This is a genomic window from Ottowia beijingensis (assembly GCF_042680925.1).
GTDB lineage: Bacteria > Pseudomonadota > Gammaproteobacteria > Burkholderiales > Burkholderiaceae_C > Ottowia > Ottowia beijingensis.
Genome location: NZ_JBHUEP010000007.1, coordinates 381,929 through 608,493, shown reverse-complemented (window position 1 = coordinate 608,493; position 226,565 = coordinate 381,929). Strand labels below are relative to the sequence as shown.

Sequence of the window (226,565 nt, the reverse complement as noted above, 5' to 3'; positions counted from 1 at the left end):
CCGCGCCGGCCGCCGTCGACACGGTGGACAGCAGCTACCTGCAAACCCTGGTCGGCTACAACGCGCGCATGGCAGCGCTGGCCGTCATCGGCCACATCCTGCCGGGCATGGCCAGGTTCGGGCTGCGCATCGTTGATTTTTCGATACTTTCGATCATTTTTCACAACCCGGGTATCACTTCGAAGCAGTTGTGCGGTGCCCTCAACCTGCTGCCGCCCAACCTGGTGGGCAAGATCGGCACGCTGGAAAAGCGCGGCCTGCTGGTGCGCCACCCGCACCCGCAGGACGGCCGCGCCCTGGGCCTGCAGCTCACCGCCGAGGGCCGGGCCCTGATGCAGCAGGCCGAACTGGCCGTGGCCGGGCTGGAAGCGCAGTCCACCCAGGCCCTGACCACCGCCGAGCGCCGCACGCTGATCCGCCTGCTGCAGAAGCTCTACCTTGGCTAGGGTTTTCCCGCCCCGCCAGAGGGGTGCGTAATTTTTGTAGCGCCAACCCCACGGCCTGCTGGCTTGAGGAGCTATGAAACTGCTAGCGTGCTACCAATTTGCGATATAGTCCGCCTGACGCACCTAGCGAACCTGAGGAGAAGCCTGACATGAGTTCCAAAGAAAACGCCGCCACAGGCCAGTTGCTGGCGCTGCTCGAAGCGCGCTACGCCATCCGCGTGCTGTGGGCGCTGCGCGATGGCCATCCCCAGACCTTCCGCCTGCTGCAGGACAGCGTGGGCGGCATCACCCCCAACACCCTGAACACCCGCCTGAAAGAGCTGCGCGCCGCCAACCTGGTCACGCACGGCTCCGACGGCTACAGCCTCACGCTCAGCGGCACCGACCTGGTCAAACGCCTGTCGGATCTGCAGGCTTTCGCCACCAAGTGGGTGGCGGCGCAATCGAAGAAGAAGTGATCGAACCCCAGGGGTGAATGCGCAGGCCTGGCCGGCGCCCTTCCCCCCTGTTTTCACAGGCGGCACATGGCCGCCTTTTCTTTCTCAATCAAATCCGGCTGCAACCGGCGCCCATCAAGCGCCAGCAGCTATCAACACAGAAGCAAAATCATGAGCAACACCGGCCTGCAGATCACCGACGTCAAGCCCGGCACCGGCGCCGAGGCCAGGAAAGGCGCCACGGTCACCGTCCACTACACCGGCTGGCTCTACAACGATGGCGAGCAAGGCGCCAAGTTCGACTCCAGCCGCGACCGGGGCGACCCGTTCCAGTTTCCGCTGGGCGCCGGCATGGTCATCAAGGGCTGGGACGAAGGCGTGGCCGGCATGAAGGTGGGCGGCCAGCGCACCCTCATCATCCCGCCCGAGATGGGCTATGGCGCGCGCGGCGCCGGCGGCGTGATTCCGCCGAACGCCACGCTCAAGTTCGACGTCGAGCTGCTCGGAGTCTCGGGCTGACGCGCCAGCTCGGTCCGCGCCAACCCATTCAGGCCGCCGTTTCGGGCGGCCTGTTGCTTTCTGCGGGGTGTTTTCCGGCGGTTTTCAGGCGCATTGGCAGCGCTTTTCGCCCCGAAAAAACACTTGAAAAGCCTTGGGCCGCATCCATCTGAGAACACGAGCCTTATCCTCCACCAGACCGTTTTTTCTGTTGCAGAGCATGTCAGACCCTCGGAACACGCCCCCCCAGCCCCCCTTTTTCGACCCCATGGACCCGCCCATGAGCCCTGAAGAGCTGGAGGCCGCAGCCGCCGCCAACGAGGCTGATGCGGCAGCCCAACTCGACAACGCCCTGGGCGAGGTCGAGACCCTGAAGACCAAGGTGGCCGAGCTGACCGACCAGGCGCTGCGCGCCCAGGCCGAAGCCCAGAACGCCCGCCGCCGCGCCGACGACGAGATCGCCAAGATCCGCAAGTTCGCCGTCGAATCCTTCGCCGAAAGCCTGCTGCCCGTGCTCGACAGCCTGGAGGCCGGCCTGAAGGTGGACAACGCCAGCGCCGAACAACTGCGCGAAGGCACCGAGGCCACGCTGCGCCAGTTGCTGGCCGCGCTGGAGCGCAACAAGGTGGTCGAGGTGAACCCCGCCGCCGGCGACCGTTTCGACCCCGCCAACCAGCAGGCCATCAGCATGGTGCCCGCCGACCAGGAAGCCAACACCGTGGTCAGCGTGCTGCAGAAGGGCTACACCATTGCCGACCGCGTGCTGCGCCCGGCGCTGGTCACGGTCACCGCGCCCAAATAAAGCCCTGCGCCCGGCTTGAAAAGCCCCCGCGCAACCGCAGTTTCAAAGCATTCAACCTTTTTTGAGCATTCACGGAGAACAACATGGGAAAGATCATCGGCATTGACCTGGGCACCACCAACAGTTGCGTGTCCATCATGGAAGGCAACTCGACCAAGGTGATCGAGAACGCCGAAGGCGCGCGCACCACGCCGTCCATCGTCGCCTACCAGGAAGACGGCGAGGTGCTGGTCGGCGCGCCGGCCAAGCGCCAGGCCGTCACCAACCCCAAGAACACCATCTACGCCGTCAAGCGCCTGATCGGCCGCAAGTTCAGCGAGAAAGAAGTGCAGAAGGACATCGACCTGATGCCCTACAGCATCGTGGCCGCCGACAACGGCGACGCCTGGGTGGAAGTGCGCGGCAAGAAGCTGTCGCCGCCCCAGATCAGCGCCGAGATCCTGCGCAAGATGAAGAAGACCGCCGAGGACTACCTGGGCGAGCCGGTCACCGAGGCCGTCATCACCGTTCCCGCCTACTTCAACGACAGCCAGCGCCAGGCCACCAAGGACGCCGGCCGCATCGCCGGGCTGGAAGTCAAGCGCATCATCAACGAGCCCACCGCCGCGGCGCTGGCGTTCGGCCTGGACAAGCAGGAAAAGGGCGACCGCAAGATCGTCGTCTATGACCTGGGCGGCGGCACCTTCGACGTCTCGATCATCGAGATCGCCGACGTCGACGGCGAGAAGCAGTTCGAGGTGCTGGCCACCAACGGCGACACCTTCCTGGGCGGCGAGGACTTCGACCAGCGCATCATCGACTACGTGATCGGCGAGTTCAAGAAAGACCAAGGCGTCGACCTGAGCAAGGACGTGCTGGCCCTGCAGCGCCTGAAGGAAGCCGCCGAGAAGGCCAAGATCGAGCTGTCGAGCACGGCCGCCACCGACATCAACCTGCCCTACATCACGGCCGATGCTTCGGGCCCCAAGCACCTGAACATCAAGCTGACCCGCGCCAAGCTGGAAAGCCTGGTCGAGGAACTGATCGAGCGCACCATCGCGCCCTGCCGCACCGCCATCAAGGACGCCGGCGTGGCCGTGGGCGACATCCATGACGTGATCCTGGTCGGCGGCATGACGCGCATGCCCAAGGTGCAGGACAAGGTCAAGGAGTTCTTCGGCAAGGAGCCGCGCAAGGACGTCAACCCCGACGAGGCCGTGGCCGTCGGTGCCGCCATCCAGGGCCAGGTGCTCAGCGGCGACCGCAAGGACGTGCTGCTGCTCGACGTCACCCCGCTCAGCCTGGGCATCGAAACCCTGGGCGGCGTGATGACGAAGATGATCACCAAGAACACCACCATCCCGACCAAGTTCGCCCAAACCTTCTCCACCGCCGACGACAACCAGCCGGCGGTGACGATCAAGGTGTTCCAGGGCGAGCGCGAGATGGCTAGCGGCAACAAGCTGCTGGGCGAGTTCAATCTGGAAGGCATTCCGCCGGCGCCGCGCGGCCTGCCGCAGATCGAGGTGACCTTCGACATCGACGCCAACGGCATCCTGCACGTGTCCGCCAAGGACAAGGGCACGGGCAAGGAAAACAAGATCACCATCAAGGCCAACTCGGGCCTGTCCGAGGCCGAGATCCAGCAGATGGTGAAGGACGCTGAGCTGAACGCGGCCGAGGACCACAAGAAGCTGGAACTGGTGCAGGCGCGCAACCAGGGCGACGCCATGGTGCACAGCGTGCGCAAGTCGCTCACCGAGCACGGCGACAAGCTGGAAGCCGGCGAGAAGGATGCCATCGAGGCCGCCATCAAGGACGTCGAGGAAGCCCTGAAGGGCGACGACAAGGCCGCCATCGACAGCAAGACCGAGGCGCTGATGACCGCCAGCCAGAAGCTGGGCGAGAAGATGTACGCCGACGCGGCCGCTGCCGCCCAGGCCGCCGGTGCGGGCGCTGCCCCTGGTGCCGGTGCACAGGCTTCCGCCGCGGCCGACGACAACGTGGTCGACGCCGAAGTGAAGGAAGTCAAGAAGGACTGAAGCCACGGCGTGCGCCGGTGACCACCGCCCGCGCACCGCCTTTGCCGCCGCGCAGAAGATTCCCCGGAATCGGCTGCGCGGCGTTTGTCTGAGCAGTTTCGAGAAACGTTGATGGCCACCAAGCGCGACTATTACGAAGTCCTGGGCGTTCCCAAGAATGCGTCCGACGACGAGATCAAGAAGGCCTATCGCAAGCTGGCGATGAAATACCACCCTGACCGCAACCAGGGTGAGGCGGCGGCCAGCGCCGAGGTCAAGTTCAAGGAGGCCAAGGAAGCCTACGAGATGCTGTCCGACCCGCAGAAGAAGGCCGCCTACGACCAGTACGGCCACGCGGGTGTCGACCCGAACATGCGCGGCGGGCCGGAAGGCTTCGGCGGCTTTGCCGAGGCCTTTGGCGACATCTTCGGCGACATCTTCGGCGGCGCCCGTGGCGGGCGCGGCGGCCATCAGATATACCGCGGCGCCGATCTCAGCTACGCCATGGAGATCACGCTGGAGGAAGCCGCCGCCGGCAAGGACGCGCAGATCCGCATCCCCAGCTGGGACGAATGCGACACCTGCCACGGCTCGGGCGCCAAGCCCGGCACCAGCGCCACCACCTGCGGCACCTGCCATGGCCAGGGCGTGGTGCAGATGCGGCAAGGCTTCTTCAGCGTGCAGCAGACCTGCCCGCACTGCCGCGGCACCGGCAAGCTGATCAAGGACCCCTGCGGCAACTGCCACGGCCAGGGCAAGGTGAAGAACCAGAAGACGCTGGAGGTGAAGATCCCCGCCGGCATCGACGACGGCATGCGCATCCGCTCGGCCGGCAACGGCGAGCCCGGCACCAACGGCGGCCCGCCGGGCGATCTGTTCATCGAGATCCGCACCAAGAAGCACGACATCTTCGAGCGCGACGGCGACGACCTGCACTGCGTGGTGCCGATCAGCTTCGCGCAGGCGGCGCTGGGCGGCGAGATCGAGGTGCCCACGCTGAACGGCAAGGCCGCCATCGACATCCCCGACGGCACGCAGGCCGGCAAGCAGTTCCGCCTGCGCGGCAAGGGCATCAAGGGCGTGCGCTCGTCCTACCCGGGCGACCTGTACTGCCACATCAGCATCGAAACGCCTGTCAAGCTCACCGAACACCAGCGCAAGCTGCTGAAGGAGTTCGACGAGTCGCTGAAAAAAGGCGGCGCCAAGCATTCGCCCAGCACCGAAAGCTGGACCGACCGGCTCAAGAGCTTCTTCGGGGCCTGACCACCACCCACCCCTGACCGGTCCCGACCGCCACGCCCGAACCGGCCGTGGCGGTTTTTTCTTGCTGATCGCCCGGGCCCGCTCACCGCTGAGGCCATGAACCGCCAGCGACGACGGATCGCTCGATAATGATTGCATATACAACACTTGCAGATACAATCTTTCGCATGCAGAACGCCGCCACGCCCCAAGGGTGCACGAACCTCAAGCTGCGCCAGCTCACGCGCATGGTGACGCGCCACTACGACCGCCATGTCGCCGAGACGGGCCTGAAGAACACCCAGTATGCGCTGCTGTCGCACGTGGTCGGGCTGGGGCCGGTGCGCCCGGGCGAACTGGCCAGGCGCATGCACATGGATGCCTCGACCCTGACCCGCAACCTGCAGCCCCTGGTGGCCCAGGGCTGGCTGAGCATCGGCGCGGGCAGCGATGCGCGCAGCCGCCTCGTCGAAGCCACCGAGGCCGGCCGCGCCAAGCGCGCCGAAGGGCAGCGCGCCTGGAAGGCGGCCCAGCTGGCGCTCAACCAGCGCCTTGGAACGCAGCGCGTGGCAGCGCTGCATGCCCTGCTGGACACCTGCATCGCCTGCCTTGACGAAGGCGCCGATGGCACCGCGGAAGACGCCGCTGCACCGGTTGACGAAAGTGGCCGCCACCGGCGCCGCCAGACACAACCGTCCACCTGAGCGCACGATGCAGGAGCGAACTCCTCTTATGCCAGCCGATGAGACGCGGCAGACGCCGGCCAGGCTGTCCCCGGAACAGCTGTTCCTGCTGGCCGGCCTGGCGGCGCTGGGCGCACTGGCCACCAACATCATCCTGCCGGCCTTTCCCGACATGGCGGCCGATCTTGGCACCTCGGTGCTCGACCTGAGCGCCACGCTCAGCAGTTTCTTCGTGGCCTTCGCGGTGGGCCAGCTTTTCGTCGGGCCGCTGTCGGACCGGTTCGGCCGCAAGTGGCTGGTGTTGTCCGGCCTCGCCATCTTCGTTGCCGGCAGCGCGATCTGCGCGCTCGCCACCACCTTGCCGCAGCTCATTGGCGGGCGCGTGGTGCAGGCGCTGGGCGTGTGCGCGACCTCCGTGCTGTCGCGCGCCATTGCGCGCGACCTGTTCGACGGGGAGGCGCTGGCGCGCACGCTCGCGCTCATCATGGTGGCGATGGCGGCCGCACCGGGTTTTTCGCCGCTGCTCGGCGGCGCATTGAACAGCGGGCTGGGCTGGCAATCCAGCTTCGGTTTCGTCGCCGTGCTGGCCGTGGTGCTGGCCATTCATTACCACGCCAGGCTGGGCGAAACGCATGCGGCCGACCGGCGCGCGGCCTTCTCCGTGGCCGCCATCCTGCGCACCTACGGCGGTCTGCTGGCCGACCGGCGCTTCATCACGCCGGCGCTGGCGGTGAGCCTCGTCATCGGGGCCTTGTACGCCTTTTTCGCGATGGCGCCGGCGATCCTGATGACCGGCTTCCACTTCTCGCCGTGGGGGCTGGGCATCTTCTTCGCGTCCACCGTGTTCGTGGTGTTCGGCGCCGGTTGGCTGGCGCCTCGCGTGGCCCGCCGCTGGGGCGCCGTGCGGGCGGCCCGCGCCGGCATCGGCATCGCGCTGCTCGGCGGCGTGGCGATCCTGCTCGGCCGGCAGGAGATCGTCTTTTTTTCAGCCGCGCTGACGGTGTTCCTGCTGGGCATGGGCATGATCAACCCGCTGGGCACCGCCATCGCGCTGCAGCCCTTCGGCCGCCAGGCGGGTGCCGCCTCGGCGCTGCTCGGCTTTCTGCAGATGGGTTGTGCGGCCGTGGCCATCAGCGCCGGTGCGGCGCTCGATGCGCCGGCCTATACGTTGTTCGGCATCATCCTGACCGCCAGCCTGACGCTGGCGTTCCTCGCGTTCCTTGCCCTGCGGTGAGCCGGCCTGTTTGCAGGCGCTGGCTCGGCAACGGTGCGCAGCAAGCACGGCGCGCAGCACACCAAGCTCACCCTCCACTCCAACACGCCCCCTCGACATGAAAGCCTTCGTCATCCATCGTTACGGCAAGAACGAAGTCGGCCAGATCGCCGACATGCCTGAGCCCGCACTGCGCGACGATGACGTTCTGGTGCAGATCCACGCGGCCAGCGTCAACGTGCTGGACATCCGGATCCGCTCCGGCGCGCTGAAGCCGATCCTCCGCTACCGCCTGCCCTTGATCCTCGGCAACGACATGGCCGGCACGGTCGTGCGCGTCGGCCCGCGCGTGCGCCGCTTCCATCCCGGCGACGCCGTGTATGCCCGCCCCGATCAGGAGCGCATCGGCACCTTCGCCCAGTTCATCGCCGTCCGCGAAGACGATGTGGCCCCCAAGCCGCGCAACCTGAGCATGGCGCAGGCCGCGTCGATTCCCCTGGTCGGCCTCACGGCCTGGCAGGCATTGGTCGAGATCGCGCAGCTGAAAGCCGGCCAGAAGGTCTTCATCCATGCCGGTTCCGGCGGGGTGGGCACCATCGCCATCCAGCTCGCCAGGCACCTGGGCGCCCATGTCGCCACCACCACCAGCACGGCCAACGTCGACGCGGTGAAGGCGCTGGGTGCGGACGTCGTCATCGACTACAAGCAGCAGGCGTTCGAAACCGTCTTGCGCGACTACGACGTCGTGCTGCACAGCCTGGGCAAGGACGAACTGGAGAAGTCGCTGCAGGTGCTCAAGCCCGGCGGCCAACTCATCTCCATCTCCGGCCCGCCCACCGCGGACATGGCGGACCAGCTGCGGCTGTCGTGGCCCATCAGGCAAGTCCTGCGCTTGCTCAGCCACGGCATCCGAACCAAGGCGCGGCAGCGCGGCATCCGCTACGCATTCCTCTTCATGACAGCAAACGGCGGCCAGTTGCGCGACATCACCGCGCTGATCGAGGCGGGCGCCATCAAGCCGGTGGTGGATCGCGTCTTCCCGCTGGACGTGGCGGCAGACGCCCTGGCCTACGTGGCAACCGGCAGGGCCAAGGGCAAGGTCGTCATCACGGTGCCATGAGGGGCGTCGCGCGCCACCTTAAGCCAAGCTTCAGCCAGCATCGCCACACTGCGCGGCCATGCTGGCCAATTCCGCATCCCCCACCTGGGCCGAGCCCGGCCCCCTGACACGCCCACCCCGCGGCGCCCTGCGGCCCGCCACCGCGATCATCTTGGCCGCGCTGTGGATCGCCAGCATCGCCAACCTGGCGCTGTGGCGCGCGCTGGCGGGGCTGCCGGAGCTGGCCAACGGCCGCGGGCTGGCCTTCGGCATCGCCTTCGGCGTCATGATTGCCGCCGTGCACGTGGCGCTGCTCAGCCTGCTGGCCTGGCGCTGGACGCTCAAGCCGGTGCTGGCGCTGGTGCTGCTGTCGGCCGCGGTCGGTGCGTATTTCATGCTGACCTACGGCGTGGTGATCGACCGCACCATGATGGTCAACGTGCTGCTGACCGACACGCGCGAGGCGCGCGAGCTGCTGAGCTGGCGCATGCTGGGCGCCTTGCTGCTGCTGGGTGCGCTGCCGCTGGCGCTGCTGTGGCGCACGCCGCTGCGCTGGGCCACGCCGCTGCGACAGACGGGTCAGAACGCTATTTTATTGATAGCTTCCTGCGCCGTACTGGCGGGCGCTGGAGGCATTTTCTTTCAGGATTTTTCAGCCACCATGCGCAACCACACGCAGCTGCGCTATCTGGTCAACCCGCTCAATTCGTTCTACGCGCTGGCCATCATGGGGCGCAAGCCGATCCAGCGCAGCGGCGTGGCCGTGGCGCCGCTGGGTGAAGACGCGCACCTGCCCGCGCTGGCAGCGGGCGCCAGGCCGCCGCTGTTGATCATGGTGCTGGGCGAGACGGCGCGCGCCGACCACATCGGCCTGAACGGCTACGCGCGCGACACCACGCCGCGCCTGGCGCAGGAGCGCGTGGTGAGCCTGCGCAACGTCTGGTCGTGCGGCACCAACACCGCCGCCTCGGTCCCGTGCATGTTCTCCAACCTGGGGCGCGAAGCCTTCGAGAACCGCCAGACCAACACCGAAGGCCTGGTGGACGTGCTGCAGCGCGCCGGCCTGGCGGTGCTGTGGCTCGACAACCAGCCCGGCGGCTGCAAGGGCGTGTGCGACCGCGTGCCCAAGGTGGACTACAAACAGCTGCAGGCCAACGGCGCCGACCTGTGCGCCGACGACGAGTGCTTCGACGAGGTGATGCTGCGCGGGCTGGACGAGCGCATTGCCCAGCTGCCGGCCGAGCGGCGCGCGCGCGGCGTGGTGGTGTTCATGCACCAGATGGGCAGCCACGGCCCGGCGTACTACAGGCGCACGCCGACCGGCTTCAAGCAGTTCATGGCCGAGTGCACCACCAATGCGCTGCAGCAGTGCCCGCGCGAGCAGGTGGTGAACGCGTACGACAACACCCTCCTCTACACCGACCACTTCCTGGCCTCGACCATCGGATGGCTGAAGCAGCACGAGGGCGCCTGGGCGCCGGCGATGGAATACCTGTCGGACCATGGCGAATCGCTGGGCGAGAACAACCTGTACCTGCACGGCCTGCCTTACCGCTTTGCGCCCGATGCGCAGAAGCACGTGCCGTGGATCTTCTGGCTCTCACCCACGTTCGAGCAGCAGCACCACATCACGCAGGGCTGCCTGGCGCGGCAGCGCGACGAGCAGCTGTCGCACGACCACTATTTCCATTCCACACTGGGGCTGCTGGGCGTGCAGACCCAGGTGCACGACGCGGGGCGCGATGTGTTCACCAGTTGCCACGCGGGCGCGGCCTGATACTGTTTCGCGATGACGAAATGACCTCGCTGCGCTTCGATGACGGCGGCTGCGCCGCCATGACGCCCGCCAGGTGCGAGGCATTCCGCGACTCACTGACGTCTTTTTCGTCATTTCATCATTTCGTCATCACGCCGCGCAGCGGCGGAGTCACCTCACATGCTGTAAATCAAGCGATAGACACTTGACGCCGATAGACGAAATGAAATTAATAGCTGCTTGCGCCCATCTATTGGGCGCCAGAGCATTTTTTCTTTGATCAAAAAATTCAGCAGGTCCCCCCCCTGCCCTGGCCACGCGCCTGCCGCGGCGGCCGTCAGAGGAAGCGGTCCAGCAGCTTGCGGCTGTGCTTGTCCATGCCCAGCAGGTCCTGGATCAGGTACTGCACGCCGTGCGCGTCGTTCACGATCAGCAGCCCTGGGCCCAGGCGGCGGATGTCTTCCTCGCCCTTCAGCACGAAGCTGGTCGGGCCGCGGTCGGTTTCCACGCTCCAGGTGCTGGGGGTGGCGAAGCTGCTGACGGCCGTCACGCGCAGCAGGCGCGGCATGAACTCGCGCTGCTCCAGCGCCTCGGTCAGCAGCGTGCGGCGGGCTTCGTCCAGCGCGTCCAGGCGCGGCACCCAGGCCAGTTCGTGGCCGTCGCCGTCGACCACGCTCACGCCCTCGTCGGGCGCTGAGATAGGGAAAGCGCGCACGGCAACGACGCCGACATGCTCGCGCCCCTCGGCGTCGGTAAGCACCAGGCGGCCGAAGGCATCGCGCCGCAGGTCGAACACGGTGAGAACGCTCATGGCCGCTCCTCCCTCGGGCCGGCGACAGACACGGCGGGTGGCGCCAGTTCCGCGTCGTCAACCACCAGCATGCGCTCGCGCTCGGCCTTCTCCTGCCGCGCCTGCGCTTCATAAAGCCGCCAGTAGGCGCCGCGCCGGGCCATCAGCGCCTCGTGCGTGCCCTCTTCCACCTTCAGGCCCTTGTCCATCACCACCAGCCGGTCGGCCTTGCGCAGGGTGGACAGGCGGTGCGCGATGGCGATGGTGGTGCGCCCGCGCACCAGATTGTCCAGCGCCTTCTGGATTTCGCGCTCGGTCTCGGTGTCGACCGAGGCCGTGGCCTCGTCGAGGATCAGGATGCGCGGGTCGATCAGCAGCGCGCGCGCGATGCTGATGCGCTGGCGCTCGCCGCCCGACAGGCCCTGCCCGCGCTCGCCCACCAGCGAGTCGTAGCCCTGCGGCAGCCGCAGGATGAACTCGTGCGCGTGGGCGGCGCGCGCGGCGGCGACGATCTCCTCGCGTGTCGCATCAGGTTTGCCGTAGGCGATGTTCTCGGCGATGGTGCCGAAGAACAGGAACGGCTCCTGCAGCACCAGGCCGATGTGGCGCCGGTAGTCGGCCACGCGCACCTGGCGCAGGTCCACGCCGTCCACTTCGATGGCGCCCTCGGTCACGTCGTAGAAGCGGCAGATCAGATTGACCATGGTGCTCTTGCCCGAGCCCGAATGGCCCACCAGGCCGATCATCTCGCCGGGCGCGATGCTCAGGTTGAGCCCGCGGATGACCGAGCGGTTGCCGTAGCGCAGCGCGGCGTTCCTGATCTCGATGCGGCCCTGCACGTGCTCTAGCGGCACGGGGTTCTTCGGCTCGGGCACGCTGGAGACGTGGTCCAGGATCTCGAAGATGCGCTTGGTGGCCGAGGCCGCTTTCTGCGTCACCGAGACGATGCGGCTCATCGAATCCAGCCGGCTGTAGAAGCGCCCGATGTAGGCGATGAAGGCCGTCAGCACACCCACCGTGATCTGCCCGCGGCTGACCAGCCAGATGCCCGCCGCCCACACCACCAGCAGGCCGATTTCAGTGAGCAGCGTGACGGTGGGCGAGAACAGCGACCAAAGCTTGTTGAGCTTGTCGTTGACGGCCAGGTTGTAGCGGTTGGCTTCGCGGAAGCGCCCGGCTTCGCGGTCTTCCTGCGCGAAGGCTTTCACCACGCGGATGCCGGGAATGGTGTCGGCCAGCACGTTGGTCACTTCCGACCAGACGCGGTCGATCTTCTCGAAGCCGGTGCGCAGGCGGTCGCGCACCACGTGGATCAGCCAGCCGATAATGGGCAGCGGCACCAGGGTGACCAGCGCCAGCGTGGGGTCGATGGAGAACAGGATGGCCGCCGTCATGGCGATCATCAACACGTCGGTGGCGAAGTCCAGCAGGTGCAGCGACAGGAACACGTTGATGCGGTCGGTCTCCGAGCCGATGCGCGCCATCAGGTCGCCCGTGCGCCGGCCGCCGAAGTACTCGAGTGAAAGCTTGAGCAAGTGTTCGTAAGTCGTTGTACGCAAATCGGCGCCGATGCGCTCCGATACCAGCGCCAGGATGTAGGTCTTGGCCCAGCCCAGGCCCCAGGCCAGCAGCGCCGCGCCAGCCAAGCCGGACAGCAGCAGCGCCACATAGCCGGTGTCGATCTGCTGGCCGTTCTGGAACGGGATCAGCACCTTGTCCATCAGCGGCATCGTCAGGTACGGCGGCACCAGGGTGGCGGCCGTGGCGGCCAGCGTCAGCAGAAAGCCGGCCAGCAGCTGCCACTGGTATGGCCGGGCGAAGCGCCACAGCCGAAACAGGGTCCACGTCGAGGGCGGCTTGTCTTCTGCGCCTTCGGCGCTGTCTTCGGTGTCGAAGGGCTCGGGGCGGGCTTCGGGCGCACCGATTTCGTGCGGCACCGGGCCGCCGGCAGACGCCAGCCCCGCCATCGCCTGCTCGAACTGGCCCAGAAAGCGCAGCGCCGCCGGGTTGCGGCCCAGGGTGTAGCGCCAGCCCGCCAGCCGGCCGGTGGCGTCGCGCAGTTCCAGCGTGCCCACACCGGCGTGGTCGTGGTGGCTCAGGGCCAGATCGGGGGCCAGTTCCCAGGCATTCCAGGCTGTTTCATCCGGAAACCTCGCCATCAGCCGCTGGGTTGTAATGACCAGTTCACCGCTGCCAAAGCGCAGCCGGTGGTTCAAGTCAACTTCCAGCGATCCCAACGCGTTTTCTGAGGATCGCAGCGGCATTCCCGCCCGATCTGCCGCCGGCCAGGCCGGTGCGGAGCCAACGGGATCGGGGATGGAACGAGACGACATGGAATTCAGCAACGGGGCCACGCAAGCGCAGGAAGTGGCCCCCTACAACGAATCAGACACTGAAAGCGAGCACAGCGCGATGCGGAGAATCGACCAGAACGAGCACGGCCCCTCGAGCGGTGGCGGATTGTATCCCTCGGCCCCCGGCGTCAGCGCTGCCGTGGCGCCGGCCTCGGCGGCAGCGCCGCAGCGCACTTTCGCCGACATCGTGATCCGCCGCATGGCGCACCTGCGCGGCCCCAACATCTGGACCTACCGCGCCGTCATCGAGGCCATCGTCGACATCGGCGAGCTGGAGGATTACCCCTCCAACGCCCTGCCCGGCTTCTACGAGCGGCTCACCGCCTGGCTGCCCGGCCTGATCGAGCACCGCTGCAGCGTCGGCCGGCGCGGCGGCTTTCTGATGCGCCTGCGCGACGGCACCTGGCCCGGCCACATCCTGGAGCACGTGGCGCTGGAGCTGCAGACCCAGGCCGGCATGAAGACCGGCTTTGGCAAGGCGCGCATGACGGGCGAACACGGCGTCTACAAGGTGGTCATCCGCACCCGCAACGAGGCGGTCGGCAAACTGGCCATCGAATCCGCCCGCGACCTGGTCATGGCGGCCATCAACGACCGCCCCTACGACGTCGCCGCCACCATCGCCCGGCTGACCGACCTGGTGGATCGCCAGTGCCTGGGCCCCAGCACCGCCTGCATCGTCGATGCCGCCACCGAACGCGGCATCCCGCACATCCGCCTGAACGACGGCAACCTGGTGCAGCTGGGCCACGGCGCCGCGCAGCGCCGCATCTGGACCGCCGAGACCGACCGCACCAGCGCCATCGCCGAAGGCATCTCGCGCGACAAGGACCTGACCAAGCAGCTGCTGGCCGCCGCCGGCGTGCCGGTACCCGAGGGGCGCACCGTGGAATCGGCCGAAGACGCCTGGGAAGCCGCCGAGGACATCGGCCTGCCCGTGGTCGTCAAGCCGTCCGACGGCAACCATGCGCGCGGCGTGTCGTTGAACCTGAAGACGCGCGAGGAAGTCATGCACGCCTTCGCCGCCGCCGAGGCCGAGGGCTCCGAGGTCATCGTCGAAAGCTTCATCCCCGGCCAGGAACACCGCCTGCTGGTGGTGGGCGGCAAGGTGGTGGCGGCCACGCGCGGCGAGATCATCCACGTCAGCGGCGATGGCAAATCGACCATCGGCCAGCTGATCGACACCCAGGTCAACACCGACCCGCGCCGCGGCGAAGAAGAACACCTGCCGCTGGAAACCCTGCGCGCGGGCGACGCCGTGCTGCTGCTGCTGCTGCAACGCCAAGGCCTGACCCCTGACAGCGTGCTGCCGCGCGGCGAAACCGCCGTGGTGCAGCGCACCGGCAACATGGCCATCGACGTCACCGGCCAGGTGCACCCCGACATCGCCGAGCAGATGGCGCTGGCCGCCCGCGTGGTGGGGCTGGACATCGCCGGCATCGACCTGGTGGTGGAAGACATCGCCAAGCCGCTTCGCGCCCAGGGCGGCGCCATCGTCGAGGTCAACGCCGGCCCCGGCCTGCTGATGCACCTGAAGCCGGCCGTGGGCCGCGCCCAGCCGGTGGGCGAGGCCATTGCCGAGCACCTGTTCCCCGGCAACGGCACCGGCCGCGTGCCCATCGTCGGCCTGATCGGCGACGGCGAAAGCGCGCTGGCCTCGCGGCTGATCGCAGCGCTGCTGCAACTGCAAGGCCAGCAGACCGCGCTGGCCTGCGGCGACGGCCTGTTCCTGGGCGCGCGCCAGCTGTCCAAGGCCAGCGCGCTGGGCTACGAGCCCGGCGAGCGCATGCTGATCAACCGCACCGTGCAGGCGGCGGTGTTCGAGACCTCGCCGCGCCACATCCTGGCCGAAGGCCTGCCCTACGACCGTTGCCAGGTCGGCGTGGTCATGGCCATGCCCGGCCCCGAGGGCCTGCAGGACCTGTATGTCACCGACGCCGAGCAGATGCCCAACATCGTGCGCACGCAGATCGACGTGGTGCTGCCGCAGGGCGCGGCCGTGCTGAACGCCGACGACGCCGAGGTGCTGGCGCTGGCCGACTACTCGGACGGCGAGGTCATCCTCTACAGCATCGACCCCGGCCAGGCCGACGTGGCCGCGCACCGTGCGCGCAAGGGCCGGGCCGTGCTGGCGCGTGGCGACGACATCGTGCTGGCCACCGGCGCCGATGAAACCAGCCTGGTCAAGCTGTCAGCACCTGTGTTCACCGAACTCACCACCCGCCTGCCGGGCGACGTGCGCCCGCACGTGCTGGCGGCGGTGGGCGCGGCCTGGGCGCTGGGCGTGCCGCCCGACCTGATCCGTGCCAGTTTGTTGCATTTTTGTGAGGTGCAGGCGGCGCCGGCTGTCCACTGAAACGCCTCCCAGCTCGTTTTCCCTAAGTCATCGTCATCAGGACATCCCATGGAAGTCACCCGCATTCGCGCGCTGCGCGGCCCCAACCTGTGGAGCCGCCACACGGCGATCGAAGCCGTCATCACCTGCGACGCGGCCGAGCGCGACCTGCACACCACCCCTGAATTCGAGCAGCGCCTGCGCGAGCTGTTTCCCAAGGTGGGCGCGCTGCACGCCAACAAGCCCAGCACGCCGATCTCGATGGCGCACGCGCTGGAGCTGACCACGCTGGCGCTGCAGGCGCAGGCCGGCTGCCCCGTCACCTTCAGCCGCACCACCCCCACCGAGATCGAAGGCACCTTCCAGGTCGCCGTGCAGTACACCGAGGAAGCCGTGGGCCGCCTGGCCTTCGAGAAGGCGCAGGCGCTGTGTCGCGCCGCCGCCGCAGGCGAGCCTTTCGACGTCGCCGCCGTGCTGGCCGAGCTGCACGAGCTGGACGAGGACGAGCGCCTGGGCCCGTCCACCGGCGCCATCGTCGACGCCGCCCTGCAGCGCGGCATCCCCATCAAGCGCCTGACGCGTGGCAGCTTGGTGCAGTTCGGCTGGGGCAGTAAGCAACGCCGCATCCAGGCCGCCGAGGTAGATGGCACCAGCGCCATCGCCGAATCCATCGCCCAGGACAAGGACCTGACCAAGAAGCTGCTGCACTCGGCCGGCGTGCCGGTGCCGCTGGGTCGCCCGGTCACCGACCTGGAAGACGCCTGGGCCGCCGCGCAGGACATCGGCCTGCCCGTGGTGGTGAAGCCGCAGGACGGCAACCAGGGCAAGGGCGTCACCGTCGGCATCGTCGACCGCGCCCATTTCGACATCGCCTACACCGAGGCCGCACGCTACGGCGCCGTGATGGTCGAGCGCTACCTGCCCGGCCACGACTTCCGCCTGCTGGTGGTGGGCAACCAACTGGTGGCCGCCGCCCGGCGCGATCCGCCGCTGGTCATCGGCGACGGCCAGCACACCGTGCGCGAGCTGGTGGCCGAGGTCAACAAGGACCCGCGCCGCGGCGAGGGCCACGGCACCTCGCTCACCAAGATCCGCATCGACGCCATCGCCGAGGCGCGCCTGGCGGCGCAGAACCTCACGCCGGATTCGGTGCCGATCCCCGGCCAGCGCGTCATCCTGCGCAACAACGCCAACCTCTCGACCGGCGGCACCGCCACCGACGTGACCGACAGCGTGCACCCCGAAGTGGCCGCGCGCGCCATCGAAGCCGCGCAAACCGTGGGCCTGGACATCTGCGGCGTCGACGTGGTGTGCGAAACCGTCATCAAGCCGCTGGAAGAGCAGAACGGCGGCATTGTCGAGGTCAACGCCGCGCCCGGCCTGCGCATGCACGTCAGCCCCTCGTTCGGCAAGGGCCGCGACGTGGGCAAGGCGGTGATCGACCACATGTACCCCGATGGCGGCAACGGCCGCGTGCCGGTAATCGCCGTCACCGGCACCAACGGCAAGACCACCACCGTGCGCCTGACGGCCCACCTGCTGAAAAGCCAGGGCCTGCGCGTGGGCATGACCAACACCGACGGCGTGTACGTCAACGGCCGCCAGATCGACAGCGGCGACTGCTCCGGCCCGCGCAGCGCGCGCAACGTGCTGGCGCACCCCGACGTCGACGCCGCCGTGCTGGAAACCGCGCGCGGCGGCCTGCTGCGCGAGGGCCTGGCCTTCGACCAGTGCGACGTCGCCATCGTCACCAACCTGGGCGGCGGCGACCACCTGGGCCTGAACTACATCACCACGCTGGAAGACCTGAAGGTGCTCAAGCGCGTAATCGTGCTCAACGTGGCGCCCACCGGCACCGCCGTGCTCAACGCCGCCGATCCGGCCGTGGTGGCCATGGCGCCGCACTGCCCCGGCAGCGTGACCTTCTTCGCGCAGGACGGACACCACCCCGTCATCGCCACGCACATGGCGCAGGGCAAGCGCGTGGTGTTCGTGGATCGGGGCGACGTGGTCTGCGTCGAGGGCGCCTTCATCAAGCGCCTGCCGCTGGCGCGCGTGCCGCTCACGCGCAAGGGGCAGATCGGCTTCCAGGTCGAGAACGTGATGGCCTCGGTGGCCGCGGCCTGGGCCGTGGGCACGCCGTGGGACGCGATCCAGAAAGGCCTGGCCAGCTTCATCAGCGACCTGCACGGCGTGCCCGGCCGCTTCAACGTGTTCGACTACCGCGGCGCCACCGTGATTGCCGACTACGGCCACAACCCGGATGCCATCGCGGCGCTGGTGGCGGGCGTCGAGAACATGCCGGCCAAGCGCCGCTCGGTGGTCATCAGCGGTGCTGGCGACCGGCGCGACGAGGACATCCGCGGACAGACGCGCATTCTGGGCGCGGCGTTCGACGACGTGATCCTATACCAGGATGCCTGCCAGCGCGGCCGCGCCGACGGCGAGGTGCTGCGCCTGCTGCGCGAAGGCCTGGAAGGCGCGCCGCGCACGTCGAAGGTGGAAGAGATCCACGGCGAGTTCACCGCCATCGACCGCGCCATGGACCGCCTCAAGCCCGGCGACCTGTGCCTGATCCTGATCGACCAGGTGGAAGAGGCGCTGGCCCACATCCAGCGCCGGGTGCAGACGGCCACGCCGGCGCCCGCGGCCAGGAAAACCGTTGCCCGCAAGGCAGCGCGGCCCCGCGCACCCAAGCGCAGCAAGATCGCCGAGGCGGCGGGCGCGCTGGCACTGCACCTGTGATGCGGCCCTGATCCGCCACCAATGAAAAGGCCTGCCGCGCGCAGGCTTTTTTTTGTGCCGAGGTCGGGTTCAACCCATTTTCAGATCGCGACGACATGGATTTCGTCGTTCCGGCGAACGCCGGAATCCAGACGACGCGCGTGGGCGGCAGGGATCCCGGCGTTCGCCGGGATGACGATCGTTCACGTTCAGAAGCCGCAATGGAATCAGGTGCAGCCAAGCCGTGCCAGCCGGCGGGCATGGCCATATACTCCAACACATACCATCCGTCAGCGCCCGTCTATCAAGCGCTGTAGGCATATACTCCCCATTATCTTGAGGGGTGATGATTGCGCTTGGTTGAGGCGCAGCGCCTGCCTTCGGTCCCGACGCGCGCCGCCTCACCTTTCACCCGCCCTGCCCGAACACCACCAGCAGCGCCAGCACGGCCAGTGCCAGCAGCGCCGCCAGGGCGATCTTCACCCAGCTGTACGGCCGCTCGCCGGCCACCTGGCCGGTGTAGCCGTTGGCCAGGATCTGGAAGTCGCGGCTGCCGTAGCGGTAGCGCACCAGCCACACCGGCACCAGCACGTGCTTGAAGCTGCGGCCCTGGTAGCGGCTGCGCACCTGCAGGTTGCGCTGCGTGTCGCCGGGCACCTGGGCGGCGCACAGGGCGCGGGTCTGGCGCTGCATGTCGGCCATGTTCAGCTCGGCAGCGCGGCGCAGGTCGATCTGGTAGCGCTCGACCGTCCAGCCGCGCACGAACTCGGGCGCGTAGGGGCGCAGGTCGGTGCGGGTGGGAAACGGCTCCACCTGCCGCAGCAGCGGCGCGTGCACGCCGGTGCTGCCGGGCACCAGTTCGTCGTCGAAGAAGTGGCGCAGGCTGCCCGCGGCCGGCACCCAGCGCACGCGCGGCACCTGGCGCGTGCGGTGCTGGCCGTTCTCCATGTAGCTTTCGCTGACGTAGTAGGTGTGCCCGGCCTCGGCCGTCCAGTCGGCCGCCACGTGGGCGTCGAAGGTCCAGTACGGCAGGTAGATGCCGTGCAGCGTGTCGGTCAGCGCGGCGCGCCTGAAGCGGTTGGGCGCGAACCAGCGCGTGCCGTACCAGCGGCGGATGGCGTCGCGCACCTGCGATTCGCCCACCTTGAAGGGCAGCACGCTCTGCGGCGTGATGGCGTCGCCCTGCGATTCGTGCGCCACGATGGCGGGCGAGCCGCAGAAGTCGCAGCGCTGCGCCACGCGCCCGTCGACGAAGACCGAGATGGCGTGGCAGCTCTGGCACATGACCTCGCGCCGCGCCGTGCCCCAGCCGCGACCGCTGGCGGGGTTGGCCAGCGCGGCGGCCAGGTCGTGCTCGACGATGGGCGCGGCGCCCTCGCCCGCCTGCGGTGCCGCCTGGGCCACGGTGCCGCAGTAGGGGCAGCGCAGCGCCTGCCGGGCGGCGTTCCACTCCAGGTCGCCGCCGCATTCGGGGCACGGGTGCTTGCCCAGCGCCAGGCCCACGGGCGCGGGTGCGGGGGCGCTCAGGCCGGTCGCGCCGCGCTCACTCACCGCGCAGGAAGGCTTGCAGCGCCTCGCGCGCGATGCGCGTGGCGCTGCCTATGCGGCGCGCCTTCAGCTCGCCGGCGTCGATGGCGGCCATGACGTCCTCCACCGCCACGCCCAGCGCCTGCGCGGCCTGCTCGGGCGTCAGCACTTCCAGGCCGGGCACGGCGGCGGCAGCCGTGGCCGCGGCAGGCTGGGCGGCCGCGGCGCCGGGCTGCATGTTCTTCATCATCTCCTGCGCGATGCCGAAGCCGATGGCCATCTGCGCCGGCACGGCCGCGGCCGCGGCACCTTCACCGCCCTGCGTCATGCCGGCGCCCATCTGGTACTTCACGTAGGCGTTCAGGTCGCCGATGGCGCCCATCGACGAGCGGGCGTCGATGGCCTTCTCCACCTCGGGCGGCACCGAGATGTTCTCGATCACGAAGGCGGTGATCTCCAGCCCGTACTTCTCGCCCATCGCCGGGTTGATGATGGGCAGCAGCGCCTGGCCCAGCTCGGCGTAGCGGCGTGCCACGTCGAGCGCGGGCACGTGGGCGGTGGCCAGCGCCTCGGTGAACACGCTGACGATGCGCGAGCGCATGGTGTCGGCAAACTCCTCCAGGCGGAAGTTGTGGTCGGTGCCGGCCACCTCCTTCAGGAACCGCGCCGGCTCGACGATGCGGAAGTCGTAGGTGCCGAAGGCGCGCAGGCGCACCATGCCGAAGTCGGGGTCGCGCATCATCACCGGGTTGGCGGTGCCCCACTTGTTGCCGGTGAACAGGCGCGTGTTGAGGTAGTAGACGTCGCACTTGAACGGCGCCTCGAAGCCGTACTTCCAGCCGTAGATGGTGGAGAGCACGGGGATGTTCTCGGTCGTCAGCCGGTGCCGGCCGGGGCCGAACAGGTCGGCGAACTGGCCGGCGGCCACGAACTGCGCCACCTGCGATTCGCGCACGATGAGCTGGGCGCCGTTCTTGATCTGCTTGTCGTCGTCGGGCCAGCGGTAGGCCAGCGTGTCGCGCGAGTCATCGGTCCACTCGATGATCTCGATGAGTTCTTTCTTGATGAAGTCCAGGATGCTCATGGCCTGCCCCTTGCTGAAGATGGGGCGATGTTACCGCCGGCCGTTGGCGGCCAGCGTGACGGCGCGCTGCGAGGGGTCGGGCGCCGTCTGAGGATGCGCGCAGAGGACCCGCGGACGGGCTTCGCTCGATGACGCGCGCCGATGCGCGGGCGTGGCCACTGCCGATGATGCGGGCGGGTGCCCGGTGCGCCACGCCATCATTGACGAGGGAGTATCTGTCTCATGCGCCCAATAAACAGGCGTTACAGGATGACGTACAGGGGAGTATGCACCCTTGCTCTGCATCTCGCCCGCATGCGCCGCCGTTGATGGCCCCCCTACCCTGTGGGAGCGGGCTTGCCCGCGATGGGGCGGTGATGCGGCGGACGCGCCCATCGCGGGCAAGCGCGCTCCCACACCACAGGGGCATTGCGCCGCCCTGCCAGGTCCTGCTGGCGCCGCGCGCGAGGTCACAGCATCACAGCGCCAGCCGCTGCCTTGCCTCGGCGTATTCGCGCTTGAAGCGGGCGATCAGCTCGGCCGCCGGCACCACCTGCTTGATGGCGCCGATGCCCTGGCCGCAGCCCCAGATGTCCTTCCAGGCCTTGGCGGCGCGCGCATCGCCGCTGGCGCTGCCGAAGTTCATCTTGCTCGGGTCGCTCTCGGGCAGGTTGTCCGGGTCCATGCCGGCGTTGCGGATGCTGCCCTTGAGGTAGTTGCCCAGCACGCCGGTGTAGAAATTGCTGTAGACGATGTCGTCGGAGTCGCTGTCGCAGATCATCTGCTTGTAGGCATCCACGGCGCGCGCTTCCTCGGTGGCGATGAAGGCCGAGCCGATGTAGGCGAAGTCGGCCCCGCACGCCTGCGCCGCCAGGATGGCGCCGCCCGAGGCGATGGCGCCCGACAGCGCCACCGGGCCGTCGAACCATTCGCGGATTTCCTGCACCATGGCGAACGGGCTCTTGGCGCTGGCGTGGCCGCCGGCGCCGGCCGCCACCGGGATCAGGCCGTCGGCGCCCTTCTCGATGGCCTTGTGCGCGAACACGTTGTTGATGACGTCGTGCAGCACCACGCCGCCCCAGCCATGCACGGCCTGGTTCACGTCCTCGCGCGCGCCCAGGCTGGTGATGACGATGGGCACCTTGTACTTGGCGCACAGTTGCATGTCGTGCTCCAGCCGGTCGTTGCTCTTGTGCACGATCTGGTTGATGGCGAAGGGCGCGGCGGGGTTGTCGGGGTTCGCCTTGTCCCAGGCCGCGAGTGCCTCGGTGATCTCGGCCAGCCATTCATCGAGTTGCGCCGCCGGCCGCGCGTTGAGCGCCGGCATGGAGCCGACCACGCCGGACGTGCACTGCGCGATCACCAGCTTGGGGTTGCTGATGATGAACAGCGGCGAGCCGATGACGGGAAACTTCAGTTGCTGCAGAACCGGGGGCAGGCGCGACATGGTGGCTTTCTCGCGGAGGGGTGGATGCGGGAGAACGGGCAGGTTGCGGCCTGTCCGTCATCTATTTTTCTTGATCGGCAACAAGGCTCAGCAGTGTTGTGGGAGCGGGCTTGCCCGCGATCAAGCGTTCGTGGCGACGAGGCGCCTCATCGCGGGCAAGCCCGCTCCCACAACGCTATCTGGGACTTCTTGATAGTCAAGCTATTTTGATAGCTGCTTGCGCTCGTCCATCAAGGATTTCAGCATCGAATCGACTTGAAAACCAATGGCAGAAGGCGCAAGCAGCTCCTGTTATCGAAGCAAGCGCTCGTTCAAGCGGCGCCGGCTGGCGCTCAGAACGCGTCCATCGGCAGCGCCATCACGCTGTCCGCGCCTTCCACGATGGCGTCGCGCGTGCCGGGGGCGCGGGTCAGGATGTGGTCGGCGTAGAAGCGCGCGGTGGCTATTTTGGCCTTCATGAAGCCGGCATCGTTGCTGCCGCCGGCCAGCGCCTTCTCGGCCACGAGCAGCGCGCGGCCCAGTTGCCAGCCAGCCACCAGGTTGCCGGCCAGCAGCATGTAGGGCACGCTGCCGGCGTAGGCGGCGTTGGGGTCGGCCTTGGCCTGCGCGGCGATGAAGTCGACCACGTCGATGAAGGCCTGGCGCGCGGCTTTCAGGCGGCGGGCGACGGCCTGTGCATCGGCGCTGCCGGCGGCCAGTTCCTTCTCGGTCGCCTCGATCTGCGCCGCAATGGCCTTGGCGGTCTGGCCGCCGTCGCGCGCCGTCTTGCGGCCGACCAGGTCGTTGGCCTGGATGGCGCTGGTGCCTTCGTAGATGGTCAGGATCTTGGCGTCGCGGTAATACTGCGCGGCGCCGGTTTCCTCAATGAAGCCCATGCCGCCGTGCACCTGCACGCCCAGGTCGGTGGCTTCCAGGCTCATCTCGGTGCTGTAGCCCTTGACCAGCGGCACCATGAATTCGTAGAAGGTCTGGTTCTGCTTGCGCACTTCCGCATCGGGGTGGTGGTGCGCGGCGTCGTAGGCGGCGGCGGCCACGCTGGACATGGCGCGGCAGCCTTCGGTGAGGGCGCGCATGGTCATCAGCATGCGGCGCACGTCGGGGTGGTGGATGATGGTGGCGGCGCCCTTCACGCTGCCGTCGACCGGGCGGCTCTGCACGCGCTCCTGCGCGTACTGCACGGCCTTCTGGTAGGCGCGCTCGGCAATGGCGATGCCCTGCACGCCCACGGCGTAGCGCGCGGCGTTCATCATGATGAACATGTATTCGAGGCCACGGTTCTCCTCGCCCACCAGGTAGCCGATGGCGCCGCCGTGGTCGCCGTACTGCAGCACGGCGGTGGGGCTGGCCTTGATGCCCATCTTGTGCTCGATGCTGACGCAGTAGACGTCGTTGCGATCGCCCAGCGAGCCGTCCTGGTTCACCATGAACTTCGGCACCACGAACAGGCTGATGCCCTTCACGCCCTCGGGCGCGCCCTGCACGCGGGCCAGCACCAGGTGCACGATGTTGTCGGCCATGTCGTGCTCGCCGTAGGTGATGAAGATCTTGGTGCCGAAGACCTTGTAGGTGCCGTCCGGCTGCGGCTCGGCGCGCGAGCGCACGGCGGCCAGGTCGCTGCCGGCCTGCGGCTCGGTCAGGTTCATGGTGCCGGTCCATTCGCCGGAGATCAGCTTCTCGAGATAGGTGGCCTTCAGCTCGTCGCCGCCGGCCGTCAGCAGCGCCTCGATGGCGCCGTCGGTCAGCAGCGGGCACAGCGCAAAGCTCAGGTTGGCCGAGTTCAGGATTTCGCCGCAGGCCGAGCCGATGGTCTTGGGCAGGCCCTGGCCGCCGAAATCGGCCGGGTGCTGCAGGCCCTGCCAGCCGCCTTCGGTGTATTGCTTGTAGGCTTCCTTGAAGCCCTTGCTGGTGGTGACGCTGGTGCCCGAATGGCTGGAGGGCGCCTTGTCGGCCTCGAAGTTGAGCGGCGCCACCACCTCCTCGTTGAAGCGCGCGCACTCTTCCAGCACGGCCTGCGCGGTCTCGAGGCCGGCATCCTCGAAGCCGGGCATCTGCGCGACCTGATCGATGCGCGCCAGATGCTCGATGTTGAACAGCATGTCCTTGACGGGGGCCTTGTAGCTCATTGCTCGCTCCTCAAACGGGTTCTTCCGGAAAAAACAAAAGGGCATCGCGCACGATGCCCTTGCAAGACAACAGGTGGCGCCCCGGCCAGCGGGGCGCGCCCCGGATCAAAGGGCCTTGACCAGCTCCGGCACCGCCGTGAACAGATCGGCCTCCAGCCCATAGTCGGCCACACTGAAGATCGGCGCCTCGGGGTCCTTGTTGATGGCCACGATGACCTTGCTGTCCTTCATGCCGGCCAGGTGCTGGATCGCGCCCGAGATGCCCGCGGCGATGTACAGCTGCGGCGCCACGATCTTGCCGGTCTGGCCGACCTGCAGGTCGTTGGGCGCGTAGCCCGCATCCACGGCGGCGCGGCTGGCGCCGATGGCGGCACCCAGCTTGTCGGCCAGCGGGGTCATCACTTCATTGAACTTCTCGGCGCTGCCCAGGGCGCGGCCGCCGGAGACGATGATCTTGGCCGCGGTCAGCTCGGGGCGGTCGCTCTTGGCGATTTCCTGGCCGACGAAGCTGCTCTTGCCGCTGTCGGCGGTGGCGCTGACGGTCTCGACCGCGGCACTGCCGCCCGAGGCGGCAGCGGCGTCGAAGCCGGTGGTGCGCACGGTGATGACCTTGGTGGCGTCGGCGCTCTGTACGGTGGCGATGGCGTTGCCGGCGTAGATCGGGCGCTCGAAGGTGTCGGGGCCGTCGACCTTGATGATGTCGGAGATCTGGGCCACGTCCAGCTTGGCGGCCACCCGCGGGGCGACGTTCTTGCCGCTGGCGGTGGCCGGGAACAGGATGTGGCTGTAGTTTCCGGCCACGGCCAGCACCTGGGCGGCCACGTTCTCGGCCAGGCCGTGGGCGAAGGCTTCGCTGTCGGCGTGCAGCACCTTGGCCACACCGGCGATCTTCGATGCGGCTTCGGCGGCGGCACCGGCGTTGTGGCCGGCGACCAGCACATGCACGTCGCCCCCGCAGGCTGCGGCGGCGGTGACGGTGTTGAGGGTGGCGCCCTTGATGCTGGCGTTGTCGTGTTCGGCGATGACGAGTGCGGTCATGTCTTGTCTACCCTCTTGTTCAGATCACTTTGGCTTCGTTCTTGAGCTTGTCGACCAGCGTGGCCACGTCGGGCACCTTGATGCCGGCGCCGCGCTTGGGCGGCTCGGAGACTTTCAGGGTCTTCAGGCGCGGCGTGACGTCGACGCCCAGGTCCTCGGGCTTCATCACGTCGAGCTGCTTCTTCTTGGCCTTCATGATGTTGGGCAGCGTGACGTAGCGCGGCTCGTTCAGGCGCAGGTCGGTGGTGATGACGGCCGGCAGGCCGATGGCGATGGTTTCCAGGCCGCCGTCGACTTCGCGCGTGACCTTGGCCTTGTCGCCTTCGATCTCGACCTTGCTGGCAAACGTCGCTTGCGGCAGGTCGGCCAGCGCGGCCAGCATCTGGCCGGTCTGGTTGGCGTCGTCGTCGATGGCCTGCTTGCCCAGGATGATGAGCTGGGCCTGCTCCTTGTCCTGCACGGCTTTCAGCAGCTTGGCGACGGCCAGGGGCTGCAGCTCTTCGCTGGTCTCGACCAGGATGCCGCGGTCGGCGCCAATGGCCATGGCGGTGCGCAGGGTTTCCTGGCTCTTGGCGTCGCCGCAGGAGACGGCGATGATTTCAGTGACGACACCCTTTTCCTTCAGGCGCACGGCTTCTTCGACGGCGATCTCGTCGAAGGGGTTCATGCTCATCTTGACGTTGGCAATGTCCACGCCGGTCTGGTCGGACTTCACGCGCACTTTGACGTTGTAGTCCACCACGCGCTTGACGGCGACGAGTGCTTTCATATCTGGAAATCTCCTGTGTTGATGTTTGTTCGCGTGCCGGGCGTTGCGCCGGGCCTGAAATCCATTCTAGTTCAGTGCCCGCCGCTGCGGCCCGCCAGCATCGCCCCGGCGACACTGCGCGCCGAATCGCACGACCGTGCTTTTTTGATTATAGGCAGCGTGCTCAACCCGCGGCCTGGCGCCAGGCCGGCGCGCGCTTGTCGATGAAGGCCTGAACGCCTTCCTGCGCCGCGTCGAACATCATGTTGCAGGCCATGGTCTGGCCGGCCAGCTGGTAGGCGGCCTCGATGCCGAGTTCGCGCTGCTGGTAGAACAACTGCTTGCCGGTGGCAATGGCCTCGCGCGGCTTGGCCAGGACGGCACCGACGAGTTCGTCCACCGTGGCGTCGAGCTGTTCGGCCGGCACCACGCGGTTGACCAGGCCGCGCGCCCTGGCCTCGGCGGCGTCGATGAAGCCGCCGGTGAGCAGCATCTCCATGGCCTGCTTGGGCTGCATGTTGCGCACCAGCGGCACGCTGGGGGTGGAGCAGAACAGGCCGACGTCGATGCCGTTGACGCCGAAGCGCGCCGAATCCACGGCCACCGCCAGGTCGCACTGGGCCACCAGCTGGCAGCCGGCCGCCGTGGCCAGGCCCTGCACGCGCGCGATGACTGGCACGGGCAGTTTCAGCAGCGACAGCATCATCTTGCTGCACTGGGCGAACAGGCGCTGGTAGTAGTCGAGCTGCGGGCTGGCCTTCATCTGCTTGAGATCGTGGCCGGCACAGAAGGCCTTGCCCTCGGCGGCGATGACCAGCACGCGCGCGCCCTCGTCGGCGGCGATCAGGTCAAGCTGGCGCTGCAGCTCGGTCAGCACCGCTTCGCTCAACACGTTGAAGGATTTCGGGGTGTTCAGCGTCAGCCGGTGCACGCCGCGCGCATCGCGCTCGTGGCGCACCGGGGTGTCGACTTCGGCAGCGGCATCGCTCATGTTCAAGGCCTCACGATCACTGTGTTTTCAATAGCTGCCTGCGCAGCATCCACGCCGGCTACAGGCCAATCTGGCTTGAAACTCAGACATCTGCCAGCACGCGCAGGTGTGCCTCCACACTGCGCGCCAGGGCCGACAGGTTGTAGCCGCCTTCCAGGCAGCTGACGATGCGGCCCTTGGCAAAGCGCTGCGCCACCGACTTGATGCGGTCGGTCATCCAGGCGTAGTCCTGCTCGGTCAGGCCGAGCTGGCCCATGTCGTCCTCGCGGTGGGCGTCAAAGCCGGCGCTGATGAAGATCATCTCGGGCTGGTGTTCTTCCAGGCGCGGCATCCACATCATCTCGACCAGCTCGCGCACGTCCATGCCCTTGGTGTAGGCCGGCACGGGGCAGTTGACGAGGTTGGCGTCGTTCTTCAGCGTGCCACCCTCGGGGTAGAACGGGTGCTGGAAGAAGCTGCACATCAGGATGCGCTCGTCGCCGGCCACGATGTCCTCGGTGCCGTTGCCGTGGTGCACGTCGAAGTCGATGATGGCCACGCGCTTCATGCCGTGGCGCTCGCAGGCGTACTTGGCGGCCACCGCCACGTTGCTGAAGAAGCAGAAGCCCATGGCCTGGTTGCGCGTGGCGTGGTGACCGGGCGGGCGCGTGGCGCAGAAGGCGTTTTCCAGCTCGCCGGTGACCACCGCGTCCACCGCGTCGATGGCGGCACCGGCCGACAGCAGCGCGGCGCGGTAGGTGTGGCGGTTCATCGAGGTGTCGGGGTCGAGCGAGTAGCGGTCGGGGCCGCCGGCGTCCATTTCCTCGATCAGGATGTCGTTCAGGCCGCGCAGCGCGGCCACGTGGCGCCGGCCGTGCGCCAGCAGCAATTCGCCCATGGCGGCGGGCGTGGCCTCGCGCCGGTCGAGTGCATCGCTGACGCCGGTGATCAGCAGCCGGTCTTCGATGGCGTCAAGCCGCTCAGGGCATTCGGGGTGCCCTGCACCCATTTCATGCTTGCGGCAATCGGGATGTGTGAAATACCCGGTTTTACCCACGATGGTCTCCTCTTTTCACGATACGGCATGGAATATCCGTTACCTTACTTGCATGGACGTGACACGAAAAATCCAGACCATTCTGGATCAGCTTAACACGGTGATGGTCGGCAAGCCGGGCCAGGTGCAGGACGGCGTGGCCTGCCTGCTGGCGGGTGGGCACCTGCTGATCGAGGACGTGCCGGGCGTGGGCAAGACCACGCTGGCGCACGCGCTGGCGCGCACCTTCGGGCTGCAGTTCTCGCGCGTGCAGTTCACGGCCGACCTGATGCCGAGCGACCTGTCGGGCGTGTCGGTGTACGACCGCGGGCAGGAGCGCTTCGTGTTCCACCCCGGCCCGGTGTTCGCGCAGGTGCTGCTGGCCGACGAGATCAACCGCGCCAGCCCCAAGACGCAGTCGGCGCTGCTGGAGGCGATGGAAGAAAAGCAGGTCAGCGTGGAGGGCGAGACGCGCGCCCTGCCCTGGCCGTTCTTCGTCATCGCCACGCAGAACCCGCACGACCAGTTGGGCACCTATGCGTTGCCCGAGTCGCAGCTGGATCGCTTCCTGATGCGCATCAGCCTGAGCTACCCCGAGCGCGCCGCCGAGCGCGAACTGCTGGCCGGCCACGGCCGCCGCGACATGCTGGAGACGCTGCCGGCGCTGCTGAACACCCAGGAGTTGGCCACCCTGCAGCAGGCCGTGGGCCGCGTGCACGTGGCCGAGCCGCTGCTGGACTACGTGCAAGACCTGGTCGCCGCCACGCGCAACGGCCGCTGGTTCTTGCAGGGCCTGTCGCCACGCGCCGGCATCGCGCTGATGCGCGCCGCACGGGCGCAGGCGCTGATCGCCGGGCGCGACTACGTGGCGCCGGACGACGTGCAGGCCATCCTGCCGCAGTGCGTGGCACACCGCATGATTCCCGTCAGCGATGCCGGGCGTGGCGCGGTGGAGCAGGTGCGGGCCATGATCGATGCGGTGCCGCTGCCCTGATGCTTTTATTTTCATAGTGGCTTGCGCTGATCACACCTTGATTTCAAGACAAAACCATCTGAAATCAAGGAATGACGAGCGCGAACAGCTATCTTTATTGAACTTCATTCGCCCGCGTTGAACCTCCGCGCCCGGTGCCGACTCCATCCCTGCCATGACCACTGCCCCCGCCACTGCCCTGCCCTGGTGGGCCCTGCGCGCCCGCGCCAGTGCGCGCGTGCGCCGGTGGTGGCACGACCGGCTGCCGCTGTCCGACAGCCTGCTGCTGACGCAGCGCAACGTCTACATCCTGCCCACCCGCGCCGGCTGGATGCTGGCCAGCACGCTGATCGTGCTGCTGATCGGCAGCATCAACTACCAACTCAACCTGGGCTACCTGCTCACCTTTTTGCTGGCCGGCAGCGCGGCGGCCGGCATGGTGGTGTGCCACGGCACGCTGCGCGGCCTGCGGCTGCACCTGCTGCCGCCGCAGCCGCTGTTCGCCGGCGGGCTGGCCACGCTGGATGTGAAGCTGGTCAACGCCCGCCGCACACCGCGCCATGCCATTGGCGTGGCGTTGCTCGACACCGACCACTGGTCGTGGGCCGACGTGCCGGCGCAGGGCGAGGCCACGGTCCAGGTCAGCTTCAAGCCCGCGCGGCGCGGCTTGCACCGCGTGCCCACGCTGACGGCCGAGACGCGCTTTCCGCTCGGCACCTTCCGCGTCTGGACGGTGTGGCGCCCGGCTGCGCAGGTGCTGGTGTGGCCGGCGCCAGAGCCCATGCCGCCGGCCCTGCCGCCCGGTGAGCCGCGCTCGGGCGCGGGCCTGGCCGGCGGTGCGCGCGCCTCGGGCGAGTTCGACGGCGTGCGCGCCTACCAGCGCGGCGACCCGATGAAGCTGATCGTGTGGAAGAAGTTCGCCAAGTCGGATGAACTGGTCAGCCGCGACACGCTGCACATGCAGCGGCAGGAGCTGTGGCTGGACTTCGCCCGCGTCGGTGGGCTGGACGTGGAAGGCCGCCTTTCGCGCCTGGCCGCCTGGGTGCTGCTGGCCGACGAGCAAGGGCTGGACTACGGCCTGCGCCTGCCCGGCATCGAGATCAAGCCGGCCAGCGGCCCGGCCCAGCGCCTGCGCTGCCTGGAGGCGTTGGCCACATGCTGAGCCCCGCTGCCGCCGCGCCGACACGGCCCTCGCTGCTGGGCCGCTTCGCCCACCTGCCACGCGAGACGCGCGACACGCTGTTCCTGCTGGTCGTGGTGGCCTGGGTCATCCTGCCGCAGGTCGCCCACCTGCCGGTGTGGGCCAGCGTGCTGGCGGCGGCGGTGCTGGTGTGGCGCGGCTGGCTGGCGCTGAACGGCCGGCCGCTGCCGGGCCGTTGGTGGCTGGTGGGGCTGCTGCTGGTCACGCTGGCCGCCACCTGGGCCACACACCGCACGCTGCTGGGGCGCGACGCCGGCGTGACGCTGGTGGTGATGCTGCTGGCGCTGAAGACGATGGAACTGCGCGCCCGGCGCGATGCGCTGGTCATCTTCTTCCTCGGCTTCTTCGCCATGCTGACCAACTTTTTCTACTCGCAGTCGCTGCCCGTGGCCGCCGCCATGCTGGTGGCGCTGCTGGGCCTGCTGACGGCGCTGGTCAATGCGCACCGGCCCGTGGGCCAGCCCAGCCTGCGTGAATCGGCCTGGGTGGCCGGCAAGATGGCGCTGGCGGGCGCGCCGGTGATGATTGCGCTGTTCGTGTTCTTCCCGCGCTTTGCGCCGCTGTGGGGCATTCCCAGCGATGCGCTCACCGGGCGCAGCGGGCTGTCGTCCAGCATGCAGGTAGGCAACGTCGCCGAGCTGGCGCTGGACGAAGGCATTGCCATGCGCATCAAGTTCGACGGCGCGCCTCCGCCGCAGCGCGAGCTGTACTTCCGCGGCCCGGTGCTGACCCGCTTTGACGGCCGCAACTGGACATCGCGTGGCGGCGGCGACGGCTTCGACGCCGCCTTGGCCCCCGGCCCGGCCGACCTGCAGGTGAGCGGCGAGCCGATCCGCTACGAGGTCACGCTGGAGCCCAGCAACCGCCCCTGGCTGCTGACGCTGGACGTGGCCGGCGCCCCGCTGCAACTGCCCGCCAACCGCCATGCCCGCATGACGGCCGACATGCAGTGGCTGACTTACCGCCCCATCACCGACCTGCTGCGCTACCGCGCCGAGAGCCACCCGCAGTTTCGCTACGGGCTGACAGGCTGGGACCAGCGCCCGCGGCGCGACTTTTCGGCCGATCTGCAGTTGCCCAACGGCTTCAACCCGCGCACCCTGGCGCTGGCCGACGAGCTGCGGCAAAGCACCGGCGGCGACCCCGACGCCGTGGTGCGCGCCTCACTGGAGCGCCTGCGCACCGGCGGCTACACCTACACGCTGGAGCCCGGCGTCTACGGCCAGCACACGGCCGACGAGTTCTGGTTCGACACAAAACAAGGCTTCTGCGAGCACATCAGTTCCGCCTTCGTGGTGTTGCTGCGCGCCGCCGGCGTGCCGGCACGCATCGTCACCGGCTTTCAGGGCGGCGAAATGAACAGCGTGGACGGCTACTGGACGGTGCGCAACGCCGACGCCCACGCCTGGACCGAGGTGTGGTTCGAAGGCCGCGGCTGGGTACGCATCGACCCGACGGGCTCGGTGATGCCGGGCCGCATCGGCCAGTACCAACGTCTGCGCGCGCCGGATGGCGCCATCGCTGGTGCCATCGGCACGCTCAGCCCCACGCTGCTGGCGCAGTTGCGCGCCACCTGGGAAGCCGTGAACAACCGCTGGAACCAGTCGGTGCTGAACTACACGCAAAGCCGCCAGTTCGACCTGCTCAAGAACCTGGGCTTCGAAAGCCCGAGCTGGCAGGACCTGGCCCGCATCATCGCCGGCCTGCTGGCGGCCGCCGCGCTGGGCGGCTTCGCCTGGGCGCGCTGGGAGCGCAGCCAGCACGACCCCTGGCTGCGCCTGCTGGCGCGCGCGCGCCGCCGGCTGGACGAAGCCGGCATCGACACACCGCCGCAGGCGCCGCCGCGCGCGCTGGTGCAGCGCGTATCGCAAAGCGCGCTGCCGCCCGAGCTGCGGCAGCAACTCACCGACTGGCTGCTTGCGCTGGAGCGCCTTCGTTACGCACCTGCCGCAGCGGGCAGTGCCAGCCTCGCTACACTGCAGCGCGACTTTCAACGCATGGCCTGGCCGCGCCAGCGCTAAAACTCTTCATGTCCGCTCCCCTTCCCCTGTTCGACCGTCGGCGCCTGCTTGCTACACTTTGTGCAGCTGCTAGCGCCGTATCCACGCCGTCCATCGCCCAAAATCGTGCAAGAAGGGCGCGCAGCGAGCCGGCTCCCGAGACCTACTACGCCGAGCGCGCGGATGCCATGCGCTTTGCCGACGACCTGGCGGCGCGGCGCGGCCTGCCGGCGGAGTGGGTGCGCGGCATGATCGGCCAGGCGGTGTTCCTGCCCAACGTACCGCGCCTGATGCTGCCGGCGCCGCGCGGCACGGCTAAGAACTGGCGCGTGTACCGCAGCCGCTTCATCGACCCGGTGCGCATCCGCGCTGGCGTGCGCTTCTGGGAGCGCAACCACACCACGCTGGCCCGCGCGCAGTCGCAGTTCGGTGTGCCGCCCGAGATCGTCGTCGGCATCGTCGGCGTCGAAACCATCTATGGCCAGGTGATGGGCAACTTCCGCGTGCTCGACGCGCTGGCCACGTTGACCTTCGACTTCCCGCCCCAGCACCCGCGCGCGCAGGCGCGCCAGGCCTTCTTCCAGGACGAGCTGGAGCAGTTCCTGTCCTTGAGCCACCGCACCGGCATGGACCCGCTCACCCCCCTGGGCAGCTACGCCGGCGCCATGGGCATGCCTCAGTTCATGCCGTCGAGCTGGGTCAGGTACGCCATCGACTACGACGGCGATGGCCGCATCGATCTGTGGAACAGCGAGGCCGACGTGATCGGCTCGGTGGCCAACTACTTCGTCGGCCACGGCTGGCAGCCCGGCCTGCGCACGCACTACCCGGTGCGGCTGGCACCCGAGGCGCAGATGGACGCCTTGCTGGCACCCGACATCCTGCCCTCCTTCAGCGCCGACAGCTTTGCCGCCAAGGGCGCGCTGCCGATGCACGGCGGCCTGTCGCACCCCGGCAAGTTCGCGCTGATCGAACTGCAGAACGGCGACCCCGCCCGCCCCGGCAACGAGCCCGAGTACGTGGCCGGCACCGAGAACTTCTACGTCATCACGCGCTACAACTGGAGCAGCTACTACGCCATGTCGGTGATCGACCTGGGGCAGGAGGTGATGCTGGCGATGCGGGGCTGAACTTCAAGAACGATAGCTGCGTGCGCACGCCCAGAAAGGATTTCAGATCATTTTCTTCTGAAATCAATATGCAGCAAGCGCAACCAGCTATCAAACAAGGAGTAGCCGGCCAACGCTGCGGAAACGCGCCTTACCCCAACGAAGGCACCAGGAAATCGCGGCTGATGTGCGCGCCCAGCTGGTTCACGCGGTCGAGGAACTGCGTCAGAAAGGCGTGCAGCCCGGTCGCCAGGATTTCGTCGATGTGGCCGTAGCGCAGGTCCGAGCGCAGGCGGCCGGCGTGGCGCATGGTTTCGCCCTGCGGCTCGGCGCCGACCAGGCGCAGGTTGTCCATCACGGCACTCATGCAGTGGTGCAGCGAGCGCGGCATGGCCTCGCGCAGCATCAGCAGTTCGGCCACGCGCTCGGGCACGATGACGTCGCGGTACACGCGGCGGTAGATCTCGAACGCGCTGACGCTGCGCAGGATGGCCGACCAGTGGTAGAAGTCGTACTCCAGATCGCGCTCGCTGGCGCTGCCGAAGAACTCGCTTTCCACGGCGTGGAACTTCACGTCCAGGATGCGCGCGGTGTTGTCGGCCCGCTCCAGAAAGGTGCCCATGCGCAGGAAGTGGAACGATTCGTCCTGCAGCATGGTGCCCAGCGTGACGCCGCGCGACAGGTTGGAGCGGAACTTGACCCATTCGAAGAACTCGGCCGGATCGCGCGCGAAGCGGCCCTCGCGCGCCAGGCGCTGGCCCTCCAGCCAGGTCTGGTTCAGGGTCTCCCACACCTCGGTCGTCAGCGTGCCGCGCACGGCGCGGGCGTTCTCGCGCGCGGCCTTCAGGCAGGCCAGGATGGAGGCGGGATTCTCCTCGTCCAGCACCATGAAGCGCATCACGCCCTCGGGCGTGACCTCGCCATGCCGCGCGGCATAGGCGGGCAGCAGCTCGCTGAGCGACAGCACGCCCAGCCAGCCGAGCTGCGACACCGCCGCCGACTGCGGCAGCAGCGAGGTGTCGTGGTGCACGCTGAGCATGCGGGCGGTGTTCTCGGCCCGCTCGGTGTAGCGGGACATCCAGAAGAGGTGGTCGGCGGTGCGGGACAGCATGGGTCAGTTCCAGTAAGGCCTCGAACCCCGGCGCGCTGGCGCGCGCGGCGGTGTTGTGGTGCTGCGCACCCTGTCCGCTGGCGCGGACAGAACAGCCCGCTCGGTGTAGCGGGACATCCAGAAGAGATGATCGGCGGTGCGGGACAGCATTTTTTTCTCCGCGGTGCTCAATAGCCTTGTGACTGGCTTTGCCATTGGGACTGCCCGGCTTGCGACTGGGTCTGATGCTGCGAACCTGCCGCCTCTTCCTCCAGCACCCAGGTGTCCTTCGTCCCCCCGCCTTGCGACGAGTTGACGACCAGCGAGCCTTCCTTCAGCGCCACGCGCGTCAGACCGCCCGGCACCATCTGCACCTCCTTGCCCGACAGCACAAAGGGCCGCAGGTCGATGTGGCGCGGGGCGATGCCGCTGTCGACATAGGTCGGGCAGCTCGACAGGCTGAGCGTGGGCTGGGCGATGTAGCCGTCGGGCCGGGCCTGCACGGCGCGGCGGAATTCGGCGATCTCGGCCGCGCTGGCGGCCGGGCCCACCAGCATGCCGTAGCCACCGGCGCCGTGCACCTCTTTCACCACCAGCTCGTGCATGTTGGCCATGACGTACTTCAGGTCGTCGGCGTCGCGGCACATGTAGGTGGGCACGTTGTGCAGGATCGGCTGCTCGCCCAGGTAGAACTCGATCATCTTCGGCACGTAGGGGTAGATCGACTTGTCGTCGGCCACGCCGGTGCCAATGGCGTTGCAGATGGTCACGTGGCCGGCGCGGTAGGCGTCCATCAAGCCGGCGCAGCCCAGCGTCGAATCGGGGCGGAACACCCGCGGGTCGATGAAGTCGTCGTCGACGCGGCGGTAGATCACGTCCACGCGCTGCGGGCCGGCGGTGGTGCGCATGTAGACGAAGCCATCCTTCACGAACAGGTCCTGCCCTTCCACCAGTTCCACACCCATCTGCTGCGCCAGGAAGGCGTGCTCGAAGTAGGCGCTGTTGTACATGCCGGGCGTCAGCACCACCACCGTGGGGTTGGCGGTGGCGGCGGGGCTGCTGTCGCGCAGGGTTTCCAGCAGCAGGTCGGGGTAGTGCGCCACGGGCGCCACGCGGTACTGGCTGAACAGGCCGGGAAACAGCCGCATCATCATCTTGCGGTCTTCCAGCATGTAGCTCACGCCGCTGGGCACGCGCAGGTTGTCCTCCAGCACGTAGTACTGGCCGCGCCCGCCCTCGCTGCCGGCGCGCACGATGTCGACCCCGGCGATGTGCGAATAGATCTGGTTGGGCACCGCCACGCCCTGCATCACGGCGCGGTACTGGCTGTTGCGCAGCACCTGCTCGGCCGAGATCAGGCCGGCCTTCAGGATCTCCTGCCCGTGGTAGACGTCATGGACGAAGCGGTTGAGCGCCGTCACGCGCTGCACCAGGCCGCGCTCCAACATGGCCCATTCGTCGGCCGGGATGATGCGCGGGATGAGGTCGAACGGAATCAGCCGCTCGGTGCCGGCGCCGTCCTCGTCCTTGGCGCCGTAGACGGCGAAGGTGATGCCGACGCGGCGGAAGATCATCTCGGCCTCGTCGCGGCGCGCGCGCATGGCGTCGTGGCTTTGCGCGCGCAGCCAGCCGGCATAGGCCTGGTAGTGCGGGCGGATGGGGCGGCCAGCCTCGTCGCCATGCCCAGCGGTCCCGGCCTCCGCCAGGGTTTCATACATCTCATCGAACGGGTGCATGACCACGACCTCCAATCCAGTCCCAACCGATCAAGGATAGCAAGGCGCGGGCCAGCGCGGCGTCAGCGCCCGCCGATGGGCGGCATCGGTTCGTGGTGCCAGTAGCGCCGGGCTTCGTCGCGCTGGCAGCGCACCACGTCGGGGCGCCCGCTGTGCCAGCGCATGGCACCACAACGGGGCGAATCGACCACCCGCGCCCCGCGCTCGGCATAGCGCGCCAGCACCGCCGGCGCCGGGTGGCCGAAGCGGTTGCGGTAGCCCGACTGCACCAGAGCCCAGCGCGGCTGCACGGCGTCGATGAACGGCGCCGACGACGAGGTGCGGCTGCCATGGTGCGGCACCAGCAGCACGTCGGCGCGCAGGTCGTCGTGGCGGGCCGCCAGCCGCAGCTCCTGCGCGGTCTCGATGTCGCCCACCAGCAGCGCCACCCGCGCGCCGGCGCGCACGCGCAGCACGCAGCTCAGCGCGTTGGACTTGGCTGCGGTGGCGTAGTCGGCGGCGTCGGGGTGCAGCACGCTGAACTCGACGCCGTCCCACGTCCATTGCTGCCCGGCCTGGCAGCGCATGGCAGGGCGCGTGCCCTGCAGCTCGTGGTCGTCCTCGATGGACGACAGCACGCTGGCCCCCGGCTGCGTGGCCAGGATGGCGCGGGCGCCGCCGACGTGGTCGCTGTCGCGGTGGCTCAGCAGCAGCATGTCCACCCGCTCGCCGAAAGCGCGCAGCAGCGGCACCAGCACGCGGTGGCCGGCATCGCTCTCCAGCGAATAGCGCGGGCCGGCGTCGTACAGCAGCGTGTGGCCGGCGGTGCGCACGACGACGGCGCTGCCCTGCCCCACGTCGGCCGCCAGCAGCTCGAACTGGCCCGCGGGCGGGCGCGCCGGCTGCCACAGCAGCAGCGGCAGCAGCAGGGGCACGCCGGCCAGACGCCAGGGCCACGGCCAGCGCAGCGCCAGCAGCACACCGCCGGCCACGGCGGCCACGCCCGGCAGCAGCGGCGCCGCCGCCATCTGCACGCTGGCCCACGGCCACGCGGCCAGGGCCTGCAGCACCCAGGCCAGCGGCGCCAGCGCCCAGCCCGCGGCTTGCCACAGCGGGGCCCACAGCACCCCCGCCAGCGCCAGCGGCGTGACCAGCAGCGTCACCCACGGAATCGCCAGCAGGTTGGCCAGCAGGCCCACCACCGAGGCCTGCCCGAACAGGATCAGCGACAGCGGCGTGAGCGCCAGTGTGACCACCCATTGCTCGCGCAGAAGTTTGATGAAAAATTGGCCTCCAGCGCCCGCCCCACGGGCGCCAGAAGCTCTTGAATCAGTAGCAAACAGGATCGCCACCGCGACGAAGCTGAGCCAGAACCCGGCCTGCAGCAGCGCCCACGGGTCCGCCGCCAGCACCACGGCGCAGGCCAGCAGCCAGGTCAGCCACCAGGGCCAGCGCAGGCCCGACAGCCGCAGCCCCGCGAAGGTTGCCAGCATCAGCACCGTGCGCTGCGCCGGCACGCCCCAGCCGCTGAACAGCGCGTAGCCCGCCGCCAGCGCCACGCCGCCGACCAGCGCCGCCGTGGGCGCCGGCAGCCACAGGCAGGGGTTCCAGCGCGCGCTGCCGGCCCAGCGCCCCAGCCGCCGCCACAACGCCCCCACCAGCGCCACAGCGAGCCACGAGAACATGGTGATGTGCAGGCCGGAGATGCTCATCAGGTGCGCCACGCCGGTGGCGCGGAACACGTCCCAGTCGGCGCGCTCGATCACGTTCTGGTCGCCCGTCACCAGCGCCGCCACGATGCCGGCAAAGCGCCGCGCGTCGGCGTCTTGCGCGTTGGCACCGCCCAGGATGCGGTCGCGCACCGACTGGCGCCAGCGCTCGACCGACCAGCCGCCCACCGCCAGCCGGCGCGGCGGCGTATCGCGCGGGCCGGTGCGCACGTAGCCGGTGGCGCGCAGGCCCTGCTCCCACAGCCACAGCTCGTAGTCGAAGCCGTGCGGGTTCTGGTTGCCGTGCGGCGCCTTCAGCCGCGCCGTGAGCTGCCAGCGGTCGCCCGCGCGCAGGTCGGCGGCCAGCGGCCGGGCGGCATCGGTTTCGTCGGCCGTGCTGACCGAGCCGTACCAGGCCAGCTGCACCCGCGGCGGCAGGCGCACCGCGGCGCCGTCGAGCCGCGCCTCGTCGACGTCGAAGCGAAAGCGCCAGCCCACCGCGCTGCGCTGCGGCATGCGGGCGATGGTGCCCACCAGCACCACGTCACGCCCCTCCAGCGCCGGCGCCAGCTGCTGCGCCAGCCGGTGCTGCGCGCGCCCGCCGGTGACGGCGAACGCGGCCAGCGCCGCCGCCAGCAGCCACAGCAACGCCGCGCCAGCCACCGGGCGGCGCGACCGATGCCACAGCGCCAGCACCACCACGGCGCCAGCGGCCATCGCCAGCGCCAGGTAGCGCCCGGCCGGCCACAGCGCGCCCTGCTGCAACTGCAGCGCCGTGCCCAGCACCCAGCCCGCCAGCGCCGCCGCCAGCGCCTGCCCGCGCCAGCGCAGGGTCGCTGCCCCGGTGCTGCCTTCATGCACGTCGAACGCCATCGTTCACTATTATTTCAGGAGCTGTCAGCGATTTCTGCAAGCGCTCTGGAAGCCTATTTCGTTCTGATAATGATTCGGGGCGATGGCCTACCCGCCGCTGGCCTGCCGCTTGCTAGGATGGTTTGTAACCCACGCCAAGGCAGAGCCCGGATGTCCATCCACGCCGCACTTCACCACGTCACCCACTACCGCTACGACCGGCCCGTTCAACTGGGCCCCCAGGTGGTGCGCCTGCGCCCGGCCCCGCACTGCCGCAGCAGGATCATCTCGTATTCGCTCAAGATCGAGCCCGCCCAGCACTTCATCAACTGGCAGCAGGATCCGTTCGCCAACTGGCAGGCGCGGCTGGTGTTTCCCGACAAGACCACCGAGTTCAAGGTCACGGTCGACCTGGTGGCCGAGATGGCGGTGTACAACCCGTTCGACTTCTTCCTCGAGCCGGGCGCCGAGCAGTTCCCGTTCGACTACGACCCGCTATTGAAAGAAGAGCTGGCACCGTACCTGGCGCGGGCGCCACAGGGCGATCTGTTCAACCACTACGTGGCCGGCATCGACCGCAGCCCGCAGCGCACCATCGACTTCCTGGTCGGGCTCAACCAGCGCCTGCAGCACGACATTGGCTACCTGATCCGTCTGGAGCCCGGCGTGCAGACGCCCGAGCAGACGTTGCACAAGGCCAGCGGCTCGTGCCGCGACTCGGGCTGGCTGCTGGTGCAGCTGCTGCGCCATTGCGGGCTGGCGGCGCGCTTCGTGTCGGGCTACTTGATCCAGTTGAAGGCCGACCAGAAATCGCTCGACGGCCCCAGCGGCACCGAGGTCGACTTCACCGATCTGCACGCCTGGGCCGAGGTGTACCTGCCCGGCGCCGGCTGGGTGGGGCTCGATCCCACATCGGGCCTGCTGGCGGGCGAAGGCCACATCCCGCTGGCCTGCACGCCGCAGCCCTCGGGCGCGGCGCCCATCGAGGGGCTGGTGGACGACGCACGGGTGGAGTTCCGCCACGACATGGCGGTCACCCGCATCCACGAATCGCCGCGCGTCACCCTGCCCTACAGCGACGCGCAATGGGCCGACATCCTGCAGCTGGGCGACGCGGTGGACCTGCAGCTGCAGGCCGACGACGTGCGCCTGACCATGGGGGGCGAGCCCACCTTCGTCGGCATCGACGACCGCGACGGGCCGGAGTGGAACACCGCCGCGCTGGGCCCCACCAAGCGCGTGTTCGCGCTCGACCTGCTGCACCGCCTGAAGGCGCGCTACGGCCCCAACGGCCTGCTGCACCTGGGCCAGGGCAAGTGGTACCCCGGCGAGCAGTTGCCGCGCTGGGCGCTCAGCCTGTTCTGGCGCCCCGACGGCCAGCCGCTGTGGCGCAACCCCGCGCTGCAGGCCGACGAGCGCCAGCCGCAGCAGGCCCGGCCCGAGGACGCCGAGCGCTTCATCCGCGCGCTCGCAGAACGGCTGGGCGTGGGCACGGCCGCCATCGCGCCCGCCTACGAAGACGCCTGGCACTACATCGCCGCCGAGCGTCGCCTGCCGATCAACGTCGACCCGTTCGACAGCCGCCTGGCCGACGAGGCCGAGCGCGCGCGCCTGCGCCGCGTGTTCACGCAGGGGCTGGACAAGGTGGTCGGCTGGCTGCTGCCGCTGCGCAGCACGTCCGAGCTGGCGCACGCGCCGGATCGGCCGGCCCAGCCCGCCGGGGCCGAACGCCCGCGCTGGCTCACCAGCCGCTGGTGGTTCCGCGACAACCGGCTGGTGCTGGTGCCGGGCGATTCGCCCATGGGCTTCAGGCTGCCGCTGAACAGCCTGCCCTGGGTGGCCGATGAGGACCTGCCCAAGGCCTTCCCCAAGGACCCGTATGCCGACGATGCCGACAATGACGCGCTGGCCGCTGCCGAAGACGAGCCTTCGGGGGCGCACGACCCCGAGGACCGCGAACCGCGCCGCCACGAGTCGGCCCGCTGGGTGCCGCGCACCGCGCTGTGCGTGGAAGTGCGCGACCCGGTGCGTTCGCACACCGCCGATGCCGAACTGCCCGAGATCGAAGGCGACGACGAGGCCGCCGACGCCAAACGCGCCGCGCGCAGCGCGCACCAGGCGGCGGTCGAGAAGTACGCGCTGAAGCCCGGCCAGTCGAGCATCGTCTACATCTTCATGCCGCCGCTGGACGAGGTGGACGACTACCTGGCACTGGTCACCGCCATCGAGGCCACGGCCGAGCAGCTGCAGCTACCGGTGGTGCTGGAGGGCTACCCGCCGCCGCGCGACAAGCGCCTGAAGATGCTACAGATCACGCCCGACCCCGGCGTGATCGAAGCCAACATCCAGCCCGTGCACCACTGGCGCGAGCTGGTGGACAACACCGAGTTCCTCTACCAGTCGGCGTTCGAATCGCGCCTGTCGGCCGAGAAGTTCATGGTCGACGGCCGCCACACCGGCACCGGCGGCGGCAACCACTTCGTGCTGGGCGGCGCCACGCCGGCCGACAGCCCGTTCCTGCGCCGGCCCGATCTGCTGGCCAGCCTGCTGCTCTACTGGCACAACCATCCGTCGCTCTCGTACCTGTTCAGCGGCCTGTTCATCGGCCCCACCAGCCAGGCGCCGCGCGTGGACGAGGCGCGCAACGACCAGCTCTACGAGCTGGAAATCGCGCTGCAGGAAATCCACCGGGCAAGTGAGGAACAGGGTGACGCGATGCCACCGTGGCTGGTGGACCGCACGCTGCGAAACATCCTGATCGACGTCACCGGCAACACGCACCGCAGCGAGTTCTGCATCGACAAGCTGTATTCGCCCGAAGGTCCCACCGGCCGCCTGGGCCTGCTGGAGCTGCGCGCCTTCGAGATGCCGCCGCACGCCCGCATGTCGATCGCCCAGAAGTTGCTGATGCGCGCGCTGGTGGCGCGCTTCTGGCGCCAGCCGTACCGCGCGCCCGCCACGCGCTGGGGAACGCAGCTGCACGACCGCTTCATGCTGCCCGCCTGGGTGCAGGCCGACTTCGCCGACGTGATGCGCGACATGCGCGAGGCCGGTTTCGCCTTCGACGACGCCTGGTTCGCGCCGCATTTCGAGTTCCGCTTTCCCTTCGTCGGCGACGTGCAGCTGCTGGGCATGCAGCTGGAGCTGCGCAACGCGCTGGAGCCCTGGCACGTGATGGGCGAGGAAAGCGCCGGCGGCGCCACGGCGCGCTATGTCGATTCATCGCTGGAGCGCCTGCAGCTGCGGGTGACGGGCTTCAACGACAGCCGCTACGCCCTCACCTGCAACGGCCAGGCCCTGCCGCTGCAGCCGCTCGGCACCGAGGGCGAATACGCCTGCGGCGTGCGCTTCAAGGCCTGGAACCCCTGGTCGGCGCTGCACCCCACCATCCAGCCGCACGGGCCGCTGGTGTTCGATGTGTTCGACACCTGGAACGGCCGCTCGGTGGGCGGTTGCCGCTACCACGTGGCGCACCCCGGCGGGCGCAGCTACGACAGCTTTCCCATCAATGCCTACGAGGCCGAAAGCCGGCGCCTGGCCCGCTTTGCGCCCATGGGGCACACGGCGGGGCGCGCGGCCGCGCCGCCTGCCGCGCTGGCCCTGCCCGGCAGCCGCGAATTTCCGTGCACGCTCGACCTGCGGCGCACCACGGCGGTGCGGATGCGACAATGACACGAGGTTGACTGCCTCCACCGAGGATGAACGCACCGGATCTGCCCGCCACGGCGCCCCTGTCTTCGGCCAGCCCCTTGTTTCCGCTGGCCGACACCCCCCACTTCGACGAGTTGCACGCCCGGCCTGCGCTGGCCGCCGACGCGGGTGCCGCGGTGCCGGCGCCCGGCGCGCTGCCGCTGACGCCGGCCTGGAAGGAGTTCTTCCGCCATTTCGACCTCGGCGACCCGCAGGAGCTGAACCGCCGCGCCACGCGCCTGGCGCGCCAGTTGCGCGACAACGGCGTCACCTACAACGTCTACGCCGACGAGGCCAACCTGCAGCGACCCTGGCCGCTGGATCTGTTCCCGCTGCTGATCCCGGCCGACGACTGGGCGCACATCGAGGCCGGTGTGCTGCAGCGCGTGCGCGTGCTCGAGGCTGTGATGGCCGACATCTACGGCCCGCGCCGCCTGCTGAAGGACGGCCTGCTGCCCGCCGCGCTGGTGCAGGGCCACCCCGACTACCTGCGCGCCATGCACGGCGTGCCGCCGGTGGGTGGCCAGCACCTGCACATGGTGGCGTTCGACCTGGCGCGCGGGCCCAGGGGCTTCTGGTGGGTGGTGTCGCAGCGCACGCAGGCGCCCTCGGGCCTGGGCTATCTGCTGGAAAACCGCTCGGCCGTGTCCACCCAGTTCCCCGACGCGTTCGAAGCCATGAACGTGCGCCGCCTGGCCGACACCTACCGCGGCTTCATCAAGACGCTGAAGGCCATGGCGCCCGGCGCCGATTCGCACATCGTGCTGCTGACGCCGGGGCCGTACAACGAAACCTACTTCGAGCATTCGTACCTGGCGCGTTACCTGGGCGTCACGCTGGTCGAAGGCGGCGACCTGACGGTGCGCAACCAGCGCCTGTACCTGAAGACGCTGCACGGCCTGCAGCCGGTGCACGGCGTCATCAAGCGGGTGGACGATGCCTTCCTCGACCCGCTGGAAATGCGCCCCGAATCGCGCCTGGGCGTGCCCGGCCTGCTGCAGGCGGTGCGCGCCGGCAACGTGATGGTGGCCAACGCACCGGGCGCGGGCTTTCTCGAATCCAGCGCGCTGCTGGGCTTTCTGCCGGCCCTGGGGCGCGAGCTGCTGGGCGAGGAACTGCTGCTGCCCGCCCTGCACACCTGGTGGTGCGGCGAGCCGGCCGCCCTGCGCGACGTGCTGCCGCAGCTGGGCCAGTGCGTCATCAAGCCCACCTACCCCTGGTCCACCAGCCGCGGCACCTTCCGGGCCGGGGTGGGCCCGCTGATGAGCGACGAGGTGCTGGCCTCCTGGGCCGACAGCATCCGCCGCCGGCCCGAAGAGCACACCGTGCAGGCCTACCTGCCGCCGTCGCAGATGCCGACCTGGCAGAGCGGCCCGCAGCCCGGCGTCGTGCCGCGCGCGGCCATCCTGCGCGTGTTCGCGCTGACCGACGGCGCCGGCGCCTGGCGCGTGCTGCCCGGCGGCATGACGCGCCTGGTGGGCGAAAGCGCCGGCCTGGCCACCATGGCGCTGGGCGGCAGCAGCGCCGACACCTGGGTGCTGGGCGAGGAGCCGGCGCAGGAAGCGCCCGACTTCGACCACAGCACGCTGGTCGGCATCACCCCCACCGACACCGCGCTGGTGCAGCGCGAGCGCCTGGTCACCAGCCGCGCGGCCGAGAACCTGTTCTGGCTCGGCCGCTACACCGAGCGCGCCGAGAACAGCGCCCGCCTGGCGCGCATCACGCTGGGCGCGCTGCATGGCGAGGAAGAACCCTCCATCGCCCAGCTGATGTGGCTGGGCCAGCTGGCCGAATCGGCCGGCCTGGTGCCCCAGTGCGCGCCCACGCCGCTGCAGGATTGCGCCGAGTTCGAGCGCCAACTGATCCAGCACCTGGCCGACCCCGACCTGCCGAGCGTGGGCCACGCCCTGCGCAAGCTGCGCCTGGCCGCCACGGCGCTGCGCGAGCGCCTGTCGCCCGAGCACTGGAGCTTCATCAAGCTGGCCGAGAACCGCTTTGCGCAGGAATGCGCCCCGCTGCGCGGCAGCGCCACCCTGGCCGAGGCCGACGCCCTGCACGCGCTGGGCCAGCTGTCGCGCACGCTGGCGGCCGTCACCGGCGCGCAGCAGGACCGCATGTGGCGCGACGACGGCTGGCGCCTGATGACCATCGGCCGCCAGATCGAGCGCCTGAGCTGGCTGTCGGAGGCGCTGTCGCGCGGCTTCTACACCAACGCCGTGCACGACGCGGCCGGCCACGGCGTGGTGCTGGACCTGTTCGATTCCACCATCTCCTTCCATGCGCGCCACCAGCGCAGCCGCTCGATGGCGGCGCTGATCGAGCACGTGGTGCTGAACCACCAGAACCCGCGCTCGCTCGGCTGGGTGGTGCAGCGCTTGCGCGGGCAGCTGGGGCGCCTGCACGCCAACGACCCGCACCCGCTGGAAGACCTGTCGCAACGCCTGCGCAACCCGGGGCCCGACGACCTGACCACGCTGTGCGAGTCCGACCACATTGGCGACTTCATCCATCTGCAGGCGCTACTGGCGCACTTCATGCAGGTCGGCGGCCAGCTCTCCAACGAGATCAGCCTGCGCCACTTCACCCACACCGCCGAGGTGGGCCGCAGCGTGGGCGCCTGAGCGGAGACCGACATGCGCCTGCGCATCACCCACGACACCCGCTACCGCTACGAGCCGCCCGTGCTCACCGCGGTGCACATGACGCACCTGACGCCGCCGCCCACGCGCTGCCAGGACCGGCTCGACGCCCGGCTCCAGGTGCACCCGCAGCCCGCCTCGATCACCGAATCGCTCGACATCTACCGCAACGTACGCACCTTCTTCGAGATCGCCAGCCCGCACGACGAGCTGCTGGTGCGCGCCAGCAGCCTGGTCGAGACCCACGCGCCCGATCCCGTCGGCAGCACCCTTGCCTGGGATGCCGTGCGCGACAGCTTCGTCTACCACGTGGGGGCCGAGTGGCATCCGGCGGCCGAATTCATCTACCCATCGCACTACGTGCACCCAGGCGAGGTGTTCGCCGACTACGCGCGCCCGTCCTTCCCGCCCGGCCGCCCGCTGATCGACGCCGCGCGCGAGCTGATGCAGCGCGTGCACCAGGACTTCACCTACGCCAGCCGCAGCACCGAGATCAACACCCCCGCCGCCGAGGCGCTGGCGCAGCGCCGCGGCGTGTGCCAGGACTTCAGCCACGTCATGCTGGCCTGCCTGCGCTCGCTGGGCCTGCCGGCGCGCTACGTGTCGGGCTACCTGCTCACCCAGCCGCCGCCCGGCCAGCCGCGCCTGGGGGGCAGCGATGCGTCGCACGCCTGGGTGGCCGTGTTCCTGCCCGACGTGGCCGCGCAGCACGGCGGCCACGGCTGGTACGACCTCGACCCGACCAACGACCGCCACGGCTGGGGCGCGCCGGGCGAGGACTTCGTGCGCCTGGCCGTGGGCCGCGACTACGCCGACATCTCGCCCATGCGCGGCGTCATCCACGGCGGCGCGGGCCACGAGCTGGATGTGGGCGTTACAGTGGAACCCTGCGACGCCGCCTCGCTGGCCGAGGCGCCCCCTCTTCCAACCGACCCCTTCCGCTGACCATGAGCCTCTACGACAAACTCCAGCAGCTCGGCATCCAGCTGCCGCCCGTCTCCACCCCCGCCGCCGCCTACGTGCCCTTCGTGCAGACGGGCAAGCTGGTGTTCCTGTCGGGCCACATCGCGCGCCACGAAGGCAAGCCCTGGGTGGGCAAGCTGGGCCACAACATCACCACCGAGGAGGGCGCCCAGGCCGCCCGCTCCGTGGCCATCGACCTGCTGGGCACGCTGCACGCCGCCGTGGGCGACCTGAACCGCGTCAAGCGCATCGTCAAGGTGATGAGCCTGGTCAACAGCACGCCCGACTACACCGAGCAGCACCTCGTCACCAACGGCTGCTCCGAACTGCTGGGCGAGGTGTTTGGCGAACGCGGCCAGCACGCCCGCAGTGCGTTCGGCGTGGCGCAGATCCCGATGGAGGCCTGCGTCGAGATCGAGCTGATCGCCGAAATCGAATAACTCCCCCGCCCCCTCCCTGCCTGTAGGAGCGGCGGTAGCCGCGAATGGGGCTTCCTCGATACCCGCCCCTTCGCGGCTTCCGCCGCTCCTACAAAACGCCCTGCACAGCCCATGCCCGCTCACGCCCATGCCTTGCGCCGGGGCCGCTTCAGCTATCCGGGCTACGTCTACCAGATCACCACCGTCACACGCAGGCGCGAGCAAGTTTTCGCCGATTTCTGACTGGCGCGCCTGACCATCGGTGAACTGCAGAAAAGCGATGCGCTGGGCCGATGCCAGACGCTGGCCTACGTGCTCATGCCCGACCACCTGCATTGGCTGCTGCGGCTGGAACACGGCACCCTGTCGCAGGCCGTGGGTCAGTTCAAGGCCAGTTCAGCGAGAGCGGTTCAGCAAGCCCGTGGATACGCGGGACAAGCCCTGTGGCAAGCCGGCTTTCACGACCACGCCCTGCGACGCGACGAGGATCTGCGCGCCGCCGCGCGCTATCTGGTCGCCAACCCGGTGCGCGCGGGTCTGGTGGCGCGGGCAGGCGACTACTCGCATTGGGATGCGATCTGGGTTTGAGATTCGCGGCTTCCGCCGCTCCTGCATCTCATGCGCCGTAGGAGCGGCGGAAGCCGCGAACAAGCGCCACCTCAGCACCACCGCCCCATTCACCCATCCGCCTCCTCTTCCCCCAACCCCGGTAGCAGCGCCTGCGATTCGCCATCCGGCAGCGCCTCCACCTTCTTCAGCGCGCGGTTCATCACGTTGGTGCGCGTCTGCGCCGCGTCCAGCGTGTTCAGCACGGTCTGGGTCTGGGTCTTCACGCGCGCCAGCACGTCGCCGAACTTGCCGAACTCGGTCTTCACCGCGCCCAGCACCTGCCACACCTCGCTGCTGCGCTTTTCCAGCGCCAGCGTGCGAAAGCCCATCTGCAGCGAATTGAGCATCGCCAGCAGCGTGGTCGGCCCGGCCAGCGTCACGCGGTGCTCGCGCTGCAGCGCCTCCATCAGGCCGGGGCGGCGCAGCACCTCGGCGTACAGGCCCTCGGTGGGCAGAAACAGGATGGCGAAGTCGGTGGTGTGCGGCGGCTCGACGTACTTCTCGGCCATGCCGCGCGCCTCCAGCCGGATGCGCGCCTCCAGCGCCTTGGCCGCCGACTCGGCGCCCGCCACGTCGGCGCGCTGCTGTGCGTCCAGCAGGCGCTCGTAGTCCTCGTTCGGGAACTTGGCATCGATCGGCAGCCAGACCGGCTCCGATGCGCCTGAAGCCGCAGCACCGCGGCCCGGCAGGCGGATGGCGAAATCGACCAAATGGCGGCTGCCCGGGCGCGTGCACACCTGCGCCGCGTACTGCTCGGGCGCGAACACGTGCTCCAGCAATGTCCCCAGCTGCGCCTCGCCAAAGGTGCCGCGGTTCTTCACGTTGCTCAGCAGGTGCTTCAGGTCGCCCACGCCCTGCGCCAGCGTCTGCATCTCGCCCAGGCCCTTGTGCACCTGCTCCAGCCGGTCGGCCACCTGCTTGAAGCTCTCGCCCAGGCGCGCCTCCAGCGTCGACTGCAGCTTCTCGTCCACGGTCTGGCGCATTTCGTCGAGCTTGGCGGTGTTGGTGGCCTGCAGCTGCGCCAGTTGCTGCTCCAGCGTGGCGCGCACCTCCGCCATGCGGCGGGCGTTGGTTTCGCTCAAGGATTGCAGCTGCTGCGTCAGCGTTTCACTCAAGGAGCCGCGCAGGTGCGCCAGCTGCTGCGCGAAGGCGTCGATCTGCGCGTTCTGTGTGCGCGTGGTTTCCTGCGCCTGCTGTGCCATCGACAAGCCCAGCGCCTGCAGCTGCGCCACCAGCGTGTCGCCCAGCGTGCCGCGCAGCTGCGTGAGCTGCGCCGCCAGCGCATCGACTTGCGCGTTCTGCGTGCGGTTGGCTTCGGCGCCCTGGCGCACCACCGCGTCCTGAAACGTGGCCAGCGAATGCGCCAGCTCCTGCCGGCCCTCGCGCGCGCTGCCGCCGATCTCCTGCCGCAGCTCGCGCTCGAGCCGCTCGCCGTGCTGGCCCACGGCCGCGCCGATGAGCTGCTGCACCTCGCCGCGAGACGCCACGTCGTCGGGCCGGCGCGGGCGGCGCAGCAGCAGCACCACCAGCAGCAGCGCGTTGATCAGCAGGCCGGCCAGCGCCAACCAGGGCAGCCATGCGGGGAGTTCGGAATTCATGAATGCTCTTGATTCAATAGCTGGCCGCGCGCTCTACACCAGCGCCGCAGCCTGAAAACGATCATGGATTGTGGGAGCGGGCTTGCCCGCGATGCTGCGTATCGCACCGCGCGGAGGCCGCATCGCGGGCAAGCCCGATCCTACAAAAAACATAGCTGCTCGCGCTTGTTGGACGGGCGCTGCCGGCCAAAACGACTTGAAACCCCGCTCATGCACCGATGACTTCAGGATTCAACGGCGTCACCGCCCTGCCCTGCGCCAGGTAGCCGATCAGGTTGTCCGCCGCCAGATTCGCCATCGCCTTGCGCGTGGGCACGGTGGCGCTGCCGATGTGCGGGGTGAGCACCACGTTGGGCACTGTCAAAAGATCAGGATGCACCTTGGGTTCGCCCTCGAACACGTCCAGCCCTGCCGCGGCGATGCGGCCTTCGCGCAGGGCCTGGGCCAGCGCGGCGTCGTCGACGATGCCGCCGCGGGCGATGTTGACCAGCGTGGCGGTAGGCTTCATCAGCGCCAGTTCTGCGGCGCCAATGGTGTGGTGCGATTCCGCGCTGTACGGCACGACGAGCACCACGTGGTCAGCGGTCCTGAGCAATTCTTCCTTGCTCACGTAGCGGGCCCCCACGGCGGCCTCGTCGGCGGCGGGCAGGCGCGAGCGGTTGTGATAGATCACCTTCATGCCGAAGCCCAACGCACCGCGCCGCGCAATCGCCTGGCCGATGCGGCCCATGCCGATGATGCCGAGCGTGCTGCCGTGCACGTCCTGGCCAATCAGCATGTCGTAGGCCCAGCGGTCCCACTTGCGGGCGCGCAGGTAGTGCTCGCCCTCGGCCACGCGGCGGGCGGCGGCCATCAGCAGCGCAAAGCCCATGTCGGCGGTGGTCTCGGTCAGCACGCCGGGGGCGTTGGTGGCCAGCACGCCGGCGGCCGTCATCGCGGGCACGTCGAAGTTGTTGTAGCCCACGGCCATGTTGGCGCAGATCTTCAGGCCCGGGCAGGCGGCCAGCAGTTCGGCGTCGATGCGCTCGCTGCCGGTGGTGAACACGCCCTGCTTGCCCTGCAGGCGGCGGATCAGCTCCTCGCGTGGCCAGATGTCGTCGGCCGCGTTGGCCTCGACTTCGAAATGCTGGCGGAGCTTGTCGACGACTTCGGGGAAGACGGCGCGGGCGATGAGAACGTGGGGGCGTGCGGCGGTGATCATGCGGGCATTCTAGGGAGCCCGCGCGTGCCTCACAGCGGCAGGCGCAGCGCCCGCGGGTCGTACAGCCAGCGGCGCAGCTTGGCCACGCGCAGCTTGCCGGCCTGCGGGTGCGCGGGGTTGATGAGCAGGTTGTGCTCTTCGGGGACGATGACCGAGGGCACCTGCGCCAGCAGGCTGCCGCCCTGCGCCGCCCAGGCCGTGCCCCAGGCGATGCTCACGCGGCCCGCCGGCAAGGCATCCCAGCCGACATGCTGGTCGGCATCGAACACGGTGCGCGCGGCCCACAGTGCGGCCGGAACGTCGATGCGCACCAGGTAACGGTTGAGCGGCAGCGCCACGCCGCCGCCCAGGTGCACCACCGTCTCCAGGCAGGCCAGCGCGCGCGAGGTGCTGGCGTACAGCAGGGGCGTGCCGCGCGCGTTCCAGCGGCCGCCGGTGATGCGCGCGCCGGCGCCGCTCAGGTCGTCGGCGGTGTAGTCGGGCGTGTCGGTGGCGATGCGCCAGACGCTGACGGTGCCGGATTCGGTGGCGGCGGTCATGGCCATTCAGGCGTTGCCAAGGCGGGCTTGATCACGCCACGCCAGCGGCCGCGGAGCAGGCCTTGCCAGCGAACGCCGTGCCCGGGCCGGCGCCGGGCACTGGCGTTGTCCCCCCTGGCGCCGCAGAGGGGGAAAGCGCGAAGCGACTCAGGGGGGTGTCATGCATACACGCCCGATTTCATCTGATAAAGCAGCGTGCTGATGGCCTCGCGGCCATCGGCGGTGTCGAGCAGTTCCTGCGGCGCCAGGCCGCCGAGCGCGGGCACCGGGTCGGCCATCCAGCGGGCGAACCAGTGCGCGGCGTCGAAGTCGTCGGGCGCTTCGCCGGCCTCGCGCACCATGGCGTCGACCTGGCCGATCAGGCGCTCGATGCCCACCATCTTTTCGCTCTCGTGCTGCGACAGCGGGCCGCGCTGGGCGATCTTGCGCTCCACGGTGGAGCGCGCCAGCCCCAGCACGCGCATGAGCTGGTCGCGCGGCACCGCCATGGCGTCGGCCAGCGCCACCACCTCGCGCGCCGGCACGCCCTGCTTCACCAGCTGCGAGCGCTCCATGGGCGACAGCCAGTAAGCCGCCGTGCCGCGGGCGGGCACGTGGTAACTGCCGAGGCGATCAGACACCTGAGGGGCATGGGCGGAAAGCGTGGCGGGCATGGCAGTCTCCATCAATAGAGACAATATATATACCCAACAAAGACAAATGACAAGCCCTGCCATGGCGCCCGGTCCGCGGGCTGCGGGCTGCAGAGCACGCCGACAGGCATCGGCTTGCAGGGCCGCGAACGATGGAATGGCTGGGCGTATGCTCTCAACTATAAGGGGAGTATTCGTTCCCAGCGCTTTCCCCATAAGCGCTCACAACGCACATGACGGGGAGTATCAAGAAAGTATCGCGCCCTGCCGATGCACACCGGCTTGCTGCCCCCGAACGGCAGGCGCCCTCAGCGCGCGCTGGTGAAAAACATAGGGAGTATCCATGCTAAGCGCTTATTTGACGGGCGCTGGCAGCCAGTATGCAAGGGAGTATGCAAAAAAAGCTGCTTGCCGGCAGCGGCCGTCGTGCCTGCCAGTGCCGGCATGCCCGCACGGGGGCGGCGGAGTCACCAGTGTCAGACAACGTTGTGGGAGCGGGCTTGCCCGCGATGAGGCGCCTCGTCGCCACGAACGCTTGATCGCGGGCAAGCCCGCTCCCACACAGCGGATGCGATCCGCGCGGCTTCGGAGGCTTCTTGATGTTCGAGCATTCTTTAAGCCCAATTCGCATCAACCGCCGTACAGCCAGGGTACATCCAGCACCCGCTCGCCCAGCAGCTTGATCGACGCATCGCGCCCAAAGCGCACCAGCCCGGTGGAATGGAAGATGCTGCCATTGCGGATCGACCTTGCCTGCACGCGCGCGCAGCGCTGCCAGCGCGCCAGGGCGTAGCGCTTCAGGCGCGTGGGCACGTCCACGGCGTCCATGGCGAGGGCGCGGGCCAGTTCGGCCGCGTCCTCTATCGCCATGCCGGCGCCCTGCGCCAGGTACGGCCGCATGGGGTGCGCGGCATCGCCCAGCAGCGCCACCAGGCCGCGCGCCATCTGCTCGGCGCCCTGCACCGGCGCGCGGTCGGCCAGCGCCCACAGGCGCCAGGCGTGGTCGTTCACCGTGGCCTCGGGCACGGCGGCGATCAGCTCGCGCAGCGGCGCGCAGGTGGCGCCCAGCGCGTGCTGCAAATCGGCATGGTTGGCGCCGTGGTCCCACCCCTGCGCGTCGGCCGGCGGCTGGCCGTGCACGATGGCCACCACGTTCATCCACTCGCCCCGGCGCACCGGGTACTGCACCACGTGCAGGCGCGGGCCCAGCCAAGCCGTGACCTGCGCCGTGCGCAGCGCCGCCGGCAGCGCCGACTGGCGCAGCATGGTGCGGTAGGCCAGGTGCCCGGTCACGCGCGGCGGGCCGTCGTTCAGCAGCTGCTGGCGCACGTGGCTCCACACGCCATCGGCGCCCAGCAGCGCATCGCCTTCGATCTGCTGGCCCGCCACGGTGGTCAGCGTCACCGCCCGGCCGTCGTCGTGCAGGCCGGCCACCCAGTGGTCCAGGTTCAGGTGCACGCCGTGCTGCTGCAAGGCGGCGCGGCACAGCAGGCGGTGCAGATCGGCGCGGTGGATGGTGGCGTACGGCGCGCCATAGCGCTCCACGGCGCGTGCGCCCAGCGCCAGCGTGCCCAGGTCGGCGCCACTGGTGGCGTTGCGCACCTGCAGCCGGTCGGGGAAGGCGGCGACGGCGTGCAGCTCGTCCTCCAGGCCCCAGGCGCGCAGGATGCGCGTCACATTCGGGCCAAGTTGCACGCCGGCGCCCACCTCGGTGAATTCAGGCGCGCGCTCGAACAGGCGAACTTCCCAGCCGGCGCGCGCCACGGCCAGCGCGGCCGCCAGCCCGCCGATGCCGCCACCGGCAATCAACAATTGCAAAGGGGTGCTCATGGCGCCGATTGTGCCGTGCGCGTTGCCACTAATTGCTGACATTGGGCAAGCTTGGGCGCTGGCTGTGGCTTGAGGCCAAATCGGGCTCCAGCGCTTGTCAGGCAAGCGCCAGCAGCTATCAAAACCATATCAACCAAGCGCCGGGCGCAGCAAACCCCAGGCCATGCCCGGACAGCAGCGTCGCCACACGCCCCCATCCAGCACGACCGGCCGCAGTGCCGCCGGCTGGCTGGCGCCCACCGCGCCCAGCCCGAACATCCCGGTCGCCATCAGTGCCGCGTCGAGCAGTGCACACACCGCCGCCACCACACCCACGTCTCGCGCCGCAGGCCCTGGCGCAACACATAGGCGTTCTGCGCGCCGATGGTCACGATGAGGGCGAGGCTGAGGATGAAGCCGGTGAGGAAGGGGGTGGCGGCCGAGCGCATGAAGTCACGCAACTTGATCGCGAAACGTAGGTCGGATCCGCGCAGCGATTCAGACGTGATGCGGGCACCGCACCCTCAAGCGGCGGAATCCCTTCGGGGTTCCGCCCTACGCGGGATTTCGCAACCAGCGCGGCTTCACTTATGCCAACAACTGCCGCAACACATACGGCAGGATGCCGCCGTTGCGGAAGTAGTCCACCTCGATCGGCGTGTCGATACGCAGCGTGAGCCTGGTTTCCTTCTTCGAGCCATCGGCGCGCGTGATGACCAGGCGCGCATCGCTCATCGGCGCCAGGTCGTCGGCGGGCACGATGTCGATCAGCTCGTCGCCCTTCAGGCCCAGCGACTCCCACGATTCGCCGGCCTTGAACTGCAGCGGCAGCACGCCCATGCCGACCAGGTTGCTGCGGTGGATGCGCTCGAAGCTCTTGGCGACCACGGCCTTGATGCCCAGCAGTTGCGTGCCCTTGGCAGCCCAGTCGCGGCTGGAGCCGGTGCCGTATTCCTCACCGGCGAAGACCACCGTGGGCACGCCGGCGGCGCAATACTTCATGGCCGCGTCGTAGATGAACTGCTTGCTGCCCTGCAACTCGCCCGGCTGCTGGTAGATGGTCAGGCCGCCCTCCTCGCGGCTGCCATCTTCCAGCGGCGGAATCATCAGGTTCTTGATGCGCACGTTGGCGAAGGTGCCGCGCATCATCACCTCATGGTTGCCGCGGCGCGCGCCGTAGCTGTTGAAGTCGGCCCTTTGCACGCCATTGGCGATGAGCCACTGGCCGGCGGGCGAGCTTTCCTTGATGCTGCCGGCGGGCGAGATATGGTCGGTGGTGATGCTGTCGCCGAACAGCGCCATGATGCGCGCGCCCAGTACCGGGTCGCAGGAGTTGCGGGTTTCGTCGCCCTCGCCGATGGCGCAGGCGGCCACGTAATCCATGTCGAACTCGTCGAAGAACGGTGGCTCGGCGATGTAGGTGCTGTCGGGCCAGGTGTAGACATCGCCTTCCACCCCATCGATGCGCTCCCACAGCTTGCCGGGCTCGGTCTTGACCTTGGCGTAGTTGGCGCGGAAGGCCTTGCCCTTCATGGCGTACTTCAGCAGCTTGTTGATCTCGTCGCTGGTCGGCCAGATGTCGCCCAGGTACACGTCCTTGCCGCCCTTGCCCTTGCCTACGGGCTGCGTCATCAGGTCTGTCAGCACGGTGCCGGCGATGGCGTAGGCCACCACCAGCGGCGGGCTGGCGAGGAAGTTGGCCTTCAGGTTGGGGTGGATGCGCGCCTCGAAGTTGCGGTTGCCCGACAGCACGGCAGCGCACACCAGGTCGTTGCGGGTGATGGCCTCGTTGATCTCGGGCGCCAAGTCGCCCGCGTTGCCGATGCAGGTGGTGCAGCCGTAGCCGGCCACGGCAAAGCCGAGCTTTTCCAGGTACGGCAGCAGGCCGGTTTCGGTGAGGTATTCGGTGACGATGCGCGAGCCGGGCGCCAGCGAGGTCTTGATGTGCGGCTGCACCGTCAGGCCGGCCTTCACCGCCTTCTTGGCCAGCAGGCCGGCGGCCAGCAGCACGCTGGGGTTGCTGGTGTTGGTGCAGCTGGTGATGGCGGCGATCAGCACGTCGCCGTTGCCCAGCGTGTAGCGGCGGGGCGAGCTGGGCTCGATCACGTCGGCCTCGGACAGCGCGGATTCGAGCGTCGGCCGGTTGGCCACCATCTCGACCTTCTCGCGCGACGAGCCTTCGGTGATCGGGCGCGGCGCCGGCGCGCGCTCGTCGTGGTCGGGGTCGTTGTCGCGCACCACGTCCACGCGGGTGTGCAACAGCTCGGGCGGGCGGTTGAAGCCGTTGGCGCTCATCGGCTGGCTGAACAGCGATTCGAACTGGCGCGCCACGTTGCCCAGCTCGATGCGGTCCTGCGGGCGCTTGGGGCCGGCCAAGCTGGGGGTGACATCACCCAAGTCGAGCGTGACGACCTGCGAATAGTCGATGTCGCCGCTCTTGGGCACGCCGAACAGCTTCTGCGCCCTGAAGTAGGCCTCGAAGGCCTCGATCTCGGCCTTGGTGCGGCCCGTGCCCTCGAAGTATTCGATGGTGCGCTCGTCGACCGGGAAGAAGCCCATGGTGGCACCGTATTCGGGCGCCATGTTGCCGATGGTGGCGCGATCCGGCAGGCTGAGGGTGCGCGTGCCTTCGCCGAAGAATTCGACGAACTTGCCGACCACCTTGTGCTGGCGCAGGATTTCGGTGACGGTGAGCACCAGGTCGGTGGCGGTGCAGCCTTCGCGCAGGCGGCCGGTCAGCTCGAAGCCCACCACGTCGGGCGTGAGGAAGTACACCGGTTGGCCCAGCATGGCGGCTTCGGCCTCGATGCCGCCCACGCCCCAGCCGACGACGCCGATGCCGTTGATCATCGTCGTGTGGCTGTCGGTGCCGACCAGGGTGTCAGGGTAGTAGACGCCATCGGCGCCCTTGTGCACGCCGCGCGCCAGGTATTCGAGGTTGACCTGGTGCACGATGCCGAAGCCCGGCGGCACCACGCCGAAGGTGTCGAAGGCCTGCATGCCCCACTTCATGAACTCGTAGCGCTCGCGGTTGCGCAGGAACTCGAGCTTCATGTTCAGGTCGAGCGCGTTCTTCCTGCCGTAGTAGTCGATCATCACCGAGTGGTCGACCACCAGATCGACGGGCACCAGCGGTTCGATCTTCTTCGGGTTCTTGCCCAGCCGCACGGCGGTGGAACGCATGGCCGCCAGGTCGGCCAGCAGCGGCACGCCGGTGAAGTCCTGCAGCACCACGCGGGCCACGGTGAACGGGATCTCGTCGGTGCGGGCGGCCTTGGGCTGCCAGTTGGCCAGTTGCGCCACGTGGTCGGCCGTCACGCGGCTGCCGTCGCAGTGGCGCAGCACCGACTCCAGCACGATGCGGATGGACACCGGCAGGCGCTTGATGTTGGGGTACTTGCGGGCCAGCGCCGGCAGCGAATAGAACTGCCCGCTCTTGCCGGAGGCCGTCTTGAACGACTGGCGGGTGGAAGCGAAAGCGTGGGATGTCTTGGTGGCCATGGCGTTCTCCTTCGTTCGGCAATTCATGCGGGGCGGGTCACACCCATTGTGTCAGGCCAGCGCGGGGCCTGCCACCGTCAGGGGCATGGCGAAATGGTTTCATATGAAAACAGCCTTCAGCCCCCGCCGGATGGGCGCTAGCAGCTATCAAAGCAGAAGCATACTGGTGGCTGCCTGATGAAGATCACTTCCTGGCGGGGGCGCCGCGCGGCGCGGTGGCGCCGGCTTCTTTCACCAGTTGCTCGATCGGCTTGACCTGGCCGCAATCGCTGCCCAGGTATTTCATCTGCGTTTCGGCGCGCATGGTGTGCTTGGCGCCGCTGGCGTCGGTGCCGGTGGTTTCGACCTTGGTGGTCACCAGATCGCCGGCCACCACGGTCTCGCCCTTGCCGCTGGTCTTGCCGCCGCCCTGTTTGCAGGCGAATTCGAACGTGGTGCGGTTGCCGCTGCGGTTGAGCTTGGGCGGGTCGCACTCGGCACCCTTGGGGCGCGGCACCATGGTCTGGTCGCGGGCGGCCATGGCGGGGCTGATGCACATGCGCTGAGACAGCGGATCGCCGCCTTCGGGCGGCAGCATGGCGGCCATCTTCTTGCGCTGCTCGGGCGGCAGGCTGGCCAGGGATTTGCGCATCTCCTCGCGGGCGGCCAGCATCTGCGGCAGCATGTCCTTGCCGTCCAGGCTCATGGCGGTGGTGCGCGTTTCCCACAGGCCGGCTTTCATGCCGGTGGGGCCCTGGGCCTGCGCTGCGCTGGTGGCCAGCGCGGCCAGCAGTACGATGAAGGATGCTTTCATGGTGCGATGCGGTCGAGAAAAGAGCCATCGTACGCCCAGCACGGCAAAGCCCCGGTAGGCGGATGCCTACAGCGGGGCTTTGCTCATCGCCGCTTCAGCGCGGCGGGGTGCGTCAGGCCAGCTTCTCGTCGGCCTTCTCGCCCTTGCGGTACACCTCGTAGACCAGCACCGGAATGCCCAGGTCGCCCAGGTGCTGCTGGATCAGCGGTTTCACGTCGGCCCAGTCCAGGCCACCCACGCCAGTGGCCAGGCGCGGCAGCGCCACGCTCTTGACATCTTCCTTGCGCACCCAGGTCGCCAGTTCGCGCAGCGTGCGGTTCACGTCTTCCAGCTTGGCCTTGACCGGGCGGGCCGACTTGGCCTGGCTTTGCATGCCCTGCGTGCACAGGTTGACGATGCCGCGCACGCTGCCGTCTTCGTTGACGCCGCCCCAGGCCCAGATGTCGCCGGTGTCGGGCTGCTTGGCGTGCGTGGCGTGGCGGTAGTCCTTGACCATGGACGGAAAGCGCTCGCGCAGCGCCAGTGCCAGGCCGGAATCGAACGGATCAGCGGTGGCAATGCCATGCGCGATCACCTGGGCATCGCTGAGCAGAATGTCGCCTTCGACTTCACGGATCATGTGTTCTCCTTGGGGGGTGGTTTCAAACTTCTTCACCGACACCATAGCGCATGGCGCCGGGCGCAGGCTTGACGCGAGTCAAGACATGGGCCGCCGCCGCACGGGAAAAACCGGGAACGCGGACAATACGCCCCCATGACGCCCAAAGCCCCCGAACTGCTGCTGCCCGCCGGCAGCCTGGACAAGATGCGCGCCGCCTACGACTTCGGTGCCGATGCGGTGTACGCTGGCCAGCCGCGCTACAGCCTGCGCGCACGCAACAACGAATTCCGCCTGGAGCAGATTGCCCAGGGCATCACCGAAGCGCACGCGCGTGGCAAGAAATTCTTCGTCACCAGCAACCTGATCGCCCACAACGACAAGCTGCGCACCTACCTGCGCGACCTGGAGCCGGTGGTGGCGCTGAAGCCCGACGCGCTCATCATGGCCGACGCCGGCCTGATCATGCTGGTGCGCGAGAAGTGGCCGCACATCCCCATCCACCTGAGCGTGCAGGCCAACACCACCAACTGGGCGGCGGTGAAGTTCTGGCAGAAGATGGGCGTGGCGCGCATCATTCTTTCGCGCGAGTTGAGCCTGGCCGAGGTGGAGCAGATCCGCCAGGAATGCCCCGACATGGAGCTGGAGGTGTTCGTGCACGGCGCGCTGTGCATCGCCTACAGCGGGCGCTGCCTGCTGAGCGGCTACTTCAACCGGCGCGACCCCAACCAGGGCACCTGCACCAACGCCTGCCGCTGGAACTACAAGACGATGGACGCCGCCGTCGACCCCAACACGGGCGAGGCGATGGCGGCGGGCGAGCAGTTGCAGGGCTTCAACTTCGCCGCCGAGGCGGAGCGCGCGGAACAGGATTCGACCTGCGGCAACGGCCAGCGCCACCCCGCGGCCGACAAGGTGTACCTGATCGAGGAGGAAGGCCGCCCCGGCCAGCTGATGCCGATCATGGAGGACGAGCACGGCACCTACATCATGAACAGCAAGGATTTGCGCGCGGTCGAGCTGGTCGAGAAGCTGGCGAAGATCGGCGTCGATTCGCTGAAGGTGGAAGGCCGCACCAAGAGCCTGTACTACGTGGCGCGCACCGCGCAGGTGTATCGCCGCGCCATCGACGACGCCGTGGCCGGCCGCCCCTTCAACCCGCACCTCATCACCGAACTGGAAGGCCTGGCCAACCGCGGCTACACCTCGGGCTTTCTGGAGCGCCGCCCGTCGCAGGATTACCAGAACTACGAAACCGGCCACTCCGTGGCCACGCGCAGCCAGTTCGTGGGCGAAATCAAGAGCGCCAAAGACGGTTGGGCCGAGGTCGAGACCAAGAACCGCTTCGCCGTCGGCGACTGGATCGAGATCATCACCCCGCAGGGCAACCGAACCGTGCGGCTCGACGTGATGAAGAACGCGGAAGGCCAGTCCATCGACGTGGCGGCCGGCAACCCGCTGCGGGTGTGGATTCCGATCGACGGCCCGGCCGAGCAGGGGCTGATCGCCCGCCTGGTGAACCCACCTGCCGAGGACACGGCGGCCTGAAGCCGGCGCCTGCGTGCAGTTTTCCAGCGTTTGGCCGGCGCGCACGACCGCGCCGGTGCGCCGCGTGGACCCGCACCCTGCGGGCATGAGGTACATTTTGTTGCATGACGGCTGGCAGGCGCGTGATTGCCCGGCTTGCCGCCTGCCCCCTCTTCATCACCCATGGCCTTGATCTGTCCGAAGTGTGGCGCCGAGAACCGGGATGCCGCCAAGTTCTGCCTGAAATGCGCGCACCAGCTGGTCGCGCTGGGCCCGGCACCTGCGCCGCCTGAAGCACCCCGCAAGCGGCGCCGCAAGCGCCGGCCCGCCGAGGGCGAAGCGACCGCGCCCGGCAAGCGCCCGCATGCCGTGCTGATCGCGCTGCTGGCGGTGTTCGCCATCGGGGCGCTGTGGGGCATCGGCCGCATCGCAGCGCGCACGCCCGCCCCGCTGGCCGAGGCACCGGCGACAACCACACCCGCCCCGCGCCCCGCGCCCGCGGCACCGGCGCCGACGCCGGCACCCAGCCTGGCCGCCGCGCCCCCGGTCACGCCCGCGGTGGCGCCGGCCAGTGCCCCTGCCCCGGCACCCGCACCGGCGGCCATGATCGACACCCGGCCCGCGGCCCCCAAGCCGGCACGCCCCGCACCCGCGCCGCGCGCGCCTCGGCCGGATCCGGCGCCGGCGCCACCGCCCGCGGCGCCCCAGGTGGCCTCGCCCCGGCCCCCGCCACCGCCCGCGCCCGCCAGCCCACCCGCGGGCCTGTGCGCCGATTCACGCTTTCTGGCGCACGCGCTGTGCCTGCAGCGCGAGTGCGGCAAGCCCGCGCTGCAGCAGCACCCGCAGTGCGTGCGCATGCGCGAGCAGCAGCGGGCGATTCAGCAGGGCAGCGGCGACGGCTGAGCGCCTTTCGGCGCCCCCTGGCTTTAGTTGGCCAGGTCGAACACCGCCATGCTCTCCACGTGCGCGGTGTGCGGGAACATGTTGACCACGCCCGCCGCGCTGCAGCGGTAGCCCGCCTGGTGCACCAGCAGGCCGGCATCGCGCGCCAGCGTGGCCGGGTTGCAGCTGACGTAGACGATGCGGCGCGGCGGCTGCCAGCCTTCGGCGCCGGGCGGCAGCGGCTCGGCATCCTCGGCGCCGATGCGCGCCTGGTGGATGGCCGCCAGCGCCTTGACCAGCGCGAACGCGCCTTCGCGCGGCGGATCGACCAGCCAGCGGTCGGCCGTGCCGTCGGCCACCAGTTGCGCGGCGGTCATGTCGAACAGGTTGCGTGCTGCAAATTCAGTAGCTGCCAGCGCTTGATGGGCAGGCGCTGAAGCCTGATTTTGTTCACAATTCTGCCGCGCGCGCGCCACCAGCGCGGCACTGCCTTCCACGCCCAGCACCTGCCCGGCCTGCGTGGCAATGGGCAGTGTGAAGTTGCCCAGGCCGCAGAACCAGTCGATCACGCGCTCGTGCCGCTGCGCGCCCAGCAGCCGCAGCGCGCGCGTGACCAGCACGCGGTTGATGTGCGGGTTGACCTGGGTGAAGTCGGTCGGCTTGAACGGCATGGCGATGCCGAACTCGGGCAGCGCGTACGCGAGCGGCGGGCCGCCCTCTTCCAGCCGGTGCACCGTGTCCGGCCCCTTGGGCTGCAGCCACCACTGGATGCCGTGGCGCGCGCCGAAGTCGCGCAGTTGCTGCCGGTCGCCGTCGGAGAGCGGCTCCAGATGCCGCAGCACCAGCGCCGTGATCTCGTCGCCCGCCGCCAGCTCGATCTGCGGGCAGGTCTCGCGCGCCTCCAGACCCATGATGAGCGCGCGCAGCGGCAGCAGCAGCGCGCTCACCTGCGGCGGCAGCACGTGGCATTCGCGCATGTCGGCCACGTAGCGGCTCTTGCGCTCGTGAAAGCCGATCAGCACCTCGTTCTTCTTCTGCACGTAGCGCACCGACAGGCGCGCCCGGTAGCGGTAGCCCCAGGCCGGGCCCTCGATGGCGCGCAGGATGACCTCGGGCCGCACCTTGCCCAGGTGCCACAGGTTGTCCTCCAGCGCACGCTGCTTGACGGCGACCTGGGCAGACGCCTCCAGGTGCTGCATCTTGCAGCCGCCGCACGCGCCCTGGTGCAGCCCGAAGTGCGGGCAGCGCGGCGCCACGCGCTGGCTGCTTTCGCGGTGCACGGCGGTCAGCGTGGCGGCTTCCCACTGGTTCTTGCGCTTCGTGACAGTGGCCGACACCAGCTCGCCCGGCAGCGCGCCGTCGATGAACACCACCTTGCCGTCCGGGCGCCGCGCGATGCCCTGCGCGTCCAGGTCCATCGCGTCGATGTGCAGCCAGTCGGGCGGAAACGCAGGCGAGGAGGATTCCGTGTTTATGGTCAAAATGGCCTCCAGCGCTTGCTGGACAAGCGCGAGCAGCTATGAATAAAGAAGCATCCCACGGGCGCACGGCCCTGCCCTCACCCCAACCCTCTCCCGCCTGCGGGAGAGGGAGCCAACAAGGCTGCGCAGCAAGCCGCACAAAATGCCGCGGAGCAGGCCATGCGGGGGCGCCGTGGCCGGACCCGCGCCGGCCACCAGCGCCGTCCCCCCTCAGGGGGGAAGCCGCGCCAGCGGCACAGGGGGGAGCTTATCTAGCCGGCAGGTAGCGCGCCGGATCCACCGGCTTGCCCGAGCGGCGGATCTCGAAGTGCAGCTTCACGCGGTCGGCGTCGGTGGAGCCCATTTCGGCGATCTTCTGGCCCTTCTTCACGGTCTGGTCTTCCTTCACCAGCAGCGTCTGGTTGTGCGCGTAGGCCGTGAGGAATGTGTTGTTGTGCTTCAGGATGATCAGGTTGCCATAGCCGCGCAGGCCGGCACCGGCGTACACCACGCGGCCATCGGCGGCGGCCAGCACCGCATCGCCCGCCTTGCCGGCAATGCCCAGGCCCTTGTTCTTGGCCTCGTCGAAGCCGGCGATCAGCGCGCCGCTGGCGGGCCAGATGAAGTCCACGTCGTCGGCGCCGGCCGAAGGCGGCGGTGGGGGCGAGGCCGGCGCAGGCGCCGGTGCGGGCGTGACGCCGGGGGTGGTCTGCGTGGCCACCGGCACCGCGGGCTTGGCGGGCGCGGGGGCAGGTGCCGGGGTGCCGGCGGCGGGGCGCGGCCCTTCGGTCAGCGCCGGGGCCGATGCCACCGTGGTGCCGGCCGGCGGCACCACGCGCAGCACCTGGCCGACTTCGATGAGGTTCGGGTTGTCGAGGTTGTTCCAGCGCGCGATGTCGCGCCAGGGCTGGTTCACCTCGGTGGCGATGCGCATGATCGTGTCACCCTGGCGCACCGTGTAGAAGCCGGGCTTGCCGGCGTTCTCGGCACCCGGCAGCGTGGCCGGGTCGACGCGCGGGGCGCCTGCCGTGCCCCGGTCTTCCACCGGAGCCCGATTGACCGAGGTGGACGAGCATCCCGCCAGCACCGCGGCCGCCACCAGGGTGGCGGCCATCCAAGTCTTGCGACCTGAGAAATACATATGAGACTTTCCTCTTGCTTGCGCTCTACGCAACCCCTGATTTTAGAGGCACGAAGTGAACGGCTTCGAGAATGGTCTGCTGTATCCCCTGACGGGACTTGTCTATGACCATCAGTGCCTGCTGGCCCCCGGCCGTGGCCACCGGGGCGACGATGCGCCCGCCGTAGGCCAGCTGGTCGATCCAGGCGTCGGGCACGGCCTCGCCGCCCGCGGCGGCGATGATGCCCGCGTAAGGCGCGCCCTTGGCAAAGCCGGCCATGCCGTCGCCCAGGATCAGGTGCACGTTGGCGATGCGCAGCGGCCGCAGGTTGGCGCGCGCCTTCTCGTGCAGGTCGCGCAGGCGCTCGATGCTGTAGACCTCGCTGGCCACCTGCGCCAGCACCACGGCCTGGTAGCCGCAGCCGGTGCCGATGTCGAGCACGCGGCCAAGCTTGCCGTCGGGCCCGCGCAGGCCGCCCTGCAGCAGCAGCTCGGTCATGCGCGCCACCACGCTGGGCTTGCTGATGGTCTGGCCCAGGCCGATGGGCAGCGCCGTGTCCTCGTACGCCTGCGCCAGCAAGGCGCTGTCGACGAAGCGGTGGCGGTCGACGCTGCCCATGGCGCGCAGCACCTGCGCATCGCTGATGCCCTCGGCCGCCAGCAACTGCACCATGCGGGCACGCGCCGGGATCGGGTCGCGCGCCATGCTGGCGGCCTGCGGTGCCGAGGTGCTGGTCAGCGGCGGCGTGGCGGCCGCAGGCACGGCGGGCCGCGCCACCGGCCGGGCCGGCGCGCGGCTGCCCGCGCCCAGGTCGATGCGGGCCGGAAAGCCCGGGCGCTGCGGTGGCGTGGCCATCAGCCGTGCCCTCCGCCCAGCATGTGCCTGAGGCCCTGCGACCAGTAGCCCAGCGCGTCGCGGTCGGTCAGGTCCACCTTCAGCGGCGTGATGGCGATGTGGCCCTCGGCCGTGGCGTGAAAGTCGGTGCCTTCGGCCGCGTCGGCCGCCGGCCCAGCGCCGCCGATCCAGTACATGGTGTCGCCGTGCGGGCTGTCCATGGTGATCACGCGCTCGGCCGCGTGGCGCCGGCCCAGGCGGCTCACCCTGGGCGGCTTGATCTGGTCGAGCGGCAGGTTGGGGATGTTCACGTTCAGCAGCCAGGGCTTGCCGCCGTCCAGCTGGTGCGCGCCGATGCGCTGCACCAGCTCGGCCGCCTTGGCCGCCGCGGCGTCGATGTGGCCCCAGCCCTTCTCGATCTGCGAGAACGCAATGGCCGGGATGCCGAACAGGTAGCCTTCCATGGCCGCGCCCACGGTGCCGCTGTAGATGGTGTCGTCGCCCATGTTGGCGCCGTTGTTGATGCCGGAGACGACCAGGTCGGGCCGGTAGTCCAGCAGGCCCGTCAGCGCGATGTGCACGCAGTCGGCCGGCGTGCCGTTGACGTAGCGAAAGCCGTTGGCCGCCTGGTACACGTACAGCGGCGCGCGCAGCGTGAGGGCGTTGGACTTGGCGCTGTTGTTGTGCTCGGGCGCCACCACTTCCACCTGCACGTCCGGCAGCGCCTTCAGGGCCTCGTGAAAGGCCACGATGCCGGTGGCCTGGTAGCCGTCGTCGTTACAGAGCAGGATCTTCATGGAGGGGTGCGCGCAGATGCAACGGATTGTAGGCGCGCCGTCGCCCGGCCATCGCCGGCAGGCGCGGTCACGGCTGAGACATGGCGCGGCTGGTGCCCGCTTCTATCATGCGGCGTCACCCCTGGTGCCGCGGCGCCAGCTTACCGATTGTTCGAGGAGACCTGATTCATGCACGCCTGGCTTTGCGAAAACCCCGTCGGTGTCGACGCCCTGACCTGGAAGGAACTGCCCACGCCGCAGCCCGGCAAAGGCCAGGTGCTGATCCGCATCCAGGCCGCCAGTCTGAACTTCCCTGACCTGCTGATCGTGCAGAACAAGTACCAGCACAAGCCCGAGCTGCCCTTCGTGCCCGGCAGCGAATACGCCGGCGTCGTCGAGGCCGTGGGCGAAGGCGTGACGGACTTGAAGGTGGGCCAGGCCGTGGCCTGCCTCAGCGGCACAGGCGGCTTCGGCACCCACACGCTGGCGCCGGCCAAGCTGTGCATGCCGCTGCCGCCGGGCTTTCCGCCGGTGGATGCGGCGGCCTTCATCATGATCTACGCCACCAGCCACCACGCGCTGATGGACCGCGGCCAGCTCAAGGCCGGCGAGACGGTGCTGGTGCTGGGCGCGGCCGGCGGCGTGGGCATGTCGGCGATCCAGATTGCCAAGATCGCGGGCGCGAAGGTGATCGCTGCCGCCTCCACTGACGAAAAGTGCGCCTTCTGCAAGCAACTGGGCGCCGACGAAACCATCAACTACAGCAACGAGGACCTGCGCGAGCGCCTGAAGGAACTGACCGGCGGCAAGGGCCCCGACGTGATCTACGACCCGGTGGGCGGCCCGTTCACCGAGCCGGCATTCCGCTCGATTGCCTGGCGCGGGCGGCACCTGGTGGTGGGCTTCGCTGCGGGCGACATCCCGGCCATCAAGATCAACCTGGCGCTGGTCAAGGGCGCCAGCATCGTCGGCGTGTTCTGGGGCGACTTCGCGCGCCGCGAGCCGGCTGCCAACGCCGCCATGATGCAGGAGCTGGCCGGCTGGTACGCGCAGGGCAGGATCAAGCCGCTGATCGACCGCACCATGCCGATGAGCGAGCTGAAAGCTGCCTACGCGCGCATGGGCTCGCGCGAGGTCAAGGGCAAGCTGGTGCTGGTGAACGACTGAAGCCGCGCGCCCCGCGGCCGTGGGCGGACTGCAAGCCGCCAGGCGCGCCATATCAGGCGACAACGTTTTGACGCCGTTTGCAAGTATTGATTCAGGAGCTGCCAGCGCCCGATATACAAGCGCCAGAGCCGTTTTTCGTCATCATTATTATTTTCAAAGTCCCCCCTGCCTTGGTACCTCCATGGGCAGGCCGTGATCAGGCGCCTGCCGCCACACGTCAGGCCGTGCTTTGCAAGGCACGGCCGGCTGGGGTACAACCCCGGCCATGAACACCCTCCTGACCTCCGCAGCGCACCGGCCTGCGCTGGCCGCCCTTGCCGCCTGCCTGCTGGCCACCGCCCTGCCCGCCACGGCCCAGATCAAGCGCTGGGTGGACGAGCGCGGCGTCGTGCACTATTCGGACGCGCTGCCCACCAGAACGGCGCCCGGCACCCAGGTGGAAAGCATCGCGCCCGTCCCGCCGCTGAGTGCCGCCGACCAGGCCGCCGCCGACGCCCGCCTGCAGAAGTACCGCGACGATCTGGCGCAGCCGGCGCGGCCTGCCGCCTCCGCCGCGTCGGCCGCCGCGGCACCGCAGGCCGGTGCATCGGCGCCGCGCCCGGACGACCAGAGCTGTGCCGCGCAATGGCAGCGCTACAACGCGGCCTACGCCTGCATGGATGGTTATCGCCTCAAGGGCGGTGGCGTGCGGCCCGAGGCCTTCGACAAGTGCCCGGTGGTGGCGCAGCCCAGCTGCCCGCCGCCCTGAACGCCGGCCGTCAGCCGCGCTCGCGCCGTTCGCGCGCCCGGCGCTGCTGGCGCGTTTCCTGCGCGCGCGCGGCGGCGATGTCCTTGGCGCGGCGCCGCGCCCGCCAGTGGCGCGACAGCCAGCGGCCCAGCAGAAAGCTGCCCACGGCCATCAGCACCATGATGAACACGCCGAAGAACGACAGATCGAGTTGCATGCTCACTCCACCCGCACGATGCCGGTGGGCTTGAAGCCCAGATCGGCCGCCTTGCCCTTGCGCGCGCGGGCGGCGCGGGCGTTGTTCAGGCTGCGGATTTCCAGCTGCTCCTCGCGCGCCTTGCCGCCGCGGCCGATGCCGAAGATGCGCACGCTGCGCGTGTAGGCCGCCGCACCGGCCAGCGTGTCCTTGGGCTCCAGGTCGATCAGAGTCAGGCCGCGGCCGCCCTTTTCCATCAGCTTCAGTTCACCGATCTCGAAGGTGAGGATGCGCCCGCCCGTGGAGGCACAAGCCACGTGTGTGGCCGCTGCGAAACTGATAACTGCCTGCGCTTGCCCACTGGGCGCTGGGGTCGATTTCGGCTCTGAACCCAGAGCCACCACCGACGGCCTGCAGACCTGCTCGCCCGCACCCACAGTGATGAACGCCTTGCCGCCGCGCTGGCGCGACAGCATGTGCTCGATGCGCGCCAGAAAGCCGTAGCCGCCCGAGCCCGACAGCAGCAGCGTGACCGCTTCGGCGCCGGCAAAGTAGTGCAGCGGCTGCGTGCCGGCGTCCAGGTCGATCAGCGTGGTGATCGGCTGGCCGTCGCCACGCGCGCCCGGCAGGTTGGCCACCGGCACGGTGTACACGCGGCCGTTGCTGCCGAACACCAGCAGGTGATCGACGGTGCGGCATTCGAAGGTGCCGTACAGCCCGTCGCCGGCCTTGAAGGCGAAGGCCGCCGCGTCGTGCCCGTGGCCCTGGCGCGCGCGCACCCAGCCTTTCTCGCTCACGACCACCGTCACCGGCTCGTCGACCACCTTGACCTCGGCCACGGCGCGCTTCTCGGCTTGGATCAGCGTGCGGCGCGCGTCGGCGAACTGCTTCGCATCGGCCTCGATCTCCTTGACCATCAGGCGGCGCAGGCTGGCCGGACTGCCCAGGATGTCCTCCAGGCCCCCCTGCTCCTTGCGCAGCTCGCTCAGCTCCTGCTCGATCTTGATCGCCTCCAGCCGTGCCAGCTGGCGCAGGCGGATGTCGAGGATGTCGTCGGCCTGCCGCTCGGTCAGGTTGAAGCGCGCGATCAGCGCCGCCTTGGGCTCGTCGCTCTCGCGGATGATGGCGATCACCTCGTCGATGTTCAGCAGCACCAGCTGCCGGCCTTCGAGGATGTGGATGCGATCGAGCACCTTTTGCAGCCGGTGCTGGCTGCGGCGGGTGATGGTCTGCTGGCGAAAGTCGATCCATTCCACCAGCATCTGGCGCAGCGACTTCTGCACCGGCCGGCCGTCGAGGCCGACACTGGTCAGGTTGATGGAGGACGAAGTTTCCAGGCTGGTGTGCGCCAGCAGCGTGTTGATCAGTTCGTCCTGGCCGATGGTGCGGCTCTTGGGCTCGAACACGATGCGCACCGGCGCGTCCTTGCTCGATTCGTCGCGCACCTCGTCCAGCACCGCCAGCACCGTGCCCTTGAGCTGCGTCTGCTCGGGCGTCAGCGCCTTCTTGCCGGTCTTGACCTTGGGGTTGGTGAGTTCCTCAATTTCTTCGAGCACCTTCTGCGCGCTGGTGCCGGGCGGCAGCTCGGTGACGACCAGCTGCCACTGGCCACGCGCCAGGTCCTCGATCTTCCAGCGCGCGCGCACCTTCAGGCTGCCGCGTCCGGTCTTGTAGGCGTCGGCAATGTCGGTGGCGGGGCTGATGATCTGCCCGCCGCCGGGGTAGTCGGGGCCGGGCAGCAGCGCGAACAGCTCGTCGTCGCTCAGCTTGGGCGACTTGATGAGCGCCACGCAGGCATCGGCCACTTCGCGCAGGTTGTGGCTGGGGATTTCGGTGGCCAGGCCCACGGCGATGCCGCTGGCGCCGTTCAGCAACGCGAACGGCAGGCGCGCGGGCAGTTGGCGCGGCTCCTGCTCGCGGCCGTCGTAGTTGGGCTGGAAGTCGACCGTGCCTTCGTCGATCTCTTCCAGCAGCAGGCGCGTGATCTTGGCCAGCCGCGCCTCGGTGTAGCGCATGGCGGCGGCGCCGTCGCCGTCGCGGCTGCCGAAGTTGCCCTGGCCGTCGATGAGCGGATAGCGCTGGCTGAAGTCCTGCGCCATGCGCACCAGCGCGTCGTAGGCGGCGGTGTCGCCGTGCGGGTGGTACTTGCCGAGCACGTCGCCCACCACGCGGGCGCTCTTGACCGGCGTGGCCGGCGTGTTGCCGCCGGTGCCGCCATAGCCCAGGCCCATGCGCGACATCGCATACAGGATGCGGCGCTGCACCGGCTTCTGGCCGTCGGCCACGTCGGGCAGGGCTCGACCCTTGACGACGGACAGTGCGTATTCGAGGTAGGCGCGCTGCGCGTAGGTGGCCAGCGCCAGGTCGTCATCCGACCCGCCGCCCTCCCCGGCCAGATCGAGGACCGTTTGATCGTTCATTCAGGAAAGGAAAAAGAAAAGGAAATCAGCTTCCGCTGCTTGTGCTGGTGGTGCTGTCGACCCGCACGTCGGCGCCCAGTCGCGGCACGGTGAACAGCACCGGCGTCAGCACGCTGGCCGCCGCATCAGCCGCGGGCGCCACGGCCGCCGGCGTGGCGGCCTCGATCGCCTTGCCGGCGCCCGCCAGTTCGACCCGCACGCGCCCGCCCACGCGGCCCGCGGCCCTGGCCACCGGCTGCGCCGGCGTGGCACGGGCGTCGGCCACCACCGTCTGCTCGGGCTTGAACACGCCGTACAGGCCCATGACGGTCTTCACGTAGCCCTGCGTTTCCTTGTATTTCGGGATCTTGTTGCCGGCGCGCTGCACGGCGCCTTCGCCCGCGTTGTAGGCGGCCACGGCCAGTTCCAGCTCGCCCTTGAAGAGCTTGATCAGGTAGGCGAGGTAGCGCGCGCCGGCGTTGATGTTGATCTGCGGGTCGGTCAGTTTTTCTTCCACACTGCGTGCCGGCAGCGGGTTGCCCTTGCGGTCCTTGCGGCCATCCCTGTCGGCCACCACGCCGTACTGCTGCGCCGTGGGCGGCATCAGCTGCATCAGGCCGACGGCGCCCTTGGGCGACACCGCCTCGGGGTCGAAGCCCGACTCGGCGGCGATCACCGCCTTGAGCAACTCGTAATCGACCTGGTGCGTCTTGGCCGCCGCGCGCATGTGCTTCTGCACGTTCTTGTAGCTCTTCGACGAGTCGATGTTGGCAAAGCGCCTGGGCACCTCGAACTTCGGCTCGCCCTTCTTCGCCTTCAGGCCCACACGGGGCTGCTTCGGCTCGGGCGCCAGCGCGGCGGCAGCGGCGCCGCCCTGCGTCAGGTTGAGCTTGCCGGCATCGCTGCCCTTGTAGAACAGCTGGTAGCGCTCGTCGACCTGCGAAGCCGCGAAGTGCGTGATGCCCTTGTCGTCCACATAGGTCCACAGATCGGCATGGGCACCCAGGTGCAGCGCCGAGAGCGCCACGCCCAGTGCCGACAGGCGCACGCGACGCGCGAACCTGCTGAGGCCGGAGGCTGAATGGTGGTGTGTCATCTAGATGTCGATTTCCACGGCGTCGCCGTGCAGTTCCATGAGCTCGCGCCGCGACGCGGCTTCGCCCTTGCCCATGAGCTTGGTCATCTCGGCCGCCGTCTGCACGAAATCAAATGGGCCCAGTTGCACCGGCAACAAGCGGCGGGTGTCGGGATTGAGCGTGGTTTCCCACAATTGTTCCGCGTTCATCTCGCCCAGGCCCTTGAAACGGCCAATCGTCCATTTTCCCTCAGATACGCCATCTTTGCGCAACTTGTCGAGAATGGCTGCCAACTCACCGTCATCCAGCGCGTACATCTTGGCCGCCGGTTTCTTGCCGCGGGCCGGCGCGTCGACCCGGAACAACGGCGGGCGCGCCACGTACACATGGCCGGTCTCGATCAGCTTGGGGAAGTGGCGGAAGAACAGGGTGAGCAGCAGCACCTGGATGTGCGAGCCGTCCACGTCGGCATCGGACAGGATGCAGATCTTGCCGTAGCGCAGGCCGGAGAGGTCGGGCTCGTCCTGGGGGCCATGCGGATCGACGCCGATGGCGACCGAGATGTCGTGGATCTCGGTGTTGGCGAACAGGCGGTCGCGGTCCACCTCCCAGGTGTTCAGCACCTTGCCGCGCAGCGGCAGCACGGCCTGGGTTTCCTTGTCGCGGCCCATCTTGGCCGAACCGCCGGCCGAATCGCCCTCGACTAGGAACACCTCGTTCACGCTCAGGTCGCGGCTTTCGCAGTCGGTGAGCTTGCCTGGCAGCACGGCCACGCCGCTGCCCTTGCGCTTTTCCACCTTCTGGCCGGCTCGCTGGCGGGTCTGCGCGGCCTTGATGGCCAGCTCGGCCAGCCGCTTGCCGTAATCCACGTGCTGGTTCAGCCACAGCTCCAGCGCCGGGCGCACGAAGCTGGACACCAGGCGCACGGCATCGCGCGAGTTCAGCCGCTCCTTGATCTGTCCCTGGAACTGCGGATCGAGCACCTTGGCCGACAGCACGTAGCTGGCCCGGGCGAACACGTCCTCGGGCATCAGCTTCACGCCCTTGGGCAACAGCGCGTGCAGTTCGATGAAGCTCTTGACGGCCTGGAACAGCCCGTCGCGCAGGCCGCTGTCGTGCGTGCCGCCGGCCGTGGTGGGGATCAGGTTGACGTAGCTCTCGCGCACCGGCGTGCCGTCTTCGGTGAAGGCCACGGCCCACTCGGCGCCCTCGCCATCGGCAAAGCTGTCGGAGTGCTTGTCGGCATAGCCCTCGCCCTCGAACACCGGGATCACGGCGTCGGCGGGCAGCGTCTGCTCCAGGTAGTCGCGCAGGCCGCCCTTGTACTGCCAGGTTTGCGTTTCCCGGGTCTTCTCGTTCACCAGCGTCACGCTCACGCCGGGCATCAGCACCGCCTTGCTGCGCAGCAGATGCACCAGATCGCCCACCGGCAGCGCGCTGGATTCGAAATACTTCATGTCGGGCCAGGCCCGCACGGTGGTGCCCTGCTTGCGGTCGCCCGCTTCCTGTTTGCGCAGTGCCAGCGGCTCGATCACATCACCCGCCGCGAACACGATGCGGGCCACCTGGCCCTCGCGGTGGCAACTCACCTCCAGCCGCTTCGACAGCGCGTTGGTCACGCTCACGCCCACGCCGTGCAGGCCGCCCGAGAAGCTGTAGGCATGGCCGGAGCCTTTGTCGAACTTGCCGCCGGCGTGCAGGCGCGTGTAGACCAACTCGATCACCGGTGCCTTTTCCTCGGGGTGCAGGCCGAACGGGATGCCGCGGCCATCGTCCTCCACGCTGACCGACTGGTCGGTGTGCACCGTCACCCTGATCTTCTTGCCGAAGCCGGCCAGCGCCTCGTCGGCGGCGTTGTCGATCACCTCCTGGATGATGTGCAGCGGGTTGTCGGTGCGGGTGTACATGCCGGGCCGCTGCTTGACGGGCTCCAGGCCCTTCAGGACCTTGATGGAACCCTCGGAATAGCCGGCGGCGAACGATGCGGGTGACGTGGACATAACCGCGCATTTTAACCTGCCGGGCCGGAAATTACTGGATGCAAACACAGATTGGTGCGGCAGGGGTATGCATGCAGCCGCACCAGATTCATAGCGAAATAGGCCTCCAGCGCTTACCCATCAAGCGCGAGAAGCTATGAAATTTGAAGTTGCTGTATGCTCCGCCCATGACTGAAGCCACCCCCCACGCCAGCGTGCAGCCTTCGCCCTGGATCACGCGCTTCTCGCCGCTGGTGCAGCCTGGCGCCAGCGTGCTCGACGTGGCCTGCGGGCGTGGCCGCCACATGCACTGGTTCGCCCAGCGTGGGCACACGGTGACGGGGGTGGACCGCGATGCCGAGGCGCTGGGCGCTGCACGGGCCTGGGGTGAAACGGTCGAAGCCGACATCGAGAACGGGCCCTGGCCTTTCGCCGACCGGCACTTCGGCGCCGTGGTCGTCACCAACTACCTGTGGCGCCCCTTGCTGCTGACCGTGCTCGGTGCCGTGGCCCCCGGCGGCGTGCTGCTGTACGAAACCTTCGCCCAGGGCAACGACACCGTGGGCAAACCCTCGCGGCCCGACTTTCTGCTGCGCCCGGGCGAGTTGCTGGCGCTGTGCAGCGGCGCCAACTGGCACGTGGTGGCCTACGAGGACGGCTTTTTGCCCCAGCCCGAGCGCTTCGTGCAGCGCATCGCGGCAGTGCGGCCTGGCATGCCTACCGGCAGCGCGCCGACGCGTTATCCGTTGTGACCGGCGAATCGCGGCCTCAGCGCGGTCGCCAAGCTGGCGCGCCCACTAAAATGATCGTTTACCGTCAAAGCACACGGACCTCATGACACCTCTCACCGGCAGCATCGTCGCCCTCGTCACCCCCATGCTCGAGGACGGCAGCGTCGACTACCCCACGCTGCGCAAGCTGATCGACTGGCACATCGCCGAAGGCACCGACTGCATCGGCGTGGTCGGCACCACGGGCGAATCGCCCACGGTGAACGTCGAGGAGCACCAGGAAATCATCCGCGTCGCCGTTGAGCAGGCCGCCGGGCGCGTGCCCATCATGGCCGGCTGCGGCGCCAACTCCACGGCCGAGGCGATCGAGCTGGCGAAGTTCGCCAAGAAGGTGGGCGCCGACAGCCAGCTGCAGGTGGTGCCCTACTACAACAAGCCCACGCAAGAGGGCCAGTACCAGCACTTCAAGGCGATTGCCGAAGCCGTGGGCGACCTGCCGATGGTGCTGTACAACGTGCCCGGCCGCAGCGTGGCCGATATGCTGCATGACACGGTGCTGCGCTTGGCGCAGGTGCCGGGCATCGTCGGCATCAAGGAGGCCACGGGCAACATCGAGCGCGCGCAATGGCTGATCCGCGACGTGCCCAAGGGTTTCGCCGTGTATTCGGGCGACGACCCCACCGCCGTGGCGCTGATGCTGTGCGGTGGCCAGGGCAACATCAGCGTCACGGCCAACGTGGCGCCGCGCCTGATGCATGAGCTGTGCGTGGCCGCCATCGCCGGCGACGTGAAGAAGGCCATGGAGATCCAGTTCAAGCTGATGCCCGTGCACAAGCAGTTGTTCGTCGAGGCCAACCCGATCCCCGTGAAGTGGGCCGCCGCGCGCATGGGCCTGTGTGGCGGCACGCTGCGGTTGCCCATGACGCCCCTGTCGAAGGCCAACGAGCCCGTGGTCGAGCAAGCCCTGAAGAGCGCTGGTTTACTCTGATATTCATAGCTGCTCGCGCAGCAAGGACGGGCGCTGGAGCCCTATTTTCCTTATAAGGAACGGATAACGTGAAGTCTGCCGAACGCCGAATCTCCTTCGCCCTGCTGGGCACCGCCGCTGCCGTGGCGCTGAGCGCCTGCTCGGTGCTGGAGCCCGACAAGATCGACTACAAGAGCTCCGGCCGCGGCGTCTCGCTCGAGGTGCCGCCCGACCTGAGCCAGCTGCCCGGCCAGTCGCGCTATGCCGTCAGCAGCGGCACCGTCACCGCCACCGGCTACCAGGCGGGCCAGGCCGCCACACAGGCCGCCGGCACGCCCACGGCCGCCAACCAGATCGCCGACGTGCAGTTCATGCGCCAGGACGGCGAGCGCTGGCTGCGCGTGGACCGCACGCCCGACAAGCTGTGGGGATCGGTGCGCGACTTCTGGCTGGAAAGCGGCTTCCTGATGGCGGTGGACCAGGCCAACATGGGCCTGATGGAAACCGACTGGGCCGAGAACCGCGCCAAGATCCCGCAGGACTTCATCCGCAACACCATCGGCAAGGTGTTCGATTCGCTGTATTCCACCGGCGAGCGCGACAAGTTCCGCACCCGGCTGGAGCGCAACGCGGCCGGCGGCACCGACATCTTCGTCACCCACCGCGGCATGGAAGAGGTGTATTCGTCGGCACGCCGCGACAGCACCGTCTGGCAGCCGCGCGCGCGCGACCCTGAGCTGGAAGCCGAATTCCTGCGCCGCCTGATGGTCAAGCTGGGCGTGTCGCAGGAGCAGGCCAAGGCCGCACTGGCCGCCGCGGCACAAGGCCAAGCCGCACCCCAGGCGGCGCGCGTGGTGGCCGCCGGCGGCACCTCGGCCGTGCAGCTGAACGAGGAGTTCGACCGCGCCTGGCGCCGCGTCGGCCTGGCACTCGATCGCACCGGCTTCACCGTCGAGGATCGCGACCGCAGCAAGGGCATCTATTTCGTGCGCTACGTCGACCCGACGGTCGAGAAGAAGGAGCCCGGCTTCTTCGGCAAGATGTTCGGCCGCGGCAGCCAGCAGTTGCCGACCAGCCAGTACCAGATCGCCGTGCGCTCCGAGGGCCAGAACAGCCAGGTCACCGTGCTCGACCGCAACGGCGCGCCGGCGCCCACGGCCGATGCGCAGCGCATCGTCAAGGTGCTGGCCGACGAGCTGAGATAAGGCGCCGCCGCCGATGCTGCGTTTTCGCAGCCTGGCCAGCGGCAGCTCGGGCAACGCCACGCTCATCGAAGCCCATGACGGCCTGCACCCCACGCGGGTGCTCATCGACTGCGGCTTAGGCCTGCGGCAGTTGCAGGCCGCGCTGGCCGCCGACGGCCTGAGCCCGACCGACCTGGATGGCGTGTTCATCACGCACGAGCATGGCGATCACATCGGTTGCGTGGCGATGCTGGCCGCGCGTTACCGCGTACCGATCTGGACCAGCGCCGGCACCGCGCAATCGCTGAAGCTGCCGCACGACGCCGATGCGCCGGTGCATCATGTGGGCGACGGTCAGGTGTTCGCCATCCGCGGCCTCGAATTCCGCCCCTTCACCGTGCCGCACGATGCCCGCGAGCCCCTTCAGCTGTGCTGCACCGATGGCAACCGTGCCTGGGGCCTGATGACCGACGTGGGGCACGTCACGGCCCATGCGCTGTCGAACCTGGCCGGTGTGCACGCGCTGGTGCTGGAGAGCAACCACGACCCGGACCTGCTGGCGCGGTCGGCCTACCCCGACTTTCTCAAGCGCCGCGTGGCCGGTCAGCACGGACACCTGAGCAACGCGCAGGCCGCCGCGGCGCTGGCAGTGCTGCGCCACGATCGGCTGAACACCGTGGTCGCCGCGCACCTGAGCGAGCGCAACAACCGGCCCGAACTGGTGGCCCGCGCGTTTGCCGCCGCGCTCGGCTGTGGCGAGCAGGACGTGTTGCTGACGCAGCGCCATGGCCGCGGCTGGCTCGCGGTCTGAGCGCCCAACGGCATTGATGCAGACCAACAAAAAAGCCACCTGTAGCAGGTGGCTTTGCAAAACCGCCCGGCGCAGGGCGCCGGAGCGTGTTGGCTGTCGATTACTTGGCTGCGCTGGCAGCAGCTTCGGCAGCGGTGGCAGCCGCGTTGGCGGCGCCCGTGGCAGCGTTGGTGGCGCCGGCAGCAGCAGCCGTGGCAGCGGTGGCGGCGGCGTCGGCAGCCTGGGCCGCAGCGGCGTTGGCGGCAGCGCCCGCAGCGTCGGCAGCAGCGCCCACGGCAGCGCCGGTGGCGGAAGCGGCAGCGCCCGCAGCCGAAGCAGCTTCGCTCATGGCAGCGCCAGCAGCGGAAGCAGCGGCATCCTTAGCGGCGTCGGCAGCGGAAGCGGCGGCAGCAGCAGCGTCAGCGGCGGCTTCTGCAGGCGCAGCGGTCGGTGCCGGTGCGGGCGCCGGCTCTTCCTTCTTGCCGCAGGCAGCCAGGGAAGCGGCGGCGATCAGGGCAGCCAGAACAAGCGATTTATTCATCTCAATGGTCCTTGTAGAAAATGATCTGTTCATCGGAAAGCATCAAGACGCCGGGTTTGACTGCAGTGCGTCCTGACTGAGAGAAAAGCACTCAAGCTCCTTCCGCTCAACCGAAAATTATAGCTGTCGGCTTGCGCAATCGAGATTAACCCTGATGCGCCGGCGCCACGTTTGGCACCAACTGTCACAAACCCAGGGTGTAGGCCGGAAAGCCCGCGGTGCTGCGTCCGAGCCAGCCGTCGATCTGCTCGCGCAGGGCCACGCGAAACGCCGGATCGTCACCGCACAGACCGTTGTGGCGCGCCGGGTCGAGCCGCTGCACGGCCCACACGGGCGACCACAGCGCACTGGGCAGTTGCAGTGCATCGGCCTCGCGGCAGAGGCGGGCGTCGATCCTGTGCGACCACAGCCGGCGCCATTCGACAAAGCGTGCGTGCTGGCGCGGCACCTCGTCGTAGGTCCGGGCCAGCATCGTGAGCTTTCCGCCACCGCGTGCCCAAGCATGCAGGGCCTCGACGATCTCGCGCTCACCCAGCGGCCAGATCTGGAAGTCGGCATCGCACAGCAGCAACTCGCTCCAGCCCTGCTGGGCCGCGGCTTTCAGCCCCGCGCGCAGGTGTTCGCGAAAGGTCTCTCGGCCGATGAAGGCGCCGGACGGCAAGCCGGCTGGTACCGCCTCAGCCGACATGCACCCACCCGGCGTCGCGCCACTGGTCGAGCAGGTCGCGGGCGCCCTCGCTCAGCTGGGCCACCTGCCTGGCCGTCAGCCGGCGCGTGTTGGCCAGCGCCTGCATCATGCGGGCGTCCTTGCCGGCGGCCCGAAAGCCTTCGCCATTGATGAACACATGCTGCGCATCGTAGAGCATGCGCGTGCGCCGATCCAGCGCCACGCCGCCCTCGCCCCCGGCGTCGGCCGCGTCATCGCCGGGCTCGAACCAGACCTGTGGCTTGGGCTCGGTCATCAGCTCGCCCAGCAGCAGCGCCAGGTGCTGCGGGTCGCGCAGCGCGCGCTCGATGGCGTCGCGCGCGAACTCCAGCATCTCGGCCGGCACTAGCGCCGGCTGTGCGGTGGCCGGCTGGTGTGGGTCACGGTAGGCATCGCTGCCTACCAGATCGGTGGCGTCGTCGGCCACGCGCTGCAGCAGCTCGCGCACCATCTCGTCGCGCGCGGGTTGCCGAAAGCCGATGGAATACGTCATGCATTCGCCCACCGCGATGCCATCGTGCGCCCAGCGGGGCGGCAGGTAGAGCATGTCGCCCGGCTCCAGCACGAAGTCCTGCTCGGGCTGGAAGTCGGCCAGTATCTTCAGCGGCAGGCCTTCCACCAGGGTCAGATCCTTCTGTCGCCCGATGCGCCAGCGGCGCCGGCCGTGGGCCTGCAGCAGAAACACGTCGTAGCTGTCGAAATGCGGTCCCACGCCGCCGCCGTCGCTGGCGTAGCTGATCATCAGGTCGTCCAGCCGCGCATCGGGCACGAAGCGGAAGGATTGCAGCAGCTCGTGCGCGCGCTCATCGTGCAGGTCGACGCCCTGCACCAGCAGCGTCCAGTCGGGCCGCGCCAGTGGCGGCAATGCACGGCGCGCCAGCGGGCCGCTGCGCAACTGCCAGCCCTGGGCGCCGCGGCTGATCAGGCGCGACTCCACCGCCTCGTCGCCCGCCAGCTCGAACAGGGCGCTGCGCGACAGCAGGGGCTGAAAACCGGGGATGGCCTGACGCACCAGCAGCGGCTTCTTCTGCCAGTGGCGCTTCATGAACTGGGCCGGCGACAGGCCGCCCAGCAATTGCAGAGGCTGTTCGATGTCCATCGCGCGAGCATACGCAAACGGCGGGCGTACGGTTTGCGATGCGACAATCCGCCGCATGGAAATCACCCCGCAATGCGTCGTCGCCCTCACCTGGACCCTGAAGGACAGCCTGGGCGACACGCTGGACGAACTGGAGGAGCCGGTCGAGTTCCTCGTCGGCAGCGACGACCTGCTGCCCGCCATCAGTGGCGCGCTGCAGGGCCATGAGCGCGGCGCGCTGCTGGACCTGAACCTGGAGCCGGAAGACGCCTTCGGCGACTTCGACGAACAGCTGGTCTTCCTGGCCAGGCGCGATCAATTGCCCGAGGCCATCGAGGAAGGCATGCTGCTGGAGACCTCTGCCCTGCCGCAGGACATCGTGGCCGAGGCACCGGCGGATGCGCTGTTCACCATCACCGAGATCTACCCCGAGCACGTGGTGCTGGATGCCAACCACCCGCTGGCCGGCATTTCGCTGCGCCTGCACCTGAAGGTGGAAGCCGTGCGCGAAGCCACCGACGACGAACTGGAGCGCGGCAGCGCCGGCACCGGGTTCTTTCGCCTGCAGCCGATGGCGCCCGGCAGCGATCACCTGCACTGAGCAGGCGTGTGCGCATGAAAAAACGGCACCCGAGGGTGCCGTTCTTGTTGCAGCGCAAGCCGTGGATCAGCGGTACAGCTGATCGCCATCGGCACGCACGCGGTCGCCGATGCGCACGTTGGGCGCCTGCGCGTAGTCGAACTGGCGCGTGCCGCCGTTGTCGAACTGCACGGTCACGCGGTAGTGGTCGACCGTGTTGCGGTTCATGTTCTGCTCCAGTGCACGGCCGATCAGCGCGCCGCCGACCACGCCGGCCACGGTGGCTGCGGTGCGGCCACTGCCGCCGCCCACCTGGCTGCCGGCCAGGCCGCCCACGGCACCACCCACCACTGCACCGGCCACGCCCTGCGACTGGCCGCCGCGCACGTACTCGACGTTGGTAACGCGACCGAACTGCGAATACTGCTGACCCGCCGGGTAGCTGGTGGTGGGGTACGTGCCGGGGTAGTTGCCACCCACCGGCGTGCCGGGCTGGGCGCAAGCGGCCAGCAATGCGGCGGCGCTGACGGCGGCCAGAGAGGGAAGCAGACGTTGCTTGAATTGCATGGGATTCTCCTGTGGTTGAGGCTCGTTGTTAGAAGCGGCCTGCGTGATTAACGCATCACGACCCGATTTGACGACAAAGCCCAGGTAAAAGCTGGTTGAACACACGCTTCAAGCCGTAATCGCAGCCGGGCATCGAGCGTAGGAATACACCTACGCGCGCCCCGTGGAGCCATAGCCGGCCTCACCGCGCTCCGATTCGACGAAAGCGTCGACCAGGTTGAACGTGGCCTGCACCACCGGCACGATGACCAGCTGCGCGATGCGCTCCATCGGCTCGATGGTGAAGGCCACGTCGCTGCGGTTCCAGGCGCTCACCATCAGCTGGCCCTGGTAGTCGCTGTCGATCAGCCCCACCAGGTTGCCCAGCACGATGCCGTGCTTGTGGCCCAGGCCCGAGCGCGGCAGGATCAGCGCCGCATGGCCTGGGTCGGCCAGGTGGATCGCCATGCCGGTGGGCACCAGTTGCCAGGCGTTGGGTGCCAGCGTGAGCGGTGCGTCGAGGCAGGCGCGCAGGTCCAGCCCCGCGCTGCCGGGCGTGGCGTAGGCGGGCATCTGCGTGCGCAGGCGTTCATCGAGGATCTTGACGTCGAGCTTCATGGGCGTGATTTTGTTTCAAGGGGAGTATCGATTTCCAGCGCCCGTCATTCGGGCGCTAGCGACGATGCACATGGGGAGTATGTGAGCTGAACGTTTGTCGGCTGGTCAGGCCATCTCGCCGCCCACGCGGCGCGCAATCTCGGCCACCAGCTGCTGCGCCAGCACGCGCTTGCTGGCGTGGGGCAGCTCGGTCACGCCCTCGTCGTCCACCAGCAGAAGCGCGTTGTCGTCCTTGCCGAAGGTGGCCGGGCCGATGTTGGCCACCAGCAGCGGCACGCCCTTGCGCACGCGCTTGGCCTGGGCGTTGGCCTCCAGGTTCTCGCTTTCGGCCGCGAAGCCGACGCAGTACAGCGCACCGCTTTGCGCGCGCGCCGAATGCGCGATGTCGGCCAGGATGTCGGGGTTCTCGACAAAGGCCAGTTGCGGCACCTCGCCCGAGCCGTCCTTCTTAATCTTCTGGTCCGCCTCCTGCGCCGGCCGCCAGTCGGCCACGGCGGCGGTGGCGATGAAGATGTCGGCGCTCAGCGCTTCGTCGACGGCGGCGGCGTGCATGTCCCGCGCCGATTGCACGTCGATGCGCTGCACGCCGCGCGGCGTGGGCAGGTGCACCGGGCCGGCGACCAGCGTCACCTCGGCCCCCGCCTCGCGCGCCGCGCGGGCAATGGCAAAACCCATCTTGCCGCTGCTGTGGTTGGTGATGCCGCGCACCGGGTCGATGGCCTCGAAGGTCGGCCCCGCCGTGACCACCACGCGCTGGCCCAGCAGCGGCTTGGGCGCCAGGAAGGCGATCAACTCTTCCAGCAGCTCGGCCGCCTCCAGCATGCGGCCGTCGCCGAATTCGCCGCAGGCCTGGTCGCCATGCGCCACGCCCAGCACGAAGGCGCCATCCTGCGCCACCTGCATCAGGTTGCGCTGCGTCGCCGGGTGCGCCCACATCTCGCGGTTCATGGCCGGGCCCAGCAGCAGCGGCACGCGGTTCAGCGGCCGCGCCAGGCACATCAGCGCCAGCAGCTCGCCCGCCCTGCCCTGCGCCAGCTGCGCGATGAAGTCGGCGCTGGCCGGCGCGACGACGATGGCGTCCGCTTCGCGGCTCAGGTTGATGTGCGCCATGTTGTTGTCGGGCCGCGCATCCCACTGCGACACGTACACCGGCCGGCCCGACAGCGCCTGCATGGCCACCGGCGTGATGAACTGGCAGGCCGCCTCGGTCATCACCACCTGCACCGTGGCGCCGGCCTTGATGAGGTGGCGGCAGAATTCCGCCGCCTTGAAGCAGGCCGCCCCGCCCGACAGGCCCAGCACGATGTGGCGGCCGGCCAACTCGCCCGCCGCGGCATTCGGAGTGGTGTTCGCGTTCATGGCGCGCAATGTAGCAAAGGCGGCGCGCGGGCCGGCTTTCCTATAATCGGCATTTCCCACCGAGCGAAGGCTTAGGGCCTTCGTCCTGACATGACCAAATTCGTCTTCGTCACCGGCGGTGTGGTGTCTTCCCTGGGCAAGGGAATCGCCTCGGCCTCCCTGGCCGCGATCCTCGAATCGCGCGGCCTCAAAGTCACCCTCATCAAGCTGGATCCGTACATCAACGTCGATCCAGGCACCATGAGCCCCTTCCAGCACGGCGAAGTGTTCGTCACCGACGACGGTGCCGAGACCGACCTGGATCTGGGCCATTACGAGCGCTTCATCACCACGCGGATGAAGAAGGCCAACAACTTCACCACCGGCCAGATCTACAAGAGCGTGCTCGAAAAAGAGCGCCGCGGCGACTACCTCGGCAAGACGGTGCAGGTGATTCCGCACGTCACCAACGAGATCCAGGACTTCATCAAGCGCGGCGCCGGCGTGGGCACCGGCAATGCGGTCGACGTGGCCATCGTGGAGATCGGCGGCACCGTGGGCGATATCGAATCGCTGCCCTTCCTGGAGGCGGTGCGCCAGCTCAGCCTGAAGATGGGCCCCAACCACAGCGCCTTCGTGCACCTGACCTACCTGCCGTGGATCGCTGCCGCGGGCGAGCTGAAGACCAAGCCGACCCAGCACACGGTGCAGAAGCTGCGCGAGATCGGCATCCAGCCCGACGCCCTGCTGTGCCGCGCCGACCGCAGCATTCCGCAGGACGAGCGCGAGAAGATCAGCCTGTTCACCAACGTGCAGCCCTGGGGCGTGATCAGCATGCCCGACGTGGACAGCATCTACAAGGTGCCGCGCCTGCTGCACGAGCAGGGCCTGGATGGCCTGATCTGCGACAAGCTGCGCCTGAACACGCCGCCGGCCAACCTCAAGCGCTGGGACGACCTGGTGCACGAGGTGGAGCACCCCCGGCACGAAATCACCATCGCCATGGTGGGCAAGTACGTAGAGCTGTCCGACAGCTACAAGTCGGTCAACGAAGCGCTGCGCCACGCCGGCATGCACAACCATGCGCGAGTGCACATCGAGCACCTGGATTCCGAGACCATCACACCCGCCACGGTGGCGCAACTGGGCAAGTACGACGCCATCCTGGTGCCGGGCGGCTTCGGCTCGCGCGGGGTGGAGGGCAAGATCGCCACCGCGCGCTACGCCCGCGAGCACCAGGTGCCCTACCTCGGCATCTGCCTGGGCATGCAGGTGGCCACCATCGAATACGCGCGCCACGTGGCGGGCCTGGAAGGCGCCAACAGCACCGAGTTCGACCCCGCCACGCCGCACCCCGTCATCGCCCTCATCACCGAGTGGAAGGACAAGGACGGCAGCATCCAGAAGCGTGATGCCGGCTCCGACCTCGGCGGCACCATGCGCCTGGGCGCGCAAAGCTCCGACGTGCAGCCCGGCACGCTGGCGCACGGCATCTACGGCGACGTGGTGACCGAGCGCCACCGCCACCGCTACGAGGCCAACGTCAACTATCTCGATCAATTGCGCAACGCCGGCCTGGTGATCTCCGCCCTCACCCAACGTGAGCACCTGACCGAGATCGTCGAGCTGCCGCCCAGCGTGCACCCGTGGTTCATCGGCGTGCAGTTCCACCCCGAATTCAAAAGCACGCCGTGGGACGGCCACCCGCTGTTCAACGCCTTCATCAAGGCCGCGCTCGACCACCAGGCCGCCGCGGCGGGTGAGGCGGGCAAGGCGCTGAAGGCGGTCAAATGAAGCTGTGCGGTTTCGACATCGGGCTGGACCAGCCCTTCTTCCTGATCGCAGGGCCGTGCGTGGTCGAGAGCGAACAGCTGCAGATGGACGTGGCGGGCCAGCTCAAAGAGATCACAGGCGCGCTCGGCATCCCCTTCATCTTCAAGAGCAGCTACGACAAGGCCAACCGCTCGTCGGGCACCAGCTTTCGCGGGCCGGGCATGGACAAGGGCCTGGACATCCTCGCCAAGGTGAAGAAGGGACTGGGCGTACCCGTGCTGACCGACGTGCACACCGAGGCCGAGATTCCCGCCGTGGCCGCCGTGGTCGATGTGCTGCAGACGCCCGCCTTCCTGTGCCGCCAGACCGACTTCATCCGCGCCGTGGCGCAATCGGGCAAGCCGGTCAACATCAAGAAGGGCCAGTTTCTCGCGCCGCACGACATGAAGAACGTCATCGACAAGGCGCGCGCGGCGGCGGCTGAAAAGGGTTTGCCCACCGACAACTTCATGGCCTGCGAGCGCGGTGCCAGCTTTGGCTACAACAACCTGGTCAGCGACATGCGCAGCCTGGCCATCATGCGCGAAACCGGTGCGCCGGTGGTGTTCGACGCCACGCACTCGGTGCAGTTGCCGGGTGGGCAAGGCACCAGCAGTGGCGGCCAGCGCGAAATGGTGCCGGTGCTCGCGCGCGCGGCCGTCGCCGTCGGCGTGGCCGGCCTGTTCATGGAGACGCACCCCGACCCCAAGAACGCCCTCAGCGACGGCCCCAACGCCGTGCCGCTGAAGCACATGAAGGCGCTGCTCGAAACCCTGCTCGCGCTCGACACCGTGACCAAGCGTCAGCCCCTGCTCGAGAACGATTTTTCTGCCTGAACCCTTTGGAGAACCGCATGCCCTACGGCTACGTCATTGCCCACATCGACGTCACCAACCCCGACCAGATGGCCGAATACCGCCAATGGAGCACCCCGGCAGTGCAGGCGCTCGGCGGTGAATTCATCGTGCGCGGTGGCCAGCAGCAGGTGCTCGAGGGGCAGGCCCACGGCCGCACGGTGGTGATCCGCTTTCCCAGCTATGCGGTGGCGCAGGCGTTCTACGAATCGCCCGAATACCGCAAGGCGCGCGAGGTGCGTGCCGGCGCCGGCAGCTTCGACATGCTGTGCGTGGAAGGCGCCTGATACTTCAATTTTCATAGCTGCCAGCGCTTGTCCATCAAGCGCTGGTGGCCAATTTGATTCATATTTTCTAAACTTCAAGGAAACACTTCATGAGCGCCATCGTTGACATCGTCGGCCGCGAGATTCTCGACAGCCGCGGCAACCCCACCGTTGAATGCGACGTGCTGCTGGAAAGCGGCGTGATGGGCCGCGCCGCCGTGCCCAGCGGCGCCTCCACCGGCAGCCGCGAGGCCATCGAGCTGCGCGACGGCGACAAGAAGCGCTACCTGGGCAAGGGCGTGCTGAAGGCCGTCGAGCACATCAATACCGAGATTTCCGAAGCCGTGCTGGGCCTGGATGCCAGTGAGCAGGCTTTCCTGGACAAGACCCTGATCGACCTGGATGGCACCGACAACAAGTCGCGCCTGGGCGCCAACGCCATGCTGGCGGTGTCGATGGCCGTGGCGCGCGCCGCGGCCGAGGAATCGGGCCTGCCGCTGTACCGCTACTTCGGCGGCATGAACGGCTGCCAGTTGCCGGTGCCGATGATGAACGTCATCAACGGCGGCGCACACGCCAACAACAACCTCGACCTGCAGGAATTCATGATCATCCCGGTGGGCGCGCCCAGCTTCCGCGAGGCCCTGCGCCAGGGCGCCGAGGTGTTCCACGCCCTCAAGAAGATCATCCACGACTTGGGGCTAAGCGTGGCCGTGGGCGACGAAGGCGGCTTTGCGCCCAACGTCGACAACCATGAGGCCGCGATCCAGCTCATCCTGCAAGCTATTCAAGACGCCGGCTACACCCCCGGCCAGGACATCGTGCTGGGCCTGGACTGCGCCAGCAGCGAGTTCTACAAGGACGGCCAATACGTGCTCGAGGGCGAAGGCGGCGTCAAGCTTTCGGCCGCGCAGTGGGTCGACATGCTGGCCACCTGGGTCGACAAGTACCCCATCATCAGCATCGAGGACGGTATGGCCGAGGGCGACTGGGATGGCTGGAAGCTGCTGACCGAGCGCCTGGGCCAGAAGGTGCAGCTGGTGGGCGACGACCTGTTCGTCACCAACACCAAGCTCCTCAAGGAAGGCATCGACAAGCACATCGCCAACTCGATCCTCATCAAGATCAACCAGATCGGCACGCTGACCGAGACCTTCCAGGCCATCGAGATGGCCAAGCGCGCCGGCTACACGGCCGTCATCAGCCACCGCTCGGGCGAGACGGAAGACAGCACCATCGCCGACATCGCCGTCGGCCTGAACGCCGGCCAGATCAAGACCGGCTCGCTCTCGCGCAGCGACCGCATGGCCAAGTACAACCAGCTGCTGCGCATCGAGGAAGACCTGGGCGACATGGCCGAATACCCCGGCCGCGCGGCGTTCTACAACCTCAAGTGATGTCGCGGGGCGCGCCGGCGGCCGGAACACCACCCAAGCCCGCCGGCCTCCCCCGCCTGTGTGGCGGCCTGGAGCCAACTGGCGCTATACTGAAACGATAGCAGCCCAGCACCGCTTCATCAGCCTTCCTCGCCCACCATGGTCAACCGCATCGTCCCAGCCGTCCTGATCGTGCTGCTGGTGATCATCCACGCGCAGCTGTGGGTGGGGCGTGGCAGCCTGCCCAACGTGGCGGCGCTGCAGCGCAAGCTGGACCAGCAGAAGACCGCCAACGCACAGGCCCGCCTGGTGAACGAGCAGTTGGCGTCCGAGGTGGAAGACCTGCGTGCCGGCCTGGGGATGGTCGAGGAGCGCGCCCGCATCGAGCTGGGCATGGTCAAGCCGAACGAGATCTTCGTGCAAGTCACGCCGCGCTGAAGCGCGCGACTGGCTGCGCCCGCGTCAGTAGTCGGGCTGCCAATCCACCGTGATGCGCCTGGCCGCCAGGTCCACATCGTCAACGTAGGCGTCGACGAACGGAATCATGCGTTCCTGCGGCTTGCCGCCTTCTTCATGGCCGATCACCAGCACCTGCTGCGGGCCGGTGGCCATCAGGTCGGTCACCGTGCCCAGCGCCACGCCCTCGCGGTTGACGACCGCCAGGCCGATCAGGTCGACCCAGTAGTACTCGCCCTCTTCCGGCGTGGGAAAGGACGAACGGGCGATGAAGATGCGCGCGCCCTTCAGGCCTTCGGCGGCGGTGCGGTCGGGGATGTCCTGCGCGCTGGCGACCACCGTGTCGGCGTGGTCCCGGGCTTGCTTGATCTTGAGCAGCACCGTACCGTCGAACGAGTTCTTGGCACCGCGTTCGGCAGGCTGCAGGAACCAGCGCTTGGAAGAAAAAAGCGCCTCGGGCGAGGCGCTGTAGGGCAGGATCTTGAACCAGCCCTTGATGCCCCAGGCGTCCAGCACGCGGCCGACTTCGACCGCGTCCGCCGGCAGCTCCGCCGGCTCCAAAAGGGGGTTCGTCATATGTTTCGGCTGAGTCGCTTCACCGTGGAAGACTGGATTCTGCCGTACCGACGGCCGCGGAGCAGGCCATCCGGGGCCGCCGCGGAGCGGGCTTGGCCCGGCCGCTGGCGGCAGTCCCCCTCACGGGGGCGGTTTAGGCCGTGGCGGGCGCGGCCTTGGCGGCCTGCTTGACCAGGCGCTGCACGGTGGGCGACGGCTGGGCGCCCACGCTGAGCCAGTGGTTCAGGCGGTCCTGGGCGATGCGCAGGCCTTCGGCGGCGCCGGTGGCGGTGGGGTTGTAGAAGCCGATGCGCTCGATGAAGCGGCCATCGCGGCGCACGCGCTTGTCGGCAACGACGATGTTGAAGAAGGGACGGGCCTTGGCGCCGCCGCGCGAAAGACGAATAACGACCATGATGTGTTCGAATCCTGTGGGTGGTGACGCGGTGCCGATGTTGAAGACTGCCGGCACCTGGGTTCTTCCGATGTTGAGACACGCGACATGGCCACCCGGCCAGCGACACATCGAAAAGCCTATGATTATAGCTTGGCTGCACGGCTGCAACGCCCTCCCAGGGCGCTGCAGGCCGCCGCAGCCGTTGCTTTTCCGCCCCGTGGCGCCGTTTCGGGCGCCGCAGGACTGCACTTGCCACCGCTCACATGCCCCTGATCCGCCCCAGCCGCGATGCCGACGTGGCCGCCATCACCGCCCTCTACGCCCACCACGTGCTGCACGGCACCGGCACCTTCGAGACCGAGCCGCCCACCGAGGCCGACGTGGCCCAGCGCCGCCGCGACGTGCTGGCGCGCGGCCTGCCCTGGCTGGTGGCCGAGGAAGCCGGCCGCGTGGTCGGCCTGGCCTACTGCAACTGGTTCAAGCCGCGCGCGGCCTACCGCTTCTCGGCCGAGGATTCGATCTACCTGCACCCTGATGTGCAGCGCCGCGGCCTGGGCCGCGCCCTGCTGGCCGAGCTGGCGCGCCAGGCCGAAAGCGCCGGCGTGCGCAAGCTGATCGCCGTCATCGGCGACTCGGCCAACGCGGGCTCCATCGGCCTGCACCGCAGCCTGGGCTTCAGCCAAGTCGGCACCATTGCCGCCTGCGGCTGGAAGTTCGGCCGCTGGCTGGACATCGTGCTGATGGAAAAACCGCTTGGCCCCGGCGCCACCACCCCACCCGAGGACACCGCTGCATGACGCGCCCCAAGAACAAGACCCTGGCCACCTGGCTCACCTTCCTCGGCGGGCCGCTGGGCCTGCACCGCTTCTACCTGAAGGGCTTCGGCGACCTGCTGGGCTGGATGCTGCCGATTCCGACCGCGCTGGGCCTGTACGGCGTCGAGCGCGTGCAGCGCTTCGGCCAGGACGACCAGTGGAGCTGGCTGCTGATTCCGATGCTGGGCTTCACCATCGCCGCCTGCGCGCTGATGGCCATCATCTACGGCCTGATGACGCCCGAGAAGTGGAACGCCCGCTTCAACCCGCAGCTCGACCCCGAGGCCGCGCCGGGCCAGACCAATTGGTTCACCGTGATCGGCATGTCCGTGTCGCTGCTGGTGGGCACGGCGGTGCTGATGGCCTCGCTGGCGTTCAGCTTCCAGCGCTACTTCGAATACCAGATCGAGGAAGGGCGCAAGATGTCGCAGTAGCGCGTCGGGCGCCGAGCGCCGCCGGAAGGCGGGCCTGGATGACAGGGGGGACTTCGGGAATTTTCTTGTTGATGAAAAAAGGCGTTTGCGCCCAAGCACCGGGCGCAAGCAGCTACTTTTCTTGATACTTCCATCCGGCGCCAAATGGCTATCGCCTGATTCGCCTGATAAACAGCCGCGCCCCGCGCGCCACTCAGAACAGCACCAGGCTGACCCAGTACCCCAGCGCCGCCACCAGCGCACTGGCCGGAATGGTCAGAATCCACGCCCACACGATGTTGCCCGCCACGCCCCAGCGCACGGCCGAGGCGCGCTGGGTGGAGCCCACGCCGACGATGGCGCCGGTGATGGTGTGCGTGGTCGACACCGGAATGCCCAGCCCGGTGGCGATGAACAGCGTCAGCGCCCCGCCCGTCTCGGCGCAGAAGCCGCCCACGGGTTTCAGCTTGGTGATCTTCTGCCCCATGGTCTTGACGATGCGCCAGCCGCCGAACATGGTGCCCACGGCAATCGCCACGTAGCAGCTCACGATCACCCACAGCGGCGGCGCGGCGTCGCTGGCGGCGGTGTAGCCGGTGGCGATCAGCAGCATCCAGATGATGCCGATGGTCTTCTGCGCGTCGTTGCCGCCGTGGCCCAGGCTGTAGGCGCCGGCACTCACCAGCTGCAGGCGGCGGAACCACTTGTCCACCCGCCCCGGCCGCGTGCGCCGAAACAGCCACGCCACCGCCACCATCATCAGCGAGCCGAGCAGATAGCCCAGAAAGGGCGACACGAAGATGAAGGCCACCGTCTTGACGATGCCGCTGGCGATGAGCTGCCCCACGCCGGCCTTGGCGATCACCGCGCCCACGATGCCGCCGATGAGCGCGTGCGACGAGCTGCTGGGAATGCCGTAGTACCAGGTGAGCAGGTTCCAGCTGATGGCGCCCACCAGCGCGCCGAACACCACGTGCGTGTCCACCACGCCCGGCTGCACGATGCCCTTGCCCACCGTGGCCGCCACGCTGAGGTGGAAGATGAAGATGGCGATGAAGTTGAAGAACGCGGCGAACACCACCGCGTGCACCGGCCGCAGCACCCCGGTGGAGACAACGGTGGCGATCGAGTTGGCAGCGTCGTGAAAGCCGTTCATGAAGTCGAACGCGATCGCCAGCACGACCAGCATCACCACGATCCAGAGGGCGGCTTGTGCGGTTTCCATGGCCCCGCCCTCCTCAGGAGTTCTCGAGCACGATGCCTTCGATCTGCGTGGCCACGGCCTCGCACTTGTCGGTCACGGTCTCCAGCAGCTCGTAGATGGCGCGCAGCTTGATCAGCTCGCGCACGTCCTCTTCCTCGCGGAACAGCTTGCTCATGGCGCTGCGCATCACGCGGTCGGCGTCGGATTCGAGCTGATCGATCTCGTCGCAGGTCTTCAGCGTGGCCTCGGCCACGTTCTGCTCGGTCACCTTGCCCAGCAGGCGCACCGCCGCCTGCACGCGCTGGCAGCACTTCACAGCCAGGTCGGTCAGGCGCTTGATCTCGTCCGTCAGGTGGTCGATGTCGTACAGCGCCATGGTCTCGGCCGCGTCCTGCAACAGGTCGGCCACGTCGTCCATCAGGTTGATCAGGCCGTGGATCTGCTCGCGGTCGATGGGCGTGATGAAGGTGGTGTGGATGAGGCGGTTGACCTCGGCCGTCACGCGGTCGGCGGCGCGCTCGGCGTCGTCGACTTCCTGGTTGTGCCGGGCGCGCGCGGGCACGTCGGCGTAGTTGTCCACCAGCCGCTCGAAGGCCACCGCGGCCTCGACGATGCGGTCGGCGTGCTGGTTGAACAGCTCAAAAAAATTGCCCTCCTTGGGCAACAGTTTGCTGAACAGCATGCGGCGGAACTCCCTCTCGGTGAATGGCTGACGTCAGAAATATGAATACTTCATGACATTCATCTGAGTGTAACCATCGGCACTTGTCGCGCCACTGACGCGTTGCGCCTCAGCCACTGCGGCAGATGCCGTCGCCGGCACCGGCGGCACCGGCACAGCCGCAGAACATTTCTTGCATACTCCCCTATATGCAATCCGCTGGCGCTTATATTTCGGTCGCTAGAGGCAGATACTCCCTATCACCCAAACCAGCGGGCAAGCAGATTGCCCACTCGCCAAGCCCGCTGCCGGCCACGCCGGGCCGAGCGCCGGCCCCCACATCAAGGCGCGCGAAAGATGAAATACACCGCACCCACCATGCACAGTGCGGCCCACAGGTAGTCCAGTTTCAGCGGCTCCTTGAGGTAGATCAACGCGAACGGCACGAACACCGCGAGCGTGATCACCTCCTGCATGATCTTGAGCTGCCCGACGCTGAACTGCTGGTGCCCGATGCGGTTGGCCGGCACCTGCAGCAGGTACTCGAACAGCGCGATGCCCCAGCTGATGAGGGCCGCCACGTACCACGGCGCCGTGGCCAGGTTCTTCAGATGCCCGTACCAGGCGAAGGTCATGAACACGTTGCTGAGCGTGAGCAGCAGCACGGTCTGCAGCGGGATGGGCAGGTTCTGGAGAAAGGTCATGGTGGCGGCTCCAGCGCGGGAATGACGGCGCCGCACTGTAGCCGCAAGCGCGGCCGGGTCAGCCCGGTCAGCTGCCGTTTCTATTGTCCAGGCGCTGCAGCCGCTGGTTGGCGACCGCCGCCAGCGCTTCGGCCGGCACATGCTGCGGAGCGATCTCGGCCAGCGGCCGCAGCACGAAGGCCCGCCCCATCATGCGCGGATGCGGCACGGTGAGGCGCGGGCTGTCGATGCGCGCGTCGCCGTACAGCAGCAGGTCCAGATCCAGCGTGCGCGGCGCATGGTGGTACGGGCGTTCGCGGCCGGCGGCCTGCTCCAGTTGTTGCAGCGCGGCCAGCAGTTCGGGTGCCGGCAATCGGGTGCAGACCTGCACCACGGCGTTGACGTAGTCCGGCCCGCTGGCGTCGACCGGCGCGCTGCGGTACAGGCCTGAGCGGGCCGTCACCTGGGTTGCGCGCACTTGATCCAGCGCGTCCATGGCCCCAAGGACGGCCGCCCGTGCATCGCCCAGGTTGGCGCCCAGCGCCACGTAGGCGGTGACGGGCGCGCGCGCGGCGGGCATGGCGGCGGTGGCCGGTCAATCGCTGCTGTCGGGCGCCGGTGCCGACGCGCCGCCGCCCGCGCCCGAGGGCTTGCGGCGACGCCGGCGGCGCTTCTTTGCGGGTGCCGCCGGTTCAGTGCCCAACTGGTCTTCAGCGCCCTCGCCATCTGCGCCAGCAGCTTCTGTTTTGGGAGCATCCAGCGCCCCCTTGGGCACGCGGTGCACGCGCGGCTGCTGCTTCTTGGCACGCTGCTGCTCGGCGCGCAACTCGCGCACCAGGCTTTCGCGCTCGCCGTCGTCGGCCAGGCTGAAGGCCTGCCACCAGTCGGCCAGCATCTCGTCGATCTCGCCCACGTCGGCGCGCAGACGCAGGAAGTCGAAGCCGGCGCGAAAGCGCGGCTGCTCGACCATGCTGAACGGCGTGTTGCCGCTGCGCTTTTCAAAGCGCGGCTGCATCATCCAGATCTCGCGCATGTCGGCGCCCAGCTTGCCGCGGCCCGACACATCGCCCACGCGGGCGTTGAAGACTTCGTCGATGGCGTCCTGCAGCGCCGGGAACGGGTGTTCGCCCTTCTCCAGCCGCGCATTCCAGCCGTCGCGCACGTCCTGCCACAGCACGCAGGCCAGCAGAAACGACGGCGCCACCGGCTTGCCCTCGCCCACGCGGCGGTCGGTGTCGAGCAGCGCGGCTTTCACGAAGGCGTGGTCGGCGCGCTCCACCACCAGGTCGAGCAGCGGGTAGATGCCCGTGGCCAGCCCCAGCGCGCGCAGTTGGTCGACGCTGGCCACGGCGTGGCCGGTCTGCAGCAGCTTGAGCATTTCGTCGAACAGGCGGCTTTGCGGCACCTCGGCCAGCAGCGCGCGGGCCTCGACCAGCGGCCGGGCGGTCTTGGGCTCCAGCTTGAAGCCCAGCGCCGACAGCTTGGCGCCGAAGCGCACGGCGCGGATGATGCGCACCGGGTCTTCGCGGTAGCGCGTGGCGGCGTCGCCGATCATGCGCAGGCGCTTCTTGTGCGCGTCCTGCAGGCCATTGTGGTAGTCGACCACGACGCGCGATTCCGGGTCGTAGTACATGGCGTTGACGCTGAAGTCGCGCCGCGCGGCGTCTTCCTCCTGCGAGCCCCAGACGTTGTCGCGCAGCACGCGGCCGCTGGCATCCACGGCGTGCTTCATGCCCGCCAGCTGGCCCTTGGCGCTGCGCTCGTTGCCGAACACGGCCTCGGCGGTGGCGTTGTCCATGTAGGCGCGGAAGGTGGAGACCTCGATCACCTCGTGCTCGCGCCCGCGCCCGAACACCACGTGCACGATGCGAAAGCGCCGGCCGATGATGAAGGCGCGGCGGAACAGCCCCTTGACCTGCTCGGGCGTGGCATTGGTGGCGACGTCGAAGTCCTTGGGCTTCAGCCCCAGCAGCAAGTCGCGCACGGCGCCGCCGACGATGTAGGCCTCGTAGCCCGCTTCCTTGAGCGTGCGCACCACGTTGGCGGCGCGCTCGTCGACCAGCGCGGGGTTGATGCCGTGGCCGTCGGGGCCGATCTCGGCCCGCTTGCCGAAGCGCTTGCGGCCATTGCCGTTGCCGGTGGCCTTGTCGATCAGCTTGCCGATGAATTTCTTGATCATTGTTGTTGTTCGAAAAGGTCAAGGATGCGCCAGCCGCGCTGCTGCGCGACGGCGCGCAGGTGCGCGTCGGGGTTGGTGGCCACGGGAATGTGCGCCTTCTCCAGCAGCGGCAGGTCGTTGCGCGAGTCGGAATAGAACGTGATCTCGACATCGCCGAAGCTGCGCCCGCGCGCGGCCAGCCATTCGGCCACGCGCGTCACCTTGCCTTCGCGGAAGGATGGCGTGCCGGCGATCTCGCCCGTGTACCAGCCGCCGGGGCCGCGCGCCAGGTTTACGGCGATCAGCTCGTCGATGCCGAAGCTGTGCGCGATGGGCCGGGTGACGAACTCGTTGGTGGCGGTGACGATGGCCAATTGGTCGCCCGCCTGGCGGTGCTGCTCGACCAGGGCGCGCGCCTCGGGCCGGATGGCGGGCGCGATCACTTCGCGCATGAAGCGCGCATGCGCCTGCGCCGACGCGCTGGCGCCGTGGCGGCGCACCGGCTCGGTGGTGAAGCGGATGTAGTCGTGGATGTCCAGCGTGCCGGCCTTGTACTGCTCGTAGAAGGCGTCGTTGCGGCGCTTGAACTCGCCCGCGTCGGCCCAGCCGATGCGGGTGGCGAACTCGCCCCAGGCGTGATCCGAGTCGATGGGGATCAGCGTGTGGTCAAGGTCGAAGAGGGCCAGTTTCATGGTCAAATCGGGCTCCAGCGCCCGTGCATATTGCGCAAACAGCTACTCATTATGTAGCATCGACTTGATCAGCGGAATCGTGATCGCGCGCTGCGTCTCCAGCGCATAGCGGTCCAGGTGGTCCAGCAACTGCATCAGGCTGCCCAGATCGCGCGAGAAACGCCCCAGCACGAAGTTCATCACCTCGTCCGACAGGAACACGCCGCGCGCGTCGGCGGCGCGGCGCAGCACGGCGCGCATCTCGGTTTCGGGCAGCACCTGCAGCTCGAACACATGGCCCCAGCCCAGCCGCGTGCGCAGGTCCTCGCGCAGCGGCAGGTCGGCCGGCGGCAACTCGCCCGCCGCCAGCACGGCGCGCGGCCGGCCGCTGGCGGGCGCCACGGCGTTGACGAACCAGTTGAACGCGGTGTGCTGCAGCTCGGCGCCGTACAGGTGCACGTCGTCCAGCAGCACGGCGTCCCACTGCTCGCTGAAGGCGCCACGCTGCGGCGCATCGGCGTCCAGCCAGCCCACCGCAGCGCCCTGCGCCAGCAGCGCCTGGCGCGCGGCGCGCAGCAGGTGCGTCTTGCCCGCGCCGGGCGGGCCCCACAGGTAGGTCGGCACGGGCGAGCGCGTGGCGCTTTCGCTCCACAGCCGCAGGTGCTGCACGGCCTGCGCGTTGCGCCCGGCCAGAAAGCCGTCCAGCGTGGGCTCGGGCGCCAGGCCGATGTCCAGGGCAATTTGTTTCACGCGCTTCCTGACACCACAGCCGTGGCCCACACGGGTCTGGCCAGCACAGCGGGCTCGAGGCCTGCGCAACGCGATGAAAAAGGGGGAAACAAGGGGAATGCTGCGCCTAGAATCAAGGCCTCGATTTTAAGCCGGTGCCCCATGGGGGCGCCGTTTGCACCTTTCTGCCGCGCGTCCATGAGTTCTTCCGCCTCCCCCACCACCCCCCTGAGCTACAAGGACGCCGGCGTCGACATCGACGCGGGCGACGCGCTGGTCGAGCGCATCAAGCCGCTGGCCAAGAAGACGATGCGCGAGGGCGTGCTGTCGGGCCTGGGCGGCTTTGGCGCCCTGTTCGAAATCCCCAAGAAATACAAGGAGCCGGTGCTGGTCAGCGGCACCGACGGCGTGGGCACCAAGCTGCGCCTGGCCTTCGAGTGGAACATGCACGACACCGTTGGCATCGACCTGGTGGCCATGAGCGTGAACGACGTGCTGGTGCAGGGCGCCGAGCCGCTGTTCTTCCTCGACTACTTCGCCTGCGGCAAGCTGGATGTGGACACCGCCGCCGCCGTGGTGGGCGGCATCGCCCGCGGCTGCGAGCTGGCCGGCTGCGCGCTGATCGGCGGCGAGACGGCCGAGATGCCCGGCATGTACCCGCCGGGCGAGTACGACCTGGCGGGTTTTTGCGTCGGCGCGGTCGAGAAGTCGAAGATCCTCACCGGGCGCGATGTGGCCGAAGGCGACGTGGTGCTGGGCCTGGCATCGAGCGGCGTGCACAGCAACGGCTTCAGCCTGGTGCGCAAGTGCATCGAGCGCGCCGGCAACGCCCTGCCCGCCACGCTGGACGGCCAGCCGTTCCGCCAGGCGGTGATGCAGCCCACCCGCATCTACGTGAAGAACGTGCTGGCCGCGCTGCAGCAGCACCCGCATTCGGCGGATGCCGCCTCGCCGGGCGGCATCAAGGCGCTGGCCCACATCACCGGCGGCGGCCTGCTGGAGAACATCCCCCGCGTGCTGCCCGACGGCCTGGCCGCGCACCTGCGCAAGAGCAGCTGGCCGCAGAGCGAGCTGTTCGCCTGGCTGCAGCAGACCGCCGGTATCGACGACACCGAGATGAACCGCACCTTCAACAACGGCATCGGCATGGTGGTGGTCATCGCCGCCAGCGAGGCCGAAGCCTGCGCCGCCACCCTGCGCGCGGCGGGCGAGCAGGTGTTCGAGATCGGCCGCATCGCCCCGCGCGGCACGGGCGCCGCCGTGACCGTGGCCTGAAGCGGCCCGACCGAACCCCCTCTGCCCACGCGACCTTGCCCTCCGCCCGCTCCGAGTTCCGCGAAGCCGCCGCCACGGTGGCCAGCCATGTGCTGATCGTGGCCACGCTGCTGCTGGTGATGTGGCAGGGCCTGCTGCCGGGCCTGCTGTGCGTGTGCCTGGGCTTTCTGGCCACGCGCTGGCTCAGCCCGCGGCTGGGGCTGCTCACGCGCTCGGCCGATCGCCAGGCGCCGCAGCTGGCGGCCACGCTGGTGGCGCTGGTGCCGGTGGTGCTGATCGCCTTCATGGTGCCGCGCGCACGCGGCGTGGTGCTGGATGCGCCCGAGACCTACCGCGAGCTGCTGGGCTTTCTGGCCCGCACCGTGATGGAGCTGAGCGACAAGCTACCGCCCGACATCGCCGCCCAGCTGCCGCGCGGCGCCGAGGACGTGCAGCGCGCCATCGCCACCTACCTGGCCAGCAAGGCCGGCACGCTGGCCACCACCGGGCGCGCCTGGCTGTCGGGCCTGCTGTTCGCCTTCGTCGGGCTGCTGATCGGCGCGCTGGCGGCGGCGCGGCCCTCGGTGATCCTGCTCAAGCCGCTGGCGGCGCAGCTGCACCAGCGCCTCACGCGCTTTGGCGAGACCTTCCGCCAGATCGTGGTGGCGCAGTTCTTCATCGCGCTGTTCAACACGCTGCTCACCGCCATCTTCCTGCTCGCCATCCTGCCCATGTGGGGCTATCGGCTGCCCTACAGCTGGGCGCTGATCCTGCTCACCTTCGCGGCCGGGCTGATCCCGATCGTCGGCAACCTGATCTGCAACGCGGTGCTGACGCTGGTCGGCCTGTCGGTGTCGCCGCTGGTGGCACTGGCCTGCCTGGTGTTTTTGATCGCCATCCACAAGGCGGAATACTTCATCAACGCCAAGGTGATCGGCCACCGCACGCACATGGGCGTGTGGGAGCTGCTGTCGGTGATGCTCCTGATGGAAGCCATCTTCGGCCCCGCCGGGCTGGTAGCGGCGCCGCTGTTCTACGCCTACGCCAAGAAGGAGCTGGAGGCGGCGGGCTGGGTGTAGGCGACGGCGGGCGCTGAGGCGCTCAAGGACCCGCGGGCACGGGCTGGCCTTCAGGCTGCGGCCATATACTCCCCATCATCCTGCCCGCCAGCACCCGCCAGACGGGTGCTGGCGATGCATACTCCCCTATTTTTGCCAAGCCCACCGCTGCGGCAAGCTGCGCCACGCAGCGCCCTCACGACATCGAGCGCCCCAGCTCTGCCAGCCGGTCCGCCATCGCCTCGCGGTCGCTGGTGTCGCCCGCTTCCTGCAGGTACAGCGACAGATCGGCCCGCGCACGGGCGCGCTCGCCCAGCTCGGCCAGGGCCAGGCCGCGGTCGCGGTATTCGGTCCACGCATCGGGCAGCAGCGCGATGAGCCGGTCCTGCACCGGCACGAAGCGCTGCCAGTCCTCCTGCGTGCGGTGGATGTCCTGCAGGTTGCGCAGAATGCGCGCGAGGATCTGGCGCGGGCTGGTGGGCCGCAGGTACAGCGCCAGCGGCAGGTCGCTGCTGGGGGTGTAGGGCAGCTGCGGGTGGAACTCCTCGATGCGCTCGCGCAACTCGCCCCGGCCGAGCGACTGGCCGGTGAACGGATCGATCACCACCCGCCCCTCGTCCAGCGTCACCTGCACCAGAAAGTGGCCGGGAAAGCCGATGCCCTGCACGTTCAGGCCCAGGCCCTGCGCCAGTTCCAGCCACAGCACCGCCAGCGAGATGGGGATCCCACGGCGCGTGTGCAGCACGCGGTGCAGGTAGCTGTTGTCGGGGTTGTAGTAGTCGTTGACGTTGCCGCCGAAACCCAGGTCGGCAAAGAACAGCTGGTTGAGCGCCCGCAGCCGGTCCACGGCGCCGGCGCCCTCGGCCACGCGGCGCGCCAGCCGCGCGGCCAGGTGGTCGACGTCGCTCAGCACCTGCTGCACGTCGAGCTCGGGGTATTCGTCCTGCGCCAGGCTGGCGGCGGCCTCCAGCAGCGGCAGGTGCTCGTCGCTGCGCACCAGGGTGGTGAAGTACTGCAGCGGTGTGGGGGTGGAGAAGTCGAACTTCATGAGCGGTTTTTAGGCCGGCGCGCCGGCGCCGTCAATCGGGGGCCACCATTCGGGGGGAACCCGCGGGTTCAACGCCGCAGCAGCGCCCGCAGCTGGACGCCCGACAGCAGCAGCGCCCCGAAGTAGATCACCGCCGCCGCCACGATCATGGCCGCCAGCAGGCCGGCGCGCGGCAGCGCCGCGGTGCCCAGCCAGTCGAAACTGCGCGTGGCCCAGACCAGGAACCCGCTCATCAGCAGCGTGGCGCCCAGCACCTGCGCGCCGAACACCGACCAGCCGCGCTGCGGCCGGTAGCTGCCGCGGCGGATCAGCCCGATCAGCAGCCACGAGGCGTTGATCATGGCCCCCAGCGCGATCGACAGCGTGAGCGCCGCGTGCTGCAGCAGCGGCACCAGGATCAGGTTGAAGCACTGCGTGATGACCAGCACCGCAATGGCGATCTTGACCGGCGTGCGGATGTCCAGGCTGGCGTAATAGCCCGGCGCCAGCACCTTCACCGCCACCAGCCCCAGCAGGCCCACGCCGTAGCCCATCAGCGCCAGCGCCACGCGCTGCACGTCGCCGGCGTCGAAACGGCCGTGGTGGAACAGCGTGGCGATCAGCGGCGTGGCAAACGCCAGCAGCGCCGCGGCGCACGGCAGCGCCAGCAGCACCACCAGGCGCAGGCCCCAGTCCAGCATCTGTGAATAGCGCGCCTCGTCGCCGCTGGCGCGGGCGGCGGCCAACTGCGGCGTCAGCACCACGCCCAGGGCCACGCCCAGCAGCGCGGTCGGAAACTCCATCAGCCGGTCGGCGTACCACACCCAGGTCACGCTGCCCGCCGCCAGGTGCGAGGCGATCTGCGTGTTGATCAGCAGCGACAGCTGCGCCACGCCCACGCCCAGCAGCGCCGGCAGCATCAGCGTCAGCACCTGGCGCACGCCGGCATCGGCAAAAGCGGCGCGCAGCCGGCCCCAGGTGAGGCCGATGCGCGGCAGCAGCCCGCGCCGGTGCAGCGCCGGAATCTGCACGCCCAGCTGCAGGATGCCGCCCAGCATCACCCCCGCCGCCATGGCGTAGATCGGCTCGATGCCCATCGAGGCGAACCAGGGCGCGCCCAGCCAGGCGGCCCCGATCATGGCCAGGTTCAGCAGCACCGGCGTGGCCGCGGGCACGGCAAAGTGCTTCCACGTGTTCAGAATGCCGGCCGAGAACGCCACCAGCGACATGCAGGCGATGTAGGGGAACATCCAGCGCGTCATCAGCACGCCGGCGTCGAAGCTCTTCGCATCCAGCCCGCTGGCCAGCGCCCAGACCAGGATCGGTGCCGCGATCACGCCCACCACGCTGGTCGCCAGCAGCACCCAGACCAGCGCCGTGGCCACGTCGTCGATCAGCAGCTTGGTGGCGGCGTCGCCATCGCGCGCCTTGGCCGAGGCCAGCACCGGCACGAAGGCCTGGCTGAATGCCCCTTCGGCAAACAGGCGCCGCAACAGGTTGGGAATGCGGAAGGCGACGTTGAAGGCGTCCGTCAGCCCGCTGACGCCGAAGGCCGACGCCATCAGCAGATCGCGCACCAGCCCCGTGATGCGCGAGACCAGGGTCAGCAGGGAAACGGTGGAGGCGGCTTTGAAAAGACTCACGAAGGGCTCACGAATGCGGCCGCCAGTGTAGTCGGGGCGGCGCCAGGCCCTGTAACCAGTGGCGCAAGGTGCCGCCAACGAGTAGAATGCTCGGTTCTGCCGACAACATCCTCAAACCTAAAGGAATACTTCAATGGCCGCTGGAAAGCCGAAGAAAAAGAACCCCCGCCTGGCATCGGGCCGCAAACGCGCCCGCCAGAACGTCAAGCTGAACGCCGCGAACACCTCGCTGCGCTCCAAATACCGCACCACCGTGAAGAACGTCGAGAAAGCCGTTCTGGCCGGTGACTTGGAGAAGGCCAAGAGCGCCTTCGCACTGATGCAATCGGTCGTCGACAGCGTCGCCGACAAGGGCATCTTCCACAAGAACAAGGCCGCTCGCGACAAGAGCCGCCTGTCGGCCAAGGTCAAGGGCCTGGCCACCCAAGCCGCCGCCTGACGGACACCTCAGGTCAGCCCGGCGGGGCGTGCAAACACCCCGCCGCCGTTTGATACGGGTGCGCTGTCGGCAAAAAGCAGAAAACCGCCTTCGGGCGGTTTTTTGTGGGCGATTGCTTCTGATTTGATAGCTGTCTGCGCAGACTGGACAGGCGCTAGAGGCCGATTTGGCTTGAAATCATGCAGCGCCCTGCCCTGGCGCCGAACCGGCGGGCGCATCGGGCGCATCAGGCAGCAGGCAGGCCTCGATGACCTGCAGCTCGTTGTCCTTGGCGAAGTCCATCACGAAATCCCAGGCCATGGGCTCGTGCGCCTGCAGCGCGCGGTGCACCACCACGCACTTGGCGCCGTCGAGCGTGGTGGGCACGCACCAGGGCGAATAGCTGATGTGCGCGCCCTGCCGCGCCGCCCCGCCGGGGCGGAACTGGGCCATCACGCCGGCCAGGCGCTCGGCCCAGTCGCTGGGGCGGAAGGCGCGCCCGTCGCGCGTGATGCCGCGGATGAAGACCTGATCGCTGGAGGGTGTGGACGCCATGGAGGGTTGCGCAAAGAGCGCCGCGCTGGCTTGTGGCATGTTGCGGCGCCGCAAAATTGTATCTTATATAAGACTTGAAGCCCAGCGGCACGGCATTGCTGTGATGCGAAACCGGCAAGAAACCTGCCATGCCAAGCCCCTAGAATGCCATGCCAGCGGGCCACGTGGGCCCGATTCTTTTTTGCCTTCCGCGACACAAGGAGCCCTGCCGTGACCGCACACATCGAAGCCGCCTCGCCGCACACGATGAACACCTACGCCCGCCTGCCGATCGCCATGGAGCGCGGCCAGGGTTGCCGTGTGTGGGACGTCAACGGCAAGCGCTACCTGGACGGGCTGGGCGGCATCGCCGTGAACACGCTGGGCCACAACCACCCCAAGCTGGTGCCGGCCTTGCAGGAACAGATCGGTAAGATCATCCACGGCAGCAACTACTACCACGTGCCCAACGCCGAGGTGCTGGCCAAGAAGCTGACCGAGCTGGCCAACATGACCAACGTGTTCTTCTGCTGCACCGGGCTGGAGGCCAACGAGGCCGCGCTGAAGCTGGCGCGCAAGTTCGGCCACGACAAGGGCATCGACAAGCCGCAGATCGTGGTTTACGAGAAAGCCTTCCACGGCCGCAGCATCGCCACGCTCAGCGCCACCGGCAACCCCAAGATCCAGAAAGGTTTCGAGCCGCTGGTCGAGGGCTTCATCCGCGTGCCGTTGAACGACATCGAGGCGCTGAAGAAGGCCACCGAGGGCAACCCCAACGTGGTGGCCGTGTTCTTCGAGACCATCCAGGGCGAAGGCGGCATTAACCCGATGCGCGTGGAGTACCTCAGGCAGGTGCGCGAACTCTGCGACCAGAAGGACTGGCTGATGATGATCGACGAGGTGCAGTGCGGCATGGGCCGCACCGGCAAGTGGTTCGCGCACCAGTGGGCCGGCATCGTGCCCGACGTGATGCCGCTGGCCAAGGGCCTGGGCTCGGGCGTGCCGATCGGCGCCGTCGTTGCGGGGCCGAAGGCGGCCCACATCTTCCAGCCCGGCAACCACGGCACCACCTTCGGCGGCAACCCGCTGGCCATGCGCGCGGGGGTCGAGACCATCCGCATCATGGAAGAAGAGAAGCTGCTGGACAACGCCGCCAAGGTGGGCGCGCACCTGAAGGGTGCGCTGGAGAAGGCGCTGGCCGGCAACCCCGGCGTGAAGGAAGTGCGCGGCCAGGGCCTGATGCTGGGCATCGAGCTGGCCAAGCCGTGCGGCGTGCTGACCGAGCGCTGCGCCGACGCGGGCCTCTTGATCAGCGTGACCGCCGACAGCGTGGTGCGCCTGGTGCCGCCGCTGATCCTGACCGCCGCCGAAGCCGACGAGATCGTGGCCATCCTGGTGCCGCTGATCGAGGCCTTCCTGAAAGAGTGAGGCGCCGATGACCGCACCGATCAAGCACTACCTGCAGTTCGCCGACTTCACCGCCGACGAGTACGCCTACCTGTTCCAGCGCGCGGCGCTGATCAAGCGCAAGTTCAAGGCCTACGAGAAGCACCACACGCTGAGCGACCGCACGCTGGCCATGGTGTTCGAGAAGGCCAGCACGCGCACGCGCGTGAGCTTCGAGGCCGGCATGTACCAGCTCGGCGGCAGCGTGGTCAACCTGACCAGTGGCGACAGCCAGCTGGGCCGCAGCGAGCCGATCGAGGACACGGCACGCGTGATCAGCCGCATGGTCGACCTCGTGATGATCCGCACCTTCGAGCAGGCGCGCATCGACCAGTTCGCCGCCCATTCGCGCGTGCCGGTCATCAACGGCCTGACCAACGAATACCACCCGTGCCAGATCCTGGCCGACATCTTCACCTACATCGAGCACCGCGGCCCGATCCAGGGCCGGGTGGTGGCCTGGATCGGCGACGGCAACAACATGGCCAACACCTGGGCGCAGGCCGCCGCGCTGCTCGGCTTCGAGCTGCGCGTGAGCACCCCGCGCGGCTACGAGGTCGACACCAACCTGGCCGCGCTGGACGGCAACGGCGGCAACAAGGGCTGGCAGAACTTTGCCGACCCGATGCGCGCCTGCGAAGGCGCCGACCTGGTGACCACCGATGTGTGGACCTCGATGGGCTACGAGGCCGAGAACGAGGCCCGCAAGAAGGCCTTTGCCGACTGGTGCGTCGACGCCGAGATGATGGTCGCCGCCAAGCCCGATGCGCTGTTCATGCACTGCCTGCCCGCGCATCGAGGCGAGGAGGTGACGGCAGAGATCATCGACGGCCCGCAATCGGTGGTGTGGGACGAGGCAGAAAATCGAATGCACGTGCAGAAGGCACTCATGGAGTACCTGCTGCTGGGCCGGCTGGCCTGACACGGTAATCGTGGGCGCGGGCTGGCCCGAGATGGACGCCGCCTCGCCGGCTTGCCGCACGCGGCCCACCCCTATACTCCCCGTATAGGCCGCCGATAGCGCCCGACAGACGGGCGCTGGCGACCGATACTCCCCCATCATCAGAGTGAGATAGGCCGCGCACCGCCCACGGCAGCGGCGCTTACATCGACAGAATCTGGCTGGCGATCGACGTGGTCTCGCGCACCGCGAACTTGGTGCCCGCGGTGCGGATGCCCCAGATCAGCTCGACCAGGGCGCGGTTGTTGAGCAGCGGCTCACCGCCCAGGATCAGCCAGTAGCCGGTGCCATCCACCCAGAACAGCATCAGCGTGGTGGTGGGCAGCAGCATGTCGATGCCTTCGTGGAACGACACGGCGCGGCCGGTGCCCGTCCAGCCGCGCTGCTTCTGCCGCTTGGCGAAGTCGAAGAAATCGGCCGCCACCACGCACAGGGTTTCGGCCTCTTCCTCCGAATAGCCCACGCGCGCCAGGCAGAAGCCCTCGTCCGAGGCCAGCGCCGCCGTGCGCGTGCCGGACAGCCCGGCAATGGCATGCGGCAGGTAGTTGTCGAGCCGCACGTCGGGTGCGCGCAGCTCGCGCTGCACCTCGTGCACCCAGCCTTCGTACAGCGCGCGCGCCAGCACGGTGCGGTGCTCGGGCGCCAGTTCCAGCCAGGCGCTGCGGCGCAGCGAGGCGCCGCGCGGCATCAGGGTCTGCAGGATGGCGCTGGTCTCGTCCGGCACGCGCTCGCCGTAGGCGTGCAGCGCACCGGCGGGCGTGAGCACCAGGTACGGGTCGTCCGCGGGGGCGTCGGCGCTGACAGGGGTTTCGTTCATCACTCTTCCGCGTTGTTGAACGGATCGATGCCGTAGATCAGCGCCTTGACCAGCGTCGCCATGTGGGCGCGGCTGCGCGCGTCGGTGTCCATGGCCGTCGGCGGCAAGCCCATGGCCACCAGCTCGCGCGACACCATCTGCCGCGTCTGCCAGCCGCCCTGGTCGGAATGCGTGATGCCGACCACCAGCGAGGTGCGGTCGATGAAGTCGCGGAACTCGGTCACGTAGGTGCGCAGGTCGGCCACCGGGTCGGGCGAGTTGCCGCGCAGCATCAGCACCAGGCCGAGCGCGTTCTCGGTCAGGATGTCCCACATGAAGTCGAAGCGCTTCTGCCCCGGTGTGCCGTACAGCCGCACCTGGTCGCCGCTGGCGAGCTTCATGAGGCCGTAGTCCATCGCCACCGTGGTGGTCTTCTTGAGGGTCTTCACGTCGTCCGAGGCGTTGGCCTCGGTGCGCACCACCTCGATGTCCGACAGGGATTGGATGGCCGTGGTCTTGCCCGCCCCCACGGGGCCGGCGAACACGAGCTTGTAGATACTGGCCATGGCGTCGAAAAATTAGAACAGCTTGTCCATCAGCGATTTGAAGAAGCCGCGCCGCGCCGCCACCTCGGGCTTGCGCGCCGCCGCGGCCACCGGCGCCTGGGCCTGCGCCGCGCGCGGCGGCGCCACGGCGCCGGCCGCCACCGGCCCGCCCGGAATCACCTTGGCCAGGCCCGACACCACGCACAGCACCACGAAGCGCAGCACGTCCTGCTCGTGCTTCGGAAACGCGCGCAGCAGCTCCGAGATCGACTGCGGCATGCGGGCACAGATGGCGGCCAGCTGCACGTCCAGCGGGCCGACACCGGCCAGCATCGGAAAGTTGGGAAAGCGCCGCAGCTGGAACGTCAGGTCGCCCTGGCGCTGCAGCTTCATGTCGCGCATCACGTCGCTCACCAGCTCCCAGGTGATCACGTCCAGCGGCTTCTGCGCGCGGTGGAACTTGCCGTCGAAGCGCTGGCGCACCGTCTCCTCGACGTGGTCGGGGTCGAGCGGTTCGGCGCGGACGCTCTCCACCAGCCTGGGCGTGCGCAGCAGCTTCAGCAGGGCCGACACCGGCAGCCCGGAGGCCAGCCAGCCGGCGCGCGTGTGGGTGACGAAGGCCGCATCGGTGCCGATGCGCAGCAGCATCGGGCCGTCGTGACCAATGATTTTTTCGGTCAAGCCGATCAGCGGCTGGTCGCGCAGCAGCGGAAACACCTGCAGCAGCGCCGCCAGCGCACCCTTGCCCAGTCCGACCGCGTCGGTGGCCATGCGCGTGGCCGGCGGCGCCAGGGAGACGGAAGATGCTTGCGCCTTCGGCAGCGGCATCGGCGCCGAGGCACGTGCACGCATGGGTGCCGGCTCGGGAGCCGGCGTGGGTGGCGGCGCGACGGGCGCTGCCGGGCGGCGTGCCGGCGGGTTGGCCAGCACCGCCTCGGTCACGGCAGCGCGGGCCGCCGGCCGCGCGCTGACCACCGGCGCCGCCTTGCGCTTGAGCTGGTCGGCCAGTTCCATGGCGCGGCGCCAGGCCGGCACGGCCGCGGGCTCGGCTTCGGCCACCGCCGCGGGCAGCGCGGGCTCGACGTCGAGCGACACCACCGGCCGCGCCCTGCCCGGCATGGCGGCGGGCGCAGCGGCCACGGCGGCGGCCGCCGGCGGCACCATGCGTTCGGCCGCTTCCTTGACTTTCTTGATCGCGTCACGCAGGCCGGCACTGGTGTAGGGCATGCCGACCCAGCCGATGTGCTGGCCCTTGGCCAGCGGCAGCTTGGCCTCCAGCCAGCCCCCGCCGTCACCCCAGGTCAGCAGCACGGCCGGCCGGCCGGCCATCACTTCCATCAGGCGCGTGGCGTTGGCCGGCGAATACTTGCGCATGCCCAGGCCGAACAGATCCAGCACGCAGGCTTCGCAGCTGCGGGCGGCGGCGTGCTGCTCGGGGATGGCCAGCGACAGCTCGCGCTTGAGCGTGATGCAACGGTGGTCGCGCCAGTTCATGCCGATCATGATCTCGACGGCAGCGGCCTCATGATCGGTCAGGCCCATCAGGAGGATGTTCTTCATGCTTGGATCACTCCGTTCTGCAAAGCCAGCGACACGGCTTCCCATTGTGGCGACAGTGCCCGGCCTTCGCGTGTGAGCGCGCGGCGCACCAGCATGAAGCCCAGCGAATCGCCGGCGCCCTCGCAGTGCGCGAGAAAGTCCTGCTCGGCCTGCGCGTCGCCCGCCAGCAGCGCCGGCAGCGCCTCGGCGGCGATGCGGCGCGAATCGTCGACGCTGCACAGCAGCGCCCGCCGCGGCACGTCGAGCGAGGGCGCGACCAGCACGCTCCAGCGCGTGGCCCAGGCACTGGCGGCGGGCAGCTTGCGGCCGCTGGCAGCCTGCGCCTGCAGGCCCTGCAGCACGAACGGCGCCAGCCGCGGCTGAATGTCGGCACGCGCCAGCAGGGCCTGAAAGCGCGCGGCATCGGGCGCGCAGCCATGCAGCCAGTCGGCCAGGGCGCCCTGCAGCGGCTCGGCACCTTCCAGGCCCAGCGCGGCGTTCACCCGCTGCTCGTGCAGCGCCAGGTCGGCGGGCGCATTCAGCACCCGGCGACCTGCCTGGCGGAACTGCTGCCTGGCGGACAGGCCGTGCTGGGCGTTGCGCATCAATCGAGCAGCGTGTCCATCAGGTCGATCATGAACTCGGCGTCTTCCTGCGTCATCGGCTCGAAGCCGCCGGCGATGCCCAGCTCGTCCAGCACCGGCTGGCCGTCGGGCGTGCCCGTCAGGCCGACCAGCGCCTCTTTCACGCGCTCGGCGTCGGCGCCGACCTTGGCGCTGGTGAGCAGCACATGCGTGATGTCGGCCAGCTTGCTTTCCATCAGCGCCTTCAGTTGCGACTTGGTCAGCTTGGACAGCGAGTGGTAGGCCTCGGCCAGGAAGAAGCTGGCGTCGACCTCGCCCTTGATGGCCATGCGCGCGGCGGCCTGGTAGGTGTCCACCATCTGCCACTGGATGTCGGCCTCGGTCAGGTCGGCCGGCTCCAGCAGGCGCAGGCCGATCAGCTTGACGTCCTTGTTGTCGGTCAGCGCGATCTTGCAGCCGGGCTGCAGGTCTTCCACCGTGTTGGCGGCCGAGCCGGCGGCCGTGGCAATCACCATCTCGTCCGACTTGCCCACCGGCCGTGCGATGGCCTGGTAGCCGGCGTCGCGGATCATCGACGCCGCGTCGAACGGGTTGGCATACACCGCATCCACCTTGCCCTCGGCGATCAGCTGCGCCTGTTCGGCGGCCGATGCGGGCGTCAGCAGGTGCAGTTGCAGGCCGGAGCGCTTCTGCAGCAGCGTGTTCAGCATGTGCCAGCCGGCAAAGCGCTCGGGCGCGAAGTCGGGGGCAATCAGCAAATTCAAGGTCATCAGGTGCTCCCTTCGGCAGCTTTCCACTCTTTGTAGACGGCCGACAGTTCTTCGATCTTCTTGCGTGACGGCTTGCGGCGCACCGAGGTGTAGCCCACGGTCTGGCCGTTGCGGATGTTGGGCACGGCGGTGGCGTACACCCAGTAGTGCGAGCCGTCCTTGCGCAGGTTCTTCACGTAGCCGTGCCACTTCTTGCCGGCCTTCATGGTGTCCCACAGGTCCTTGAAGGCGGCGCGCGGCATGTCGGGGTGGCGCAGGATGGCGTGCGGCTGGCCGATCAGTTCCTCACGGGTGTAGCCCGAGAGTTCGATGAAGGCGTCGTTGGCGTGCGTGATGACGCCGTTGAGGTCGGTGCGCGAGATGATCAGGCGACCTTCGGGGTAGGGAATCTCGCGCTCGCTCACCTGCACCGTGCGGCTGGTGCCGTCGTGGTAGGTGTGCTGGCGCGCCTGGTCCGCATCAGCGGCGGGCTGCATCGGGGGGAAAGCCATGGCGAAACCCTCCTCAGATCAGCTTGGACAGCGCCTCGGCGGCGCGCTTGATGTCCAGGAACAGCAGGCCCAGCTTGGCGTTCTGCTTGGCCAGCACCGTCAGCACGGCTTCGGTGCCCGACGAACTCATGATCACGTAGCCGCGCTCGCCCTGCAGCAGCACGCGCTCCAGCGTGCCGCGGGCCAGTTCGCGCACTGCGCGGTCGCCCAGCGACAGCAGCGCGGCGGACATGGCGCCCACGCGGTCTTCGTCCATGCCGGCCGGCAGGGCCGAAGCGATCATCAGACCGTCGGTGGAAATCAGGGCCGATGCCTCAACGTCGGCAGACGAACCTTTGAGCTCTTCCAGCACCTGCTGGAACATGTCAGTACGCATAATTTCTTCCTTTGTCGGTGGTAGCCCGCTTCGCCAAGTGGCCGCGGCATGCAATTGATTGGAATGCAAAACCACACCGATGACCATAGTTTCTGGAACACAGAGCCGTGCAGGCGCCACTTATTTCGCGGTCGAATGTCACACCGGTGTGCATACCCCCGGGGACTAAGAACCTAAGTATTCATTCAAGAACTTTGCTATGAAAAACATGGCAGCGAATCTCAGCCCCTGCGAGCGCTGCGGCGCCTGCTGCGCCACGTTCCGGGTGGATTTCTCGATCATGGAAACACAGGCGGGAGGCGGCGCGGTGCCCAATGGCCTGGCGCTGCCCGTCACCGCCCGCACCTGCCGCCTGCGCGGCACCGACCATCTGCCACCGCGCTGCGCGGCGCTGTCGGGCCGCGTGGGCGAGCGCGTGGCCTGCAGCATCTATGAATGGCGGCCCTCGCCCTGCCGCGAGTTCAGCGAGGGCAGCGACGCCTGTGCACAGGCCCGGCGGCGGCATCGGCTGGAGCCGCTGATGGTCTGATCGCCCGGCCAATTTGCTATTCAAAAAATAGCTTCTGGCGCTTATCCAGCAAGGGATACAGGCATTATTTATCTGAATCTGCGGCTGGCGTCGCGCACGCGCCGCAGTCGCTGCAGGCATGACAGTGGCCCGCCTGGCCGGCGCCCGCACCCAGGCCCAGGCGTTTCGCGGCCAGGTTGCGCCAGCGTGCCGGCAGGAAACGCCACAGCACGTACAGCGCCGCCAGCGTGACGATCAGTGCAACGACCAGCGCCTGCATCACCCTGCCCCCATCGCCAGCGCCGTGCGGTAGGTGATGAACGCCGCCAGCCACGCCAGCCCGAACAGCTGCACCAGCATGACCAGCGGCCAGCGCCAGCCGTTAGTCTCGCGCTTGACGGCCACCAGCGTCGACACGCACTGCGGCGCATACACGTACCAGGCCAGCAGCGCCAGCGCCGTCGCCAGGCTCCAGCCATGGGCGATCAGCGGCTGCAACTGCGCCGCCACGTCGTCGCCGCTGGCCGACAGCGCATACACCGTGCCCAGCGCGCCCACCGCCACCTCGCGCGCCGCCATGCCGGGCACCAGCGCGATGGCCATCTGCCAGTTGAAGCCGACCGGTGCCAGCAGCTTCTGCAGCGCCAGCCCGATCTGCCCGGCCCAGCTGTGCAGGATGGCCGGCCCCTCGGCGCCCGGCGGCGGCGCCGGGTAGCTGGACAGGAACCACAGCAGCACCATCACCGCCAGGATGATGCCGCCCACGCGCTGCAGGAAGATGCGTGCTCGCTCCCACACGCCGAACGCCAGCTGGCGCAGGCTGGGCCAGCGGTAGGCGGGCAGCTCCATGATCAGCGGCGTCGGCCGCGCCTGGGCACCATGCGCCGCCAGGCGGTACACCCAGGCGATGGCCAGCGCGCTCACGATGCCCGCCACGTACAGCGCGAACAGCACCAGCCCCTGCAGGTTGAACAGGCCCGCCACGCGCCGCTGCGGGATGAACGCGGCGATCAGCAGCGCATACACCGGCAGCCGGGCCGAGCAGGTCATCAGCGGCGCGATCAGGATGGTGACCAGCCGGTCGCGCCAGTGCGTGATGGTGCGCGTGGCCATGATGCCCGGCACGGCGCAGGCAAAGCTCGACAGCAGCGGAATGAAGGAGCGCCCCGATAGCCCCACCCGGCCCATCACGCGGTCGAGCAGGAAGGCCGCGCGCGGCAGGTAGCCCGAGTCCTCCAGCGCCAGGATGAAGGCGAACAGGATCAGGATCTGCGGCAGGAACACCAGCACGCTGCCGACGCCGGCGATCACGCCGTCGACCAGCAGGCTGCGCAATGGTCCCTCGGCCATGTGCGTGCGCACCAGCGTGGCAGCGCCGTCAACGACCGACTTGATCGCCTCCATCGGCCACTGCGCCCAGCTGAACACGGCCTGGAACATCAGCAGCAGCAGCGCCGCCAGCAGCAGCATGCCCCACAGCGGGTGCAGCAGCACGCGGTCGATGGCGTCGTCGCGCGCCAGCGGCTGCGGCGGCGCCTGCACGCAGGCCGCCACCAGGCGCTGCACCTCGCGCTGCGTCAGCATCACGTCCTCGATGCCCGGCGGCGCGCCGGCCGCGCGCGGCGTGCGGCCGATCAGTGGGCGCCGAAAGCGCTCCAGCGCCGCCACCAGCGCGCCCGCGCCATCGCCGCGCACGCCTACCGTGGGCAGCACCGGCACGCCCAGTTCGGCCGCCAGCCGGTCGGCGTCGACGCGGATGCCCAGGCGCCTGGCCATGTCGGTCATGTTCAGCGCCAGCAGCATCGGCAGGCCCAGGCGCCTGGCCTCCAGCACCAGGCGCAGGTTCAGCCGCAGCTTGGTGGCGTCGACCACGCACACCAGCAGGTCGGGCACCGGCTCGCCGGCGCGGCGGCCGGTGACGATGTCGCGCGTGATCTCCTCGTCCAGGCTCAGCGCGTTGAGGCTGTAGGCGCCCGGCAGGTCCAGCACCACCACCTCCCGCCCGCTGGGCGACTGCAGCCGGCCTTCCTTGCGCTCCACCGTCACGCCGGCGTAGTTGGCCACCTTCTGGCGGCTGCCGGTGAGCAGGTTGAACAGCGCCGTCTTGCCGCAGTTGGGGTTGCCCAGCAAGGCCACGCGCAGCGGGCGCGTGCTGCTGGTGACGACGCGCGGCGCGCTGCCGGTGGCGTTGCCGACGCTGGCCGCCGGGTCGACGGCGGCGTCCTGCGGCCGGTTCACGTGCTGGCCTCGAGGCCGGTGGCGGCGGCCGGGCGCACGCCGATCAGCGCCGCCTCGCGCGCGCGCAGCGCGAACGTGGCCTGGTCGCCCACGCGCACCGCGATCGGCTCGCACCCGGCGCGCGCCTTGGCCACGATGCGCACGCTCTCGCCCGGCAGAAAGCCGAGCTCGATCAGTCGCAGCAGCACCTCCTGGTCGTCGGCGCTGGCGGGCTGGTGCAACTGCGCGATGACGCTGCGCGCGCCCACGGGCAAGGCGTGCAGCGGCAGCATCGCCGCAGCGTCGGCGGCGGAATAACCGGCGTCCATCTGGCTTCCATTCAAATGACAATGATTCTCATTTTAGTGCGCCGATGACGCGCCGCCTTGACGCAGATCAGCCGTTTTTCGTCTGCGGCGACGGCGCCGCGAGTTGGAAAAAACCGACACCACGCCGCGCGCAGGCGGTTAACGTCGCAGGCCATGGCCACGCCACGAATCTGGGACATCTCGCCGCCTGTACACGCGGGCGCGCCCGTGTTTCCGGGCGACACGCCGTACGCGCAGCACTGGAGCGCCGAGATCGGCCCTGGCTGCCCGGTCAACGTCAGCGCCCTCACGCTGTCGCCCCACGTCGGCGCGCACGCCGACGCGCCGCTGCACTACGACCCGGCGGGCGCCGCCATCGGCGCGCTCGACCTGTCGCCCTACCTCGGCCCGTGCCGCGTCATCCACGCCATTGGCGTGCGGCCGCTCCTGCTTTGGGAGCATCTTGCGCACGCTGTGCAAGGCCTGCCGCCGCGTGTGCTGGTGCGCACCTACGCGCGCATGCCCGTCGAGGCGTGGGATTCTCAGCTCGCCGCCTTCGCCCCCGACACCGTCGAGCGCCTGGCCGATGCCGGCGTGCAACTCATCGGCATCGACACCGCCAGCATCGACCCGGCCGACAGCAAAACCTTGGACAGCCACCAGGTCATCCGCCGGCGCGATCTGCGCGTGCTGGAGAACCTGGTGCTCGACGACGTGCCCGAGGGCGACTACGAACTCATCGCCCTGCCCCTGAAACTGATGAGCGCCGACGCCTCGCCGGTGCGCGCGGTGCTGCGGTCTTTGTGAACAAAATCGGCCTCCAGCGCCCATCCATCAAGCGCTGGCAGCTATCTTTTTTGAAGAATCCGACACCATGATCTCTCAGCAAGACTGCCGCCAGCGCGATGCCGATGACCCCCTGCGCACGCTGCGCGACCTGTTCGATCTGCCGCCGGGCGTGATCTACCTCGACGGCAACTCGCTCGGCGCCCTGCCCCGCGCCGTGCCCGCGCGCGTGGCGCACGTGGTGGCGCAGCAATGGGGGCAGGACCTGATCAAGAGCTGGAACAGCGCCGGCTGGTTCGCGCTGCCGCGCCGCGTGGGCGACCGCATCGCCCCGCTCATCGGCGCCGGCGGGGGTGAGGTGGTGGCCACCGACACCACCTCGATCAATCTCTACAAGGTGCTGTCGGCGGCGCTGAACATTGCCGCGCAGGACGCACCCGGCCGCCGCACCATCGTCAGCGAGCGCAGCAACTTCCCCACCGACCTGTACATCGCCGAGGCCCTGTGCCGCGAGCGCGGCTGCACGCTGAAGCTGATCGAACCGCACGAGGTGGCCGCCAGCCTGACGCCCGACGTGGCCGTGCTGATGCTCACCCACGTCAACTACCGCACCGGCGCCATGCACGACATGGCCGCCGTCACCGCCGCCGCGCACGCCGCCGGCGCGCTGGTGGTCTGGGACCTGTGCCACAGCGCGGGCGCGGTGCCGGTCGACCTGAGCGGCGCGCAAGCCGACTTCGCCGTCGGCTGCGGCTACAAGTACCTGAACGGCGGCCCCGGCGCGCCCGCCTTCGTGTGGGTGCACCCGCGCCACGTGGCGCGCTGCTGGCAGCCGCTGGCCGGCTGGTGGGGTCATGCGCAGCCGTTCGCCTTCACGCCCGACTACCAGCCCGCCATGGACATCACGCGCTACCAGTGCGGCACGCAGCCCATCGTCAGCCTGTCGGCGCTCGACTGCGCGCTGGACGTGTTCACGGCCGCCGACCAGCTCGGCGGCATGGCCGCGCTGCGTGCCAAGTCGCTGGCGCTCACCGACCTGTTCATCGACGCCGTCGAGGCGCTGTGCCCCGGCGCTTTCACCCTGGTCACGCCGCGCGAGCACGCGCGGCGCGGCTCGCAGGTGTGCCTGACGCCGACGGCGCAACTGCCCGCCGGCAGCGCCTACGCCATCGTGCAGGCGCTGATCGCGCGCGGCGTCATCGGCGACTTCCGCGCCGGCGATGCGCAGCAGCCCGACATCCTGCGCTTCGGCTTCACGCCCCTGTACCTGTCGTTCGACAACGTGTTGGGCGCCGCCCAGGCCCTGGCCGAAGTGGTTCGCACGCGCGAGTACGCACAGGCGCGCTTCCACCACAAGCAGGCAGTGACTTGAACAGCCGATACCGGACGCAGAGGATTCGCAGAGGGCGCAAAAAAATTCAAAAAAAAGTTTGGTTCTTCTTCTGCGCCCTCTGCGTCATCTCTGCGTCCTCTGCGTCCGACTGTTGAACCTCGACGCCCCAAGGAGCCCCCATGACCACCCCCGAATCCATCGTCCACCAGGAAAAGGCACAGCTCGACTTCTCGGGCAGCATGAGCTACGGCGACTACCTGCACATCGACCAGATCCTGAGCGCGCAGCACCCGCTGTCGCCCGCGCACGACGAGATGCTGTTCATCATCCAGCACCAGACCAGCGAGCTGTGGATGAAGCTGCTGCTGACCGAACTCGGCAGCGCCATCGCCGACGTGCGCGAAAGCCGCCTGCCGCCCGCCTTCAAGAAGCTGGCGCGCGCCAGCCGCATCATGGAGCAGCTGGTGCACGCCTGGGATGTGCTTGCCACCATGACCCCGCCCGAATACAGCGCCATCCGGCCCTATCTGGGCCCGTCCAGCGGCTTCCAGAGCTTTCAGTACCGCTGCATCGAATTCGCGCTGGGCAACAAGAACGCCGCCATGCTGCAGCCGCACGCGCACCACCCAGAGCGGTTGGCGCTGGTGCGCTCGTTCCACGAGGCGCCCTCGCTGTACGACGAGGCGCTGCGCCTGCTGGCCCGCGCGGGCTTCGCCGTGCCCGCCGGCCACCTGCAGCGCGACTGGACCCAGCCCTACGAAGCCAGCGACGCCGTCGAGGCCGCGTGGCTGCAGGTGTACCGCGCGCCCGAGCAGCACTGGGACCTGTACCAGCTGGCCGAAAAACTCACCGACCTGGAAGACGCCTTCCGCCTCTGGCGCTTCCGCCACGTCACCACGGTCGAGCGCATCATCGGCTTCAAGCGCGGCACCGGCGGCACGGGCGGCGTGAGCTATCTGCGCAAGATGCTGGACGTGGTGCTGTTTCCCGAGCTGTGGCGGCTGCGCACCGATCTATAGAAAAAAAGAGCCTCCAGCGCAGTACTGGCCTGCGCTGGAAGCTCCTATTTTGATAGCATTTGTGGATCAACGGCCCGCGGGCAGGTACGCCGAATCTCCGGCGAAGATCACCGCGCGGTCCAGCAGGTGGGGGTTGGCTTCCAGCAACCGCGGGTAGCCGACCTTCTCGCGCCGGGCGATGGTCCACAGGTTGTCGCCCTCCTTCACCGTCACGGTGCGCTGGCCGTCGCGCGAGGGGTTCATGCGGCCGGTGTTGTCGTTGTTGCCGCGCTCGGCCTCGTAGGTCTTGACCATGTCGCCGCGCACCCAGCCCTCCTTCACCTGGTCGGTCTGGTTGCGGCCCTTGACCTTGAGCCACTCCTGACCTTCGGCGTCCACCTGCTTCTGACCGGTGGCGTCGAGGAAGGAGCCCATCTGCACGATGCCCACCTTGCCGGCGTCGATGGACGGCTCGCTGCGGATGTTGGCGCCGCGGTACGGCTGCACCTGGATGCGGAACGGCTCCGGTGACGGCGCTTGTTCCGGCTGCGGCTGCGGCTGCTCGGGCGGTTGACTGGCCTCGGGTGCCTTGGCGTAGTCGTCGATGCCCGAGCTGCGGATGATCGTGCCCTCCACGCCCGCCACGCCGTCCAGGCCGCCCTTGAAGCCGGTCTGCGTGTGCTGGCCGTCGCGCATCACCAGTTCGCCCGTCTGCACCGCGGTGAGCTTGGGGTCGAGCAGGTGCACGGTGCCATGGCTGAAGCCCGCCACCGTGCCGGCGAGCAGGTGCGGCGCCTTGTCGGCCGCCACCTCGTACTCGGTCGACGTCTTGTGCATGTCGCGCCGTTCGTCGCCGCTCAACTGGGCCAGTTCGCTCACGTCGGCGGTCAGCATGGTCTGCTTGACGGTGATGGGCTGCTGGCTGCCGGTGTTGGCCGTGGCCAGCGTGCCGGCGTCCACCACGGTGCCCGGCGCCACCGCCGTGCTGCGCGACATCGACGTGGTGATGCTGCCGAGGTCGTAGATGCCGTCCGACACCGACTGGCCGTAGGGCTTGATGGGCAGGCCGCCCCACTTGCCCTTGTCGGCCTGCGCCTTCTCGCCACCATCGCGCACCTTCAGCGTGGCGCGGTCGGTGACGTCGATGCGGTCGGTGATCGAACCCGGCGCGGTGGTGCTCGGGTAGTCGACCCGACGGGTGAACGTCGATTCGCGGTCACCGCGCAATTCAGCGCCTTCGGCGCCCTTGGTCTGCAGCTTGGACGCCAGCGGGATTTTCTGCGTCAGCTTCGACAGCTCGGCGTCCGCCTTGCCCTCCAGCGCCATGCGCTGCGTCTGCGCGACCGAGAACTCCTGTGCCGTCATGTGGTCCTGCAGGAACTTCATGTCGGCATCGCTCACCCCGGCGGCGCGCAGCAGGCCGGGGTTGACGCGGCCATGCTCGCTCAGGCCGTTCACCAGGTTGTTGGGGCTGCTGTCGATGAGCTGGGCATTGTGGGCCGCCAGCGGCAGCGCCGCGACCGAACCCATGCCCGGGGCCACTGCCCCGGCGCGCACGGCGTCGTCGGTCATGTCGGCCGCCTGCACGCGCTCGTTGATTTCGGCACCGCGCGCCGCATCCTGGGCGTTGGCGAACCTCATCTCCACGGTGTTGGTCACTTTGGGGCGCCTTCGCCCTTCAGCTTGCCCTCGAACCCCATCGGCAGGCCGCCCGGCAGCGTGGGGCCGGCGCCCTTGCCGACCTTGAGCACGCCCTCCAGCCCCATGCCCGCGGCGCTGGACTTGGCGTAGCTGACGGTGTAGGTGCTGTTGGCAGTGTCGGCGTCGCGCTGGACGCTGATGCTGTGCTTGACCTGGCCCTTGGCGGTGATCAGCACGTCGGCGTCCACCTTGCTCTTGCCGCCCGCGGCCGGTGCCGCCGACGCACCGCCCTTGACCGCCGAGCGGCCGCGCGTGAGCCGCAGGGCCCCCGACAGTTCGGCCTTGGCGTCGGCGGCGGTGCTGGACACCGCCGTGTCGCCCTTGCTGTCGAGCCGGGCGATCTTGTCGCCCCAGCTTTTCTCCCTGGTGAGCTGCCCGATGCCGTCCGTGACCGGCTTCAGCCGTGCCAGCTGGTCGCTGACGAAGTTCTTGCGCGTCTGGTCGGCCTGGCGCAGCCTGGTCTGGAGCCAGTTCTCCTGGCGCGGCGGCGCGGGTTGGTAGTGGGGAATGACGCGAGGTCCGATGGGCCCGGCCATTGACTGCTCTCCTGCATGCGCGGTATGACGATGCGGGCGATTGCAACCCAGGCGCGCGGCCCGGACAAGCTGACACGGTTCCGTACGGAACGACCCCAGTGCCGCGGACACACGCCTGTCACGAAGCCGTGGCAAGAAAAAACCCGAGCGCATCGGCTCGGGTTCTCTTGCGGTGGCGGGCGCGCCGCGTCAGCGGAAGAACAGGAAGGTCAGGATCACGAACAGCGGCACCAGGATGCCGAAGCTCCAGGCCATGTAGCCGAAGAAGCTGGGCATCTTCACGCCGCGGTCCTCGGCGATGGCCTTGACCATCAGGTTGGGCGCGTTGCCGATGTAGGTGAGCGCGCCCATGAACACGGCGCCGGCCGAGATCGCCGCCAGCGTGGTGGCCAGCGGGCCCATCAGCTGCACCGGGTCGCCCCCGGCGGTGTTGAAGAACACCAGGTAGGTGGGCGCGTTGTCGAGGAAGCCGCTGAGGATGCCGGTGGCCCAGAAGTACATGGCCGGGTTGGGCGAGCCGTCGGCGTTGGTGACGGCGCGCACCACGGCGCCGAACGGGCCGTTGACGCCCGCCTGCAGCATGGCGATGACCGGGATGATGGTCAGGAAGATGCCGGCGAACAGCTTGGCCACCTCCTTCATCGGCTCCCAGTTGAACTGGTTGCTGGCGTGTACCCCCCGCGGCGTGATGGCCAGCGAGATGAAGGTGACCACCACCATGCCGATGTCGCGCACCACGCCGGGCAGGGCCACGTCGGTGCCGTAGATGTTGAACACCACGCCGGGCTTCCACACGCCGCTCATCAGCACCAGCGCCACCACGCAGCCCAGCAGCACGAAGTTGATGGCGCCGTCGAAGCCGAAGCGGGCGTCGTCGGGCGTCGGGTCTTCGCGCCGCACGCCCTCGTTCTTGTACATCCAGCTGTCGAGCAGGAAGAACATGATGAGCAACACCACCATCAGGAACAGCGTGTCGGGCCAGATGTGGGCCGCGGTCCAGAAGAAGGTGATGCCCTTCAGGAAGCCCAGGAACAGCGGCGGATCGCCCAGCGGCGTGAGCGATCCGCCGATGTTGCTGACGATGAAGATGAAGAAGATGACGACGTGCGCGCTGCTCTTGCGGTTGTCGTTGGCGCGGATCAGCGGGCGGATCAGCAGCATCGACGCGCCGGTGGTGCCCATGATGCTGGCCAGGATGCCGCCCACCAGCAGGATGCCGGTGTTGAGCACCGGCGTGCCGTGCAGGTTGCCGCGGATGTAGATGCCGCCCGAGACGGTGAACAGCGCCGTCAGCAGCAGGATGAAGGGGATGTATTCGGCCAGCAGCGCGTGCACGAAGCCCTCGGCCGCCACGGCGGGGCCGAAGGTCAGCGCGAACGGCACCAGAAACGCCAGCGCCCAGGCGGCCGCGATCTTGCCGAAGTGGTGGTGCCAGAACTGCGGCGCCACCAGCGGCCAGATGGCGATCGACAGCAGGATGCCTACGAAGGGCACGGCCCACAGCACCGACAGCTGGCTGCCGTCCAGCGATGCAGCCTGCGCCGGTGCCGCCTGCGCCAGCAGCATCAGCAGCGCGCCCAGGCGACTGAACCACAGGGATGGGCGGCGGGTGATGGTGGTGGTTGCTGGATTCATGCCTTTGAAGTCGCAGGTTGGTTGTGAATGAAATCGGGACTCAGCGCCCGCCAGTCAAGCGCGGGCAGCTACTTTTAACATAGCAAACCGATCAGCGCAACAGCGGCGCCGGCCGGTTGATGGGCACCGCCGGTGGCGGCGCGGGCAGGTCGAACACCTGGCGCAGGTAGGTCAGGTAGCCCTCGTCCTCCACCATGGTCTTGCCCGGCGTGTCGGAAATCTTGGCCACCGGCTGGCCGTTGCATTCGATCATCTTCAGCACGATCTGCAGCGGCTCGGGGCCGACGTCGTTGGTCAGGTTGGTGCCGACGCCGAAGGCCACCTGGATGCGGCCGTCGAAGCGCTCGAACAGCTCGATGCAGCGCGGGATGGTGAGGCCGTCGCTGAAGATGATGGTCTTGGTGCGCGGGTCGCAGCGGTTGGCGGCGTAGTGCTCGATCATGCGCTCGCCCCACTTGAAGGGGTCGCCCGAGTCGTGCCGCGCGCCGTCGAACAGCTTGCAGAAGTACATGTCGAAGTCGCGCAGAAAGGCGTTCATGCCGTACACGTCCGACAGCGCGATGCCGAGGTCGCCGCGGTATTCCTGCGCCCACTTCTCGAACGCGAACACCTGCGTATCGCGCAGGCGCGGGCCCAGCGCCTGGCAGGCCTGCAGGTATTCGTGCGCCATGGTGCCCATGGGGCGCATGCTCAGTTCCTTGGCGAACAGCACATTGCTGGTGCCGGTGAGCTGCCCGGTGGCGCCCAGGCGCTGCTGCATGGTCTGCAGCACCTCGCGCTGCCATTCGCGCGAGAAGCGCCGGCGCGTGCCGTAGTCGGCGATGCGGATGCCGTGCAGCGCGGGTGTTTCGACCAGCCGGAGCTTCTCATCCAGTCGGCGGCGGCCCTCGGCCAGGTCCAGGCCGGGCGCGGTGTTGCGGTAGTACACCTCGCTCACGATGGCCAGCACCGGAATCTCGAACATGATGGTGTGCAGCCAGGGGCCGCGCACGCGGATGTCGATCTCGCCGTTGGGCTGCGGCGTGAGGGTGATGTACTTCTCGTTCAGCTTGAACAGGCCGAGAAAGTCGACGAAATCGCTCTTGATGAAGCGCATCGAGCGGAAGTAGGCCAGCTCGTCCCCGGTGAAGCGCAACTCGCACAGCTGGCGGATCTCGTCGCGGATCTCGTCGACATACGGCGCCAGCTGTACGTCGGGCGAGCGGCACTTGAACTTGTATTCGACCTCGGCGCCCGGAAACTGGTGCAGCACCGCCTGCATCATGGTGAACTTGTACAGGTCGGTGTCGAGCAGGCTTTGGATGATGCCGGGCATGGGGGGTGTCTCTCTCGTCGCGGCGCCCCATTCGTCGGGGGCGGTGCATGGCAGTGTAACGACATTGCACCGCGCGCCCGCACAATGCGGCATGCCCCGCGAACCCCTCGCCCCCGCCCTGCTGCGCCAGCTGCGCGCCATCGACCGGCACCTGCCCGCCCCGCGCGTGCGCCGCCTGCACCTGCCGCCGGTGCTGCCCGAACGCCCGCGCGAAGCCGAGTTCTGCGCCATCGAGCTGGCCGACGGCGCCTTCGGGCTGTCCTATGTGCTGCTCGACCAGTCGCTGGCGCAGCTGATCGCGCGCCACCGGCCCGCCGGCGCGGGCGATGCGCCGCCGCTGGTCGGCGCCGATGCGCTGGCGCTGGCGGCCGCGTTCGGCGGCAGCGACGGCGCCGCCAACGCGCTGGCGCTGGCCGCCATCAACGCCCTCACCCAATCGGCTTGGCGGCGGCTGGGCTACGCGCCGCCGGCCGCGGACAACTCGGTGGGCGACGTGGCGCTGGCGCCGGGCGACCACCTGGGCATGATCGGCGGCTTCACGCCGCTGGTGCGGCAGGTGCTGAACGTGGGCGCTGCGCTATCGATCGTGGAGCTGGATGCGCAGAAGGTGCAACGGCTGCAGGCCGAATTCCCGCAGATCCTGGCAACGCTGGACCGCGCCGCGCTGGCGCCGTGCAACAAGATCGTCGCCACCTCCACCATGCTGCTGAACGGCACACTGGACGCCATGTTGGCCGCCTGCCCCGCCGCCACCGAGTTCGCCCTCATCGGCCCATCGGCCGGGCTGTGGCCCGATGCGCTGTTCGAGCGCGGCGTGACGCGGCTGTGCGGCACGCAAGTAGTCGATGGCGCGGCCTTTGCCGAGGCCATGCAACGCGGCGAGCGCTGGGGCGGCGCTGCGCGCAAGTTCGCCATCGACCGTGCGGCATGGCCGGGCTGGCAGGCGCTCCTGGCGGGGTGAAGCCAATCCTGTTTTGATAGCTGCTCGCGCCCATAAGACAATGGTTTCAGGTCATTTTGGCTTGAAACCAGTGTGCAGCAAGCGCTACCCACTATGAAATTTGCATTCATGTGGGAGCGGGCTTGCCCGCGATGAGGCGCCTCGTCGCAACCAACGCCTGATCGCGGGCAAGCCCGCTCCCACAAACACAAACTCAAACACAAGCCCTGGCCCTGCGCCAGGCCGTTCATTCGACCCAGTGCGTGAACGTCTGCACCGGCTCGCGCGGCGTGAAAAAGCTGTTGACCGGCGCGCTTTCGTCGGCATAGCCCAGCGACATGCCGCACACCAGCATCTCCTCGGCCGAGGCGCCGATGAGCGGCAGGATGATGGAGCCGAAGTTGTTCCACGCCGCCTGCGGGCAGGTGTGCAGGCCGCGCGCGCGCGCCGCCAGCATGATGTTCTGCAGGAACATGCCGTAGTCCACCAGGCTGCCCTGCCCCATCACGCGGTCGAGCGTGAACATCAGGCCCACCGGCGCGTCGAAGAAGCGGAAGTTGCGCTGGTGTTGCGCGTGCATGGCGTCCTTGTCGCCCTTGCCGATGCCCAGCAGGCCGTACAGGCTCCAGCCGTTCTGGCGGCGGCGGCCCAGGTAGGGCTCGACCCAGTGGCGCGGGTAGTAGTCGTAGTCCTCGCGGAACTTGGTTTCCAGCTCGGGGTGCTGGCGCAGCTCGTCGTGCGCGGCGCACACCTTCTGCACCAGTTCATCCTTCTTCGCACCCTGCAGCACGTACACCTTCCATGGCTGGGCGTTGGTGCCGCTGGGCGCGCGGCTGGCCACGTGCAGGATGCTTTCGAGCACCTGGCGCGGCACCGGCGTGGGCAGGAAGGCGCGGGCCGAGAAGCGGTTCTCGATGGCCGCGTCGACGCTGGCCGGGTCATTGATCTTGGCGCTTACTTGGGACATTGCAGTTGCTCCAGAACTTGCTTCAGGTTGGCCGGCAGCGGCACCGGCCGCTGCGTGGCGCGATCGACATACACATGCACGAAATGGCCCTTGGCCGCCGTCATCGGCGCGCCTTCGGCGAACAGGCCGACCTCGTAACGCACGCTGCTGCTGCCCATGTGCGCCACGCGGATGCCGGCCTCGATGGCCTGCGGGAAGGCCAGCGATTCGAAGTACTGGCACTGCGTTTCCACCACCAGGCCGATGACCTCGCTTTTCGCCGTATCCAGCACGCCCTGCTCGATCAGGTGCGCGTTCACGGCGGTGTCGAACCACGAGTAGTAGACGACGTTGTTGACGTGGCCGTACTGGTCGTTGTCCATCCAGCGGGTGGTGATGGTGCGGAAGGCGCGGTAGGCGTCGCGCGGCTCGGGCTGGGGGCGGGCGGGCTTGTTCATCGCGCTGCATTCTGCCAGCGGCGCCAGTATTCGGCGGCGATGTCGAAGGTGTTCATCTGCACCTGCACGGTGGTGGCGATGTCGTGGCCGTAGCCGCCGCCCATGCTCAGCGCCAGCGGCAGGCGGCGCGCCCAGGCCCACTCGAACACGCGGCGGTCGCGCGCCAGCAGGCCGTCGTAAGTCAGCTTCAGGCGGCCCAGGCGGTCGCCCTCGTGCGGGTCGGCGCCGGCCAGGTAGAACACGGCATCGGGGCGAAAGCGGCTGTCCAGCTCGACCAGCGCCAGATCCAGCGCGTCCAGATACGCCGCGTCGCCGGTGCCGTCGGGCAGGCCCACGTCCAGGTCGCCCGCCACCTTGCGGAAGGGGAAGTTCTTCTCGCCGTGCAGCGACAACGTGAACACGCTGGCGTCGCCACCAAAGATGCTGGCCGTGCCGTTGCCCTGGTGCACGTCGAGGTCGATCACCGCCACGCGCGGCGGGCGTGCCAGGCCTTGTGCCGCCATCAGATCGTGCTGCAGCCGGCGCGCGGCCACGGCAACGTCGTTGAACACGCAGTAGCCGCTGCCGGCGGCCGCGCTGGCGTGGTGCGTGCCGCCGGCGATGTTGGCCGCCACGCCCTCGTGCTGCGCCACGCGCGCCGCCTGCACGCTGGCACCCACCGAGCGGCGCGAGCGCTCCACCATCGCCTCGCTCCACGGAAAGCCGATCTCGCGCTGCGCCCGCGCCTCCAGCGTGCCCTGCGCCACGGCGGCGATGTAGGCCGGCGTGTGCGCGAGCGCCAGATCGGCGTCGCTGGCGGGCTCGGCCTGCGCCAGTGTCACCTCGGGGCGCTCGGCGGCCAGCCGGTCGCGCAGGCGCGCGTACTTGCCCATTGGAAAGCGGTGCCCCGGCGGCAGCGGCAGCACGAACTGGATGGAATAGAACGCTTTCATGACAACCGGGCGCGGGCCGCGCCTGCACGGCGTTGTCCGGATTTAGAACACCGCATCTAAAAATGCTGCGCCGCACCAAAACGGCTTGCAATCACCGCCCCAGGCCCTAAAATCCATCCCATGCTGCACTGCAACATAAGAAGTGGTTCAGGAGCGGCAATCCAAGCGAGTTCCTATCCACCATTGTCCAGGAGATATTTATGCTGACCCCCGAACAACTCGTCGCTTCCCAGAAAGCCAACATGGAAACCCTGTATGGCCTGACTTCCAAGGCCTTCGAAGGCATGGAAAAGCTGGTTGAGCTGAACCTGCAAGCCACCAAGGCCGCCCTGAACGAGTCTGCCCAGCACACGCAAGCCATGCTGTCCGTGAAGGACGCGCAAGAGCTGCTGGCGCTGCAAGCCAGCCTGTTCCAGCCGCTGGCCGAGAAGGCCGCTGCCTACAGCCGTCATCTGTACGACATCGCTTCGGGCACCAGCACCGAGTTCACCAAGGCTTTCGAAGGCAAGGTTGCCGAGAGCCAGGCCCAGTTCGCCGCCCTGGTGGACAACGCCGCCAAGAACGCCCCCGCTGGCTCCGAGACCGCCGTCGCCATGATGAAGAGCGCCGTGGCCGCCGCCAACAACGCGTTCGAGTCGGTGCAGAAGGCTGTCAAGCAGGCTTCCGACGTGGCCGAAGCCAACTTCGCCGCCGTGACGACCAGCGCCACCAACGCTGCCAAGAGCGCCTCGGCCGCTGCCAAGAAGCGCTGATTCTGTAAGCCACGGTCTGCGCACAAGCTGCAGACCGCACGGCCTTCAGAACTGACCCAGGCACTTTGCCGGTTCACCGAGCCGGCAAAGTGGCCAGAGCAAAGCCCACACCACCCGTCGGTTTTGCTCTGGTGCAAGAAGACACCATACGCTTGTCTCCTCGGGTCCTTTCGATACCGCAAGGTTCAGGGATCCCTTCAAGGGCTGATCGCAAGATCAGCCCTTTTTTTATGACCGCTGCTGGCACCGCCTTCTTCCATTTCCAATTCAATGCGTCAATCACCGTCATCCCGGCGAAGGCCGGGATCCATGTTTCTCCGCACACGCCGTCTGGATTCCGGCTTGCGCCGGAATGACGAGATATGGCAGCTTTGATCTGGAATTGGAATTCGTCATCGGCGCCGGTGCGGCCGCGGCGCCCGCCCCACCGAACGGCCCCCGCGGTGTCAACCGCGCCACTTTTTGTTGCGTTGCATCAAGCATGACGATTGAGAACCATTCTTGTTCACGTTATCATCCACCCGTTCACAATTCATCCAATCAAGGAATGCACAGCATGAAAAAGCAAGTGGTCGCGGTCGCCGCGCTGGCGTCGCTGGTGTGGGGCGCCGCCGCGCAGGCGCAGGAGCTGAACCTCTACTCGGCCCGCCATTACTCCACCGACGAGGCGCTGTACGCCGACTTCACCAACGCCACCGGCATCAAGATCAACCGCGTCGATGCCGACGACGCCGGCATCATCGCGCGCCTGAAGGCCGAGGGCAGCGCCTCGCCGGCCGACGTGATCCTGCTGGTGGACGCGGCCCGCCTGTGGCGCGGCGAGCAGGACGGGCTGTTCCTGCCCGTGAAGTCCAAGCTGCTCGAAGACGCCATCCCCGCCAGCCTGCGGGCCACGCCGGCGGCCGATGGCGGCATTCCGTGGTTCGGCTTCTCCACCCGCGCGCGCGTGGTGGTGTACGACAAGGTCAAGATCAAGCCCGAAGACGTCGACACCTACGAAGAACTGGCCGACCCCAAGCACAAGGGCAAGCTGTGCATCCGCAGCGGCGCGCACCCCTACAACCTGAGTCTGTTCGGCGCCGTGACCGAGCACCTGGGCGCGCAGAAGGCCGAGGCCTGGCTCAAGGGCCTGGTGGCCAACATGGCGCGCTCGCCCAAGGGTGGCGACACCGACCAGATCAAGGCCGTGGCCAGCGGCGAATGCCAGATCGGCGTGACCAACAGCTACTACCTGGCGCGCATGATGCGCTCCGACAAGCCCGAGGACCGCGCCGTGGTCGAGAAGGTGGGCGTGGTGTTCCCCAACCAGAGCACCTGGGGCACGCACGTCAACATCGCCGGCGCGGCGGTGGCACGGCACAGCAAGAACCAGGCGAATGCGATCAAGTTCCTCGAATACCTGGCCAGCCCGTCGGCGCAGAACTACTTTGCCAACGGCAACAACGAGTGGCCCGTGGCCAAGGGCGTGGTCACCGAGAACCCGGCCCTCAAGTCGATGACGGGCGGCGGCCAGTTCAAGGCCGAGACCATCCCCATCAGCGCCGTCGGCGCCAACCAGGTGAAGGTGCAGCAGATGCTGGACCGCGTGGGCTTCAAGTAAGCCTGACGAAATGACGAAATGACGAATGACTTCGCTGCGCTTCAACCTAGAAACGGCAGTTGGATGCGCCCGAGCGTGCCGTGCTGGGCGTGCCAGGCAAGGCGCGAGGAGGCCGCAGGCTACTGCCTGCAACGACGAGCAACGCCGCATGGCGCGGCCAGCGCGGCGCGATCGGGCGCATAGCGCGCTCACCCAACAGGTGAACGTGATCGAAGCCGTGAAAGTCAGTGCTCATGCGGGGTAGCCAAGGATGACAAGCGGTCAACTGCCGTTTCTAGGTTCAATGACAAATGGCGCATTCGTCATTTGTCATGCGGCGCCAGCCGCGGTCATTTGTCATTGACTTGAACGCCAAACGGTACGAACCATATAAGGGAGTATGTATCTCCAGCACCCATCACACGGGCGCTGTCGACTACCTACAAGGGGAGTATCTGCCTGCTCCCCACCGCTCACCCCCTCGCCACCCTCACAGCGGCAGCACGCGAATCAGCCGCCCGTTCGGGCTGTCCGTCACCACGTACAGCAGCCCGTCCGGCCCCTGGCGCACGTCGCGCATGCGCTGACCCACGTCCTCCAGCAGTTTGTGCTCGGCCACCACCTTGCCGTCCTTCAGCTCGATGCGGTTCAGGTACTGGAACTTCAGCGAGCCGACGAACAGGTTGCCCTGCCACGCCGGGCCGTAGCGGTCGCTGGTCAGAAAGGCCATGCCCGAGGGCGCGATGGAGAGCGTCCAGTGGTGCAGCGGCTGCTCCATGCCGGGCGCGGCGCTCTTGCCCGTGCCCACCGGACTGCCGCCGTAGTTCACGCCGTGGCTGATCTGCGGCCAGCCGTAGTTCCTGCCGGGCTGCGGCAGGTTGATCTCGTCGCCGCCCTGCGCGCCGTGCTCGTGCATCCACAGTTGCCCATCGGGGCCCCAGGTGGCGCCCTGGCCGTTGCGGTGGCCGTAGCTCCAGATCTCGGGCAGCGCGCCGGCCTGGCCGACGAAGGGGTTGTCCTTGGGCACGCTGCCGTCCTTGCCCACGCGGATCACCTTGCCGTGGTGGTTGTTCAGCGTCTGCGCGTCGTCGCGGCGCGAGAAGCGGTCGCCCAGCGTCATGAACAGCGTGCCATCCGGCTGGCCATCCACCCGCCGCTCGACGATGCGGCAGCCGAAGTGCAGGCTGCTGCTGTACTTGGGCTGCTGGCTGAAGATCACCTTGACGTCGGTCAGCCGCTTGCTGTCGTCCGACAGGCGCGCCCGCGCCAGCGCCGTGCTGTTGCTGGTGCCCTTGCCCGGCTCGCTGAAGCAGAAGTAGACGGTGCGGTTGCGGGCGAAGTCCGCATCGGTGATCACGTCCAGCAGGCCGCCCTGCCCGCCGGCCATCACCTCGGGCAGGCCCTGCAGCGGCGGCTGCAGCTTGCCGTCGGGCTCCACCACGCGCATGCGGCCGGGGCGCTCGGTCACCAGAAAGCGCCCCTCGGGCAGAAAGGCCACCGCCCACGGGTGCTGCAGGCCGCTGGCCACGGTCTGCGCCTTGGGTGTCTGCGCCATGGCAGACCACCCCACGCCGCCCAAGGCCAGCCCGGTTACTACCAATTTAATAGCTGTTTGCGCATGTCTGTTATGGCTTGAAGGCAATTTTTTCTCCTTTTCATGCTGCGCGGCCCACCAGCCGCCACAGGCCCATTGTGCTGACTGCGACCGGCCCGCGCACGCCGGCAGCGCCGCCGCGGCGCGTGCCATCTGCCAGCGCACCGGCTTTGCGCCATATCAGCGATCGGTGATAAACACGTATCAGCGTGTGTTTTTAACGGCATCTTCCAGGTAAACCCTTGATAATCGGCGGGTTTTGCAAGGACAGGTGAACGGCGCCTTGTCCTACACTACGCCAGCTCCCCTGAACAGGGTAGCCATTAATAAGAAAGCGTTCGCAACAGGCTCACTGCGGCGGGTGCTCCCAGGCTTTCAGGCCAATTTTTTTGCTGACGAAGCCTTCGACACACATCAGGTTCATGTCCAAGAAGAAACTTGCCGCGCTGACTCTGCTTGCCGCCACCGCCCTGCCCGCCGCGCACGCCGCCCCCGGCCAGGATGAAATCGAGAAACTGCTGGTGCAGAAAGGCCTGGTTGCCCGGCTGGGCGACACCATCCACCAGGCCACCGACCGCGCCGCCGATCTGATGAAGAACGCCATGGGCGCGCTGGGCGTGCCCTACCGCCTGGGCGGCACCTCGGCCGAGACGGGTTTCGATTGCAGCGGCTTCGTGGTCGCCATGTTCCAGCAGACCATGGGCCTGGTGCTGCCGCGCACCGCCGCCGACCAGGCCGCGGCCACCGCCAAGATCGAAAAGGCCGAGCTGAAGCCGGGCGACCTGGTGTTCTTCAACACCATGCGCCGCGCCTACAGCCACGTGGGCATCTACATGGGCGACGGCAAGTTCATCCATTCGCCCCGCACCGGCTCGCAGGTGCGCGTCGAGAACATGAACATCAGCTACTGGCAGACCCGCTTCAACGGCGCACGCCGCGTGCTGACCAACGACCAGATGGCCCAGGCGCCCTCCAGCGCATCGCGCGTGATCGACCGCGACTCGCCCGCACCCACCACGGTGCGCCTGGGCGGCAGCTTCGGCAAACCGAAAGCCGCCAGCACACTGGCCGACCTGCCGCAGGGCGGCGAAAGCATCTGAGGCGTCGACGCCTCGACAGGTTTTACCTCCTCCAAAGGTACAGGGCCCGCAAGGGCCCTCTTTTTTGGGCGCGCCGATAGCACGCGCGGCGGCGGTCAGTCGTCGCTGGCGTTCAGGCCGGGAAACAGCACCTCGGTGAAGCCGAAGCGCGTGAAGTCGCGCACCCGCATCGGGTACAGCGTGCCGATCAGGTGGTCGCACTCGTGCTGCACCACGCGGGCATGAAAGCCTTCTGCATCGCGCTCGATGGGGTCGCCGTAGGGGTCGAAGCCGCTGTAGCGGATGCGCCGCCAGCGCGGCACCACGCCGCGCAGGCCGGGCACCGACAGGCAGCCTTCCCAGTCCTCCTCTTCCTCGTCCGACAATGGCGTGATGACGGGGTTGCACAGCACCGTGCGCGGCACGGGCGGCGCGTCGGGGTAGCGCGGGTTCATGGCGCCCGTGCCGAAGATCACCAGCTGCAGGTCGACGCCGATCTGCGGCGCCGCGAGACCGGCGCCATTGGCGGCGTGCATGGTCTCGAACATGTCGCGCACCAGCAGGTGCAGTTTGTCGGTGTCGAAAGCGCGCACCGGCTGCGCCACGCGCAGCAGGCGCGCGTCGCCCATTTTCAGGATGTCGTGAATGGCCATGCCGCGATCATCGGGCATGCGCGGCCGTCGCGCACTCAGGGCCGGCGGACACCGCCCTCGCGCCCGCCCCGGAAGCCGCCGCCGCGCCCCCAGTTGCCGCCCCCGCGACCGGGGTTGCCCTGCCAGTGGTTGCCACCGCGGCCCGGGTTGCCCTGCCAATGGCTGCCGCCGCGCCCGGGGTTGCCGCGCCAGTGGCGGTCACCCCGGCCGTGCCAGTGGCTCCCGCCACCCCAGCCGCCCCAGATGCCCAGCGACACGCTGGGGCGCCAGTAGGGGTAGTAGCCCGGCGCGCCGTAGTAATACGCCGGCGCCCCGTAATACGCGCTGCCGTAGTACGGCGCATAGGCGGCGCCCGAATAGACCACCGGCGCGCCGATCTCGTACGGCTCGGCCGACACCACCACGCAGCCGCCCAGCAATGCCAGTGCGGCACCGGCCGCACCCAGCGCCACGCGCCGTGTCAGGGAAGATGAACACTCAACCGCCATGTCCGCTGCTCCTGTAAGGCTTCAACACCGGGCAGCCGCTTCCTGGAAGCTGCCCGTACCACCGCATGGTAGTCCGGTCATGTAAAGCACGCCGGGCTGCGCGACATCGCAAGCGGCCCCAACTTCAAGGTACAAACGGCTTCAAGCCATTGCCCAACAAGCGCAAGCAGCTATCCATTTGATACTTCCGGTCGAGCAGCCAGCCACGCCGCACCGCGCACGCCCGACGAATCACCGTGCCGCGCCGGCGCCAGCACCGTGCGCACGCTGTCGCTGAACACCTGCGGCGCCCACAGGCGCGGCACCGCGTCGTACAGCGCCGCCACGTTGCTCATGCCGCCGCCCAGCACGATCACGTCGGGGTCGAGCAGGTTGATCACCTGCGCCAACGCGCGCGCCAGGCGGGCCGCGTAACGCTCGACGCTGGCCTGCGCCGCCGCATCGCCCGCGCGCATGGCGGCCACCACCTGCGCCGCGTCCAGGCGCTGCCCCGTCATCGCCGCATGGTCGGCCGCCAGCGCGGGGCCGGACAGCCAGGTCTCCACGCAATCCGCCCGCCCGCACCAGCAGACGCGCGGTGCGCGCTGCTCGCCCGGCTCGGGCGGCAGCGGGTTGTGCCCCCACTCGCCCGCGATGCCGTTGCGCCCGTGCAGCACCTGCCCCCGCACGGCGATGCCCGCGCCCACGCCGGTGCCCAGGATGGCGGCAAACACCACTTCGGCGCCCGCGCCAGCGCCGTCGGTGGCCTCGCTCAGCGCCAGGCAGTTGGCATCGTTTTCCAGCCCCAGCGGGCGCTGCAGCAGCGCCTGCAGGTCTTCGCGCAGCGGCTGGCCGTTGAGCGCCGTGGAATTGGCGTTGCGCACCCGGCCCGTCAGCGGCGACAGGCTGCCCGGAATGCCGATGCCCAGCGGCAGCCCCGTCGCGCCCAGGCGCTGCTCGGCCTGCGCCACCAGCCCCGCGATGGCGCGCAGCGTGCCTGCGTAATCGCCCTGCGGCGTGGCCACCCGTTCGCGCAGCAGAAAGGCGCCGTGCCCGTCCAGCGCGGCGATCTCGATTTTGGTGCCGCCGAGGTCGATGCCCAGGCGGATGCCCGGCGCGCCACTCATGCAGCGTCGCCCAGCAGCGCACGCATCTCGATCTCGTCGATCACCGCCACGCCCAGTTCGCGCGCCTTGTCCAGCTTGCTGCCGGCCTCCTCGCCCGCGACGACGTAGTGCGTCTTCTTGCTGACGCTGCCCGACACCTTGGCGCCGGCAGCCTCCAGCATTTCCTTCGCCTCATCGCGGCTCAGCGTGGGCAGGGTGCCGGTCAGCACGAAGGTCTTGCCGGCCAGCGGCAGCAGCGCGGCGGGCGCCGGTTCGCCTTCGGGCCAGGTGATGCCGACCGCGCGCAGCTGTTCGACCACCTCGCGGTTGTGCGGCTGCTGGAAGAAGGTGTGGATGCTCTCGGCCACCACGGGGCCGACGTCGGGCGTCTGCAGCAACTGGTCCGTGCTGGCGGCCATGATGGCGTCGAGCGTGCCGAAGTGGCGCGCCAAGTCCTTGGCCGTGGTCTCGCCGACGTGGCGGATGCCGAGCGCGAACAAAAAGCGCGCCAGCGTGGTCTGCTTCGATTTTTCCAGCGCATCCAGCAGGTTCTGCGCCGACTTGGCGGCCATGCGCTCCAGCGCGGTCAGGGCGACGAAGCCCATGCGGTACAGGTCGGGCAGCGCCTTGACGACATTGCCGTCGACCAGTTGCTCGACCAGCTTCTCGCCCAGGCCCTCGATGTCCATGGCGCGGCGGCTGGCGAAATGCAGCAGCGCCTGCTTGCGCTGCGCGGCGCAGAACAGGCCGCCGGTGCAGCGGTGGTCGGCCTCGCCTTCTTCGCGAACCACGGCGCTGTCGCACACGGGGCAATGCGTGGGCATGCTGAACTCGGGCGCGCCGTCCACGCGCTTGTCGGCCAGCACCGAGACGACTTCCGGGATCACGTCGCCCGCGCGGCGCACCACCACGGTGTCGCCCACGCGCACGTCCTTGCGGCGCGCCTCCAGTTCGTTGTGCAGCGTGGCGTTGGTCACCGTCACGCCGCCGACGAACACGGGGGCCAGCTTGGCGACGGGCGTCAATTTGCCGGTGCGGCCCACCTGCACGTCGATGGCCTGCACCGTGGTCAGCTGCTCCTGCGCTGGGTACTTGTGCGCCACGGCCCAGCGCGGCTCGCGCGTGACGAAGCCCAGCTCGCGCTGCAGTTCCAGGCTGTCCACCTTGTACACCACGCCGTCGATGTCGAACGGCAGGCTGTCGCGCTGGGCGGCCACGGCGGCGTGGAATGCTATCAACTCAGAAGCGCCCTGCGCTGGCTGCACAAGGTCGGAAACGGGAAAACCCCAGGCCTTGAGCGCTTGCAGCACCTGCCAGTGCGCCGCGAAATCCGGGCCACCCGCGTCGGGCGACGTGACCTCGCCCAGACCATAGGCATAGAAGCTCAGCGGGCGCTGGCGCGCGATGCCCGAATCGAGCTGGCGCACCGCGCCGGCCGCGGCGTTGCGCGGGTTGACGAAGGTCTTCGCGGCCTTGTCGCCGGCAGCCATGCGTTCGCGCATGCGCTCGTTCAGCGCCTCGAAGTCGTCACGGCGCATGTAGACCTCGCCGCGGACTTCGAGCACCGGGGGGATGGGCCAGCCGCCACCCTCACCCCGGCCCTCTCCCGCCAGCGGGAGAGGGCGTGAAGACACGGCCGTCTCAGCGTCCGTGGTCTTGCCCCCTCGCCCCTCTGGGGAGAGGGCTGGGGTGAGGGGCTGGTTCGCCAAGGGCGCGGTGCTGCCCCCACCCCCGCCCTCCGCCAGCGGGGGATGAAGCGAAGCCAGCCGCAGCGGAATCTGCCGGATGGTGCGGATGTTCTGCGTCACGTCCTCACCCGTCTCGCCGTCGCCGCGCGTGGCGGCCTGCACCAGCACGCCGTGCTCGTAGCGCAGGCTGATGGCCAGGCCGTCGAACTTGGGTTCGGCCACGTAGTCGATGGGCGCGCCGGCCAGCGCGGCCTGCGCGGCGGCGCACAGCGGCTCGGCGCGGTAGCGGGGGTCGGTGGGCTTCAGTTCGGTGCGGCGCTGCTCGCTGGCCAGGTGGTTGCGCACCTGTTCGTCGAACTTCTCGGCACCGGCGGGCGTGGTGTCGGTCTCGGTGCGGATGCTGAGCATGGGCAGCGCGTGGCGCACCGGGGTGAAGCCCGCCAGCACCGCGCCGCCCACGCGCTGGGTGGGCGAATCGGGCGTGCGCAACTCGGGGTGCGCGGCTTCCAGCGCCTGCAGTTCCTGGAACAGGCGGTCGTACTCGGCGTCGGGCAGCTCGGGGGCATCCAGCGTGTAGTACTGGTGCGCGGCGCGCTGGATCAGGCCCCGCAACTCGGCGGCGCGGGCTTCGATGGATGCTTCAGTATTCATAGCTGCATGCGCTTGTCGGGTGGGCGCGGAAGGGCTATTTGACCATGGAAATCACAGCGGGCCTGCTGTCGGGATGAGCGCCGCTGGCCCCCACCCCGGCCCTCCCCCAGCGGGGGAGGGAGTCAACACCGGACTGCGCAGCCAGCCCAGCCAATCGCCGCGGAGCAGGTCACGCGAGGAACGCCGTGGAAGGGCTTGGCCCGCCCGCTGGCGTTGCCCCCCTTCCCGCGCAGCGAGAGAAGGGGGCAAGGCGCGCGAGCGCCTCAGGGGGCTGTCAACTGAACAGCCGGCGCGCCTGAGCCGAGCCGGCGGCCAGGTCGTGCTCGTCCAGCGTGTCGTACAGGCGTTCCAGGTCGGCGCCGATGGTGTCGATCATCTCGGGGCGCAGGGGCTGGCCGGCGTCGTCGGTGATGACGCCGCCCATGCCCTCGGCCAGCGCGAAGGCGGCGTCGCGCAGGCGCGCGAAGGGCTGCTCGTTGCGGTGCACCTGCGGCACGTCGAGGTTGAGCGTGACCTCCTGGATGGCCGAATGCGCCGGGTCTTCCGACAGCGCGGCCTGCGGGTCGAAGCTGAGATCGAGCACCGGCGGCAGGCCGGGCTCGCTGGACGGCAGCACCATGCGGCCCGGGATGACGCCGGCCACGAAGCCCAGCCGCGCAGCCTGCTGGTGCACGAAGCCGGGGCTCCACGCCGAGCCGCGCGCGCGCAGGGTGAAGCCGAGCTGCGCATCGTGCTGGCCGGCGAACTGGTCCAGCTCGCGCGCGCGGGCCACCTCGTGCAGCATGTCGGGGAAGTCCGGCGCGCCACCCACGGCATCGGCATAGCGCTGCGCCTTCATGACGAATTCGGAGTATTCGATCTCGTTCAGCGCGCCGGTGCGGTTGGCCAGCTGCACGCCGGCCTGCAGCGCGGTGTAGCGCTGGCCGGCGATGGGGTGTTCCCATTCGCCGCTGTCCTCGTTCTGCGCCTCGACGGCGAAGGGCTTGCTGCCGACGCGGCGGGTGGCCGGCAGCGCGGCCAGCAGCGCATCGCCCGAGACCACGCGGCCATCCAGCGCGATGGGGGCGATGACGTCGATCAGTGCATCGAGCCGCGGGCGCTTGTCGGGCACGGGCAGCGGGCCCAGCGGCTGCAGGGCCGACGGGGTGTCGAACGCAGGCTCGACGCGCTCGGGCGCCGGCGCGCCGCTGCTGCCGTCGATGGTGGGCTCGACCCGCTCGGCCACCAGCGGCGCGGGCTGCGACTCGGGCTGCGCCTGCCGCGGCTCGTTGCGCCGCGCGTTCCAGGTGTTGTAGGCGATCACGCCGCCCAGAATCAGCCCGCCGGCCACGGCCAGGCCCACTTGCAAGGAACTCATGTTGGACGCTCTCCCAAGATGCGCCGTGCCAAGGGGAAGAACGTGGTGCTGGCCACGCCTGCGGTTGGCATAGATATGGTTTTGATAGTGGCTTGCGCTAGTCCCGCCTTGTTTTCAAATGAAAAACGTCTGAAAACCTTGTGCGGAAAGCGCAGGCAGCTATGGTTATTGGAGTGCCGACGCCTCGCCCCGTCACCGCATGGCGCGGTGCCCGTGCGATGGCGCTGGAGCGGGGTGGTCACGCAGCCATCATCCCATCAGACGGTTTCAGCCATGCCGACGGCGCTTTCCATGTCCACCGCCACGATGCGCGACACGCCCTGCTCCTGCATCGTCACGCCGATCAGCTGCTCGGCCATTTCCATGGCGATCTTGTTGTGGCTGATGAACAGGAACTGCGTGCCCTGGCCGCTCATCTTGGTGACGAGCTTGGCATAGCGCTCGGTGTTGGCGTCATCCAGCGGCGCGTCCACCTCGTCCAGCAGACAGAACGGCGCCGGGTTGAGCTGGAAGATGGCGAACACCAGCGCGATGGCTGTCAGCGCCTTCTCGCCGCCCGAGAGCAGGTGGATGGTCTGGTTCTTCTTGCCCGGCGGCTGCGCCAGCACCTGCACGCCGGAGTCGAGGATTTCCTCGCCCGTCATCACCAGCTTGGCGTGGCCGCCGCCGAACAGCTCGGGGAACATGCGGCCGAAATGCTCGTTGACGGTGTTGAAGGTGCTGCCCAGCAACTCGCGCGTTTCGCCATCAATCTTCTTGATCGCGTCTTCCAGCGTGGTCATCGCCTCGGTCAGGTCGGCGTTCTGCGCATCTAAAAATTGCTTGCGCTCGCGCGCCGTGGTCAGCTCGTCCAGCGCGGCCAGGTTGACGGCGCCCAGCGCCTGCACGTCGCGGTGCAGGCGGTCGATCTCGCCCTGCAGGCCTTGCAGGCGCACGTTGCCTTCGGTGATGGACTGCTCGACGGCCGCCAGGTCGGCTTCGGCGTCGGTCAGCAGCTGCGTGTATTGCTCGGTGCCCAGGCGGGCGGCTTGCTCTTTCAGTTGCAGCTCGGTGATGCGGGCGCGCAGCGGGTCCAGCTCGCGCTCCAGCGTCAGGCGGCGCTCGTCGGATGCGCGCAGCTTGGCGGTGAGGTCGTCGTAGGTGCTGCGCTGTGCGCCCAGGGCCTGCTCGCGCTCCAGCTTCAGCGCCAGCGCGCTTTGCAGGCCGGCTTGCGCGGCGGCGTCGGTCAGGCGCGTCAGCTCTTCCTGCGCGCGCTGCTGCTCGGCCTCGATGCCGGCGGTCTGCTGGCCGGCGGTGTCGATGGTGCGGGCCAGTTCGGCGCGGCGCGCTTCCAGGCTGCGCTGGGCAAAGGTGGCCTCTTGCGCCTGGCGTTCCAGCGTGCGCTGCTGCTCGCGCGCCTCGGCCAGCTTGCGCTCGGCCTCGATCACGCGCTCGTCCAGCTGCGCGTGGCGCTCCTGCGTGTCGGCGAGCTGCATGTCCAGCTCTTCGAAGCGCGCCTCGGCGGTCACGCGGCGCTCCTGCAGGTCGCCCAGCGAAGCATCCACCTCGGCCAGGTCGCCGGCGATCTGCTCGCTGCGCGCGCGGGTCTGCTCGGCCAGCTGGGTCAGGCGCAGGGTTTCGACCTGCAGCTCGTGGGCGCGCTGCTGCGCCTCGGCGGCCTCGCGGCGCGTGGTGACGAGGCGCTGGCTGGCGTCGCTGTAGGTGGCCTCGGCCTTGACCAAGGCGTTGCGCGCTTCGTCGCTGATGAGCGATTGCGCGCGCAGCTGCTTCTCGATGTTCTCGATCTCCTGCGCGCGCGCCAGCAGGCCGGCCTGCTCGGAATCGGGCGCGTAGAAGCTGACGCTGTGCGCGGTGACGCAGTGGCCATCCTTCACATAGATGGCGTCGCCGCTTTGCAACTGGGTGCGGGCGGCCAGAGCGTCTTCGAGGCTGGTGGCCGTGTAGCAGCCGGCCAGCCAGTCGGACAGCAGCGCCTTCTGGCCCGAGTCGTGCAGGCGCAGCAGATCGGCCAGGCGCGGCAGGCTGCCGGCGCGCTCGGGCAGCGCGGCGCTGGGCGGGTTGTAGAAGGCCAGTTTGGCCGGCGGTGCATCGGCGGCGAAGGCACGCACCATGTCGAGGCGGCTGACTTCGAGCGCGCTCATGCGCTCGCGCAGCGCGGCTTCCAGCGCGTTCTCCCAGCCGGGTTCGACGTGGATGCGGCTCCACAGGCCCTGCAGGCCGTCCAGCCCGTGCTTCTGCAGCCAGGGCTTGAGCTTGCCGTCGGTCTTCACCTTTTCCTGCAGCGCCTTCAACGCCTCCAGCCGGGCCGACAGATCGGCCAGCTTGGCGCTTTCGCTGTTCACGGCCTGCTGCGCGGCGCGGCGAGCTTCATCGAGCTGCGGCACGCTGTCCTGCAGCTCGCCCAGGCGGGCGTCGGTGACTTCGGCCGTTTCCTGCGCGCTACTCAGTTGCTGCTGCAGGTTCAGCAGGCGCTGCTCGTCGGGCGCGGCCAGTGCGTTCTTGTCGGCGCTGAGCTTTTCGCGCCGCGCGTTCAACTGGCGCGTCTGCTCCTCGATGCCGCGCTGCTCGGCGGCCAGCACCTGAATCTGCTGCTGCACCTGGCCGACGGCGGTGCGCTGCTCGGCCGACTTGGCCTGCGCGCCGCGCAGCGCCTCTTCCAAATCGGGCAAGGCGCCCTGCTGCTCTTCGAGCTGCGCGGCCAGAGTGATGGATTTTTCTTCGGCCTCGGCGCCCTGCGCGGCCAGGTTCTCGATCTCGGCTTCGGCCTCGTCCTTGCGTGCGGCCCACTGGGCGACTTGTTCCTTCAACTGCACCAGCCGCGCCTCGGCACGCTGGCGGCCTTCGACGACGAAGCGGATCTCCGCCTCCAGCCGGCCGACTTCGGCGCTGGCCTCGTACAGCAGGCCCTGCGCCTGGTTCACCTGGTCGCCAGCGGCGTAGTGGGCCTGGCGGATGGTTTCCAGATCGGACTCGACATGGCGCAAGTCGGCCACGCGCGATTCGAGGTCGTTGACGGCCTTCTCGGCGTCGGCCTTGAGCTTGACCTGGCCTTCCTCGGCCTCGGCACGCTTCAAGAACCAGAGCTGGTTCTGCTTCAGCGAGGCCGCCGATTGCAGGCTGCGGTACTGCTGTGCCACCTCGGCCTGCTTTTCCAGCTTCTCCAGGTTGGCGTTCAGTTCGCGCAGGATGTCTTCGACGCGCGTCAGGTTCTCGCGCGTGTCGGCCAGGCGGTTCTCGGTCTCGCGGCGGCGCTCCTTGTATTTGCTGACGCCGGCGGCTTCTTCGAGGAACAGGCGCAGCTCTTCAGGGCGCGATTCGATGATGCGGCTGATGGTGCCCTGGCCGATGATGGCGTAGGCGCGCGGGCCCAGGCCGGTGCCGAGGAACACGTCCTGCACGTCGCGCCGGCGCACCGGCTGGTTGTTGATGTAGTAGCTGGAGTTGCCGTCGCGCGTCAGCACGCGCTTGACGGAAATCTCGGTGAACTGGCTCCACTGGCCACCGGCGCGGTGGTCGGCGTTGTCGAACACCAGTTCGACCGACGAGCGCGAGGCCGGCTTGCGCGTGGTGGTGCCGTTGAAGATGACGTCCTGCATCGACTCGCCGCGCAGTTCCGACGCCTTGGATTCGCCCAGCACCCAGCGCACCGCGTCCATGATGTTCGACTTGCCGCAGCCGTTGGGGCCCACCACGCCCACCAGCTGGCCGGGCAGCATGAAGTTGGTGGGTTCGGCGAAGGACTTGAAGCCCGAGAGCTTGATGGAGTTGAGACGCACTGGCGCAGCGGGCCGCGGGGCCGGAAAGAGGGGCGAAAGCGAAGCGGCGATGATACCGTGCGCCCACCCGCGCAGGCGCTGCGGCACCGGGGGACCATGCGGCGCCTCAGTCCACCGATCGCTTCAAAAAGAATAGCTTTTCGCGCTTGCCCTGACTGCCTTGGAGCCGAATTTCACTCAGATGCTGCAAATCGTTATCTGACCCTGGATGTCACCCTGGGGTAGCAGGCGTCGGATCGTGTAGAGGCCATGCCCTGTTTGCATCGCAGGGCAACTCGTATCCACCCCCGATTTCCTGCCAATGGCGCCCCGTTTTCTACCGAAGCGGAATCACAAGTCGACCCGCCCCGAAGTGGTAACATTGTTGAAACCTCAGGAGTTCCATCATGCACATCGTGATCCGCACCATCGGCAACAGCAAAGGCGTGGTTTTGCCCAAGGCCTTGCTGGCCCAGGCGGGGTTGGACAGTGCAAGCACGGCCATGGTCTCGGTCGAGCAAGGCGCCATCGTGCTGCGCCGGCCCGCCAAACTGGCGCGTGCCGGCTGGGCAGAGGCTGCGCAGGCCATCGCCGCAGCGGGTGACGATGCCCTGCTGATGGGCGAGTTCGGCAACGCGGCCGACCAGGACCTGTCATGGTGAAACGCGGAGACATCTGGCTGGTCAACCTCGACCCCACGGTCGGCAGCGAGATTCAAAAGACGCGGCCTTGCGTGGTCATCTCGCCGGCCGAACTGCACGACCATCTGCGCACCGTCATCGTCGCGCCCATGACCTCCCAAGGCTTCGCTGCCCCATTTCGTGTGCCCGTCACCCACGCAGGCACCCAAGGGCTGATCGTGCTCGATCAAATGCGAACCGTGGACAAGATTCGCCTGGCCAAAAAGCTGGGAGCGGTCTCAGCCAAAACCTTGAGTGCCACCCTGGCCGCCTTGCAGGAAATTTTTGAAGAGTGAATAAAAACACTTGGATGCTTGACCTCGATGAGCATCCAATTGATCAAACAAGAAAATGGATTGAAGCTCTCGGCCAATTCACCTTTTCGAGCTTGAAGAAAATTGGTATCTGACCCTATTTTTTCCAACCCTAATTTCCCCCGCCGGTAAATCCTAAACCCTTGAGGAGCCAAATTGTAGTGGACTTTTCGAGCGACTGGGCTCTGCCCTTGAATCCCCGCAAGTCGCCAAACGGCTCAAACCCTGCAGCCGCCTTTAAATCTTTGTTCAAAGCCTTTGCATATTCAATAACATCAATAATGGCTTGACGCATATCAGGGTCGGAAACCTGCTTCCCATGAATGACTCGATCTCTGACTCTCTCCGCTTTTTTAATTTTTTCTGAGGTGCTGTCATTCAAGGCATGCCCAAAGACGTTTTTATAAAGAAGCCGAAAACCATCTCTGGTTAAATGCTGCTTGTTGATGGCATTGTCTGCAACCTCGCCGTCAGCACCATGCAGCTTAACGACACCGCAATAGAGCGCTCGATTCTGAGCTTGCTCCGTTTTCAGGAATGCATACGCAAGACATACTGTTATGGGAAGTCCTTGACCAATAATGGCAGTTGCTCAAAGTACCACTTGATCTGATCGCCGCTTTCATTGAAGTGGTTGATCACGCCCTTGTAGCTTGCTGCGGTTGCAGAGGTTTTTTTCATGTTACTCAATTTTTCCATGATAAACATCTTTCCGATTGGTGGAAATAAAAAGGCGGATTGCGCCTCTCGGCCAATCCGCCTCTTCGATCATTGAGGGAAAATCGTGATCTGACCCTGTTTTCCCTTATTTCCATCGGTTTTGAAATTAGGGCGTGGCCGGCTGGCAATCCTTCGGCGACAGTTTGGCCGCCGCAGTAGTAGTGCATGTCCATGTACCGGAAACCCCGGTGGTAGCGTTGTCTGCGGTACGCGCCCAAGTCACTTTTTTGCCGGCAATCAATGAAGCGCCTTTCAGTGTGCACTCCAGAGTGCTCTCACCATTCGTTGCGACGGCTGCAGTAATAGTGCAGCGATTGGTCGTAGCCTGGAGACCAACGTCAGCAGGAAGAGCAATCGCTGCAGCAAGACCATCAGTGATTTTGCTTTCCACATTGACCTTACCGGGCGTGATTTCCGCCAAACCTGCCGCGATTTGGGATTTGGCGGTGTAATCCTGATACGCCGGCAGCGCCACGGCCGCCAGAATACCGATGATCGCCACGACGATCATCAGTTCGATCAGGGTGAAGCCGGCCTGGGCGCGGCGCAGTGCGGTGGATTTCATTTGAAAGGCTCCTGTGAACTTGAATGAAACTGGCGGTTACCAGTCGGCTTCAGTTCTGCAGTCGGCATGCCAGGAGCCGCGGGGCCGGTTTTCGTGCGGTATTTGGCAGAGGCGTCGCCGATTGATTCAGGCACGACCGTTCCAGCCCCGGCGTGACACGGCAAATTGCGTGTCACGGCATGGCGGGCGCCATGTCACCGGTTGTTTCTCACACGCCTAGAATCGGGCCGAAGCACAAAGGAAATCGGCATGGACATGATCAGCTTGGACGCGGCGGTGGCCATCACGGGCATCAGCCGCAGCACGCTGTGGCGGCGGGTGACGGACGGGCGCATCGGCAAGGGCGGCAAGGACGCGCGCGGCCGCGCGCTGCTGGTGCTGGCCGACGTGCTGCCGCTGGCCGAGGTGCCGCTGAGCGCAGGCGACCTGCCGGTGCTGCTGCAGGCCGACGCCGGCGTGGCCGATGCGCAGGCGGACATGGGGGCGCTGTTTTATGTGGCAGGTGCCGAGAAGGCCGCGCTGTACTGGCTGAACGAGGCCGCAGCGCAAGGCCACGCCGACGCCATGCAGTGGCTGGGCATTGCCCACTATGCGGCTTCGGGGGGGGGGGGGGAGTCTACACACGCAGGAGCAGAAAGACAACCTCGCCCTCATGTGGATCGCCCGGGCAGCGGCGCTGGGGCACCCGGTGGCGCGGCAGCAGATGGCCAGGCTGCGGCCCGGGCGGCCGGGCGTTTGAGCAGCTGTGTGGGAGCGGCCTTGGCCGCGATGGGGGTGGCCGGTGCGCGATGCGCTTCATCGCGGCCAAGGCCGCTCCTACAGAATGAGGGGCGGCGGGGTTAAGCGCGCGCGGCCTCGCCGAGCACACGGGCCGCCCACTGGTTGAGGCTGACGCCCGCCGCCTGCGCCGCCATCAGGGCGGCGCTGTGCACCTCGGGCGCAACCCGCAGCATCATCTTTCCGCTGGCAGGCTGCTGGGGCGCTTTGCCAATTCTGGCGCAGGTCTCCAGATAGTCGTCCACGGCTTCCTCGAATGCGGCGCGCAGCTCGGCCACCGATTCCGCATGAAACGAAACGACGTCGGTGATGCCGACCAGCCGCCCAACGAGGATGTTGTCGCGGTCATCGAATTCGATGCGGGCCGTCTGGCCCTTGTGAGTCATGGTGCTGCTCATGGTTGGACTCCTATCAACGCCAGAAACGCCCTGGCTTCTTCTACCTGGTACGGCTTGGCCTCTTTGGCCGGGTGGGGGCGGTGAAAGGCGCTGACATGCTGGCCGTGCACAAACCGCACGCGCGACCCCCGGCCCTCCACCACCACGCACCCCACAGCCAGCAGCAGTGCCTCGATGCGCGCCCATTCAAGCGCCGATGGTGTCGGCTTGCTGAACACGGCCTCCAAGGTCTTTTTATGCTTGCTGTTCATGATTGCAATTCTAGGCAACTCATCTGCATGTTGCAATCATTATTTGATAGCATCTCGAATGCCCACCCTGAATCTCCCCGACTTTGAGCCCTGCTCAGGCCAGTGACGCATCCTGCGCGGCCTGCTCAAAGTCAATTTTGTCAATACTCCTTGGGAGTACATATGCCCAGCGCTTGACTGGCAAGCGCTGGCGGGCAGCATGCTGGGGAGTATCTGCGCTGACCGCTACGTCGCGATCACGCGCCGGGCCAGGCGCTCCAGCGGCGACTGCAGCCATTGCTCCAGACGGCGCGGCAGCTGCAGGGGCTTGAGCAGCATGCGCACCGCCTGATCGGCCGGCAGACGGCTGCTGACCAGCCGGTACACGCGCTGGCTGATGTCCTCGAAGCTTTGCGCGCCCTGCGGGAACATGCCGCCCTTGTGCGCCCACACGTGGCGCAGCGCGACGTCGGAGTCGCTCTCGCGCAGCTCCAGCAGGCGCTTGTACAGCACGCGGGCCACGCGCGCGCGGCCGGCCGGGCGCTGGGCGTTCAGCAGCTTGAAATAGGCCAGGAAGTGCTTGTAGTGGTTCACCTCGTCGGCGCGGATGTGGCCGAGCAGCTCGGTCAGCAGCGGCTCGGTGCTTAAAGACCGCAGCGTCTGGTAATAGGTGGTGGTGCCCATCTCGACCACGCAGCGCGCGGCCAGCTCCAGCGCGCGGTTGGGCTCCAGCTCGTCCATGCTGCACAGGGGGCCGTATTCGGCGATGAAACCCTCGAACGCCGTCTGCCAGGGAAAGTCGGGCCAGGCAGCCTTCACGTACAGCTCGAAGGCGCGGCCGTGCTGCAGTTCCTCGTGCTCCCACTGTGCCTGCAGCCAGGCGGCCACCTCGGGGTGGTCGGCGTAGTGCGCCGCCAGGTTGCTGGTGTACAGGTCGGAGCCGGATTCGATGAACGATGCGCTGACCAGCAGGTAGAACAGCTCTTCATGACCAGCGATGCGGCGCTGGTCGATGCGCGACCAGTCCACCTCGTCCACGCGCCAGCGCGGGGCGTGGCTGGTGGCGGGCGCGGTGTGGGGGGCGGCGTTGCGCTGCAACGGCGTGGCTTCGCCGGGCCACGAAGCGGGGTCGAGAGAAGGACTGTTCAAGGTATCGAAATTCGTCGCCAGAGATGAATTTCAGCATAGCGCACAGGCGGATACGCCTTGTTTCGACACGTGACACCGGGATGACAGGCCGCCGCCGCGCCGCGGTGGCGGGCACCCGCGACGCAGATAATCGGCGCCCATGAACCCCCTGCTCTCGCGCCTGCAGCCCTACCCCTTCGAGCGGCTGCGCCAGCTGTTCGCGGGCGTCACGCCCAACCCGGCCTACCGCCCCATCAGCCTGGGGATAGGCGAGCCGCGGCATGCGACCCCGCAGTTCATTCAGGACGCGCTGGCCGGCGACCTGGCCACCGGCCTGGCCGGCTACCCGCCCACCGCCGGCTCGCCCGCCTTGCGCGAAGCCTGCGCCGGCTGGCTGCAGCGGCGCTACGGCGTGCAGGTCGATCCCGCGACGCAGGTGCTGCCCGTGCTGGGCTCGCGCGAGGCACTGTTTGCCCTGGCGCAGACGGTGGTGGACCCGACGCAACCGGGCGCCACCGTGGTCTGCCCCAACCCGTTCTATCAAATCTACGAAGGCGCCACGCTGCTGGCCGGCGCGCAGCCGCATTACGTGGCCAGCGACCCGGCGCGCAACTTCGCGCCGCGCTGGGACCTGGTGCCGGATGCCGTATGGGCACGCACGCAACTGGTCTACGTCTGCTCGCCCGGCAACCCCACGGGCGCCGTGATGCCGCTGCAGGAGTGGAAGCTGCTGTTCGAGCTGAGCGACCGGCACAGCTTCGTCATCGCCTCGGACGAGTGCTACAGCGAGATCTACTTCCAGGGCGAGCCGCCGCTGGGCGGGCTGGAGGCGGCGGCGCAACTCGGCCGTTCGGACTTCAAGCGCCTGGTCATGCTCACCAGCCTGTCCAAGCGCAGCAACGTGCCGGGCATGCGCTCGGGCTTCGTGGCGGGCGACGCCGACATCCTGAAGGCCTTCCTGCTCTACCGCACCTACCACGGCAGCGCCATGAGCGGCGCGGTGCAGACGGCCAGCATCGCCGCCTGGGGCGACGAGGCGCACGTGCAGGACAACCGCCGCCAGTACCGCGAGAAGTTCGCCGCCGTCACGCCGCTGCTCGAACCCGTGATGGACGTGAAGCTGCCCGACGCCGCCTTCTACCTGTGGGCCGGGGTGCCCGATGCGTGGAAAAGTAGCGATACCGACTTCGCCCGCGCACTGCTCGCTCAATACAATGTGACGGTTCTGCCCGGCAGTTACCTGGCGCGCGATGCGGGCGGCGCCAACCCCGGCCAGGGCCGCGTGCGCATGGCCCTGGTGGCCGAGACGGCCGAATGTGTCGAGGCCGCCCAACGCATCGTGCAATTCATCCAATCCCATACCCCCTGACCCATGAGCCAGCAACTGCAGCAAATCATCGACAGCGCCTGGGAGCAGCGCGCCGAGTTCTCCCCCGCCGCCGCGCCCAAGGAGGTGGTCGAAGCCGTCGAGCACGTCATCCGCGACCTGAACGCCGGCCGCGTGCGCGTGGCCACGCGCCAGGGCGTGGGCCAGTGGACGGTGAACCAGTGGGTCAAGAAGGCGGTGCTGCTGTCCTTCCGCCTGAAGGACAACGACGTCATTCGCGCCGGCGACCTGGGCTTCTTCGACAAGGTGCCCACCAAGTTCAGCGACGCCGAGGGCTGCGGCCTGCGCGAATCCGGCGTGCGCGTGGTGCCGCCGGCCGTGGCGCGCCGCGGCAGCTACATCGGCAAGGGCGCGGTGCTGATGCCCAGCTACGTCAACATCGGCGCCTATGTCGACGAGGGCACCATGGTCGACACTTGGGCCACCGTGGGCAGCTGCGCCCAGGTGGGCAAGCACGTGCACCTGTCGGGCGGCGTGGGCTTAGGGGGAGTGCTGGAGCCGCTGCAGGCCAACCCGACCATCATCGAGGACAACTGCTTCATCGGCGCGCGCTCCGAAGTGGTCGAGGGCGTGATCGTCGAAGAGAACTCGGTGCTGGGCATGGGCGTGTACATCGGCCAGAGCACGCCGATCTTCAACCGCGAGACGGGCGAGATCAGTTACGGCCGCGTGCCCAGCGGCAGCGTGGTCATCAGCGGCGGCCTGCCCAAGACCGCCGCCAACGGCCAGCCCTACAGCCTGTACTGCGCCGTCATCGTCAAGACGGTGGATGCGCAGACGCGCTCCAAGACCAGCATCAACGATCTGCTGCGCCCCTGAGGCCTTCAGATCGAACCACCCGGATGACGGCGCCCACCAAGCGCCGACAGCTTCATTAATCATAGCAAACCATCTTACCGCCATGGCCACGTCTGTACCCGCACCGACCTCGATGATGGAACGCATCCTGCACCTGATGGCCGAGAAGAAGGCCTCGGACGTGTACCTGTCGGCGCACGCGCCGGCCACCATCAAGATCAACGGCCAGTGCGTGCCCATCAACGCGCAGGTGCTGCCGCCCGAGGCGGTGATGAACCTGCTGATCGACGTGGTGCCGCCCAACCGCATCGAGGAGCTGAAGGAAACCGGCGAGCTGAACATGGCCATCCCCATGTACGGCGTGGGCAACTTCCGCCTCTCGGCCATGCGCCAGCGCGGCACCTACGCGGCGGTCATCCGCTTCATCAGCCCCGACATCCCCGAGCTGGATTCGCTGCACCTGCCCAACATCCTGAAGCACCTGGTGATGGAAAAGCGCGGCCTGATCCTGATGGTGGGCGCCACCGGCGCCGGCAAGTCGACCACGTTGGCCTCGATGCTGGACCACCGCAACAAGAACGCGGCCGGCCACATCCTGACCATCGAGGACCCGATCGAATTCGTCTTCACCAACCGCAAGTCGCTGGTCAACCAGCGCGAGGTGGGCACCGACACCCAGGCCCTGCAGACCGGCCTGAAGAACGCGCTGCGCCAGGCGCCCGACGTGATCCTGATCGGCGAGATCCGCGACCGCGAGACCATGAGCGCCGCCATCGCCTACGCCCAGTCGGGGCACCTGTGCCTGGCCACGCTGCACGCCAACAACAGCTACCAGGCGCTGAACCGCGTGCTGTCGTTCTACCCCGTCGAGGTGCGCCCCACCCTGCTGGGCGACTTGGCGGCGGCGCTCAAGTCGGTGGTGTCGCAGCGCCTGATCCGCACCGTGGACGGCGGGCGCACGCCGGCCGTCGAGGTGATGCTGAACACCAAGCTGATCGCCGACCTGATCGAGAAGAGCGACTTCTCGGGCGTGAAGGAGGCCATGGACAACTCCATGGCCGAAGGCTCGCAGACCTTCGAGCAGGACCTGGCGCGCCTCATCATCGAGGGCAAGATCGACCGCAAGGAAGGCCTGGCCAACGCCGACTCGCCCACCAACCTGATGTGGCGCCTGCAGAACGACAGCGCCCGCTTCAACGCCAACAAGCCGCAGGAAGAGGAACGCCCGAGCGACGAGCCCTCGTTCACCGACATCACGCTGGACGTGCGCCCCAGCGGCTACGGCACCACCGGCTTCGGCAAGACGGGCTTCGGGCAGACCGGCTTCCGCAACTCGGGCTTCCGCCCCTCGGGGTTCCGCGATTCGGGCTTCCAGGACTCCAAGCTCGGCAGCTTTGCCGACTCGCGCATCGGCGACGCCTGAGGCCGCCCATGTCCGCCACGCGCCAGCTGGCCGAAGCCCTGATCGCCCGCCCCTCCGTCACCCCGCAGGACGCCGGCTGCATCGACCTGATCGCCGCGCGGCTGGCGCCGCTGGGCTTCGCCAACGACATCATCGACAGCGGGCCGGCCGACTTCCGCGTCCGAAATTTATGGTCAAAAAGGCCCGCAGCGCTTGATGGACAAGCGCAGGCAGCTATCAAGACAGTAGTTTTCGCGGGCCACACCGACGTCGTCCCCACCGGCCCGCTGGCGCAGTGGACGAGCGACCCCTTCACCCCCACCGAACGCGACGGCAAGCTCTACGGCCGCGGCGCCAGCGACATGAAGACCTCCATCGCCGCCTTCGTGGTGGCGGTCGAGCAGTTCCTGGCCGCCCGACCCGATGCGCCACTGAACATCGCCCTGCTGCTCACCAGCGACGAGGAAGGCCCCGCGGTGGATGGCACCGTCGTGGTCTGCGAACAGCTCAAGGCGCGTGGCGAAAAGCTCGACTGGTGCATCGTCGGCGAACCCACCGCCGTGCAGCGCACCGGCGACATGATCAAGAACGGCCGCCGCGGCACGCTGTCGGGCAGGCTCACCGTGCACGGCATCCAGGGCCACATCGCCTACCCGCACCTGGCGCGCAACCCCATCCACGACCTTGCCCCCGCGCTGGCCGAGCTGGTCGCCATCCGCTGGGACGAAGGCAACGCCTTCTTCCCGCCCACCAGCTGGCAGATCAGCAACATCCACGGCGGCACCGGTGCCAGCAACATCATCCCGGGGCAACTGGTGGTCGATTTCAACTTCCGCTTCTGCACCGAATCGACGCCCGAATCGCTGCAGTCGCGGCTCGAAGCCGTGCTGAAGAAGCACGGCGTCGACTACGACCTGGCTTGGACCCTGGGAGGCCTGCCCTTCCTCACCGAGCCGGGCGACCTCGTCACCGCCGTGCAGTCCGCCATCCGCGCCGAGACGGGCCTCGAGACCGAACTCTCCACCACCGGCGGCACCAGCGATGGCCGCTTCATCGCCCAGATCTGCCCCCAGGTCATCGAACTCGGCCCCCCCAACGCCAGCATCCACAAGATCGACGAACACATCGCGCTGGCCGACATCGAGCCGCTGACCAACATCTATCGGCGCGTGCTGGAGCGTCTGGCCACGGCATGAAGGTGGATGAATGGCGACGTGGCCACCGGTCTGATGCATTGACGCCCCGCGCCGGCGCGTTCGATTCGCGACCATGATTCAGCTTCAGAACCTCACCCTCCGCCGTGGCGCCAAGGTGCTGCTCGACGGCGCCAGCGTCACCATCCACCCCGGCGAGAAAGCCGCGCTGGTGGGGCGCAATGGCGCGGGCAAGTCGACGCTGTTCGCGCTGTTCAACGGCACGCTGCACGAGGACGGCGGCGACTTCGCCATGCCTGCCGCCTGGCGCATCGCGCAGGTGGCGCAGCACATGCCGGAGACCGCCGAGCCGGCGGCCGAATTCGTGCTTTCGGGCGATGAGCGCTTGGTGCACCTGCGCGAGCAGCTCTCGAAAGCAGAGCAATCGGGCGACGGCATCGCCATCGCGCACGCACACGGCGACTTGCACGACGCCGGCGCGCACGATGCGCGCTCGCGCGCCGAGGCGCTGATCCTGGGGCTGGGCTTCAAGGTGGATGAGTTGCAAAAGCCGGTGAACAGCTTCTCGGGCGGCTGGCGCATGCGCCTGCAGCTGGCGCGCGCGCTGATGGCCCCCAGCGATCTGCTGCTGCTGGATGAACCCACCAACCACCTGGACCTGGACGCGCTGGTGTGGCTGGAAGGCTGGCTGCAGCGCTACGCCGGCACGCTGATCGTGATCAGCCACGACCGCGAGTTTCTGGATGCGGTGACGCGCGTCACCCTGCACATCGAGCACCAGAAGCTGACGCGCTACGGCGGCAACTACAGCGCCTTCGAGGAGTTGCGCGCGCAGCAGCTCACGCTGCAGCAGGCGGCCTATGCCAAGCAGCAGGAGAAGATCGCCCACCTGCAGAAGTTCATCGACCGCTTCAAGGCCAAGGCGACCAAGGCCAAGCAGGCGCAAAGCCGCGTGAAGGCGCTGGAGCGCATGGAACGCATCGCGCCGGTGCTGGCCGATGCCGAATTCCAGTTCGAGTTCAAGGAGCCGGCCAACCTGCCCAACCCGATGCTGGCCGTGCGCGATGCGGTGTTCGGTTACCGCGCCGAGAAAGCTACAAAAACAGAAGCTGCGGGCGCCCAGCAGACGGGCGCTGCAGGCCAATTTGGCTTGAAACCCGAGCTGAGCGACTACGCCACCACTGCCACGCTGCACGCGCAGCTGGCAGCACGCGGCGAGCTGCCGCCCGAGCCGCAACCGGGCGACCGCGTGATCCTGCGCGGCGTGACGCGCACCGTGATGGCAGGCCAGCGCATCGGCATCCTGGGCGCCAACGGCCAGGGCAAATCGACTTTCGTGAAGACGGTGGCACGCACGCTGCCGCTGCTGGGCGGGCAGATCACCGAGGGCAAGGGCCTGGCGATCGGCTATTTCGCGCAGCAGGAGCTGGACGTGCTGCACGCTGGCAGCACGCCGCTGGAGCACATGGTGCGGCTGGCGCGCGAGACCGGGCGTGACAACACTGAGGAAGCCCGCGAGCAGCAACTGCGCAACTTCCTCGGCACCTTCAACTTCCCTGGCGAGATGGTGCTGCAGCCGGTGGGCCAGTTCAGCGGCGGCGAGAAGGCGCGCCTGGTGCTGGCCATGATCGTGTGGCAGCGGCCCAACCTGCTGCTGCTGGACGAACCCACCAACCACCTGGACCTGGCCACGCGCGAGGCACTGGCGGTGGCGCTGAACGAGTTCGAGGGCACCGTGATGCTGGTCAGCCACGACCGCGCTTTGCTGCGCAGCGTGTGCGACGAGTTCTGGCTGGTGGCGCGCGGCGGCGTGGCGCCGTTCGAGGGCGATCTGGACGACTACCAGCGCTATTTGCTGGACGAGGCCAAGCGGCTGCGCGAGCTGGCGGCGGCCCAGAATACTCCTGACTCCATAGCTGTCAGCACAGAATTCACAAGCGCTGAAGCCCCGAAGGCCTCTCAACCCACACTCAACCCCGCCGAGCAGCGCCGGCTGGACGCCCAGCGCCGCCAGCAGCTGGCCGAGAAGACGCGCCCGCTCAAGCGCGCGCTGGAAAAGGCCGAGCAGCGCATGCAAACACTGGGCGCCGAGCAGACCGCGCTGGAGCAGCGCCTGGCCACACCCCTGCCCCCGGCCGAGATTGCCGACGCCGGCCGCCGCCTGAAGGCCGTGGGGGACGAGCTGGCCGCGCTGGAGGACGAATGGCTGCGCCTGTCGGGCGAGATCGAAGCCATCGAGCAAACCGCCACGCCGGCCTGAGCCACGGCCTGCGCCACGACCTGTAGGCCAAAGCCGCAAATTGCGCCGCCGTCATCCGGCGGGCCGGTTTCCGGGGTTAAAGTGCCCGCTGTCACAACAACCTCGGGAAGGGGCACTTTCATGGGCATCATCGTCACCATCATCGTCGGCTTCATCGTGGGCCTGATTGCGCGCGCCATCATGCCGGGCAACCAGAGCATGGGCCTGATCATGACCACCATCCTGGGCATCGTGGGTGCCATCGTGGGGCAGTTCGGTGCCAACGCCCTGGGCATGGCCGGCCCGGTGGGCTGGATCGGCTCGATCGTCGGCGCGATCATCGTGCTGCTGATCTTCGGCATGGTCACCAAGAAGCGCTGACCTCCTTTCACCACGGAAGAACCGGCTGCACCATGGCCAAGGCAAAGTCACCCAACGCAATGGAACTGGCGCGTGGCCACACGCGGCTGGAGCAGGCCGTGCAGCGCAGCCGCCAGATGCTGCGCAAGCGCGCCCTGGTGGCCGGTGTGGCCGGCATGGTGCCGTTGCCTGGTCTCGATTGGGCGGCCGATGCCGCCATGCTGGCGCAGCTGCTGCCCAAGATCAACGCCGAGTTCGGCCTGACGCCGCAGCAGATCGCCAAGCTGGACGCACGCGAGAAAGAGCGCGTGCAGAAGGCCATCGCCATGGTCGGCTCGGTGCTGATCGGGCGGCTGGTGACCCGCGGGCTGGTGCTGCGCGCCGCGCGCCTGCTGGGCATGCGGCTGACAACCGCGCAGGCAGCCAAGTACGTACCGATTGCCGGGCAACTGGTGTCGGGCGCGCTGGGCTATGCGGCGCTGCAGTACCTGGGCGAGCAGCACATCCGCGACTGCGTGCGCGTGGCATTGGCCTCGCCGCTGGCGCTGCCGGCACCCGAGGGCGTGCGCGAGCATCGCCAGGACCGCACGGTGCCGCTGGGCGCCGATGCCGCCACCACCTGACTGCAGCGCACCATGGGTCAAAAAAGCCGGCGTTGCCGGCTTTTTTTTATGGGGCGCGGCCCCGGCCCTCGAACCAGCGCGCCACCAGCGCGCGCTCGGCATCCGTCATGTGCGTCCCGTTCGACAGCGGCATGATGCGGCTGACCACCACCTGCTGGTAGATCAGTTGCGCGTGCTGCTCCACCTGCGCCTGCGAATCGAGGCGCAGGTTCTTCATCTGCACCGCCTCGCCGTGACACGACACGCAGCGCTCGGCCAGCACCGGCGCGATCTGCGCATAGCCCACGCTGGCCGGCAGCGCGGCACTGGCGGGCACGGGCGCGGGTTTCATCCAGGCGATCAGGCCCAGCAGCACCAGCACGCCGGCGGCCGCAAACGGCCACGGGTGGCGCGCACGGCCGTGGTGCCAGCCGTGGCGCTGCACGAAGAACTGGCGGATCAGCGCGCCCGCCGCCATCAGCAGGCACAGCACCAGCCAGCGTCGGGGGTGGCTGGTGAGAAAGCCGTAGTGGTTGCTGAGCATGGCGATCAGCACCGGCAGCGTGAAGTAGGTGTTGTGCACGCTGCGCTGCTTGCCGCGCTGGCCGTGGATGGCCAGCGCGCCGGCGTCATAGGGCTGGCCGCTGGTCATGGCCGCCACCACCTTGCGCTGGCCGGGGATGATCCAGAAGAACACGTTGGCGCTCATGGCCGTGGCCAGCATGGCGCCCACGATCAGGAACGCCGCGCGCCCCGCGAACAGATGGCACGCCAGCCACGACGCGAACGCCACCACCACGATGAGCAGCGCCGCCACGATGCGCTCGCCATGGGGCCGGAAGCCGAACACGCGGCAGATGGCGTCGTAGATGAACCAGAACGCCACCAGAAAACCCACGGCGGTGAAGCCCGCCGCCACGGGCGACCAGTCCAGCACCTGCCGGTCGACCAGGAAGGCACTGGCGTTCCACAGGTACAGCACGGCGAACAGCGCGAAGCCCGACAGCCAGGTGCTGTAGCTCTCCCAGTAGAACCAGTGCAGCTTGCTGTCGATGCCGCCCTTGGGCGCCACCAGGTACTTCTGCGGGTTGTAGAAGCCGCCGCCGTGCACCGCCCACATGGCGCCGTCCACGCCCTTGGCCTTCAGGTCGTCGGCGGTGGGCGCCAGCAGGTTGCTGTCGAGAAAAACGAAGTAGAACGACGAGCCGATCCAGGCGATCGCCACGATCACGTGCAGCCAGCGCAGCAGCAGGTTGGCCCAGTCCAGCAGATAAGCGTCCATGCGCAATGCATCCTTCATGCGGCTCGCCACCGCGGGCGCTGCAAGCCGTGCAAGGTGATCGCGCTTGAGGCCGGCGTCTGCGGCCCCCTGGGCACCGCTGCGATCGCCGCAAAGTGTACGCGCCGGCGGCCTGGCCGTGCGCCGGCGTCGGTTTTCTGCCGCGTTTGGCACGCCCGGGCCGGCGGTTTGAACGCCGGTCTGCCCGCGGGCGTGCCAAATCGGCGAAAATAGCGGGTTTTCCGCCGGCACGGCACCCACCACTTCATCACAAGGACATTCACCATGGGCAACAAGATCGTTACCGAAGCCATGCGCAAGGCCACCCCGCAACTGCCCGGCGCGCCCCGCATCAAGCAGGGCGCCGGCCAGAAGGGCAGCCAGGAGCGCGGCGTGCACACGCGCAACAAGAAGAACCCCGGCAAGCGCCCGCAGCAGGGCTGAAGCCGCCGGCCTGCGCGGCTGGCATGCACAGGGCGCCCCGCGGGGCGCCCTTTTTCATGACCGCGCCGCGCTCGATGACCTCGCCGCTGCGCGGCCTTGATGACGGAATGATCCTAGAAACGGCAGTTGGATGCGCCCGAGCGTGCCGTGATGGGCGTGCCAGGCAAGGGCGAGTGCCAAGGGCGAGTGCCGCGGCTCCAGACGTGCCTGCGCACGTCTGGACGGCACGAGCGGCGCCGGACTCTGGCCGGCGCGCGCCCTGCAAGGCAGAGGACGCCGCTTCGCTACTGCCTGCAACGACGAACAACGCCGCATGGCGCGGCCAGCACGGTGCGATCGGGTGCATAGCGCGCTCACCCAACAGGTGAGCGTGATCGAAGCCGTGAAAGTCAGTGTTCATGCGGGTTACCCAAGGATGACAAGCGGTCAACTGCCGTTTCTAGGATGATGCCAGGGCAGGCCCTGACAGGGGGGGACTTGCCAGATTTTTTAGATAACAAAAACAGCCTTTGGCGCCCGCCCATCGGGCGCAAGCAGCTTCTTTTTCAGGACTGCCGTTTGGCGCCAAATGGCTATCGCCTGTTTCAGGCTTCTGCGCCGTCGCCAACGCCTGCTTGCAGCAGCTGCGCCACCACCGCCAGCGCCACCACGGCGGGCTGCTTGCCGCGGATGCCGGGCAGGCCGATGGGGCAGGTCACGCGCTCCAGCTCGGCCGCCGAAAAGCCGCGCGCCTGCAGCCGGTGCCCAAAGCTCGCCCACTTGCTGCGGCTGCCGATCAGGCCGATGAAGGGCAAGTCGCCCCGCTCGCGCTGGCGCCGCAGGCAGGCGGCCACGATCTCCAGGTCTTCCGCGTGGCTGAAGCTCATCACCAGCACCTGGCTGCCCGGCGCCAGGTCGGCCACGGCGCGTTGCACCGGGTCGGAATGCTCGCAGCGCACGTTGGGCGGCAGCTCGGGCGGAAACACCTCGTCGCGGCTGTCGATCCAATGCAGATCGAACGGCAGATCGCCCACCAGTTGCACGATGGCGCGCCCCACGTGGCCGCCGCCGAACAGGGACAAAGGGCGTGCAGGCGTTGCCAAACGGGCGCGGACAGCTTCTGTTTTCGAAGCATCCAGCCGCTCGAAGCGCAGGTGCACCACCCCGCCGCAGCACTGGCCCAGGCTGGGGCCCAGCGGGTAGCGGTGCAGAGCACCGTCGCCATCACCCTGCCCCTGCAGCAGCGCGCGCGCCCGCGCGATCGCCTGGTGCTCGAGCTGGCCGCCGCCAATGGTGCCGACGATGGCGTCGCCGAACACGGCCATCCACGCCCCCACCTCGCGCGGCACCGAGCCTGCGGCGCGCGCCACCGTCACCAGCACGGCGGGTGCGGCGGGCAGACGTTGCAGCAGGGTGTGAAGCTCGCGCACGGCGACAGCGGTTTTCCGATTGACAAGGGCGAAGGCGCTGCTGACAGTATGCCCACGGCGCCGGCACCCGGGCCCAGAGGATGTCGATGCACAGCACCAATCGATCAGGCGCCGGCCTGCGGCCGAGCACGTGGCACGGCATGGCGGCACTGCTGCTGTGCGCGGGCGCGCTGGCCTGCGGCCCGGCCAGCGCACAGGCCACGGGCAACCAACGCCCCGCCGCTGCCAAGCCAGCCGCAGGCAAGGCCAGGCCCAGCCCCGTCAAGCCGCGCCGCCGCGTGCGCCCGGCCGCCGGCCAGGCGTCGGCACGGCCGGTGCCGGTGCCCGACGCTTCGGACGCCGCCACGGCGCGCGCCTACCGCCAGGATGCCGCGCGCCACCTCTACAGCCTGAACCTGGGCAGCATCTACAAAGGCCGCATGCCGCCGCTGCTGTACGCCGTGGGCGTGCTGCAGGTGCAGATCGACGGGCAGGGGCGGGTGGGCACCATCAACTGGATGCGCGCGCCGAACCATGTGCCGGAGGTGATGCGCGCCATCGAGCGCCTGGTGCGCGCGGCCGATCCGTTTCCGCCGCCCAAGCTGATCGGCGGTCTGACCTACACCGACACCTGGCTGTGGCACAAGAGCGGCAAGTGGCAGCTCGACACGCTGACCGAGGGCCAGGATTGAACCCATTGACGTTTTCTAAAAGCATGACAACGCGTGCCGCGCCAAAGAAAGCCCCCTCTCCCTCTGGGAGAGGGCTGGGGTGAGGGCCGGCAGCGTGTCATGTATTACGGAATGATCAATAGGTTGAAGCCGCGGCCTGCCTACGACCCGCGGTAGGTCGAATAGCTCCACGGGCTGACCAGCAGCGGCACGTGGTAGTGCTGGCCTCCGTGCGCGATGCCGAAGTCGAGGTGCACCTCGTTCAGGAACGGCGGCTCGGGCAACTGCACGCCCCGGGCGCGGAAGTACGCTGCCACCTCGAAGGCGAGGCGGTAGGTGCCGGCCTTCAGGCTGGCGTCGTCCAGCAGCGGGCCATCGGGGTTGCGGCCGTCGGCGTTCAGGGTGACGCGCTTGAGCAGCGTGGCCGCATCGCCGTGCGTGGCGTACAGCGCCACCTGCATCGCCGCGGCGGGCGTGCCGTGCATGGTGTCGAGAACATGTGTGCTGAGGCCCATCGTCGGCTCCTGAAATCCACGATGGCCGCAGTGTAGGGATTCGGCGTGGATGCACCTATCATGGGGTCGCACATGCGGGCGAGCTGTTCAAGGCACGCCATGAAGGTTACCAATAAAAACCGGCTTCAGCGCCCGTCTGTCAAGTGCAAGCAGCTCCTCCAAAAATAGCATGAAACCCTCGATCTACGACAGCACCGCACCCTACCCGCGCGACCTGCGCGGCTACGGCCGCGACGTGCCGCACGCGCGCTGGCCGGGTGGCGCGCGCATCGCCGTGCAGTTCGTGCTGAACTACGAGGAAGGTGGCGAGAACTGCGTGCTGCATGGCGACGCGGCGAGCGAGCAGTTCCTGTCGGAGATGTTCAACCCCGCCGCCTATCCCGATCGCCACCTGTCGATGGAGGGCATTTACGAATACGGCTCGCGCGCCGGCGTGTGGCGCATCCTGCGCGAGTTCGACGCGCGCGGCTGGCCGCTGACGGTGTTCGGCGTCGCCAGCGCCCTCGCCCGCTACCCCGAGCTGGCGCGCGTGTTCCAGCAGCGCGGCGACGAGATCGCCTGCCACGGGCTGAAGTGGATCCATTACCAGGACGTCGATGAGGCCACCGAGCGCGCCCACCTGGCCGAGGCGCTGGACACCATCGAGCGGCTGAGCGGCGAAAGGCCGCTGGGCTGGTACACCGGCCGCGACAGCCCCAACACGCGCCGCCTGGTGGTGGACGACGGCCGGCTGCTGTACGACAGCGATTATTACGGCGACGACCTGCCGTTCTGGATGAAGGTGCGCCGCACCGACGGCGCCGTGGTGCCGCACCTGGTGGTGCCCTACACGCTGGACTGCAACGACATGCGCTTTGCGCTGCCGCAGGGCTTCAGCCACGCCGAGCCCTTCTTCCAGTACCTGCGCGACAGCTTCGACGCGCTGTACGCCGAGGGCGACCCGCGCGGGCTCGACCGGCCCAAGATGATGAGCATCGGCATGCACTGCCGCCTGCTCGGGCGGCCGGGGCGCATCGCGGCGCTGCAGCGCTTCATGGACCACGTGGCGCGCCACCCCGACGTGTGGGTGTGCCGCCGCATCGACATCGCGCGGCACTGGATCGCCGAACATCCGCATCAGGAATGAGCATGCCCATCACCCTCGACCAACTCAATGCCGCCTCGCCCGAAGAAGCGGCGCGCATGCTCGACGGCCTGTACGAGCACACGCCTTGGATCGCGGCCGAAGCCTTGAAGGAACGGCCCTTTCAATCTCTTGCGCACCTGAAGCACGCGATGGCGCAGGCGCTGGCGCGCGGCACGGCCGAGCAGCAACTCGCGCTGATCCGCGCCCACCCCGAGCTGGCGGGCAAGGCCATGGTCGCGCATACGCTCACGGCCGAATCGACCCACGAGCAAGGCCAGGCCGGCCTCACCGACTGCACGCCCGAGGAGTTCGCGCGCATCCAGCAGCTGAACGCCGACTACAACGCGCGCTTCGGCTTTCCCTTCATCCTGGCCGTGCGCGGGCCGCGCGGCACGGGTTTGACCAAGGCGCAGATCATCGACACCTTCGCGCGGCGCCTGGGCAACCACCCCGAGGTCGAACGCGCCGAGGCGCTGCGCCATATCCACCGCATCGCCGAGATTCGCCTGGCCGACAGGTTCGGCGCCGAGCCGGTGCTGGGCAACCAGGTCTGGGACTGGCACGAGGCGCTGGCCCGGCACAGCGACCCGGGCTTTGCCGAGCACGGCCAGCTCACCGTGACCTACCTGACCGACGCGCACCGCGCCTGCGCCGCGCAGATCAGCGAGGTGATGCGCGCCGCGGGCTTCGACGCCGTGCACACCGACGCCGTGGGCAACGTGGTCGGCCGCTATCACGCCGACCCGTCGGCGAAGAACGCCAAGACCCTGCTCACCGGCAGCCACTACGACACCGTGCGCAATGGCGGCAAGTACGACGGGCGGCAGGGCATCTTCGTGCCCATTGCCTGCGTGCAGGCGCTGCACGGTGCAGGGCGGCGCCTGCCGTTCGGCATCGAGGTGGTGGCCTTCGCCGAAGAGGAAGGCCAGCGCTTCAAGGCCGCCTTCCTGGCCTCGGGCGCGCTGATCGGCGCGTTCGACGCAACCTGGCTCGACCAGCAGGATGCGGATGGCATCAGCATGCGGCAGGCCATGCAGCAGGCGGGCCTGGCCATCGACGACATCCCCAAGCTCAAGCGCGATGCGGCCGATTACCTGGGCTTCATCGAAGTCCACATTGAGCAAGGCCCGGTTCTGAACGCGCTGAACCTGCCGCTGGGCGTGGTCACCTCCATCAATGGCAGCCTGCGCTTCGTGGGCGAGTTCGTCGGCCAGGCCAGCCACGCCGGCACCACGCCCATGGACCGCCGCCGCGACGCCGCCTGCGCCGCGGCCGAGCTGGCGCTGTACCTGGAAGAACGCGCTGCGAAAGACGGCGACTCGGTCGCCACCATGGGCCTGATGAATGTGCCGGGTGGATCCATCAACGTGGTGCCCGGCCGCTGCGCCTTCAGCCTGGACCTGCGCGCACCCAACGACGCGCAACGCGACGCGCTGGTGGCCGATGTGCTGGAGCGGGCGCAACAGATCGGCACACGCCGTGGCGTGGCCTGCACGCTGGAGGAAACCATGCGCGCCGACGCCGCGCCCAGCGACCCGGCCTGGCAGCAGCGCTGGGAGCGCGCGGTGGCATCGCTCGGCCTGCCCGTGTTCCGCCTGCCCAGCGGCGCGGGGCACGACGCCATGATGCTGCACCGGATCATGCCGCAGGCCATGCTGTTCGTGCGCGGCGAGAACGGCGGCATCAGCCACAACCCGCTCGAATCGACCACCGCCGACGACATGGAACTGGCCGTGCGCGCCATGCAGCGGCTGCTGGATGACCTGGCGGCCGAGTTGGCCGGGGTTTGAGCCGCCCCAACACCCATACGCAGAGGACGCAGAGGTTTCGCAGAAGGCGCAGAAGAAGCCATTTTTTTCGGCTTTCTTTTGCGTCCTCTGCGAAACCTCTGCGTCCTCTGCGTACTACTGCAGCCTACCCAAAACCCAAAAGTCATGAACCAGCCCCCCTACACCGCCCTCGACGCCTGGATCGACCAGCACTTCGACGAACAGGTCGCCTTTCTGCAGCAACTGGTGCGCGTGCCCACCGACACGCCGCCGGGCGACAACGCGCCGCACGCCGAGAAGACCGCCGAGCTGCTGCAGGCCTTCGGCTACACCGCCGAGCGGCACGCCGTGCCCGCCGCCGAGGTGCAGGCCTGCGGCATGCAGAGCATCACCAACCTGATCGTGCGCCGCCGCTACGGCGATGGCGGCCGCACCATCGCGCTGAACGCGCACGGCGACGTGGTGCCCCCCGGCGAGGGCTGGACGCACGACCCGTATGGCGGCGAGATCGTGGACGGCCAGATGTTCGGCCGCGCCACGGCCGTCAGCAAGAGCGACTTCGCCACCTTCAGCTTCGCCGTGCGCGCGCTGGAGGCGGTGGCGAAACCCACGCGCGGCGCCGTGGAACTGCATTTCACCTACGACGAGGAGTTCGGCGGCGAACTGGGCCCCGGCTGGCTGCTGGCGCAGGGTTTGACAAAGCCCGACCTGATGGTCGCCGCCGGCTTCAGCCACGAGGTGGTGGTGGCGCACAACGGCTGCCTGCAGCTGGAGGTGACGGTGGAAGGCGAGATGAGCCACGCCGCGATTCCCGATTCGGGCTGCGACGCGCTGCAGGGCGCGGTGCACCTCATGAACGCGCTGTATGCGCTGAATGCCGATTACAAGAAAGTGGCCTCGAAGGTCGCCGGCATCACCCACCCCTACCTCAACATCGGGCGCATCGAGGGCGGCACCAACACCAACGTCGTGCCCGGCAAGGTGGTGTTCAAACTCGACCGCCGCATGATCCCCGAAGAAGACGCGGCGCAGGTCGAGCAGTCGATCCGCGACACCATCGCCCGCGCCGCGGCCAGCTACGCGCCGCCGCGCGGGCAGGCCGGCATCCGCGTGGGCGTGCGCCGCCTGCTGCTGGCCCAGGCGATGACGCCGCTGCCCGGCAACGCGCCGCTGGTCGAGGCGATTCAGAAGCACGGTGAGGCGGTGTTCGGCGAGAAGCCGCCCGCCGTGGGCACGCCGCTGTACACCGACGTGCGCCTGTACGTGGCGCGCGGCATCCCCGGCGTGATCTACGGCGCCGGCCCGCGCACCGTGCTGGAAAGCCACGCCAAGCGCGCCGACGAGCGCCTGAGCCTCGACGACCTGCGCCGCGCCACCAAGGTGGTGGCGCGGGCGCTGGCTGATCTGCTCTCGCATCGGTAGCGCGCAGCGCCGCCCTGGCGCAGCCATGCGGGGCCTTGCAGGCCGCCTGCGCGCCTCAATCAGGCGATAGCCTATTGGCAACGAATGACAGTATGAATAAATGAGCTGCTGGCGCCCGTTGACAGGGCGCTGGAGCCTTTATTCGACCTTGAAAAAATTCTGAAGGCCCCCCCTGCCTCGCCATGATCTTCGGCTGCGCCCACAGCGCCGACGAAAACGCCGGCCCTGTGGCCGGCTGCAGCGTGCGCGTTCGCGCCGCTTGTTCTCTTCTCAGATCGACGGAGGCTTCGACTTCGTCATTCCGGCGCAAGCCGGAATCCAGACGACGCGCGCGCCGAGGGCATGGCTCCCGGCCTTCGCCGGGATGACGGTGATGGACGTTTTGAAGTGGAATTGGAATTACTTGTCCACCGCGCCGACCACGAAGGTCACGTTCATGTTCACGCGGTATTCGGTGATCTTGCCGCCCGAAATGACGACCTTCTGCTCCTTGATCCAGGCGCCCTTGACCTGGTCGATGGTGTCGGCGGCGCGGCTGACGCCGGTGAGGATGGCGTCCTCGAAGCTCTTGGTGCTGGAGGACGAAATTTCAATGACTTTGGCGACGCTCATGGGATGGCTCCTGGGTGAATGCGGCCCGGCTCGGGCCTGGGTTGCGAAAAAGCCCTGCCACCTTAGGCCGCGCCCCGCCCACGCCCTGTGGGCCAGCGCCTGACAAGCGCGTCAGCCCAGGGCGCGCGCTTGCTTATGCCAATCCGGCATATATCAACAACTAAGTATTGGTTTGTTTTGGCATAAGCCGTCGGTACATTGCGCGCTGATTCAAGGCACCGCCACGATGTACCAATACACCGATTTCGACCGCCAGTTCGTCACCCTGCGCGCCCAGCAGTTCCGCGATCAGTTGGAGCGCTGGCAGCGCGGCGAACTCACCGACGAGCAACTGCTGCCGCTGCGTCTGCAGAACGGCTGGTACATCCAGCGCTACGCGCCCATGGCCCGCATCGCCGTGCCCTATGGCGAGATCAGCAGCACGCAGTTGCGCATGCTGGCCCGCATCGCGCGCGAGTACGACCGGCCCGACGCCGACCTGCTGGCCCACGCGCAGCAGACGCAGGACGCACTGCAGGCCTCGCAACCCGGCCTGACGCTCGCCGCGCCGCCGCTGCGCTACGGCTACGGCCACTTCACCACGCGCACCAACGTGCAGTTCAACTGGATTCCGCTGGACCGCGCCGCCGACGTGATGGACCTGCTGGCCAGCGTGCACATGCACGGCATCCAGACCAGCGGCAACGCCATACGCAACATCACCTGCGAGGCGCTGGCCGGCATCGCGCCCGACGAGATCGTCGACACGCGCCCCTTCGCCGAAATCCTGCGCCAGTGGAGCACGCTGCACCCCGAGTTCGCGTTTTTGCCGCGCAAGTTCAAGATCGCCTTCAACGGCGCCGCCGAAGACCGCGCCGCCACCGGCTGGTACGACATCGGCCTGCAGGCGCTGACCAACGACGCGGGCGAGGTCGGCTTCACCGTCAAGGTGGGCGGCGGCATGGGGCGCACGCCGGTCATCGCCCCGGTGGTGCGCGACTTCTTGCCGTGGGACCAGTTGCTCAACTACATCGAGGCCGTGGTGCGCGTCTACAACCGCTATGGCCGGCGCGACAACAAGTGGAAGGCGCGCATCAAGATCCTGGTGAAGGCCGAAGGCCAGCGCTTCATCGACGAAGTGGAGGCTGAATACCGCGCCATCGTCGAACAGGACGGCGCGCCGCACACCATCACGCCCGCCGAGCTGGTGCGCGTGCAGGCCAGCTTCGTGCAACCCGAGTTGCGCCGTGCCAACCTGCCGTCCGAGGTCAGCATCACCGCCAGGCCCTTCCAGCGCTGGCTGACGCAGAACGTGCGCACGCACCGCATCGCCGGGCTGTCGGTGGTCACGCTGTCGTTCAAGCGCCCCGGCTGGGCGCCGGGCGATGCCGATGCCGACACGCTGGATGCGCTGGCCGATCTGGCCGAGCAGTTCAGCGCCGGCGAGGCGCGCCTGACGCACGAGCAGAACCTGCTGCTGCCCTGGGTGCATTCGGGCGACCTGCCCGCGCTGTACGAAGCCGCCAAGGCGCTCGGCCTGGTGCAGCCCAACATCGGCCTGCTGACCGACCTGATCGCCTGCCCCGGCGGCGATTTCTGCTCGCTGGCCAATGCGCGCGCCATCCCCATCGCCGCCGCGCTGACCGAGCTGTACCAGGACATCGACGAGGTGACCGACCTGGGGCCCATCGACCTGCACATCAGCGGCTGCATCAACAGCTGCGGGCACCACCACAGCGGCCACATCGGCATCCTGGGCGTCGACAAGGACGGCAAGGAGTGGTACCAGGTCACGCTGGGCGGCAGCGATGGCTCGGCGTTGTCCGGCCCCGCCACGCCGGGCAAGGTGGTCGGGCCGTCGTTCAGCGCCGCCGAGGTGCCGGGCGTGGTCGAGGCCATTCTGGACACCTACCGCGCGCTGCGCAGCAGCGCCGCCGAGCGCTTCATCGACACGCTGCGCCGCGTCGGCCACGAGCCGTTCAAGCAGGCCGCCAACGGCGCGCGGCATGGCGAACACCGCGCCGCGCACCAGCATGAAGAAGCCACCGCCTGACAGAGAACAACTATGAAAATAATAGCTTCCGGCGCATATCAGACGGGCGCTGACGGCCAAAATGCCTTGAAATTAGCGAATGACGCTGACCTGGCCGCGCTGGCCGCGGAAGGCGCGTTCGAGGGCGTCGAGCGCATCGAACTCGACTTCCCCAAGTTCACCGACGGCCGCGCTTTCAGCCAGGCCGTGCTGCTGCGCCGCCGCTTCGGCTTTGCCGGCGACATCCGCGCCACCGGCGATGTGCTGATCGACCAGCTGGTGCAGATGCACCGCAGCGGCTTCACCAGCGCCGTGCTCGCACCCGGCGTCGACGCGGCGGCGGCCGAGCGCCAGTTCGCGCGCTACAGCGCCTTCTACCAGGGCGATGCATTGCAGCCGCGCCCGCTGTTCGCGCGCGATGCCGCGCCGGAGGCCGCATGAACGCCTTCACGCCCCTGCCCGGCGCCGCCGCGGCTTCGGCCATCGCGCTGTACGCGCAGCCGTCGGCCAACTTCGACGCCAAGCTGCGCGAAACCGTGGTCACGCTGCTCAAGGCCGCGGCCACCGGCCCCGTTACCCAGGCCAGCAGCCTGGGCGCCGAGGACATGGTCATCACGCACCTGATCAACGCCCACGCGCTGCCGATCGAAATCTTCGTGCTCGACACCGGTGCGCTGCACGCCGAAACGCTGGCGCTGCTCGAGCAGCTGAAGGCACAGCAGGCCACGCGCCCGCACGCGCCGCTCACCGTGTACCAGCCATCGAATGAACAGGTGGTGCAGTTCGTGCAGCGCGAGGGCGCCGACGCCATGTACCGCAGCATCGAATTGCGCAAGGCCTGCTGCGGCATCCGCAAGATGGCGCCGCTGGCCCGCGCGCTGGCCGGCAAGAAGGCCTGGGTGACCGGCCTGCGCCGCGAGCAATCGGGCGCGCGCGCCGACGTGCCGCTGGTCGATCGCTCTGAATTCGAGAGCAAGGGCCTGCTCAAGTACAACCCGCTGGCCGACTGGACCTGGGGAGACATCTGGCACTACATCGCCAGCCGGCAGGTCGCCTACAACCCGCTGCACGACCAGTTCTACCCCAGCATCGGCTGCGCCCCCTGCACTCGCGCCGTCACCCTGGGCGAGGATTTCCGGGCCGGGCGCTGGTGGTGGGAAAGTGAAGACCTCAAGGAATGCGGTTTGCATGTCAAACCGCATGCGGCGGCACCAGCCGCTGCGGCGTTGCGCAGCAATGCCGCCGAGGTCTTCACTTCGGCGCAGGCTCATGTCGCCGAAGGCGGCGTGAAGGACGCACCGGCGTCCGGCCGAAGCCAATATGAGGCGGCCAAGGAGTGCGGACTTCACGTGCGGGGTGATACGGCGCCCCACCCTCACCCCAACCCTCTCCCGCCTGCGGGAGAGGGAGCCAACGGCCGTGAAGCCGCTGTCGCAGAAACCGTTGCACCGGGTGCCCCGCCCACCCTCTTGTCCCCTCTCCCGCTCGCGGGAGAGGGCCAGGGTGAGGGTGCTCCCTCCCCCGCTGGGGGAGGGTTGGGGTGGGGGCCAGACAGCGCCCCCCGCCAGGCAGCCCCTCACCCCCGCCCTCTGCCCAAAGGGGCGAGGGAGTCAGAAAGCCGCGCACAAGGAGCCGAGGCATGAACGCCCGCACCCACCCCGATCTGCTGCAAGCCGCCGCGTCGCATCACCTGTCCAACACCCACCTCGACGCGCTGGAGGAAGAAACCATCTTCATCCTGCGCGAAGTCGCCGCCGCCTTCGAGCGCCCCGCGCTGCTATTTTCGGGCGGCAAGGATTCGCTGGTGCTGCTGAAGTGCGCGGAGAAAGCCTTTGGCGCCGGGCGGATTCCGTATCCGCTGCTGATGATCGACACCGGCCACAACTTCCCGGAAGTGACCGATTTCCGCGACCAGCGCGCAGCGGAACTGCAGGCCGAGCTGATCGTGCGCAGCGTCGAGGACAGCATGGCGCGCGGCACGGTGCGCCTGGCGCACGCGGGCGAATCGCGCAACGCGCACCAGTCGGTCACGTTGCTGGAGGCGATCGACGAATTCCGCTTCGACGCCCTGATCGGCGGCGCGCGGCGCGATGAGGAGAAGGCGCGCGCCAAGGAGCGCATCTTCAGCCACCGCGACAGCTTCGGCCAGTGGCAACCCAAGGCCCAGCGGCCCGAGCTGTGGACGCTGTTCAACACGCGCCTGGCGCCGGGCGAGCACTTCCGCGTGTTCCCCATCAGCAACTGGACCGAGCTGGACGTGTGGCAATACATCGAGCGCGAGCGCATCGCCCTGCCCTCGATCTACTACGCGCATCAACGCCCAGTGGTCGAGCGCCGCGGCCTGCTGGTACCCGTCACGCCGCTCACGCCGCCCAAGGACGGCGAACACGTCGAAACCCGCACCGTGCGCTTTCGCACCGTGGGCGACATCACCTGCACCTGCCCGGTGGAAAGCCCCGCCGCCACGCCGGGCCAGATCGTCATCGAGACGCTGGCCGCCGACGTGAGCGAGCGCGGCGCCACGCGCATGGACGACAAGACCAGCGACGCGTCGATGGAAAAGCGCAAGCGCGACGGGTATTTCTGAATCACCAACAGCCGGACGCAGAGGACGCAAAGATCACGCAGAGGACGCAGAAGAAACCGATTCAAAGGGTTTTCTTTTTTGCGTCCTCTGCGAAACCTCTGCGTCCTCTGCGTACAAGAAAGCCTTTCATGACAACAACTGATTCCATAGCTGCTCCGGCTTCCCCCGCAAGCGCTCCAAGCCAAACAGACACTGAAACCGCGCTGCGCTTCATCACCTGCGGCTCGGTCGACGACGGCAAGAGCACGTTGATCGGCCGCCTGCTGGTCGACACCAAGGCCGTGCTGCAGGACCACCTGGCCGGCGTCACGCGCGGTGGCGAGGCGGATCTGGCCCAGCTCACCGACGGCCTGCAGGCCGAGCGCGAGCAGGGCATCACCATCGATGTGGCCTACCGCTACTTCGCCACCGAATCGCGCAAGTTCATCATCGGCGACGCGCCGGGCCACGAGCAATACACGCGCAACATGGTCACCGCCGCCAGCAGTGCCGACGCGGCGGTGGTACTGGTCGACGCCACCAAGCTGGACTGGCAGCGCGCCGACCTCGCCCTGCTGCCGCAGACGCGGCGCCATTCGCTGCTGTTGAACCTGCTGCGCGTGCCCTCCGTCGTGTTCGCCATCAACAAGCTCGACGCCGTGGCCGATGCCGCGCTGGCCTACCAGCACATCCGCGGCGCGCTGCAGGCCTTTGCCGCCAGCGCGGGCATCACGCCCGCCGCCATCGTGCCGATCTCGGCGCTGAAGGGCTGGAACGTGGTGGACACCGGCCACCAGAACCCCGGCTGGTGCGGCTACGTCGGCCCCACGCTGCTGGAGATTCTGCAAAGGTTGCCCGTCACGCCGCGCGAGACCGAGTTGCCGCTGGCCTTCCCGGTGCAATGGGTCGAGAAGTTCTCTGCCTCGTCCGACACCACGCAGGGCCGCCGCATCTTCTGGGGCCGCGTGGCCACGGGCAGCGTCGCGCCCGGCACGCCGGTGCAACTGCTGCCGGGCGGGCAGACGGCCGTGGTGGCGCAGGTGTTCGACCACGCCCGCGCGCCCAAGGCCATCGCCGCCGGTCACAGCGCCGGCATCGTGCTGGACCGCGAGCTGGACGTGTCGCGCGGCGACTGGATCGTGGCCGCGCCGACGCCGGCTGCTGTGGTCGCCGCCGACGACTTCGAGGACAGCACCCCGCAAGCCGCCTGGCCCACCACGCGCGAGCTGCGCACCACCATCGCCTGGCTCGACGACGAGCCGCTGCTGCCCGGCCGCGTCTACTGGACGCTGCACGGCCACCGCTGGGTCAAGGCCAAGGTGCAGCGCATTGCCGAGCGGCTGAACATCCACACGCTGGCGCGCGAAGACGCCACGCAACTGGAGCCCAACGCCATCGGCCACGTCGATCTGCTGCTGCAGGAGCCGATTCCCGCCACGCCGTTCGCGCACAGCCGCGTGCTGGGCGCGTTGATCCTGGTCGACACCGCCAGCCACCGCACGGCCGGCGCGGTGCTGGTGCGCTGAGGGCCACCGGCCTGCGGGGCCGCGCGGCATGGGCCGCGATGACAGCGTTGCAATCCTTCGCGTCACCGAATCATCAAGAACGATAGCTGCTTGCGCCTGATATACAAGGATTTCAGATTGTTTTCACACTGAAAATGCCTTGCAGCGGGCGCCACCAGCTATTGTTTTTGATTGATTGTCAAGCAATCTCAGTGGCGGCGCGGACCGCATCCGTGGTGTGGGCGCGGGCTGGCCCGCGATGAGACGCCTCGTCGCCATCAGCGCTTGATCGCGGGCCAGCCCGCTCCCACAGCACGGTCTGCGACCGCTTGATCACCACGTGTTGTTGATCGCATCGCCGTCGCGTTCCTGCCCCAGCCACCGGCGCCACGCCCACCTTCCGGGCACGGGCGAAGACCACCCCCCATAACACCCGCAGCCATCGCGCGTCTACCGTTGCCGGCCGAGCGGGGCTGCCCGATGGCCTTGGCTTGACCTCCATCAAGCCCGCGCCCCAACGGCCGAACCTGGCGCGTGTGGCAGAGTCCCTTGGTTTTCCCCCGACACCCAGGAGCCCCCTGCCCGATGCCCGATCCCCGCCGCGCCGCCACCGTTGACGTGCCCCATGCCCTGCCCGCCGCCGACGTGGCTGCCGCCCTGGAGACGGCCCCCGACCACGGCCTGACGCCCGCCGAGGCCGCCCAGCGGCTGCAGCGCCACGGCCCCAACGCCCTGCCCGCGCCACCGCGCCGCACGCTGGCGCAGCGCCTGGGCGCGCAGTTCGCCAACGCGCTGATCATCTTTCTGCTGGCCGGCGCCGCCGTGGCCGGCGCGCTGGGCCACTGGGTGGATGCGGGCGTGATCCTGGCCGTGGTGCTGACCAACGCCATCGTCGGCGTGATGCAGGAGGGCAAGGCCGAGGCCGCCATGGACGCGCTGCGCGACATGCTGTCGCCCCACGCGCGGGTGCTGCGCGGCGGCACGCGGCAGGTGCTGCCGGTGGATGCGCTGGTGCCGGGCGACGTGGTGCTGATCGAGGCCGGCGACCGCGTGCCGGCCGATCTGCGCCTGCTGACGGCGCGCGCGCTGCGCATCGACGAGGCGCTGCTCACCGGTGAATCGGTGGTGGCCGAAAAGTCCACCGCCGCCGTCGCCGCCGACGCGCCGCTGGGCGACCGCGCCGGCATGGCCTGGTCCGGCACGCTGGTGGCCGCGGGCGCGGCGCGCGGCGTGGTCACCGCCACCGGCACGGACACCGAGATCGGCAAGATCAGCCAGATGCTGGGCGCCATCGCGCCGCTGACCACGCCGCTGCTGGCGCAGATCAACCGCTTCGGCCGCCAGATCACCGTGGTGGCGCTGGCGGTGGCGGCGGCGCTGTTCGTGTTCGCCGTCATGGTGCGCGGCTACGACTGGTTGGACGCGCTGATGACCGTGGTGGCGCTGGCCGTGGGCTTCGTGCCCGAGGGGCTGCCGGCGGTCATCACCATCACCCTGGCCATCGGCGTGCAGCGCATGGCGGCGCGCCAGGCCATCGTGCGCCAGCTGCCGGCGGTGGAGACGCTGGGCGCCACCAGCGTGATCTGCTCCGACAAGACAGGCACGCTGACGCGCAACGAGATGACCTGCCGCACCCTGGTCAGCGCCGACAGCCGCGCCCAGGCCAGCGGCGCCGGCTACGCGCCCATGGGCACGGTGCGCCAGCCCGATGGCAGCAAGCCCTGCGCCGACCTGCGCCAGCTGGCGCTGATCGGCCTGCTGTGCAACGACGCCGAGCTGCACGAGAGCGACGACCAGTGGCACGTGACCGGCGACCCGATGGAAGGCGCACTGCTGGCGCTGGCCTACAAGGCGGGCCTGAACGCGCAGACCGAGCACGACGCCCACCCGCGCCGCGACCTGGTGCCCTTCGACGCCGCGCACCGCTACATGGCCACGCTGCACGACACGCCCGATGGCGGCGCGCTGATCGCCGTCAAGGGCGCGCCCGAGCAGGTGCTGGCCATGTGCACCAGCGCCCAGGGCACCGACGGCACGGCGCGGCTGCCGGTCGACGAGGCCGTGTGGGCGGCGCGCGTGGACGACATCGCCGCCGAGGGCGAGCGCGTGCTGGGCTTTGCCTTCGCGCGCCTGCCCGCGCGGCCGGCGCGGCTCGGCGCGGCCGAGCTGCAAGGCCTGAGCTTCGCCGGCCTGATCGGCTTCATCGACCCCGCCGCGGCCCGAGGCCATCGCCGCCGTGGCCGACTGCCAGAGCGCCGGCATCCGCGTGCAGATGATCACCGGCGACCACGCCGCCACCGCCGCCGCCATTGCCGCCCAGCTGGGCCTGGCCGCGCAGCCGGTGGTGGCCACCGGCGCCGAAGTGGAGGCCACGCCCGACCACACCCTGCCCGCGCTGGCCGCGCGCACCGACGTGTTCGCCCGCACCAGCCCCGAGCACAAGCTGCGCGTGGTGCGCGCGCTGCAAAGCCAGGGCGCGGTGGTGGCCATGACGGGCGACGGCGTGAACGACGCGCCCTCGCTCAAGCAGGCCGACGTGGGCATCGCCATGGGGCAGAAGGGCACCGAGGCGGCCAAGGAGGCCTCGCAGGTGGTGCTGGCGGACGACAACTTCGCCTCCATCGTCGCCGCCGTGCACGAAGGCCGCGTGGTGTACGACAACATCCGCAAGGTCATCGCCTGGACGCTGCCCACCAACGGCGGCGAGGTGCTGGCCGTGGCGCTGGCGCTGCTGCTGGGGCTGACGCTGCCGCTGACGCCGGCGCAGATCCTGTGGATCAACATGGCGCTGACCATCACGCTGGGCCTGGTGCTGGCCTTCGAGCCGCCCGAGGACGGCGTCATGCGCCGCCCGCCGCGGCCGCCGCGCGCGCCGCTGATGTCGCCCTTCATGGTGTGGCGGCTGGTGCTGGTGTCGCTGCTGTTCACCGCCGCCGTGTACGCCACCATGGCCTGGGGCCAGTGGCGCGGCATGGACGTCGACGCCACGCGCACCCTGGTCGTCAACGCCTTCTGCGCGCTGGAGATCGCCTACCTGTTCTCGGTGCGCTACCTGCACGGCAGCTCGTTCACCCGGCGCGGCGTGCGCGGCACGCCGGCGGTGTACCTGGCGGTGCTGACGGTGCTGGTGCTGCAGCTGCTGTTCACCTACACGCCGTGGATGCAGGCGCTGTTCAGCTCGCACCCGGTGGGCCTGCTCGATCTGCTGTTCGTCATCGGCCTGGGCGCGTTGCTGATGGTGGTGCTGGAGCTTGAGAAGGCCGCGCTGCGCCGGCTTGACTGGTTCGACGAACTGCGCGCCGCCGCGCCCGCCGCCAAGGCCGCTGCGCCCGCCGGATGAGAGCGCCGCCCAAGCCCTTCCTGACAATGCGGCTACCGGCGCCGCATGGCCGCGGGCGGCTAAAATTGGCCGTTTTCCATGAGCGTTTGCCGGGCCACCCGTCGTTCCACGCGGCAGTCCCCCAACGGCTCGCACACCCCTAGAGCGCACCGAGAAGAACATGACCCACGTCGTCACCGAAGCCTGCATCAACTGCAAATACACCGATTGCGTGGATGTCTGCCCCGTCGATTGCTTTCTGGAAGGCCCGAACTTCCTCACCATCGACCCCGATGAGTGCATCGACTGCGCCGTCTGCATCCCCGAGTGCCCGGTCAACGCCATCTTCGCCGAAGAGGATTTGCCCAAGGACCAGCTGCACATGACCGAGATCAACGCGCAACTGGCGCGCTCGCCCAACTACAAGACGCTGACCAAGCGCAAGGACCCGCTGCCCGACCACGAGGCCTGGGCCAACAAGACGGGCAAGCTGAGCGAGCTGAAGCGCTGACGCACCGCTCTTTCAGATAAAAAAGCGGTTTGGCGCAGGCCCCACCTGCGCAAGCCGCTTTTGTTTTTGTAGCAAACCATGGCCGCAGACGCCCCGCCCATCGACACCGACGCCCTCATCATCGGCGCCGGCCCGGTGGGCCTGTTCGCGGTGTTCGAGCTGGGGCTGCTGGAGATCGGTGCGCACGTCATCGACGCCCTGCCCCAGCCCGGCGGGCAGCCGAGCGAGCTGTACCCCGACAAGCCGATCTACGACATCCCCGGCATCCCGGTGTGCAGCGGGCAGGAACTGATCGACGGGCTGATGAAGCAGGCGGCGCCGTTCCAGCCGCAGTTCCACCTGGGGCATCAGGTCAGCACCTTGCAGAAGCAGCCCGACGGGCGCTTTCTGGTCGAAACGCACAAGGGCCTGCGCCTGCTGGCCAGGGCGGTGTTCATCGCCGCTGGCGTGGGCGCCTTCGTGCCCAAGCGCTTGAGCGTCGACGGGCTCGATGCCTTCGAGGACCGCCAGCTGTTCCACAGCGTGGCCGACGCGGCGGCGTTCCGGGGCCAGCACCTCGTCATCGTGGGCGGCGGCGATTCGGCGCTGGACTGGGCCATCCACTTCGCCACCGAACCGGCGCACCTAGCTGCCAGCGTCACGCTGCTGCACCGGCGCGACGGCTTTCAGGCCGCGCCCGCCAGCGTGGCGCGCATGCGCGAGCTGTGTGATGCCGGGCGCATGCGCTTCGTCGTCGGCCAGGTCGACGGCATCGCGCAGCAAGACGGCCGCATGACGGCCATCCAGGTGCTGGGGCCGGACGGCAGCACGTCGCCGCTGCCGCTGGACGCGCTGCTCGTCTTCCACGGCATGAGCCCCAAGCTCGGCCCCATCGCCGACTGGCAGCTGGCGCTGGAGCGCAAGCAACTGGTGGTCGACACCGAGAAGTTCCAGACCAGCGAGCCCGGCATCTTCGCCATCGGCGACATCAACACCTACCCCGGCAAGCGCAAGCTGATCCTGTGCGGCTTCCACGAAGCCACGCTGGCCGCCTACGCGGCGCAGGCACTAATTGCGCCCGGCAAGGAACTGCCGTTCCAGTACACCACCAGCAGCACGCGGCTCCAGCGTCTGCTGGGTGTGAACAGCGCCGTTGATCGCTGAGGCCGGGTCGGCGCCCCCGCCCACGCCGGCGCGCCACACGGTGTACCCGCCAGGGTTTGATCCGGATCAGCACAGGCGGCTTTGACGCGCCGCTTTACCCGCGCGACACATCCGCTTCAGGCGCAGTTCAGACGGCCTTCTGACAATGGCTTCACAGCATGCGAAAGCGCTGTGATGCCTTGAAAAGGAGAGCACCGACATGAAACCCCTTCGCCCCCTCGCCGCCGGCCCGCTGGTTCTGTCGCTGAGCCTGCTCGCCCTGCCGGCCCTGGCCGATGACGACTGCGACGCGCCGGTAAAGCAATGGCAGTCGCGCGATGCCGTGATGCAGATGGCGGCCCGGCAAGGCTGGCAGGTGCAGCGCCTGAAGATCGACGACGGTTGCTACGAACTGCGCGGCCGCGATGCTCAGGGCCGCGCCTTCAAGGCCAAGATCGACCCGCGCACGCTGGCCGTCGTGAAGATGCGGCAGCGTGGCGATGACGACGACCACCGCGAACGCGAACGCCACCGCGAGCACCGGGGCGACCAGACGCCGCGCAGCGCCGCGCCCGCCGATGCCGGCCCGCTGCCCCCCGGCGGCTCGCGCGGCAGCATCGAATGAACCCCAACCGAACCGGAGAAACTACCATGCGCAAACCCCTCATGACCACCCTGGCCGCCGCCCTGGCGGTGGCCCTGCCCTCCGTGGCGCAGGCCCGCCCGATGTCGATGTCGATCCCGCTGAAGAACTATGGCGGCGACGGCGCCTACCTGGCCGTGTACGTCACCGACGCCAAGGGTGCTTATGTGCGCACCCTGTGGGTGGCCGGCGGCAAGGCCAAGTACTACAAGCACCTGGCGGACTGGAACCGCCTGTCCGCCGCCGACAGCAAGCGCCTGCAGGGCGTGACCGGCGCCAGCGTGGGCGCCGGCCGCACGCTGAAAGTCACTGCCGACCTGGCCGATGCGCTGATCGACGCCGGCTACGAGATCCGCATCGACGCCGCGGCCGAGGACATGCGCGACAGCCCGTCCGAAATCCGCGTGCCGCTGACCAAGGCCGGCGCGGGCAAGGCGCACGCCGGCAAGCAGTACATCCAGTCGCTCACCTACCAGATTCAGTAAGCCTATCGGCGTCTTCCAAAAGCGCGACAGTGCGCACCGTGCCAAAGAATGCTCCCTCTCCTTCTGGGAGAGGGTGGGGGTGAGGGCTGGCAGCGTGTCATGAATGACGGAACTCTCGATAGAAAAGGAAAGGAAACACCCCATGGCCTGGAGGCAGATTCACCGTTGGCTGGGCCTGATGGCCGGCGCGCTGGCGCTGGTGATCGGCATCACCGGCGCGGTGCTGGCGCTCGACCCAATGATCGCCGCCTGGCAGGCCAGGCCCGCCGCCGCCGATCTGCCGGTGGCCACCCTGGTCGAGCGCGTGTCGGCCACCGTGCCGGGCGCGGAGGAAATCCGCCGCCTGCCTTCCGGCGACATCGTGGTCTACGGCTTCGACAACGGCCAGGCCGTGGCCAGCCGTGTCGACCCGGACAACGGGCAGGTGCTGGGCGAATACCAGGCCTCGCCCCTCATGCGCTGGTTCAGGAACCTGCACCGTTCCTTCCTGCTGGGCGATGCCGGGCGCATCACCGCCGCCGTGGTGGCGCTGTCGATGCTGCTGCTGGCCATCTCCGGGCTGGTGCTGCTGCAGCGCCGCCAGGGTGGCTGGCGCAAGGTGTTCAGCCGGGCGCGCGGCACGGGGCTGCAGCGCCTGCACGTGGTCACCGGGCAAGTGCTGGTGGCCGTGTTGGGCCTGTCATCCGTCACCGCGCTGTTCATGAGCGCCGTCACTTTCGGGCTCATCGACGTGGAGCACGCGGTCGAGCCCAGCGTCGTTTCCACCGCCCCTGCCACCATCCCCACGCCGGCCGCCGCCGCGCCGCTGCAGTTGCTGCAGGACACGCGCGTGGCCGAACTGCGCAAGGTCAACTTCCCCGCCGCCGACGACCCCGAGGACACCTGGCGCATCACCACCGACCGCGGCGAAGGCTGGGTGGACCGCTATTCGGGCCAAACGCTGGCCTGGCAGGACGCCACCACCGCCCAGCGCGTGCAGGACTGGGCCATGGTGCTGCACACCGGCGAAAGCGCCTGGGCCTGGGCGCTGGTGCTGGGCCTGGGGGCCTTAAGCATCCCGCTGTTCTGGGTCACGGGCCTGCTGCTGTGGCTGCAGGCGCGCCGCCTGGTACCCCGCATCGGCGACAACAGCGCGCTGCCGCAGGCCGACACGCTGATCTTCGTCGCCAGCGAGAACGGCAGCACCTGGGGCTTTGCCGAGGCGCTGCACACCGCATTGGTGGGCGCCGGCCACAAGATGCACACCAGCGGGCTGGAAAACTTCCGCGCCGGCGCCACTGCGCAGCAAATCTTCGTGCTGGCCGCCACCTACGGCGACGGCCAGGCGCCTGCACACGCGGCCCGCGCGCTGGAGCGCATTGCGCAAACCCCCGCCACCGCCGCACGCGTGGCCGTGCTGGCCTTCGGCGACCGTGCCTTCGACGCCTTCTGCGCCTACGGCCAGACGGTGGACCAGGCGCTGCGCGCCAAGGGCTGGGCCACGCTGCTGCCCATGGAGCGCATCCACCAGCAGTCGGCGCAGGAGTTCGCGCGCTGGGGCGAAGCCGTGGCGCAGGCGCTGGGCCAGCCGCTCGCTATCGACTACCGCCCGCGCCTGCCGGCGACGACCGAGCTGCAACTGCTGTCGCGCCAGGACTTCGCCGGCGGCGACGATCAGCCCGCCACCATCCTGCGCTTCGCTTGGGCCCCGCAGAGCTGGACGGATCGCCTGCGCGGCCGTGGCCTGCGGCACTTCGCGGCAGGCGATCTGATCGGCGTGCTGCCACCGGACTCCGCGGTCCCTCGCTTCTATTCGCTCGCATCCGGCTGGCAGGACGGCTTCGTCGAAATCTGCGTGCGCAAGATGCCGGGCGGCCTGTGCTCGGGCTACCTGCACGGCCTGCAACCGGGTGCGCGCATCCAGGCCTTCATCCGCCCCAACCCGGCGTTCGCCATCGAATCGACCCGCGCCCCGGTGATGCTGATCGGCGCCGGCACTGGCGTGGCGCCGCTGGCGGGCTTCATCCGCGACAACGCGCGCGGCGTGCCCATGCACCTGTACTACGGCGTGCGCGATCCGCAACTGGACTACTTCTTCGGCACCGAGATCGAGCAATGGCTGAAGGAGCAACGCCTGGCCAGCCTGCGCACCACCTTCTCGCGCGTGCCGGAGGGCGGCGGCTACGTGCAGGACGCCCTGCGCCGCGATGCGGACCGGCTGCGCCAGCTGATCGGCGATGGCGCCATCGTGCGCGTGTGCGGCAGCCGCACCATGGCCCAGGGCGTGGCACAGGTGCTCGACGGCATCCTGGGCAGCATCTCTTTGAGCGTTCAGCAGCTCAAGGCACGGGGGCGCTATGCCGAAGACACTTTCTGAGCCGGCGGCGGTGCTCCAGCGCATCAAGCTGCACGGCCCCACCATGGCCACGCGCTGGTCGGTGCTGTGCGACGTCGATCCGCAACTCGACCAGAACGCGTTGCGCAACGCGCTGGCCGCCGCCGTCGAGCGTGTGGACCAGCAGATGTCGCCCTGGAAACCCGACAGCGACCTGATGCGCCTGAACCGCGCCACGCCGGGCGAATGGGTCAGCCTGCCGCCCGAGATCATGGCCGTGCTGGCGCGCGCCCTCGAGATCGCGCGCCTTTCCGACGGCGCCTTCGACCCCGGCGTGGGCGCGCTGGTCAACGCCTGGGGCTTTGGGGCCGAGCGCGACGACCCGGATGCCGCCGCCATCCGCGTGGCCAGGCAATGGGGCCAACCGCCCGCCCATCAGTCGCTGGAACTGTATCTGGCCGCCGGGCGTGCCCGCAAGCACGCCGACGCGCTGTTCGACCTGTGCGGCATCGCCAAGGGCTACGGCGTCGACCAGATGACCGCCGTGCTGCAAGCCCACGGCGTGGCGCACGCGCTGGCCGCGCTCGACGGCGAGTTGCGCGCGCTCGGCACGCAGGCCAGCGGCGAGCCCTGGGCCGTGGCGGTGGAAAGCCCCGAGCCCGGCCGGCGTGCCGCGCGTGGCGTGATCGAACTGGCCGACCTGGCCGTCGCCACCTCGGGCGACTACCGGCGCTGGGTGCAGATCGGCGACGCACGCCTGTCGCACACCATGGACGGGCGCCGCGCTGCGCCGGTGAACAACGGCGTCGCCTCCGTCACCGTGCTGGCCACAGATTGCATGAGCGCCGACGCCTGGGCCACCGCCCTGCTGGTGGCCGGCCCGGCCGAGGGCATGGCGTTGGCGCAGCGCATGCGGCTGGAGGCGCTGTTCATCGTGCGGCGCGAGGAGCGCTGGGTGGAGATGGGGCTGGGGCGCTTTGCGGTGGCGGGTGTGGGCAGCTGACCAGGTGCTCCATGCTCAGCCAGCGCAGCGCTCCAACGCATGGGCCGGCGTGATGATCTCCACCGCTTCAACCCGCCCCAGCACCAGCAAGTCCTGATCCCCGCTGACGAGCCACCCTGCGCCGCCTGCCGCCGCCGTGTGGATGAACACGTCGTCTTCCGCATCGCGGCTATACCGCGCAGCGCCCTCAGGCTTGACCCAGTCGGCCACGGCGGACAGGTCGGCCAGCAACCGGCGCCGCGCACCGAGCGTGATGTAGCGGTCGAACTTGGGTTTCCACAGCCTCGTTTCCAGTTCGGCGAACGTCGCGTCTGAAAACACCAGGCGACTGCACACCAGCAACCGATGCAGCAGGCGTGCGGGACCCGAGCCCGACAGCAGCGCGGCGCTGATGATGACGTTGGTATCGAGCACCACGCGCGAAGGCACGCTGCCTGCAGGCGGCGCCGCCGGCGACGGCATGGCCGCCATCAGCTTTCGTCGGCCAGCAGTTCGCCCAGTCCCTCGGCCGTCAGGCCTTGCGCGGCGGCGTGTGCCCCGGTTTCCGCCAGGGTGTGCTGCAGGCGGTTGGCATAGAAGGCGCGCATGGCTTCGTAATCCTGCGCGGACACCATCACGCCCACCACGCGGTCGCGCCGCGTCACGCGCACGGGCTCGCGCTGCGCCGCGTCGAGAAAGGCGCCGAAGTTGACTTTGGCTTCGTTGGCGGAAAAGGTCTGCATGATCGCCTCAAACAATCCAATCGATCAATTTGATCATTTTAATCGCTTCAACATCCATGCTCAAGCCCATCGAATGGGTGTGACGCCCGCGCCGATAATCTTGCAGCCATCCCCCGAATTCACGACATCAAGAGGAGCACATCCATGCAGATCAAGGACAAGGTTTTCATCGTCACCGGCGGCGCGTCGGGCCTGGGCGAAGGTACGGCGCGCATGCTGGCGGCCGAAGGCGCCAAGGTGGTCATCGCCGACATGCAGGTTGAGAAGGGCGAGGCCGTGGCCAAGGACATCGGCGGCAGCTTCGTTAAGTGCGACGTCAGCAGCGAGGCCGATGGCCAGGCCGTGGTGGCCAAGGCCACGTCGCTGGGCAAGCTGATGGGCCTGGTCAATTGCGCCGGCATCGCGCCGGCCGAGAAGACGGTGGGCAAACGCGGCCCGCACAAGCTGGACGTGTACACCAAGACGATCATGGTCAACCTGGTCGGCACCTTCAACATGATCCGCCTGGCGGCCGACGCCATGTGCAAGAACGAACCGGAAAGCACCGGCGAGCGCGGCGTGCTGATCAGCACCGCCAGCGTGGCCGCCTACGACGGGCAGATCGGCCAGGCAGCGTACGCCGCCAGCAAGGGCGGCGTGGTCGGCATGACGCTGCCGATCGCCCGTGACCTGAGCCGCAACGGCATCCGCAACATGACGATCGCGCCCGGCATCTTCGGCACGCCGATGCTGATGGGCATGCCGCAGGAAGTGCAGGACGCGCTGGCGGCGATGGTGCCCTTCCCTTCGCGGCTGGGCACGCCGGCCGATTACGCGAAATTAGTCAAGCACATCATCGAGAACGACATGCTGAACGGCGAGGTGATCCGGCTGGATGGCGCGATCCGGATGGCGCCGAAATAAAGCACCACCGGTTGTAGGAGCGGGCTTGCCCGCGATGGGGCGTTTCCTCGATCAGGAAGTCATCGCGGGCAAGCCCGCTCCCACAGAAACACAGCAGCCCATGTCCACCCGCCCCGAAACGCTCGACTTTCTGCTCGACCAGATCGGCACGCTGCCGCAGGTGCGCACCCGGCGCATGTTCGGCGAGTACTGCGTCTACCTTCATGAGAAGCCGACCGCCTTCGTGTGCGACGACCAGTTGGTCGTGAAGATCACCGACGCCGGCCGCACCTTGCTGCCGCAGCCGGTGTACGGGCAGCCCTACCCCGGCGCCAAGGCTTTCTGCTGCGGCCCGATGAATGGGAAGACCGCGAGGCACTGTGCGATCTGCTGATGACCACCGCGCAGGCCCTGCCGCTGCCCAAGCCGCGCCAGTCGCGTGCGAAGGTTGGACGATGAAGCCACTATTCAAACGATAGCTGCCAGAGCTTGTTAAACAATGATTTCAGGCCATTTTCTCTTGAATTTAGCTTGTGCCGGGCGCCAGCCGCTATCAAAACAATAACGATTCACCACCCTGCCCGCCATGCCCACGCGCCCCGAAACGCTGCAGTTCCTGCTGGACCAGCTGGCCAGCCTGCCGGGCGTGCGAGTCAGCAAGACCTTCGGCGAATACTGCCTCTACGTCGACGGCCGCTCGGTCGGTTTCGTCTGCAACGACCAGCTGTTCCTCAAACCCACCGACGCCGGCCGCGCCGTGCTGGGCCAGCCGGTGCTGGGCGCGCCCTACCACTGGGTGCAGACGCCGCACTACCTGCTGAGCGCCGACCGCTGGGACGACCGCGATGCGATGCATGCCGCGGTGATGGCCACCGCCGGCGCGCTGCCATGCCCCAAGCCGCGCAAGCCGAAGGCGGCCGCCCGCTGAAGCACCCTCCTCACCAATAAGCTACTACTTATATAGCTGTCCGCGCCTGTCCAGCAAGCGCTGGCGGCCTGTTCGGCTTGCAAGAATTTCGGGCCGCAGGTGTCCAACCGGGTTAGGATGAACCTCTTTTTCGATCACAAGAGGAGACGCCCCATGCCCATGCCCACGCCCCGCCTGTTCGCCCTCAGTGCCCTGGCCACCGCCACCCTGCTGGCCGGTTGCGCCAGCAGCAGCCACTTCCGCTACACGCCGCCGCCGGCCGCGCCGATCACGCCCGAGGGCGGATCGGGCTGGACCGACAAGCCCGGCTGGGCCACCGAAAAATTCGCCGTCGCCGCCGCCAACCCGCTGGCCACCGACGCCGGCTACCAGGTGCTGAAGGCGGGCGGCAACGCCATCGACGCGGCGGTGGCGGTGCAGATGGTGCTGAGCCTGGTCGAGCCGCAATCCAGCGGCATCGGCGGCGGCGCCTTTCTGCTGCACAGCAGTGGGCGCGAGCTGGTGGCCTGGGACGGCCGCGAGACCGCGCCGGCTGCTGCCACCGAAAAGCTGTTCATCGGCGCCGACGGCAAGCCCATGCCCTTCTACGACGGCGTGGTCGGCGGCCGCTCGGTCGGCGTGCCAGGCACGGTGCGCATGCTGGAGCAGGCGCACCGGGCACACGGCCGCCTGCCGTGGGCGCAGCTCATCCAGCCCGCCATCCAGCTGGCCGAACAGGGCTTTCAGGTCAGCCCGCGCCTCGCCACCATGCTGGCCAACGAGAAACACCTGATCAAGGACCCGGTGGCCGCGAAATACTTCTACGACGCCGCCGGCAAGCCCTGGCCCGTGGGCCATGTGCTGAAGAACCCCGAGCTGGCCGAGGTGCTGCGCGGCATTGCGGCACGCGGCTCGGCCGCCTTGCTGCAAGGCCCGTTGGCGCAGGCCATCGTCGACAAGGTCACGCGGCACGCCAACCCCGGCCAGATGACGCTGGCCGACCTGGCCAACTACCAACCCAAGCGCCGCGCCCCGCTGTGCCACGACCTGGCCGCGGCCGGCAAGACGGTGGAGGTGTGCGGCTTCCCGCCGCCGTCATCGGGCGCCATCGCCATCGGCCAGATCCTCGGCATCCTGGCGCAGACGCCCGGCGCCGCCATGAAGCCGGACGCCGCCGGCCTGCCCACCGCCGACTGGCTGCACTACTACACCGAGGCCGCGCGCCTGGCCTTTGCCGACCGCGCGCAGTACGTGGCCGACCCCGATTTCGTGCAGCCGCCCGCCGGCAGCTGGATGAGCCTGCTCGACCCTGCTTACCTGAAAAGCCGCGCCGCGCTCATCGGCGCGCAGAGCCTGAAGGTGGCGCAGCCCGGCCAGCCCGGCGCGCTGAAGATCGGCTTCGCGCCCATGCCCGAGCAACCCGAATACGGCACCAGCCACATCAGCATCGTCGACGCGCACGGCAACGCGCTGGCGATGACGACGACCATCGAGGACGCCTTCGGCGCGCGCCAGATGGTGAAGGGCTTCCTGCTGAACAACGAGCTGACCGACTTCAGCTTCGCGCCCACCAGCGCCGACGGCCAGCCCATCGCCAACCGCGTGCAGCCGGGCAAGCGCCCGCGCTCGTCGATGGCGCCCACGCTGGTGTTCGAGAAGAACGCCGACGGCTCGCGCGGCCCGCTGCTGATGAGCGGCGGCAGCCCCGGCGGCGCGCTCATCATCCACTACACCGCCAAGACGCTGCACGGCGTGCTGAACTGGGGCCTGACGCCGCAGCAGGCCATCAACCTGCCCAATTTCGGCAGCACCAACGGCCCCAGCCTGCTGGAGGAGAAGAAGTTTCCGCCCGCCACCGTCGAAGCGTTGCGCACGCGCGGCGCCGAAGTGCGCGAGATGAACATGACCAGCGGCCTGCAGGCCATCACCCGCGCCAACGTGCACGGCAAGCCCATGTGGCTGGGCGGCGCCGATCCGCGGCGCGAGGGTGTGGTGTTGGGTGACTGAGCGGCGCGAGAGCCGCCGCCTCGTCAACCAGCAGCGGGCAGCGCCGGTGCAGGCGTTGCCCGTTTTTTTGTCAGGCGTGGCTCAGGGCTTGACGGGGATCGGCGTCGCCCGGTCGATGGGCACCGCGGTCAGGCTGTTCTGCGGCGAGCCGTCGATGAGCTTTTCGGAGTACGTCAGGTACACCAGCGTGTTGCGCGGCGCATCCACCATGCGCACCACGCGCAGGCGCTTGAACAGCACCGACATGCGCTCGGAGAACACCTCGTCCTCCTGCCGCAGCGGCGCGCTGAAGCTGATGGGCCCGACCTGGCGGCAGGCGATCGAGGCCTCGGCGCGGTCCTCGGCCAGGCCCAGCCCGCCCTTGATGCCGCCGGTGCGCGCCCGCGAGACATAGCAGGTCACGCCCTCGACCAGCGGGTCGTCGTAGGCCTCGACGACGATCTTGTGGTTGGGGCCGAGCAGCTGGAAGGCGGTGCTCACGTCGCCGATCTGCTGCGCACCGGCGCCGGCGGTGGCAGCCAGCAGCAGCGCGGCGGCGGCGGTGCGCCGGGCATGGAAACAGGCGATAGCCATTTGGCGCGGATTGAAGGTATCAAACCGATAGCTTCTTGCGCCCGGCAGCCGGGCGCTAGATGTGTTTTTCATGCTCATGAATATTCTCCAGGTCCCCCCTGCCGGATGCAGGCCTGCAGGACCGGGGCGCGCATTGTCGCCGCGCGCTCATGCAGTGTTGCGTTCAAAACGATGACCGATGACGAACCGCCGCTTTGTCATTGAAGCGCAGCGAAGTCATTCGTCATTCGTCATTCGTCATTCTTGAAAGCGCATGCGCATCCATCACTCGCGCGGCGCCGCCGCCGTTGCAGCCACCGCGCCCGCGCCCGTCCCGTGCACGGCCAGCCCACCGCCCAGCGCGCGCATGTCGGCGCCGCCCGGCGCCTGGAAGGCGCGCAGCCCGAACTCCGGCAGGATCGCCAGCAGGTGGTCGAAGATGTCGCTCTGGATGGTCTCGTAATCCACCCACGCCGTGGTGTTGGTGAAGCAGTACAGCTCCAGCGGCACGCCCTCCGGCGTGGGCTGCAGCATGCGCACCATCAGCGTCATGTCGGGGTGGATGCCGCTGTTGGCCTTCAGGTAAGCCAGCACGTAGGCGCGGAAGGTGCCGATGTTGGTCAACCGGCGCCGGTTGGCCGGCACGCGGCCCAGCACCTCGCCCAGCTCGCGCAGCTTCATGGCGCGCGAGATCTTCACCGCGTCGGCTTTCTCCTTCACGTAGTCGGCAATCAGCTTGACGTGGCCCAGGCGCTCGATCTGCTCGTCGGAGAGGAAGTGGATCGAGCCGGCGTCGATCATCAGCGTGCGCTTGATGCGCCGCCCGCCCGACTCCTGCATGCCGCGCCAGTTCTTGAAGCTCTCGCTCATCAGCTTCCAGGTGGGAATGGTGACGATGGTCTTGTCCCAGTTCTGCACCTTGACGGTGTTCAGCGCGATGTCGATCACCGCGCCATCGGCGCCGGCCTGCGGCACCTCGATCCAGTCGCCCACGCGCAGCATGTCGTTGCCTTCGATCTGCAGGCCGGCGGCAAACGACTTGATGGTGTCCTGAAACACCAGCATCAGCACCGCCGACATGGCACCGAAGCCGGACAGCACGATGAACGGCGACTTGTCGGCCAGCGCGGCGATCATGATGACCACGGCCGCAATCGCCACCACCAGCTGCCCCATCTGCACGTAGGCCTTGATGGAGCGCGCCGCGTCGCCGTGCCGGTCGTGCACGTGCAGCGCCACGTCCAGCATCTTGAACAGCGTGCGCGCGATGAACAGCACGATCAGCGCGCCGGCGACGTTCTCGATCACCGTCACCACCACGGCCGGCAGGTGCGGCACGAAGCGCACCGCCAGCAGCACCAGCAGCGCCGGCGCGATCTGCGCCACGCGGCGCAGCACGGCGCGGTCCAGCAGCACGGCACTGAAGCCCGTCGCGCCCGCCGCCACGCCCAACCGGGCGACACCGCGCGTGAGCACCAGCTGCACCAGCAGCTGCACCACCCAGGCCAGCAGCAACAGCCCGGTCAGCCCGAAAGCGGCCTGCGCCCAGGGCTGCGACAACGACAAGGCGTCAAACTCCAAAACGATGGTCTCCGTGGTGTGGGGTTCAGCGCCGGCGTTCAGCGAACCGACACCGGACGATGCTGCCGCCGCGCTGTGACGCAGTGACGACGACCGGCGCTGCAAGCACCGCTTGCGCAATCAGAGGGAAAGTCTATACGAGGAAGAAGGTCGCAAGGCTTATCCGATCTGCGCAGGCAGCTACTTTATGAATAGCGTGCTGCCTGGCGAGCAGCCAGTTGGGCGCTGACACGCCGGCTGGAGTCGATTTTATTTTCATAGTGGCTTGCGCACGTATTTCAAGGGGTTTAAGGAATAAAGACCTGAAATACTTTGGTCACGGGCGCAGGCAGCTATGGTTTTTGAACTCGTTTACCCTCACCCCAACCCTCTCCCGCCAGCGGGAGAGGGAGCAAGAAGACGCGCCGCGCGAAGCAGCGGCGCCAACCAAGCCAAGACCGAGCGCAGCGATGGCCCGAAGGGACTTCAACTCCCCTCTGGCCGTGCCGAGAAGCGCAGGGCGTGGGGCGGGCGCGGCAGCGCAGCATGCCGCGCTTCGTGCTCTGACTCGCTGCGGTTGTCTGAGCGGCGTGAGCGCAGCGAACAAAGCGAGTTCCGCAGCGCCGCCCCACGCCCGAGCATCGCAGGTTGCCCGCAGCGAAGCGGAGGGACACGGCCAGTGGGGTCGCCTTTTTCTTTGGTTACTTTCTTTTTGGCGAGACAAAAAGAAAGTGACTGCGCCGCCGGGCGCACATCCCGGCCAGCAGCGCCCCCAACACCCCAACAAAATCAAACGTCAATGGCCGTCGCAGACCCCGCCGCCTTGCGCAACTCAAACTTCTGAATCTTCCCCGTCGACGTCTTCGGCAGCTCCCCGAACACGATGTAGCGCGGCACCTTGAACCCCGCCAGGTGCTGCTTGCAATGCGCCACGATGTCTTCCTTGGTCACCTCGGCACCGGGTTTGAGCTCCAGGAAGGCGCAGGGTGTCTCTCCCCACTTGTCGTCCGGCTTGGCCACCACCGCGGCCGCCAGCACGGCAGGGTGACGGTACAGCACATCCTCCACCTCGATCGACGAAATGTTCTCGCCGCCCGAGATGATGATGTCCTTGCTGCGATCCTTGATCTTGATGTACCCATCGGGGTACTGCACCGCCAGGTCGCCCGAGTGGAACCAGCCACACGCAAACGCTTCTTCGGTCGCCTTCGGGTTCTTCAGATAGCCCTTCATGGCGATGTTGCCGCGGAACATGATCTCGCCCATGGTCTCGCCGTCCATCGGCACCGGCTGCATCGTCATCGGATCCAGCACGCGCGCATCGCGCTGCAGGTGGTAACGCACGCCCTGGCGCGCGTTCAGGCGCGCGCGCTCGCCGATGTCCAACTCGTCCCACGCGGCGTGCTTGGCGCACACCGTGGCCGGGCCGTACACCTCGGTCAGGCCGTACACGTGCGTCAGGTCGAACCCCATCTGCTCCATGCCCTCGATCATCGAGGCCGGCGGCGCGGCGCCCGCCACCATGCACTTCACGCCGGCCGGCACGCCCTTTTTCATTTCATCGGGTGCGTTCACCAGCAGCCCGTGCACGATGGGCGCGCCGCAGTAATGCGTCACGCCGTGGTGGCGGATAGCGTCGAAGATCGCCTTGGCCTCCACGCGCCGCAGGCAGACGTTGACGCCCGCGCGCGCCGCGATGGTCCACGGAAAGCACCAGCCGTTGCAGTGGAACATCGGCAGCGTCCACAGATAGACGGCGTGCTTGGGCAGGTCCCACTCCAGGATGTTGCTGATGGCGTTGGTCGCCGCGCCGCGGTGGTGGTAGACCACGCCCTTGGGGTTGCCCGTGGTGCCCGAGGTGTAGTTGAGCGCAATCGCGTCCCACTCGTCGGCCGGGTACTTCCACGCGAACTTCGCATCGCCCTGCGCCACGAAGGCTTCGTAGGTGACGCTGCCGATCTTGGTGCCCTCGCCATACAGCGCGTCTTCCACGTCGATCACCAGCAGCGGCGCGGTCGATGTACGCAGCGCCAGCGCCTTCTTCACGATGCCCGCGAACTCGGGGTCGACGATGATGGCCTTGGCCTCGCCGTGGTCCAGCATGAAGGCCACGGCCTCGGGATCAAGCCGCGTGTTCAGCGTGTTCAGCACCGCGCCGGCCATGGGCACGCCGAAGTGCGCCTCCACCATCGGCGGGGTGTTGGGCAGCATGGCGGCCACGGTGTCGTTCTTGCCGATGCCGTGCTTTTGCAGCGCGCTGGCCAGCTGGCGGCAGCGGTCGTAGGTCTGGGCCCAGTTCTGGCGCAGCTCGCCATGCACGATGGCCAGCTTGTCGGGGTAGACCTCGGCCGTGCGCTGGATGAAGGCCAACGGGGTGAAGGGGGCGAAGTTGGCTTCGGTGCGGGGCAGATCGGTGTCGTAGATGCTGGCCATGACGGGTCTCCTTGTGGTTCGGCAAATGATACCCAGCCCCCTCACGGCGGACTGACAGGAGCTGAACGCCCTGGGGTTGATCCATCGCAATATCTCCACCGGGTATGCCGGACACAATCGCTGTTACATGATCTGGATGCTGTCCAGTTCGCACTGGTTCACCAACCGAAGGAGTCCCCATGAAGAAGCTGAAGCCCCTTTCCGCCGCCGCCCTGGCCGCTGCCCTCGCCCTGGCGGTCGGGTTCCAGGCGCAGGCCCAGAAGCCGCGCGACGAGCCGATCCAGCCCATCGAGCCGGCCAAGGTGACCGATCCGGCCAAGGTGCAGCTGGGCAAGAAGCTGTGGTTCGACCCGCGCCTGTCGCGCTCGGGCTTCATCTCGTGCAACTCGTGCCACAACCTCAGCATGGGCGGCTCCGACAACGTGGCCGCCTCGGTGGGTGACCGCTGGCAGAAGGGCGGCATCAACTCGCCCACCGTGCTCAACGCCGTGCTCAACATCGCCCAGTTCTGGGACGGCCGCGCCAAGGACCTGGCCGACCAGGCCGGCGGCCCCATCGAGAACCCGATCGAGATGAACTCCACGCACGCCGCCGCCGTAGCCACGCTGCAGTCCATCCCGGGCTATGTGGAAGAGTTCAAGAGCATCTACAAGGTCGACAAGATCGACATCAAGCAGGTCACCGACGCGCTGGCCACCTTCGAATCCACCCTGGTCACCCCCAACTCGCGCTTCGACAAGTGGCTGAAGGGCGACAACAAGGCCATCACCGACGTCGAGCTGAAGGGCTACGAGCTGTTCAAATCCACCGGCTGCGTGGCCTGCCATAACGGCCCCAACGCGGGCGGCAACATGTTCATGAAGATGGGCGTGGTGCAGGCCTACAAGACCGACCACCCGGCCGAGGGCCGCTCGGCCGTGACCGGCAACGAGATCGACCGCTTCACCTTCAAGGTGCCGACGCTGCGCAACGTGGAGCTGACCTACCCCTACTTCCACGACGGCGCCGCCAAGACGCTGACCGAGGCCGTCGACATCATGGGCCGCCTGCAGCTGGGCCGCACCTACACGAAGGAAGAAAACGCGCAGATCGTCGCCTTCCTGAAGACGCTGACCGGCGACCAGCCGCAGATCACGCTGCCGATCCTGCCGGTGTCGAGCGACAAGACGCCGCGCCCCGACCCGTTCGCGCCCATCGTGGCGCCGATGAAGAAGTAAGATCGACGGCATGAACCGCCGCCCCGCGCCCGACCTGGACCTGGTGCAGCGCCTGCGCAGTGCAGGCCTGCAGCCCACGCGCCAGCGCCTGGCCGTGGCGGCGGTGATGTTTGCGCAGCCCGTGCACCTGACGGCCGAGCAGGTGGTCAAGACCTTGCACGGCGGCGCGCCGACCGTGGCCGATGTGGACGCCACCCCGATCTCGCGCGCCACCGTCTACGCCACGCTGGCGCAGTTTGCCGAGGCCGGCCTGCTGCGCGAGCTGCACAGCGGCACCGGCGCCGTGGTGTACGACAGCAACCCTACGCTGCACCCGCATTGGGTGGATGTGGAAACCGGCCAGGTGCACGACCTGCCGCCCGGTGTGCGTCTTCAGGTGTCGGGCATCGACACCCTGCCCGCCGGCCTGCAGGTGCAGGACGTGCAGCTGATGCTGCGCGTGAAGACCAGCGCGGCCTGAGCGGTCGAGCGCCCCCTGCCTCGCCGCCTGCCATGCTGGCGATGCTTTTGTTTTGATAGTGGCCTGCGCTCGTCCAGCAATGGTTTCAAGCATAAAACACCTGAAATCATTATCTGACGAGCGCTAGCAGCTATCATTCTTGCTTGATCGGCAACAAGTCTCCGATGACGCACGACCCTCATCTGCTGTGTGGGAGCGGGCTTGCCCGCGATCAGGCGTTGGTGGCGATCAAGCCGCCGGATCGCGGGCAAGCCCGCTCCCACAACACGGTCTGAGACTTGGTGCCAATCAAGCATTCTTGATGGTTTCCTGGCCATCGCCCACCACAGGCCATCGGTCAGAATAGCCGCGTGGCCATCCCCCAGCATTTCATCCAGGAGCTTCTGGCGCGCGCCGACGTGGTCGAGATCGTCGGCCGCTACGTGCAGTTGAAGAAGACCGGGGCCAACTTCTCGGGCCTGTGCCCGTTCCACAGCGAGAAATCGCCCTCGTTCACCGTCAGCCCGTCCAAGCAGTTCTACCACTGCTTCGGCTGCGGCAAGAACGGCAACGCCATCGGCTTCCTGATGGACCACACCGGCGCCGGCTTCGTCGAGGTGGTGCACGAGCTGGCCCAGCAGTACGGCATGCAGGTGCCCGAGGACGATCGCAGCCCCGCCGAGCGCGCCCGCGCCGCGCAGGAAACCGAAAAGCGCCACACCCTCACCGACGTGCTGTCGCGCGCGGGCGAAGCCTACAAGAGGCACCTCAAGGACAGCCCCCGCGCCATCGATTACCTGAAAAAGCGCGGCCTGTCGGGCGCCGTGGCGCGCGACTTCGGCCTGGGCTACGCGCCCGAAGGCTGGCGCACGCTGGCCAGCGTGTTCCCCGACTACACCGATCCGCTACTGGCTGAAAGCGGCCTGGTCATCGTCGGAGAGGACGACGCCGACAAGCGCTACGACCGCTTCCGCGACCGCATAATGTTCCCCATCCGGAGCGTCAAGGGCGAAGTCATCGGCTTCGGCGGCCGCGTGCTGGGCGACGAGAAGCCCAAATACCTGAATTCGCCCGAAACCCCGGTGTTCCACAAGGGCCGCGAGCTGTACGGCCTGTTCGAGGCCCGCGCCGCCCTGCGCGACTACGGCTACGCCCTGGTCACCGAAGGCTACATGGACGTGGTGGCGCTGGCCCAGCTCGGCTTCGGCAACGCCGTGGCCACGCTGGGCACGGCCTGCACGCCCGAGCACGTGCACAAGCTGTTCCGCTTCACCGAGCAGATCGTGTTCAGCTTCGACGGCGACGCCGCCGGCCGCCGCGCCGCACGCAAGGCGCTGGAGGCCGCCCTGCCCCTGGCCACCGACACGCGCAGCGTCAAGTTCCTGTTCCTGCCGCCCGAGCACGACCCCGACAGCTTCATCCGCGCCGAAGGCAGCGATGCCTTTGCCGACGCCGTGAAAGGCGCCGTGCCCCTGTCGCGCTTTTTGCTGGAAGCCGCGGCCGAAGACTGCGACATGGAGACGGCGGAGGGCCGGTCGCACTTCGCCGCCAATGCCCGGCCGTTGTGGCAGCTGCTGCCGCCCGGCACGCTGGCACAGCAGCTGCTGGGCGAGATCGCGGCGCAGGTGCAGATCGGCGTGCATGAGCTGGAGCAGCTGTGGGACATCCGCCGCGCGCCACGCAGAAGCTATGAAAAAAAGAGCTACCCGCGCCCGACTGACGGCCACTACAGCCCTAAGAGGCCTGAAAAAGCCGCCCCGCCCCGCCGCCACCTGCGCGGCCAGCCCGCCAGCCGCGCCAGCCGCGCGCTGCAGATCGTGCTGACAGAGGCCAGCGCCTGGGACCGCCTGAGCCAGGACGAACACGTGCTGCTGTGCGACCTGCCGCCGCCGCACGGCCCGCTGTTCACCTGGCTGGCCGGGCAGGCGCTGGACCATGGCCCCCAGCCCTGGAGCGCGCTGCGCGAAGCCTTGCGCGGCCACGAGCACGAGGCCTTTGCCGTCGACGAAGTGGCCAAGCTGCCGCCCGACATCGTGTCGGAGCCCGACGAATTGCACGGCATTCTGGGCACCGAGCGGCGCGAGCAACTCAAGCGCCGCATGGACGACGCCCTGGCGGCGGGCGATCTGCCGCGTTACCAGGCGCTGCTGCGCCAGTTGACGGATGCCGACGCGCCGGGCGCCGGCAACCCTTGAAATCGGCGCTTCACGCTATAATTAAAGGCTTGTCACCGGCAAGAGCGACAGCAGCACCTCCGGCCCGGCCACGCGCACAGCGTCATGCGCGCCCCTTCCCCCAGGGACGGCCAAGATACCGCAAGGACTGCACCCCAAATGTTCGCCCAACCATCTTGCCCCTGACCGTGCGCTGCCGCCAGACTGCCCCATCGGCGCGCCGTTGCCACCTCGCTTTTCTTTTTTTGCCTGACCGAGTGTCCGCCGTGCGACGCCCCATCGCGTTCGTGCGCTGAGCACTCCAACGACCAGAGGTTGATTGATGTCCACCAGCGCCAAACCTGCCGCCAAGACCGCCGCCGCCAAGACCACCCCCGCCAAGAAGGCGCCGGCCAAGAAAGCCGCGCCGGCCCAGGCCGCCGCGGAAGAACTCGAGACCACGCCAGCCAAGACCACCGCGGCCAGGAAGACCGCCGCCAAGACCACCACGGCCGCCGCCCCCGCCAAGAAGGTGGGCCGCCCGGCCAAGGGTGCCGCAGCCGCCGAAAAATCCACACCCGCCAAGCGCGGCCGCCCCGGCAAGACGGCGGCCAAGGACCTGGACGAGGACGCCGACCTGTCCGACATCGAAGCCGACCTGGAAGGCGAGCCCGAGGCGGCGCCCGAGGGTGAGCAGGCCGCGGTCGAAAAGGCCAAGCCCCTGCGCATGAAGATCAGCAAGGCCAAGGAACGCGCCTTGATGAAGGAATTCGGCCTCGACGAGGGCGTGCTCTCCGAAGAGGAGATGAGCACCCGCCGCGCCAACCTCAAGACCCTGCTCAAGCTCGGCAAGACGCGCGGCTACCTGACGCACGGCGAGATCAACGACCACCTGCCCGACAAGCTGGTCGACGTCGAGACGCTGGAGGCCGTGGTCTCCATGCTGAACGACCTGGGCGTGGCCGTGTACGAGCAGACGCCGGACGCGGAGACGCTGCTGCTGACCAACCAGGGCACCAGCACCGCCACCGAGGAAGAGGCCGAGGAAGAGGCCGAGGCGGCGCTGTCCACCGTCGATTCGGAATTCGGCCGCACCACCGACCCGGTGCGCATGTACATGCGTGAGATGGGCACCGTGGAGCTGCTCACGCGCGAGGGCGAGATCGAGATCGCCAAGCGCATCGAAGGCGGCCTGATGGCGATGATGGAAGCCATCAGCGCCAGCCCCACCACGATCGCCGAGATCCTGCAGATGGCCGCCGACATCCGTGAAGGCAAGGTCGTCATCAACACCGTGGTCGACGGCTTTGCCGACCTGGACGAGAACGACGACTACGTGGCCGAGGAAGACTTCGACGAGTACGACGAAGAGGACGACGACGACGGCAAGGGCGGCTCCAAGGCCATGACGCGCCTCTTGGAAAAGCTCAAGAACGATGCGCTGGAGCGCTTCGACGAGATCGCCGCGCTGTTCGACAAGGTGCACAAGGCCTACGACAAGGAAGGCTGGGGCTCGCCCAACTACATGAAGGCGCAGACCCTGCTGTCCGAGCGGCTGATGACCATCCGCTTCACGGCCAAGACCATCGAGAAGCTGTGCGACATGCTGCGCAGCCAGGTGGACGACGTGCGCCGCTACGAGCGCGAGCTGCGCCGCATCATCGTCGACCGCTGCGGTTACCCGCAGGAGCAGTTCATCGCCGAGTTCTCGGGCCGCGACAAGGCGGGCAACAAGGTGCCTTCGAACCTGCTGAACCTGAAGTGGGTCGAAAAACAGGCCGCCGCCGGCAAGCCCTGGAGCGCCATCATGGAGCGCAACATCCCGCCGATCCAGGACCTGCAGCAGAAGCTGATCGACCTGCAGGCGCAGGTGGTGGTGCCGCTGGATGAGCTGAAGGACATCAACAAGCGCATGAACGAGGGCGAGGCCTCATCGCGCGATGCCAAGAAGGAGATGATCGAGGCCAACCTGCGCCTGGTGATCAGCATCGCCAAGAAGTACACCAACCGCGGCCTGCAGTTCCTCGATCTGATCCAGGAGGGCAACATCGGCCTGATGAAGGCAGTGGACAAGTTCGAGTTCCGCCGCGGCTTCAAGTTCTCGACCTACGCCACCTGGTGGATTCGCCAGGCCATCACGCGCTCGATCGCCGATCAGGCGCGCACCATCCGCATTCCGGTGCACATGATCGAGACCATCAACAAGATGAACCGCATCTCGCGCCAGCACCTGCAGGAGTTCGGCTTCGAGCCCGACGCCGGCATCCTGGCCGAGAAGATGGAGATGCCCGAGGACAAGATCCGCAAGATCATGAAGATCGCCAAGGAGCCGATCTCGATGGAAACCCCCATCGGCGACGACGACGACAGCCACCTGGGCGATTTCATCGAGGACCAGAACAACACCGCGCCGGTTGACGCCGCCATGCAGGCCGGCCTGCGCGACGTGGTGAAGGACATCCTCGACAGCCTGACCCCGCGCGAGGCGAAGGTGCTGCGCATGCGCTTCGGCATCGAGATGAGCACCGACCACACGCTGGAAGAAGTGGGCAAGCAGTTCGACGTCACGCGCGAGCGCATCCGCCAGATCGAGGCCAAGGCGCTGCGCAAGCTCAAGCACCCGAGCCGCTCGGACAAGCTGCGCAGCTTCATCGATTCGCTGTGACGCCCTAGAAACCGAACAGCCGGACGCAGAGCACGCAGAGGTTCCGCAGAGGACGCAGAAGAAAACCATTTTGGTCTTCTTCTGCGTCCTCTGCGGGTTTCTGCACCTTCGGCGTCCGGTCAAGTTCCTCCTGACATGAACCCCGACGCCGCCAAACTCTGGACCGCCCCGCGCTGGGCGCTGGCCATTCTGCTGGCAGTGCTGGGCATGCTGGGGCCGTTCTCGATCGACACCTACATCCCGGCTTTCTCGGCCATCGCCCAGTCGCTGAATGCCACGCCGGTGCAGATGCAGCAGACACTGTCGGCCTATCTGTTCGGCTTCGCCTTCATGAACCTGTTCCACGGTGCGCTGTCCGACAGCTTCGGCCGCCGGCCGGTGATCCTGTGGGGGCTGGCGATGTTCACCGTGGCCTCGCTGGGCTGTGCGCTGGCGCAGAACGTGGGGCAGCTCATCTTCTTCCGCGCGCTGCAGGGCCTGTCGACGGGCGCCGGCATCGTGGTCTCGCGCGCCGTCATCCGCGACATGTTCCCGCCCTCCGAGGCGCAGCGCGTGATGAGCCAGGTCACCATCTATTTCGGCGTGGCGCCGGCGGTGGCGCCCATCATCGGCGGGGTGATCGCCGAGTACCTGGACTGGCACTCGATCTTCTGGTTTCTGGTCGGCGTGGGCGTGGTGCTGTGGCTGGCCAACTGGCGCCTGCTGCCCGAAACCCTGCACGTGCAGGACCGCCAGCCGTTCCAGGTTCGCAACTTGATGCGTGGCTACTGGCAGCTGCTGACCGACGCGCGCTTTCTGCTGCTGGCGCTGGCCTCGGGCGTGCCGTTCAACGGCCTGTTCCTCTACGTGCTGTCGGCGCCGGCGTTCCTGGGCGACATCCTGCAACTGCGGCCAACGCAGTTCTTCTGGTTCTTCGTGCTGTCCATCGGCGGCATCATGGCCGGCTCGTGGCTGTCGGGGCGCATGGCGGGCAAGGTCAAGCCGAAGAACCAGATCATGCAGGGCTTTCGCATCATGCTGGGCGTGTCGGCCATCAACGTGGTGGCCAACGCCGTGCTGACGCCGAACGCCTGGTGGTCGCTGTGGCCGGTCACGGTGTTCGCCTTCGGCTGGGCGCTGATGGTGCCGGTGGTCACGCTGCTGGTGCTCGATCTGTACCCGGCGCGGCGCGGCATGGCGTCGTCGCTGCAGGCCGTGGTCGGCTCCACGGCCAACGGCATCGTGGCCGGCGTCGTGGCGCCGCTGGTCATGCATTCGGCACTCGGGCTGGCCATCATGTCGACCGCCTTCATGGCCGTGGGGCTGCTGGCCTGGCTGTGGCTGCGCCGGCGCTGGCCGGGCATCGGCGGCTGAGCACCCTGCCCTGACGCGCGACCGCGCGGGCGCCTCAATCGAGCGCCGTGGGGTCGGCCTGCAGCATCAGGCGCGCCAGTTCGGCGGCGCTGCCCACCTCGGCCTTTTCCATCACGTGCTGGCGGTGGATGTGCACGGTCTTTTCGCTGATGTCCAGCTCGCGCGCCACCAGCTTGTTCGGCAGGCCTTGCGCCACCAGCCGCGCCACTTCCGCCTCGCGCGGCGACAGGCGCGCCAGGCGGTCGCCGGCCTGCTGCGCGCGTTCGCTGGACACCAGGTCGGCCTCGCGCTGGCGCAGGGCGGCCGACACCACATCCAGCAGGCGCTGGTCCTTGAACGGTTTTTCCAGAAAGTCGAACGCGCCGCGCTTCATGGCCTGCACCGCCAGTTCCACGTCGCCATGGCCGGTGATGAAAACGATGGGCAGATGGCAGCCGCGCGCGATCAGGGCCTGCTGCAGTTCCAGCCCGCTCATGCCCGGCATGCGCACGTCCAGCAGCAGGCACCCGGTCTGCTCGAGCGCAGGCAGGCCGGCGTCGAGGTAGTCGGCTGCCGACGCGTGGGCCTGCACGGGCCAGCCCATGGATTCGAGCAGGAACACCAGCGAGCGGCGGAACGCGGCGTCGTCGTCGACCAGATGAATCTGCCACTCAGGCACCACGGGTGGGGTTTCGGTCATCGTCGGGAAGGGTCAGGGTGAATTGCAGGCCGAGGCCGTCCTCGGCAGCGCTGGCATCCAGCCGGCCGCCATGGGCTTCGGCGATGCTGCGGCAGATCGACAGGCCCAGGCCCATGCCATCGGCCTTGGTGGTGAAGAAGGGTTCGAACAGGTGCGATTGTTGCCCAGTCGACAGCGGTTCTCCGCGATCGCGCACGGCAATGTGCACGCCACTCGTGTCGCGCCGCAGCGTGACGGTGAGTTGCTGCCGCTCGGCGGGCAGATGGCGCGTGGCGTCCCAGCCGTTCTTCAACAGGTTGAGCAGCACCTGCTGCACCTGCAGCGCATCGACGGTGAGCATGGTGCCCGCCGGCAGTTTGTCCACGACGTCGACCGGCGGCGCGTGCACCTGCATGCCGCGAAACAGGGCCACGGCCTCATGCACCAGCGCCACCGGGTCGACCACCTGCCGCTGCGCCACACGCTTCCTGGCGAAGGCGCGGATGCGGCTGAGCACGCCGGCGGCGCGCTCGGCCTGGCCGGCCATCTCGCTGGCGGCTTCCCGCGCGGCGTCGGGGCTCAGGCGCTGCTGGTCGACGCGGCGGATCAGGCTTTGCGCATAGTTGCCGATGGCCGCCAGCGGCTGGTTCAGCTCGTGCGCCAGCGTACCGGAGAGCTCGCCCAGCACCGACAGCCGCGCCATGTGCTCGGCCTGCTCGCGGCTCTGGCGCAGGCGTGCTTCCAGCTCCTCGCGTTCACGCGCCGCCTGGCGCAGATCGGCGGTGCGCGCCTGCACCTGACGCTCCACGTGCAGGGTGTAGACACCGCCCAGCGCGATCAGGCCCAGCAACCCCGCCAGCCACGGCCAGTAGCGCTGCGCCAGCGCCGTCAGCGTGGGCACGCGCAGGTTGGCATAGGGGCCGATCTTCAGCTCGCGCTGCATCTCGTGCACCGACTGGTAATCGGCCGGCACGGTCCAGGTGATCGGGCTGTCGCCTGCGCGCATTTCCAGCAAGGCGATGGTGACGGCACGTGCCAGCGCCGGGTCGGTGTGGCGCAGCGTGGCGATGGGCCAGTTGGGATAGACGCGGGTGGAGGTGGCGCAGGCAAAGCCCATCTCCGGCCGTGGCGCCACCACGCGAAAGCGCTGGCGCCACTCCGGCCGGCTCTCGACCATGCAGGCTCGCACGAAGCCGGCATCGGCTGCGCCGCTGGCCACGGCCTCCAGGACGCGGTCCATCGGCAAGCCGACCACCAGCAGCTGCCGCAGATCGCTGGCAGGGTCGATGCCCTCCGCCGCCAGCTCGCGCCACACCAGCTGGTAGCCGGAGAACGCCTCCTTGCCGACCACGGCCACGCGCTGCCCGCGCAGATCGGCCAGCCGCTGCACCTGCGGGTTGCCCGCCAGGGTGACCACCGCCGCGCCCACCGCCTGCCACGCCGAGGTCGGCAGCGTGCTGCCCGTTTGCAGCGTCAGGATGCGCGAGGCGCCCAGGCGCGATTCGAGTTCGACATAGTGCCCCGGGTTGGTGATGATGAAGTCGACGCGACGTGCTTGCGCCGCTTCGTTGAGCGCCGCGTGGTCCAGCGAGATCAGCTCGACCGCACGCCCCGGCAAGGCGCGGCGCAACTGGGTGGCCACCGGCGTCCATTCCTCCACCGCGGCGTCGGCACCCAGGTAGGCCAGCACGCCGATCCGCACCGTGCCACCGCCCTGCGCCCAGGCCAGCGCAGCCCAGCAGCACAGCCACGCACCCAGCAAAAGCCGGCACGCTGCGCGCGAACAGGAACGAAGAAAAACCATCACACCCATTTCAATTCCGAGTAACCCGGTCGGCAATAGGGAAAAGCGTCTAGCGACCTCATTCATTCACCCGATTGGCGGTGGGGTTATTGGTTCCTATATTGGGGCACGCGCTGAAAAGCGTCTTGAAGGGACCCTACGCAATGACCATTCCAACCCCTCCCGCCACCCCGTCGACCAGCAAGCGCGGCCTGCTTCGCGCCTTGCTGGGCTTCGGCGTCACGGCCACCGGCATGGTGGTCGCGGCCGATCCGGCCGAGGCCGCCATCGGCAGTCAGCCCGCGCGCCGCCCCGGCGCCGACGGCAAGCGCTACGGCATGCTGGTGGACATCCGCCGCTGCATCGGCTGCCAGGCCTGCACCGTGAGCTGCTCGATGGAGAACCTGCCTCCGCTCGGCCAGTTCCGCACCACGGTGCTGCAGTACGAGGTGGATACCAAGGTGCAAGGCGCACCGCCCGCCATGGTGAGCCTGCCGCGCCTGTGCAACCACTGCGACAACCCGCCCTGCGTGCCGGTGTGCCCGGTGCAGGCCACTTTCCAGCGCACCGACGGCGTGGTGCTGGTGGACAACGAACGCTGCGTGGGCTGCGGCTACTGCGTGCAGGCCTGCCCGTACGACGCGCGTTTCATCAACCACGAGACGCAGACTGCCGACAAGTGCACGTTCTGCGAGCACCGGCTGGAGGTGGGCCTGCTGCCCGCGTGCGTGGAAAGCTGCGTCGGCGGCGCCCGCAAGATCGGCAACCTGAACGACCCGGCCAGCGAAGTGGCCACCCTGCTGCGCGAGCACAAGGACGACGTGAAGGTGCTCAAGCCCGACCTGGCGACCCGCCCGCATGTGTTCTACATCGGCCTGCCCGAGCAGTTTGTCAGTGGCATCGACGGCCAGGCCGGTGTGCGCGTGGCGGCCAACTGAGCCGACAAGGAGAACAGCCATGAACATCATCGAGTTGCTGACCCCCGCCTACGAAGCCGCTTGGCTGCCCTGGGCGGTGCAGTATTTCTTCCTGATCGGCATCGCCACCACCGCGGCGCTGCTGGCTGCCTGGCTGGCTTTCGCGCCGGCCGGCACCGACCGCGCCCGCCTGCTACCGGCGGCGGTGGTTGTGCTGCTGGTCGCCAGTATTGCGGCGCCCGTGTCGCTGCTGGCCGACCTGCACCAGCCAGGCCGCTTCTGGCACTTCTATGCTCACCCCACGTCCTGGTCTTGGATGTCGCTGGGCGCCTTCCTGCTGCCGGTCTTCGTGATGCTGGCGCTGGGTTTCGGCGTCGCCTGGTGGTTGCGCAAGCCGGGGTTGATGCGCGCCGTGGGCGTGCTGCTGGCACTGAGCGCGCTCAGCGTGCTGGTCTACACCGGTGGCGAGATGATGGTGATCCGCGCCCGTCCGCTGTGGCACACGCCGTTCCTGCCGATCAACCTGGCGTTGACGGGCGCCCTGGGCACGCTGGGTGCGGTGCTGCTCGTGGTGCGCTGGATGCCGCAGGGCCTGGCGGGCTGCCCTCTCGCCCTGGTGCGCCGGCTGGCGCAAGGGGTGACCGCTGCCCTGGTGCTGGTGGCCCTGGCCTGGGCCGTGCTGGGCCTGGCGGGGCAGTCGCCCTCGTTCACCGAGGCGGTGAGCCTGTTCAACGAGTTCGGCGCCTGGAAGCTGGCGCTGGTCGGCTCCATCGTCGGCGGCCTGGTGCTTCTGGCCATGATCTGGGCGCCTTGGCGCGCCCCGGCTTGCGGCACGCAGACGCTGGTGTTCGCCCTGGCGATGCTGGTGGCCGCCTGGGTGTTCCGCTGGATCGTGTTCATGGCCGTGCAGACGGTGCCCAAGTTCGGCGCCGGCCTGTACCTGCAAGGCGTGTCCTGGGGCAGCGATGGCGTGCTCGGCATGGCGGGCGTCTTTGGCCTGGTGGCGGCATTGATCACCATCGTGACCTGGGGGCTGTTCCGGTTCCCGCCCCGCAGCAGCGCGGCGCTGGCCTGATTGAAGGAGATTGGTGATGAATGACGCAGTGAAAACCCAGAACCCGGCGGGCACGACGCCGCCCGATCTCAGCAAACGCCAGATGCTCACGCGCGGCGGCATCGCCGCCGGCGGCTTGGCGGCCTTCGCGGCCGGCTATGGCGAAACGCTTTTCAAGGCCGGCAAGGGCTTGGTCACCGGCAGCGCGGGCGAGGTGCCGGCACACGCCACGCGCGGCAATTCGCTGACGCCCGAGTTCCGAATCGACCCGGTCAGTGGCCAGCTCAGCACCCAGCCCGGCCAGACGGTGAGCATGTCCAGCTGCCTGGGCTGCTGGACGCAGTGCGGCGTGCGCGTGCGCGTGGACACCGCCAGCAACCGCATCATCCGCGTCGCCGGCAACCCCTACCACCCGCTGGCCACGGTGAGCCCCGCGCCCATGGACATGCCGGTGCGCGAGGTGTATGCCAAGCTCGGCGGCGAAAGCGGGCTGGAAGGCCGCGCCACCTCGTGCGCGCGCGGCTCGTCGATGCTGGAGCAGCAGAACAACCCGCACCGTGTGCTGCAGCCGCTCAAGCGCGTCGGCCCGCGCGGCTCGGGCCAATGGAAGACGATCTCGTTCGAGGAGCTGGTGAAGGAAGTCTGCGAGGGTGGCAACCTGTTCGGTGAAGGCCAGGTGGACGGCCTGCGCGCCATCTTCGACCAGAACACCCCCATTGACGCCGAGAACCCCGAATACGGTCCCAAGTCGAACCAGCTCATCTTCACCGACTCGGCCAACGAAGGCCGCACCGGGCTGGTGCGCCGCTTCACCGAGCAGTCGTTCGGCAGCCGCAACTTCGGCAACCACGGCTCGTACTGCGGCCAGACCTTCCGCGTCGGCACCGGCGCGGCGCTGGGCGACATCCGCGCCATGCCGCACGGCAAGCCGGATTGGCCCTCGGCCAGCTTCGGCCTGTTCATCGGCGCGGCCCCTGCGCAGTCGGGCAACCCGTTCCAGCGCCAGGGCCGCCAACTGGCCGAGGCGCGCACGCGCAAGGACAACCCTTTCCGCTACGTGGTGGTCTCGCCCATCCTCCCCACCTCGTCGAGCATGGCCTCGGGCGACGGCAACCGCTGGTTGCCCGTCAAGCCCGCCACCGACCTGGCGCTGGTGATGGGCCTGATCCGCTGGATCATCGACAACGACCGCTACGACGCCCAGCACCTGAGCCAGCCCGGCCCCGCCGCCATGGAAGCGGCTGGCGAGGTGGCCTGGACCAACGCCACCCACCTGGTGGTGGCGGATCCCAAGCACCCGCGCTTCGGCAGCTTCCTGCGCGGCGCCGACCTGGGCTGGCCCAAGCCGGAGCCCAAGCCCGTGCCAGCCACGCCCGCCGCTGCTGCGCCCGCCGCCGTGGCCGCAGCACAGCCCAAGCCTGCTGCCACCGCTGCCCCCACCGCCAAGCCTGACGCAGCCGCGCCCGCTGCCGCGGCCCCTGCTGCAGCACCGGCCCAGCCAGCGCCCGCGCCCAAGGTCGAGGAAGTGCCCGACGTGTACGTGGTGCAGGCAGCCGACGGCACGCTGGTGCCGCACACCCGAGCCGAAGCCGCCAACCTGAAGGTCGAAACCACGCTCGACATTCCGGCCTGGGGCGAGCAGGGCCAAGGCGTGGCCGTGATGACCTCGATGATGATGCTGCGCCGCGAAGCGCACAAGAAAACGCTGGACGAATACGCCGAGCTGTGCGGCGTGCCGCGCGCCGAGATCGAGGCACTGGCGCAGGAGTTCACCAGCCACGGCAAGCACGCCGTGGCCGACGCGCACGGCGGCACCATGGGCGGCGCGGGCTTCTACACCGCCTATGCGATTGCACTGCTCAACGTGCTGGTGGGCAACCTCAACGTCAAGGGCGGCCTGGTGCTCGACGCCGGCCAGTTCGGTCCTTTCGGCCCTGGTCCGCGCTACAACTTCGCGCAGTTTCCGGGTCGCGCCAAGCTGGCGGGCATCGCGTTGTCGCGCAACAACTTCCCGTACGAGAAGACCAGCGAGTTCAAGCGCAAGCAGGCCGCCGGCAATGCCTACCCGGCACAGGCACCGTGGTACCCGGCCACCGGCAACCTGAGCAGCGAGATGGTGGCCTCGGCCCTGAACGGTTATCCGTACCGCGCCAAGGTGTGGTTCAACCACATGAGCAACCCGGTCTACTCGATCAACGGCTTCAAGAACGCGTTGCTCGACAAGCTGAAGGACCCGTCGATCCTGCCGCTGGTGGTGTCGATCAACCCGTTCATCAACGAGACCAACGCCTACGCCGACTACATCGTGCCCGACACGGTCACGTACGAAAGCTGGGGCATCTCGGCGCCGTGGGCCGACGTGGTGGTCAAGTCTTCCACCATCCGCGTGCCCGCGGTCGAGCCGAAGGTGGCCAAGACGGCCAGTGGCGAGCCGGTGAACCTGGAGTCCTTCCTGATCGCGGTGGCGCGCACACTGGGCATGCCCGGCTTCGGCCCCGGCGCGCTCAAGGACAAGGACGGCAACGCCCACGACCTGAACACCGCCACCGACTTCTACCTGCGCGGCATGGCCAACATCGCCTGGGCCGGCGGCAACGTGCTGCCCGACGCCAGCGACGACGACCTGGCCGTGACCGGCATGCAGCGCCATGCCGAGCTGCTGCAAGCCGCGCTCAAGCCCGAGGAGTGGCGCAAGGTGGCGATGATCATGACCCGCGGTGGGCGCTTCGACAACCTCGACAAGGCCTGGGACGGCCAGCACCTGAAGGCGCGCCACAAGCCGGCGCAGGCGCTGTGGAGCGAAGACCTGATCAAGATGCGCCACAGCATGACCGGCCAGCGTTTTGACGGCTGCCCCACCTGGCACCCCACCCGCCTGGCCGACGGCACGCCCATGCGCGAGAAGTTCAACGAGGCCGACTACCCCTTCCTGATGACCTCGTACAAGTCGAACCTGATGAGTTCGATGGCCATCGCGGTCGAGCGCCTGCGCCAGGTGCACCCGCACAACCCGATATCGATCAACCGCGAGGACGCGGCGCGGCTGGGCATCGGCAACGGCCAGAAGATCCGCGTCACCAGCCCCGGCGGCAGCATCACCGGCGTGGCCATCGTGCGCGACGGCGTCATGAAAGGCGCCATCGCCGTCGAGTACGGCTACGGCCACAAGGAGCTGGGCGCCCGCACCCACTCCATCGATGGCAAGCCGCTGGCCGCCAACGCTGCGCTGGGTGCTGGCGTCAACATGAACGAGATGGGTCTGGTCGACGTCACGCGCGGCGAGCAGCAGCCCAACGGCTGGGTCGAGGCCATCTCGGGCGCCGCCGTGCGCCAGGGCCTGCCGGTGCGGGTGGAGCGGGCGTAACACCACCACTCTGGCGCGGGTCGGCATGGCCGCACTCGCGCCTGGGTGGTTGATGCGCCACACGCGCGCGCACGCCGCAGTTCAAGGCAAAATCGCGCTCCAGGCGCCATGCTTGGGGCGCCACCAGCTATCAACACGATAGCAAAACGGCAGGTCGACCTGCCGTGTTTTATCGCTTGTGGGGACGACCCCGCCCTGGCTCGGAGTGCTCCCATGTCCTGGATTCTGTTGTTCGTCGCCGGTCTGTTCGAGATCGGCTGGGCCATCGGCCTGAAGTACACCCACGGCTTTACCCGCCTGTGGCCCAGCGTGGGCACGGCGCTGTCGATGCTGGTCAGCGTGGTGCTGCTGGGGCTGGCGATGCGCGATCTGCCCGTGGGCACCGCCTACGCCGTGTGGACGGGCATCGGCGCCGTGGGCACGGTGATCCTGGGCATCGCGCTGTTCAACGATCCGGCCAACGCCGCGCGGCTGGTCTGCGTGGGCCTGATCGTGGCCGGCATTCTGGGCCTGAAGCTGACCAGCGTCTGAGCCGCCACCTCGCCTCTAGAATACAAGCCAAATCGGCATCCAGCGCCCGCCCTACGGGCGCTGGCAGCTATTTATTTTGAAGCAACCGCTGCGCTGGGTGCTGCCTTCGCGATCGGTATGCCCTTGATCTGCCCTGCCTGCGGCTGGCGCGGCGGTGCCGGGTAGCGCGCGGCGTCGAAGCGGCGCAGCAGCTCCATCTCGCGCACGCGCGCCAGCACCACGGCGGCCTGCTTGACGTGGCCGAAGCCGCGCATCGACAGTGGCACCGCAGCAATGTCGACCGCGAGCCGGAGGTTGCCGGTCGTCAACTGCGGCAGCAGTTCGCGCACGCGGGCCTCGAACCGTTCGATCAGTTCGCGCTCCATGCGGCGCTCTTCGGTGCGGCCGAAGATGTCGAACACGCCACCGCGCAGCGCCTTGCCCCTGGCCAGCCAGCGCAGCGCGGGCAGCAGCCAGCCGCCCAGCTCGATCTTGCGCGGCGGCTGGCCATTCTTGCCGCGGCTGATCAGCGGCGGCGCCATGTAGAAGCTGAGCTTCACGTCGCCCTCGAACTGCTGGTCCAGCGCCTGGCGGAACGCCGGGTCGGCGTACAGGCGCGCCACCTCGTACTCGTCCTTGTACGTCATCAGCTTGCGCAGCGACAGCGCCACGGCGCGGGTGAAGGCCTCGCTGCCGGGGGCCACGGCCTGCTCGCACGCGTGCGCCTCGCGCACCAGCGCGGCGTAGCGCCCGGCCCAGGCGGCGTTCTGGTACTGGGTGAGCTGGCTCATGGCGTGGGCGATAAGTTCATCCAGCGATTCGCCGTGAGGGGATGCCGGCTGCACCGCATCGCCCAGCAGTGCCGCGCACGCGCCCGGGTCGGCCGCGGCCAGACGGCCGAGCGAGAAGGCGGCCTGGTTGGCCGGCACGGCGACGCCGTTGAGTTCGATGGCGCGCTGGATGGCAGCGAAGCCGACGGGCACCAGCCCGCGCTGCCAGGCGTAGCCCATCGCAACGATGTTGGCCGTCACCGTGTCGCCCAGAAAGTCCTCGGCCAGGCGCTGCGCGTCGAAGGTTTCCACGCGCTCGTCGCCGGCGGCAAAGCGCAGCTTGGCCAGCAGGCCGTCGGTCTTCAGGCTGGCGTCGGGGTTCTTCAGCGATTCGGCCACCGGCGTTTCGTGCACGTTGGCCAGGATGCGCGTGCGGCCGTGGCGCACCGTGCCCAGCGCCTCGGGCTGCGCGGCCACCACGGTGTCGCAGGCCAGCACGGCGTCGGCCTGCTGGGTGTCGATGCGCACCTGGTTCAGCCGCTCGGGTACGTCGGCCAGGCGCAGGAAGCTCATCACCGCCCCGCCCTTTTGCGCAAAGCCCATGAAGTCGAGCACGCTGGCGCTCTTGCCCTCCAGGTGCGCGGCCATGGCGATCACGGCGCCCACCGTCACCACGCCGGTGCCGCCGACGCCGGTGACCAGCAAGTCGTACGGGCCGGTCCACCCGTGCGGCGCCGGCTCGGGCAGGCTGGCCACCAGGCGCGTGAAGGCGTCCTGCCCGCCCTCGCCGATGCGGCTGCCGGACAGCGCACCGGCCTTCTTGCGCAGCGTGCCGCCCGTCACGCCCACGAAGCTGGGGCAAAAGCCCTTGGCGCAGGCATAGTCCTTGTTGCAGGCGGTCTGGTCGATCTTGCGCTTGCGACCGAGCGCCGTCTCGTGCGGCAGCACGGCCACGCAGTTGCTTTGCACGCTGCAGTCTCCGCAGCCTTCGCACACGGCCTCGTTGATGAACAGGCGCTTGTCGGGGTCGACCAGCTCGCCCTTCTTGCGGCGGCGGCGCTTTTCGGCGGCGCATGTCTGCTCGTAGATCAACACCGTCACGCCGTCGATCTCGCGCAGCTCGCGCTGCACGCGGTCGAGCTGGTCCCGGTCGAAAAATTCGGTGCCGTGCGGAAAGCGCGCCTTCTGGCCGTCGTATTGGCCGATGTCGTCGGACAGCACGACGACCTTCTTCACACCCTCGCTCTCGACCTGGCGCGCGATGGCATCGACGCTGATGACGCCATCGACCGGCTGCCCGCCCGTCATCGCCACCGCGTCGTTGAACAGGATCTTGTAGGTGATGCGCGCCTTCGCCGCCACCGCCTGGCGGATGGCCAGATAGCCCGAGTGGTAGTAGGTGCCGTCGCCCAGGTTCTGGAACACATGCGGCTTTCTGGTGAAGCGCGAATGCGACACCCAGTCCACGCCCTCGCCGCCCATCTGGATCAGGCCCTCGGTCTCGCGGTCCATCCAGTTGGCCATGAAGTGGCAGCCGATGCCGGCGCGCGCGGTCGAACCTTCGGGCACCACGGTGGAGGTGTTGTGCGGGCAGCCAGCGCAAAAGTACGGCAGGCGCTTGACGCTGTCGGACTCGTTGCTGAGCAGTTCGGGCAGCGTGAAGTCGCGCACCAGCGCACGCCGGTCGGCAAAGCGATCGGGGAAGTGGCGGATCAGCCAGTCGGCCGTCAGCTCGATCAGGCGCGAAGGGCGCAGCTCACCCAGGCTGCTGACGAGCGGCTGGCCGCCGGCATCGCGCTTGCCCAGGATGACTGGCCGCACCGGGGCGTTGTAGAACAGGTCGCGCAACTGCGCCTCGACCACCGCGCCCTTTTCCTCGATGACCAGAATCTCGCGCAGGCCCTGCGCAAACGCCTGCATGCGCGTGGTCTCGATGGGGAACGACAGGCCCACCTTGTACAGCCGCACGCCCGCATCGGCCAGCATCTGCGGCGAGATATCGAGCCGCCGCAGCACTTCCATCAAGTCGTAGTGCGCCTTGCCGCAGGTGACGATGCCCACCGTGGCCAGCGGCGACTCGATAACCTGGCGGTCGATCGAGTTCACAGCCGAAAAGGCCGCCACCGCCCGCAGCTTGTGCGCCAGGCGCTCCTCGATCTGTAGCGACGGCAGATCGGGCCAGCGGTAGTGCAGGCCCTGCGCGGGGGGCATGAAACCCGTGGCTGCACCCACGTCGTCCGCACTTTTCCACGCCGCCACGCGCGCGTGGATCGCGTCCAGATCGACCGTGGCGCCGCTTTCCACCACTTCCGACAACGAGGTCAGCCCCACCCAGTGGCCCGAAAAGCGCGACAGCGCCCAGCCGTACAGCCCGAACTCCAGGTGCTCGGCCACGTTGGCCGGCGCCACGATGGGCATGTGGAAGGCCTGGAACAGCTGGTCGCTCTGGTGCGGCATCGACGACGACACGCAGCCGTGGTCGTCGCCCGCCACCACCAGCACGCCGCCGTGCGGCGACGAGCCATAGGCATTGCCATGCTTCAGCGCATCGCCCGCTCGGTCCACGCCCGGGCCCTTGCCGTACCACAGCGCGAACACGGCATCGCAGGTCTTCTCGGGGTCACTCTCCACGCGTTGCGTGCCCAGCACCTGGGTGGCGGCCAACTCCTCGTTGATGGCGGGCACGAACGTCAGCCCCGCCTCTTTCCATGGCGTGCCCGCCTTCCAGATTTGCTGGTCGACCATGCCGAGCGGCGAGCCGCGGTAGCCGCTGACGAAGCCGCGCGTATCTAGCCCCGCCGCTTCGTCCAGCCAGCGCTGCATCAACGGCAGGCGCACCAGGGCCTGTGTGCCGGTGATGAAAACCTGCCCCTGCCGCGCCCACAGGTTGTCGCCCAGGCGGTAATCGCGGCGACGCAGGGCAGGTGTGATGGCGGGGTTGGCGGGCATGGCGTCTCCTTGCATTTCTGGCCACCAAGCTTATAGACCGGACGCTGAAAATGCTTCTTATTTTTGCTATCATCGCCTAATATTCAGGAAGATTTTTCTTAAAAAGCAATATGACAAAGAATATCATTCTTGATTCCGCCAGCGTGCGCATCCTGCAGGAGTTGCAGCGCGATGCCCGCCAGACGGTGCAGCAGATCGCCGAGCGCGTGGGCCTGTCGAGCACGCCGTGCTGGAAGCGCATCAAGGACATGGAGGCGACCGGCGTCATCCGGGGCTACAGCGCGCTGGTCGATCGCGCCAAGGTGGGGCTCGACCTGATGGTGGTGGTGGAGACCAACCTGAGCCAGCACACCGAGGACCTGGTGCAGCAGTTCGAGCGCGCCGTGGCCGCCACGCCGCAGATCGTGCGCTGCCTGTCCACCACCGGGCAGGCCGACTACATCCTCACCGTGGTCGTGCCGGGCATTGCCGAGTACGAGCAGTTCCTGCACGGCACGCTGTTCAAGCTGCCCGGCGTGACGCACGTGCGCTCGTCCATCGTGCTGAAGGAAGTCAAGGCCGAGGTGAAACTGCCGATCGACCCGCAACAGGCGGCGCCCAGCGCACGCAGAGCGCCGGCACCCGGCGCATCTCGCGGCACGCGCTGACGCAGCCTGCGGCGCTGTCTGACAGCGGCCTCGGCCCCGATTGGAGACGATCGAGCCATCGTCAAACGCTTCTCCGCTTTACCAGCAGGCCGTCCCATGCAAACCACCGGATCGCTGCACCGCCCCCTGCTCCTGGCGCTCGGGGTGCTGCTGATTTCGGGCATCGCCGCCGTCACCATGGCCCACACGGCGCATTTCCAGCCCGTGACATCGGCCGAGGTCGAGGGCGCGCTCAGCCATCTGGTTCAGGTGGCCGCCCCGGGCGCTGGAGATCAGAGCACTGGCCAGGGTTTACCCTGAGCCGCACGCCGGCGAGCATCGGGCGCTCGCCGACCTTCTTTGAGCCCGAACCATCTTTGTGAAAAACCCTGACTTGAACCAAGTCAAGGACGGGAACCCCCCTCAACCCAAGAATCGTGGTGCCCGAGTAGATCTCAGGCGGCCATCGAAGGGCATTCCCACTATCAGGCCGCTCCGGTGACACGGAAAACACGATGAAAACATCCATGAGGAAGTCCAAACTCTCCCCGCTCACCGCGGTGCTGACCACCGCCATGTTGCTGGGCGCCGCCGCCGCGCATGCCCAGCAGGCGCCCGCCGCGGCCGCCGATGGCCACAAGGGCCAGGTCACCCCGGCCGAGCAGAAGTACCAGGGTGCGCCGTCCCCGCTGGCCAAGGAGCCGATGCACCAGACGAGCAACCCCAAGGCCCCGCCCATGACGCAGGCCGAGTTCGACCGCGCGCGCCAGATCTACTTCGAGCGCTGCGCCGGCTGCCACGGCGTGCTGCGCAAGGGCGCCACCGGCAAGGCGCTGACGCCGGACCTGACGGTTGAAAAAGGCACCGAGTACCTGAAAGTGTTCATCGGCTACGGCTCGCCCGCCGGCATGCCCAACTGGCTGACCTCGGGCGACTTCGACGCCGCCACCGTCGACCTGATGGCGCGCTACATCCAGCACGACCCTCCCACACCGCCCGAGTTCTCGCTCGAGGACATGGAGAAGTCGCGCAAGGAGTACATCCCCGTCGCCAAGCGCCCGACCAAGAAGATGAACAACTACAACATCAACAACATCTTCTCGGTCACGCTGCGTGACTCGGGCGAGATCGCGTTGATCGACGGCGACACCAAGGAAATCATCAACATCGTCAAGACCGGCTACGCGGTGCACATCTCGCGCCTGTCGGCCTCGGGCCGCTACCTGTACGTGATCGGCCGCGACGCACGCCTGAACCTGATCGACCTGTGGATGGAGAAGCCCGACAACGTGGCCGAGATGAAGATCGGCCTGGAGGCCCGCAGCGTCGAAACCAGCAAGTTCAAGGGCTGGGAAGACAAGATCGCCATCGCCGGCACCTACTGGCCGCCCCAGTTCGTGCTGATGGACGGCGACACGCTGAAGCCGCGCAAGGTCGTCTCGACCCGCGGCATGACCGTGGACAACGAGTACCACCCCGAGCCGCGCGTGGCCGCCATCGTCTCCAGCCACCAGAAGCCCGAGTTCCTGGTCAACGCCAAGGAAACCGGCAAGATCTGGATGGTCGACTACACCGACCTGGAGAACCTGAAGACCACGCAGATCGACACCGCCAAGTTCCTGCACGACGGCGGCTTCGACTCCACCCGCCGCTACTTCATGACGGCCGCCAACGCGTCCGACAAGATCGTGGTGGTCGACACCAAGACCAGCAAGCTGGCCGCGCTGGTGCCCGTGGGCAAGACGCCCCACCCCGGCCGCGGCGCCAACTTCAAGCATCCGAAGTTCGGCCCCGTCTGGGCAACGTCCGGCCTGGGCGACGAGAGCATCGCCGTCATCGGCACCGATCCGGTCAAGAACAAGCAGCACGCCTGGAAGGTGGTGCAGTCGCTCAAGGGCCAGGGTGGTGGTTCGCTGTTCATCAAGACGCACCCGAAGTCGACCAACCTGTGGGTCGACACCACGCTCAACCCCGATCCGAAGATCAGCCAGAGCGTGGCGGTGTTCGACATCCGCGACCTGGACAAGCCGCCGCAGATCATCGACATCGCCGCCTGCGCCAAGATCGCCGACGACGGGGCCAAGCGCGTGGTGCAGCCCGAGTACAACCAGAAGGGCGACGAGGTCTGGTTCTCGGTCTGGAGTGCGATGAACAAGCAGTCGGCCATCGTGGTGGTTGACGACAAGACCCGCACCTGCAAGACCGTGCTGAACGACAAGCGTCTGGTCACCCCGACCGGCAAGTTCAACGTCTACAACACGCAGCACGACGTTTATTGACGCCCCCTGTGGCGCTGGCGCGCCTTCCCCCACTGGGGGACGCATGCAGTGGCCGGGGAAACCCCGGCCACGCATGCCCCGGATGGCCTGCTCCGCGGCCATTTGTCATTTCAGGGGGTTGCTCGCAGCCTCCGGTATTTCTCCCTCTCCCCCTGGGAGAGGGTTGGGGTGAGGGCCAGCGGCGATGGATTGAACGCCGCCCTCACCCCAGCCCCTGGCTCACCCGATGTTTCGCTCTGCTTTGGTTTTGATAGCTGCTGGCGCTTTACTGGCCAGCGCTGGCCACGCAAAAGACTTCAAATCCGACGCGCCGGCCAGCATCGACGGTGCGCGCCAGGCGCAGCTGATCCGCATGGTGCGCCAGGACTGCGGCTCCTGCCACGGCATCCAGCTCACCGGTGGCCTGGGGCCGGCACTCACGCGCGACCGCATGGCCGACTTCCCTTACGACAGCCTGGTGGCCGTCATCTACAACGGCCGGCCCGGCACCCCCATGCCCGGCTGGAAGACCATGATCTCCGAAGCCGACGCGCACTGGATCGCGCGCCAGTTGCAGGCTGGGTTCCCGATCGAAGCGCCCAGAATCGCACCATGACCTTGCCTTCCCTGCCCCCTGTTTCGCGCCGCACGCTGCTGGCGCTGTCTTCCGCCACCGCGTTGGCCGCCTGTGCCAGCAAGCCGACCCTGCTGATCGAGCCCGGCCGCGGCAGCGGTGATCTGGGCCTGGTGATCGAGCGCGAGAGCGGCAGCATCGGCGTGCTTGACACCACCGCGCGCACGCGTCTGGGCACCATCACCGGGCTGGGCGACCTGTCGCACGCCTCGGTGGTGTTCTCGCGCGACGGCGGCCGCGCCTACGTGTTCGGGCGCGACGGCGCACTGACCAAGGTGAACCTGATCACCGGCCGCATCGAAGGCCGCGTGATGCAGGCCGGCAACTCCATCGGCGGGGCGATTTCGACCGATGGCACGCTGGTGGTGGCGCAGAACTACCAACCCGGCGGCGTGAAGGTGTTCGACGCCCGCACGCTCGAGCCGCTGGCCGACATTCCCGCCGTGGTCGACGGCAAGGCCTCGCGCGTGGTGGGCCTGGCCGACATCCCGCGCAACCGCTTCATCTTCTCGCTGTTCGATGCCGGCCAGATCTGGATCGCCGACCTGGCCGATCCGCGCAAGCCGCAGCTCACCAAATTCGCCAATATCGGCAAGCAGCCCTACGACGCGCTGGTCTCGCCCGACGGCCGCACCTACATCGCCGGCCTGTTCGGCGAGGACGGCCTGGCCAAGATGGACCTGTGGGCACCGCAGCCCAGGGTCGAGCGCATCCTGCCCAATTACGGCCGCGGCGAGCAGCCGCTGCCGGTGTTCAAGATGCCGCACCTGCGCGGCTGGTCGATTGCCGGCAAGCACGCCTACCTGCCCGCCATCGGCAGGCACGAGGTGCTGATCGTCGACACCGACACCTGGAAGGAAGTCGGCCGCATCAAGGTCGCCGGCCAGCCGGTGTTCGTCATGGCGCGGCCCGACGGGCGCCAGGTGTGGGTCAACTTTGCCGTGCCCGATTACGACACGGTGCAGGTGATCGACACGCAGACGCGCCAGATCGTGCACAGCCTGAAGCCCGGCAAGGCCGTGCTGCACATGGAGTTCACGCCGCGCGGCGATGCCGTGTGGATCAGCGCGCGCGACGACCACAAGGTGGTGGTGGTCGACACGCAGAGCTTCAAGACCCTGGCCGAGCTGCCCGCCAGGTCGCCCAGCGGCATCTTCTTCACCTCGCGCGCGGCGCGCACGGGGTTCTGACGGCCGTGGGCATGCCCGCGCACCCCACCGGGCGGACGCTGGCCGAACGCCTGCTGAACGAGGGCCAGCGCGGTTTTCCGCTGTCAGATCGGCCGTTCGCCCAGATGGGGAAAGCGCTGGGCGCTACGGAAAATGAAGTTATCGACACCTGCGTGCGGCTGGCCGAGCGTGGCGCCATCAGCCGCATCGGCGGCGTGTGGGCGCCCGGCGTGGGCGGTGCGGCCCTGCTGTGCGCCATGGCCGTGCCGCCCGAGCGGCTGGAGGCTGTGGCCGCGCGGGTGTCGGCGCACCCCGGCGTCAACCACAACTACGAGCGCGAACACAGCCTGAACCTGTGGTTCGTCATCACCGGCACCGGCGCCGAACCGCTGGACGAGGCGCTGACCGCCATCGGGACCGAAACCGGCCTGCCCGTGACCCGCCTGAAGATGGTGCGCCCCTACCGCATCGACCTCGGCTTCGACCTGCACCGCCCCGCCACGCGCGGCAGCGCCATCCAGCGCCGCCCGCCGCGCGTCGAGCCGGCCGACCATGCGCTGGCGGCCCTGGTCGAGGCCGGCCTGCCGCTGGTGCCCGAGCCCTTTGCCGACTGGGCGCGCGCGCTGGGCTGCACCACGGCCGATGTGCTGGCACGCATCCAGACCTGGCTCGACGCCGGCACGCTGCGCCGCTTTGGGCTGGTGGTGCGCCACCACGAGGTCGGCTTCTCGGCCAACGCCATGACCGTGTTCGACATCGACGACGCGCAGGTCGACGCCTTTGGCGAGCGCCTGGCCACGCAGCCCGGCATCACCCTGTGCTACCGCCGCGAGCGCGCCGAAGGCTGGCGCTACAACCTGTACTGCATGGTGCACGGCCGCAGCCGAGACGAAACCCTGGGCCTGCTGCACGCCGCCATCGCCGGCGCCGGCCTGGCGGGCCAGCCGCACCAGATCCTGTTCAGCCGCCGGCGCTTCAAGCAGACCGGCGCGCGATATTTCAGATGCACCCCCTGAGCCGCTTCGCGTCTTCCCCCTCCAGGGGGACAACGCCAGCATCCGGCGCAGGTCGGGTCACGGCGTTGGCTGGCGTGGCCTGCTCCGCAGCCTCTCGTTCCGCGTGCAATGCCGCGCAACGCTCACAGGAGATCTTCGATGCGCTCTGACACCCCCACCGACCTGTTGCGCCTGCCCGCCGGCATCGAACTGGAAGACGCCCGCCTCATCGACCGCCTGCAGCACAGCCTGCCGACCACCGAGCGCCCGTTTGCCGACATCGCGGCCGAACTGGGGATGGCCGAGCCGCAGGTCATCGAGCGCCTGCACCGGCTGCTGAAGAGCGGCGTGCTCACGCGCTTCGGGCCGCTGTTCCACATCGAGCGCGCGGGCGGCCAGTTCATCCTGGCGGCGCTGCAGGTGCCCGACGAGCGCTACGCCGAGGTCACGGCGCTGGTCAACGCCCTGCCCGAGGTGGCCCACAACTACCGGCGCGACCATGTGCTGAACATGTGGTTCGTGGTGGCGGCCGAAACGCCCGAGGCCGCCTGGGCCGCGTGCGACCGCATCGAGGCCGCCACCGGCCTGCCCGTGCACGCCTTCCCCAAGGAGCGCGAGTATTTCGTCGGCCTGTACCTGCCGCTGCTGTCACCCGCGCCGCGCGTGGGCGAAGCGCCCGCCCGCGCCCTGCCGGCCCATGCGCCGACAGCGCAGCCCACCGTGCTGACCGACTTCGACCGCCAGCTCATCGCCGCCACGCAGTCCGGCCTGCCCCTGGTGGCGCGCCCCTACGACACCGTGGCTGCCATGCTGGGCAGCACGGGCGAGGCCGTGCGCACGCGCCTGGCCGAGCTGCTGGCCGCCGGCGTGGTGCGCCGCATTGCCGCCGTGCCCAACCACTACCGCCTCGGCTACGCCGCCAACGGCATGAGCGTGTGGGACGTGGCCGACGAGCACGTCGACCGCCTGGGCGAGCTGCTGGGCAGCCAGCCCGCCGTGAGCCACTGCTACCGCCGCCCGCGCAAGGCCGGCGTGTGGCGCTACAACCTGTTCGCCATGCTGCACGGCCACACGCGTGACGAGGTGCTGGCGCAGGCCGAGCAGGTGGCCGAGCTGCTGGGCCCGGCCTGCCGTGCGCACGACGTGCTGTTCTCCAGCGCCATCCTCAAGAAGACTGGCCTGCGGCTGCGCCAGCCCATCGACTGACCCGGGCGGCCCGGCGCCGCCGATTCTTCAAGCCTTTTCGGGCTTCAGCGCTTGCCCCTTCTGCGAAGACAGCTATTTTATTGATAGCAAATCAGTCGGGAACGGCCAGACACCCGCCGAAATTGACTCACATCATGGCTGGCACCCCCTGCCAGCCTAAGATGGGTTCATCCGCAGCCAGCCAGAGGGCACGCCCATGTTCCGCATCTCCCACTTCATGCACGAATTGGCCCAGGCCGAGGCCACCGGGGCCTATCCGGCACCGAAGCGCCGCGGCGGCGAAGGCGGCGCGCTGCGCCCGCACACCGGTCCGGTGGTGATCTGGAACCTGATCCGCCGCTGCAACCTGACCTGCAAGCACTGCTACGCCTTCAGCGCCGACCACGATTACCCCGGCGAGCTGAGCACGCAGCAGGTGTTTGACGTGATGGACGACCTGCACGCCTTCAAGGTGCCGGCGCTCATCCTCTCGGGCGGCGAGCCGCTGCTGCGGCCCGACATCTTCGAGGTGGCCGAGCGCGCCAAGCAGCTGAAGTTCTACGTCGGCCTGTCGACCAACGGCACGCTCATCGACGAGCCGCTGGCCCGGCGCATCCACGACCACGGCTTCGACTACGTGGGCATCAGCCTCGACGGCATCGGCGCCACGCACGACAAGTTCCGCCGGCTCGAAGGCGCCTTCGACCGCAGCCTGGCCGCCGTGCGGCATCTGCAGAAACTCGGCACCAAGGTCGGCCTGCGCTTCACCATGACCGAGCTGAACGCGTTCGACCTGCCCAAGCTGCTGCAGCTGATGAAGGACGAGGGCGTCGACAAGTTCTACTTCAGCCACCTCAACTACGCCGGGCGCGGCAACATCCACCGCGGCAAGGACGCGCGCCACCTGGCCACGCGCCAGGCGCTGGATCTGCTGTACGAAACCGCCTGGGCCGACGCGCAGGCCGGCGGCAACCACGAGTACGTCACGGGCAACAACGACGCCGACGGCGTGTACCTGCTGCAGTGGGTCGAGCAGCGCCTGCCGCGCTGGGCAGACGACGTGCGCCAGCGCCTCACGGCCTGGGGCGGCAACAGCTCCGGCGTCAACATCGCCAACATCGACAACGTGGGCGACGTGCACCCCGACACCATGTGGTGGCATTACTCGCTGGGCAACGTCAAGGCGCGGCCGTTCTCCGACATCTGGCACGACACCAGCGACCCGCTGATGGCCGGCCTGAAGGCCAGGCCGCGTCCCGTCACGGGCCGCTGCGGCGCCTGCCAGTACTTCGCCATCTGTGGCGGCAACACCCGCGTGCGCGCGCAGCAGGTGACGGGCGACGCCTGGGCCGAAGACCCGGGCTGCTACCTGACCGACGAGGAGATCGGCGTGGAAAGCAGCGACGAGCGCGTGGAGACCACGGCGTTCTCGTCCAAGCGCCGCGTGATCGAACTGGTGCCCACCGATTCATGATCCAATCGGGCTTTAACGCCCACCCCACCAGCGCAAGCAGCTATGTTTTTTGAAGTCATTCGCCGTACCGGACTGGCGGCTTTCCTGCTTGCGGCCAGCGCTGCAACCACCGCCCAGACCCCTGCCGCCGCGCCGGCCGCACCGGCCAACGCGGCCGTGCAGGCCCTGTACCAGCAACACTGCGCCAGCTGCCACGGCGAGCAGCGCCTGGGCGGCATGGGGCCGGCGCTGCTGCCCGAAAGCCTGTCGCGGCTGCGCAAGCCGCAGGCGCTGCAGGTGATCCGCGACGGCCGCGCGGCGACGCAGATGCTGCCGTTCAAGGACGCGCTGAAGCCCGAGGAAATCACCGCCCTGACGGACTGGATCTACACGCCGGTCACGCCCGCGCCGTCCTGGGAAACGGCCGACATCGCCGCCAGCCGCGTGGAGACCGAAGGCTGGAAGACCTGGCCCGCCAAGCCGCAGTGGTCCGCCGATCCGATGAACCTGTTCGTGGTCGTCGAAGGCGGCGACCACCACGTCACCCTGCTCGATGGCGACCGGTTCGAGCCCATCCACCGCTTCGCCAGCCGCTTTGCGCTGCACGGCGGGCCCAAGTTCACGCCCGATGGGCGCTACGTGTTCTTCGGCTCGCGCGACGGCTGGATCACCAAGTTCGACCTGTGGAACCTGAAGACCGTGGCCGAGGTGCGCGCCGGCATCAACATGCGCAACATCGCCGTCAGCGGCGACGGCCAGTGGGTGATGGCGGCCAACTACCTGCCTCACACCGTGGTGCTGTTCGACGCCGAGCTGAAGCACCAGCGCACCTACCCCGCGCAGTTGCTCGACGGCAGCAAGAGCTCGCGCGCGTCGGCCGTGTACGACGCCGAGCCGCGCAAGAGCTTCGTGGTGGCGCTGAAGGACATCCCCGAGCTGTGGGAGATCAGCTACGACCCGAAGGCGCCGCCGATCTACGACGGGCTGGTGCACGACTACAAGATGGGCGAAGCGATCGCCAAGCCGGGCTTTCTCGGCGTGCGCCGCACGCCGCTGGAGGAGCCGCTGGACGATTTCTTCTTCAGCCAGGACTATGCCTACGCGCTGGGCGCGTCGCGCCCGCATGCCGACGGCACGCCCAGCGGGCAGGTGGTGAACCTGGACGTGCGGCGCAAGATCGCCACGCTGCCGATTGCCGGCATGCCGCACCTGGGCTCGGGCATCACCTTCGACCACGGCGGCACGCGCGTGCTGGCCAGCCCCAACCTGCAGGACGGCGTGATCAGCGTGATCGACATGAAGACCTGGAAGCTGGTGAAGGACATCGCCACGCCCGGCCCCGGCTTCTTCATGCGCAGCCACGAGAACACGCCCTACGCCTGGACCGATTCGATGATGGCGCCCAAGGCCAAGCACATCATGACCATCATCGACAAGCGCACGCTGCAGCCGGTGGCCGAGGTGAAGGGCGAGCCGGGCAAGACGCTGGCGCACATCGAGTTCGACAAGGACGGCAGGCACGCGCTGGCCAGCCTGTGGGAGGACGACGGCGCGCTGATCGTCTACGACGCGGCGACGTTCAAGGAAGTGAAGCGCCTGCCGATGAAGAAGCCGGTGGGCAAGTACAACGTGTTCAACAAGATCACGCGCTCCGAGGGCACGTCGCACTGAAGCCGGGCGGGCACGCTCGACATGGCTTGATTGGCGACGAGGGGCTTCATCGTGCCCACAGCAGATGAGTGCCGCGCATCATCCCGGATTGGTGGATGATCAATCAATATTGATAGCTGCTTGCGCCCGCCACACAAGGATTTCAGATAGAAAACAGCCTGAAATCGTTTAAAATCAGGCGCAAGCAGCTATCTTTATTGAAGCATCCAGACAAGGGCCCGCCCGCCCTCACCGCGGCTGGTAATTCGCCAGCCGCGCCGTGTCGGTGATGTGGATGTCGCGCTTGTCGACATGGATCAGGCCGGCGGTTTCCAGCTCGTTGAGCACGCGCGAGAAGTATTCGGGCGTGAGCGACAGGCGCGAGGCGATGGCCGCCTTGCTGACGGGCAGCGACACGGTGATGGCCTGCGACGCGTTTTCGGTTTCATCCAGGTTGTCGTCGCCCAGCAGGTAGCCGATGACGCGCTGCACGCCGCTGTGCAGCGCGTAGGCTTCCACGTCCTTGATCAGGCCGTGCAGCCGGCGCGACAGCCCCGCCAGCATGCGCAGCGCGAATTCGGGGCTGGCGCCGATCTCGCGCAGCACCATGTCCTTCTCGATGCTGAGGATGAGCGAGTCGGTCAGCGTCTGCGCCGACAGCACGTAGGGCACGCCCATGAACATCACCGCCTCGGCAAAGCTGTTGCCGGGGCCGGCCAGCTCGACCACCTTCTCGGTGCCGGTGGGGGAGATGACGAACAGCTTGACCTGGCCGAGCACGTTGACGTGGAACTCGTGGCACGGGTCACCGGCGCGAAAAATCACCTTGCCTCGCTCCACGCGGCGCAACTGGCAGCCCGTGGCCAGGCGTTGCAGTTCCTCGTCGCGCATGTTCGAGAACAGAGGCAGGGTGGCGAGGTACCGGGGCAGATTGAATTTTTCGAGATCCACGGCAAGGCCGTCCTTCAGATAGTGCGCAGCACGCGCGCCCCAACTTGGGGCGATCCGACGAGTCTATCTGACAGCCGCCGTGAGCCGCACATAGACCTGGGTCAACGCGCGCGCCAGCTGGTCGGGCCGGTGCACCAGGGCGTAGCCGTGCAGGCCGAACAGGCGCGGCAGGTACTGGTTGGCCTCCTGGTCGATGGTGACGCAGAACGGCACCAGGCCGGCCGCGCGCGCCGCCAGCACGGCGTGGCGCGTGTCTTCCAGCCCGTGGCGGCCTTCGTAGTGGTCCAGGTCGTTGGGCTTGCCGTCCGACAGGATCAGCAGCAGGCGCTGGCGCTCGGGCCGCTGGGCCAGGCGCTGGGTGCCGTAGCGCACCGCGGCGCCCATGCGGGTGTAGAAGCCGGGCTTGATGGCGGCCACGCGGGCGCGGGCGGCGTCGTTCCACGGTTCGCCAAAGCGCTTCAGCTCGTGGATGCGGATGGCGCGGCGCACCGACGAAAAGCCCAGCATCTCGAACGGGTCGCCCACGCCCTCCAGCGCGTTGCCGAACACGAACAGGCTGTCGCGCACCAGGTCGACCACGCGCGCCGTCTGCGTGGCGTAGGCGTCGGTCGACAGCGACAGGTCGGCCAGGATCACGGTGGACAGGCTGCGTTCGGCGCGCACGCGGCGCGAGAAGATGGCCGGCGATTCGGTGTGGCGGTGCGCGCGATCGCGCCGCTCCACCTGGTGGCGCACCCAGGCGTCCAGGTCCAGCTCGTCGCCCTGCGTCAGCCCGTGCTGCCAGCGCGGCGCGGCGCGCAGGGCCTCGAAACGGCGGCGCACCTGGCGCGAGGTGGTCTTGAGGCGGCGTGCCAGCGCCGCGGCCTCGGTCTCCGCGGCCGATGCGGCGGCGGCCTCGTCGCCGGCGGGTGGGCTGGCGGCCGCACCCGCGGCGTCGGGCGCCTTCGGCTCGGTGCGCGCGCGCAGGCGTTGCGCGCGGCAGCGGCCTTCCACCAGCTGCTGGCGCTTGTAATCCCACTCGGGCAGCGGCTCGCCCTCGCCCACCGGCAGGTCGTCGGCGCTGGCGCTGGGCAGGTCCAGGTCGAACTTGATGCGCGCGGCCAGCGACTCGCCCGGCTTGCGGTTGGCGATGTGCAGTTCCTCCATGTCGTCGGCCACGCGGCTGTAGTCCTGGTTGTCCTCGTCGTCGCCGGTGCGGTTGACGCGCACGAACTCGCTCCAGCTCAGGATGGATTCGGCACGGAAGAACATCACCAGGCCGTCCTTGCTGGTGGTGTCCTCGGTGCGCTGGGCGCGGCGGCGCTTGTGGTCCTGCTGCACCGGCTTGTCGGGTTCCTTTCGGGCTTCGGGCAGCTCGGGCTCGGCGCCATCAGCTACGGATTCTGCAGCATCCTCACCCACATGCAGCGCCTGCAGCCACAGCCAGACCGGCGCGATGGTGGTGGGCGCGACGGCCGATGCCGGTGGGAGCGGGCTTGCCTGCGATGCAGCGCTGGTGGGGGGCGAGGTGCCGTCATCGCGGGCCAGCCCGCTCCCACCTTCCGGGAGGGAGGCACGAAGCGCGTCCTGCACCGCCTGCTCCAGGGCGCGCGCGCTGCCTTGCAGACGCGAGGGCGCCGCGCGCTGCGCCAAGTGCGCCTGCACGAGGCGCGCATAGCGTGTACGCAGGCCGGGAAAGCGCTGCAGCGCGCGCTGCGTGGCGGCCACGTTGTCGGCCAGCCAGCCGGCGGGCGTGGCCACGTGACAGGCGCCTTGGGCGGCCAGCCACAGGTACAGGTCGCGGTTGAGCTGCACATCCGGAAACACGGCCAGCACCGGCGGCAGCGCCAGCGTCTGCGCATCCAGCGTGGGCGTGGGGGCGCGCTCGCCCGCGCCGGCCATCTTCTGTAGCCAGCCCCGCGGGCCGCCCACCTTCTGCGCCGTGGCGGGCACCACGCGCACCAGCGCATCGCCACCGCCGGCGCGAAACAGCATCTGCACCGCGCGCTGCACCTGCTCCAGCGGCACCGCAGCTTCCGGATAAGTCGCATCCGCCACCCGCGCGATGAAGCGGTGCCAGCGTTCGCCAACCCATTCTTCCACTACACCCCCCTGAGGCGCTGACGCGCCTTCCCCCCTCTCCGATGGGAGGGGGGACAACGCCAGTGGCCGGCACAGGTCCCGCCACGGCGTTCACTGGCATGGCCTGCTCCGCGGCCGACGGATCGGATACGCCGTTGCGGGAGTAAGGCACTCATTCCGTGATCACCGCCTGCACCACCTCGTCCAGCGCGGCGGCGGTGTCGGGGTCGTCGGTCAGGGCGTCGACGATGGCGGCGCGGCAGGCGTCTTGCTCGGGCAGGCCGGAAACGATGAGCCGCGCGGCCACCACCAGCAGGCGCGTGCTGACGGTTTCTTCCAGGTCCTGGTCGGTCAGGCGGCGCAGGGCCGTGGCCAGCCGCACCAGGCGGTGCGCCAGGCGTTCGTCGGCGCCGGATTCGGCCTCGATGATGCGCCGCTCGATCTCGGGTTCAGGGTAGTCGAAGGTCAGCGCCACGAAGCGCTGGCGCGTGCTGGGTTTCAGGCTTTTCAGCAGGTTCTGGTAGCCGGGGTTGTACGACACTACCAGCATGAAGCCGGGCGGCGCCTGCAGCTCTTCCCCCGTACGCTCGATGGGCAGCACGCGGCGGTCGTCGGCCAGCGGGTGCAGCACCACGGTGGTGTCCTTGCGCGCCTCCACCACCTCGTCGAGATAGCAGATGGCGCCGGTGCGCACGGCGCGCGCCAGCGGGCCGTCGTTCCACACCGTGTTGCCGTCGCCGATCAGGTGGCGGCCCACCAGGTCGGCGGCCGTCAGGTCGTCGTGGCAGCTCACGGTGATGAGCGGGCGGCCCAGGCGCGCGGCCATGTGTTCGACGAAGCGCGTCTTGCCGCAGCCGGTGGGGCCTTTCAGCAGCACCGGCAGGCGCTGCTGGAAGGCGTGCTCGAACAGGCGGCATTCGCCGGCCTGCTCGGCATAGAACGGGATGGCGGGCGCGGCCTGGCTGGCGGAATCGGCTCGGTACATGGGGTTTTCTGCGGTCATGAGAAACAGTTTCGCCGCTGGCGCGGCCCCGATGAAGGTTTTTTCATCGAAGCCGCGGCGCAGCGGCGAGGGTCAGGCGATCAGCGGGGTGATCAGTCGTGCTTCAGGCGGCGCTGCGCGGGGCTGGCCATCAGGCCGCCACGGCGCGAGCCCAGCACTTCCTCGGCCGGGGCACCGCCGATGAAGAAGCTCCACACATACATGATCAGGCCCGCCAGGAAGGCCACGCCGCCCCACAGGCGCATCCAGTAGAAGAACACCACCTGCTCCTGCGCGGCCATGAAGGGCATGGCGCCTTCGGTGGGCATGCGCTGCAGCCACACCTGCAGGATGCCGGCGCCGGTGAGCGCCAGCACCATCACGCCCATGCCGATGCTCATGACCCAGAACGACCACATCTCCACCGACTGCGCCTTGTGGCTGTTGGCGATGCGCCCGCGCAGCTGCGGCATGGCGTAGCTGATGACGGCGATGACCACCAGCACGTAGGCGCCGTAGAACGCCAGGTGCCCGTGCGATGCCGTGATCTGCGAGCCGTGGGTGTAGTAGTTCACGAAGCTCAGCGTGTGCAGGAAGCCCCACACGCCCGCGCCCAGAAAGCCCAGCACCGCGCAGCCCACGGCCCACAGCACGGCGGCCTGGTTGGCGTGGTCGCGGCGGCGGCGCTGCACCATGCGGAAGGCGAACATGGTCATCAGGAAGAAGGGGATCGGCTCCAGCGACGAGAAGATGTTGCCCACCAGGTGCCAGTAGCCCGGCAGACCGATGAAGTAGTAGTGGTGCGCGGTGCCCAGGATGCCGGTGAACAGCGCGAAGGCGATGATCACGTAGACCCACTTGTCGACCACCTCGCGGTCGACGCCGGTGGTCTTGATCAGCACGTAGGCCAGGATGGCGGCCAGGATCAGCTCCCACACGCCTTCCACCCACAGGTGCACCACCCACCACCAGTACATCTTGTCGCGCACCAGGTTGGCCGGGTTGACGAAGGCGAACAAAAACAGCAGCGCCAGGCCCCACAGGCCGAGCAGCAGCACCGTGGTGATGGTCGTCTTGCGGCCCTTCAGGTAGGTCATGCTGACGTTGAACAGCATGGCCAGCGCCACGATAACGATGCCCACCTTGGTCGGCAAGGGTTGCTCGAGGAACTCGCGCCCCATCGTGGCCAGAAGATCGTTGCCGGTCATCTCGGCCAGCTTGGCGTAGGGCACCAGCAGGTAGCCCAGGACGGTGGCGGCGCCCGCGACGAGGAAGACCCAGAACATCAGCAGCGCCAGCTTGGGGCTGTACAGCTCGGTCTCGGCCTCTTCGGGCACCATGTAGTAGGCCGCGCCCATGAAGCCGAACAGCAGCCACACGATGAGCAGGTTGGTGTGCACCATGCGGGCCACGTTGAACGGGATGGCCGGGAACAGGAAGTCGCCGTAGATGTACTGGATGCCCATCACCACGCCGAAGATGATCTGCCCGATGAACAGGCCGATGGCGGCGATGAAGTACGGCTTGGCGACCGCCTGCGACTGGTACTTGAGGGTTGGGATGTTTGCCATGATGAATGTCCTCCTCGGGATCAACCCTCGATGTTCGGCGGCCACTTGTCAGTGTTGATGCCGTTGGTCCACTTCAGGAACTCGACCAGGTCGTCGAGCTGCTGCTCGGTCAGGTTGAAGTTGGGCATCTGGCGGCGGCCCGGCGTGCCGGTGGGCTGCGCCTTCATCCAGGCCTTGATGAAGAGGCCACCCGAGGCGTCGCCACCGCGGCGCTGGTACACGTTGCCCAGCTCGGGCGCGAAGTAGGCGCCCTCGCCCAGCAGCGAATGGCAGCCGATGCACTGGTTGGTCTCCCACACGTGCTTGCCGCGCACCACGGCCTCGGTCAGCGCGGCGTTGTTGGACCGCTCGGGGATGACGCGCTCGGAGTGGAACACCAGCCCCACGAAGACCAGAATGAAAAACAGCGACCCACCGTAGAAGATGTTGCGCGCCATCTCCTTGGTGAAGCCGCCGGATGAGTTAGTGCTCATGACCGTTTCCTCGCTCGCTTTTGGTAGTAACCCGCATAGCGTAGGAAGCCGCCCATGGGGCGTCCTTGAAGCAAGTCAAGAATGACAGAGCACTTTAGTCGGAAATTTGGTGGGGACTTTCGCACACCCCCGGCCAGAAAAAAGCCGCCGTTGCAGGAACGGCGGCTTTTCTCACGCTATCAAGCCTTTTCGGCCTTCAGCGCCCGCGCAGCAAGCGCTGGCAGCTATCAAAACAATAGTTACGCAGCATTGTCGCCCGTCACCGCCGCCAGCATGGCGGGCGAACCCTGCACCGCCGCGCGCTGCATCAGGTGCTTGACGGCGCGCAGGCCGCCCAGTTCCTCACCGCCGCCCGCACGGCCGGGGCCGCCGTGCTTGAGGTACGGCAGCGCCGAGCCGTGGCCGGTGGATTCGGGCGCGGCCACGCGGTCGAGCACCTGCAGGCGGCCGTGCATCGACGCGAGTTCGGCAATGGCCTGGGCGGCGGTGGCGCTGTCCTTGGTCACCAGCGTGCCGGCCAGGCTGCCCTGCCCCTTGGCGGCCAGCGCGATGGCCTCGTCGATGCCGTTATAGGGCATCAGCGTGCTGACGGGGCCGAAGGCCTCGACATCGTGCGCGGCATGGCCTTGCGGATCGCGCGCCAGCAGCAGCGTGGGCTGGAAGAAGGCGCCCTCGCCCACGCCCTCGCCCACCGGCGCAAAACCTTCGCCGCCGCCGCCGAACACCACCTCGGCACCCTGGCGCAGCGTGGCCACGCGCTCGGCCACGTCGGCCTGCTGCGCCTTGGAGGCCAGCGCGCCCATGCGCACGTTCTCCAGCCGCGGATCGCCCACGGTGGTCTTGGCCAGGCGCTCCTTGAGTTTGGCGGCGACGGCGTCGATCTTGTCAGCCGGCACCAGCGCGCGGCGGATGGCGGTGCACTTCTGGCCCGCCTTCTGCGTCATCTCGCGCGCGATTTCCTTCACGAACAGGTCGAACTCCTCGTCGTCAGTCGTCACGTCGGGCGCCAAGATGGCGCAGTTCAGCGAGTCGGCCTCGGCGTTGAACGGAATGCTCTTGGCCACCAGGTTGGGCGTGACACGCAGCTTGGCCGCCGTGTCGGCCGAGCCGGTGAAGGTGACCACGTCGCGCACATCCAGCCGGTTCAGCAGGTCGCCCGTGCCGCCGATGACGAGCTGCAGCGCGCCCTCGGGCAGGATGCCGGAGTCGTTGACCAGGCGCACCAGCTTCTCGGTCAGGAAGTTGGTGGCCGTGGCCGGCTTGCCGATGCAGGGCATGCCGGCCAGGAAGGTGGGCGCGAATTTCTCCAGCAGGCCCCACACGGGGAAGTTGAAGGCGTTGATGTGTACCGCCACGCCGCCGCGCGGCACCAGCACGTGCGTGCCGGCGAAGGCGCCAGTCTTGCCCAGCGGCACCTGCGGGCCTTCGTGCCACAGGTTGCCGGCTGGGGGCAGCTCCTTGGCCATGCTGGCGTAGGCGAACAGCGTGCCCGTGCCGCCCTCGATGTCGACCCAGCCGTCGGTGCGCGTGGCGCCGGTGTGGAACGACAGCGCGTACATCTCCTCCTTGCGCTCGCCCAGGTACTTGGCCAGGGCCTTCAGCATGCCGGCGCGCTGCTGGAAGTCGGTCTGGCGCATGGCGGCGAGGCCCGTGGTGCGGGCGTAGTGCAGCGCCTCGCCGAAGTCGATGGCCTCGTCGTGCGTGTGCGCGACCACCGCGCCGTCGATGGCGCTGCGCAGCGCCTGCGCGGGCTGGCTGCCGATCCAGCGGCCGGCGATGTAGCTTTGAAGTTGGGTCATGGGAAGTCTCCGTGAATGCCAGAAAAACGACAGATGGTTCGAATGTATCGAAGCCGGATGTTCATCAATTTGATAACTGCTTGCGCCCCCTGCACCTTGATTTCAATATGAAAACCATCTGAAAACCACTCAGGACAAGCGCAACCAGCTATCTTTATTGATACCCTGAAGGCTGCGCAGCAAGCCTCCGCAATGGCCGCGGAGCAGGCCACGACAGGACGCCGTGCCCGGGGTCCCCCCGGGCAAGAGCGTCGTCCCTCTCAGGGGGAAGGCGCCGCAGGCGCCTCAGGGGGAGCTTTGTTTCCGCCCACGCCCAGATAGGTTTCGATCACGCGCCGGTCGTGCATCAGCTCGCCCGCCGCGCCGGTCAGCGCCACCTCGCCCATCTCCAGCACGTAGCCGCGGTCGGCCACGTTCAGCGCGGCGCGCGCGTTCTGCTCGACCAGCAGCACCGACACACCCATGTCGCGCAGCGAGGCGACGATGTTCAGCACCTCGCGCACGATCAGCGGCGCCAGTCCCAGCGAGGGCTCGTCCAGCATCAGCAGGCGCGGGCGCGCCATCAGCGCGCGGCCGATGGCCAGCATCTGGCGCTCGCCGCCCGACAGCGTGGACGCCATCTGCGCGCGGCGCTCCTGCATGCGCGGGAAGAGCTTGAACACCTCGGCCATGCGCTCCTTCTGGTCGCGCTGGCCGCGCCGCCAGCGCGCAAAGCCGCCCAGCAGCAGGTTGTCCTCAACCGACATCTCGCCGAACAGCTCGCGCTTTTCGGGCACCAGGCCAACGCCGGCGTCCACCATGGCCTCGACGCTCGGCCGCGCCATCGGCTGTCCGCCCAGCCTGAGCGTGCCGCTGGAGCCCAGCAGGCCCATGATGGCGTTCAGCAGCGTGGATTTGCCGGCGCCGTTGGGGCCGATGACGGTGACGATCTCGCCCTCGCCCACCGTCAGCGCCACCTGGTGCACGGCTTCCACCGGGCCGTAGCAGACGGAGAAGTTTTCAAGTTCCAGCAGGGGCTTGCTCACAGGTCACCCCCCAGATAGGCGGCCAGCACGCGCGGATCGGCCTGCACGGCAGCGGGCGTGCCGCTGGCGATGACGGTGCCGAACTCCAGCACCGTCACCCGGTCGGCCAGGTTCATGACGAATTCCATGTCGTGTTCCACCACCAGAATGGCCAAGCCCTCGGCGCGCAGCTGCGACAGCAGCTTGGCCAGCGATTGCTTCTCGAGGTGGCGCAGGCCGGCGGCCGGCTCGTCCAGCAGCAGCAGGCTGGGCTGGCCGGCCAGCGCCCGCGCGATTTCGACGATGCGCTGCTGCCCCAGCGGCAGCGAGGCGGCCGGCGTGTCGATGTAGTCGAGCAGGCCGCAGCGCTCGATCTGGCGGCGCGCCTCGGCCAGCAGGGCGGCCTCTTCGGCGCGGTCAGTGCGCAGCATGGCCGCCACCCAGCCGCGCTGGCCGCGCAGGTGCGCGCCCAGGGCCACGTTCTCGAGCACGCTGCGCTGGCCCAGCAGGCGCACGTGCTGGAAGGTGCGGCCCAGGCCCAGCCTGGCGAACGCGCGCGAGGGCTTGCCTGCCATGGGCTGGCCCATCAGGCTGACGGTGCCGGTGGTGGGGTCGTCCACGCCCGAGATCATGTTGAAGAAGGTGCTCTTGCCGGCGCCGTTGGGGCCGATCAGCGCGTGCACCTCGCCGGCCTTCACGTCCAGGTTGACGGCGTTGTTGGCCACCAGGCCGGCGAAGCGCTTGGTCACGTCGCTGGCATCCAGCACCACGGTGCCCAGCGCCGGCAGCGCGCGCTGCGCCAGTGGCGCGGCCGCCGCCTGCTTGCCGCCGCGCTGGGCCGGCTGGATGAAGCGGCGCGTGGCACCGGCGATCAGCGGCCACAGGCCGTCGGCGGCGCGCTGCAGCACCAGCAGCATCAGCAGGCCGAACACCACGATCTCGAAATTGCCGCTGGTGCCCAGCAGCTTGGGCAGCCAGTCCTGCAGCTCGGCCTTCAGCAGCGTGATGAGAGTGGCGCCCAGCACCGCGCCCCACAGGTAGCCCGAGCCGCCCACCACGGCCATGAACAGGTATTCGATGCCGATGTTGAGGTTGAACGGCGTGGGGTTGACGAAGCGCTGCAGGTGCGCATACAGCCAGCCCGACACCGCCGCCAGCAGCGCCGCCAGCACGAACAGCTTGATGCGCTGGCGCGCCGTGTCGACGCCCATCGACTCGGCCATCACGCGGCCGGTCTTGAGCGAGCGGATGGCCCGGCCCTCGCGCGAATCCAGCAGGTTGTGCAGCGCCCAGATCATGACCAGCAGCAAGGCCCAGATGAACACGCCCAGCACGCGCGGCGAGGTCATGTCGAGCCCGAACAGGCCCAGCGACGGCAGCCCCGCCAGCCCGGTGTGGCCGCCCAGCACCTGCAGGTTACCGAAGATGTAGTACAGGCTCAGGCCCCAGGCGATGGTGCCCAGCGGCAGGTAGTGGCCCGACAGGCGCAGCGTGACCGCGCCCAGCGCCCAGGCCACCAGCGCCGTCACCGCCAGCCCCAGCAGCAGCCCCAGCCACGGCAGCAGGCCGGGCGGAATGGCGGCCAGCGCCTCGCCGACCTGCGGGTTGCCGCTGACCCAGGCCGTGGCATACGCCCCCAGGCCGACGAAGGCCGCCTGGCCGAACGAGGTCATGCCGCCCACGCCGGTCAGCAGCACCAGCCCCACGGCCACCATCGAGTACAGGCCGATGTAGTTCAGCAGCGTGACGGTGAACGGCGGCAGAAAGCCCCAGGCCAGCGCCAGCAGCGCGATGAAGATCCACGTGACGTGCCTGGAGGTCATTCCTCGTCCTCCACGTGGTGCGTGTTGATCGAGCGCCACCACAGCACCGGGATGATCAGGGTGAACACGATGACTTCCTTGAACGCGCTGGCCCAGAACGACGAGAACGATTCGAGCTGGCCCACCAGCAGCGCGCCGGCCAGCGCCAGCGGGTAGCTCGACAGCCCGCCGATGATGCCGGCCACGAAGCCCTTCAGGCCGATCAGGAAGCCGGTGTCGAAATAGATGGTGGTGATGGGCGCGATCAGGATGCCGCAGACGGCGCCGATCAGCGCCGCCAGCGCAAAGCTCAGGTCGCCCGACAGCTCGGTCGGGATGCCCATCAGCCGCGCGCCGGTCTGGTTGATGGCGGTGGCGCGCAGCGCCTTGCCGATGATGGAGCGCTCGAAGAACAGGAACATCAGCACCACCAGCACGATGGCCGTGCCGATGACCACCAGCGACTGCCCGGTGACCGGCAGCCCGCCCAGATCCCAGCGCGCCTCGGACATCGGCGTGGTGCGCGAGCCCTCGGCGCCGAAGAAGAACAGCCCCAGGCCCATCATGGCCAGGTGCAGCGCCACCGACACGATCAGCAGGATCAGCACCGTGGCGTGCGCCAGCGGGCGGAACGCCAGGCGGTACACCAGCGGCCCCATGGGCACGATCAGCGCCAGCACCGCCAGCGTCTGCCCGAACTGCGACGTGGGCTTGAGGCCCCACACCAGGGCCACGGCAATCAACGGCAGCAGCACGGCCCAGACCAGCGTCGGCTTCCAGGCCACGCGCGTGCCGCGCAGGTGGCGCCAGCCCTCCACGGCCAGCGTCAGCGCGGCCATGGTCAGCAGCATCCAGATGATGGGCGGCACCTTGCCTGTCTGCAGCGCCGCCATGGCCAGCGCCGCATAGGCGACGAACTCGCCCTGGGGAATGAAGATGACCCGCGTGACCGAAAACACCAGCACCAGGGCCAGCGCCATCAGTCCGTACACGGCGCCGTTCACCACGCCGTCCTGCGCCAGCATCAGCGCGATCTGAGAATCCATGCGTCCCGCCTCGGCAAAACGACGCCCACTGCGGAACCGAGATTCCGCGGGCGCCTTTTGCTATTGTTGTTGTAGCTACCTGCGCTTTTCCAGCAAGCGCTGCAGCTCATTTTGACATCAAACGATCAGGGCTGGTACTTCCACTGGCCGTTTTCGATCCTGACCATCACGCGGGCGCGCTGGTCCAGGCCCAGGTGGTCCTTGGGCGACATGTTGAAGATGCCGTGCGCGCCGGCCACCTCCTTGACGTCGTTTTCCAGCGCGTCGCGCAGCGCGGCGCGGAACTCGGGCGTGCCGGGCTTGGCCTTCTTCAGCGCCGCGGGCACGGCGGCCTGCAGGATCAGGCCGGCATCCCAGGCGTGGGCGCCGAAGCCCGAGACCGTGCCCTTGCCGTGCGCGCCCTCGTAGGCCTTGACGTATTCGGTGGCCGCCTTGCGCACCGGGTTGCTGGCCGGCAGCTGCTCGGCCACCAGCACCGGGCCGGCGGGCAGGTAGGTGCCTTCCACGTCCTTGCCGCCCACGCGCAGGAAGTCGGCGTTGGCCACGCCGTGCGTCTGGTAGTACTTGCCGGTGTAGCCGCGCTCCTTCAGCGTCTTCTGCGGCAGCGCGGCGGGCGTGCCGGAGCCGCCCACCAGCACCGCGTCGGGCTTGGCGGCCATGATCTTCAGCACCTGGCCGGTGACGGCGGTGTCGGTGCGCGAGAAGCGCTCGTTGGCCACCAGCTGGATCTTCTTCAGCTCCAGCGCCTTCGAGAATTCGCGGTACCAGCCCTCGCCATAGGCGTCGGCAAAGCCGATGTAGGCCGCCGTCTTGACGCCGTTGCTGGCCATGTGGTCGGCAATGGCCAGGGCCATCATGATGTCGTTCTGCGGCGTCTTGAACACCCAGCGCTTCTTCTCGTCCTGCGGCTCGATGATGGCGGCCGAGGCGGCGATCGAGATCATCGGCGTCTTGGCCTCGGCCACGGCGTCGATCATGGCCAGCGAGTTGGGCGTGGTGGACGAGCCGATGATGACGTCGACCTTGCGCTCGCTGATCAGGCGGCGCGTGTTGGTGACGGCCTGCGTGGTGTCGGAGGCATCGTCCAGCACGATGTAGTTGACGGGCTGGCCGGCGATGGTCTTGGGCATCAGCGCGAAGGTGTTGCGCTCGGGAATGCCCAGCGAGGCGGCCGGGCCGGTGGCCGACACGGTGACGCCGACGGTGATCTCGGCCAGCGCGGCCGTCGAAAAGCCCAGCACGGCGGCGCCGAGCAGCGCCAACTTCTTCAACTTCATGGGGTTGTCTCCAGACAGAAAAATGAAACCGGTCAGGGGCGGTGTGACAGTGCCGCCCGATGGCACCAAGCCATAAGCTGACCGATCGGTCGGTTAATTCTATCGACCGATGTGCACTTTTTTGCCTGTTGCCCGGTGCGATCTGCTTGGGAATAACCCTAGCGTGGCGTGATGCTTCGGCAGTGTTTACTGCGCCGTCACGCCCGCCTTCTTCACCAGCTCGCCAAAGCGCGCGCCCTCCTGGCGGAAGGTGGCCAGCGCCTGCTCGGGCGTGCTGACGTGGATCACGTTGCCC

Annotated in this window: 200 protein-coding genes and 4 pseudogenes (2 of these 204 running past the window's edge); 102 read left to right on the top strand and 102 right to left on the bottom strand. The window is 68.4% G+C overall.

The window, feature by feature from the left end:
• From ACFSCU_RS12220 to ACFSCU_RS12170, 11 genes are all read left to right on the top strand, one after another.
• Window positions 1-446, top strand: the 3' portion of a protein-coding gene (locus tag ACFSCU_RS12220; RefSeq protein WP_308645889.1) for a MarR family winged helix-turn-helix transcriptional regulator. Its footprint begins 37 nt before the window's first position; only the last 446 of its 483 coding nucleotides appear in the window; the start codon falls outside the window, past its left edge; its stop codon occupies window positions 444-446.
• A gap of 149 nt (window positions 447-595) precedes the next feature.
• Window positions 596-904, top strand: a complete 309-nt coding sequence (locus tag ACFSCU_RS12215) for a winged helix-turn-helix transcriptional regulator (RefSeq protein ID WP_333707184.1) — start codon at window positions 596-598, stop codon at window positions 902-904.
• Window positions 905-1,054: 150 nt separating this feature from the next.
• Window positions 1,055-1,402, top strand: coding sequence for an FKBP-type peptidyl-prolyl cis-trans isomerase (locus tag ACFSCU_RS12210; RefSeq protein WP_180551397.1), 348 nt, complete (start codon window positions 1,055-1,057; stop codon window positions 1,400-1,402).
• 247 nt (window positions 1,403-1,649) lie between these two features.
• The gene (gene grpE, locus ACFSCU_RS12205) at window positions 1,650-2,183 is read left to right on the top strand and encodes a nucleotide exchange factor GrpE (protein ID WP_257645875.1); all 534 of its coding nucleotides are present in this window, start codon (window positions 1,650-1,652) and stop codon (window positions 2,181-2,183) included.
• Between the two features lie 83 nt (window positions 2,184-2,266).
• Window positions 2,267-4,204 carry a molecular chaperone DnaK gene (dnaK, locus tag ACFSCU_RS12200; protein WP_180551395.1) on the top strand — a complete coding sequence of 646 codons (1,938 nt, stop codon included), beginning with the start codon at window positions 2,267-2,269 and terminating at the stop codon, window positions 4,202-4,204.
• Between the two features lie 111 nt (window positions 4,205-4,315).
• On the top strand, window positions 4,316-5,446 hold the full coding sequence (dnaJ, locus tag ACFSCU_RS12195; protein ID WP_377560802.1) for a molecular chaperone DnaJ: 1,131 nt from the start codon (window positions 4,316-4,318) through the stop codon (window positions 5,444-5,446).
• A 167-nt stretch (window positions 5,447-5,613) separates the two neighbouring features.
• Window positions 5,614-6,129 carry a MarR family winged helix-turn-helix transcriptional regulator gene (locus ACFSCU_RS12190; RefSeq protein WP_180551394.1) on the top strand — a complete coding sequence of 172 codons (516 nt, stop codon included), beginning with the start codon at window positions 5,614-5,616 and terminating at the stop codon, window positions 6,127-6,129.
• 28 nt (window positions 6,130-6,157) lie between these two features.
• Window positions 6,158-7,342, top strand: coding sequence for a multidrug effflux MFS transporter (locus tag ACFSCU_RS12185; RefSeq protein ID WP_377560800.1), 1,185 nt, complete (start codon window positions 6,158-6,160; stop codon window positions 7,340-7,342).
• 97 nt (window positions 7,343-7,439) lie between these two features.
• Entirely contained in the window at window positions 7,440-8,441 is a 1,002-nt protein-coding gene (locus ACFSCU_RS12180; protein ID WP_377560798.1) for an NADP-dependent oxidoreductase, read from the top strand.
• Between the two features lie 58 nt (window positions 8,442-8,499).
• Complete coding sequence (locus tag ACFSCU_RS12175) at window positions 8,500-10,197, top strand: phosphoethanolamine transferase (RefSeq protein WP_377560796.1); 1,698 nt, start codon at window positions 8,500-8,502, stop codon at window positions 10,195-10,197.
• 20 nt (window positions 10,198-10,217) lie between these two features.
• Entirely contained in the window at window positions 10,218-10,385 is a 168-nt protein-coding gene (locus ACFSCU_RS12170) for a hypothetical protein (RefSeq protein WP_180551393.1), read from the top strand.
• 128 nt (window positions 10,386-10,513) lie between these two features.
• Here the strand turns inward: ACFSCU_RS12170 and ACFSCU_RS12165 are convergent, their stop codons facing one another.
• Both ACFSCU_RS12165 and ACFSCU_RS12160 read right to left on the bottom strand, forming a co-directional pair.
• Complete coding sequence (locus ACFSCU_RS12165; RefSeq protein WP_180551392.1) at window positions 10,514-10,987, bottom strand: cyanophycin metabolism-associated DUF1854 family protein; 474 nt, start codon at window positions 10,985-10,987, stop codon at window positions 10,514-10,516.
• Window positions 10,984-13,299, bottom strand: coding sequence for a cyanophycin metabolism-associated ABC transporter (locus ACFSCU_RS12160; protein WP_180551391.1), 2,316 nt, complete (start codon window positions 13,297-13,299; stop codon window positions 10,984-10,986). The genes ACFSCU_RS12165 and ACFSCU_RS12160 overlap by 4 nt, the downstream gene beginning before the upstream one ends.
• Window positions 13,300-13,519: 220 nt before the next feature.
• On the opposite strand from ACFSCU_RS12160, the gene ACFSCU_RS12155 reads away from it, so the two are divergent.
• Together ACFSCU_RS12155 and cphA are read left to right on the top strand one after the other, a co-directional pair.
• A complete protein-coding gene (locus tag ACFSCU_RS12155; protein WP_377560919.1) occupies window positions 13,520-15,676 on the top strand; it encodes a cyanophycin synthetase in 2,157 nt (718 codons plus the stop codon).
• A gap of 48 nt (window positions 15,677-15,724) precedes the next feature.
• Window positions 15,725-18,400: a cyanophycin synthetase gene (gene cphA / locus ACFSCU_RS12150; protein ID WP_377560795.1), complete on the top strand. Its 2,676-nt coding sequence runs from the start codon at window positions 15,725-15,727 to the stop codon at window positions 18,398-18,400.
• A 387-nt stretch (window positions 18,401-18,787) separates the two neighbouring features.
• On the opposite strand, the gene ACFSCU_RS12145 is transcribed toward cphA, so the two are convergent.
• The 8 genes from ACFSCU_RS12145 to ACFSCU_RS12110 all read right to left on the bottom strand — a co-directional run bounded on the left by ACFSCU_RS12145 (window position 18,788) and on the right by ACFSCU_RS12110 (window position 28,352).
• Complete coding sequence (locus tag ACFSCU_RS12145; protein ID WP_373368316.1) at window positions 18,788-19,930, bottom strand: TFIIB-type zinc ribbon-containing protein; 1,143 nt, start codon at window positions 19,928-19,930, stop codon at window positions 18,788-18,790.
• Window positions 19,923-20,990: an SPFH and helix-turn-helix domain-containing protein gene (locus tag ACFSCU_RS12140; RefSeq protein ID WP_180551390.1), complete on the bottom strand. Its 1,068-nt coding sequence runs from the start codon at window positions 20,988-20,990 to the stop codon at window positions 19,923-19,925. The genes ACFSCU_RS12145 and ACFSCU_RS12140 overlap by 8 nt, the downstream gene beginning before the upstream one ends.
• A 457-nt stretch (window positions 20,991-21,447) precedes the next feature.
• Complete coding sequence (locus ACFSCU_RS12135; RefSeq protein ID WP_180551389.1) at window positions 21,448-22,416, bottom strand: NAD(P)H-dependent flavin oxidoreductase; 969 nt, start codon at window positions 22,414-22,416, stop codon at window positions 21,448-21,450.
• A 332-nt stretch (window positions 22,417-22,748) separates the two neighbouring features.
• Window positions 22,749-24,539, bottom strand: a complete 1,791-nt coding sequence (locus tag ACFSCU_RS12130) for an acyl-CoA dehydrogenase (protein WP_180551388.1) — start codon at window positions 24,537-24,539, stop codon at window positions 22,749-22,751.
• 105 nt (window positions 24,540-24,644) lie between these two features.
• Window positions 24,645-25,577, bottom strand: coding sequence for an electron transfer flavoprotein subunit alpha/FixB family protein (locus ACFSCU_RS12125; RefSeq protein WP_180551387.1), 933 nt, complete (start codon window positions 25,575-25,577; stop codon window positions 24,645-24,647).
• Window positions 25,578-25,596: 19 nt separating this feature from the next.
• On the bottom strand, window positions 25,597-26,346 hold the full coding sequence (locus ACFSCU_RS12120) for an electron transfer flavoprotein subunit beta/FixA family protein (RefSeq protein WP_180551386.1): 750 nt from the start codon (window positions 26,344-26,346) through the stop codon (window positions 25,597-25,599).
• A gap of 163 nt (window positions 26,347-26,509) precedes the next feature.
• Complete coding sequence (locus ACFSCU_RS12115) at window positions 26,510-27,316, bottom strand: enoyl-CoA hydratase (RefSeq protein ID WP_333708181.1); 807 nt, start codon at window positions 27,314-27,316, stop codon at window positions 26,510-26,512.
• Between the two features lie 82 nt (window positions 27,317-27,398).
• Entirely contained in the window at window positions 27,399-28,352 is a 954-nt protein-coding gene (locus tag ACFSCU_RS12110; protein ID WP_180551385.1) for a histone deacetylase family protein, read from the bottom strand.
• A 52-nt stretch (window positions 28,353-28,404) separates the two neighbouring features.
• Between ACFSCU_RS12110 and ACFSCU_RS12105 the strand changes: the two genes are divergently transcribed.
• The 4 genes from ACFSCU_RS12105 (at window position 28,405) to mltB (ending at window position 33,635) form a co-directional block, all read left to right on the top strand.
• Complete coding sequence (locus ACFSCU_RS12105) at window positions 28,405-29,325, top strand: AAA family ATPase (RefSeq protein WP_180551384.1); 921 nt, start codon at window positions 28,405-28,407, stop codon at window positions 29,323-29,325.
• A 154-nt stretch (window positions 29,326-29,479) separates the two neighbouring features.
• Window positions 29,480-30,466, top strand: coding sequence for a DUF58 domain-containing protein (locus ACFSCU_RS12100; protein WP_377560793.1), 987 nt, complete (start codon window positions 29,480-29,482; stop codon window positions 30,464-30,466).
• Complete coding sequence (locus tag ACFSCU_RS12095) at window positions 30,460-32,526, top strand: transglutaminase TgpA family protein (protein ID WP_377560791.1); 2,067 nt, start codon at window positions 30,460-30,462, stop codon at window positions 32,524-32,526. The genes ACFSCU_RS12100 and ACFSCU_RS12095 overlap by 7 nt, the downstream gene beginning before the upstream one ends.
• 8 nt (window positions 32,527-32,534) lie before the next feature.
• Window positions 32,535-33,635 carry a lytic murein transglycosylase B gene (gene mltB / locus ACFSCU_RS12090; RefSeq protein ID WP_377560790.1) on the top strand — a complete coding sequence of 367 codons (1,101 nt, stop codon included), beginning with the start codon at window positions 32,535-32,537 and terminating at the stop codon, window positions 33,633-33,635.
• 130 nt (window positions 33,636-33,765) lie between these two features.
• Here mltB and ACFSCU_RS12085 read toward each other — a convergent pair whose 3' ends face one another.
• The 4 genes from ACFSCU_RS12085 to ACFSCU_RS12070 all read right to left on the bottom strand — a co-directional run bounded on the left by ACFSCU_RS12085 (window position 33,766) and on the right by ACFSCU_RS12070 (window position 39,001).
• Window positions 33,766-34,725, bottom strand: coding sequence for an alpha-E domain-containing protein (locus ACFSCU_RS12085; protein ID WP_180551383.1), 960 nt, complete (start codon window positions 34,723-34,725; stop codon window positions 33,766-33,768).
• Window positions 34,726-34,728: 3 nt separating this feature from the next.
• The gene (locus ACFSCU_RS12080; protein WP_180551382.1) at window positions 34,729-34,875 is read right to left on the bottom strand and encodes an alpha-E domain-containing protein; all 147 of its coding nucleotides are present in this window, start codon (window positions 34,873-34,875) and stop codon (window positions 34,729-34,731) included.
• Between the two features lie 17 nt (window positions 34,876-34,892).
• Window positions 34,893-36,440 carry a circularly permuted type 2 ATP-grasp protein gene (locus ACFSCU_RS12075; protein ID WP_377560789.1) on the bottom strand — a complete coding sequence of 516 codons (1,548 nt, stop codon included), beginning with the start codon at window positions 36,438-36,440 and terminating at the stop codon, window positions 34,893-34,895.
• A 62-nt stretch (window positions 36,441-36,502) separates the two neighbouring features.
• Complete coding sequence (locus ACFSCU_RS12070) at window positions 36,503-39,001, bottom strand: DNA internalization-related competence protein ComEC/Rec2 (RefSeq protein WP_377560788.1); 2,499 nt, start codon at window positions 38,999-39,001, stop codon at window positions 36,503-36,505.
• Between the two features lie 150 nt (window positions 39,002-39,151).
• Here ACFSCU_RS12070 and ACFSCU_RS12065 point away from each other — a divergent pair, with 150 nt between their 5' ends.
• The 5 genes from ACFSCU_RS12065 to ACFSCU_RS12045 all read left to right on the top strand — a co-directional run bounded on the left by ACFSCU_RS12065 (window position 39,152) and on the right by ACFSCU_RS12045 (window position 47,279).
• The gene (locus tag ACFSCU_RS12065) at window positions 39,152-42,652 is read left to right on the top strand and encodes a transglutaminase family protein (protein WP_377560787.1); all 3,501 of its coding nucleotides are present in this window, start codon (window positions 39,152-39,154) and stop codon (window positions 42,650-42,652) included.
• A gap of 26 nt (window positions 42,653-42,678) precedes the next feature.
• The gene (locus tag ACFSCU_RS12060; RefSeq protein ID WP_377560785.1) at window positions 42,679-45,291 is read left to right on the top strand and encodes a circularly permuted type 2 ATP-grasp protein; all 2,613 of its coding nucleotides are present in this window, start codon (window positions 42,679-42,681) and stop codon (window positions 45,289-45,291) included.
• 12 nt (window positions 45,292-45,303) lie between these two features.
• Window positions 45,304-46,254, top strand: a complete 951-nt coding sequence (locus tag ACFSCU_RS12055) for a transglutaminase family protein (RefSeq protein WP_377560783.1) — start codon at window positions 45,304-45,306, stop codon at window positions 46,252-46,254.
• 2 nt (window positions 46,255-46,256) lie between these two features.
• A complete protein-coding gene (locus ACFSCU_RS12050) occupies window positions 46,257-46,712 on the top strand; it encodes a RidA family protein (RefSeq protein WP_180551379.1) in 456 nt (151 codons plus the stop codon).
• A 222-nt stretch (window positions 46,713-46,934) separates the two neighbouring features.
• Window positions 46,935-47,279, top strand: a complete 345-nt coding sequence (locus tag ACFSCU_RS12045) for an REP-associated tyrosine transposase (protein WP_307776922.1) — start codon at window positions 46,935-46,937, stop codon at window positions 47,277-47,279.
• Window positions 47,280-47,368: 89 nt separating this feature from the next.
• On the opposite strand, the gene ACFSCU_RS12040 is transcribed toward ACFSCU_RS12045, so the two are convergent.
• The 9 genes from ACFSCU_RS12040 to ACFSCU_RS12000 form a co-directional block, all read right to left on the bottom strand.
• A complete protein-coding gene (locus ACFSCU_RS12040; RefSeq protein WP_333707596.1) occupies window positions 47,369-48,898 on the bottom strand; it encodes a DNA recombination protein RmuC in 1,530 nt (509 codons plus the stop codon).
• A gap of 208 nt (window positions 48,899-49,106) precedes the next feature.
• A complete protein-coding gene (locus ACFSCU_RS12035) occupies window positions 49,107-50,099 on the bottom strand; it encodes a 2-hydroxyacid dehydrogenase (RefSeq protein ID WP_180551378.1) in 993 nt (330 codons plus the stop codon).
• Between the two features lie 29 nt (window positions 50,100-50,128).
• Window positions 50,129-50,638 (bottom strand): RES family NAD+ phosphorylase, encoded by a 510-nt coding sequence (locus tag ACFSCU_RS12030; RefSeq protein WP_180551377.1) that lies wholly within the window; start codon window positions 50,636-50,638, stop codon window positions 50,129-50,131.
• Between the two features lie 158 nt (window positions 50,639-50,796).
• On the bottom strand, window positions 50,797-51,291 hold the full coding sequence (gene parS / locus ACFSCU_RS12025; protein ID WP_180551376.1) for a type II RES/Xre toxin-antitoxin system antitoxin: 495 nt from the start codon (window positions 51,289-51,291) through the stop codon (window positions 50,797-50,799).
• A gap of 609 nt (window positions 51,292-51,900) precedes the next feature.
• Window positions 51,901-53,100 (bottom strand): FAD-dependent monooxygenase, encoded by a 1,200-nt coding sequence (locus ACFSCU_RS12020; RefSeq protein WP_180551375.1) that lies wholly within the window; start codon window positions 53,098-53,100, stop codon window positions 51,901-51,903.
• A 269-nt stretch (window positions 53,101-53,369) separates the two neighbouring features.
• The gene (locus ACFSCU_RS12015) at window positions 53,370-53,528 is read right to left on the bottom strand and encodes a hypothetical protein (RefSeq protein ID WP_377560781.1); all 159 of its coding nucleotides are present in this window, start codon (window positions 53,526-53,528) and stop codon (window positions 53,370-53,372) included.
• A 139-nt stretch (window positions 53,529-53,667) separates the two neighbouring features.
• A complete protein-coding gene (locus tag ACFSCU_RS12010; protein ID WP_377560780.1) occupies window positions 53,668-56,580 on the bottom strand; it encodes an aconitate hydratase in 2,913 nt (970 codons plus the stop codon).
• 184 nt (window positions 56,581-56,764) lie between these two features.
• Complete coding sequence (locus ACFSCU_RS12005) at window positions 56,765-57,373, bottom strand: DUF3617 domain-containing protein (protein ID WP_377560778.1); 609 nt, start codon at window positions 57,371-57,373, stop codon at window positions 56,765-56,767.
• Between the two features lie 112 nt (window positions 57,374-57,485).
• Window positions 57,486-57,992: a macro domain-containing protein gene (locus ACFSCU_RS12000; protein WP_180551373.1), complete on the bottom strand. Its 507-nt coding sequence runs from the start codon at window positions 57,990-57,992 to the stop codon at window positions 57,486-57,488.
• Between the two features lie 135 nt (window positions 57,993-58,127).
• On the opposite strand from ACFSCU_RS12000, the gene trhP reads away from it, so the two are divergent.
• Window positions 58,128-59,519, top strand: a complete 1,392-nt coding sequence (gene trhP, locus ACFSCU_RS11995) for a prephenate-dependent tRNA uridine(34) hydroxylase TrhP (protein WP_180551372.1) — start codon at window positions 58,128-58,130, stop codon at window positions 59,517-59,519.
• A gap of 162 nt (window positions 59,520-59,681) precedes the next feature.
• Window positions 59,682-60,401, top strand: a complete 720-nt coding sequence (locus ACFSCU_RS11990; RefSeq protein ID WP_377560777.1) for a zinc ribbon domain-containing protein — start codon at window positions 59,682-59,684, stop codon at window positions 60,399-60,401.
• A 23-nt stretch (window positions 60,402-60,424) separates the two neighbouring features.
• Here ACFSCU_RS11990 and rlmD read toward each other — a convergent pair whose 3' ends face one another.
• From rlmD to surE, 4 genes are all read right to left on the bottom strand, one after another.
• Window positions 60,425-61,861, bottom strand: coding sequence for a 23S rRNA (uracil(1939)-C(5))-methyltransferase RlmD (gene rlmD / locus ACFSCU_RS11985; RefSeq protein WP_257645869.1), 1,437 nt, complete (start codon window positions 61,859-61,861; stop codon window positions 60,425-60,427).
• A gap of 247 nt (window positions 61,862-62,108) precedes the next feature.
• Entirely contained in the window at window positions 62,109-62,981 is an 873-nt protein-coding gene (locus tag ACFSCU_RS11980) for a peptidoglycan DD-metalloendopeptidase family protein (protein ID WP_377560776.1), read from the bottom strand.
• Between the two features lie 25 nt (window positions 62,982-63,006).
• The gene (locus tag ACFSCU_RS11975; RefSeq protein WP_333705852.1) at window positions 63,007-63,816 is read right to left on the bottom strand and encodes a protein-L-isoaspartate(D-aspartate) O-methyltransferase; all 810 of its coding nucleotides are present in this window, start codon (window positions 63,814-63,816) and stop codon (window positions 63,007-63,009) included.
• A complete protein-coding gene (gene surE, locus ACFSCU_RS11970; RefSeq protein WP_180551368.1) occupies window positions 63,816-64,592 on the bottom strand; it encodes a 5'/3'-nucleotidase SurE in 777 nt (258 codons plus the stop codon). Before surE ends, ACFSCU_RS11975 begins: the two co-directional genes overlap by 1 nt.
• A 168-nt stretch (window positions 64,593-64,760) precedes the next feature.
• Between surE and ACFSCU_RS11965 the strand changes: the two genes are divergently transcribed.
• A complete protein-coding gene (locus ACFSCU_RS11965; protein ID WP_333705853.1) occupies window positions 64,761-65,738 on the top strand; it encodes an NADPH:quinone oxidoreductase family protein in 978 nt (325 codons plus the stop codon).
• Between the two features lie 265 nt (window positions 65,739-66,003).
• The gene (locus ACFSCU_RS11960; protein WP_180551367.1) at window positions 66,004-66,486 is read left to right on the top strand and encodes a DUF4124 domain-containing protein; all 483 of its coding nucleotides are present in this window, start codon (window positions 66,004-66,006) and stop codon (window positions 66,484-66,486) included.
• A gap of 10 nt (window positions 66,487-66,496) precedes the next feature.
• Here ACFSCU_RS11960 and ACFSCU_RS11955 read toward each other — a convergent pair whose 3' ends face one another.
• From ACFSCU_RS11955 to ACFSCU_RS11940, 4 genes are read right to left on the bottom strand one after another with little or no spacing between them, the layout of a single operon-like run.
• Window positions 66,497-66,682: a hypothetical protein gene (locus tag ACFSCU_RS11955; protein ID WP_333705855.1), complete on the bottom strand. Its 186-nt coding sequence runs from the start codon at window positions 66,680-66,682 to the stop codon at window positions 66,497-66,499.
• Between the two features lie 2 nt (window positions 66,683-66,684).
• Window positions 66,685-69,081, bottom strand: coding sequence for a DNA topoisomerase IV subunit A (parC, locus tag ACFSCU_RS11950; RefSeq protein WP_333705856.1), 2,397 nt, complete (start codon window positions 69,079-69,081; stop codon window positions 66,685-66,687).
• Window positions 69,082-69,106: 25 nt separating this feature from the next.
• Window positions 69,107-70,156, bottom strand: coding sequence for a lytic transglycosylase domain-containing protein (locus tag ACFSCU_RS11945; protein ID WP_180551366.1), 1,050 nt, complete (start codon window positions 70,154-70,156; stop codon window positions 69,107-69,109).
• Window positions 70,157-72,136: a DNA topoisomerase IV subunit B gene (locus ACFSCU_RS11940; RefSeq protein ID WP_180551365.1), complete on the bottom strand. Its 1,980-nt coding sequence runs from the start codon at window positions 72,134-72,136 to the stop codon at window positions 70,157-70,159.
• Window positions 72,137-72,303: 167 nt separating this feature from the next.
• On the opposite strand from ACFSCU_RS11940, the gene ACFSCU_RS11935 reads away from it, so the two are divergent.
• The 4 genes from ACFSCU_RS11935 (at window position 72,304) to ACFSCU_RS11920 (ending at window position 75,808) form a co-directional block, all read left to right on the top strand.
• Window positions 72,304-72,867 (top strand): class I SAM-dependent methyltransferase, encoded by a 564-nt coding sequence (locus ACFSCU_RS11935; protein WP_377560773.1) that lies wholly within the window; start codon window positions 72,304-72,306, stop codon window positions 72,865-72,867.
• An 82-nt stretch (window positions 72,868-72,949) separates the two neighbouring features.
• Window positions 72,950-73,834: a 4-hydroxy-tetrahydrodipicolinate synthase gene (gene dapA, locus ACFSCU_RS11930; RefSeq protein ID WP_180551363.1), complete on the top strand. Its 885-nt coding sequence runs from the start codon at window positions 72,950-72,952 to the stop codon at window positions 73,832-73,834.
• Window positions 73,835-73,902: 68 nt separating this feature from the next.
• Window positions 73,903-75,018: an outer membrane protein assembly factor BamC gene (gene bamC, locus ACFSCU_RS11925; protein ID WP_308645885.1), complete on the top strand. Its 1,116-nt coding sequence runs from the start codon at window positions 73,903-73,905 to the stop codon at window positions 75,016-75,018.
• Window positions 75,019-75,031: 13 nt separating this feature from the next.
• A complete protein-coding gene (locus ACFSCU_RS11920; protein ID WP_333705864.1) occupies window positions 75,032-75,808 on the top strand; it encodes an MBL fold metallo-hydrolase in 777 nt (258 codons plus the stop codon).
• A gap of 100 nt (window positions 75,809-75,908) precedes the next feature.
• Here ACFSCU_RS11920 and ACFSCU_RS11915 read toward each other — a convergent pair whose 3' ends face one another.
• The 3 genes from ACFSCU_RS11915 to ACFSCU_RS11905 form a co-directional block, all read right to left on the bottom strand.
• Complete coding sequence (locus ACFSCU_RS11915; protein ID WP_377560771.1) at window positions 75,909-76,328, bottom strand: hypothetical protein; 420 nt, start codon at window positions 76,326-76,328, stop codon at window positions 75,909-75,911.
• A gap of 184 nt (window positions 76,329-76,512) precedes the next feature.
• Complete coding sequence (locus ACFSCU_RS11910) at window positions 76,513-77,016, bottom strand: hypothetical protein (protein ID WP_180551360.1); 504 nt, start codon at window positions 77,014-77,016, stop codon at window positions 76,513-76,515.
• Entirely contained in the window at window positions 77,006-78,133 is a 1,128-nt protein-coding gene (locus ACFSCU_RS11905; RefSeq protein WP_180551359.1) for a cupin domain-containing protein, read from the bottom strand. The genes ACFSCU_RS11910 and ACFSCU_RS11905 overlap by 11 nt, the downstream gene beginning before the upstream one ends.
• A gap of 55 nt (window positions 78,134-78,188) precedes the next feature.
• On the opposite strand from ACFSCU_RS11905, the gene ACFSCU_RS11900 reads away from it, so the two are divergent.
• Window positions 78,189-78,713 (top strand): FKBP-type peptidyl-prolyl cis-trans isomerase, encoded by a 525-nt coding sequence (locus ACFSCU_RS11900; RefSeq protein ID WP_180551358.1) that lies wholly within the window; start codon window positions 78,189-78,191, stop codon window positions 78,711-78,713.
• A gap of 66 nt (window positions 78,714-78,779) precedes the next feature.
• Here the strand turns inward: ACFSCU_RS11900 and ACFSCU_RS11895 are convergent, their stop codons facing one another.
• From ACFSCU_RS11895 to coaBC, 3 genes are all read right to left on the bottom strand, one after another.
• Window positions 78,780-79,259, bottom strand: coding sequence for an outer membrane lipoprotein (locus ACFSCU_RS11895; protein ID WP_180551357.1), 480 nt, complete (start codon window positions 79,257-79,259; stop codon window positions 78,780-78,782).
• A 150-nt stretch (window positions 79,260-79,409) separates the two neighbouring features.
• Window positions 79,410-79,856, bottom strand: coding sequence for a dUTP diphosphatase (dut, locus tag ACFSCU_RS11890; protein ID WP_180551356.1), 447 nt, complete (start codon window positions 79,854-79,856; stop codon window positions 79,410-79,412).
• Between the two features lie 105 nt (window positions 79,857-79,961).
• Window positions 79,962-81,215 carry a bifunctional phosphopantothenoylcysteine decarboxylase/phosphopantothenate--cysteine ligase CoaBC gene (gene coaBC / locus ACFSCU_RS11885; RefSeq protein WP_180551355.1) on the bottom strand — a complete coding sequence of 418 codons (1,254 nt, stop codon included), beginning with the start codon at window positions 81,213-81,215 and terminating at the stop codon, window positions 79,962-79,964.
• Window positions 81,216-81,305: 90 nt separating this feature from the next.
• Between coaBC and ACFSCU_RS11880 the strand changes: the two genes are divergently transcribed.
• From ACFSCU_RS11880 to ACFSCU_RS11860, 5 genes are all read left to right on the top strand, one after another.
• The gene (locus ACFSCU_RS11880; RefSeq protein WP_377560770.1) at window positions 81,306-82,988 is read left to right on the top strand and encodes a CTP synthase; all 1,683 of its coding nucleotides are present in this window, start codon (window positions 81,306-81,308) and stop codon (window positions 82,986-82,988) included.
• Window positions 82,985-83,842 carry a 3-deoxy-8-phosphooctulonate synthase gene (gene kdsA / locus ACFSCU_RS11875; protein WP_377560768.1) on the top strand — a complete coding sequence of 286 codons (858 nt, stop codon included), beginning with the start codon at window positions 82,985-82,987 and terminating at the stop codon, window positions 83,840-83,842. The genes ACFSCU_RS11880 and kdsA overlap by 4 nt, the downstream gene beginning before the upstream one ends.
• A gap of 17 nt (window positions 83,843-83,859) precedes the next feature.
• Window positions 83,860-84,147: a DUF1330 domain-containing protein gene (locus ACFSCU_RS11870; protein ID WP_180551354.1), complete on the top strand. Its 288-nt coding sequence runs from the start codon at window positions 83,860-83,862 to the stop codon at window positions 84,145-84,147.
• A gap of 89 nt (window positions 84,148-84,236) precedes the next feature.
• Window positions 84,237-85,523, top strand: a complete 1,287-nt coding sequence (eno, locus tag ACFSCU_RS11865; RefSeq protein WP_377560766.1) for a phosphopyruvate hydratase — start codon at window positions 84,237-84,239, stop codon at window positions 85,521-85,523.
• A gap of 138 nt (window positions 85,524-85,661) precedes the next feature.
• On the top strand, window positions 85,662-85,940 hold the full coding sequence (locus ACFSCU_RS11860) for a septum formation initiator family protein (protein ID WP_180551353.1): 279 nt from the start codon (window positions 85,662-85,664) through the stop codon (window positions 85,938-85,940).
• A gap of 24 nt (window positions 85,941-85,964) precedes the next feature.
• Here the strand turns inward: ACFSCU_RS11860 and rimM are convergent, their stop codons facing one another.
• Together rimM and rpsP are read right to left on the bottom strand one after the other, a co-directional pair.
• Window positions 85,965-86,534 (bottom strand): ribosome maturation factor RimM, encoded by a 570-nt coding sequence (gene rimM / locus ACFSCU_RS11855; RefSeq protein ID WP_377560764.1) that lies wholly within the window; start codon window positions 86,532-86,534, stop codon window positions 85,965-85,967.
• 133 nt (window positions 86,535-86,667) lie between these two features.
• Complete coding sequence (rpsP, locus tag ACFSCU_RS11850) at window positions 86,668-86,928, bottom strand: 30S ribosomal protein S16 (RefSeq protein ID WP_180551352.1); 261 nt, start codon at window positions 86,926-86,928, stop codon at window positions 86,668-86,670.
• Window positions 86,929-87,173: 245 nt separating this feature from the next.
• On the opposite strand from rpsP, the gene ACFSCU_RS11845 reads away from it, so the two are divergent.
• The gene (locus ACFSCU_RS11845; RefSeq protein WP_180551351.1) at window positions 87,174-87,707 is read left to right on the top strand and encodes a GNAT family N-acetyltransferase; all 534 of its coding nucleotides are present in this window, start codon (window positions 87,174-87,176) and stop codon (window positions 87,705-87,707) included.
• Complete coding sequence (locus ACFSCU_RS11840; protein WP_180551350.1) at window positions 87,704-88,159, top strand: TM2 domain-containing protein; 456 nt, start codon at window positions 87,704-87,706, stop codon at window positions 88,157-88,159. Before ACFSCU_RS11845 ends, ACFSCU_RS11840 begins: the two co-directional genes overlap by 4 nt.
• 193 nt (window positions 88,160-88,352) lie before the next feature.
• On the opposite strand, the gene ACFSCU_RS11835 is transcribed toward ACFSCU_RS11840, so the two are convergent.
• The 7 genes from ACFSCU_RS11835 to hda form a co-directional block, all read right to left on the bottom strand.
• Window positions 88,353-89,363 carry an inorganic phosphate transporter gene (locus tag ACFSCU_RS11835; protein ID WP_180551349.1) on the bottom strand — a complete coding sequence of 337 codons (1,011 nt, stop codon included), beginning with the start codon at window positions 89,361-89,363 and terminating at the stop codon, window positions 88,353-88,355.
• Window positions 89,364-89,376: 13 nt separating this feature from the next.
• Window positions 89,377-90,024, bottom strand: a complete 648-nt coding sequence (locus ACFSCU_RS11830; RefSeq protein WP_377560761.1) for a DUF47 domain-containing protein — start codon at window positions 90,022-90,024, stop codon at window positions 89,377-89,379.
• 320 nt (window positions 90,025-90,344) lie between these two features.
• On the bottom strand, window positions 90,345-90,707 hold the full coding sequence (locus tag ACFSCU_RS11825) for a DMT family protein (RefSeq protein WP_180551348.1): 363 nt from the start codon (window positions 90,705-90,707) through the stop codon (window positions 90,345-90,347).
• A gap of 67 nt (window positions 90,708-90,774) precedes the next feature.
• Complete coding sequence (gene folK / locus ACFSCU_RS11820; RefSeq protein ID WP_180551347.1) at window positions 90,775-91,266, bottom strand: 2-amino-4-hydroxy-6-hydroxymethyldihydropteridine diphosphokinase; 492 nt, start codon at window positions 91,264-91,266, stop codon at window positions 90,775-90,777.
• 15 nt (window positions 91,267-91,281) lie between these two features.
• Window positions 91,282-92,865, bottom strand: coding sequence for a polynucleotide adenylyltransferase PcnB (gene pcnB, locus ACFSCU_RS11815; RefSeq protein ID WP_180551346.1), 1,584 nt, complete (start codon window positions 92,863-92,865; stop codon window positions 91,282-91,284).
• Window positions 92,862-93,536, bottom strand: coding sequence for a histidinol-phosphatase (locus tag ACFSCU_RS11810; RefSeq protein ID WP_180551345.1), 675 nt, complete (start codon window positions 93,534-93,536; stop codon window positions 92,862-92,864). The genes pcnB and ACFSCU_RS11810 overlap by 4 nt, the downstream gene beginning before the upstream one ends.
• Window positions 93,537-93,578: 42 nt before the next feature.
• A complete protein-coding gene (gene hda / locus ACFSCU_RS11805) occupies window positions 93,579-94,265 on the bottom strand; it encodes a DnaA regulatory inactivator Hda (RefSeq protein WP_180551344.1) in 687 nt (228 codons plus the stop codon).
• A gap of 177 nt (window positions 94,266-94,442) precedes the next feature.
• Between hda and purM the strand changes: the two genes are divergently transcribed.
• Both purM and ACFSCU_RS11795 read left to right on the top strand, forming a co-directional pair.
• The gene (gene purM, locus ACFSCU_RS11800) at window positions 94,443-95,519 is read left to right on the top strand and encodes a phosphoribosylformylglycinamidine cyclo-ligase (RefSeq protein ID WP_377560759.1); all 1,077 of its coding nucleotides are present in this window, start codon (window positions 94,443-94,445) and stop codon (window positions 95,517-95,519) included.
• Window positions 95,520-95,554: 35 nt separating this feature from the next.
• A complete protein-coding gene (locus ACFSCU_RS11795) occupies window positions 95,555-96,577 on the top strand; it encodes an AI-2E family transporter (protein WP_257645868.1) in 1,023 nt (340 codons plus the stop codon).
• A gap of 175 nt (window positions 96,578-96,752) precedes the next feature.
• On the opposite strand, the gene ACFSCU_RS11790 is transcribed toward ACFSCU_RS11795, so the two are convergent.
• Both ACFSCU_RS11790 and murJ read right to left on the bottom strand, forming a co-directional pair.
• Window positions 96,753-97,604 carry a SirB1 family protein gene (locus ACFSCU_RS11790; RefSeq protein WP_180551343.1) on the bottom strand — a complete coding sequence of 284 codons (852 nt, stop codon included), beginning with the start codon at window positions 97,602-97,604 and terminating at the stop codon, window positions 96,753-96,755.
• Between the two features lie 68 nt (window positions 97,605-97,672).
• Entirely contained in the window at window positions 97,673-99,226 is a 1,554-nt protein-coding gene (gene murJ, locus ACFSCU_RS11785) for a murein biosynthesis integral membrane protein MurJ (RefSeq protein ID WP_333708127.1), read from the bottom strand.
• Window positions 99,227-99,359: 133 nt separating this feature from the next.
• Between murJ and rpsT the strand changes: the two genes are divergently transcribed.
• Window positions 99,360-99,665, top strand: coding sequence for a 30S ribosomal protein S20 (gene rpsT / locus ACFSCU_RS11780; RefSeq protein WP_180551342.1), 306 nt, complete (start codon window positions 99,360-99,362; stop codon window positions 99,663-99,665).
• A gap of 177 nt (window positions 99,666-99,842) precedes the next feature.
• Here rpsT and ACFSCU_RS11775 read toward each other — a convergent pair whose 3' ends face one another.
• On the bottom strand, window positions 99,843-100,199 hold the full coding sequence (locus ACFSCU_RS11775; protein WP_180551341.1) for a DUF3579 domain-containing protein: 357 nt from the start codon (window positions 100,197-100,199) through the stop codon (window positions 99,843-99,845).
• Between the two features lie 210 nt (window positions 100,200-100,409).
• Between ACFSCU_RS11775 and ACFSCU_RS11770 the strand changes: the two genes are divergently transcribed.
• Together ACFSCU_RS11770 and argF are read left to right on the top strand one after the other, a co-directional pair.
• The gene (locus ACFSCU_RS11770) at window positions 100,410-101,606 is read left to right on the top strand and encodes an aspartate aminotransferase family protein (RefSeq protein ID WP_377560758.1); all 1,197 of its coding nucleotides are present in this window, start codon (window positions 100,410-100,412) and stop codon (window positions 101,604-101,606) included.
• A gap of 7 nt (window positions 101,607-101,613) precedes the next feature.
• Window positions 101,614-102,546, top strand: a complete 933-nt coding sequence (gene argF, locus ACFSCU_RS11765) for an ornithine carbamoyltransferase (protein WP_180551340.1) — start codon at window positions 101,614-101,616, stop codon at window positions 102,544-102,546.
• A gap of 181 nt (window positions 102,547-102,727) precedes the next feature.
• Here argF and ACFSCU_RS11760 read toward each other — a convergent pair whose 3' ends face one another.
• From ACFSCU_RS11760 to ACFSCU_RS11730, 7 genes are read right to left on the bottom strand one after another with little or no spacing between them, the layout of a single operon-like run.
• Window positions 102,728-103,402 (bottom strand): hypothetical protein, encoded by a 675-nt coding sequence (locus ACFSCU_RS11760; RefSeq protein WP_180551339.1) that lies wholly within the window; start codon window positions 103,400-103,402, stop codon window positions 102,728-102,730.
• The gene (locus ACFSCU_RS11755) at window positions 103,402-103,947 is read right to left on the bottom strand and encodes a GTP-binding protein (protein WP_180551338.1); all 546 of its coding nucleotides are present in this window, start codon (window positions 103,945-103,947) and stop codon (window positions 103,402-103,404) included. Before ACFSCU_RS11755 ends, ACFSCU_RS11760 begins: the two co-directional genes overlap by 1 nt.
• A gap of 12 nt (window positions 103,948-103,959) precedes the next feature.
• Window positions 103,960-105,486, bottom strand: coding sequence for a hypothetical protein (locus ACFSCU_RS11750; protein ID WP_377560757.1), 1,527 nt, complete (start codon window positions 105,484-105,486; stop codon window positions 103,960-103,962).
• The gene (locus ACFSCU_RS11745) at window positions 105,483-106,070 is read right to left on the bottom strand and encodes a hypothetical protein (RefSeq protein ID WP_180551335.1); all 588 of its coding nucleotides are present in this window, start codon (window positions 106,068-106,070) and stop codon (window positions 105,483-105,485) included. Before ACFSCU_RS11745 ends, ACFSCU_RS11750 begins: the two co-directional genes overlap by 4 nt.
• The gene (locus tag ACFSCU_RS11740) at window positions 106,070-106,819 is read right to left on the bottom strand and encodes a phosphate/phosphite/phosphonate ABC transporter substrate-binding protein (RefSeq protein ID WP_180551334.1); all 750 of its coding nucleotides are present in this window, start codon (window positions 106,817-106,819) and stop codon (window positions 106,070-106,072) included. Before ACFSCU_RS11740 ends, ACFSCU_RS11745 begins: the two co-directional genes overlap by 1 nt.
• Window positions 106,819-107,310, bottom strand: coding sequence for a PAS domain-containing protein (locus tag ACFSCU_RS11735; protein ID WP_111868880.1), 492 nt, complete (start codon window positions 107,308-107,310; stop codon window positions 106,819-106,821). Before ACFSCU_RS11735 ends, ACFSCU_RS11740 begins: the two co-directional genes overlap by 1 nt.
• 13 nt (window positions 107,311-107,323) lie before the next feature.
• The gene (locus ACFSCU_RS11730) at window positions 107,324-107,686 is read right to left on the bottom strand and encodes a roadblock/LC7 domain-containing protein (protein WP_111868878.1); all 363 of its coding nucleotides are present in this window, start codon (window positions 107,684-107,686) and stop codon (window positions 107,324-107,326) included.
• Between the two features lie 208 nt (window positions 107,687-107,894).
• On the opposite strand from ACFSCU_RS11730, the gene ACFSCU_RS11725 reads away from it, so the two are divergent.
• Window positions 107,895-108,215 (top strand): YkgJ family cysteine cluster protein, encoded by a 321-nt coding sequence (locus ACFSCU_RS11725; RefSeq protein ID WP_180551332.1) that lies wholly within the window; start codon window positions 107,895-107,897, stop codon window positions 108,213-108,215.
• Between the two features lie 64 nt (window positions 108,216-108,279).
• On the opposite strand, the gene ACFSCU_RS11720 is transcribed toward ACFSCU_RS11725, so the two are convergent.
• From ACFSCU_RS11720 to ACFSCU_RS11710, 3 genes are all read right to left on the bottom strand, one after another.
• Window positions 108,280-108,474, bottom strand: coding sequence for a hypothetical protein (locus tag ACFSCU_RS11720; RefSeq protein WP_180551331.1), 195 nt, complete (start codon window positions 108,472-108,474; stop codon window positions 108,280-108,282).
• Window positions 108,474-110,330 carry a ferrous iron transporter B gene (gene feoB, locus ACFSCU_RS11715; protein ID WP_373368352.1) on the bottom strand — a complete coding sequence of 619 codons (1,857 nt, stop codon included), beginning with the start codon at window positions 110,328-110,330 and terminating at the stop codon, window positions 108,474-108,476. The genes ACFSCU_RS11720 and feoB overlap by 1 nt, the downstream gene beginning before the upstream one ends.
• Before the next feature lie 98 nt (window positions 110,331-110,428).
• Entirely contained in the window at window positions 110,429-110,740 is a 312-nt protein-coding gene (locus ACFSCU_RS11710) for a FeoA family protein (protein ID WP_180551329.1), read from the bottom strand.
• A gap of 153 nt (window positions 110,741-110,893) precedes the next feature.
• Here ACFSCU_RS11710 and kynB point away from each other — a divergent pair, with 153 nt between their 5' ends.
• The 3 genes from kynB (at window position 110,894) to kynA (ending at window position 113,857) form a co-directional block, all read left to right on the top strand.
• Window positions 110,894-111,526: an arylformamidase gene (kynB, locus tag ACFSCU_RS11705; protein ID WP_180551328.1), complete on the top strand. Its 633-nt coding sequence runs from the start codon at window positions 110,894-110,896 to the stop codon at window positions 111,524-111,526.
• Between the two features lie 67 nt (window positions 111,527-111,593).
• Window positions 111,594-112,877: a kynureninase gene (gene kynU / locus ACFSCU_RS11700; RefSeq protein ID WP_180551327.1), complete on the top strand. Its 1,284-nt coding sequence runs from the start codon at window positions 111,594-111,596 to the stop codon at window positions 112,875-112,877.
• A gap of 140 nt (window positions 112,878-113,017) precedes the next feature.
• Window positions 113,018-113,857, top strand: a complete 840-nt coding sequence (kynA, locus tag ACFSCU_RS11695; RefSeq protein WP_180551326.1) for a tryptophan 2,3-dioxygenase — start codon at window positions 113,018-113,020, stop codon at window positions 113,855-113,857.
• Between the two features lie 66 nt (window positions 113,858-113,923).
• Here kynA and ACFSCU_RS11690 read toward each other — a convergent pair whose 3' ends face one another.
• The 4 genes from ACFSCU_RS11690 to pncB form a co-directional block, all read right to left on the bottom strand.
• Window positions 113,924-115,495 (bottom strand): SH3 domain-containing protein, encoded by a 1,572-nt coding sequence (locus ACFSCU_RS11690; protein ID WP_180551325.1) that lies wholly within the window; start codon window positions 115,493-115,495, stop codon window positions 113,924-113,926.
• Window positions 115,492-116,073, bottom strand: coding sequence for a hypothetical protein (locus ACFSCU_RS11685; RefSeq protein ID WP_180551324.1), 582 nt, complete (start codon window positions 116,071-116,073; stop codon window positions 115,492-115,494). Before ACFSCU_RS11685 ends, ACFSCU_RS11690 begins: the two co-directional genes overlap by 4 nt.
• Window positions 116,074-116,262: 189 nt before the next feature.
• Entirely contained in the window at window positions 116,263-117,639 is a 1,377-nt protein-coding gene (locus ACFSCU_RS11680; RefSeq protein ID WP_333707721.1) for a sodium:proton antiporter, read from the bottom strand.
• Window positions 117,640-117,799: 160 nt separating this feature from the next.
• Window positions 117,800-119,023 carry a nicotinate phosphoribosyltransferase gene (gene pncB, locus ACFSCU_RS11675; RefSeq protein ID WP_180551323.1) on the bottom strand — a complete coding sequence of 408 codons (1,224 nt, stop codon included), beginning with the start codon at window positions 119,021-119,023 and terminating at the stop codon, window positions 117,800-117,802.
• A gap of 91 nt (window positions 119,024-119,114) precedes the next feature.
• Here pncB and ACFSCU_RS11670 point away from each other — a divergent pair, with 91 nt between their 5' ends.
• Window positions 119,115-119,984, top strand: coding sequence for a Rossmann-like domain-containing protein (locus tag ACFSCU_RS11670; protein WP_180551322.1), 870 nt, complete (start codon window positions 119,115-119,117; stop codon window positions 119,982-119,984).
• A 226-nt stretch (window positions 119,985-120,210) separates the two neighbouring features.
• Here the strand turns inward: ACFSCU_RS11670 and ACFSCU_RS11665 are convergent, their stop codons facing one another.
• Genes ACFSCU_RS11665 through ACFSCU_RS11655 form a run of 3 tightly spaced genes read right to left on the bottom strand, consistent with a single transcriptional unit; the run spans window position 120,211 to window position 122,299 of the window.
• Window positions 120,211-120,930 (bottom strand): nitroreductase, encoded by a 720-nt coding sequence (locus tag ACFSCU_RS11665; protein WP_333707231.1) that lies wholly within the window; start codon window positions 120,928-120,930, stop codon window positions 120,211-120,213.
• Window positions 120,918-121,367, bottom strand: a complete 450-nt coding sequence (locus ACFSCU_RS11660) for an acyl-CoA thioesterase (RefSeq protein WP_180551321.1) — start codon at window positions 121,365-121,367, stop codon at window positions 120,918-120,920. The genes ACFSCU_RS11665 and ACFSCU_RS11660 overlap by 13 nt, the downstream gene beginning before the upstream one ends.
• Window positions 121,364-122,299 (bottom strand): histone deacetylase family protein, encoded by a 936-nt coding sequence (locus ACFSCU_RS11655; protein ID WP_377560752.1) that lies wholly within the window; start codon window positions 122,297-122,299, stop codon window positions 121,364-121,366. The genes ACFSCU_RS11660 and ACFSCU_RS11655 overlap by 4 nt, the downstream gene beginning before the upstream one ends.
• A 200-nt stretch (window positions 122,300-122,499) precedes the next feature.
• Here ACFSCU_RS11655 and ACFSCU_RS11650 point away from each other — a divergent pair, with 200 nt between their 5' ends.
• Together ACFSCU_RS11650 and ACFSCU_RS11645 are read left to right on the top strand one after the other, a co-directional pair.
• Window positions 122,500-123,051: a phasin family protein gene (locus tag ACFSCU_RS11650; protein WP_180551320.1), complete on the top strand. Its 552-nt coding sequence runs from the start codon at window positions 122,500-122,502 to the stop codon at window positions 123,049-123,051.
• A 556-nt stretch (window positions 123,052-123,607) separates the two neighbouring features.
• The gene (locus tag ACFSCU_RS11645; protein ID WP_257645867.1) at window positions 123,608-124,651 is read left to right on the top strand and encodes an extracellular solute-binding protein; all 1,044 of its coding nucleotides are present in this window, start codon (window positions 123,608-123,610) and stop codon (window positions 124,649-124,651) included.
• A 469-nt stretch (window positions 124,652-125,120) separates the two neighbouring features.
• On the opposite strand, the gene ACFSCU_RS11640 is transcribed toward ACFSCU_RS11645, so the two are convergent.
• The gene (locus tag ACFSCU_RS11640) at window positions 125,121-126,185 is read right to left on the bottom strand and encodes a PQQ-dependent sugar dehydrogenase (protein ID WP_377560918.1); all 1,065 of its coding nucleotides are present in this window, start codon (window positions 126,183-126,185) and stop codon (window positions 125,121-125,123) included.
• A 461-nt stretch (window positions 126,186-126,646) separates the two neighbouring features.
• Between ACFSCU_RS11640 and ACFSCU_RS11635 the strand changes: the two genes are divergently transcribed.
• Window positions 126,647-127,324, top strand: a complete 678-nt coding sequence (locus ACFSCU_RS11635) for a C40 family peptidase (RefSeq protein WP_377560751.1) — start codon at window positions 126,647-126,649, stop codon at window positions 127,322-127,324.
• Between the two features lie 95 nt (window positions 127,325-127,419).
• On the opposite strand, the gene def is transcribed toward ACFSCU_RS11635, so the two are convergent.
• The 6 genes from def to smc all read right to left on the bottom strand — a co-directional run bounded on the left by def (window position 127,420) and on the right by smc (window position 137,001).
• Window positions 127,420-127,956 carry a peptide deformylase gene (gene def / locus ACFSCU_RS11630; protein ID WP_180551318.1) on the bottom strand — a complete coding sequence of 179 codons (537 nt, stop codon included), beginning with the start codon at window positions 127,954-127,956 and terminating at the stop codon, window positions 127,420-127,422.
• A 35-nt stretch (window positions 127,957-127,991) separates the two neighbouring features.
• A complete protein-coding gene (locus ACFSCU_RS11625) occupies window positions 127,992-128,444 on the bottom strand; it encodes a hypothetical protein (RefSeq protein WP_377560749.1) in 453 nt (150 codons plus the stop codon).
• 170 nt (window positions 128,445-128,614) lie between these two features.
• A complete protein-coding gene (locus tag ACFSCU_RS11620; protein WP_377560748.1) occupies window positions 128,615-129,550 on the bottom strand; it encodes an ROK family protein in 936 nt (311 codons plus the stop codon).
• Window positions 129,547-131,868: an NAD-dependent DNA ligase LigA gene (gene ligA / locus ACFSCU_RS11615; protein WP_377560747.1), complete on the bottom strand. Its 2,322-nt coding sequence runs from the start codon at window positions 131,866-131,868 to the stop codon at window positions 129,547-129,549. The genes ACFSCU_RS11620 and ligA overlap by 4 nt, the downstream gene beginning before the upstream one ends.
• Window positions 131,869-132,142: 274 nt before the next feature.
• A complete protein-coding gene (locus ACFSCU_RS11610; RefSeq protein ID WP_180551316.1) occupies window positions 132,143-133,225 on the bottom strand; it encodes a cell division protein ZipA C-terminal FtsZ-binding domain-containing protein in 1,083 nt (360 codons plus the stop codon).
• Between the two features lie 257 nt (window positions 133,226-133,482).
• Window positions 133,483-137,001 (bottom strand): chromosome segregation protein SMC, encoded by a 3,519-nt coding sequence (gene smc / locus ACFSCU_RS11605; RefSeq protein WP_377560746.1) that lies wholly within the window; start codon window positions 136,999-137,001, stop codon window positions 133,483-133,485.
• A 386-nt stretch (window positions 137,002-137,387) separates the two neighbouring features.
• Between smc and ACFSCU_RS11600 the strand changes: the two genes are divergently transcribed.
• Together ACFSCU_RS11600 and ACFSCU_RS11595 are read left to right on the top strand one after the other, a co-directional pair.
• Window positions 137,388-137,642 carry an AbrB/MazE/SpoVT family DNA-binding domain-containing protein gene (locus tag ACFSCU_RS11600; protein WP_180551315.1) on the top strand — a complete coding sequence of 85 codons (255 nt, stop codon included), beginning with the start codon at window positions 137,388-137,390 and terminating at the stop codon, window positions 137,640-137,642.
• Entirely contained in the window at window positions 137,636-137,956 is a 321-nt protein-coding gene (locus tag ACFSCU_RS11595; protein ID WP_377560745.1) for a type II toxin-antitoxin system PemK/MazF family toxin, read from the top strand. Before ACFSCU_RS11600 ends, ACFSCU_RS11595 begins: the two co-directional genes overlap by 7 nt.
• A 130-nt stretch (window positions 137,957-138,086) precedes the next feature.
• On the opposite strand, the gene ACFSCU_RS11590 is transcribed toward ACFSCU_RS11595, so the two are convergent.
• From ACFSCU_RS11590 to ACFSCU_RS11580, 3 genes are all read right to left on the bottom strand, one after another.
• Entirely contained in the window at window positions 138,087-138,356 is a 270-nt protein-coding gene (locus ACFSCU_RS11590; RefSeq protein WP_377560744.1) for a hypothetical protein, read from the bottom strand.
• A 176-nt stretch (window positions 138,357-138,532) separates the two neighbouring features.
• Window positions 138,533-138,673, bottom strand: coding sequence for a hypothetical protein (locus tag ACFSCU_RS11585; RefSeq protein ID WP_377560742.1), 141 nt, complete (start codon window positions 138,671-138,673; stop codon window positions 138,533-138,535).
• Window positions 138,674-138,800: 127 nt separating this feature from the next.
• Window positions 138,801-139,259 carry a pilin gene (locus ACFSCU_RS11580; protein ID WP_180551314.1) on the bottom strand — a complete coding sequence of 153 codons (459 nt, stop codon included), beginning with the start codon at window positions 139,257-139,259 and terminating at the stop codon, window positions 138,801-138,803.
• Window positions 139,260-139,508: 249 nt separating this feature from the next.
• On the opposite strand from ACFSCU_RS11580, the gene ACFSCU_RS11575 reads away from it, so the two are divergent.
• On the top strand, window positions 139,509-140,102 hold the full coding sequence (locus ACFSCU_RS11575) for a hypothetical protein (RefSeq protein ID WP_377560740.1): 594 nt from the start codon (window positions 139,509-139,511) through the stop codon (window positions 140,100-140,102).
• On the opposite strand, the gene ACFSCU_RS11570 is transcribed toward ACFSCU_RS11575, so the two are convergent.
• The 3 genes from ACFSCU_RS11570 to ACFSCU_RS11560 all read right to left on the bottom strand — a co-directional run bounded on the left by ACFSCU_RS11570 (window position 140,099) and on the right by ACFSCU_RS11560 (window position 141,813).
• The gene (locus ACFSCU_RS11570) at window positions 140,099-140,434 is read right to left on the bottom strand and encodes a type II toxin-antitoxin system HicB family antitoxin (RefSeq protein WP_180551312.1); all 336 of its coding nucleotides are present in this window, start codon (window positions 140,432-140,434) and stop codon (window positions 140,099-140,101) included. The genes ACFSCU_RS11575 and ACFSCU_RS11570 overlap by 4 nt on opposite strands.
• Window positions 140,431-140,685 carry a type II toxin-antitoxin system HicA family toxin gene (locus ACFSCU_RS11565; RefSeq protein ID WP_180551311.1) on the bottom strand — a complete coding sequence of 85 codons (255 nt, stop codon included), beginning with the start codon at window positions 140,683-140,685 and terminating at the stop codon, window positions 140,431-140,433. The genes ACFSCU_RS11570 and ACFSCU_RS11565 overlap by 4 nt, the downstream gene beginning before the upstream one ends.
• 225 nt (window positions 140,686-140,910) lie before the next feature.
• On the bottom strand, window positions 140,911-141,813 hold the full coding sequence (locus ACFSCU_RS11560; protein ID WP_377560739.1) for a ferritin-like domain-containing protein: 903 nt from the start codon (window positions 141,811-141,813) through the stop codon (window positions 140,911-140,913).
• Between the two features lie 139 nt (window positions 141,814-141,952).
• Between ACFSCU_RS11560 and dapC the strand changes: the two genes are divergently transcribed.
• The 7 genes from dapC (at window position 141,953) to ACFSCU_RS11525 (ending at window position 149,755) form a co-directional block, all read left to right on the top strand.
• Entirely contained in the window at window positions 141,953-143,161 is a 1,209-nt protein-coding gene (dapC, locus tag ACFSCU_RS11555; RefSeq protein WP_377560738.1) for a succinyldiaminopimelate transaminase, read from the top strand.
• 3 nt (window positions 143,162-143,164) lie between these two features.
• On the top strand, window positions 143,165-143,998 hold the full coding sequence (gene dapD, locus ACFSCU_RS11550) for a 2,3,4,5-tetrahydropyridine-2,6-dicarboxylate N-succinyltransferase (protein WP_333705972.1): 834 nt from the start codon (window positions 143,165-143,167) through the stop codon (window positions 143,996-143,998).
• A gap of 82 nt (window positions 143,999-144,080) precedes the next feature.
• The gene (locus ACFSCU_RS11545; RefSeq protein ID WP_257645866.1) at window positions 144,081-145,400 is read left to right on the top strand and encodes a PilT/PilU family type 4a pilus ATPase; all 1,320 of its coding nucleotides are present in this window, start codon (window positions 144,081-144,083) and stop codon (window positions 145,398-145,400) included.
• An 8-nt stretch (window positions 145,401-145,408) separates the two neighbouring features.
• Window positions 145,409-146,575 carry a succinyl-diaminopimelate desuccinylase gene (gene dapE, locus ACFSCU_RS11540; RefSeq protein WP_377560737.1) on the top strand — a complete coding sequence of 389 codons (1,167 nt, stop codon included), beginning with the start codon at window positions 145,409-145,411 and terminating at the stop codon, window positions 146,573-146,575.
• 73 nt (window positions 146,576-146,648) lie between these two features.
• Complete coding sequence (locus tag ACFSCU_RS11535) at window positions 146,649-148,793, top strand: ABC-F family ATP-binding cassette domain-containing protein (RefSeq protein ID WP_377560735.1); 2,145 nt, start codon at window positions 146,649-146,651, stop codon at window positions 148,791-148,793.
• Between the two features lie 120 nt (window positions 148,794-148,913).
• Entirely contained in the window at window positions 148,914-149,153 is a 240-nt protein-coding gene (locus ACFSCU_RS11530) for a GlsB/YeaQ/YmgE family stress response membrane protein (protein WP_180551309.1), read from the top strand.
• Window positions 149,154-149,185: 32 nt separating this feature from the next.
• Window positions 149,186-149,755, top strand: a complete 570-nt coding sequence (locus ACFSCU_RS11525; protein ID WP_180551308.1) for a hypothetical protein — start codon at window positions 149,186-149,188, stop codon at window positions 149,753-149,755.
• Window positions 149,756-149,801: 46 nt separating this feature from the next.
• Here ACFSCU_RS11525 and ACFSCU_RS11520 read toward each other — a convergent pair whose 3' ends face one another.
• Window positions 149,802-151,016, bottom strand: a complete 1,215-nt coding sequence (locus ACFSCU_RS11520; RefSeq protein WP_377560733.1) for a urate hydroxylase PuuD — start codon at window positions 151,014-151,016, stop codon at window positions 149,802-149,804.
• 282 nt (window positions 151,017-151,298) lie between these two features.
• Between ACFSCU_RS11520 and ACFSCU_RS11515 the strand changes: the two genes are divergently transcribed.
• Window positions 151,299-151,457, top strand: a complete 159-nt coding sequence (locus ACFSCU_RS11515) for a hypothetical protein (protein WP_180551307.1) — start codon at window positions 151,299-151,301, stop codon at window positions 151,455-151,457.
• 584 nt (window positions 151,458-152,041) lie between these two features.
• Here the strand turns inward: ACFSCU_RS11515 and xdhC are convergent.
• On the bottom strand, window positions 152,042-152,866 hold the full coding sequence (gene xdhC / locus ACFSCU_RS11510) for a xanthine dehydrogenase accessory protein XdhC (protein ID WP_333705967.1): 825 nt from the start codon (window positions 152,864-152,866) through the stop codon (window positions 152,042-152,044).
• 86 nt (window positions 152,867-152,952) lie between these two features.
• On the opposite strand from xdhC, the gene ACFSCU_RS11505 reads away from it, so the two are divergent.
• Complete coding sequence (locus tag ACFSCU_RS11505; RefSeq protein ID WP_180551306.1) at window positions 152,953-153,537, top strand: hypothetical protein; 585 nt, start codon at window positions 152,953-152,955, stop codon at window positions 153,535-153,537.
• Window positions 153,538-153,677: 140 nt separating this feature from the next.
• Here ACFSCU_RS11505 and uraH read toward each other — a convergent pair whose 3' ends face one another.
• Window positions 153,678-154,031 (bottom strand): hydroxyisourate hydrolase, encoded by a 354-nt coding sequence (gene uraH, locus ACFSCU_RS11500; RefSeq protein WP_180551305.1) that lies wholly within the window; start codon window positions 154,029-154,031, stop codon window positions 153,678-153,680.
• Between the two features lie 169 nt (window positions 154,032-154,200).
• Between uraH and puuE the strand changes: the two genes are divergently transcribed.
• The 3 genes from puuE (at window position 154,201) to ACFSCU_RS11485 (ending at window position 158,348) form a co-directional block, all read left to right on the top strand.
• A complete protein-coding gene (gene puuE, locus ACFSCU_RS11495) occupies window positions 154,201-155,157 on the top strand; it encodes an allantoinase PuuE (RefSeq protein WP_180551304.1) in 957 nt (318 codons plus the stop codon).
• Window positions 155,158-155,159: 2 nt separating this feature from the next.
• Complete coding sequence (gene uraD / locus ACFSCU_RS11490; RefSeq protein WP_377560731.1) at window positions 155,160-156,947, top strand: 2-oxo-4-hydroxy-4-carboxy-5-ureidoimidazoline decarboxylase; 1,788 nt, start codon at window positions 155,160-155,162, stop codon at window positions 156,945-156,947.
• 144 nt (window positions 156,948-157,091) lie between these two features.
• Window positions 157,092-158,348, top strand: a complete 1,257-nt coding sequence (locus ACFSCU_RS11485; protein WP_377560729.1) for a M20 family metallopeptidase — start codon at window positions 157,092-157,094, stop codon at window positions 158,346-158,348.
• A 399-nt stretch (window positions 158,349-158,747) separates the two neighbouring features.
• Here the strand turns inward: ACFSCU_RS11485 and ACFSCU_RS11480 are convergent, their stop codons facing one another.
• On the bottom strand, window positions 158,748-158,960 hold the full coding sequence (locus tag ACFSCU_RS11480; RefSeq protein ID WP_180551303.1) for a dodecin family protein: 213 nt from the start codon (window positions 158,958-158,960) through the stop codon (window positions 158,748-158,750).
• A gap of 226 nt (window positions 158,961-159,186) precedes the next feature.
• Here ACFSCU_RS11480 and ACFSCU_RS11475 point away from each other — a divergent pair, with 226 nt between their 5' ends.
• The 13 genes and pseudogenes from ACFSCU_RS11475 to ACFSCU_RS11415 all read left to right on the top strand — a co-directional run bounded on the left by ACFSCU_RS11475 (window position 159,187) and on the right by ACFSCU_RS11415 (window position 174,439).
• Complete coding sequence (locus tag ACFSCU_RS11475; protein WP_180551302.1) at window positions 159,187-160,992, top strand: nitrite/sulfite reductase; 1,806 nt, start codon at window positions 159,187-159,189, stop codon at window positions 160,990-160,992.
• 12 nt (window positions 160,993-161,004) lie between these two features.
• Window positions 161,005-161,412: a DUF934 domain-containing protein gene (locus tag ACFSCU_RS11470; RefSeq protein WP_180551301.1), complete on the top strand. Its 408-nt coding sequence runs from the start codon at window positions 161,005-161,007 to the stop codon at window positions 161,410-161,412.
• A pseudogene (locus tag ACFSCU_RS11465) lies at window positions 161,409-162,167 on the top strand (phosphoadenylyl-sulfate reductase); the annotation flags it as partial. The gene ACFSCU_RS11470 and the pseudogene ACFSCU_RS11465, both read left to right, overlap by 4 nt.
• Before the next feature lie 443 nt (window positions 162,168-162,610).
• On the top strand, window positions 162,611-163,558 hold the full coding sequence (gene cysD, locus ACFSCU_RS11460) for a sulfate adenylyltransferase subunit CysD (protein ID WP_180551300.1): 948 nt from the start codon (window positions 162,611-162,613) through the stop codon (window positions 163,556-163,558).
• A 128-nt stretch (window positions 163,559-163,686) separates the two neighbouring features.
• Window positions 163,687-165,063 (top strand): sulfate adenylyltransferase subunit 1, encoded by a 1,377-nt coding sequence (locus ACFSCU_RS11455; RefSeq protein ID WP_377560727.1) that lies wholly within the window; start codon window positions 163,687-163,689, stop codon window positions 165,061-165,063.
• A 564-nt stretch (window positions 165,064-165,627) separates the two neighbouring features.
• Window positions 165,628-167,193, top strand: a pseudogene (locus tag ACFSCU_RS11450) (cation-translocating P-type ATPase); the annotation flags it as partial.
• A gap of 85 nt (window positions 167,194-167,278) precedes the next feature.
• Window positions 167,279-168,382 carry an HAD-IC family P-type ATPase gene (locus ACFSCU_RS11445; protein WP_308645884.1) on the top strand — a complete coding sequence of 368 codons (1,104 nt, stop codon included), beginning with the start codon at window positions 167,279-167,281 and terminating at the stop codon, window positions 168,380-168,382.
• Window positions 168,383-168,542: 160 nt separating this feature from the next.
• Window positions 168,543-168,872, top strand: coding sequence for a ferredoxin FdxA (gene fdxA, locus ACFSCU_RS11440; protein WP_180551299.1), 330 nt, complete (start codon window positions 168,543-168,545; stop codon window positions 168,870-168,872).
• Window positions 168,873-168,950: 78 nt separating this feature from the next.
• Window positions 168,951-170,015: an NAD(P)/FAD-dependent oxidoreductase gene (locus ACFSCU_RS11435; RefSeq protein WP_377560726.1), complete on the top strand. Its 1,065-nt coding sequence runs from the start codon at window positions 168,951-168,953 to the stop codon at window positions 170,013-170,015.
• Between the two features lie 199 nt (window positions 170,016-170,214).
• Window positions 170,215-170,619, top strand: a complete 405-nt coding sequence (locus ACFSCU_RS11430) for a PepSY domain-containing protein (RefSeq protein ID WP_377560725.1) — start codon at window positions 170,215-170,217, stop codon at window positions 170,617-170,619.
• Between the two features lie 26 nt (window positions 170,620-170,645).
• Window positions 170,646-171,122 (top strand): DUF2271 domain-containing protein, encoded by a 477-nt coding sequence (locus tag ACFSCU_RS11425; RefSeq protein ID WP_180551298.1) that lies wholly within the window; start codon window positions 170,646-170,648, stop codon window positions 171,120-171,122.
• Between the two features lie 142 nt (window positions 171,123-171,264).
• Window positions 171,265-173,478: a PepSY domain-containing protein gene (locus ACFSCU_RS11420; protein ID WP_377560723.1), complete on the top strand. Its 2,214-nt coding sequence runs from the start codon at window positions 171,265-171,267 to the stop codon at window positions 173,476-173,478.
• Window positions 173,459-174,439 (top strand): FAD:protein FMN transferase, encoded by a 981-nt coding sequence (locus ACFSCU_RS11415; protein ID WP_180551297.1) that lies wholly within the window; start codon window positions 173,459-173,461, stop codon window positions 174,437-174,439. Before ACFSCU_RS11420 ends, ACFSCU_RS11415 begins: the two co-directional genes overlap by 20 nt.
• Before the next feature lie 15 nt (window positions 174,440-174,454).
• Here ACFSCU_RS11415 and ACFSCU_RS11410 read toward each other — a convergent pair whose 3' ends face one another.
• Window positions 174,455-174,910, bottom strand: a complete 456-nt coding sequence (locus ACFSCU_RS11410; RefSeq protein WP_257645865.1) for a putative toxin-antitoxin system toxin component, PIN family — start codon at window positions 174,908-174,910, stop codon at window positions 174,455-174,457.
• A complete protein-coding gene (locus ACFSCU_RS11405) occupies window positions 174,910-175,161 on the bottom strand; it encodes a type II toxin-antitoxin system prevent-host-death family antitoxin (RefSeq protein WP_180551296.1) in 252 nt (83 codons plus the stop codon). Before ACFSCU_RS11405 ends, ACFSCU_RS11410 begins: the two co-directional genes overlap by 1 nt.
• 144 nt (window positions 175,162-175,305) lie before the next feature.
• On the opposite strand from ACFSCU_RS11405, the gene ACFSCU_RS11400 reads away from it, so the two are divergent.
• From ACFSCU_RS11400 to ACFSCU_RS11385, 4 genes are all read left to right on the top strand, one after another.
• Window positions 175,306-176,064 (top strand): 3-hydroxyacyl-CoA dehydrogenase, encoded by a 759-nt coding sequence (locus ACFSCU_RS11400; protein WP_180551295.1) that lies wholly within the window; start codon window positions 175,306-175,308, stop codon window positions 176,062-176,064.
• A 100-nt stretch (window positions 176,065-176,164) separates the two neighbouring features.
• A complete protein-coding gene (locus ACFSCU_RS11395; RefSeq protein WP_257645864.1) occupies window positions 176,165-176,437 on the top strand; it encodes a TfoX/Sxy family protein in 273 nt (90 codons plus the stop codon).
• A 192-nt stretch (window positions 176,438-176,629) separates the two neighbouring features.
• Window positions 176,630-176,971: a TfoX/Sxy family protein gene (locus tag ACFSCU_RS11390; protein WP_180551294.1), complete on the top strand. Its 342-nt coding sequence runs from the start codon at window positions 176,630-176,632 to the stop codon at window positions 176,969-176,971.
• A 153-nt stretch (window positions 176,972-177,124) separates the two neighbouring features.
• Window positions 177,125-178,957 carry a gamma-glutamyltransferase family protein gene (locus ACFSCU_RS11385; RefSeq protein WP_377560722.1) on the top strand — a complete coding sequence of 611 codons (1,833 nt, stop codon included), beginning with the start codon at window positions 177,125-177,127 and terminating at the stop codon, window positions 178,955-178,957.
• Window positions 178,958-179,038: 81 nt separating this feature from the next.
• On the opposite strand, the gene ACFSCU_RS11380 is transcribed toward ACFSCU_RS11385, so the two are convergent.
• The 3 genes from ACFSCU_RS11380 to ACFSCU_RS11370 all read right to left on the bottom strand — a co-directional run bounded on the left by ACFSCU_RS11380 (window position 179,039) and on the right by ACFSCU_RS11370 (window position 183,502).
• Window positions 179,039-179,530, bottom strand: a complete 492-nt coding sequence (locus ACFSCU_RS11380) for a CreA family protein (protein WP_180551293.1) — start codon at window positions 179,528-179,530, stop codon at window positions 179,039-179,041.
• A gap of 264 nt (window positions 179,531-179,794) precedes the next feature.
• On the bottom strand, window positions 179,795-181,075 hold the full coding sequence (locus tag ACFSCU_RS11375) for a mechanosensitive ion channel family protein (protein ID WP_257645863.1): 1,281 nt from the start codon (window positions 181,073-181,075) through the stop codon (window positions 179,795-179,797).
• 783 nt (window positions 181,076-181,858) lie between these two features.
• Window positions 181,859-183,502 carry an acyl-CoA synthetase gene (locus tag ACFSCU_RS11370; protein ID WP_180551291.1) on the bottom strand — a complete coding sequence of 548 codons (1,644 nt, stop codon included), beginning with the start codon at window positions 183,500-183,502 and terminating at the stop codon, window positions 181,859-181,861.
• 179 nt (window positions 183,503-183,681) lie between these two features.
• Here ACFSCU_RS11370 and ACFSCU_RS11365 point away from each other — a divergent pair, with 179 nt between their 5' ends.
• From ACFSCU_RS11365 to ACFSCU_RS11345, 5 genes are all read left to right on the top strand, one after another.
• Window positions 183,682-184,719: a cytochrome-c peroxidase gene (locus tag ACFSCU_RS11365; protein WP_180551290.1), complete on the top strand. Its 1,038-nt coding sequence runs from the start codon at window positions 183,682-183,684 to the stop codon at window positions 184,717-184,719.
• A gap of 10 nt (window positions 184,720-184,729) precedes the next feature.
• Window positions 184,730-185,179: a Fur family transcriptional regulator gene (locus tag ACFSCU_RS11360; RefSeq protein WP_180551289.1), complete on the top strand. Its 450-nt coding sequence runs from the start codon at window positions 184,730-184,732 to the stop codon at window positions 185,177-185,179.
• 350 nt (window positions 185,180-185,529) lie between these two features.
• A complete protein-coding gene (dnaG, locus tag ACFSCU_RS11355) occupies window positions 185,530-187,353 on the top strand; it encodes a DNA primase (RefSeq protein WP_377560721.1) in 1,824 nt (607 codons plus the stop codon).
• A 301-nt stretch (window positions 187,354-187,654) separates the two neighbouring features.
• Window positions 187,655-189,976 carry an RNA polymerase sigma factor RpoD gene (gene rpoD, locus ACFSCU_RS11350; protein ID WP_377560719.1) on the top strand — a complete coding sequence of 774 codons (2,322 nt, stop codon included), beginning with the start codon at window positions 187,655-187,657 and terminating at the stop codon, window positions 189,974-189,976.
• A 135-nt stretch (window positions 189,977-190,111) separates the two neighbouring features.
• The gene (locus tag ACFSCU_RS11345; RefSeq protein WP_333705649.1) at window positions 190,112-191,329 is read left to right on the top strand and encodes a multidrug effflux MFS transporter; all 1,218 of its coding nucleotides are present in this window, start codon (window positions 190,112-190,114) and stop codon (window positions 191,327-191,329) included.
• A 34-nt stretch (window positions 191,330-191,363) separates the two neighbouring features.
• On the opposite strand, the gene ACFSCU_RS11340 is transcribed toward ACFSCU_RS11345, so the two are convergent.
• Together ACFSCU_RS11340 and ACFSCU_RS11335 are read right to left on the bottom strand one after the other, a co-directional pair.
• Complete coding sequence (locus ACFSCU_RS11340) at window positions 191,364-192,008, bottom strand: response regulator transcription factor (RefSeq protein WP_180551288.1); 645 nt, start codon at window positions 192,006-192,008, stop codon at window positions 191,364-191,366.
• Window positions 191,980-193,749 carry a sensor histidine kinase gene (locus tag ACFSCU_RS11335; protein ID WP_257646230.1) on the bottom strand — a complete coding sequence of 590 codons (1,770 nt, stop codon included), beginning with the start codon at window positions 193,747-193,749 and terminating at the stop codon, window positions 191,980-191,982. Before ACFSCU_RS11335 ends, ACFSCU_RS11340 begins: the two co-directional genes overlap by 29 nt.
• A gap of 185 nt (window positions 193,750-193,934) precedes the next feature.
• Between ACFSCU_RS11335 and dsrO the strand changes: the two genes are divergently transcribed.
• The 4 genes from dsrO (at window position 193,935) to sugE (ending at window position 199,636) form a co-directional block, all read left to right on the top strand.
• A complete protein-coding gene (gene dsrO / locus ACFSCU_RS11330) occupies window positions 193,935-194,708 on the top strand; it encodes a sulfate reduction electron transfer complex DsrMKJOP subunit DsrO (protein WP_180551287.1) in 774 nt (257 codons plus the stop codon).
• A gap of 19 nt (window positions 194,709-194,727) precedes the next feature.
• Window positions 194,728-195,762, top strand: coding sequence for an NrfD/PsrC family molybdoenzyme membrane anchor subunit (gene nrfD / locus ACFSCU_RS11325; RefSeq protein WP_377560718.1), 1,035 nt, complete (start codon window positions 194,728-194,730; stop codon window positions 195,760-195,762).
• 82 nt (window positions 195,763-195,844) lie between these two features.
• Window positions 195,845-199,105, top strand: coding sequence for a molybdopterin dinucleotide binding domain-containing protein (locus tag ACFSCU_RS11320; protein WP_377560917.1), 3,261 nt, complete (start codon window positions 195,845-195,847; stop codon window positions 199,103-199,105).
• Window positions 199,106-199,318: 213 nt separating this feature from the next.
• Window positions 199,319-199,636, top strand: coding sequence for a quaternary ammonium compound efflux SMR transporter SugE (gene sugE / locus ACFSCU_RS11315; protein ID WP_180551285.1), 318 nt, complete (start codon window positions 199,319-199,321; stop codon window positions 199,634-199,636).
• A 71-nt stretch (window positions 199,637-199,707) separates the two neighbouring features.
• Here sugE and ACFSCU_RS11310 read toward each other — a convergent pair whose 3' ends face one another.
• Window positions 199,708-203,334, bottom strand: coding sequence for an indolepyruvate ferredoxin oxidoreductase family protein (locus ACFSCU_RS11310; protein WP_377560717.1), 3,627 nt, complete (start codon window positions 203,332-203,334; stop codon window positions 199,708-199,710).
• Between the two features lie 110 nt (window positions 203,335-203,444).
• On the opposite strand from ACFSCU_RS11310, the gene ACFSCU_RS11305 reads away from it, so the two are divergent.
• The 10 genes and pseudogenes from ACFSCU_RS11305 (at window position 203,445) to ACFSCU_RS11260 (ending at window position 213,325) form a co-directional block, all read left to right on the top strand.
• On the top strand, window positions 203,445-203,981 hold the full coding sequence (locus ACFSCU_RS11305; RefSeq protein ID WP_180551284.1) for an Lrp/AsnC family transcriptional regulator: 537 nt from the start codon (window positions 203,445-203,447) through the stop codon (window positions 203,979-203,981).
• Between the two features lie 96 nt (window positions 203,982-204,077).
• Entirely contained in the window at window positions 204,078-204,281 is a 204-nt protein-coding gene (locus tag ACFSCU_RS11300) for a hypothetical protein (RefSeq protein ID WP_180551283.1), read from the top strand.
• Window positions 204,282-204,487: 206 nt separating this feature from the next.
• The gene (locus tag ACFSCU_RS11295; protein WP_373368351.1) at window positions 204,488-206,239 is read left to right on the top strand and encodes a cytochrome D1 domain-containing protein; all 1,752 of its coding nucleotides are present in this window, start codon (window positions 204,488-204,490) and stop codon (window positions 206,237-206,239) included.
• 226 nt (window positions 206,240-206,465) lie between these two features.
• The gene (locus ACFSCU_RS11290) at window positions 206,466-206,834 is read left to right on the top strand and encodes a c-type cytochrome (RefSeq protein WP_333705639.1); all 369 of its coding nucleotides are present in this window, start codon (window positions 206,466-206,468) and stop codon (window positions 206,832-206,834) included.
• Entirely contained in the window at window positions 206,831-208,042 is a 1,212-nt protein-coding gene (locus ACFSCU_RS11285) for a cytochrome D1 domain-containing protein (RefSeq protein WP_180551282.1), read from the top strand. The genes ACFSCU_RS11290 and ACFSCU_RS11285 overlap by 4 nt, the downstream gene beginning before the upstream one ends.
• An 11-nt stretch (window positions 208,043-208,053) precedes the next feature.
• The gene (ahbB, locus tag ACFSCU_RS11280; RefSeq protein WP_377560715.1) at window positions 208,054-209,037 is read left to right on the top strand and encodes a siroheme decarboxylase subunit beta; all 984 of its coding nucleotides are present in this window, start codon (window positions 208,054-208,056) and stop codon (window positions 209,035-209,037) included.
• A gap of 108 nt (window positions 209,038-209,145) precedes the next feature.
• Window positions 209,146-209,625, top strand: a pseudogene (locus ACFSCU_RS11275) (Lrp/AsnC family transcriptional regulator); the annotation flags it as partial.
• A 111-nt stretch (window positions 209,626-209,736) separates the two neighbouring features.
• Window positions 209,737-210,222, top strand: coding sequence for a siroheme decarboxylase subunit beta (ahbB, locus tag ACFSCU_RS11270; RefSeq protein WP_308645934.1), 486 nt, complete (start codon window positions 209,737-209,739; stop codon window positions 210,220-210,222).
• A gap of 196 nt (window positions 210,223-210,418) precedes the next feature.
• Complete coding sequence (gene nirJ / locus ACFSCU_RS11265) at window positions 210,419-211,675, top strand: heme d1 biosynthesis radical SAM protein NirJ (RefSeq protein ID WP_180551280.1); 1,257 nt, start codon at window positions 210,419-210,421, stop codon at window positions 211,673-211,675.
• Window positions 211,676-211,717: 42 nt separating this feature from the next.
• Window positions 211,718-213,325: a cytochrome D1 domain-containing protein gene (locus ACFSCU_RS11260; protein ID WP_377560713.1), complete on the top strand. Its 1,608-nt coding sequence runs from the start codon at window positions 211,718-211,720 to the stop codon at window positions 213,323-213,325.
• Window positions 213,326-213,553: 228 nt separating this feature from the next.
• Here ACFSCU_RS11260 and ACFSCU_RS11255 read toward each other — a convergent pair whose 3' ends face one another.
• The 11 genes and pseudogenes from ACFSCU_RS11255 to ACFSCU_RS11205 form a co-directional block, all read right to left on the bottom strand.
• Complete coding sequence (locus tag ACFSCU_RS11255) at window positions 213,554-214,255, bottom strand: Crp/Fnr family transcriptional regulator (protein ID WP_377560712.1); 702 nt, start codon at window positions 214,253-214,255, stop codon at window positions 213,554-213,556.
• 63 nt (window positions 214,256-214,318) lie between these two features.
• Window positions 214,319-216,337, bottom strand: a complete 2,019-nt coding sequence (locus ACFSCU_RS11250) for a nitric oxide reductase activation protein NorD (RefSeq protein ID WP_377560711.1) — start codon at window positions 216,335-216,337, stop codon at window positions 214,319-214,321.
• A gap of 151 nt (window positions 216,338-216,488) precedes the next feature.
• Window positions 216,489-217,301 carry a CbbQ/NirQ/NorQ/GpvN family protein gene (locus ACFSCU_RS11245; RefSeq protein WP_377560709.1) on the bottom strand — a complete coding sequence of 271 codons (813 nt, stop codon included), beginning with the start codon at window positions 217,299-217,301 and terminating at the stop codon, window positions 216,489-216,491.
• A 110-nt stretch (window positions 217,302-217,411) separates the two neighbouring features.
• Window positions 217,412-218,869, bottom strand: coding sequence for a cbb3-type cytochrome c oxidase subunit I (locus ACFSCU_RS11240; RefSeq protein WP_180551278.1), 1,458 nt, complete (start codon window positions 218,867-218,869; stop codon window positions 217,412-217,414).
• A gap of 20 nt (window positions 218,870-218,889) precedes the next feature.
• The gene (locus tag ACFSCU_RS11235; RefSeq protein ID WP_180551277.1) at window positions 218,890-219,342 is read right to left on the bottom strand and encodes a c-type cytochrome; all 453 of its coding nucleotides are present in this window, start codon (window positions 219,340-219,342) and stop codon (window positions 218,890-218,892) included.
• A gap of 248 nt (window positions 219,343-219,590) precedes the next feature.
• A pseudogene (gene paaZ / locus ACFSCU_RS11230) lies at window positions 219,591-221,141 on the bottom strand (phenylacetic acid degradation bifunctional protein PaaZ); the annotation flags it as partial.
• A 260-nt stretch (window positions 221,142-221,401) separates the two neighbouring features.
• Window positions 221,402-222,166 (bottom strand): ABC transporter ATP-binding protein, encoded by a 765-nt coding sequence (locus tag ACFSCU_RS11225; RefSeq protein ID WP_377560708.1) that lies wholly within the window; start codon window positions 222,164-222,166, stop codon window positions 221,402-221,404.
• On the bottom strand, window positions 222,163-223,968 hold the full coding sequence (locus ACFSCU_RS11220) for a branched-chain amino acid ABC transporter ATP-binding protein/permease (protein ID WP_333705629.1): 1,806 nt from the start codon (window positions 223,966-223,968) through the stop codon (window positions 222,163-222,165). Before ACFSCU_RS11220 ends, ACFSCU_RS11225 begins: the two co-directional genes overlap by 4 nt.
• Complete coding sequence (locus ACFSCU_RS11215) at window positions 223,965-224,993, bottom strand: branched-chain amino acid ABC transporter permease (protein ID WP_333705628.1); 1,029 nt, start codon at window positions 224,991-224,993, stop codon at window positions 223,965-223,967. The genes ACFSCU_RS11220 and ACFSCU_RS11215 overlap by 4 nt, the downstream gene beginning before the upstream one ends.
• A gap of 125 nt (window positions 224,994-225,118) precedes the next feature.
• Window positions 225,119-226,270 carry an ABC transporter substrate-binding protein gene (locus ACFSCU_RS11210; protein WP_180551273.1) on the bottom strand — a complete coding sequence of 384 codons (1,152 nt, stop codon included), beginning with the start codon at window positions 226,268-226,270 and terminating at the stop codon, window positions 225,119-225,121.
• Between the two features lie 186 nt (window positions 226,271-226,456).
• A protein-coding gene (locus tag ACFSCU_RS11205) for a Bug family tripartite tricarboxylate transporter substrate binding protein (protein ID WP_180551272.1) crosses the window boundary here: on the bottom strand, window positions 226,457-226,565 show its 3' end. It continues 887 nt past the right edge of the window; 109 of the gene's 996 nt are visible here — the last part of the coding sequence; its start codon lies off the right edge, out of view — the gene reads right to left on this strand; the stop codon is at window positions 226,457-226,459.

Coding starts and splice junctions, on each gene's coding strand:
- ACFSCU_RS12215 (WP_333707184.1), top strand. CDS start 596: ATGAGTTCCAAAGAAAACGCCGCCACAGGCCAGTTGCTGGCGCTGCTC.
- ACFSCU_RS12210 (WP_180551397.1), top strand. CDS start 1,055: ATGAGCAACACCGGCCTGCAGATCACCGACGTCAAGCCCGGCACCGGC.
- grpE (WP_257645875.1), top strand. CDS start 1,650: ATGGACCCGCCCATGAGCCCTGAAGAGCTGGAGGCCGCAGCCGCCGCC.
- dnaK (WP_180551395.1), top strand. CDS start 2,267: ATGGGAAAGATCATCGGCATTGACCTGGGCACCACCAACAGTTGCGTG.
- dnaJ (WP_377560802.1), top strand. CDS start 4,316: ATGGCCACCAAGCGCGACTATTACGAAGTCCTGGGCGTTCCCAAGAAT.
- ACFSCU_RS12190 (WP_180551394.1), top strand. CDS start 5,614: ATGCAGAACGCCGCCACGCCCCAAGGGTGCACGAACCTCAAGCTGCGC.
- ACFSCU_RS12185 (WP_377560800.1), top strand. CDS start 6,158: ATGCCAGCCGATGAGACGCGGCAGACGCCGGCCAGGCTGTCCCCGGAA.
- ACFSCU_RS12180 (WP_377560798.1), top strand. CDS start 7,440: ATGAAAGCCTTCGTCATCCATCGTTACGGCAAGAACGAAGTCGGCCAG.
- ACFSCU_RS12175 (WP_377560796.1), top strand. CDS start 8,500: ATGCTGGCCAATTCCGCATCCCCCACCTGGGCCGAGCCCGGCCCCCTG.
- ACFSCU_RS12170 (WP_180551393.1), top strand. CDS start 10,218: ATGACCTCGCTGCGCTTCGATGACGGCGGCTGCGCCGCCATGACGCCC.
- ACFSCU_RS12165 (WP_180551392.1), bottom strand. CDS start 10,987: ATGAGCGTTCTCACCGTGTTCGACCTGCGGCGCGATGCCTTCGGCCGC.
- ACFSCU_RS12160 (WP_180551391.1), bottom strand. CDS start 13,299: ATGTCGTCTCGTTCCATCCCCGATCCCGTTGGCTCCGCACCGGCCTGG.
- ACFSCU_RS12155 (WP_377560919.1), top strand. CDS start 13,520: ATGGCGCACCTGCGCGGCCCCAACATCTGGACCTACCGCGCCGTCATC.
- cphA (WP_377560795.1), top strand. CDS start 15,725: ATGGAAGTCACCCGCATTCGCGCGCTGCGCGGCCCCAACCTGTGGAGC.
- ACFSCU_RS12140 (WP_180551390.1), bottom strand. CDS start 20,990: ATGAGCATCCTGGACTTCATCAAGAAAGAACTCATCGAGATCATCGAG.
- ACFSCU_RS12135 (WP_180551389.1), bottom strand. CDS start 22,416: ATGTCGCGCCTGCCCCCGGTTCTGCAGCAACTGAAGTTTCCCGTCATC.
- ACFSCU_RS12130 (WP_180551388.1), bottom strand. CDS start 24,539: ATGAGCTACAAGGCCCCCGTCAAGGACATGCTGTTCAACATCGAGCAT.
- ACFSCU_RS12125 (WP_180551387.1), bottom strand. CDS start 25,577: ATGACCGCACTCGTCATCGCCGAACACGACAACGCCAGCATCAAGGGC.
- ACFSCU_RS12120 (WP_180551386.1), bottom strand. CDS start 26,346: ATGAAAGCACTCGTCGCCGTCAAGCGCGTGGTGGACTACAACGTCAAA.
- ACFSCU_RS12115 (WP_333708181.1), bottom strand. CDS start 27,316: ATGAGCGATGCCGCTGCCGAAGTCGACACCCCGGTGCGCCACGAGCGC.
- ACFSCU_RS12105 (WP_180551384.1), top strand. CDS start 28,405: ATGGACGTGACACGAAAAATCCAGACCATTCTGGATCAGCTTAACACG.
- ACFSCU_RS12100 (WP_377560793.1), top strand. CDS start 29,480: ATGACCACTGCCCCCGCCACTGCCCTGCCCTGGTGGGCCCTGCGCGCC.
- ACFSCU_RS12095 (WP_377560791.1), top strand. CDS start 30,460: ATGCTGAGCCCCGCTGCCGCCGCGCCGACACGGCCCTCGCTGCTGGGC.
- mltB (WP_377560790.1), top strand. CDS start 32,535: ATGTCCGCTCCCCTTCCCCTGTTCGACCGTCGGCGCCTGCTTGCTACA.
- ACFSCU_RS12085 (WP_180551383.1), bottom strand. CDS start 34,725: ATGCTGTCCCGCACCGCCGACCACCTCTTCTGGATGTCCCGCTACACC.
- ACFSCU_RS12080 (WP_180551382.1), bottom strand. CDS start 34,875: ATGCTGTCCCGCACCGCCGATCATCTCTTCTGGATGTCCCGCTACACC.
- ACFSCU_RS12075 (WP_377560789.1), bottom strand. CDS start 36,440: ATGCACCCGTTCGATGAGATGTATGAAACCCTGGCGGAGGCCGGGACC.
- ACFSCU_RS12070 (WP_377560788.1), bottom strand. CDS start 39,001: ATGGCGTTCGACGTGCATGAAGGCAGCACCGGGGCAGCGACCCTGCGC.
- ACFSCU_RS12065 (WP_377560787.1), top strand. CDS start 39,152: ATGTCCATCCACGCCGCACTTCACCACGTCACCCACTACCGCTACGAC.
- ACFSCU_RS12060 (WP_377560785.1), top strand. CDS start 42,679: ATGAACGCACCGGATCTGCCCGCCACGGCGCCCCTGTCTTCGGCCAGC.
- ACFSCU_RS12055 (WP_377560783.1), top strand. CDS start 45,304: ATGCGCCTGCGCATCACCCACGACACCCGCTACCGCTACGAGCCGCCC.
- ACFSCU_RS12050 (WP_180551379.1), top strand. CDS start 46,257: ATGAGCCTCTACGACAAACTCCAGCAGCTCGGCATCCAGCTGCCGCCC.
- ACFSCU_RS12040 (WP_333707596.1), bottom strand. CDS start 48,898: ATGAATTCCGAACTCCCCGCATGGCTGCCCTGGTTGGCGCTGGCCGGC.
- ACFSCU_RS12035 (WP_180551378.1), bottom strand. CDS start 50,099: ATGATCACCGCCGCACGCCCCCACGTTCTCATCGCCCGCGCCGTCTTC.
- ACFSCU_RS12030 (WP_180551377.1), bottom strand. CDS start 50,638: ATGACCGCCGCCACCGAATCCGGCACCGTCAGCGTCTGGCGCATCGCC.
- parS (WP_180551376.1), bottom strand. CDS start 51,291: ATGCCCGCCACGCTTTCCGCCCATGCCCCTCAGGTGTCTGATCGCCTC.
- ACFSCU_RS12020 (WP_180551375.1), bottom strand. CDS start 53,100: ATGAGCACCCCTTTGCAATTGTTGATTGCCGGTGGCGGCATCGGCGGG.
- ACFSCU_RS12015 (WP_377560781.1), bottom strand. CDS start 53,528: ATGCGCTCGGCCGCCACCCCCTTCCTCACCGGCTTCATCCTCAGCCTC.
- ACFSCU_RS12010 (WP_377560780.1), bottom strand. CDS start 56,580: ATGGCCACCAAGACATCCCACGCTTTCGCTTCCACCCGCCAGTCGTTC.
- ACFSCU_RS12005 (WP_377560778.1), bottom strand. CDS start 57,373: ATGAAAGCATCCTTCATCGTACTGCTGGCCGCGCTGGCCACCAGCGCA.
- ACFSCU_RS12000 (WP_180551373.1), bottom strand. CDS start 57,992: ATGATCCGTGAAGTCGAAGGCGACATTCTGCTCAGCGATGCCCAGGTG.
- trhP (WP_180551372.1), top strand. CDS start 58,128: ATGACGCCCAAAGCCCCCGAACTGCTGCTGCCCGCCGGCAGCCTGGAC.
- ACFSCU_RS11990 (WP_377560777.1), top strand. CDS start 59,682: ATGGCCTTGATCTGTCCGAAGTGTGGCGCCGAGAACCGGGATGCCGCC.
- ACFSCU_RS11980 (WP_377560776.1), bottom strand. CDS start 62,981: ATGTATTTCTCAGGTCGCAAGACTTGGATGGCCGCCACCCTGGTGGCG.
- ACFSCU_RS11975 (WP_333705852.1), bottom strand. CDS start 63,816: ATGGCCACGCCACCGCAGCGCCCGGGCTTTCCGGCCCGCATCGACCTG.
- surE (WP_180551368.1), bottom strand. CDS start 64,592: ATGAAGATCCTGCTCTGTAACGACGACGGCTACCAGGCCACCGGCATC.
- ACFSCU_RS11965 (WP_333705853.1), top strand. CDS start 64,761: ATGCACGCCTGGCTTTGCGAAAACCCCGTCGGTGTCGACGCCCTGACC.
- ACFSCU_RS11960 (WP_180551367.1), top strand. CDS start 66,004: ATGAACACCCTCCTGACCTCCGCAGCGCACCGGCCTGCGCTGGCCGCC.
- ACFSCU_RS11955 (WP_333705855.1), bottom strand. CDS start 66,682: ATGCAACTCGATCTGTCGTTCTTCGGCGTGTTCATCATGGTGCTGATG.
- parC (WP_333705856.1), bottom strand. CDS start 69,081: ATGAACGATCAAACGGTCCTCGATCTGGCCGGGGAGGGCGGCGGGTCG.
- ACFSCU_RS11945 (WP_180551366.1), bottom strand. CDS start 70,156: ATGACACACCACCATTCAGCCTCCGGCCTCAGCAGGTTCGCGCGTCGC.
- ACFSCU_RS11940 (WP_180551365.1), bottom strand. CDS start 72,136: ATGTCCACGTCACCCGCATCGTTCGCCGCCGGCTATTCCGAGGGTTCC.
- ACFSCU_RS11935 (WP_377560773.1), top strand. CDS start 72,304: ATGACTGAAGCCACCCCCCACGCCAGCGTGCAGCCTTCGCCCTGGATC.
- dapA (WP_180551363.1), top strand. CDS start 72,950: ATGACACCTCTCACCGGCAGCATCGTCGCCCTCGTCACCCCCATGCTC.
- ACFSCU_RS11920 (WP_333705864.1), top strand. CDS start 75,032: ATGCTGCGTTTTCGCAGCCTGGCCAGCGGCAGCTCGGGCAACGCCACG.
- ACFSCU_RS11915 (WP_377560771.1), bottom strand. CDS start 76,328: ATGAATAAATCGCTTGTTCTGGCTGCCCTGATCGCCGCCGCTTCCCTG.
- ACFSCU_RS11910 (WP_180551360.1), bottom strand. CDS start 77,016: ATGTCGGCTGAGGCGGTACCAGCCGGCTTGCCGTCCGGCGCCTTCATC.
- ACFSCU_RS11905 (WP_180551359.1), bottom strand. CDS start 78,133: ATGGACATCGAACAGCCTCTGCAATTGCTGGGCGGCCTGTCGCCGGCC.
- ACFSCU_RS11900 (WP_180551358.1), top strand. CDS start 78,189: ATGGAAATCACCCCGCAATGCGTCGTCGCCCTCACCTGGACCCTGAAG.
- ACFSCU_RS11895 (WP_180551357.1), bottom strand. CDS start 79,259: ATGCAATTCAAGCAACGTCTGCTTCCCTCTCTGGCCGCCGTCAGCGCC.
- dut (WP_180551356.1), bottom strand. CDS start 79,856: ATGAAGCTCGACGTCAAGATCCTCGATGAACGCCTGCGCACGCAGATG.
- coaBC (WP_180551355.1), bottom strand. CDS start 81,215: ATGAACGCGAACACCACTCCGAATGCCGCGGCGGGCGAGTTGGCCGGC.
- ACFSCU_RS11880 (WP_377560770.1), top strand. CDS start 81,306: ATGACCAAATTCGTCTTCGTCACCGGCGGTGTGGTGTCTTCCCTGGGC.
- kdsA (WP_377560768.1), top strand. CDS start 82,985: ATGAAGCTGTGCGGTTTCGACATCGGGCTGGACCAGCCCTTCTTCCTG.
- ACFSCU_RS11870 (WP_180551354.1), top strand. CDS start 83,860: ATGCCCTACGGCTACGTCATTGCCCACATCGACGTCACCAACCCCGAC.
- eno (WP_377560766.1), top strand. CDS start 84,237: ATGAGCGCCATCGTTGACATCGTCGGCCGCGAGATTCTCGACAGCCGC.
- ACFSCU_RS11860 (WP_180551353.1), top strand. CDS start 85,662: ATGGTCAACCGCATCGTCCCAGCCGTCCTGATCGTGCTGCTGGTGATC.
- rimM (WP_377560764.1), bottom strand. CDS start 86,534: ATGACGAACCCCCTTTTGGAGCCGGCGGAGCTGCCGGCGGACGCGGTC.
- rpsP (WP_180551352.1), bottom strand. CDS start 86,928: ATGGTCGTTATTCGTCTTTCGCGCGGCGGCGCCAAGGCCCGTCCCTTC.
- ACFSCU_RS11845 (WP_180551351.1), top strand. CDS start 87,174: ATGCCCCTGATCCGCCCCAGCCGCGATGCCGACGTGGCCGCCATCACC.
- ACFSCU_RS11840 (WP_180551350.1), top strand. CDS start 87,704: ATGACGCGCCCCAAGAACAAGACCCTGGCCACCTGGCTCACCTTCCTC.
- ACFSCU_RS11835 (WP_180551349.1), bottom strand. CDS start 89,363: ATGGAAACCGCACAAGCCGCCCTCTGGATCGTGGTGATGCTGGTCGTG.
- ACFSCU_RS11830 (WP_377560761.1), bottom strand. CDS start 90,024: ATGCTGTTCAGCAAACTGTTGCCCAAGGAGGGCAATTTTTTTGAGCTG.
- ACFSCU_RS11825 (WP_180551348.1), bottom strand. CDS start 90,707: ATGACCTTTCTCCAGAACCTGCCCATCCCGCTGCAGACCGTGCTGCTG.
- folK (WP_180551347.1), bottom strand. CDS start 91,266: ATGCCCGCCGCGCGCGCGCCCGTCACCGCCTACGTGGCGCTGGGCGCC.
- pcnB (WP_180551346.1), bottom strand. CDS start 92,865: ATGATCAAGAAATTCATCGGCAAGCTGATCGACAAGGCCACCGGCAAC.
- ACFSCU_RS11810 (WP_180551345.1), bottom strand. CDS start 93,536: ATGAAACTGGCCCTCTTCGACCTTGACCACACGCTGATCCCCATCGAC.
- purM (WP_377560759.1), top strand. CDS start 94,443: ATGAGTTCTTCCGCCTCCCCCACCACCCCCCTGAGCTACAAGGACGCC.
- ACFSCU_RS11790 (WP_180551343.1), bottom strand. CDS start 97,604: ATGAAGTTCGACTTCTCCACCCCCACACCGCTGCAGTACTTCACCACC.
- rpsT (WP_180551342.1), top strand. CDS start 99,360: ATGGCCGCTGGAAAGCCGAAGAAAAAGAACCCCCGCCTGGCATCGGGC.
- ACFSCU_RS11775 (WP_180551341.1), bottom strand. CDS start 100,199: ATGGCGTCCACACCCTCCAGCGATCAGGTCTTCATCCGCGGCATCACG.
- argF (WP_180551340.1), top strand. CDS start 101,614: ATGACCGCACCGATCAAGCACTACCTGCAGTTCGCCGACTTCACCGCC.
- ACFSCU_RS11760 (WP_180551339.1), bottom strand. CDS start 103,402: ATGAACGAAACCCCTGTCAGCGCCGACGCCCCCGCGGACGACCCGTAC.
- ACFSCU_RS11755 (WP_180551338.1), bottom strand. CDS start 103,947: ATGGCCAGTATCTACAAGCTCGTGTTCGCCGGCCCCGTGGGGGCGGGC.
- ACFSCU_RS11750 (WP_377560757.1), bottom strand. CDS start 105,486: ATGAAGAACATCCTCCTGATGGGCCTGACCGATCATGAGGCCGCTGCC.
- ACFSCU_RS11745 (WP_180551335.1), bottom strand. CDS start 106,070: ATGCGCAACGCCCAGCACGGCCTGTCCGCCAGGCAGCAGTTCCGCCAG.
- ACFSCU_RS11740 (WP_180551334.1), bottom strand. CDS start 106,819: ATGACCTTGAATTTGCTGATTGCCCCCGACTTCGCGCCCGAGCGCTTT.
- ACFSCU_RS11735 (WP_111868880.1), bottom strand. CDS start 107,310: ATGGCTTTCCCCCCGATGCAGCCCGCCGCTGATGCGGACCAGGCGCGC.
- ACFSCU_RS11730 (WP_111868878.1), bottom strand. CDS start 107,686: ATGCGTACTGACATGTTCCAGCAGGTGCTGGAAGAGCTCAAAGGTTCG.
- ACFSCU_RS11725 (WP_180551332.1), top strand. CDS start 107,895: ATGGCAGCGAATCTCAGCCCCTGCGAGCGCTGCGGCGCCTGCTGCGCC.
- ACFSCU_RS11720 (WP_180551331.1), bottom strand. CDS start 108,474: ATGCAGGCGCTGGTCGTTGCACTGATCGTCACGCTGGCGGCGCTGTAC.
- ACFSCU_RS11710 (WP_180551329.1), bottom strand. CDS start 110,740: ATGGACGCCGGTTATTCCGCCGCCGACGCTGCGGCGATGCTGCCGCTG.
- kynB (WP_180551328.1), top strand. CDS start 110,894: ATGGCCACGCCACGAATCTGGGACATCTCGCCGCCTGTACACGCGGGC.
- kynU (WP_180551327.1), top strand. CDS start 111,594: ATGATCTCTCAGCAAGACTGCCGCCAGCGCGATGCCGATGACCCCCTG.
- kynA (WP_180551326.1), top strand. CDS start 113,018: ATGACCACCCCCGAATCCATCGTCCACCAGGAAAAGGCACAGCTCGAC.
- ACFSCU_RS11685 (WP_180551324.1), bottom strand. CDS start 116,073: ATGGCCGGGCCCATCGGACCTCGCGTCATTCCCCACTACCAACCCGCG.
- ACFSCU_RS11680 (WP_333707721.1), bottom strand. CDS start 117,639: ATGCTGCTGGCGCAGGCGGCACCGGCGCAGGCTGCATCGCTGGACGGC.
- pncB (WP_180551323.1), bottom strand. CDS start 119,023: ATGCCCGGCATCATCCAAAGCCTGCTCGACACCGACCTGTACAAGTTC.
- ACFSCU_RS11670 (WP_180551322.1), top strand. CDS start 119,115: ATGCCCCGCGAACCCCTCGCCCCCGCCCTGCTGCGCCAGCTGCGCGCC.
- ACFSCU_RS11665 (WP_333707231.1), bottom strand. CDS start 120,930: ATGTCCCAAGTAAGCGCCAAGATCAATGACCCGGCCAGCGTCGACGCG.
- ACFSCU_RS11660 (WP_180551321.1), bottom strand. CDS start 121,367: ATGAACAAGCCCGCCCGCCCCCAGCCCGAGCCGCGCGACGCCTACCGC.
- ACFSCU_RS11655 (WP_377560752.1), bottom strand. CDS start 122,299: ATGAAAGCGTTCTATTCCATCCAGTTCGTGCTGCCGCTGCCGCCGGGG.
- ACFSCU_RS11650 (WP_180551320.1), top strand. CDS start 122,500: ATGCTGACCCCCGAACAACTCGTCGCTTCCCAGAAAGCCAACATGGAA.
- ACFSCU_RS11645 (WP_257645867.1), top strand. CDS start 123,608: ATGAAAAAGCAAGTGGTCGCGGTCGCCGCGCTGGCGTCGCTGGTGTGG.
- ACFSCU_RS11640 (WP_377560918.1), bottom strand. CDS start 126,185: ATGGCGCAGACACCCAAGGCGCAGACCGTGGCCAGCGGCCTGCAGCAC.
- ACFSCU_RS11635 (WP_377560751.1), top strand. CDS start 126,647: ATGTCCAAGAAGAAACTTGCCGCGCTGACTCTGCTTGCCGCCACCGCC.
- def (WP_180551318.1), bottom strand. CDS start 127,956: ATGGCCATTCACGACATCCTGAAAATGGGCGACGCGCGCCTGCTGCGC.
- ACFSCU_RS11625 (WP_377560749.1), bottom strand. CDS start 128,444: ATGGCGGTTGAGTGTTCATCTTCCCTGACACGGCGCGTGGCGCTGGGT.
- ACFSCU_RS11620 (WP_377560748.1), bottom strand. CDS start 129,550: ATGAGTGGCGCGCCGGGCATCCGCCTGGGCATCGACCTCGGCGGCACC.
- ligA (WP_377560747.1), bottom strand. CDS start 131,868: ATGAATACTGAAGCATCCATCGAAGCCCGCGCCGCCGAGTTGCGGGGC.
- ACFSCU_RS11610 (WP_180551316.1), bottom strand. CDS start 133,225: ATGAGTTCCTTGCAAGTGGGCCTGGCCGTGGCCGGCGGGCTGATTCTG.
- ACFSCU_RS11600 (WP_180551315.1), top strand. CDS start 137,388: ATGCACATCGTGATCCGCACCATCGGCAACAGCAAAGGCGTGGTTTTG.
- ACFSCU_RS11595 (WP_377560745.1), top strand. CDS start 137,636: ATGGTGAAACGCGGAGACATCTGGCTGGTCAACCTCGACCCCACGGTC.
- ACFSCU_RS11585 (WP_377560742.1), bottom strand. CDS start 138,673: ATGGAAAAATTGAGTAACATGAAAAAAACCTCTGCAACCGCAGCAAGC.
- ACFSCU_RS11580 (WP_180551314.1), bottom strand. CDS start 139,259: ATGAAATCCACCGCACTGCGCCGCGCCCAGGCCGGCTTCACCCTGATC.
- ACFSCU_RS11575 (WP_377560740.1), top strand. CDS start 139,509: ATGGACATGATCAGCTTGGACGCGGCGGTGGCCATCACGGGCATCAGC.
- ACFSCU_RS11570 (WP_180551312.1), bottom strand. CDS start 140,434: ATGAGCAGCACCATGACTCACAAGGGCCAGACGGCCCGCATCGAATTC.
- ACFSCU_RS11565 (WP_180551311.1), bottom strand. CDS start 140,685: ATGAACAGCAAGCATAAAAAGACCTTGGAGGCCGTGTTCAGCAAGCCG.
- dapC (WP_377560738.1), top strand. CDS start 141,953: ATGAACCCCCTGCTCTCGCGCCTGCAGCCCTACCCCTTCGAGCGGCTG.
- dapD (WP_333705972.1), top strand. CDS start 143,165: ATGAGCCAGCAACTGCAGCAAATCATCGACAGCGCCTGGGAGCAGCGC.
- ACFSCU_RS11545 (WP_257645866.1), top strand. CDS start 144,081: ATGGCCACGTCTGTACCCGCACCGACCTCGATGATGGAACGCATCCTG.
- dapE (WP_377560737.1), top strand. CDS start 145,409: ATGTCCGCCACGCGCCAGCTGGCCGAAGCCCTGATCGCCCGCCCCTCC.
- ACFSCU_RS11535 (WP_377560735.1), top strand. CDS start 146,649: ATGATTCAGCTTCAGAACCTCACCCTCCGCCGTGGCGCCAAGGTGCTG.
- ACFSCU_RS11530 (WP_180551309.1), top strand. CDS start 148,914: ATGGGCATCATCGTCACCATCATCGTCGGCTTCATCGTGGGCCTGATT.
- ACFSCU_RS11525 (WP_180551308.1), top strand. CDS start 149,186: ATGGCCAAGGCAAAGTCACCCAACGCAATGGAACTGGCGCGTGGCCAC.
- ACFSCU_RS11520 (WP_377560733.1), bottom strand. CDS start 151,016: ATGGACGCTTATCTGCTGGACTGGGCCAACCTGCTGCTGCGCTGGCTG.
- ACFSCU_RS11515 (WP_180551307.1), top strand. CDS start 151,299: ATGGGCAACAAGATCGTTACCGAAGCCATGCGCAAGGCCACCCCGCAA.
- ACFSCU_RS11505 (WP_180551306.1), top strand. CDS start 152,953: ATGCACAGCACCAATCGATCAGGCGCCGGCCTGCGGCCGAGCACGTGG.
- uraH (WP_180551305.1), bottom strand. CDS start 154,031: ATGGGCCTCAGCACACATGTTCTCGACACCATGCACGGCACGCCCGCC.
- puuE (WP_180551304.1), top strand. CDS start 154,201: ATGAAACCCTCGATCTACGACAGCACCGCACCCTACCCGCGCGACCTG.
- uraD (WP_377560731.1), top strand. CDS start 155,160: ATGCCCATCACCCTCGACCAACTCAATGCCGCCTCGCCCGAAGAAGCG.
- ACFSCU_RS11485 (WP_377560729.1), top strand. CDS start 157,092: ATGAACCAGCCCCCCTACACCGCCCTCGACGCCTGGATCGACCAGCAC.
- ACFSCU_RS11480 (WP_180551303.1), bottom strand. CDS start 158,960: ATGAGCGTCGCCAAAGTCATTGAAATTTCGTCCTCCAGCACCAAGAGC.
- ACFSCU_RS11475 (WP_180551302.1), top strand. CDS start 159,187: ATGTACCAATACACCGATTTCGACCGCCAGTTCGTCACCCTGCGCGCC.
- ACFSCU_RS11470 (WP_180551301.1), top strand. CDS start 161,005: ATGAAAATAATAGCTTCCGGCGCATATCAGACGGGCGCTGACGGCCAA.
- cysD (WP_180551300.1), top strand. CDS start 162,611: ATGAACGCCCGCACCCACCCCGATCTGCTGCAAGCCGCCGCGTCGCAT.
- ACFSCU_RS11455 (WP_377560727.1), top strand. CDS start 163,687: ATGACAACAACTGATTCCATAGCTGCTCCGGCTTCCCCCGCAAGCGCT.
- fdxA (WP_180551299.1), top strand. CDS start 168,543: ATGACCCACGTCGTCACCGAAGCCTGCATCAACTGCAAATACACCGAT.
- ACFSCU_RS11435 (WP_377560726.1), top strand. CDS start 168,951: ATGGCCGCAGACGCCCCGCCCATCGACACCGACGCCCTCATCATCGGC.
- ACFSCU_RS11430 (WP_377560725.1), top strand. CDS start 170,215: ATGAAACCCCTTCGCCCCCTCGCCGCCGGCCCGCTGGTTCTGTCGCTG.
- ACFSCU_RS11425 (WP_180551298.1), top strand. CDS start 170,646: ATGCGCAAACCCCTCATGACCACCCTGGCCGCCGCCCTGGCGGTGGCC.
- ACFSCU_RS11420 (WP_377560723.1), top strand. CDS start 171,265: ATGGCCTGGAGGCAGATTCACCGTTGGCTGGGCCTGATGGCCGGCGCG.
- ACFSCU_RS11415 (WP_180551297.1), top strand. CDS start 173,459: ATGCCGAAGACACTTTCTGAGCCGGCGGCGGTGCTCCAGCGCATCAAG.
- ACFSCU_RS11410 (WP_257645865.1), bottom strand. CDS start 174,910: ATGGCGGCCATGCCGTCGCCGGCGGCGCCGCCTGCAGGCAGCGTGCCT.
- ACFSCU_RS11405 (WP_180551296.1), bottom strand. CDS start 175,161: ATGCAGACCTTTTCCGCCAACGAAGCCAAAGTCAACTTCGGCGCCTTT.
- ACFSCU_RS11400 (WP_180551295.1), top strand. CDS start 175,306: ATGCAGATCAAGGACAAGGTTTTCATCGTCACCGGCGGCGCGTCGGGC.
- ACFSCU_RS11395 (WP_257645864.1), top strand. CDS start 176,165: ATGTCCACCCGCCCCGAAACGCTCGACTTTCTGCTCGACCAGATCGGC.
- ACFSCU_RS11390 (WP_180551294.1), top strand. CDS start 176,630: ATGCCCACGCGCCCCGAAACGCTGCAGTTCCTGCTGGACCAGCTGGCC.
- ACFSCU_RS11385 (WP_377560722.1), top strand. CDS start 177,125: ATGCCCATGCCCACGCCCCGCCTGTTCGCCCTCAGTGCCCTGGCCACC.
- ACFSCU_RS11380 (WP_180551293.1), bottom strand. CDS start 179,530: ATGGCTATCGCCTGTTTCCATGCCCGGCGCACCGCCGCCGCCGCGCTG.
- ACFSCU_RS11370 (WP_180551291.1), bottom strand. CDS start 183,502: ATGGCCAGCATCTACGACACCGATCTGCCCCGCACCGAAGCCAACTTC.
- ACFSCU_RS11365 (WP_180551290.1), top strand. CDS start 183,682: ATGAAGAAGCTGAAGCCCCTTTCCGCCGCCGCCCTGGCCGCTGCCCTC.
- ACFSCU_RS11360 (WP_180551289.1), top strand. CDS start 184,730: ATGAACCGCCGCCCCGCGCCCGACCTGGACCTGGTGCAGCGCCTGCGC.
- rpoD (WP_377560719.1), top strand. CDS start 187,655: ATGTCCACCAGCGCCAAACCTGCCGCCAAGACCGCCGCCGCCAAGACC.
- ACFSCU_RS11345 (WP_333705649.1), top strand. CDS start 190,112: ATGAACCCCGACGCCGCCAAACTCTGGACCGCCCCGCGCTGGGCGCTG.
- ACFSCU_RS11340 (WP_180551288.1), bottom strand. CDS start 192,008: ATGACCGAAACCCCACCCGTGGTGCCTGAGTGGCAGATTCATCTGGTC.
- dsrO (WP_180551287.1), top strand. CDS start 193,935: ATGACCATTCCAACCCCTCCCGCCACCCCGTCGACCAGCAAGCGCGGC.
- nrfD (WP_377560718.1), top strand. CDS start 194,728: ATGAACATCATCGAGTTGCTGACCCCCGCCTACGAAGCCGCTTGGCTG.
- ACFSCU_RS11320 (WP_377560917.1), top strand. CDS start 195,845: ATGCTCACGCGCGGCGGCATCGCCGCCGGCGGCTTGGCGGCCTTCGCG.
- sugE (WP_180551285.1), top strand. CDS start 199,319: ATGTCCTGGATTCTGTTGTTCGTCGCCGGTCTGTTCGAGATCGGCTGG.
- ACFSCU_RS11310 (WP_377560717.1), bottom strand. CDS start 203,334: ATGCCCGCCAACCCCGCCATCACACCTGCCCTGCGTCGCCGCGATTAC.
- ACFSCU_RS11305 (WP_180551284.1), top strand. CDS start 203,445: ATGACAAAGAATATCATTCTTGATTCCGCCAGCGTGCGCATCCTGCAG.
- ACFSCU_RS11300 (WP_180551283.1), top strand. CDS start 204,078: ATGCAAACCACCGGATCGCTGCACCGCCCCCTGCTCCTGGCGCTCGGG.
- ACFSCU_RS11295 (WP_373368351.1), top strand. CDS start 204,488: ATGAGGAAGTCCAAACTCTCCCCGCTCACCGCGGTGCTGACCACCGCC.
- ACFSCU_RS11290 (WP_333705639.1), top strand. CDS start 206,466: ATGTTTCGCTCTGCTTTGGTTTTGATAGCTGCTGGCGCTTTACTGGCC.
- ACFSCU_RS11285 (WP_180551282.1), top strand. CDS start 206,831: ATGACCTTGCCTTCCCTGCCCCCTGTTTCGCGCCGCACGCTGCTGGCG.
- ahbB (WP_377560715.1), top strand. CDS start 208,054: ATGCCCGCGCACCCCACCGGGCGGACGCTGGCCGAACGCCTGCTGAAC.
- nirJ (WP_180551280.1), top strand. CDS start 210,419: ATGTTCCGCATCTCCCACTTCATGCACGAATTGGCCCAGGCCGAGGCC.
- ACFSCU_RS11260 (WP_377560713.1), top strand. CDS start 211,718: ATGTTTTTTGAAGTCATTCGCCGTACCGGACTGGCGGCTTTCCTGCTT.
- ACFSCU_RS11245 (WP_377560709.1), bottom strand. CDS start 217,301: ATGTACCGAGCCGATTCCGCCAGCCAGGCCGCGCCCGCCATCCCGTTC.
- ACFSCU_RS11240 (WP_180551278.1), bottom strand. CDS start 218,869: ATGGCAAACATCCCAACCCTCAAGTACCAGTCGCAGGCGGTCGCCAAG.
- ACFSCU_RS11235 (WP_180551277.1), bottom strand. CDS start 219,342: ATGAGCACTAACTCATCCGGCGGCTTCACCAAGGAGATGGCGCGCAAC.
- ACFSCU_RS11220 (WP_333705629.1), bottom strand. CDS start 223,968: ATGACCTCCAGGCACGTCACGTGGATCTTCATCGCGCTGCTGGCGCTG.
- ACFSCU_RS11215 (WP_333705628.1), bottom strand. CDS start 224,993: ATGGATTCTCAGATCGCGCTGATGCTGGCGCAGGACGGCGTGGTGAAC.
- ACFSCU_RS11210 (WP_180551273.1), bottom strand. CDS start 226,270: ATGAAGTTGAAGAAGTTGGCGCTGCTCGGCGCCGCCGTGCTGGGCTTT.